General features: G+C 59.3%; 189 protein-coding genes, 2 tRNA genes and 9 pseudogenes (1 of these 200 cut by a window edge). 94 read left to right on the top strand and 106 right to left on the bottom strand.

Going from position 1 to position 220,536, the window contains the following annotated elements:
• Nucleotides 1-210: 210 nt before the first annotated feature.
• The 3 genes from BK667_RS01960 to BK667_RS33440 form a co-directional block, all read right to left on the bottom strand.
• Nucleotides 211-729, bottom strand: coding sequence for a transcriptional regulator (locus BK667_RS01960; protein ID WP_123596655.1), 519 nt, complete (start codon nt 727-729; stop codon nt 211-213).
• Between the two features lie 9 nt (nt 730-738).
• Nucleotides 739-957 carry a hypothetical protein gene (locus BK667_RS01955; protein ID WP_123596654.1) on the bottom strand — a complete coding sequence of 73 codons (219 nt, stop codon included), beginning with the start codon at nt 955-957 and terminating at the stop codon, nt 739-741.
• Nucleotides 958-1,369: 412 nt separating this feature from the next.
• The gene (locus BK667_RS33440) at nt 1,370-3,703 is read right to left on the bottom strand and encodes a YecA family protein (protein WP_123596653.1); all 2,334 of its coding nucleotides are present in this window, start codon (nt 3,701-3,703) and stop codon (nt 1,370-1,372) included.
• 347 nt (nt 3,704-4,050) lie between these two features.
• Here BK667_RS33440 and BK667_RS01945 point away from each other — a divergent pair, with 347 nt between their 5' ends.
• From BK667_RS01945 to BK667_RS01935, 4 genes are all read left to right on the top strand, one after another.
• Nucleotides 4,051-6,297 carry a KAP family P-loop NTPase fold protein gene (locus tag BK667_RS01945; protein WP_123596652.1) on the top strand — a complete coding sequence of 749 codons (2,247 nt, stop codon included), beginning with the start codon at nt 4,051-4,053 and terminating at the stop codon, nt 6,295-6,297.
• A 442-nt stretch (nt 6,298-6,739) separates the two neighbouring features.
• Nucleotides 6,740-8,338, top strand: coding sequence for an anti-phage dCTP deaminase (locus BK667_RS01940; protein WP_123596651.1), 1,599 nt, complete (start codon nt 6,740-6,742; stop codon nt 8,336-8,338).
• 16 nt (nt 8,339-8,354) lie between these two features.
• Nucleotides 8,355-8,531, top strand: coding sequence for a hypothetical protein (locus tag BK667_RS33195; RefSeq protein ID WP_185058160.1), 177 nt, complete (start codon nt 8,355-8,357; stop codon nt 8,529-8,531).
• A 729-nt stretch (nt 8,532-9,260) separates the two neighbouring features.
• Nucleotides 9,261-9,725 (top strand): hypothetical protein, encoded by a 465-nt coding sequence (locus BK667_RS01935; protein WP_148060123.1) that lies wholly within the window; start codon nt 9,261-9,263, stop codon nt 9,723-9,725.
• A gap of 34 nt (nt 9,726-9,759) precedes the next feature.
• On the opposite strand, the pseudogene BK667_RS01930 reads toward BK667_RS01935, so the two are convergent.
• The 14 genes and pseudogenes from BK667_RS01930 to BK667_RS01865 form a co-directional block, all read right to left on the bottom strand.
• Nucleotides 9,760-9,912: pseudogene (locus BK667_RS01930) on the bottom strand (transposase domain-containing protein); the annotation flags it as partial.
• A 177-nt stretch (nt 9,913-10,089) separates the two neighbouring features.
• The gene (locus BK667_RS01925) at nt 10,090-10,563 is read right to left on the bottom strand and encodes a DUF5625 family protein (protein WP_148060122.1); all 474 of its coding nucleotides are present in this window, start codon (nt 10,561-10,563) and stop codon (nt 10,090-10,092) included.
• Between the two features lie 128 nt (nt 10,564-10,691).
• Nucleotides 10,692-12,217 (bottom strand): annotated as a pseudogene (gene tnpC / locus BK667_RS01920) (IS66 family transposase).
• 62 nt (nt 12,218-12,279) lie between these two features.
• Nucleotides 12,280-12,615 (bottom strand): IS66 family insertion sequence element accessory protein TnpB, encoded by a 336-nt coding sequence (tnpB, locus tag BK667_RS33435; protein WP_148060121.1) that lies wholly within the window; start codon nt 12,613-12,615, stop codon nt 12,280-12,282.
• On the bottom strand, nt 12,612-12,929 hold the full coding sequence (gene tnpA, locus BK667_RS01910) for an IS66-like element accessory protein TnpA (RefSeq protein ID WP_123596648.1): 318 nt from the start codon (nt 12,927-12,929) through the stop codon (nt 12,612-12,614). Before tnpA ends, tnpB begins: the two co-directional genes overlap by 4 nt.
• 141 nt (nt 12,930-13,070) lie before the next feature.
• The gene (locus BK667_RS01905) at nt 13,071-13,880 is read right to left on the bottom strand and encodes an RES domain-containing protein (protein WP_123596647.1); all 810 of its coding nucleotides are present in this window, start codon (nt 13,878-13,880) and stop codon (nt 13,071-13,073) included.
• Between the two features lie 52 nt (nt 13,881-13,932).
• Entirely contained in the window at nt 13,933-14,142 is a 210-nt protein-coding gene (locus BK667_RS01900) for a hypothetical protein (protein WP_123596646.1), read from the bottom strand.
• 459 nt (nt 14,143-14,601) lie between these two features.
• Nucleotides 14,602-14,677, bottom strand: a tRNA-Thr gene (locus BK667_RS01895).
• Between the two features lie 78 nt (nt 14,678-14,755).
• Nucleotides 14,756-15,580: an FkbM family methyltransferase gene (locus BK667_RS01890; protein WP_123596645.1), complete on the bottom strand. Its 825-nt coding sequence runs from the start codon at nt 15,578-15,580 to the stop codon at nt 14,756-14,758.
• A gap of 310 nt (nt 15,581-15,890) precedes the next feature.
• The gene (locus BK667_RS01885) at nt 15,891-17,123 is read right to left on the bottom strand and encodes a methyltransferase (protein ID WP_123596644.1); all 1,233 of its coding nucleotides are present in this window, start codon (nt 17,121-17,123) and stop codon (nt 15,891-15,893) included.
• Complete coding sequence (locus BK667_RS01880; protein ID WP_123596643.1) at nt 17,104-17,793, bottom strand: ABC transporter permease; 690 nt, start codon at nt 17,791-17,793, stop codon at nt 17,104-17,106. The genes BK667_RS01885 and BK667_RS01880 overlap by 20 nt, the downstream gene beginning before the upstream one ends.
• A complete protein-coding gene (locus BK667_RS01875; protein ID WP_123596642.1) occupies nt 17,790-18,485 on the bottom strand; it encodes an ABC transporter permease in 696 nt (231 codons plus the stop codon). The genes BK667_RS01880 and BK667_RS01875 overlap by 4 nt, the downstream gene beginning before the upstream one ends.
• A 78-nt stretch (nt 18,486-18,563) precedes the next feature.
• Nucleotides 18,564-19,310 (bottom strand): ABC transporter substrate-binding protein, encoded by a 747-nt coding sequence (locus BK667_RS01870; RefSeq protein ID WP_123511243.1) that lies wholly within the window; start codon nt 19,308-19,310, stop codon nt 18,564-18,566.
• A 13-nt stretch (nt 19,311-19,323) separates the two neighbouring features.
• Nucleotides 19,324-20,097 (bottom strand): ABC transporter ATP-binding protein, encoded by a 774-nt coding sequence (locus BK667_RS01865; protein WP_123511241.1) that lies wholly within the window; start codon nt 20,095-20,097, stop codon nt 19,324-19,326.
• Nucleotides 20,098-20,648: 551 nt separating this feature from the next.
• Between BK667_RS01865 and gabP the strand changes: the two genes are divergently transcribed.
• Nucleotides 20,649-22,040, top strand: coding sequence for a GABA permease (gene gabP / locus BK667_RS01860; RefSeq protein WP_123596641.1), 1,392 nt, complete (start codon nt 20,649-20,651; stop codon nt 22,038-22,040).
• A gap of 74 nt (nt 22,041-22,114) precedes the next feature.
• On the opposite strand, the gene BK667_RS01855 is transcribed toward gabP, so the two are convergent.
• From BK667_RS01855 to BK667_RS01840, 4 genes are all read right to left on the bottom strand, one after another.
• The gene (locus BK667_RS01855; protein ID WP_123511238.1) at nt 22,115-22,567 is read right to left on the bottom strand and encodes a hypothetical protein; all 453 of its coding nucleotides are present in this window, start codon (nt 22,565-22,567) and stop codon (nt 22,115-22,117) included.
• 12 nt (nt 22,568-22,579) lie between these two features.
• Nucleotides 22,580-22,990 (bottom strand): hypothetical protein, encoded by a 411-nt coding sequence (locus BK667_RS01850; protein ID WP_123596640.1) that lies wholly within the window; start codon nt 22,988-22,990, stop codon nt 22,580-22,582.
• Nucleotides 22,991-23,027: 37 nt separating this feature from the next.
• Nucleotides 23,028-23,990 (bottom strand): alpha/beta hydrolase family protein, encoded by a 963-nt coding sequence (locus BK667_RS01845; RefSeq protein ID WP_123596639.1) that lies wholly within the window; start codon nt 23,988-23,990, stop codon nt 23,028-23,030.
• A gap of 72 nt (nt 23,991-24,062) precedes the next feature.
• Nucleotides 24,063-25,118: a PDDEXK nuclease domain-containing protein gene (locus tag BK667_RS01840; RefSeq protein WP_123596638.1), complete on the bottom strand. Its 1,056-nt coding sequence runs from the start codon at nt 25,116-25,118 to the stop codon at nt 24,063-24,065.
• A 260-nt stretch (nt 25,119-25,378) separates the two neighbouring features.
• Between BK667_RS01840 and BK667_RS01835 the strand changes: the two genes are divergently transcribed.
• Nucleotides 25,379-25,840, top strand: coding sequence for a carboxypeptidase regulatory-like domain-containing protein (locus BK667_RS01835; RefSeq protein ID WP_123596637.1), 462 nt, complete (start codon nt 25,379-25,381; stop codon nt 25,838-25,840).
• Between the two features lie 64 nt (nt 25,841-25,904).
• On the opposite strand, the gene BK667_RS01830 is transcribed toward BK667_RS01835, so the two are convergent.
• From BK667_RS01830 to BK667_RS01800, 7 genes are all read right to left on the bottom strand, one after another.
• Nucleotides 25,905-26,240, bottom strand: a complete 336-nt coding sequence (locus BK667_RS01830) for a hypothetical protein (protein WP_123596636.1) — start codon at nt 26,238-26,240, stop codon at nt 25,905-25,907.
• Nucleotides 26,241-26,294: 54 nt separating this feature from the next.
• Complete coding sequence (locus BK667_RS01825) at nt 26,295-26,753, bottom strand: hypothetical protein (RefSeq protein WP_123596635.1); 459 nt, start codon at nt 26,751-26,753, stop codon at nt 26,295-26,297.
• 169 nt (nt 26,754-26,922) lie between these two features.
• Nucleotides 26,923-26,998, bottom strand: a tRNA-Phe gene (locus BK667_RS01820).
• Nucleotides 26,999-27,101: 103 nt separating this feature from the next.
• Nucleotides 27,102-27,374, bottom strand: coding sequence for an oxidative damage protection protein (locus BK667_RS01815; RefSeq protein ID WP_123511225.1), 273 nt, complete (start codon nt 27,372-27,374; stop codon nt 27,102-27,104).
• Nucleotides 27,371-28,438, bottom strand: coding sequence for an A/G-specific adenine glycosylase (gene mutY / locus BK667_RS01810; protein WP_123596634.1), 1,068 nt, complete (start codon nt 28,436-28,438; stop codon nt 27,371-27,373). Before mutY ends, BK667_RS01815 begins: the two co-directional genes overlap by 4 nt.
• The gene (locus BK667_RS01805) at nt 28,435-30,666 is read right to left on the bottom strand and encodes an AsmA family protein (protein ID WP_123596633.1); all 2,232 of its coding nucleotides are present in this window, start codon (nt 30,664-30,666) and stop codon (nt 28,435-28,437) included. Before BK667_RS01805 ends, mutY begins: the two co-directional genes overlap by 4 nt.
• A 76-nt stretch (nt 30,667-30,742) precedes the next feature.
• Complete coding sequence (locus tag BK667_RS01800) at nt 30,743-31,147, bottom strand: acetyl-CoA sensor PanZ family protein (RefSeq protein WP_123596632.1); 405 nt, start codon at nt 31,145-31,147, stop codon at nt 30,743-30,745.
• A 329-nt stretch (nt 31,148-31,476) separates the two neighbouring features.
• Between BK667_RS01800 and BK667_RS01795 the strand changes: the two genes are divergently transcribed.
• The 7 genes from BK667_RS01795 (at nt 31,477) to BK667_RS01765 (ending at nt 37,458) form a co-directional block, all read left to right on the top strand.
• A complete protein-coding gene (locus BK667_RS01795; protein WP_123511216.1) occupies nt 31,477-33,141 on the top strand; it encodes an OFA family MFS transporter in 1,665 nt (554 codons plus the stop codon).
• 268 nt (nt 33,142-33,409) lie between these two features.
• Nucleotides 33,410-34,003 (top strand): imidazoleglycerol-phosphate dehydratase HisB, encoded by a 594-nt coding sequence (gene hisB, locus BK667_RS01790; protein ID WP_003218037.1) that lies wholly within the window; start codon nt 33,410-33,412, stop codon nt 34,001-34,003.
• Nucleotides 34,003-34,641: an imidazole glycerol phosphate synthase subunit HisH gene (gene hisH, locus BK667_RS01785; protein ID WP_123511214.1), complete on the top strand. Its 639-nt coding sequence runs from the start codon at nt 34,003-34,005 to the stop codon at nt 34,639-34,641. Before hisB ends, hisH begins: the two co-directional genes overlap by 1 nt.
• Nucleotides 34,642-34,902 (top strand): DUF2164 domain-containing protein, encoded by a 261-nt coding sequence (locus BK667_RS01780; RefSeq protein WP_007939450.1) that lies wholly within the window; start codon nt 34,642-34,644, stop codon nt 34,900-34,902.
• 100 nt (nt 34,903-35,002) lie between these two features.
• Nucleotides 35,003-35,743, top strand: coding sequence for a 1-(5-phosphoribosyl)-5-[(5-phosphoribosylamino)methylideneamino]imidazole-4-carboxamide isomerase (gene hisA / locus BK667_RS01775; protein WP_123596631.1), 741 nt, complete (start codon nt 35,003-35,005; stop codon nt 35,741-35,743).
• A gap of 110 nt (nt 35,744-35,853) precedes the next feature.
• The gene (gene hisF / locus BK667_RS01770; RefSeq protein ID WP_007972752.1) at nt 35,854-36,624 is read left to right on the top strand and encodes an imidazole glycerol phosphate synthase subunit HisF; all 771 of its coding nucleotides are present in this window, start codon (nt 35,854-35,856) and stop codon (nt 36,622-36,624) included.
• A 78-nt stretch (nt 36,625-36,702) separates the two neighbouring features.
• The gene (locus BK667_RS01765) at nt 36,703-37,458 is read left to right on the top strand and encodes a substrate-binding periplasmic protein (protein WP_123596630.1); all 756 of its coding nucleotides are present in this window, start codon (nt 36,703-36,705) and stop codon (nt 37,456-37,458) included.
• 119 nt (nt 37,459-37,577) lie between these two features.
• On the opposite strand, the gene BK667_RS01755 is transcribed toward BK667_RS01765, so the two are convergent.
• The 4 genes from BK667_RS01755 to gpmI all read right to left on the bottom strand — a co-directional run bounded on the left by BK667_RS01755 (nt 37,578) and on the right by gpmI (nt 42,770).
• On the bottom strand, nt 37,578-38,354 hold the full coding sequence (locus BK667_RS01755; protein WP_123596629.1) for a divergent polysaccharide deacetylase family protein: 777 nt from the start codon (nt 38,352-38,354) through the stop codon (nt 37,578-37,580).
• Nucleotide 38,355: 1 nt separating this feature from the next.
• Nucleotides 38,356-39,684, bottom strand: coding sequence for a S41 family peptidase (locus BK667_RS01750; RefSeq protein WP_123511203.1), 1,329 nt, complete (start codon nt 39,682-39,684; stop codon nt 38,356-38,358).
• 31 nt (nt 39,685-39,715) lie between these two features.
• Nucleotides 39,716-41,011, bottom strand: a complete 1,296-nt coding sequence (locus BK667_RS01745; protein ID WP_123511201.1) for a murein hydrolase activator EnvC family protein — start codon at nt 41,009-41,011, stop codon at nt 39,716-39,718.
• Nucleotides 41,012-41,240: 229 nt separating this feature from the next.
• Nucleotides 41,241-42,770 (bottom strand): 2,3-bisphosphoglycerate-independent phosphoglycerate mutase, encoded by a 1,530-nt coding sequence (gene gpmI, locus BK667_RS01740; RefSeq protein ID WP_123596628.1) that lies wholly within the window; start codon nt 42,768-42,770, stop codon nt 41,241-41,243.
• Between the two features lie 153 nt (nt 42,771-42,923).
• Here gpmI and BK667_RS01735 point away from each other — a divergent pair, with 153 nt between their 5' ends.
• The 3 genes from BK667_RS01735 to secB all read left to right on the top strand — a co-directional run bounded on the left by BK667_RS01735 (nt 42,924) and on the right by secB (nt 44,150).
• Nucleotides 42,924-43,337, top strand: coding sequence for a rhodanese-like domain-containing protein (locus BK667_RS01735; protein ID WP_123511197.1), 414 nt, complete (start codon nt 42,924-42,926; stop codon nt 43,335-43,337).
• A 1-nt stretch (nt 43,338) separates the two neighbouring features.
• On the top strand, nt 43,339-43,593 hold the full coding sequence (grxC, locus tag BK667_RS01730; RefSeq protein WP_010464569.1) for a glutaredoxin 3: 255 nt from the start codon (nt 43,339-43,341) through the stop codon (nt 43,591-43,593).
• A 71-nt stretch (nt 43,594-43,664) separates the two neighbouring features.
• Nucleotides 43,665-44,150, top strand: a complete 486-nt coding sequence (secB, locus tag BK667_RS01725) for a protein-export chaperone SecB (RefSeq protein WP_007897410.1) — start codon at nt 43,665-43,667, stop codon at nt 44,148-44,150.
• A gap of 206 nt (nt 44,151-44,356) precedes the next feature.
• Here the strand turns inward: secB and BK667_RS01720 are convergent, their stop codons facing one another.
• Nucleotides 44,357-44,812: a tRNA (cytidine(34)-2'-O)-methyltransferase gene (locus BK667_RS01720; RefSeq protein ID WP_008068783.1), complete on the bottom strand. Its 456-nt coding sequence runs from the start codon at nt 44,810-44,812 to the stop codon at nt 44,357-44,359.
• On the opposite strand from BK667_RS01720, the gene BK667_RS34130 reads away from it, so the two are divergent.
• On the top strand, nt 44,811-45,251 hold the full coding sequence (locus tag BK667_RS34130) for a hypothetical protein (protein WP_259697819.1): 441 nt from the start codon (nt 44,811-44,813) through the stop codon (nt 45,249-45,251). The genes BK667_RS01720 and BK667_RS34130 overlap by 2 nt on opposite strands.
• A gap of 655 nt (nt 45,252-45,906) precedes the next feature.
• Here BK667_RS34130 and ntrC read toward each other — a convergent pair.
• The 5 genes from ntrC to glnA all read right to left on the bottom strand — a co-directional run bounded on the left by ntrC (nt 45,907) and on the right by glnA (nt 51,474).
• Nucleotides 45,907-47,343, bottom strand: coding sequence for a nitrogen regulation protein NR(I) (ntrC, locus tag BK667_RS01705; protein ID WP_054055303.1), 1,437 nt, complete (start codon nt 47,341-47,343; stop codon nt 45,907-45,909).
• Complete coding sequence (gene glnL, locus BK667_RS01700; protein WP_123402599.1) at nt 47,340-48,425, bottom strand: nitrogen regulation protein NR(II); 1,086 nt, start codon at nt 48,423-48,425, stop codon at nt 47,340-47,342. Before glnL ends, ntrC begins: the two co-directional genes overlap by 4 nt.
• Nucleotides 48,426-48,655: 230 nt before the next feature.
• Entirely contained in the window at nt 48,656-49,276 is a 621-nt protein-coding gene (locus BK667_RS01695; RefSeq protein ID WP_123596627.1) for a DUF4124 domain-containing protein, read from the bottom strand.
• Nucleotides 49,273-49,782: a DUF4124 domain-containing protein gene (locus tag BK667_RS01690; protein ID WP_123596626.1), complete on the bottom strand. Its 510-nt coding sequence runs from the start codon at nt 49,780-49,782 to the stop codon at nt 49,273-49,275. Before BK667_RS01690 ends, BK667_RS01695 begins: the two co-directional genes overlap by 4 nt.
• A 285-nt stretch (nt 49,783-50,067) precedes the next feature.
• Nucleotides 50,068-51,474 (bottom strand): glutamate--ammonia ligase, encoded by a 1,407-nt coding sequence (gene glnA, locus BK667_RS01685; protein ID WP_123402596.1) that lies wholly within the window; start codon nt 51,472-51,474, stop codon nt 50,068-50,070.
• A gap of 330 nt (nt 51,475-51,804) precedes the next feature.
• Here glnA and thiI point away from each other — a divergent pair, with 330 nt between their 5' ends.
• Together thiI and typA are read left to right on the top strand one after the other, a co-directional pair.
• Nucleotides 51,805-53,259 (top strand): tRNA uracil 4-sulfurtransferase ThiI, encoded by a 1,455-nt coding sequence (gene thiI, locus BK667_RS01675; protein WP_123511187.1) that lies wholly within the window; start codon nt 51,805-51,807, stop codon nt 53,257-53,259.
• Between the two features lie 139 nt (nt 53,260-53,398).
• Complete coding sequence (gene typA / locus BK667_RS01670; protein WP_109627491.1) at nt 53,399-55,219, top strand: translational GTPase TypA; 1,821 nt, start codon at nt 53,399-53,401, stop codon at nt 55,217-55,219.
• A gap of 189 nt (nt 55,220-55,408) precedes the next feature.
• On the opposite strand, the gene BK667_RS01665 is transcribed toward typA, so the two are convergent.
• Nucleotides 55,409-55,849: a YkgJ family cysteine cluster protein gene (locus BK667_RS01665; protein WP_123596660.1), complete on the bottom strand. Its 441-nt coding sequence runs from the start codon at nt 55,847-55,849 to the stop codon at nt 55,409-55,411.
• 260 nt (nt 55,850-56,109) lie between these two features.
• Here BK667_RS01665 and BK667_RS01660 point away from each other — a divergent pair, with 260 nt between their 5' ends.
• From BK667_RS01660 to BK667_RS01640, 5 genes are all read left to right on the top strand, one after another.
• A complete protein-coding gene (locus BK667_RS01660; RefSeq protein ID WP_123511185.1) occupies nt 56,110-58,560 on the top strand; it encodes a glycogen/starch/alpha-glucan phosphorylase in 2,451 nt (816 codons plus the stop codon).
• Nucleotides 58,561-58,819: 259 nt separating this feature from the next.
• Entirely contained in the window at nt 58,820-62,431 is a 3,612-nt protein-coding gene (locus tag BK667_RS01655; protein ID WP_123596624.1) for a DUF2339 domain-containing protein, read from the top strand.
• Entirely contained in the window at nt 62,428-63,801 is a 1,374-nt protein-coding gene (locus BK667_RS01650) for a DUF3999 domain-containing protein (protein WP_123596623.1), read from the top strand. The genes BK667_RS01655 and BK667_RS01650 overlap by 4 nt, the downstream gene beginning before the upstream one ends.
• A gap of 276 nt (nt 63,802-64,077) precedes the next feature.
• Nucleotides 64,078-65,088 carry a class 1 fructose-bisphosphatase gene (locus tag BK667_RS01645; protein ID WP_123511179.1) on the top strand — a complete coding sequence of 337 codons (1,011 nt, stop codon included), beginning with the start codon at nt 64,078-64,080 and terminating at the stop codon, nt 65,086-65,088.
• Between the two features lie 4 nt (nt 65,089-65,092).
• On the top strand, nt 65,093-65,695 hold the full coding sequence (locus BK667_RS01640; protein WP_123596622.1) for a DUF924 family protein: 603 nt from the start codon (nt 65,093-65,095) through the stop codon (nt 65,693-65,695).
• Nucleotides 65,696-65,857: 162 nt separating this feature from the next.
• Here the strand turns inward: BK667_RS01640 and BK667_RS33910 are convergent, their stop codons facing one another.
• The gene (locus BK667_RS33910; RefSeq protein WP_375538756.1) at nt 65,858-66,622 is read right to left on the bottom strand and encodes a methyl-accepting chemotaxis protein; all 765 of its coding nucleotides are present in this window, start codon (nt 66,620-66,622) and stop codon (nt 65,858-65,860) included.
• Nucleotides 66,623-66,715: 93 nt separating this feature from the next.
• Nucleotides 66,716-67,738, bottom strand: a pseudogene (locus BK667_RS33905) (HAMP domain-containing protein); the annotation flags it as partial.
• A 296-nt stretch (nt 67,739-68,034) separates the two neighbouring features.
• Between BK667_RS33905 and BK667_RS01630 the strand changes: the two are divergent.
• Nucleotides 68,035-68,289, top strand: a complete 255-nt coding sequence (locus BK667_RS01630; RefSeq protein WP_054054697.1) for a hypothetical protein — start codon at nt 68,035-68,037, stop codon at nt 68,287-68,289.
• 31 nt (nt 68,290-68,320) lie between these two features.
• Nucleotides 68,321-68,890, top strand: a complete 570-nt coding sequence (locus tag BK667_RS01625) for a lipocalin family protein (RefSeq protein WP_123511173.1) — start codon at nt 68,321-68,323, stop codon at nt 68,888-68,890.
• 125 nt (nt 68,891-69,015) lie between these two features.
• On the opposite strand, the gene BK667_RS01620 is transcribed toward BK667_RS01625, so the two are convergent.
• Nucleotides 69,016-70,380, bottom strand: coding sequence for a formimidoylglutamate deiminase (locus tag BK667_RS01620; RefSeq protein WP_123596621.1), 1,365 nt, complete (start codon nt 70,378-70,380; stop codon nt 69,016-69,018).
• A 146-nt stretch (nt 70,381-70,526) separates the two neighbouring features.
• On the opposite strand from BK667_RS01620, the gene hutC reads away from it, so the two are divergent.
• The 20 genes and pseudogenes from hutC (at nt 70,527) to BK667_RS01510 (ending at nt 95,460) form a co-directional block, all read left to right on the top strand.
• A complete protein-coding gene (hutC, locus tag BK667_RS01615) occupies nt 70,527-71,237 on the top strand; it encodes a histidine utilization transcriptional repressor HutC (RefSeq protein WP_178082336.1) in 711 nt (236 codons plus the stop codon).
• A 10-nt stretch (nt 71,238-71,247) separates the two neighbouring features.
• Nucleotides 71,248-71,814, top strand: a complete 567-nt coding sequence (locus BK667_RS01610) for a HutD/Ves family protein (RefSeq protein WP_123596619.1) — start codon at nt 71,248-71,250, stop codon at nt 71,812-71,814.
• Nucleotides 71,815-72,293: 479 nt separating this feature from the next.
• Nucleotides 72,294-73,976, top strand: a complete 1,683-nt coding sequence (gene hutU, locus BK667_RS01600) for a urocanate hydratase (protein ID WP_123511165.1) — start codon at nt 72,294-72,296, stop codon at nt 73,974-73,976.
• 157 nt (nt 73,977-74,133) lie between these two features.
• Complete coding sequence (locus tag BK667_RS01595; RefSeq protein WP_123596618.1) at nt 74,134-75,606, top strand: purine-cytosine permease family protein; 1,473 nt, start codon at nt 74,134-74,136, stop codon at nt 75,604-75,606.
• A 69-nt stretch (nt 75,607-75,675) separates the two neighbouring features.
• A complete protein-coding gene (locus BK667_RS01590; protein ID WP_123511161.1) occupies nt 75,676-76,644 on the top strand; it encodes an ABC transporter substrate-binding protein in 969 nt (322 codons plus the stop codon).
• Between the two features lie 70 nt (nt 76,645-76,714).
• Nucleotides 76,715-77,566: an ABC transporter permease gene (locus BK667_RS01585; protein WP_123511159.1), complete on the top strand. Its 852-nt coding sequence runs from the start codon at nt 76,715-76,717 to the stop codon at nt 77,564-77,566.
• The gene (locus tag BK667_RS01580) at nt 77,563-78,393 is read left to right on the top strand and encodes a quaternary amine ABC transporter ATP-binding protein (protein ID WP_054054680.1); all 831 of its coding nucleotides are present in this window, start codon (nt 77,563-77,565) and stop codon (nt 78,391-78,393) included. The genes BK667_RS01585 and BK667_RS01580 overlap by 4 nt, the downstream gene beginning before the upstream one ends.
• Nucleotides 78,394-78,551: 158 nt before the next feature.
• Nucleotides 78,552-80,075 carry a histidine ammonia-lyase gene (gene hutH / locus BK667_RS01575; RefSeq protein ID WP_123596617.1) on the top strand — a complete coding sequence of 508 codons (1,524 nt, stop codon included), beginning with the start codon at nt 78,552-78,554 and terminating at the stop codon, nt 80,073-80,075.
• A gap of 114 nt (nt 80,076-80,189) precedes the next feature.
• A complete protein-coding gene (gene hutH / locus BK667_RS01570; RefSeq protein ID WP_123511155.1) occupies nt 80,190-81,722 on the top strand; it encodes a histidine ammonia-lyase in 1,533 nt (510 codons plus the stop codon).
• 133 nt (nt 81,723-81,855) lie between these two features.
• On the top strand, nt 81,856-83,061 hold the full coding sequence (gene hutI / locus BK667_RS01565; RefSeq protein ID WP_123596616.1) for an imidazolonepropionase: 1,206 nt from the start codon (nt 81,856-81,858) through the stop codon (nt 83,059-83,061).
• Nucleotides 83,062-83,071: 10 nt separating this feature from the next.
• Nucleotides 83,072-83,872 (top strand): N-formylglutamate deformylase, encoded by an 801-nt coding sequence (hutG, locus tag BK667_RS01560; RefSeq protein WP_123596615.1) that lies wholly within the window; start codon nt 83,072-83,074, stop codon nt 83,870-83,872.
• A gap of 257 nt (nt 83,873-84,129) precedes the next feature.
• Nucleotides 84,130-85,086: a choline ABC transporter substrate-binding protein gene (locus tag BK667_RS01550; RefSeq protein WP_123596613.1), complete on the top strand. Its 957-nt coding sequence runs from the start codon at nt 84,130-84,132 to the stop codon at nt 85,084-85,086.
• Between the two features lie 156 nt (nt 85,087-85,242).
• Complete coding sequence (locus BK667_RS01545) at nt 85,243-86,160, top strand: alpha/beta hydrolase (protein WP_123596612.1); 918 nt, start codon at nt 85,243-85,245, stop codon at nt 86,158-86,160.
• Nucleotides 86,161-86,264: 104 nt separating this feature from the next.
• Nucleotides 86,265-87,236, top strand: coding sequence for a prolyl aminopeptidase (gene pip, locus BK667_RS01540; RefSeq protein ID WP_054054666.1), 972 nt, complete (start codon nt 86,265-86,267; stop codon nt 87,234-87,236).
• Nucleotides 87,233-87,670 carry a D-aminoacyl-tRNA deacylase gene (gene dtd / locus BK667_RS01535; RefSeq protein WP_123511142.1) on the top strand — a complete coding sequence of 146 codons (438 nt, stop codon included), beginning with the start codon at nt 87,233-87,235 and terminating at the stop codon, nt 87,668-87,670. Before pip ends, dtd begins: the two co-directional genes overlap by 4 nt.
• Before the next feature lie 276 nt (nt 87,671-87,946).
• The gene (locus BK667_RS01530; protein WP_123511141.1) at nt 87,947-89,770 is read left to right on the top strand and encodes a glucan biosynthesis protein; all 1,824 of its coding nucleotides are present in this window, start codon (nt 87,947-87,949) and stop codon (nt 89,768-89,770) included.
• Nucleotides 89,763-92,333 (top strand): glucans biosynthesis glucosyltransferase MdoH, encoded by a 2,571-nt coding sequence (gene mdoH, locus BK667_RS01525; RefSeq protein WP_123511138.1) that lies wholly within the window; start codon nt 89,763-89,765, stop codon nt 92,331-92,333. The genes BK667_RS01530 and mdoH overlap by 8 nt, the downstream gene beginning before the upstream one ends.
• Nucleotides 92,334-92,836: 503 nt before the next feature.
• Nucleotides 92,837-93,633: pseudogene (locus tag BK667_RS01520) on the top strand (transporter substrate-binding domain-containing protein).
• A 140-nt stretch (nt 93,634-93,773) separates the two neighbouring features.
• Nucleotides 93,774-94,733, top strand: coding sequence for an amino acid ABC transporter permease (locus tag BK667_RS01515; protein WP_123596611.1), 960 nt, complete (start codon nt 93,774-93,776; stop codon nt 94,731-94,733).
• Nucleotides 94,726-95,460 (top strand): amino acid ABC transporter ATP-binding protein, encoded by a 735-nt coding sequence (locus BK667_RS01510; RefSeq protein ID WP_123596610.1) that lies wholly within the window; start codon nt 94,726-94,728, stop codon nt 95,458-95,460. The genes BK667_RS01515 and BK667_RS01510 overlap by 8 nt, the downstream gene beginning before the upstream one ends.
• A 123-nt stretch (nt 95,461-95,583) precedes the next feature.
• Here BK667_RS01510 and BK667_RS33900 read toward each other — a convergent pair whose 3' ends face one another.
• From BK667_RS33900 to ubiE, 11 genes and pseudogenes are all read right to left on the bottom strand, one after another.
• Nucleotides 95,584-96,297, bottom strand: coding sequence for a methyl-accepting chemotaxis protein (locus BK667_RS33900; RefSeq protein WP_375538755.1), 714 nt, complete (start codon nt 96,295-96,297; stop codon nt 95,584-95,586).
• Between the two features lie 144 nt (nt 96,298-96,441).
• Nucleotides 96,442-97,500: pseudogene (locus BK667_RS33895) on the bottom strand (methyl-accepting chemotaxis protein); the annotation flags it as partial.
• A gap of 207 nt (nt 97,501-97,707) precedes the next feature.
• Nucleotides 97,708-98,415, bottom strand: coding sequence for a 16S rRNA (uracil(1498)-N(3))-methyltransferase (locus BK667_RS01500; protein ID WP_123596608.1), 708 nt, complete (start codon nt 98,413-98,415; stop codon nt 97,708-97,710).
• Entirely contained in the window at nt 98,412-99,206 is a 795-nt protein-coding gene (tatC, locus tag BK667_RS01495; protein ID WP_123511126.1) for a twin-arginine translocase subunit TatC, read from the bottom strand. The genes BK667_RS01500 and tatC overlap by 4 nt, the downstream gene beginning before the upstream one ends.
• The gene (gene tatB, locus BK667_RS01490; protein WP_123596607.1) at nt 99,203-99,652 is read right to left on the bottom strand and encodes a Sec-independent protein translocase protein TatB; all 450 of its coding nucleotides are present in this window, start codon (nt 99,650-99,652) and stop codon (nt 99,203-99,205) included. The genes tatC and tatB overlap by 4 nt, the downstream gene beginning before the upstream one ends.
• 10 nt (nt 99,653-99,662) lie before the next feature.
• Complete coding sequence (locus tag BK667_RS01485) at nt 99,663-99,941, bottom strand: twin-arginine translocase TatA/TatE family subunit (RefSeq protein ID WP_123402561.1); 279 nt, start codon at nt 99,939-99,941, stop codon at nt 99,663-99,665.
• Nucleotides 99,942-99,966: 25 nt separating this feature from the next.
• Entirely contained in the window at nt 99,967-100,299 is a 333-nt protein-coding gene (locus tag BK667_RS01480; RefSeq protein WP_007899279.1) for a phosphoribosyl-ATP diphosphatase, read from the bottom strand.
• Complete coding sequence (gene hisI / locus BK667_RS01475; protein WP_123596606.1) at nt 100,292-100,693, bottom strand: phosphoribosyl-AMP cyclohydrolase; 402 nt, start codon at nt 100,691-100,693, stop codon at nt 100,292-100,294. The genes BK667_RS01480 and hisI overlap by 8 nt, the downstream gene beginning before the upstream one ends.
• Before the next feature lie 115 nt (nt 100,694-100,808).
• Nucleotides 100,809-102,413, bottom strand: a complete 1,605-nt coding sequence (ubiB, locus tag BK667_RS01470; protein ID WP_123596605.1) for a ubiquinone biosynthesis regulatory protein kinase UbiB — start codon at nt 102,411-102,413, stop codon at nt 100,809-100,811.
• Nucleotides 102,410-103,033, bottom strand: coding sequence for a ubiquinone biosynthesis accessory factor UbiJ (locus BK667_RS01465; RefSeq protein WP_054054641.1), 624 nt, complete (start codon nt 103,031-103,033; stop codon nt 102,410-102,412). Before BK667_RS01465 ends, ubiB begins: the two co-directional genes overlap by 4 nt.
• Nucleotides 103,033-103,803: a bifunctional demethylmenaquinone methyltransferase/2-methoxy-6-polyprenyl-1,4-benzoquinol methylase UbiE gene (gene ubiE / locus BK667_RS01460; protein ID WP_007948968.1), complete on the bottom strand. Its 771-nt coding sequence runs from the start codon at nt 103,801-103,803 to the stop codon at nt 103,033-103,035. Before ubiE ends, BK667_RS01465 begins: the two co-directional genes overlap by 1 nt.
• A gap of 155 nt (nt 103,804-103,958) precedes the next feature.
• Here ubiE and BK667_RS01455 point away from each other — a divergent pair, with 155 nt between their 5' ends.
• The 3 genes from BK667_RS01455 (at nt 103,959) to BK667_RS01445 (ending at nt 105,748) form a co-directional block, all read left to right on the top strand.
• Nucleotides 103,959-104,234: a polyhydroxyalkanoic acid system family protein gene (locus BK667_RS01455; RefSeq protein WP_123596604.1), complete on the top strand. Its 276-nt coding sequence runs from the start codon at nt 103,959-103,961 to the stop codon at nt 104,232-104,234.
• 217 nt (nt 104,235-104,451) lie between these two features.
• Nucleotides 104,452-104,874, top strand: coding sequence for a phasin family protein (locus tag BK667_RS01450; RefSeq protein WP_123511116.1), 423 nt, complete (start codon nt 104,452-104,454; stop codon nt 104,872-104,874).
• A 10-nt stretch (nt 104,875-104,884) separates the two neighbouring features.
• Nucleotides 104,885-105,748, top strand: coding sequence for a phasin family protein (locus tag BK667_RS01445; protein WP_123511114.1), 864 nt, complete (start codon nt 104,885-104,887; stop codon nt 105,746-105,748).
• A gap of 268 nt (nt 105,749-106,016) precedes the next feature.
• Here BK667_RS01445 and BK667_RS01435 read toward each other — a convergent pair whose 3' ends face one another.
• From BK667_RS01435 to BK667_RS01390, 10 genes are all read right to left on the bottom strand, one after another.
• The gene (locus BK667_RS01435; RefSeq protein WP_123511112.1) at nt 106,017-106,637 is read right to left on the bottom strand and encodes a TetR/AcrR family transcriptional regulator; all 621 of its coding nucleotides are present in this window, start codon (nt 106,635-106,637) and stop codon (nt 106,017-106,019) included.
• 59 nt (nt 106,638-106,696) lie between these two features.
• The gene (phaC, locus tag BK667_RS01430; RefSeq protein ID WP_123596603.1) at nt 106,697-108,379 is read right to left on the bottom strand and encodes a class II poly(R)-hydroxyalkanoic acid synthase; all 1,683 of its coding nucleotides are present in this window, start codon (nt 108,377-108,379) and stop codon (nt 106,697-106,699) included.
• A gap of 114 nt (nt 108,380-108,493) precedes the next feature.
• Complete coding sequence (gene phaZ / locus BK667_RS01425; RefSeq protein WP_123511108.1) at nt 108,494-109,348, bottom strand: poly(3-hydroxyalkanoate) depolymerase; 855 nt, start codon at nt 109,346-109,348, stop codon at nt 108,494-108,496.
• 157 nt (nt 109,349-109,505) lie between these two features.
• Nucleotides 109,506-111,185, bottom strand: a complete 1,680-nt coding sequence (gene phaC / locus BK667_RS01420) for a class II poly(R)-hydroxyalkanoic acid synthase (protein ID WP_123596602.1) — start codon at nt 111,183-111,185, stop codon at nt 109,506-109,508.
• Between the two features lie 259 nt (nt 111,186-111,444).
• Nucleotides 111,445-111,816: a gamma-butyrobetaine hydroxylase family protein gene (locus BK667_RS01415; RefSeq protein ID WP_123511103.1), complete on the bottom strand. Its 372-nt coding sequence runs from the start codon at nt 111,814-111,816 to the stop codon at nt 111,445-111,447.
• A gap of 80 nt (nt 111,817-111,896) precedes the next feature.
• Nucleotides 111,897-113,237: an ATP-dependent protease ATPase subunit HslU gene (hslU, locus tag BK667_RS01410; RefSeq protein WP_123511100.1), complete on the bottom strand. Its 1,341-nt coding sequence runs from the start codon at nt 113,235-113,237 to the stop codon at nt 111,897-111,899.
• Nucleotides 113,238-113,291: 54 nt separating this feature from the next.
• Entirely contained in the window at nt 113,292-113,822 is a 531-nt protein-coding gene (hslV, locus tag BK667_RS01405) for an ATP-dependent protease subunit HslV (protein ID WP_007899242.1), read from the bottom strand.
• A 111-nt stretch (nt 113,823-113,933) separates the two neighbouring features.
• Entirely contained in the window at nt 113,934-114,641 is a 708-nt protein-coding gene (locus BK667_RS01400) for an SPOR domain-containing protein (protein WP_123596601.1), read from the bottom strand.
• Nucleotide 114,642: 1 nt separating this feature from the next.
• Nucleotides 114,643-116,379, bottom strand: coding sequence for an arginine--tRNA ligase (argS, locus tag BK667_RS01395; protein ID WP_123596600.1), 1,737 nt, complete (start codon nt 116,377-116,379; stop codon nt 114,643-114,645).
• Nucleotides 116,380-116,605: 226 nt separating this feature from the next.
• On the bottom strand, nt 116,606-118,825 hold the full coding sequence (locus BK667_RS01390; protein ID WP_123596599.1) for a primosomal protein N': 2,220 nt from the start codon (nt 118,823-118,825) through the stop codon (nt 116,606-116,608).
• Between the two features lie 285 nt (nt 118,826-119,110).
• On the opposite strand from BK667_RS01390, the gene rpmE reads away from it, so the two are divergent.
• The 3 genes from rpmE (at nt 119,111) to BK667_RS01375 (ending at nt 121,605) form a co-directional block, all read left to right on the top strand.
• Nucleotides 119,111-119,338 (top strand): 50S ribosomal protein L31, encoded by a 228-nt coding sequence (gene rpmE / locus BK667_RS01385; protein WP_123511093.1) that lies wholly within the window; start codon nt 119,111-119,113, stop codon nt 119,336-119,338.
• A gap of 14 nt (nt 119,339-119,352) precedes the next feature.
• Nucleotides 119,353-120,156 carry a thermonuclease family protein gene (locus BK667_RS01380; RefSeq protein WP_123596598.1) on the top strand — a complete coding sequence of 268 codons (804 nt, stop codon included), beginning with the start codon at nt 119,353-119,355 and terminating at the stop codon, nt 120,154-120,156.
• Between the two features lie 180 nt (nt 120,157-120,336).
• Nucleotides 120,337-121,605 carry a malic enzyme-like NAD(P)-binding protein gene (locus BK667_RS01375; RefSeq protein ID WP_010464435.1) on the top strand — a complete coding sequence of 423 codons (1,269 nt, stop codon included), beginning with the start codon at nt 120,337-120,339 and terminating at the stop codon, nt 121,603-121,605.
• Nucleotides 121,606-121,749: 144 nt separating this feature from the next.
• Here BK667_RS01375 and BK667_RS01370 read toward each other — a convergent pair whose 3' ends face one another.
• Nucleotides 121,750-124,191: a penicillin-binding protein 1A gene (locus BK667_RS01370; protein WP_375538754.1), complete on the bottom strand. Its 2,442-nt coding sequence runs from the start codon at nt 124,189-124,191 to the stop codon at nt 121,750-121,752.
• Nucleotides 124,192-124,409: 218 nt separating this feature from the next.
• Between BK667_RS01370 and BK667_RS01365 the strand changes: the two genes are divergently transcribed.
• From BK667_RS01365 to BK667_RS01245, 24 genes are all read left to right on the top strand, one after another.
• Nucleotides 124,410-125,474: a pilus assembly protein PilM gene (locus BK667_RS01365; RefSeq protein ID WP_123511086.1), complete on the top strand. Its 1,065-nt coding sequence runs from the start codon at nt 124,410-124,412 to the stop codon at nt 125,472-125,474.
• A complete protein-coding gene (locus BK667_RS01360; RefSeq protein ID WP_123596597.1) occupies nt 125,474-126,040 on the top strand; it encodes a PilN domain-containing protein in 567 nt (188 codons plus the stop codon). Before BK667_RS01365 ends, BK667_RS01360 begins: the two co-directional genes overlap by 1 nt.
• On the top strand, nt 126,037-126,660 hold the full coding sequence (gene pilO, locus BK667_RS01355) for a type 4a pilus biogenesis protein PilO (RefSeq protein ID WP_123511082.1): 624 nt from the start codon (nt 126,037-126,039) through the stop codon (nt 126,658-126,660). The genes BK667_RS01360 and pilO overlap by 4 nt, the downstream gene beginning before the upstream one ends.
• Nucleotides 126,657-127,184 carry a pilus assembly protein PilP gene (locus tag BK667_RS01350; RefSeq protein ID WP_123596596.1) on the top strand — a complete coding sequence of 176 codons (528 nt, stop codon included), beginning with the start codon at nt 126,657-126,659 and terminating at the stop codon, nt 127,182-127,184. The genes pilO and BK667_RS01350 overlap by 4 nt, the downstream gene beginning before the upstream one ends.
• Nucleotides 127,185-127,197: 13 nt before the next feature.
• Nucleotides 127,198-129,285, top strand: a complete 2,088-nt coding sequence (locus BK667_RS01345) for a type IV pilus secretin PilQ (RefSeq protein WP_123511078.1) — start codon at nt 127,198-127,200, stop codon at nt 129,283-129,285.
• Nucleotides 129,286-129,289: 4 nt separating this feature from the next.
• Nucleotides 129,290-129,808 (top strand): shikimate kinase AroK, encoded by a 519-nt coding sequence (gene aroK, locus BK667_RS01340; RefSeq protein WP_123402540.1) that lies wholly within the window; start codon nt 129,290-129,292, stop codon nt 129,806-129,808.
• A gap of 151 nt (nt 129,809-129,959) precedes the next feature.
• A complete protein-coding gene (gene aroB, locus BK667_RS01335; protein WP_123596595.1) occupies nt 129,960-131,060 on the top strand; it encodes a 3-dehydroquinate synthase in 1,101 nt (366 codons plus the stop codon).
• 10 nt (nt 131,061-131,070) lie between these two features.
• Nucleotides 131,071-132,654 carry an AAA family ATPase gene (locus tag BK667_RS01330; RefSeq protein ID WP_123596594.1) on the top strand — a complete coding sequence of 528 codons (1,584 nt, stop codon included), beginning with the start codon at nt 131,071-131,073 and terminating at the stop codon, nt 132,652-132,654.
• A gap of 351 nt (nt 132,655-133,005) precedes the next feature.
• Nucleotides 133,006-137,451, top strand: coding sequence for a glutamate synthase large subunit (gene gltB, locus BK667_RS01320; RefSeq protein ID WP_123511072.1), 4,446 nt, complete (start codon nt 133,006-133,008; stop codon nt 137,449-137,451).
• Nucleotides 137,452-137,575: 124 nt separating this feature from the next.
• On the top strand, nt 137,576-138,994 hold the full coding sequence (locus BK667_RS01315) for a glutamate synthase small subunit GltD family protein (protein WP_123511070.1): 1,419 nt from the start codon (nt 137,576-137,578) through the stop codon (nt 138,992-138,994).
• Between the two features lie 240 nt (nt 138,995-139,234).
• The gene (hemE, locus tag BK667_RS01310) at nt 139,235-140,302 is read left to right on the top strand and encodes a uroporphyrinogen decarboxylase (protein ID WP_123511068.1); all 1,068 of its coding nucleotides are present in this window, start codon (nt 139,235-139,237) and stop codon (nt 140,300-140,302) included.
• Nucleotides 140,303-140,594: 292 nt separating this feature from the next.
• Entirely contained in the window at nt 140,595-142,061 is a 1,467-nt protein-coding gene (gbpA, locus tag BK667_RS01305; RefSeq protein ID WP_123596593.1) for an N-acetylglucosamine-binding protein GbpA, read from the top strand.
• Between the two features lie 75 nt (nt 142,062-142,136).
• Nucleotides 142,137-142,685: a cytochrome b gene (locus BK667_RS01300; RefSeq protein WP_123596592.1), complete on the top strand. Its 549-nt coding sequence runs from the start codon at nt 142,137-142,139 to the stop codon at nt 142,683-142,685.
• A complete protein-coding gene (locus BK667_RS01295; protein WP_123596591.1) occupies nt 142,678-143,220 on the top strand; it encodes a type II secretion system protein N in 543 nt (180 codons plus the stop codon). Before BK667_RS01300 ends, BK667_RS01295 begins: the two co-directional genes overlap by 8 nt.
• 8 nt (nt 143,221-143,228) lie before the next feature.
• Nucleotides 143,229-145,148, top strand: a complete 1,920-nt coding sequence (gene gspD, locus BK667_RS01290) for a type II secretion system secretin GspD (RefSeq protein WP_123596590.1) — start codon at nt 143,229-143,231, stop codon at nt 145,146-145,148.
• Nucleotides 145,145-146,620 (top strand): type II secretion system ATPase GspE, encoded by a 1,476-nt coding sequence (gspE, locus tag BK667_RS01285; protein ID WP_123596589.1) that lies wholly within the window; start codon nt 145,145-145,147, stop codon nt 146,618-146,620. The genes gspD and gspE overlap by 4 nt, the downstream gene beginning before the upstream one ends.
• Nucleotides 146,621-146,622: 2 nt before the next feature.
• Entirely contained in the window at nt 146,623-147,831 is a 1,209-nt protein-coding gene (gene gspF / locus BK667_RS01280) for a type II secretion system inner membrane protein GspF (RefSeq protein WP_123596588.1), read from the top strand.
• 3 nt (nt 147,832-147,834) lie between these two features.
• On the top strand, nt 147,835-148,290 hold the full coding sequence (gspG, locus tag BK667_RS01275; protein ID WP_123511054.1) for a type II secretion system major pseudopilin GspG: 456 nt from the start codon (nt 147,835-147,837) through the stop codon (nt 148,288-148,290).
• A gap of 3 nt (nt 148,291-148,293) precedes the next feature.
• The gene (gene gspH / locus BK667_RS01270) at nt 148,294-148,761 is read left to right on the top strand and encodes a type II secretion system minor pseudopilin GspH (protein WP_123511052.1); all 468 of its coding nucleotides are present in this window, start codon (nt 148,294-148,296) and stop codon (nt 148,759-148,761) included.
• Entirely contained in the window at nt 148,754-149,134 is a 381-nt protein-coding gene (gene gspI, locus BK667_RS01265) for a type II secretion system minor pseudopilin GspI (RefSeq protein ID WP_123596587.1), read from the top strand. Before gspH ends, gspI begins: the two co-directional genes overlap by 8 nt.
• Nucleotides 149,127-149,669, top strand: coding sequence for a type II secretion system minor pseudopilin GspJ (gene gspJ, locus BK667_RS01260; RefSeq protein WP_123596586.1), 543 nt, complete (start codon nt 149,127-149,129; stop codon nt 149,667-149,669). The genes gspI and gspJ overlap by 8 nt, the downstream gene beginning before the upstream one ends.
• Entirely contained in the window at nt 149,666-150,517 is an 852-nt protein-coding gene (locus BK667_RS01255; RefSeq protein WP_123596585.1) for a type II secretion system minor pseudopilin, read from the top strand. Before gspJ ends, BK667_RS01255 begins: the two co-directional genes overlap by 4 nt.
• Nucleotides 150,514-151,620 carry a type II secretion system protein GspL gene (gspL, locus tag BK667_RS01250; protein ID WP_123596584.1) on the top strand — a complete coding sequence of 369 codons (1,107 nt, stop codon included), beginning with the start codon at nt 150,514-150,516 and terminating at the stop codon, nt 151,618-151,620. Before BK667_RS01255 ends, gspL begins: the two co-directional genes overlap by 4 nt.
• A complete protein-coding gene (locus BK667_RS01245; protein WP_123596583.1) occupies nt 151,617-152,081 on the top strand; it encodes a type II secretion system protein M in 465 nt (154 codons plus the stop codon). The genes gspL and BK667_RS01245 overlap by 4 nt, the downstream gene beginning before the upstream one ends.
• A 29-nt stretch (nt 152,082-152,110) precedes the next feature.
• Here the strand turns inward: BK667_RS01245 and BK667_RS01240 are convergent, their stop codons facing one another.
• The 3 genes from BK667_RS01240 to BK667_RS01230 all read right to left on the bottom strand — a co-directional run bounded on the left by BK667_RS01240 (nt 152,111) and on the right by BK667_RS01230 (nt 155,331).
• Entirely contained in the window at nt 152,111-152,755 is a 645-nt protein-coding gene (locus BK667_RS01240; protein ID WP_123596582.1) for a retron system putative HNH endonuclease, read from the bottom strand.
• A complete protein-coding gene (locus BK667_RS01235) occupies nt 152,752-154,023 on the bottom strand; it encodes an AAA family ATPase (RefSeq protein WP_123596581.1) in 1,272 nt (423 codons plus the stop codon). The genes BK667_RS01240 and BK667_RS01235 overlap by 4 nt, the downstream gene beginning before the upstream one ends.
• Nucleotides 154,024-154,101: 78 nt before the next feature.
• Nucleotides 154,102-155,331: an MFS transporter gene (locus tag BK667_RS01230; protein ID WP_375538753.1), complete on the bottom strand. Its 1,230-nt coding sequence runs from the start codon at nt 155,329-155,331 to the stop codon at nt 154,102-154,104.
• Between the two features lie 167 nt (nt 155,332-155,498).
• On the opposite strand from BK667_RS01230, the gene BK667_RS01225 reads away from it, so the two are divergent.
• Nucleotides 155,499-156,398 (top strand): LysR family transcriptional regulator, encoded by a 900-nt coding sequence (locus BK667_RS01225; RefSeq protein WP_123596580.1) that lies wholly within the window; start codon nt 155,499-155,501, stop codon nt 156,396-156,398.
• 568 nt (nt 156,399-156,966) lie between these two features.
• Here BK667_RS01225 and BK667_RS01220 read toward each other — a convergent pair.
• Both BK667_RS01220 and BK667_RS01215 read right to left on the bottom strand, forming a co-directional pair.
• On the bottom strand, nt 156,967-157,221 hold the full coding sequence (locus BK667_RS01220) for a hypothetical protein (protein WP_123511028.1): 255 nt from the start codon (nt 157,219-157,221) through the stop codon (nt 156,967-156,969).
• Between the two features lie 36 nt (nt 157,222-157,257).
• A complete protein-coding gene (locus BK667_RS01215) occupies nt 157,258-157,641 on the bottom strand; it encodes a DUF6124 family protein (protein WP_123596579.1) in 384 nt (127 codons plus the stop codon).
• A gap of 415 nt (nt 157,642-158,056) precedes the next feature.
• Between BK667_RS01215 and BK667_RS01210 the strand changes: the two genes are divergently transcribed.
• A complete protein-coding gene (locus BK667_RS01210) occupies nt 158,057-158,653 on the top strand; it encodes a helix-turn-helix transcriptional regulator (RefSeq protein ID WP_123596578.1) in 597 nt (198 codons plus the stop codon).
• Nucleotides 158,646-159,518 carry a queuosine precursor transporter gene (locus tag BK667_RS01205; RefSeq protein WP_123596577.1) on the top strand — a complete coding sequence of 291 codons (873 nt, stop codon included), beginning with the start codon at nt 158,646-158,648 and terminating at the stop codon, nt 159,516-159,518. Before BK667_RS01210 ends, BK667_RS01205 begins: the two co-directional genes overlap by 8 nt.
• A 38-nt stretch (nt 159,519-159,556) precedes the next feature.
• On the opposite strand, the gene queC is transcribed toward BK667_RS01205, so the two are convergent.
• The gene (queC, locus tag BK667_RS01200) at nt 159,557-160,258 is read right to left on the bottom strand and encodes a 7-cyano-7-deazaguanine synthase QueC (RefSeq protein WP_123596658.1); all 702 of its coding nucleotides are present in this window, start codon (nt 160,256-160,258) and stop codon (nt 159,557-159,559) included.
• A gap of 234 nt (nt 160,259-160,492) precedes the next feature.
• Between queC and BK667_RS01195 the strand changes: the two are divergent.
• The 3 genes and pseudogenes from BK667_RS01195 to BK667_RS01185 all read left to right on the top strand — a co-directional run.
• Nucleotides 160,493-160,738: pseudogene (locus BK667_RS01195) on the top strand (LysR substrate-binding domain-containing protein); the annotation flags it as partial.
• 66 nt (nt 160,739-160,804) lie between these two features.
• A complete protein-coding gene (locus BK667_RS01190; protein ID WP_123596576.1) occupies nt 160,805-161,110 on the top strand; it encodes a type II toxin-antitoxin system RelE/ParE family toxin in 306 nt (101 codons plus the stop codon).
• Nucleotides 161,107-161,394 carry an addiction module antidote protein gene (locus BK667_RS01185; RefSeq protein ID WP_007943750.1) on the top strand — a complete coding sequence of 96 codons (288 nt, stop codon included), beginning with the start codon at nt 161,107-161,109 and terminating at the stop codon, nt 161,392-161,394. Before BK667_RS01190 ends, BK667_RS01185 begins: the two co-directional genes overlap by 4 nt.
• 44 nt (nt 161,395-161,438) lie before the next feature.
• On the opposite strand, the pseudogene BK667_RS01180 reads toward BK667_RS01185, so the two are convergent.
• The 23 genes and pseudogenes from BK667_RS01180 to BK667_RS01070 all read right to left on the bottom strand — a co-directional run.
• Nucleotides 161,439-161,591 (bottom strand): annotated as a pseudogene (locus tag BK667_RS01180) (7-cyano-7-deazaguanine synthase); the annotation flags it as partial.
• A gap of 299 nt (nt 161,592-161,890) precedes the next feature.
• Nucleotides 161,891-162,127, bottom strand: a pseudogene (locus BK667_RS01175) (ribosomal protein L7/L12); the annotation flags it as partial.
• 251 nt (nt 162,128-162,378) lie between these two features.
• Nucleotides 162,379-162,825: an excinuclease gene (locus BK667_RS01170; RefSeq protein ID WP_123596574.1), complete on the bottom strand. Its 447-nt coding sequence runs from the start codon at nt 162,823-162,825 to the stop codon at nt 162,379-162,381.
• Nucleotides 162,826-162,854: 29 nt separating this feature from the next.
• On the bottom strand, nt 162,855-164,081 hold the full coding sequence (locus BK667_RS01165) for a beta-ketoacyl-ACP synthase (RefSeq protein WP_123511014.1): 1,227 nt from the start codon (nt 164,079-164,081) through the stop codon (nt 162,855-162,857).
• Nucleotides 164,081-164,809 carry a 3-oxoacyl-ACP reductase FabG gene (gene fabG, locus BK667_RS01160; RefSeq protein ID WP_123596573.1) on the bottom strand — a complete coding sequence of 243 codons (729 nt, stop codon included), beginning with the start codon at nt 164,807-164,809 and terminating at the stop codon, nt 164,081-164,083. The genes BK667_RS01165 and fabG overlap by 1 nt, the downstream gene beginning before the upstream one ends.
• On the bottom strand, nt 164,809-165,267 hold the full coding sequence (locus BK667_RS01155) for a hotdog family protein (protein ID WP_123596572.1): 459 nt from the start codon (nt 165,265-165,267) through the stop codon (nt 164,809-164,811). The genes fabG and BK667_RS01155 overlap by 1 nt, the downstream gene beginning before the upstream one ends.
• Nucleotides 165,264-166,460, bottom strand: a complete 1,197-nt coding sequence (locus BK667_RS01150; protein WP_123596571.1) for a beta-ketoacyl-[acyl-carrier-protein] synthase family protein — start codon at nt 166,458-166,460, stop codon at nt 165,264-165,266. The genes BK667_RS01155 and BK667_RS01150 overlap by 4 nt, the downstream gene beginning before the upstream one ends.
• The gene (locus tag BK667_RS01145; protein ID WP_123596657.1) at nt 166,457-166,939 is read right to left on the bottom strand and encodes a hypothetical protein; all 483 of its coding nucleotides are present in this window, start codon (nt 166,937-166,939) and stop codon (nt 166,457-166,459) included. Before BK667_RS01145 ends, BK667_RS01150 begins: the two co-directional genes overlap by 4 nt.
• Nucleotides 166,940-167,061: 122 nt before the next feature.
• A complete protein-coding gene (locus BK667_RS01140; RefSeq protein ID WP_123596570.1) occupies nt 167,062-167,787 on the bottom strand; it encodes a class I SAM-dependent methyltransferase in 726 nt (241 codons plus the stop codon).
• The gene (locus BK667_RS01135; RefSeq protein ID WP_123596569.1) at nt 167,784-169,031 is read right to left on the bottom strand and encodes an NAD(P)/FAD-dependent oxidoreductase; all 1,248 of its coding nucleotides are present in this window, start codon (nt 169,029-169,031) and stop codon (nt 167,784-167,786) included. The genes BK667_RS01140 and BK667_RS01135 overlap by 4 nt, the downstream gene beginning before the upstream one ends.
• Nucleotides 169,018-170,178 (bottom strand): cation:proton antiporter, encoded by a 1,161-nt coding sequence (locus tag BK667_RS01130; protein ID WP_123596568.1) that lies wholly within the window; start codon nt 170,176-170,178, stop codon nt 169,018-169,020. Before BK667_RS01130 ends, BK667_RS01135 begins: the two co-directional genes overlap by 14 nt.
• Nucleotides 170,175-172,517, bottom strand: a complete 2,343-nt coding sequence (locus BK667_RS01125) for an MMPL family transporter (protein ID WP_123511001.1) — start codon at nt 172,515-172,517, stop codon at nt 170,175-170,177. The genes BK667_RS01130 and BK667_RS01125 overlap by 4 nt, the downstream gene beginning before the upstream one ends.
• Nucleotides 172,501-173,103, bottom strand: a complete 603-nt coding sequence (locus tag BK667_RS01120) for an outer membrane lipoprotein carrier protein LolA (RefSeq protein WP_123510999.1) — start codon at nt 173,101-173,103, stop codon at nt 172,501-172,503. Before BK667_RS01120 ends, BK667_RS01125 begins: the two co-directional genes overlap by 17 nt.
• Entirely contained in the window at nt 173,100-173,525 is a 426-nt protein-coding gene (locus BK667_RS01115) for an acyl-CoA thioesterase (RefSeq protein ID WP_123510997.1), read from the bottom strand. The genes BK667_RS01120 and BK667_RS01115 overlap by 4 nt, the downstream gene beginning before the upstream one ends.
• Nucleotides 173,518-175,062, bottom strand: a complete 1,545-nt coding sequence (locus tag BK667_RS01110; RefSeq protein WP_123596567.1) for an HAL/PAL/TAL family ammonia-lyase — start codon at nt 175,060-175,062, stop codon at nt 173,518-173,520. Before BK667_RS01110 ends, BK667_RS01115 begins: the two co-directional genes overlap by 8 nt.
• Nucleotides 175,043-175,990, bottom strand: coding sequence for a lysophospholipid acyltransferase family protein (locus BK667_RS01105; RefSeq protein ID WP_123596566.1), 948 nt, complete (start codon nt 175,988-175,990; stop codon nt 175,043-175,045). The genes BK667_RS01110 and BK667_RS01105 overlap by 20 nt, the downstream gene beginning before the upstream one ends.
• Nucleotides 175,987-176,721 (bottom strand): glycosyltransferase family 2 protein, encoded by a 735-nt coding sequence (locus BK667_RS01100; RefSeq protein ID WP_123596565.1) that lies wholly within the window; start codon nt 176,719-176,721, stop codon nt 175,987-175,989. Before BK667_RS01100 ends, BK667_RS01105 begins: the two co-directional genes overlap by 4 nt.
• Before the next feature lie 113 nt (nt 176,722-176,834).
• The gene (locus BK667_RS01095) at nt 176,835-178,514 is read right to left on the bottom strand and encodes an acyl-CoA synthetase family protein (RefSeq protein ID WP_123596564.1); all 1,680 of its coding nucleotides are present in this window, start codon (nt 178,512-178,514) and stop codon (nt 176,835-176,837) included.
• A complete protein-coding gene (locus BK667_RS01090; RefSeq protein ID WP_123510985.1) occupies nt 178,511-179,056 on the bottom strand; it encodes a COG4648 family protein in 546 nt (181 codons plus the stop codon). The genes BK667_RS01095 and BK667_RS01090 overlap by 4 nt, the downstream gene beginning before the upstream one ends.
• On the bottom strand, nt 179,053-179,307 hold the full coding sequence (locus BK667_RS01085) for an acyl carrier protein (protein WP_007992314.1): 255 nt from the start codon (nt 179,305-179,307) through the stop codon (nt 179,053-179,055). Before BK667_RS01085 ends, BK667_RS01090 begins: the two co-directional genes overlap by 4 nt.
• Nucleotides 179,308-179,316: 9 nt before the next feature.
• Entirely contained in the window at nt 179,317-179,577 is a 261-nt protein-coding gene (locus tag BK667_RS01080) for a phosphopantetheine-binding protein (RefSeq protein ID WP_123510983.1), read from the bottom strand.
• Entirely contained in the window at nt 179,558-180,367 is an 810-nt protein-coding gene (locus tag BK667_RS01075; protein WP_123596563.1) for a lysophospholipid acyltransferase family protein, read from the bottom strand. Before BK667_RS01075 ends, BK667_RS01080 begins: the two co-directional genes overlap by 20 nt.
• Complete coding sequence (locus BK667_RS01070) at nt 180,343-181,062, bottom strand: beta-ketoacyl synthase chain length factor (protein WP_123510979.1); 720 nt, start codon at nt 181,060-181,062, stop codon at nt 180,343-180,345. Before BK667_RS01070 ends, BK667_RS01075 begins: the two co-directional genes overlap by 25 nt.
• 361 nt (nt 181,063-181,423) lie before the next feature.
• Between BK667_RS01070 and BK667_RS01065 the strand changes: the two genes are divergently transcribed.
• Complete coding sequence (locus tag BK667_RS01065) at nt 181,424-182,194, top strand: ParA family protein (protein ID WP_123510977.1); 771 nt, start codon at nt 181,424-181,426, stop codon at nt 182,192-182,194.
• Nucleotides 182,195-182,326: 132 nt separating this feature from the next.
• Here BK667_RS01065 and trxC read toward each other — a convergent pair whose 3' ends face one another.
• The 6 genes and pseudogenes from trxC to BK667_RS33885 form a co-directional block, all read right to left on the bottom strand.
• Nucleotides 182,327-182,761 carry a thioredoxin TrxC gene (trxC, locus tag BK667_RS01055; protein ID WP_123510973.1) on the bottom strand — a complete coding sequence of 145 codons (435 nt, stop codon included), beginning with the start codon at nt 182,759-182,761 and terminating at the stop codon, nt 182,327-182,329.
• Nucleotides 182,762-182,852: 91 nt separating this feature from the next.
• Nucleotides 182,853-184,316, bottom strand: a complete 1,464-nt coding sequence (gene selO / locus BK667_RS01050; RefSeq protein WP_123596561.1) for a protein adenylyltransferase SelO — start codon at nt 184,314-184,316, stop codon at nt 182,853-182,855.
• A 48-nt stretch (nt 184,317-184,364) separates the two neighbouring features.
• The gene (gene mscK, locus BK667_RS01045) at nt 184,365-187,733 is read right to left on the bottom strand and encodes a mechanosensitive channel MscK (protein ID WP_123596560.1); all 3,369 of its coding nucleotides are present in this window, start codon (nt 187,731-187,733) and stop codon (nt 184,365-184,367) included.
• Nucleotides 187,734-187,768: 35 nt separating this feature from the next.
• Entirely contained in the window at nt 187,769-189,511 is a 1,743-nt protein-coding gene (locus BK667_RS01040; protein ID WP_123510967.1) for a potassium/proton antiporter, read from the bottom strand.
• A 361-nt stretch (nt 189,512-189,872) separates the two neighbouring features.
• Nucleotides 189,873-190,736, bottom strand: a complete 864-nt coding sequence (locus BK667_RS33890) for a methyl-accepting chemotaxis protein (protein ID WP_375538752.1) — start codon at nt 190,734-190,736, stop codon at nt 189,873-189,875.
• Nucleotides 190,728-191,483, bottom strand: a pseudogene (locus BK667_RS33885) (MCP four helix bundle domain-containing protein); the annotation flags it as partial. The gene BK667_RS33890 and the pseudogene BK667_RS33885, both read right to left, overlap by 9 nt.
• 290 nt (nt 191,484-191,773) lie before the next feature.
• Between BK667_RS33885 and BK667_RS01030 the strand changes: the two are divergent.
• Nucleotides 191,774-192,004, top strand: a complete 231-nt coding sequence (locus BK667_RS01030; RefSeq protein WP_054053207.1) for a hypothetical protein — start codon at nt 191,774-191,776, stop codon at nt 192,002-192,004.
• Complete coding sequence (locus tag BK667_RS01025) at nt 192,001-192,306, top strand: cell division protein ZapA (protein ID WP_123510963.1); 306 nt, start codon at nt 192,001-192,003, stop codon at nt 192,304-192,306. The genes BK667_RS01030 and BK667_RS01025 overlap by 4 nt, the downstream gene beginning before the upstream one ends.
• A gap of 48 nt (nt 192,307-192,354) precedes the next feature.
• Here the strand turns inward: BK667_RS01025 and BK667_RS01020 are convergent, their stop codons facing one another.
• Nucleotides 192,355-192,696, bottom strand: coding sequence for a hypothetical protein (locus tag BK667_RS01020; RefSeq protein ID WP_123596559.1), 342 nt, complete (start codon nt 192,694-192,696; stop codon nt 192,355-192,357).
• 292 nt (nt 192,697-192,988) lie between these two features.
• Here BK667_RS01020 and BK667_RS01015 point away from each other — a divergent pair, with 292 nt between their 5' ends.
• Nucleotides 192,989-194,926 carry a methyl-accepting chemotaxis protein gene (locus BK667_RS01015; protein WP_123596558.1) on the top strand — a complete coding sequence of 646 codons (1,938 nt, stop codon included), beginning with the start codon at nt 192,989-192,991 and terminating at the stop codon, nt 194,924-194,926.
• A 125-nt stretch (nt 194,927-195,051) separates the two neighbouring features.
• On the opposite strand, the gene BK667_RS01010 is transcribed toward BK667_RS01015, so the two are convergent.
• Nucleotides 195,052-196,854, bottom strand: coding sequence for an acyl-CoA dehydrogenase (locus BK667_RS01010; RefSeq protein ID WP_123596557.1), 1,803 nt, complete (start codon nt 196,852-196,854; stop codon nt 195,052-195,054).
• A gap of 324 nt (nt 196,855-197,178) precedes the next feature.
• The gene (gene putA, locus BK667_RS01005) at nt 197,179-201,129 is read right to left on the bottom strand and encodes a trifunctional transcriptional regulator/proline dehydrogenase/L-glutamate gamma-semialdehyde dehydrogenase (protein WP_123596556.1); all 3,951 of its coding nucleotides are present in this window, start codon (nt 201,127-201,129) and stop codon (nt 197,179-197,181) included.
• A 464-nt stretch (nt 201,130-201,593) separates the two neighbouring features.
• Between putA and putP the strand changes: the two genes are divergently transcribed.
• The 8 genes from putP (at nt 201,594) to BK667_RS00965 (ending at nt 213,777) form a co-directional block, all read left to right on the top strand.
• Nucleotides 201,594-203,078, top strand: a complete 1,485-nt coding sequence (gene putP, locus BK667_RS01000; RefSeq protein WP_123596555.1) for a sodium/proline symporter PutP — start codon at nt 201,594-201,596, stop codon at nt 203,076-203,078.
• A 356-nt stretch (nt 203,079-203,434) separates the two neighbouring features.
• A complete protein-coding gene (locus BK667_RS00995; protein WP_123596554.1) occupies nt 203,435-205,447 on the top strand; it encodes a type VI secretion system Vgr family protein in 2,013 nt (670 codons plus the stop codon).
• Nucleotides 205,437-206,174: a DUF4123 domain-containing protein gene (locus BK667_RS00990; protein ID WP_123596553.1), complete on the top strand. Its 738-nt coding sequence runs from the start codon at nt 205,437-205,439 to the stop codon at nt 206,172-206,174. The genes BK667_RS00995 and BK667_RS00990 overlap by 11 nt, the downstream gene beginning before the upstream one ends.
• Nucleotides 206,174-210,934, top strand: a complete 4,761-nt coding sequence (locus BK667_RS00985; protein ID WP_123596552.1) for an RHS repeat-associated core domain-containing protein — start codon at nt 206,174-206,176, stop codon at nt 210,932-210,934. Before BK667_RS00990 ends, BK667_RS00985 begins: the two co-directional genes overlap by 1 nt.
• Before the next feature lie 12 nt (nt 210,935-210,946).
• Nucleotides 210,947-211,369: a hypothetical protein gene (locus BK667_RS00980; RefSeq protein ID WP_123596551.1), complete on the top strand. Its 423-nt coding sequence runs from the start codon at nt 210,947-210,949 to the stop codon at nt 211,367-211,369.
• 126 nt (nt 211,370-211,495) lie between these two features.
• The gene (locus tag BK667_RS00975) at nt 211,496-211,873 is read left to right on the top strand and encodes a UCP019853 family protein (protein WP_148060120.1); all 378 of its coding nucleotides are present in this window, start codon (nt 211,496-211,498) and stop codon (nt 211,871-211,873) included.
• Between the two features lie 348 nt (nt 211,874-212,221).
• Entirely contained in the window at nt 212,222-212,545 is a 324-nt protein-coding gene (locus tag BK667_RS00970) for a hypothetical protein (protein ID WP_123596549.1), read from the top strand.
• Between the two features lie 392 nt (nt 212,546-212,937).
• Nucleotides 212,938-213,777: a 23S rRNA (adenine(2030)-N(6))-methyltransferase RlmJ gene (locus BK667_RS00965; RefSeq protein WP_123596548.1), complete on the top strand. Its 840-nt coding sequence runs from the start codon at nt 212,938-212,940 to the stop codon at nt 213,775-213,777.
• A gap of 124 nt (nt 213,778-213,901) precedes the next feature.
• Here BK667_RS00965 and msrA read toward each other — a convergent pair whose 3' ends face one another.
• The 4 genes from msrA to aceF form a co-directional block, all read right to left on the bottom strand.
• On the bottom strand, nt 213,902-214,549 hold the full coding sequence (msrA, locus tag BK667_RS00960; protein WP_123596656.1) for a peptide-methionine (S)-S-oxide reductase MsrA: 648 nt from the start codon (nt 214,547-214,549) through the stop codon (nt 213,902-213,904).
• A 168-nt stretch (nt 214,550-214,717) separates the two neighbouring features.
• Nucleotides 214,718-217,411 (bottom strand): sensor domain-containing phosphodiesterase, encoded by a 2,694-nt coding sequence (locus tag BK667_RS00955; protein WP_123596547.1) that lies wholly within the window; start codon nt 217,409-217,411, stop codon nt 214,718-214,720.
• A gap of 230 nt (nt 217,412-217,641) precedes the next feature.
• Nucleotides 217,642-219,036: an alkaline phosphatase D family protein gene (locus BK667_RS00950; protein ID WP_123596546.1), complete on the bottom strand. Its 1,395-nt coding sequence runs from the start codon at nt 219,034-219,036 to the stop codon at nt 217,642-217,644.
• Nucleotides 219,037-219,309: 273 nt separating this feature from the next.
• Nucleotides 219,310-220,536 carry the 3' portion of a dihydrolipoyllysine-residue acetyltransferase gene (gene aceF / locus BK667_RS00945; RefSeq protein ID WP_123596545.1) on the bottom strand. Its footprint extends 738 nt past the window's final position, so 1,227 of the gene's 1,965 nt are visible here — the last part of the coding sequence; the start codon falls outside the window, past its right edge; its stop codon occupies nt 219,310-219,312.

Here is a 220,536-nt window from a genome sequence, read left to right as displayed (position 1 = left end):
CGCGCCTCTCAGTTTTCGAGGTATTTAGCGCGTTTTCACACAGCCTGGACCCATTGTTGCCTTTCGCAACAGGCAGCAATCGACCCATTGCAGCCGGTCGCGATAGGGGACTGGGGGAGCGTGACCATTAGCGGAATTCAGGCAATGGAGGGCTGAGCGACACCTTTAGGCTATAGGCAGACATGTTCACGATGCGGCGGATAGCAAGGGTTACGTCTTCCAGTTCTCCGCCTGTAATCGCCTTTGCCCAACGTAGTGTGGGCGATTCGTCAAATTCAAGATCAGAGCGACTGCCGCAGTGGTGAACTGGCCTCTGGTGTCAACGTGAACATCGCCATAGCTTTTCGCCGAAAGCTGAAGTAGCGCACAGAGACTCGCGATCTTCTCATTCTTGAATGACACCTTGATTTGATGCGCAAATTCGTTGCGCACCTTTCGGATCAACTCGCAGTCTCTGTACTCGACTTCAGATAAAAGGCCCAAGGCGAACGAGGAAGCTATGCGTGCGGAGAATGTTCCAAGCGGCGCATTGAGGCCGCCAAGCAGAGACTTACTCCCTTTGTTAGGGATGAGGAAGGACTCGATGATCCGAGCAAGCTGCTCATCGAGCATTGCAGCAGCAGCCAATGCAGTTCCGCGCTCTGTCTCTTTGTTGCAGTCGGCAAGGAAGTCCATGAAGCCGCTGAGATGCGGATGAGTCTCCGAAATTGGCTGGGGAATATCGTTCATAGCTGCTCCTCAGTAGCGCCGAAAAAAAGTGTGGATATCCGGGCGAGTTTTCAGAGCCAAGCTCATCACATCCAGTGACTGGCCGAGAAGCGCATCGTTTCTTTCAGAGCCCTCAACGAAATCCGGATGACCAGCGCCGCCGTCTTGATATTTCGCGCCGTGGGCGAGGTTATTTCTCGCTCGGCGGATCGCAAGAAAGAGATCAGCCGAGCTCTTCACTGCGCCCATGTCCTTCCATCCAAGTTCCCCATTGGCGAGCTTTACTTGCTTTTTGGGCGGATTGCCAACTAAGACAGGGGCAATTCCTCGGGCGATGACATCGCTCAGGAAGTCCGGGCCAAGGTCTCGGGCAAAACCATCCCAGTCAGGATCTACCCTTTCATCGTTGCCAATTGCTTACGTCCCAGACCTCTTAAGTGCGCACTCGAATCTAGAGAACACGACGAAGAAATCAATAGCCAGCTTCGGCAGCTCTGCCTCCAGCGCCTGTTCGACCAGGTTCATATTTCCCCCTTCACGCATCATCTTGCTGCTCCTGCAATTGTCTTGCACGGGTGATGACCCAAATCTGCCTTTCGGCCCATCCAATATTTGAATATCAATTAGCTGTCGATAGCAGACATTAGGGTGCGTGGTATTTTTAAAGGCCGTGGCACTTTTTAAATTTTGCACCACTGCCGCACGGACACGGATCATTCCGCCCCGTTTTTTTAATATTCAAGGTAGGGATAACTTTTTTAGGTTGACTGAGATTTACCGTCCGCGTGGATTGAGCCATTCGCTCGCCTTCATCGTAAAAATGGGCGTTTTCTTCCGTTCGCTCTGTCGGTACGTGGACCTTGAAAGATTGCGCCCGGTGATAGATTCCATCGGTACTAACCTCCGCGACGATACCGATGATGTTAGAGGCCTTGACGGCCAGGGCAGCTGCTCTGGCCTTGTCATTTGCCTTAGTCCAATCAATTTGGTGGTCGTTTAGTTGTAGCCAAACGAATATCGGTTCGCCGCCCTCGGATACTAGAAAGTAACGGGCGGGGTGCTGGTTCAAGGTTTGGCGTAGGTCGAATAGCGTCTTTGCCAGATTATTTCGATTTTCTTCTCCTAAATCACGGATATGACTCTCCGCTGAAAGCCATCCGTCTGCCCGGCTGGCGTTAAGCGCTTCAAGCAGCCTAAGCACTTCCTCCGGAAAGTCCTGCGTCGGATACGGCGTGCTTTCCCAGTTTTCACCCACAAAGCTTTTGTCGACGATGTCGCTCATGCCGTCCCAGATAAGCATTTTCGACTTACCACCCATTAACTGGTCAGCAATAGTTTGATCGAAACGGTTTATCTTCAGGTACGCGCCCAAGTGGTCGAACTCATCGAAGAGATGAGCGTGGCGTTTCCCCGCCACGGCCTGCCGCACCTCCATGTAGTGAGAGAACTCGCCGGGAGTGGGCAGAAAGCGCTTGAGCACGAACAAGTCATCAATGGACAACGAAACGAAGGCGTACTTTCCAAGTAACGGCTCAATCTGTGGCAGTTCCTTGCAGTACGTCGAGAAGGGAGAGAACGACTCGACCGTGAGCCCAATCGGCACCATCACGCGGTAGTCGGAGCGGCGGACACACCCACACTCTTCGTATTTACCGTTCACTAAGTGGTAGAGCGGCACTTCATCCGCAGAGTTGAGATAATTGAAAAAGCGCTCACATTGCTTGTAGGCCTTGAGTACCAAATCCTGAACAGACTGGGCATGGCGACCAAAATCAAGTGCTGGCGATGCAATAGTTGCGGCCGCGCCAGCCTTGGCTTCAACCAAGAACAACACGTCATCTATCAGGATGAGAGTGTCGTTTTCGGACCACTTTTTGGTAGCTGGGTCTTTGTAGTAGATCTCTTGGAAAACTGCGGCGCCGGGAAGCTGAATGGCCAGGATATCGGCGAAGGCGGCTTCGCTCATCGTCTTCTGCCGACTTTCAAAAATCTTCTTGTAGTCAGGTTTTCGCTGAAGAAGGTTATAGAGAAGCGCGCGATATCCCGCATCACGGGTGAAGCATGGATCAACGGCGTAGTAGTCTGAACCAAGCTGGATTAGTGGTTTCTTCCGGGCAGGTAGTGTCCGGTAGGGTGTCCCCGCGAAGTCACCTGCTGCGAAGAACTCGGTTTCTTCTCCGCGTCGGTACGCCAAATCCGCTAGCAGCGTCTGCGGCAGCTTCGTGTGTAGGCTTACGTTGGCTATACCGCCCCGAAACATGTCATCCATGGCCCGCCTGGCTGCTTCCATTTGCTCCATATTGGCCGCAACCCACGCCTCCATGGCGTGCTCCAGTCGCTTGCCTTGTGCCGCAGCGAAGGCGTGTGCTGCCTCAAACTGGTTCATCATTACCGTGATTGCGTTGGCATGCCCTGTACGCGTGGCATCGGCCATGGCCTGGAAGCCTTCCGCGATATCGGCGGCACTAACACCGTACACTTCTTTCAGGACATCATCATGTGGCGCCAAAACGTAACAATAGAACTCACCTTCTAAGACTTGGTAGCGGTTCCCACGTAGCATGACCCACGTGGATTTCGCCCGAAATTCAATGTCGGCAGTGTCGGGGCCAAAGACGCCGTCTTTGGTAGCGGCGGACGAGGCTATGGCGAACAACATGGCTTGCTCTCGTAGTTTTCGGCTAAGTTCAAACAGCACGGCGCATTTGGCTTCGTCGAACTTTACGTCCGGAGGGGAGACGTCTGAGGCGAGAACCGCATGAACGTACTCCAGCAGGAACTGATTTTCGTTGATCAGATCATCAGGGGCGTCCGCCTCCTGCGCTACCTGAGTGACGCTTTGATCTGCCATCGCTTTCATCACATGCTGGGCGTAGATGTATCCGAGCAGATCGTGCGGAGGCATGGCGACAATCAGTTCGCGCATGCGAGCGGCAGTAGCCTCCATACCTTTTAACAGGGAGAAATTGTCCTCTTTCAAGTTTTTTTTGTTCATGACAACTTATCCCTGACGTTGTTGAAGCTTCGATCCATGGACAGTTTATCTGGAGGTGCTTAAATTAATTTATCGCCCAGAAAAAACGCTTTGTGCCTCAAGGTCGGCAGCACATTGAAGTCATTTTGTGGAGGCTCGCGGGTGCGATCAGCCACTTTCTGACAACCAAAGTGTTTGGCACCACGTTCCTACTCTCGGCCCGAACTGGTCGGAACCATATAGGGTGGCTGTGGTTGAAAATAGCAGCATGGACAGTCGAAAACATCCTGAGTTATTTCTAGCGCTCGGTTACTGCCTCACCTGTCCGCGATAGCGTATACAGACCGAGGAGTGAAAAGGGGAAGGCAATGAAATGGATTCTCAAACTTTTTAACCGTCAAACTCCCAATTCGACATCATCGGCTACTGACCCCGGGACTCAGAAATCAGAACATGATCAAGAGGACAATCAGTATTTATCGGATGAGCCCATCGCATCTAAAACCCAAGACCGGTTCGGGCGAGCGCTATTCTCAGCGCGAATTGCCGAGACAATAGCCAAGCGTCGCGATCCATCCAGCATTGTCATCGGCCTATTTGGCCCGTGGGGCGATGGCAAGACTTCCGTCCTCAAAATGATGGAAGAGTCGCTTGATCAATACGAGCAAGTCATATCAATACGTTTCAATCCTTGGCACTTCCCTTCTGAGGATGCGCTTCTGCGTGGATTCTTCGCCACCTTGGCTGAGGCTCTAGGCAAGGAGCCGGCATTCAAAGAAAAAGCGGCAGCACTGCTTGAATCCTACGGCGGTATTTTGTCTGTCATCTCAGTCGCTCTACCGGGCGTTGAAATCAATCCCGGGGAAGCGGCGAAGAATATTGGGGAATCATTATCCAAGGTCAGTCTCGATCAACTCAAAGACCAGATCGACGCTCTTCTAGGCCAGAGTGGAAAAAGGCTGGTCATCCTTATCGATGACATTGACCGGCTAGACAGAGACGAAACAAATGCCATCTTCAAGCTGGTAAAGCTCTCGGCAAGTTTTAAGTACACCTGCTACGTATTGGCTTTCGACGACGATGTAGTCGCCGCCGCATTAGGTGAACGATACGGTGCAGGTGGACAAGAAGCCGGACGGGCGTTTCTTGAAAAGATCATCCAAGTGCCTTTGCATCTGCCGCCCGCCGACCGTATGAGTCTGCGTCAGATCACTTTTGAAGGTATCGATCATGCTCTGGGCCAAGCAGGCATTGTCCTCGACCAGCGCCAGGTCGACGTCTTCTCGCGTTATTTTGTGGACGGACTCGAACCGAAGCTAGAGACCCCAAGGATTGCGAAGCTGTACACGAATGCGCTGACGTTTGCGTTACCTCTTGTGAGCGGCGAAGTGAACATTGCCGAGTTCATGCTCGTTGAGGGGGTGCGGGTGTTGTACCCAAAACTCTATGCGGCTATTCGTGACAACCCCGACTTATTTCTGAAAGGGGAGCCTCGTGAGGTTCTTAAAGGATTGGAACGGCCCCCTTCGCCTCTTAGCAGGCTTCTTGAAACCGCGATGCCGGCATCGACCCCAGAAGAGCGTGAGAAGGTACGAGATGGACTATTGAAGCCGTTATTTCCTCGAGTTAGCAACATGATGTACGGGGGGGAATGGGAGGAAAAATGGGCCGGAGAGCAACGCATCTGCTCTGGTAGATACTTCAAGCGCTATTTCGTTTACGGAGTACCCGAAGGGGATATAGCGGATAGTCACTTGACTGCATTGATAGAAGCCCTGGTCGTAGCCGATCCGGACGCACAGCGTGTTCTTCTCAGTACGTATTCCAAACGGGCTATGCCGCAGTTGATTCAGGCGGTGCGAAATCGCGCGGACTCTCTAGACGAGGCTTCTGTATTACCGATCGCAATAGCCGTTGCTAGAAATGGCGATCTTCTTCCTCGTGAGCGTGGACCATACGTACTTGGCGGAACGATGATGCAAGCTGGAATACTCATCTCCCAACTTATGAAGCGTATTCCGCTGCCAGATAGGCAAGCTGCTGTGGAAGCGGTTGTCTTGGCAGCGTCGCCTTTGGCAATGGGTATTGAATGCGCTCGCTGGCTTACGCATTCCTCTGATAGACATGAGCAACATCGAGTCCTTCCAGACGAGGCGAATGACATTATCTATCGATTGTTTGCCGACCGCATCCGTGAGGCGAACGCCGCTGAACCGATATTTGTACAGGCTGGGCGCGATGCGCCACACCTGTACTGGTACTGGCAGAAAGGTCGAAATCAAGAAGAGGTTGAAGCGAATCTACGGGCACTATTTGATGCTGACCCAGTCCGCGTGGATGACTTTCTGGACACCTATATTGGGGAGGGGTGGGAGCTAGAGAGCGGTCTACCGGTTCGATCAGATCTTCGCCGCAACACCTACGACGATATCTCTTCATTGATTTCACCAGACTACATCGCCGCGAACCTGCGTTCACGCTATGGAGGCGATCTGGATGACCCGCAGTATCACCAAGAGGGAACCCCCGCGCGAATGACTGCTCACCAGTTTGTTTTCCTCCACCGAAGTGCTTTGGCCGAGCAACAACTCCAGCCCGATGGGGATGGTGGGTAAGAGAACTGACTGGAAGCGGAGATTAGAGACTCATGAAGAAGGTAGGATTAACGGTCCGCTTCTGGCCCAGAGTGTGTAAAAACGCAGACACCATTTGGACGTCTGCGTTGCTACGTAAAATCTGTCAGCGCTTGGCTAGCCGGCAGGCCTGACATTTGCGTAGGAACGCGATTTTCGTTCTGGTTCTGACCGTCATAGCTGCTCTAAAACGTTTTTACACAGCCTCGGCCGGTAGCAGCCATTCATCACAGAGCGCTTTCAAGGTTTGGAAGCATCGAGGGGAAAGATTCTCTCAACTTGTAATTCGCCTTCCGGCAACAGGATATTTGAGAAAAACTAGCTAAGGTAAAGATTGCAGACACAGGTGCTGTAAACCGATAAGGCATCCTGCTTTCCTTTGACGCATCCGTCAGACCGATAAAACCAAAAATTTGGTGATGTGATGGCAGAAAAATCCACAGAAGGCAGAAAACGAAATAGGCGAAAACTTGATCAGAACTCGCCCGCCGAAGTGGAGGTCTCCTCTTTAACTCCCAAGAAAGACCCCGAGCTGGTCTTTGGGTTAGTAGGGCCGATTGGCGTAAACCTTGACCCCGTTATCGCGGTATTGAAAAGCCAACTGAATGGCCTCGAGTACACTCCTCATGTCGTGAGGCTCAGCGAACAGATAGAAAGCTTTTTTGATACTTCTCACAACTCGAAGCCTGAAGCTGAACGCATAACTGCGCTCATGGATGCGGGAACAAGGCTCAGGGTTGAGGGTAATGAGGGCGCCGCGGTAGCGATGCTGGGATTAGCAGCAATCCGGCAGCTTCGAGATGACCACAGCGGTGGCAAGCCCTCAAGGCACGCGTTTATTTTGAGGTCATTGAAGCATCCCAAAGAAGTTGAAATGCTTCGGGCCGTGTATGGAAAAGGATTTTTTCTTATTTCGGTCTACTCGCCTCGCGATGTCCGCGTAACCGCCTTATCAGAAAAAATAAGCAGGTCCCAGTTTGGAGTTGGAACTAATCCACGAGCGATTGCCGAGGCGTTAGTTCAAAAGGACGAACAGGAAGAAAGCATCCCTCTCGGCCAAGATGTAAAAGATGCTTTTCCCTTAGCTGACCTTTTTGTCGACGGGAGGAACAAATCAACTATAGATTTTCAGATAGGCCGTTTTCTACAACTCATATTTGGGAATTCCTTCCTCACTCCCTCACGCGACGAGCACGGCATATATCACGCCAGATCTGCCGCGCTGCGGTCAGCAGATCTAAACCGACAAGTTGGCGCTGCTATCTTGAAACCAGAGGGAGATATCATCGCAGTAGGATGCAACGACGTCCCTAAGTCCGGAGGCGATTTGTATTGGCCGGGGGATAAAGATGACGCCCGTGATTTCCAAAAAGGTGTCGACTCAATGGCAGACGAGCGGGTACAGGTTTTGGGAGAAATGCTCGAACGCCTAAATACCAATGGCTTACTTTCGGCCAAGGCAACAGAAAAAGATATTAGCTCATTGGTACAAAATTTGATTTCCGGGGCAGACAAAAAAATACTTAAAAACAGTAGGATAATGAATATCCTAGAGTTTGGCAGGAGCGTTCACGCTGAGATGGCTGCGCTGATGTCCGCCGCGCGCTTAGGGGTATCCGTCGCTGGAGCGACGCTGTACTGCACAACATTTCCCTGCCATATGTGTGCTCGGCATATTGTGGCGAGTGGAATCAAGCGTGTCGTTTATATCGAGCCGTATCCGAAAAGCAAAGCTAAGCAGCTACACCAGGACTCGATTAGCATTGATGCCCCGACCGCATCGAGAACCCAGGTGAATTTTGAGCCGTTCCAAGGCATCGCCCCACGTCAGTATCAAGAAATCTTCGAGCCGAGTCGGCCGCGTAAAGATGACGATGGGAAAGCCGTAGACTGGCGGGAAATGGGTCATCAGCCCCGTATCGTTCGGTATATCGACACCTACCTTCAGCTTGAACAACTGATAGTCGGTCGTGAAATTCCAAACCTTCTTGCGAAACTGGATGTTAAACTCTCAGCAGACTAAATACGGAGCGGGGAACATGAAAAAGTCAAGTGTATTGGCGCAGCAGGTCATCAAAGCTCAACAAGCCATGCAAGAATGGCCTGAGTCAATTAGATCTGGGCTGAGGCTTGAAAGTTCCGTAAGTTTTATTGTTCGTGAGTCTAATGAGAAACAAGAGTCAGCATCAGGTACGAAAAGTCGTAACACCCGGTGATCCATTAATATTTAAGCGTTTCGGGTTAATATAATGGTGGCTACGCTTTTATTGCTGGTGACCTTTATTGACTTGTCACGCTTAGATACTGATAAACAGATAGTGTGCTATACACCGGGATGAGGTAGGTTTGATTGCTGATATTGAGGCGAATACTTGAGATGTTTTATCAACTCAATGCAACGCCCTTAATTAGTCCCCGACATGTTTCCCGATATTGCGCCCCATAGGGCATGGTCTACAGTTCTCTTTTGGCACTATTACTCAGTATGTCCGCTTCTGTCTGCAAGCTACACTAAGGCGAGCGTCCTCCTTTGGCCGATCTCTGCCTATCACCAAGGTCACAACCGGTTGAATTCTCAGTAAGCGTCCGGCAAAGTCCCCTTGTCAGCCTGAGAATAATGAAGTCTTGGGGTGCCCAAGAGCAAAACCCTGAGTGACCAGAGTGAATTTTTTTGAGCGCCGCCTCCCTCAAAAATCAGAGTGCCTATGGAGGGAGCTGCAACGACGCCCTTATTCAGACCATGTATATTCAGCCGGCATGGTTGAGGTCAACGCCAGTAACAGCATGGCGTCGCCCAAAGTATTTACCGGGGGCGGAGAGGATCCTGACCCAGCGCAGCAGAATCAGTTGGAGGTGCTGCTGGCGGTTAACTGGAAATGAATCACGGGCGCCTGCTGCGGTTTTACAGGGAGCGCCTTGACACCGGACTGTCCTCAGGAGGCTATTTGAAAACCGTCTTGTTGATTGTGCTGTACCTGCTATTGGGGTTAGGACTTTACGCACTGGGCGCTGGAAACCTCAGCTACGGCCAAGCCCTAAAGCCCTTCCCCCCCTTCTCATGGTTTCCCCTCAGTGATAGGGTCACCCGCTACCTGTTGGTGTGCTTTGCCTATGCGTCGCTTTTCCATTTAAGTTGGGCAGCGCTAAACCGCGAAAATCTGGAGCAGTGGATTAACCGCTACACCTTGCGTGGCGTGCTTTATTTGTTGGGAACGACAGTCACTTATTTCCTGCTGGCACTCTTCATTCTGGCGCTTACCTGCTCTGGCATATCGAAGCGCCCCTTTCCTGATATCGCCATTTTTAACTCGGTGCTAGTAGCGTGCTTTGTGCTCGGAGGATGGGCATGGGGTGCCGTGGATTTTCTGAAATATCTATTTGGTTTTGCCAGAAGTGTTGGCCAGCGTTAATAAGTAAACATACAAGCATCACGGTTTGTGTAATTCAGGCAGGCGTCCACTGATGCGGCAGCAGTTGCCCGATATCACTTGCTCGCTGCGTCGGCAGTCGCATACGCACATCCTTGAGATAGGCATACGGATCATTCCCATTCATGCGTGCCGACTGGATTAAACTTATGATCGCTACCGCCCGTTTGTAAGCGTCTGCCAAACCCATCTTGCCTGAATCAATTCCTATGATTGACACATGGAATACGCGACCGGTACAGCATTGCTGGCCAATTCCAGCAAACCTAGAAATGCGTTGTGATGAATTTAAGAATACTGCCCGCAAGCGCCGTATAACGTATGCGCTCAACTCAGTAAGCCCACTTCACTTTCCTTGATATGCCCTATGAAACTGAAGCTGGAGTTCGGCTGGCGGCGCTTCGGCCAAGTTCCCAGAGCGCTGCACAAATACTTGATAACGACCACTTTCAAGTTTTATACGAATCAAGTCGGCATTTAAATCTCCGCTCCCCCACGAGGTCAATTTTGGATGGGTGACTTGCTGGTTCAACATCTCTTTTCCGCTGGGGATTTCATTAATGCGGATTTGAAAAACAAAGGGCGAACCCGACTCTTGCCATAAGCCGTCCTTGAGGGAATCACCTCCTGCAAGCGCCCAAGCTTTTTTCCGTTCGACACCGTCGATGTATGGGTAACTCAGAGACAAGGTGTAGGTGTCAGGTTTGCTTACACGTACCACTAAGTTGGTCGTGCTTACTGGGCCATCGATTTCGAGCGGCACGCCATAGGATGGGGAGCGGTTGGCAGCCTGCAGCGCGGCTATCAGCGCGATAGTCACGATTACGAGCGCCAAAAGCGCTAGTACACCGATTAGTAATTTCCTAAGCAAAGCAAGCCTCCATGCACACACGTGCAGGGGTCAATATATCTGGATATCGTTAAATAAGGGAAACACGCACCGCGTGGTTAAACAGCCGTCCACTTTTGCGGCAGCAGCTCGTTAATCTCACTCGCACGTTGCGTCGGCAGCCGCGTCAGCACATCTTTGAGATAGACATACGGATCATGCCCATTCATGCGTGCCGACTGGATCAAGCTCATGATCGCAGCTGCCCGCTTACCGCTGCGTAGTGACCCGGCGAACAACCAATTCGAGCGTCCAAGTGCCCACGGCCGTATCTGATTTTCGACCGCGTTATTATCGATGGGCACGGCGCCGTCCTCGAGATATCGAGCCAGTGTCGTCCAGCGCTTGGGCTGTAATCCAGAGCTTTGGCGATAGCCGACCCTTCGGGCACAAGATCGCGCTGGGCCAGCATCCAGGTATGCAGTGCATTCAGTATCGGCGCCGCTTTTTCCTGACGTATTCTCCAGCGATCTTCGTCGGTCATATCCCGCGCTTGCCGTTCGATTTCGTACAACCCGCCAATCGAGTGAAGCGCCTGTTCGGCCAGTTGGCTTTTGTTGGTCGCATGCAGATCGAAGAACTTGCGGCGGGCATGCGCCATGCAGCCGATTTCAGTGATGCTTTGCTGGAAGCTTGCTTTGTAGCCGGCGAAATCGTCGCACACCAGCTTGCCATTCCACTCGCCAAGGAAGTTGCGCGCATGTTCGCCCGCACGGCTCGGGCTGAAGTCATAAACCACTGCCTTGAGCGGCGAAAAAGGCGTAGAGCAGTAAGCCCAGACGTAAGCACGGTGGGTCTTCTTCTGGCCGGGCGCGAGCATCTGCACTGGCGTTTCGTCAGCGTGGATCACGCCTTGGGCAAGTACCGTTTCGCGTAACGCATCGACCAGCGGCTGGAGCTGCACGCCGGTTTGGCCGACCCATTGCGCCAGTGTCGAGCGAGCAATAGCCAAGCCGGCACGGCCAAAGATTTTCTCTTGCCGATACAGCGGCAAATGGTCAGCAAACTTGGCCACCATCACATGAGCCAACAGGCCTGCGGTCGCGACGCCTTTGTCGATCACTTGCGCCGGCACCGGTGCCTGGATAAGCGTTTCACACTCGCGGCAGGCCCATTTTCCACGTACGTGTTGCTCGACCGTGAACACGCCTGGCGTGTAGTCCAGCTTCTCGCTGACGACTTCGCCGACGCGCTGAAGCTGGCAGCCGCACACGCACTGGGTGTTCTCTGGTTCGTGACGGATCACGGTGCGTGGAAACTGCGGCGGCAACGGCGCACGCTTAGGCTGCTGACGCAGTGCAGGCGTTGCGGCAGACGGATTGACCGCCTTCAACTCGGCTTCGATAGTCGCGATATCAGTGTCCAGAAGGTCGTCGAGCAAACTGCCCTGGTCAGGGCTCAGCTGTTCGCTGCGCTTGGCGAACTTGTGCCGTTTGAGCAGTGCGATTTCGTGGGTGAGCTGTTCGTTGACTGTTTCGATCCGCTGGATCTTCTTGCCCATCGTGTCGACCTGCGACAGCAACTGCGCCGCGAAGGCGCGCAGTTGATCGGGGGGCATTTGATCGAGATTGGACGAGGAAGTCATGCCTTGGATTTTACCAAAGCAGATCGCTTGCGGCAGTAGGCCAAGGCGCTAATTACAGCGTCTTAAAGCAGTGTGATTGCACCGCCAGCTCCAACGCGTTGCCAAGGTAGGCCGAGCACCAAGGCCTGAAGTTGCTCGTTATCCAGCTCCATTTCGCAGCCTTGTCGAATGCCAGGCCAATGAAACTTGCCTTGGTTCAACCGACGCGCAGCCAGCCAGACACCAATCCCGTCATGCACCAGTACTTTCATGCGGGTAGCGCGACGATTGGCAAACAGATAAGCGCAGTGCGGCTTCGCCGCACCGAACACCGTAATCACCCTGGCCAGCGCAGTTTCAGTGCCTGCACGCATGTCCATGGGTTCGGTGGCGAGCCAGATGGAATCGATGCGAATCATTGCGTGAGCCCACGGACAAAGCGGGCGCACCCTTCAGGATCGGACGTTGGCCATTTCACTGAGATCGATTGCTCGCCAAATGGCAGCTCAATAATCGCCAACGTTTCAGCCTGCCGTTTTGGCGTAGATTTCACTGAAATAAAAGCAGGTAGCACCGCTGGCGGCTGATCCCGGTACAGCGGCATCCACTTTCGAATTACGTTGGCGTTGATGCCATGGCTGATGGCGACGCCGGAGATGGTCGCGCCTGGTTGCAGGCATTCCTGAACAACCTGGGCTTTGAACGATTTGGGATAAGAGCTTCGTTGACGCATGGAAATCCTGACGTTAAGGGCGATAGCGTCCGCTTAAAAATACGCGGACACCATCGCCCTTAATGCTGGAGTTCGGAAGGTGTGTTGGCCAGACGCTTACAATTCTCAGCCGATAACACCCCTCACTATCAACAGTTGGCATTACCAGATGATGCGGCCATCGGACTCAACCCCCTGAGCGTTTCGGAGCACGTCAAAATCGTACATTCCAAACTTGTATTTTTTAATGATTTTGATGACGAAACTCGCTGAGATCTGCAAATTTCTCTCAGCCGCTATCGGCTTGATCGCATAGTTCCTTGATGCTTCGGAGGCGACACCGCTGTAGGCAATTGCATCGATGCCAGGATTGCGCTCGAAGAGAAGGCTGGCAAGCGTTCTTGAGTGAAGATACTGCGTTTGCCGGGCTAATCTGTCCTTGAGGATTGAGGAAAGAAATGAGTCAGTGAACACGAAGCTCTTTCCGAAATCATGGGACATCTGATTTAGCTGCTTGTTAATCAATTGCCCAACCATCTCTGAGGTCAAGCCTGAGCCCCAGCGATGAACATGGGTGATTTCGCCGATCATTGCACATCTCAGCAATTCGCTAGGCCGTTGCTCAAACGCTGCCACATGCAAGAAGTCACCCTGCGAAGCACCTATTTCTTCGAAGGTAGACATCAGGTTGGCTGACAAATAGAGGACGGGGGCATTTTCCTCATTCAACCGGCCAGCGACAGTGTATTGGGAAGGAGGATGGTTCAGTTCACCAACGCGCTCAAAGCCTGTGTCGGTCGGGCATATTCGTGCCCGCCAAAATGCCCGGTCATAATTCATCTCGTAATTGATGACCTGGTAATAATCGAGCAGGAAACTCAACTTCTCTCTTACGAATGTGATGTTCGTACTCGCCAAGATCGCCGTGGAAAGTTCGTCGAGATGGGGCAGCGAAAGCGCTTTGAATTCCACGGCTAGTGATCTCCTGATGGACCGTACAGTATATTGAGCTGGCCTATCGCGGTCATTCCGGCGCCATCATCACTGCGAGCGTCATCTTGATGAACTCTTCGTTCTTGTCGATGGTGTCCAGGGCGCCGCGAATGTTGTCAGCGATATCTGTCGCGCCACGTGCCTCGACCCAGTTTGAAAGCTCCATGATGGCGGCCTCAAGGGCGAGTTGGTTTTCGTTGATTTTGAAGAGTAAGGATGGGAGCAGGTCTGAGTTCAGCATTGTGTTTCCTCCGTGGAGAGGAAAGCGTAGCAGTACGTTGTATCGCCCGGAGGGGCGAATTGCCCTTGCTATTTACCGCGCGCGCGCATACACGCGCGCGTACTGGTCCGAAAAGTCCGGACATTTAGGTCTTTTTGTCTAAATGGCTTGATGGAGAAGACCGTCGGTAACGCATGGAGCAAGCCCGTTTGAAGGCTCAGAGAATCGCTTCTCGCCAAGGCTCGAAGTTTTCTCGCAGGACTCTTCAGCTCGCTACGCGCGAAAGACTGGTTGAATTGAGCGCTATTAAGCCGGCTCGCAGTTTCGCGCCAAATTACTCGTGGCGGAGCGCAGCCTGCGCGACTCTGAAAACGAGAAACGATAGATCGACATTGCTGAAGATTTATCGAAAACGTAACCCCGGCGTAACCCCGGATCAGAAACGAAAAAGGCCCGCATCGCTGCGAGCCTTGTTCTATATGGTGCCGGCACCAGGAGTCGAACCCGGGACCTACTGATTACAAGTCAGTTGCTCTACCAACTGAGCTATACCGGCGTGTTAGGGCGACGATTATAGCGATTGCGTTGGTTCTGTAAACCCCTGAATTCAGACTATTTTTACTCGACCCTCAGGTTACCCGCGAACCAGTGCTTTCTTGAGTTTCTGAATCGCTTTCCAAGCCCGGCTATTTTGCATCGCACGCAGCTGTGCTTCGGCGTGTTCGGCTCGTTGCAGGGCGGCGGCGAGTTGTTGTTCGGCGTCGCTGACGGGGTAGCTGAGGGCATGCCCCTGACAGAGCTGGAAGTTGTCGAGGTTGCACGGTGGGATGTAGAAGGCGGGTTTGAGGTCCAGATGTTCATTGGCTAGGAACCAGGTGTTGATGCCGTCGAACAAGACGGCCTCGTAGCCGGCGTCGGTGACCAGGTGTTCCCAGGTGTGGTCGCGGGCCCATGGGGTTTCGATGAGGATGATCCAGGGGCGCCAGGTGGCGAAGTCCATGCCGCGCAGGACGGTTTCTTCGTGGCCTTCAACGTCGATTTTCAGAAAGTGAATGGGGCGATCTTGAGCATATTGCTCGCAGATGGAGGTGAGGGTGCGAGCCTTGACGGTTTGGCGATGGACGTCCATGCCCAGGGCCGTGCGTTCCTGGCCGGTGGCCGGGTCGACGGTGGAGAGGCCGGTGCCGGGGATGCCGTAGAGGATGAGGTCGTCGGCGCTGTCGCTGGCCACGCATTGCAGGGTGGTGTCGTTGGGGCGTTGTTGGTACAGGGCGTCGTAGTAGGTTTGCATCGGTTCGACGTTGATGCCGGTCCAGCCACGGTCGTAGAACGCTTTGGTGACGGAATCGTGGGTGGGGTCGTTGGCGCCGACGTCGATGTAGAAGCCATTTTCGAACTGTTTGAGGGCGCGCCACAGGCGGATGTCTTCGAAATTCTGAGCGTAAGAAATGAAGGTCACTGTGGCTTCCTGTCAGTCGGAGTGTCCGCCTGTATAACAAGGGCGGTTGCCGGGCGCAATTTTCCGCTGATGGCGTCCGGAATTCGGCGGTTATGTCCTTTTGATTGAATGCTTATGCACAACGACATGGTCGATAAGTGCATTCAGTCGCGATTTTGTGGACTTATTCTCATTTGTGCGCGAATCCCTGTTTTTAGAGTTTTTTATTTTTGTGTACGAAAAATGAACAGTTGTGTTTCAGGCGCGAAACAGCGCATTTATTGGATCCACGATAATTTCATCAACAGAGTTATCCACAGGCTGTGATTGTTTAAGCGCGCTCAGCCAAGAGCAGGAAATTGCGCGGGGTAAGTGGGGTTTCGCAGAAGGTGCCGAGGCGAACGGTATATCCCTGTTCGAGTAGGAAAAGTGCCCGATCAAGGACTAGCCACAGCTCCAACGGGCGTCGGAAAAGGCCACGCAACAGCTCCAGATTGCGTACTTCGGCGAGTCGCTGCCAGCCGGCGGCTTCGAGGGCTGGCCATTCCTGCGGGCCAATTGTGGATAAGTCCTTCAGTGCGGCCAAATGATGGCAGTAGTCGGCGAAGGATTTATCCAGCCAGGCGCTGGGCAGGGAAGGGGTGGGCAGGTATTCGTCGATGCCGCGCAGTTGCCGTTGCAGCAGATCAAAGGCCAGGCGCCGGGCCATGGAGGTGTCACGCTGACGTCGGACGCGAGCACCGGCGGTAACGGTTTCGCTCATCGGTAACGCGAGATCGTTGAGAGATAGCTGTAGGCCGGATCGCGAACCAGCCGAGGAAAGCGCCTCATACGTTTCCAGGTTTATCCGGTTGTAACAGCAAGGCGCGACAGCCAGTTGTTTGCAGCCCACGGCGCTGGCGAGTTGAATCAGTCGCACATGCAGATCACCACAAGCGTGCAACGCTACCGGCGTGTGTTCGGCATTCAATAAGTAAGCCGCGCCGGCCGCGAGCACATCTTGTTCAATATGCAGCGCATGCAGTTGATGGCGTTGGCTGAGTGCCTGGCCGCTCGATACCAAAGAAGGGTCATATTCCAGGCACGTCAGTTGTTGCCCGTTTTGTAGCAGGCGCCGGCCCAAGTGGCCTTTGCCGGAACACCAATCCAGCCAGTGCTTCGGCGCCTCAGCAAACGACAACCGACTGGCAAACGCCTCGATCTGCTGCCACTTGCGCCCCGGCACATCGACATTCAACCGATGGCTGGCCGCCTCGAGCGCATGCCCCGGCAATTTACCCACCGAACTCAGCTCAAACGACAACGCCGCCAATGAAGCAAACGGTTCCGGCGCATCGAGTAAATGAGGTTGGTGATGACTGCTTTCCGCATCGTCCAACGATCGCCCGCGTAGCCATAGAGACAACGACGGGTGGGACGTTTCCCAAGGAAGCCGCAGATAAGTAAACGGCCGAGGCTTCCACAGTGCCTGATGCTCAATCAGAAAAGCATCCAGCGCGGCGAAACGGGCGAGTAGGGCCTCACCCGTCAGCACGTAGGAGGAATCAGCGCCCCTGGCAGGCATCGACGCGCAACCAGCGCTCCAGCAGCTTGAAGCCGCGAACCAGCACGTAAGCCATCAATAGATAGAACATGCCCGCGGCGAAGAAGATCTCCACCGGCAGGTAGGTCCGGGCGATGATGGTGCGGGCCATGCCGGTCAGTTCCAGCAGGGTCACCGTGCTGGCCAGGGCGCTGGCCTTGAGCATCAGGATCACTTCGTTGCTGTAGGCCGGCAGGCCGATGCGCGCGGCTCGGGGCAGGATGATGTAGAAAAGCGCTTTGGGCCGGGACATACCCAGTGCCCGCGCCGCTTCGATCTCGCCCGGCGGAATCGCCTGGATCGCGCCGCGCAGGATCTCGGCGATGTAGGCCGCGGTGTGCAGGGTCATGGTCGCCGTGGCGCACCAGAACGGATCGCGCAGGTACGGCCACATCGAGCTGTTACGCACCGCATCGAACTGCGCCAGGCCGTAGTAGACGAGGAACAGCTGAACCAGCAACGGTGTGCCACGGAAAAAGAAGATGTAGGCGTAGGGCAATGACCGCACGTACCAGCGCTGCGACGAGCGGGCGATGCCCAGCGGAATCGCCAGCAGCAACCCGGCGATCACGGCGATGGCCACCAGTTCCAGGGTCAGCGTCGCGCCCTGAGCCAGTTTCGGCAGCCATTTGATGATGACTTCCCAGTTCATTGGGTGCTCCTCGCGAAGCCGCGAGCGGCGCGTCGTTCCAGAAAGTACATGCCGGTCATGGCCAGAATGGTCAGGCCCAGGTACATAAAGGCAGCGACCATGAAGAAGGTGAATGGCTGTTTCGACACGGTCACGCCGATTTGCGCGTGGCGCATGATTTCTTCCAGGCCGATCACCGACACCAGTGCGGTGTCTTTCATCAGGATCATGAACAGGTTGCCCAGACCCGGCAGGGCGATGCGCCACATCTGCGGCATGATCAGTCGGGTGAAGATGCGGAATTTCGACAGGCCCAGGGCCACGCCAGCTTCACTGTGCCCTTTGGGGATCGCCAGAATCGCGCCGCGAAACACTTCCGTGGCGTATGCGCCGAAACACAGACCCAGCGCAATCACGCCAGCGGCAAAGGCATTGAGCGAGAGATCGGGATTGCCGAAAAACTCGCCCAGGGCACGCATCAAATTGACGGTGCCGAAGTAGATCAGCAGCACCCAGAGCAATTCCGGGATGCCGCGAACCAGCGTCGAATAGGTGCCGCCCAGCCATTGCAACGGCTTGTGCGGAGAAGTCTTGGCCAAGGCGCCGAGCAGACCGAGCACCAGCCCCAGGCACAGGGCCGAGAGTGCCAGTTTCACAGTCATCAGCGCGCCAGCGGCGAGCGCCGGGCCGAATCCGTAGAGGTCGATAATCATGGATTTCTTTTCAAATCGCGGCAGGCAATGCCAAAGACTGGCGCCGTTAGCGAACGGCGCCGGTCAGGCAGGTCAGAATCAATAGATGCTGAACGGGAAGTACTTGTCGTTGATCTTCTTGTAGGTGCCGTCTTCAACGATTTCTTTCAGGGCGAGGTTCAGCTTCGCACGCAGGGTGTCGCCTTTACGTACAGCGATACCGATCTTGTCGCTTTCTTCCACCGGGTCGCCCTTGAATTCATACGAACGACCGGCGTCGCTTTTCAGCCACTCGTAGTTGACGTACTTGTCCGCCAGGATGCCGTCCAGACGACCGGAAGTCAGGTCGAGGTAAGCGTTTTCCTGAGTGTCGTAGAGATTGACTTTAATGCCGGGCATGTTGTCTTCCATCCAGGTGCCGGCGAGGGTCGCACGTTGTGCGCCGATCACTTTGCCTTGCAAGGAATCCTTGTCGGTTTTGAAGTCCACGTTTTTCGGCGCGATGAATTGCAGTTTGTTGGAGTAGTACGGGTCGGTGAAGTCGACCGCTTGCTTGCGCTCGTCGGTGATCGACATCGAGGAGATCAGGAAGTCGAATTTCTTGGCGTTCAGGGCCGGGATGATGCCGTCCCAGTCGGACGTGACCACGGTGCAATCGACTTTCATCTTGGCGCACAGGGCGTCGCCGATTTCTTTGTCGAAGCCGACGACATTGCCACTGGCATCTTTGTTGTTGAACGGCGGGTAGGCCGCTTCGATGCCCATCTTCAAGGTCTCGGCGACGGCACCGGCGCTGAAGGCCAGGGTGACGGCGGCAGCCAGGAAGATTCTTTTGTAGTTCTGCATGCGGGTAGCTCCGTTAGCGGTTGCTGGACATGAATTGTTTGCAGCGTGCCGAAAGCGGGTTGTCGAACACCTGCTGTGGCGATCCTTGTTCTTCTACCAGGCCCTGGTGGAGGAACACCACTTCGCTGGACACCTGACGGGCAAAGCCCATTTCGTGGGTGACGAGCAACATGGTGCGGCCTTCTTCGGCCAGTGCGCGGATGACATTAAGTACTTCCTGGACCATTTCCGGGTCAAGGGCGGAAGTGGGTTCGTCGAACAGGATTACCTTGGGCTGCATCGCCAATGTGCGGGCAATCGCCGCCCGTTGTTGCTGGCCGCCGGACAATTGCGCCGGGTAGGCGTGACGCTTGTCGGCGATGCCGACCTTGGCCAGCAAGGCTTCGGCGACTTCGATGGCTTCGGCTTTGCTCTGGCCGAGCACGCGACGCGGGGCTTCGATGATGTTGTCGAGCACGCTCATGTGCGGCCACAGGTTAAAGTTTTGAAACACAAAACCGATCTCGCTGCGCAGGCGATTGATCTGTTTGCCGTCGGCGGCAAACAGTTCGCCGTTCTTCGCGGCTTTGAGTTTGAGTTCTTCGCCGGCCACCAGGATCTGGCCCTGATGCGGGTTTTCCAGCAGGTTGATGCAACGCAGGAACGTGGACTTGCCGGAACCGGAGGAACCCAGGATCGAGATCACATCGCCGTCGCGGGCGGTCAGCGAGATGCCTTTGAGCACCTCAAGCTGTCCGTAGCGTTTGTGCAAGTTGCGGATTTCAAGCGCGGGCGTGGCCTCAGCCATGTGCGTTCCTCATAGTGTTTCGCTCCTGCTGTTGGCGGCCTTCCTGGCGAGGCGGCCAAGCTAGCATAGCGTTCGAATGGCAGCCAACAGCGCTACGGGCGGTAAACGGATGGTGTGTGGCAGGTTGTCGCATCGGTACAGCAGTGTGTCGCGCTGCTATCAACCGAACAGCCGTTTGAACCAGTTGCCCGGCGGGTGTCGCGTAAAAAAAGGCGCGATGTTGCCAGCTTTGGCGGGGTGTTGGAAGCGCTAACCGGCCAAACGTTCCTGATCTGCACTTTTATTGTGCATCCCACATTTTTTCAGTGTGTTTCTGGTGCGCTGGTTCGTTCTACAAGTGGGTCGCTGGGTAACGCTCTGGCGAATTGCCATTAATCTCAATGACTTGCGATGACCGCCCAGTCAGCCGGAGAGCCGCGGTTCTGGGGAGTCTGTAACATTTTGGCGCAATTATTGCGTGCAGAATAAGGAACGCCCCGTTGGATTCTTTTTACGAGAAAGAAATGCCAGACGCGGTGGACTGAATCGCTTTCTTTGCAAAGGTAGTTTCAATGAGCAGTACCCAAAGCTCTAATGGCCTCGAACAGGGGCTCAAACCGCGTCATGTGACCATGTTGTCGATCGCCGGGGTTATCGGCGCCGGGCTGTTCGTCGGCTCGGGTCATGCCATTGCCGCTGCCGGTCCAGCCGTGCTGCTGGCCTACGCCGCCGCTGGCGCTCTAGTCGTGCTGGTCATGCGCATGCTTGGCGAAATGGCCGTGGCCTCGCCGGATACTGGCTCCTTCTCTACATACGCCGATCGCGCGATCGGTCACTGGGCCGGTTTCACCATCGGCTGGTTGTACTGGTGGTTCTGGGTGTTGGTGATTCCGCTGGAGGCCAACGCCGCCGCGACGATCCTGCATGCCTGGTTCCCGAATGTGGCGATCTGGGCGTTCACTCTGGTCATCACGTTGTTGCTGACGGTGACGAACCTGTTCAGCGTGAAAAACTACGGTGAGTTCGAGTTCTGGTTCGCCCTGGTCAAAGTCATCGCGATCATCGGTTTCATCGGCCTCGGCATTCTGGCGATTTTCGGCTTCCTGCCGAACAGCCAGGTCAGCGGAGTTTCGCACTTGTTCGACACCCAAGGCTTCCTGCCAAACGGCATGGGCGCGGTATTGGGCGCGATCCTGACCACCATGTTCTCCTTCATGGGCACCGAGATCGTGACCATCGCGGCCGCGGAATCGAAGAACCCTGGCCAGCAAATCTCCAAGGCCACCAATTCGGTGATCTGGCGGATCGGTTTGTTCTACCTCGTGTCGATCTTCATCGTCGTGGCCCTGGTGCCTTGGAATGACCCGGTTCTGGCCGCCGTCGGTTCCTACCAGACTGTGCTTGAACGCATGGGCATCCCGAACGCCAAGCTGATCGTCGACATCGTTGTATTGGTCGCTGTGACCAGCTGCCTGAACTCGGCGCTGTACACCGCTTCGCGCATGATGTTCTCCCTGGGCAAGCGCGGTGATGCACCGGCCGTTTCCCAACGCACCAACAAAAGCGGCACGCCGTACTGGGCCGTGATCCTGTCCACTGCCGCCGCGTTTGTCGCAGTATTCGCCAACTACGTGGCTCCAGCCGCCGTGTTCGATTTCCTGCTGGCCACCTCCGGCGCCATTGCGTTGCTGGTGTACCTGGTGATCGCGATCTCCCAATTGCGTATGCGCAAGCAGCGCATGGCACGCGGCGAAAAAATCGCCTTCAGCATGTGGCTGTTCCCGGGCCTGACCTACGCGGTGATCGTCTTCATCGTCGCGGCCCTGACCATCATGCTGTTCCAGGAAGCCCACCGCGTGGAAATCCTCGCGACCGGTTTCCTGAGTTTGCTGGTCGTGGCGGTCGGCTTGTTCGTGGCTCGTCGCCGCAAACTGCAGAAGGTTGGACCGGTGGTGTTGAACTGATTCACACCGCGTAATGCAAAACGGCCGCTGTCAGTGATGACTAGCGGCCGTTTTTGTTTCTACTCAAAGGCTGATCATTCAGCCTTTTCTTCCTGCGCATCCAGCGATTCGCGATAGCTGTCGAGCGCGGTGCCGAAGTCGGTGATGAACTGTGGATCGGTCAGCCAGGCCTGGGCGGTGTCGCGGTCCATGCCGTCGGCCCACATGCGGTAGTCGATTAGCATATCGGCTGCCAGGTGAGTGGCGGCCATGGCTTCGTTGTCGGCGTTTTCCATGTCCAGCAGTTCTGGGTGGTCGCTGATGATGTCGGCGAGGTTCGTCAGCAGAGTCAGCAGCATGTCGTTGCGACCGATGGCCTCGGCGTCGCGCATTTTGCTGAACATCGCCAGGGTGTATTCCGGGATTGGCTCGCCGATTTCACCGAGGTCATCGTCCAGCGCGGCGGGTTTGCGGCCGTGGATGTTGATTTGCTTGGCTTTGATCTTGGCGCGTTTGGCGCGTTTCTGTTGCTTGTTCAGGGATGCCATGGGGACTCAGTTCTATTTCTGTTGGGTTTGGGCTGCGATGGCGTCGGACGCCGCCACGTAGTCAGCCTGGAAGGCTGGGGATTCGATCCACGCCAGGGCGGCGGCTTCGTCCACTTCGGCGGACCACTGGCGATACTCGATCAGTGCCGCGAGGATGAAGTCTGTCGCTGTTTCTTCGCCTTCTTGCTCCAGCACCAATGCGAGCAGCGGGTGTTCAAGAAAAGCCGCGCACATCGCTTGCTGGCTGATCTTCTGCGCGTCGATCATTTCTTTGAACAGCTCGGTCAGGTCCACCGATTCGAAGTCGATGCGATCATCGTTCGGGTCCAGCTCGACCGGCGCAGCGGCCCGTTGGGTGCGGTTCTGCTTGGCCTTGGTTTTGGCACGGGTGGCGCGTTTTTGCTGCTTGTTGGCGGAGGCCATGGGCGTCGTTCCGTATTTCGTTGAGAGGGCAGGTCACTCAGCCGCGTGGCACTCGCCGCCCGGGGGTGTCGGGGGCCAGTTCGCCGTTTTGCAGCCAGGACAATGCAATGGGCCATAGTGTGGCTTGGTATGGGCTACGAAAAAAGGCGAAATGTCCGACTTCTTCCTCGCCGATGTCTTTCGGCTCGATTCGCAGATGGGTGGTCGTGCCGCCGGTGAGGTAACCGAGCAGGCGTTCGATGGCCGGGATGGTGCCGTAAGGGTCGTCGCTGATGCTGATCGCCAGGGTTTTCGCGGTGACATTGGCGAACGGGAGCCAGCCGTGCTTTGCGTGGATTACGCGGCCGCTGGGGCGCTTCTCGTAGCGGTCGGTGGGCGTGCTCCAGTCGCGAACGACGCCGGCGGGTGTGTCTTCGAGCCAGCCGAGGCGTTTGCCGGGAAAGTATCCGCAAACCATCGTTACCAGTGGCATCACCACATGCCACTTGCCGAACATCCGCCAGCGATGAGCGGGCGCATAGTCGCGCCAGTAAGCGAACTGCGCGCCCACGGTCACCAAGTGCCGGATCAAGTGACCAGAGGCCCCCAGGCCCGCCGCACAGCCGCCAAAGCTGTGGCCGACCACATCGATGGGCTGACCGGGGAATTCGCGCTGAGTACGCTTGAGCATCGCTTCGAAATCCAGGGCGCCCCAGTCGGACCATGTGGCGTTGAGCCCTTTGAGTGATGCCGGCCGAGACTCCCCAATGCCACGGTAGTCGTAGGTGATGACGTCGAAGTTATTGGCGAACAGGTAGTCGGCGAAGCGCGAGTAGTGGCGGCAACGGACTGAGGTGGCGGCGTTGATGATCACGACCGGGCGATTTGCGTTCGGATGGGCGTGTCGCCAAGTGAAACCTCCGAGGATATAGCCGTCAGCGGCGGGTTCCTTGAATGGACTGCCGGAAGCAGATGGCGCCAACTCTGTTGGCGCCAGTGAGGATGTGTCCTGCAAATTCATCGACTTCGAACCTTTGCGGATAGCTGCCAACGATAGTCTTCGTGCCGCTTGTGAACAATCCGTCAGCGCTAATCATGATTGCGGGTTGAGTAACCGCTCTTCAATTGCAGCCCGCTCTCGATCCAGCTCCGCCCGCAATTCATCCTCACTTGGCAGTACCAGTTTGTACTTACTGGCAAACAGTTGTTCATTGCCCTGCAACACCGAGTAGCGCACCACTGACTCGTTTTTTTGCGCGCACAGAATGATGCCGACGGTCGGTCCGTCTTCATCGCTGCGTTTGAGGTCGTCGTACATGCGCACATACATGTCCATTTGCCCGACATCCTGATGGGTCAGTTCACCGCGCTTGAGATCGAAGATGACAAAGCATTTGAGCAGGTAGTTGTAGAACACCAGATCGATGTAGAAGTCTCTGCCTTCGGTGCTTATGCGTTGCTGGCGGGCAACAAAGGCGAAACCGTTACCAAGCTCCAGCAGGAAGCCCTGCAGTTGCTCGATGAGTGCTTGTTCGAGTTCGGTTTCCAGAACGAGCCCTGCGTTGGTCAGGCCGAGAAACTCCAGCATGACGGGATCGCGGATGAATTCCCGGGGGCTTTCGGCCATCGCATGGATGTTGGTAGCGGCTTCGGTCATGACGGGAGCCTTGTCCCGACTCATCAGCAGGCGCTCGTAGTAGAGGGTGTTGATCTGGCGTTCCAGGGCGCGGCTGGACCAGTTCTGGTTGGCGGCTTCGTCCATGTACCAGTTGCGGGCGTTGTCACTGTCGACGCGTAGCAGTCGGCGGTAATGGGTCCAGCTCAATTCGTGACGCAGTGCGTCACAAATCGGAAATGCCTGATAAAACAACCGCATGTAGCGAAGGTTCGATGCATCAAAGCCTTTCCCAAATTGCGCAGTCAGATCTTTCGCCAATGTCGACAGCAACTGCTTGCCATACACCGCCCGCCGAGCCCCCTGCTGTTCGAACTCAACAATATGCCGCCCAATCTGCCAGCAGGTTTGCACCTGCGCGGTATCGACCGCCCTCAATACTTTTTGCCGCGCCTGGCGAATCAGCTCGCCCAGTTCGCCAAGCAATGACGCAATGTGTGGGTCTTGCGTGTTGTCGGGTGTAACTCTGCTCATGAAGTCTTCCGCCGTTGTATGAACTGGCGGAAAGCTTGCCAATTACGGCCCTGTCAGCGATGCCGGGCGTTGCCGAAAACCTGGAAGGAATTGCCGATCTGATTTGCAGGACCCGGTCGATTGCTTCCTACGTTTGAGGAATACAACGCGTAGTCCTATTCGCTGTGACCTTGGATTCGAATCAATCTAAAACTGAGCACCCTGTCAGAAATCTAAAAAAAGGTAACGATTGGGTTCTTCCGAACCCGGGAGTCGCCATCATGAAATACATCCTTTCATTCATGTTGCCCATCGCCGCTGTTGGTGCGTTGATGTTTCCGGTCATGGCTCATGCCACGCCGGCGGGTCCTGTCGACAGCACTGGTGTGCAGATCCAGCAGGAACAGCAGAATGGGATCAATTACCTGTCGGGAGGCATTGGCCTGGATGAGTCACGGTTCATTCAGCAAAACCACGGCTACAACCTGCGCATGAGTTTCTCGGTCGGGCCGGCGAATGAGTACATTCCCGACGTGGATGTGGTCGTTCAGAACGCCCAAGGGCATTCGGTGTTTACGCTGAATCAGGCCGGTCCTCTGGTCTATGTGCAGCTACCTGCCGGTAAATACACGGTGATCACTACGCGTCACGGCCAAGAACGGCGTAATACGGTGGACGTCGGAAGTGGTCCTGCCCGTGATCTGAATCTGCATTGGAGCGGCGATCAATACGTTGGCTCATAAACTCAAAAACCGCGCACACAAAAAAACCGCAGGCAGCGGTTTTTTTGTAAGTCTGAGGGGGTGTTTATTTTCGACGGGGAGGTTTTTGGGGCGTTGCGTCGATCTTACGAACCAGCCAGATCGTGCCTACGCCCATCGTGATCAGCACGGAAACCCAAAAGGTATGCCCGATGATCGTGAACCAGAAGTGACGCGGCTGCTGTGCAAGGCTGTAAACCTCATAGGACGCGCCGCGACTCATGTTGCTGATCCGCCCCTCGATCAGGCCTGCGATGACCATATAGCCAAGCAGGCTCGCTGCTACGATCACCATGATGCTGACGAAGATCAGCAGCCATTCGGTGTGACGTGTCGGTGGCGGCGGGTGGGGCAGGGGGATGCGGGTTTTCTTCTGGCTCATGGTTTTCACGTCCTTGTGACAACGCTTATCTGGCTTGCTCGTTAGCGAGCAGAGCTATTCTTCATCTTCAGAAAAATCTGCTGTGAACTCGGTAATCGCGTCAATCTTGGCCTGAGTAATATCCTCAATCACGTCAGGCCTCGTAAGCCACTCGAAGGTTTCGGCCTCCGTTGCGCCATGGGCCCACTTTCGATAATCGACCACAATGCATCGACAGAGCACTGCCATTGCTTCTGAAGGGTCTTCCGATTCGGTGAGCTCTGATTCGAGATCGTGATTAAGCGAAATCAAATCAGCGAGAGAAGTGTACAGAGCTACGAAAAATGCTTTACGGCTGCGTTTTTCTGCTTCCCGAAATTGAGCAAACAGTTGCTCGAACCACTGGATCGAGCCAATGTTTTCAGGACGACTATTAGGCCGTGCCGATAGGGGTATGCTGCGTTCCACGCGCTGTTGTTTGGCTTTTATTTTGGCGCGTTTTGATCGCTTTTGTAGTTTCGTCGGGGATGCCATTGGATTCAGTCCTCTTTGCAAAGGAAATCCCATTGATTAAAGCTCATAGCTACCGCCGTTAAGCCTTCCGTCTGTAAAAGAACGTCGTAGAAGAAAGGCCGGCGTGGCGCTCGATCAAATCACAGGCATAAAAAAACCCTGAATCTTGCGATTCAGGGTTTTCGGTATTTGGTGCCCAGAGACGGAATCGAACCGCCGACACGGGGATTTTCAATCCCCTGCTCTACCGACTGAGCTATCTGGGCAACGGGGCGCATTAAACTGGTTTTTCAGGGGGTCGTCAAGAAAGTTTTCAAAAAAATTTTAATTATTACCGTCGCTTACGTTCCGACCCCTGAAAAATCGGGATTATTCAGCTGGCGGAACGTAGCCTTCAGCCTGGGCGTATTCCTCGCCGGAAAAGAACTTGTCCATCTCGCCCTGAAGATATTTGCGGTCTTCGGCGTTCATCATGTTCAGGCGTTTTTCGTTGATCAGCAGGGTCTGGTGTTTCTGCCAGTCGGCCCAGGCCTTGGCCGAGACGTGGTCAAGAATGTCCTGACCTTTGGCGCCCGGGAACGGCGCGTGGGCCAGGGCGGGTAATTCTTCTTTGTACTTGCGGCACATGATGGTGCGGGTCATGACGACTCTCCTGCGTTCAATACGGCGGCCGCGCGTTCGAGCAAGGTTTTGACCGGGGCGGCAAGGCCCAGGCGCGGCGGGGTGGCGAGGTTATACCAGAGCCAGTCGGCCTCGGCCACGTGATGGCCGGCCTCCTGGACCTGGACCAGCCAGGGTTCGATGGACAACTGAAAATGGCTGAAGGTGTGCACCAGGCTCGGCAGCGCTTGTTGGCTGCCCAGTTCCAGTGAGTGCTGGGTGGCCAGGTGTTGCAGGTCGTCGAGGTCGTCGAGTTCCGGCAAGCTCCACAGACCGCCCCACAAACCCGTGGAAGGTCGACGGTAAAGCAGAATCGCGCCTTCGCCGTTGGCGAGCATTGGCATCAACGTGCGCTTCTGCGGTACGGCTTTGCGCGGCTTGGGGATCGGGTAGCGGGTTTCCAGGCCAAGCATGTGCGCTTCGCAGCCCTTTTCCAGTGGGCAGAGCAGGCAACTCGGTTTGCTGCGGGTGCAGAGCGTGGCGCCCAGATCCATCATCGCTTGGGTGTAGGCGTTGACCCGATCATGGGGCGTAAAGCGTTCAGCGTTCGCCCAGAGCTGTTTGGCGACCTTCGGCTCGCCCGGATAACCCTCTTGCGCGGTAAAGCGCGCCAGCACCCGTTTGACGTTGCCATCGAGGATCGGTGCGCGCAGGCCCATGCTCAGGCTGGCGATGGCGCCGGCCGTGGACAAACCGATGCCTGGCAACTCCACCAGTTTTTCCACATCCCGGGGAAACTCGCCGCCGTGTTCAGCGACGACGATTTTCGCGGTCTTCTGCAAATTGCGCGCACGGGTGTAGTAACCCAGGCCTGTCCACAGGTGCAGCACTTCGTCTTCCGGCGCGGCGGCCAGGGCTTCGACCGTCGGCTGCGAAGCCATGAACCGGTCGAAGTAATTCAGCACGGTGCTGACCTGGGTCTGCTGCAACATGATTTCCGAGACCCACACCCGATACGGGGTGATGCCCTGTTGCCAGGGCAAATCGTGGCGGCCGTGGCGGTCGTACCAATCCAGCACCGCCGATGAAAACTGCTCGGCTCTCATCGCTTGAACAGCCCCTTCAATGCGTTTTTCAGTTCCGGGCTGACTTTGTCGCCGAGCTTCTCGTCGATTTTGTCACTGAGCTTTTCTCCGGCCAGTTTGGCGGCGACCTGGCCCATGCGCTCGTTGTCCACGCGGCACGCCTTGGCGCCCAGTTCCAGCGGGCCACGGCAGCGCAGCGGCCACTCGATGCCGACGTATTTCTCGCCAACCTGGCAGGCCGGATCAGGCAGCGCGCTGGTGTCGCCTTCAACGATGATGCCGACGCGATAGTCCATGCCCAGCACGCGCAGATCGACGTCGCCGTCACCATTGACGGTCATGCCCGGGATGCGCACTTTCATGTCAGGATTGCTCGCCACGCCGTTGCGGAACGTCAGGTTGCCCTTGAGCTCCTGGAACGGCGTGTCCTTGCCCCGCGGTTCGCCGCTGAGAGTTTTGCGGTTCAGGGTGGCGATGCCTTTGCACAGTTGTTGCTCAAGGTTGGCGTTGAGCAGCACGCCGTTGTTGATGACAAAACTGGCGTTGCCGTTGAGGGTCTCGATCAGCGCTTTCTGGCTGTTGCCGCTGCCGGTCAGCGCACTGGTGAGCGTCACCAGGCCTTTGACTGGAGGGTTCTTGCCCTGGCTTTCGAGAATTTTTTCCACCGGCACCTTGGTGATGCGGGTTTGCATGCTCAGCGCTGGTACCTGCTGACGCACATCCAGCGTGCCCTTGGCTTCGAAGTTGCCGTTGTACAAGTCACCGCGCAGGTTTTCCAGGGTCAGCAGGCCGCCCTGGCCGTTAGCCTTGAGCGCTGCGTTTTGGATCGGCAGTTTGTCGAGGGTCAACTGGCCGAAGGTCAGGTCGGCGTCCACGTCGAGTTTGGCCAGACGCTCCACCGGCAACAGGCGCTCGGAGCTCCACGCGCCTTTGGTCGGTGATTCCGGCAACGGCGTGCTGCCCGCACCGGCCATGGCGTCGGCTTCGGTGCTGGCCACTTCGGCCTGACGCACTTGCGTGGCGCTGTTGGCTTCGGCGGATTTGGGCGGCAGGTAACGGTCGACGTTGAACGTGTCAGCCTTGAGGATTGCCCGCAGCGATTGTTTGGCAAAGTCTTCGACGGCGATACGGCCGCTGAAGGTGCTGTCGTCGACCTTCAGGTTGATGTTATCGAAGGACAGGCTGGTCGGCGTGCCGGCCAGACGGCTGACCAGCTCGACTTTACTCAGGCTACCCTCGGCCATGGCCGGGAGTTTCTGGCCGATGCTGTCGACGAATTTGGCCAAATCAAACTGGGCAATCGACAGGCCACCGTTGATTTGCGGTGTCTTGTCGAGGTCGTTGACCTTCAGTTCACCCAGAGCGCGCAACTGGTTGGCGGAGATCTTGATGCCGGTCCATTCGGCGACGTTTGCTGCTTTATCCAGCAGTAACTGGCCTTGGGCGGCAAAGGTCATGGCCTTGCCTTGCAACGGATCACCGGTCACTTCGCCCGACAGTTTCATGTCTTCGAATTGGTAGCGCTGGAGCGCGCGGGCAATGCGTAACTCACCGTTCAGCTCGGTACGCACTCGCAGTGCAGGCTGGTTGGAGGACAGGAATGCGGTGAGCTTGAGCGGAATATTGGTCGAGTCGTGAACCGCACCGGTGCTCATCTGGATGCTTTCGGCGGTGTAGCTCTTGCCGGTTTTTTCATCGTTGTATTCAACCCGCGCGTTGTTCACGGTCAGGCTGTCGATGTCCAGACGGATGGGTTGCGGTGGTTTTTCCGCGACGACAGGGGCTTCGGGTGCAGGTTCGCCGGCGGGAACCGCAGGCGGGGTCGCGTCCGTATTGGCCGGTGCCGGGATCTTGCCGATGTCTTCCCAGTTGCCGTGGCCATCCTTGTCGCGATTCAGGCGCAGGTTCAGGCCTTCGACGCGTACGTCGCTCATCTGCACTTCGCGGCGCAGCAGCGGCAGCACGCGCACCGACAGGCCGAGCATCTGCAGGTCAGCGAACGGTTCGGTGGGTTTGACCAGGGTCGCGACACTGGCTTCGTGCAATTCCAGGCCCAGCCACGGGAACAGGCTCCACCCGATGTCGCCATTGAGCGTCAGCTCGATGTGGGCCTTGTCGCGGGCAATCTGGCGAATCTCGTCTTTATAGTCGTTGGGATCGAAGAGGTGGGTCAGGGCAAAGCCCAGCGCCACAATGATCAGCAACAGCCCGAGAAGTACCAGACCCAGGATTTTGCCGAACGCTTTCATGGGCGAGTCCTTGTAGTTAGTCGAATTCAAAATTTAGCCGGGGAGTATAGCGCTCCGAAACTGATGACCGGTCAGTTCATATGGGCAGCACATCCAGCGGCACGTTCAGTTTCGCCGCCAGTGCCTGGGCTTCCAGGTGCCCGGCAGGCGCCAGCAACCGTAATATCGCGCCCGATTGCAACGCCATTTTCTGCGCTTCGCTCACCAGACGTTCCGCCACCCCACGGCGACGGGTAATTTTTCGCACGCAAATTTGAGACAAGTGCCAGACGTCCTGTTGTCGCTGCAGACGCCCTGCGCCCAGCAGTCGATCATTGAAGCGCCCGGCGATCAGCGAGCCGTCCCGCAGGCATCCCTCAATCAACTGCACTTCACCGGCAAATGGCGCAAACAGCCAATCCGGCGCGTCGCGATAGATCTTTTGCAGATCTTGCTGATCCTGGTAAGAGGCTTCGTTCAGCGGCTCGACAATGATCGGCATGGCGGTTCCTGTCAGATGGGTATAGATATCGACCTGTAGGAGCTGCCGAAGGCTGCGATCTTTTGATCTTTCTTCGGTTACAAAAAAATCAAAAGATCGCAGCCTTCGGCAGCTCCTACAAAAGAAAGAGATCACATGACATACAAAAGGTGATGTCAGTTTGGTTTTTCTGTCACGAGCAAATGGTAACCTCTGCAGGTTCGTCCGTCCTTCTGCGACTTAATGTCACGCCAAATGGGTTTCACTCGAAAAAAAGGTCATGTCTGCGTGCATAAAGGCTGAGGGTGAGGAGTGGCTGGCGAACCATACTAATAATTGGGGGATACACAATGAGCACGAGCATCACGGCGGACGGCGTCATAGCCGCCCAGCCCGCGTTCCTGTCCAAGGAACGCATCATCGCCAAGCCCGGTTTCAACCGTTGGCTGGTACCACCGGCCGCGTTGGCCATTCACCTTTGCATCGGCATGGCCTACGGCTTCTCGGTGTTCTGGTTGCCGCTGTCCAAGGCCCTGGGCGTCACCGCTCCGGTGGCTTGCGCGCCGGACATGAGTTTCATCTCGCAAATCTTCTCGTCCCAATGCGACTGGCCGATCTCGATGCTCGGCTGGATCTACACCCTGTTCTTCATCTTCCTCGGCTGTTCGGCAGCGATCTGGGGCGGCTGGCTGGAACACGCCGGGCCGCGCAAGGCCGGTGTGGTATCGGCACTGTGCTGGTGCGGTGGCCTGCTGATTTCGGCGCTGGGGATTTATACCCACCAGATCTGGCTGATGTGGATCGGCTCCGGGGTCATTGGCGGTATCGGCCTGGGCCTGGGTTACATCTCGCCGGTCTCGACCCTGATCAAGTGGTTCCCGGACAAGCGCGGCATGGCGACGGGCATGGCGATCATGGGTTTCGGTGGTGGCGCGATGGTCGGTGCTCCGCTGGCCGCAGCCTTGATGAGCCACTTCGCTTCGCCGACCGGCGTGGGCGTATGGCAGAGCTTCCTGGTGATGGCCGCGATCTACTTCGTGTTCATGATCGGTGGCGCACTGTCCTACCGCGTTCCGCCAACCGGCTGGAAGCCTGAGGGCTGGACCGCTCCGGCGAAGAAAGTGGCGAACGCGATGATCACTCATCGCCACGTTCACGTGAACGTCGCTTGGAAAACCCCGCAATTCCGTCTGGTATGGCTGGTGCTGTGCCTGAACGTATCCGCTGGTATCGGCATCCTCGGCATGGCTTCGCCACTGTTGCAGGAAGTGTTCGGCGGTAAATTGATCGGTGTTGACCTGCCATTCGGCAAGCTGGACGCCGGGCAACTGGCTTCGATCGCAGCGATTGCGGCCGGTTTCACCGGTTTGCTGAGCCTGTTCAACATCGGTGGCCGGTTCTTCTGGGCTTCGTTCTCCGATTACCTGGGTCGTAAAAACACCTATTTCGTGTTCTTTGCCCTGGGCTTCGCCCTGTACGCGTTGATCCCGAACCTAGGTCACCTGGGCAACGTGGCGCTGTTCGTGGCGGCGTTCTGCATCATCCTGTCGATGTACGGCGGTGGTTTTGCGACCGTGCCGGCTTACCTGGCTGACCTGTTTGGTACGCAAATGGTCGGCGCGATCCATGGTCGTCTGTTGACGGCGTGGGCGGCGGCGGGCGTGTTGGGTCCGGTGTTGGTGAACTACCTGCGTGAGTATCAACTGAGCATCGGCGTTGAACGTGCCGCCGCTTACGACATCACGCTGTACATCCTCGCGGGCCTGCTGGTGCTGGGCTTCCTGTGCAACCTGCTGGTGCGTCCGGTGGCCGACAAATACTTCATGACCGACGCTGAACTGGCCGCCGAACAGGCGCTGGGCCACGACAAAGGTGCTGACAGCAGCACCGTGCTGGAGTGGAAAGCCGCGCCGGGCAGCAAGCCGTTGGCGATTGCTGCGTGGCTGGTGGTGGGGATTCCGTTGGCATGGGGTGTGTGGGTGACCTTGCAGAAAACGGCGGTTCTGTTCCACTAAGTTAAGCAAGCGCACTACCCCTGTGGGAGCGAGCCTGCTCGCGAATGCGGTCTGACAGTCGACAGAAATGTTGAATGTGAAGGCCTCTTCGCGAGCAGGCTCGCTCCCACATTTGTTTGAGGCGTCCGCAAATCCGCTTGTATGGACATGTCTACCCGCGACAGCCGGGCGTTCTATCCGTCAGCCATATCACCTCTCGTGTTTCTGTTTCGGCCCCGCGCCCCTATAATGGCTGCCTTTTTCGCCCAATGATTTTGCGGAGCTGGTGATGGCCGAACGTAAGGCGTCAGTCGAGCGCGACACTCTGGAAACCCAGATCAAAGCCTCGATCAACCTGGATGGCACCGGAAAGGCCCGATTTGATATCGGTGTTCCTTTTCTTGAGCACATGCTGGACCAGATCGCCCGTCACGGGCTGATCGACCTGGATATTGTCAGCAAGGGCGACCTGCATATCGACGACCACCACACGGTGGAAGACGTCGGTATCACTTTGGGTCAAGCCTTTGCCAAAGCCATCGGCGACAAGAAAGGCATCCGTCGTTACGGCCATGCCTACGTGCCGCTCGATGAAGCGCTGTCGCGCGTGGTGATCGACTTCTCCGGCCGTCCTGGCCTGCAGATGCACGTTCCCTACACCCGCGCCACCGTGGGCGGCTTCGACGTTGATCTGTTCCAGGAATTCTTCCAGGGCTTCGTCAACCATGCGCTCGTCAGCCTGCACATCGACAACCTGCGCGGCACCAACACCCACCACCAGATCGAAACCGTGTTCAAGGCGTTCGGCCGTGCATTGCGCATGGCGGTAGAGCTGGATGACCGCATGGCCGGGCAAATGCCATCGACCAAGGGCGTTCTGTAATGCAGACGGTCGCGGTTATCGATTACGGCATGGGCAACCTGCACTCGGTGGCCAAGGCCCTCGAGCACGTGGGTGCCGGCAAGGTCTTGATCACCAGCGATGCCGATGTGATTCGCGAAGCCGACCGGGTGGTTTTCCCCGGGGTCGGTGCAATTCGCGATTGCATGGCGGAGATCCGTCGCCTGGGCTTCGATTCGCTGGTGCGTGAAGTCAGCCAGGACCGTCCGTTCCTCGGTATCTGCGTCGGCATGCAAGCCTTGCTCGACAGCAGTGAAGAGAACGACGGCGTGGACTGCATCGGCCTGTTCCCGGGCGCGGTGAAGTTCTTCGGCAAAGACCTGCATGAAGACGGCGAACACCTGAAAGTCCCGCACATGGGCTGGAATGAAGTGAAGCAGACGGTGGATCACCCGCTGTGGCACAACATTCCGGACCTGGCGCGTTTCTACTTTGTGCACAGCTACTACATCGCTGCCGGCAATGCGCGGCAAGTGGTGGGTGGCGGTCACTACGGTGTCGATTTCGCCGCGGCGCTGGCCGATGGCTCGCGTTTCGCCGTGCAGTTCCACCCGGAGAAGAGCCATACCCATGGCCTGCAATTGCTGCAGAACTTCGCCGCGTGGGATGGTCGCTGGTAAATGGCCGTCAAGAAATCCAAACCGCCGATCCTGACCCTCACTCCCGAACAGGAGAGCGAGGCCAATCACAAGATCAAGCGGTTCATGGAAGATCGCTTCGAACTGGACCTGGGTTCGTTCGAAGCGGCGGAAATCCTTGAGCTGTTTACCCGCGAAATTGCGCCGCACTATTACAACAGAGCGATTTTCGATGTGCAGACGCACCTTAAAGAAAGGTTCGAAAGCATCGAAAGCGACCTGTGGGCGCTTGAGAAGAATTAGGGCAGCGGCAAGCTTCAAGCTGCAAGCTGCAAGAAGTAGACACGCGTGCGCGCTTGCAGCTTATGGCTTGCAGCTTGCAGCTCTTTGACGAAGGAAAAGCATGCTAATTATTCCCGCTATCGATCTTAAAGACGGCGCCTGTGTTCGTCTGCGCCAGGGCCGCATGGAAGATTCCACGGTGTTCTCCGATGACCCGGTGAGCATGGCTGCCAAGTGGGTGGAGGGCGGTTGCCGTCGTCTGCATCTGGTCGACCTGAACGGCGCGTTCGAAGGCCAGCCAGTCAACGGCGAAGTGGTCACCGCGATTGCCAAGCGCTACCCGAACCTGCCGATCCAGATCGGCGGCGGTATCCGTTCCCTGGAAACCATCGAGCACTACGTGAAAGCGGGCGTGAGCTACGTGATCATCGGCACTAAAGCCGTGAAAGACCCTGCCTTCGTCGCTGAAGCTTGCCGCGCATTCCCGGGCAAAGTGATTGTCGGTCTCGATGCTAAAGACGGTTTCGTCGCCACCGACGGCTGGGCTGAAATCAGCACCATTCAGGTCATCGACCTGGCCAAGCAATTCGAAGCCGATGGCGTGTCCGCGATCGTTTATACCGACATCGCCAAAGACGGCATGATGCAGGGCTGCAACGTTCCGTTCACCGCCGCGCTGGCCGCTGCCACGCGCATTCCGGTCATTGCTTCTGGCGGTATTCACAACCTCGGTGACATCAAGTCGCTGCTCGACGCCAAGGCGCCGGGCATCATCGGCGCAATCACAGGCCGCGCGATTTATGAGGGCACGCTAGATGTTGCAGAAGCCCAAGCCTTTTGTGATGGCTACGCGGCCAGATAAAGCAGCTTCAAGTTGCAAGCTGCGAGCTGCAAGTTAGAGCGCGGCAGTGATCTGCTCTTTCTTGCAGCTTGAAGCTCCAAGCTTGCAACTCTTAATCGGAGATTAAGCCCATGGCGTTAGCCAAACGCATCATCCCTTGCCTGGACGTGGATAACGGCCGGGTCGTCAAAGGTGTGAAGTTCGAGAACATCCGCGACGCCGGTGACCCGGTGGAAATCGCCCGTCGCTACGACGAGCAAGGCGCCGACGAGATTACCTTCCTCGACATCACCGCCAGCGTCGATGGTCGCGACACCACGCTGCACACCGTCGAGCGCATGGCCAGCCAGGTGTTCATCCCGCTGACCGTCGGCGGTGGCGTGCGCACCGTGCAGGACATTCGCAATTTGCTGAATGCCGGCGCGGACAAGGTCTCGATCAACACCGCCGCCGTGTTCAATCCAGAGTTCGTCGGCGAAGCGGCGCAGCATTTCGGCTCGCAATGCATCGTCGTCGCCATCGACGCGAAGAAAGTCTCCGGGCCGGGCGAAACCCCGCGCTGGGAAATCTTCACCCACGGTGGCCGCAAGCCGACCGGCCTCGACGCCGTTGAATGGGCGAAGAAGATGGAAGGCCTGGGCGCCGGTGAAATCCTGCTGACCAGCATGGACCAGGACGGCATGAAAAACGGCTTCGACCTGGGCGTCACCCGTGCGATCAGCGATGCCTTGGGCATTCCAGTGATCGCCTCGGGCGGTGTCGGCAACCTGCAACATCTGGCTGACGGGATTATCGAAGGCCACGCCAGCGCGGTGCTGGCGGCGAGTATTTTCCACTTCGGCGAATACACCGTGCAGGAAGCCAAGGCCTACATGGCTCATCGCGGCATCGTGATGCGCTAAACAAACCGATACAGGCCAGTGGACAGCATGGCGGGCTCAGGGCACTCTTGGGCACGCCATGGATTCCGGTAGCCCGACATGCTCAAACGTTTTCTTCTTGTCCTCGCCAGCGCTTCTCTGTTGCTGATCAACGCAGCCCGCGCCGAAGAAAGTCCCGCCACTGACTTGGTGCTGCTGACGGAAAACTTCCCGCCATACAACATGGCAAAGAACGGCAAAAACTTCGCTCAAGACGAGAACATCAATGGCATCGCCGTGGACATCGTCCGCGAGATGTTCAAGCGCACCGACATCACCTACAGCCTGACCCTGCGTTTCCCATGGGAGCGAATCTACAAACTCGCTTTGGAGAAACCCGGTTATGGCGTGTTTGTGATGGCGCGGCTGCCGGATCGCGAGAAGCTCTTCAAGTGGGTCGGCCCGATCGGTCCGGATGACTGGATCATGCTGGCCAAGGCGGACAGCAAGATCACCCTCGAGACGCTGGAACAGGCGCGCAAGTACAAGATCGGCGCCTACAAGGGTGATGCGATTGCCGAAACCCTGGCCAAGCAAGGGTTGAATCCGATTGTCGTGCTGCGCGATCAGGACAACGCCAGGAAGTTGGTCAGCGGACAGATAGATTTGTGGGCGACTGGCGATCCGGCGGGGCGTTATCTGGCCCGTCAGGATGGCGTGACCGGACTCAAGACAGTGCTGCGCTTCAACAGCGCCGAGTTGTACCTGGCCCTGAATAAAGACGTGCCGGATGCAATTGTCAGCAAGCTTCAGGCAGCGCTGGATCAGATGCGCAAGGAAGGCGTGGTTGACGACATCATGGCGAAGTATCTCTGACTATTCGCTGATCGTTCCCACGCTCCCGCGTGGTAACGCCTCCCGTGACGCTCTGCGTCACAGTGGACGCGGAGCGTCCATGGCTGCATTCCCACGCAGAGCGTGGGAACGATCGTGTCTCAGCGATACACGCCATCCTTGCCATGCGCAGCCGTCGCCCGATTGCTGCGCACGCTGATCATCATTTTGATGTCGATCCAGTCAATCCCCTGAGCCTTCAACTTCGGCAGTTCACGCTCCAGCACCGCCAGCGTTTGCGGATACGGGTGCCCGATCATCACCGCTGAACCCTGCTTGTGCGCCAGGTTTATCGCTGTCTGCAACTGAGTGAAGATCGCGGCTTCCGTGCGCTCGTCATCCAGAAACACATCCCGCGAAACGCTCGCCAACCCAATCTTCTGTGCCTCCGCCGCCCCGACGGTTTGCGCACTGGTGCGGCTGTCGACGAAGAATTTATGCCGACGTTGCAAGTCCGCCATCAGCCAGGCCATGGCCGGTTGTTGGGCGGTCATGCGGCTGCCCATGTGGTTGTTGATACCGGCGGTGTACGGCACAGCCTTGAACGCGGCGTCGAGGCGTTTTTGCAGTTCTTCGATAGGCAAGTCGGGGTGCCAGGCGAACGGGCCGGTGGCCGGGTCCATAGGCATGTGCAGGATGACGATCTTGCCGGCGCGATGGGCTTCGCGGGCGAATTCGGCGGCGTGGGGTGTGTCGGGCATGATCGCCGTCGTCACCGGGCCGGGCAGGGCGAGCACGCGACGATCCCGGGGCAGGTTTTGCCCCAGGTCATCGATGATCAGTGTCAGGTAAGCCTTGTTGTGTGTGGTCTTGGCGGGCTCCGCATGCGCAGCACCCACCAGACAGCACAACAAACCGAGGATGAACCGCAGGCGCATCTCAGCGACCGGAGGTGATGCTCAGCCCTTTGAGCAGGCTCAGGGCCTGGGCCAATTGATAGTCGTCATCCTGCGGCATGGCCTTGGCCTTGCTGCTGGACGTCGGCTTGTCGGCGCCGCCGTTGCCATTGCCCAGGTGACCTTGCAGATCGGCTTCCTTGAAGTACTCGCCGTCCTGTTCGTTGGTGATCTTGGCCTTGCGTACTTCGATGTCCGGCACGATGCCCTGGGCCTGGATCGAGCGACCGTTCGGTGTGAAGTACAGCGCGGTGGTGATCTTCAGGGCGCGGTCGTTGTTCAGCGGCAGCACGGTTTGTACCGAGCCTTTGCCGAAACTGGTGGTGCCCATGACGACTGCGCGTTTCTGATCCTGCAAGGCGCCGGCGACGATTTCCGAAGCCGAGGCGCTGCCGCCGTTGATCAGTGCGACCATCGGCACGGCTTCGCTTTCGTCCTTGCCAGTGGCGGAGAAGCGCAATTCGGAGTTGGCGATGCGGCCCTTGGTGTAGACGATCAGGCCCTTGGTGATGAAGTGGTCGACCACTTCCACCGCCGCTTGCAGCACGCCGCCCGGGTTGTTACGCAGGTCGAGGATGATGCCGTTGAGCTTCTTGCCGTTGTCCTTGCGCAACTTGGCCAGGGCTTTGGAAACCTCTTCGCCGGTCTTGACCTGGAACTGGGTGATGCGGATGTAGCCGTAGCCGGATTCCAGCAACTGAGCCTTGACGCTCTTCACCTGGATGGTGGCGCGGGTCAGCACGACGTCGAAGGGTGTGCCGCCGTCGCGGACCAGGGTCAGGGTGATTTTCTGGCCGATCTTGCCGCGCATCTTGTCCACGGCTTCGGTCATGCTCTGGCCGCGTGTCGGTGCGCCGTTGATCTTGACGATGAAGTCGCCAGCCTGGATGCCTGCCTTGGAGGCCGGGGTGTCATCGATGGGCGAAACCACTTTGATAAAACCGTCTTCGGCGCCGACTTCGATGCCCAGGCCGCCGAATTCGCCGCTGGTGCTTTCCTGCAACTCAGCGAAGTCTTCCGGGCCCAGGTAGGCGGAGTGCGGATCGAGATTGCTGAGCATGCCCTTGATGGCATTTTCCAGCAGGGTCTTGTCGTCCACGGGTTCGACATAGGCGGCTTTGATCCGGTCCATGACCTCGGCAAAGGTGCGCAACTCTTCCAGGGGCAGTGGCGCCTTGGTGGTTGCAGCGGTGCCCGCAGGTGCAGGAGCTGGCGCAGCCGCCGGAGCAGGCTGAGCGGCAAACGCCAAAGGCGCGCCGATCACCAGGGCGATCGTCAGGGCCAGCGAGGTAAGGCGGGACAAATGCAGCATGTCGAACGAACTCCTGAATTAGGTCGCGTGCTTATCCTTGCGCGCGGCACCATTGCGCCGGATCACTCGGGTGACCCTGCTGACGAATTGCAAAATACAGCGCTGGTGTGTCCTGTCCGCCACTGTTACCGACAGTGGAGATGGACTCACCGGCTTTAACCACGTCACCCGCAGACTTGAGCAGCGTCTGGTTGTGACCGTAAAGACTCAAAAAACCGTTGCCGTGGTCCAGAATCACCAACAGCCCTGCGCCGCGCAACCAATCGGCAAACACCACGCGCCCGCCATGAACGGCATGCACCTGACTGCCCGCGGAGGCGCTGATCATCACGCCGTCCCACTTGGTCCGGGCATCGTCGCCGCGGCTTTCGCCGAAGCGCGCCAACAGTCGACCATCAACCGGCCATGGAAGTTTGCCGCGTGCTGAAGCAAATGCGCCGCCAAAGGTCTCGCCTGAACTGGAAACCAGCGCGCCAGGTGTCGATTTAGCGGGTTTGCGTGGGGCATCAGTGTTGGCGTCGGCCTGTTCCTGAGCCTCACGTAAACGCTTTTTTTCGGCTTCCTGCTGGGCAATGAGCGCTTTTTGCCGCGCTTCTTCTGCCTCACGAGCCTGGCGGGCCAGGGTTTCTTCGATGGTTTTAAGGACTTTAGACAGATCTGCCTGATCCTGCTCGCGGGTGGCGAGCTTCTGATCGCGAGCCTTTACGTCGTCGTTGAGCTTGGCCAGGACTTTCTGGCGCTCCTGACGGACTTTGTCGAGTTCGTCACGCTGGCTGTCGAGACTGCTTTTCTGCACCAGCAACTGCGCCTGTTGCATGGAAATGTCTTTTTCGACGTTGGCCAGTTGGCGCAGGGTTTCGTTGAAATTCTTCAGCTGCTCCAGGCGGGCCTGGCTCAGGTAGTCGTAATAGGTGAGGGTGCGGGCGAATTTTTCCGGGTTTTGCTGGTTGAGCAGCAGCTTGAGGTACTCCTGACGGCCATTCTGATAGGCCGCGCGGGCCTGGATGGCGATCAGTCGTTGCTGTTCAATGCGCGCGCTCTGGAGTTTTTTTTTCTCACCATCGAGTCGCTGCAGCTCGGATTCGCTTTTCTTCAGCTCTTTTTGCAGGGCATCGACCTGCTTCTCGAGCTTGCCCATCTCGGTCTCGGTGCCTTTGAGATCCTTTTGCACACCGGATTTTTCTTCCTGCAGCTTGCCCAGCAGTTTTTTCAGCTCGGCAATGTCCTGACGCGTGGCGTCCAACTGTTGTTGGGTTTGCGCGCGCTCGTCAGCAAAGGCCGGTTGGAGCAGGCAAGTCAGAGCGAGGGCTATCAGGACGCGAAGCATAGAGGCGGGTGATACCAGGGAAAGGGACGGCCTAGTATGCCCGCCAAGCGCCGCAAAAAAAATGCCCAATTGGGACTGTGTGATAACTGGCCCGAAAAACGCTGAAAACCAATGTGGGAGCGAGCCTGCTCGCGAAAGCGGAGTGTCAGTCAACATAGATATCGACTGACACTCCCTCTTCGCGAGCAGGCTCGCTCCTACAGGGTTTAGCGGTGTTTGAAAGAGCCGATCAGACCAGAATCGAAGTCCCGGTCATTTCTTTAGGTATTTCCAGGCCCATCAACATCAGCATGGTCGGCGCCACATCCGCCAATACGCCGCCATCGCGCACCTTGAAGTCACGCTTGCCCACATAGATGAACGGTACCGGCTCAGTCGTGTGAGCGGTATGCGCCTGGTGGGTTTCTTCGTCGGACATTTTTTCGCAGTTGCCGTGGTCGGCAGTGATCAGCGCTTCGCCGCCGACTTTTTCCAGCGCATCGGCGATGCGGCCGACGCACAGGTCCAGGCATTCCACGGCTTTGATCGCGGCTTCAAGGTTGCCGCTGTGGCCGACCATGTCGCCGTTGGCGTAGTTGACGACGATCACATCAAAACGCTGGTTTTCGATGGCATCGACGATCCGGTCGGTGACTTCCGGGGCGCTCATCTCAGGCTGCAAGTCATAGGTGGCGACTTTTGGCGACGGGATCAGGATGCGTTCTTCGCCCGGGAACGGTTCTTCGCGACCGCCGGAGAAGAAGAAGGTCACGTGTGCGTACTTCTCGGTTTCAGCGATGCGCAGCTGAGTCTTGCCGTTTTTCGCCAGGTAATCGCCCAGCACGTTTTCCAGGCTGCCGGCGGCGAAGGCCGAAGGCGCGGGAATGCTGGCGGCGTATTGGGTCAGCATGACGAAACCGCCCAGTTTCGGCTGGCGAGCCCGTTCGAACTCCTTGAAACCGTCTTCGACGAACACGCGGGTCAGTTCGCGGGCGCGGTCGGCGCGGAAGTTCATGAACACCACGGCATCGCCATCTTCGACTTTCACCGGCTCACCGATGGAAGTGGCTTTGACGAATTCGTCGCTCTCGCCACGCTCATAAGCGGCTTGCAGGCCTTCCTGAGCGGTGGCGGCGTTGAATTCGCCCTTGCCGTCGACAATCAGGTTGTAAGCCTGGGCCACGCGGTCCCAACGGTTGTCGCGGTCCATGGCGAAGTAACGGCCAACAATGCTGGCGATCCGGCCTTTGCCCAGGGCCTGGAAGGTCGCGTCCAGCAGTTCAATGGAGGACTGGGCGCTTTTAGGCGGCGTGTCGCGACCGTCGAGGAAGGCGTGCAGGTAGATTTTCTCGGCGCCGCGCTTGAAGGCCAGTTCGGCCATGGCAACCAGATGATCCTGGTGGCTGTGCACGCCGCCATCGGACAGCAGGCCCATGAAGTGCACGGCTTTGCCCGCCGCCACGGCTTTATCTACAGCGGCGCAGATGGTCGGGTTTTCGAAAAACTCGCCGTCGCGGATCGATTTGGTCACGCGGGTGAAGTCCTGATACACCACGCGGCCGGCGCCGAGGTTCATGTGGCCGACTTCGGAGTTGCCCATCTGGCCGTCCGGCAGGCCGACGTCCATGCCGCTGCCCGAGATCAGGCCGTTTGGCACGGTAGCGGTCAGACGGTCCAGCACAGGCTTCTTGGCCGAGTACACGGCGTTGGCTTCGTGGCTCTCACTGTGACCGAAGCCATCGAGAATGATCAGGACCAAAGGTTTAGGCGTGGTAGTCATGGATTCCACTCGTGGCTGAGTTAAAAAGAGGGCGATTAAAAAGGGAGTGGCAGTTTAAAGCGAAGTTCCTGCGCCGTCACCGCCGGACGGGGTTTGGCCCACCCTAGGGGCTGTGTATACTGGCCCACTTTTAACGCCCTGGAACCACCTTAAATGCTTGATCACCTGATTGCATTTGCCACCACCCACTATTTGCTGGCCGGTATTTTCGTTGTTCTGCTGGCTCTGCTGATCGCCCATGAAATGAAGGGCGGCGGTCGCAGCCTGAGCACTGGCGAGCTGACCGGGCTGGTCAACAAGGACGCAGGCGTGGTGATCGACATTCGTTCGACCAAGGATTTCGCCGCTGGCCATATCGTTGGCGCGTTGAACATTCCTCACGACAAGTTGACCGCTCGCGTCGGCGAACTGGAAAAGCACAAGGCCAAGACCATCATCCTGGTTGATGCCCAAGGCCAGACTGCCGGCACTCACGCTCGCGAACTGATGAAGTCCGGCTACACCGCCGCCAAGCTCTCCGGCGGGATTTCCAGCTGGAAGGGCGACAACCTGCCGTTGGTGAAGTGATATGAGCAACGTCGTCGTCTATTCCAGCGATTACTGCCCTTACTGCTCGCGAGCCAAGTACCTGCTCGAGAACAAAGGCGTGGCCTTCGAAGAGATCAAGGTCGATGGCAAGCCGCAGGTGCGCGCCGCCATGGCCCAGAAGGCCGGGCGAACGTCCGTGCCGCAGATCTGGATCGGTGAGCGCCACATCGGTGGCTGTGATGATTTGTTTGCGCTTGAGCGCGCCGGCAAGCTCGACGCGATGCTCAAGGCTTGATTGACTGCCGTACTTGATAGAAAACCAAGAACAGCAAACCCTAAAAGACCAAAGATCAGAAAGGATCTGAGATGACTGACCAACAGAACACTGCAGCTAGCGAAGAAGAAACCGCACCGCAATTCTCCTTGCAGCGCATCTACGTACGTGACTTGTCCTTCGAAGCCCCGAAAAGCCCGGCGATCTTCCGCCAGCAGTGGGAACCGAGCGTCGGTCTGGATCTGAACACCCGTCAAAAGGCCCTGGAAGGCGACTTCCACGAAGTCGTGCTGACCTTGTCCGTGACCGTGAAAAACGGTGAAGAAGTGGCGTTCATCGCTGAAGTGCAACAGGCCGGGATCTTCCTGATCAAGAACCTGGACGACGCTTCGATGAGCCACACTCTCGGCGCGTTCTGCCCGAACATCCTGTTCCCGTACGCTCGCGAAACCCTGGACAGCCTGGTGACCCGTGGTTCGTTCCCGGCCCTGATGCTGGCTCCGGTGAACTTCGATGCGCTGTACGCGCAAGAGCTGCAACGCATGCAAGCGGCTGGCGAAACCCCGACTGTGCAATAAGCGTCCGATGCAGTAACGAAAAAAGCGCCATAACAGGCGCTTTTTTCATGGGCGGGATGAAACGGCTGCGGGTCGACGCAATGATCGTTCCCACGCTCTGCGTGGGAATGCCTCATTGGACGCTCTGCGTCCGCTTTGGGACGCGGAGCGTCCCGGGATGCATTCCCACGCGGAGCGTGGGAACGATCAGGCGACCAGGTGCGGGGTTACTTGAAGCCGAGTTGGCGCCAGCCCTCGTAGACGGCGACCGCCACGGTGTTCGACAGGTTCAGGCTGCGGCAGCCTTCGCGCATTGGCAGGCGCAGGCGTTGTTCGCTGGGCAGGGCGTCGAGCACTTCGGCGGGCAGGCCACGGCTTTCCGGGCCGAACAGGAAGGCGTCGCCCTCGGCGAAGCTGGCATCGTGAAACGGCCGCGAACCTTTGGTGGTGAACGCGAACAGCCGTGGATGGCCGAGGCTTTCCAGGCAACTGGCGAGGTCGGCGTGGCGTTGCAGGGTGGCGTACTCGTGGTAATCGAGGCCGGCCCGGCGCAGGCGCTTGTCGTCCATCTCGAAGCCCAGCGGTTCGATCAAGTGCAGGTGACAGCCACTGTTGGCGCACAGCCTGATAACGTTGCCGGTATTCGGCGGAATTTCTGGTTGAAAGAGGATGACGTGAAACATGCACGGCTCCGAAGGTAAAGATGAGCGGCATTCTACGCCGCCCGTGGACAACCGTTCGAAACTATTCCCGCGGGTGATCGGTTCGCTGGCGATTGTCGGGGTGATGGTCGGGTTGATGATCGGCCGCCTGACCACCCCGGACCCCAGCGAATTGCAGCAGGTCGAGGTCACCAGCGATGGGCTGGTGGTGTGGTTCAACAACGAACCCAAGACCCATGGCGAGGTGGTGGACGGCAGCGTTGCGTTGCTGTTTGAGGCTGAAGGCAAGGCGCAGAAAGGTCAGCTCAAGGTCAACGGCAAAGACGTGAACTGGCGTGTGCGTTTGAGTGATGGGGGATTGTTGCTGACGGTGGTGGCGGCCCGGCCACTGCTGGGCGAGTGGGCCGGTAGCGAGGTCGACGACCGCTGGCGGCTGGAGATCCATCTCCGGGAGCAATAAAAGAGGGAATCCCCGGCCTGCCTGTACCAAGGTTCCCAAAACGGCAGGGACTCGCGCATTGCGTGCAAGTCCCGGTGTAAAGAAGGAACCCCTGACCTGCCTGTATCAAGGGCCCCAAAACGGGTTGGGCTCGTCGCCAGTGCGGTGTGAGCCCGATGTAAAGAGGGGAATCCCCGGCCTGCCTGTACCAAGGTCCCCGAAACCGGGTAGTGAACTGAATCACTGAATGGACTATTGCAGGGGGCGTGCCAGGTTTTCACAAGTTGAAACAGAAAGTTGAGTTGATGCGCTGGAGGCCCCGTTATTCGGGGCTTTTGTGTTTTTGTTGGGTGGGTTTTCTAGCGATTAACGATGGGATTTGAGGAGAGTGGCTGTGCGCGATTGCGGGTCATCGTGCATTGGTGCGGTGCATGGAGCTCTGGAAATGTGGGAGCGGGCTTGCTCGCGAATGCGGTGGGTCAGTCGATATTGATGTTGGATGTGCCGGCCCCTTCGCGGGCAAGCCTCGCTCCTACAGGAGGTACGCCAATGTCATTGATCGTTCCCACGCTCTGCGTGGGAATGCAGCCCGGGACGCTCCGCGTCCCATCCAGAGCCGAACGCGGAGCGTCCGTTGAGGCATTCCCACGCGGAGCGTGGGAACGATCAGTCGTAACTAGCCCTCTTCCCCCTCATCATCATCCCCACCATCAACCTTCATCCCCAATTCCTTGATCTTGCGGGTCAGGGTGTTACGCCCCCAACCCAGCAAAACCGCGGCATCGCGGCGGCGGCCGGCGGTGTGTTTGAGGGCGGTTTCGATCATGATCCGCTCGAACGCCGGCACGGCGCTGTCGAGCAGGCTCGACTGGCCGCGAGCCAACGCCTGATCAGCCCACTGGCGCAGCGCTTGCTCCCAGTTGGTCACCGGCGCCGAATCCTGCGGCAGGTTCAGCAGTTCCGGCGGCAGGTCGCTGATGTGCACTTCGCGACCCGAAGCCATCACCGTGATCCAGCGGCAGGTGTTCTCCAACTGACGCACGTTGCCGCCCCACGGCAGGTTCTTCAGGTATTCCTCGGTTTCGCTTTTCAGCAGCTTCGGCTCCACCGCGAGTTCTTGCGCAGCGCGGCTGAGGAAGTGCTTGGCCAGGGTCGGGATGTCTTCGCGACGGTCCGACAGCCGTGGGATGTGAATGCGGATCACATTGAGGCGGTGGAACAAGTCTTCACGGAATTTCCCGGCGTGGACCAGGGTTTCCAGGTTCTGGTGGGTCGCGGCGATGATCCGCACATCGACCTTCACCGGCGTATGGCCGCCGACACGATAGAACTCGCCGTCCGCCAACACCCGCAGTAAACGGGTCTGGGTGTCCGCCGGCATGTCGCCGATTTCATCGAGGAACAGCGTGCCGCCGTCCGCCTGCTCGAAACGCCCGCGACGCAAATTGGCCGCGCCGGTGAACGCGCCTTTCTCATGGCCGAACAGCTCGGATTCCATCAAGTCTTTGGGGATCGCCGCCATGTTCAACGCGATAAACGGCGACGCCGCCCTTGGGCTGTGACGGTGCAGGGCGTGGGCCACCAGTTCTTTACCGGTGCCGGACTCGCCGTTGATCAGCACGGTGATGTTGGAGTGGCTCAAGCGCCCGATGGCGCGAAACACTTCCTGCATCGCCGGCGCTTCACCGATGATTTCCGGGGTGCGGGTCAGCGCGACCGGGACTTCCAGACCTTGTTGTTCCTGGGCGTGCTGGTTGGCGCGCTTGACCAGGGACACCGCTTCGTCGACGTCAAAAGGTTTTGGCAGGTATTCGAACGCGCCGCCCTGATACGAGGCGACTGCGCTGTCGAGGTCGGAGTGGGCGGTCATGATGATGACCGGCAGCCGTGGGTGTTGTTCGCGAATCCGCGCCAAGAGGTCCAGGCCACTGGCACCCGGCATGCGGATGTCGGAGATGATCACGTCCGGCTGCTGGCGCGCCAGACGGCTCATCACGCCATCGGCGCTGTCGAAGCTTTGCGTGGTCATGCCTTCTTGTTGCAAGGCCTTTTCCAGGACCCAACGGATAGAACGGTCGTCATCGACGATCCACACGGTTTCACTACGGCTCATGTCGATGTGGCTCCTTGTTCCAGTGGCAGAAAGATCGAGAACGTGGTGTGGCCTGGGTGGCTGTCACACTCGATCAGGCCCTGGTGCTGGCTGATGATGTTCTGGGTAATGGCCAGGCCCAGCCCGGTACCGTCCGGGCGGCCGCTGACCATGGGAAAGAAGATGGTTTCCTGCAAATCCGCAGGAATGCCGGGACCGTTGTCGATGATCTCGATCTTGGTCACCAGGCGATGGCGCACGTGGCCGATGGTGAACTGGCGCATGGCGCGGGTGCGCAAACTGATGCGGCCCAGGCGCAGCTCGTTCTGGCTGCTGATGGCTTGCATCGCGTTGCGCACGATGTTCAGGACGGCCTGAATCATTTGTTCACGGTCGATCAATACGTCGGGAATGCTTGGGTCGTAGTCGCGCACCAAGGTGATGCAGCCCTGGCTTTCGGCCTCGACCAACTGGCTGACCCGCTCCAGCACTTCGTGGATGTTGCACATGGCCAGGGACGGCAGCTTGTTGGAGCCGAGCATCCGGTCCACGAGGTTTCGCAGGCGGTCGGCTTCTTCGATGATGACGTTGGTGTAGTCGCGCAGGCTTTCTTCCGGCAGTTCGCGGGCGAGCAACTGCGCCGCGCCGCGAATCCCGCCCAGCGGGTTTTTGATTTCGTGAGCGAGGCCGCGCACCAGCATCTTGCTGGTTTCCTGCTTCGACAACTGCGCCTCTTCCTTGGTGATCCGCAGCAAGCGATCACGGGGGTGCACTTCCAGCAGCAGCAGGGTGTCGCCATTGCTCAGGATCGGCGTGACCGCGTAATCGACAGTCAGGGTCTGGCCGGTGAGGGCGGTGAGCATCGCTTCGCGCTTGGTGAACGGGTGCGCCTGCTCGACCGCTTGGCGCAGGGAATTCAGCGCTTCGGTGGATTCGGTGAACAACTCACTGATGAACTGCCCATGGCTGCGCTGGCCGCTGATGGCCAGCAGCATCTCCGCCGCCGGGTTCATGTACTCAAGGCGCAGTTCGGCATCGAGCAGGATGGTGGCGGTGGTCAGGTTGTCGAGTAGTAGCCGATGCAGTGCGTCGCTAATGGTCATCCGGACCTCTTTTGGAGCGAGGGGCGCCCACGAAATGAGCGCTGATGCGAGGAAAATGCAAAAACCAAACCAAAGCTCCGAAAAGAAGCGTTTGAGGCCTGAAACGGGCGTTTAGCGCTCGATCGCGTGGCGTTCTGCCAGCTTTCGCGGGTACTTTCGAACCAAAATGGGTTTTGATGTGGGAGCGGTGCAACCGTTTGCACCAATATAGTGCGCAAAGCTGAACGAGGTTAGAAGAACTTCAGGAAGGGATTTTTTTCTTCGGGAGGTTTGTCTTTGAGCGGACATTCCGGCCGTTGGCCGTAGTCGGTGAGGGTGCAAGGCTTGACCTGGCGCTTCTGCGCCAGCGAGATGCGCAGCATGTGGAACGGCTGATTGGCCGTGCGCTCGACGGTGCGGCCCAGTTCGTCGAGGATTTCCACCGACAAGTTATGACTGCCGCGATCGATATTACTCAACGCGAACACTGGACTGAGGCCTGGCTCGGCCGTGGGCTGGCCGTCGAGTAACAAACGGTAGCGATGGCCACGTTGCAGGCCGGGTTCGCTGGTAACGCTGACGATCACCTCGCCGGCACTGCTGCGGATCGTGGCGTCCGGTTCCGGCACCAATACGCGGAGCATGTCGTAGTGGAACAGGGGTTGTTCTTCGGGTTTGCTCGCGGCAACCAGCGGCGCGGCACCGGTCGGGTTGGCAGACATGCGATTGCTGGTGGCCAACGGCACCCGCTTGGCGTTGCCGGGACGTGGTTGATCGGTAAAAACCCGATTACCCTGGGCGTCGACGTAGGTATAGACGTCGGCCATCGCCGGAAATGCAATCAGGCAGGCGATCAGCAGCCAGCCCTTCAAGGCTTGTGCACCCGTTGCACGGTGAAGGTCAAGCTGGGGCTTTGCTGGACGACACTTTCCCCGTTGATCACCTGGACTGCGAGGCTGTGTTCGCCGCGATCAATGTTCACCAGTTGCAGGATCGGCACGTTGCTCGGCTGGCCGTAAGGTTGCTCGTCCAGCAACAGCCGGAACAGATGTGGGCCTTGCAGGCGCGGCTTGATCAGCACGCTGACGGTGAAGGTGCCGTTGTTGGCGCGCAGGGCTTCGGTGGTGGGCAGGCCGGTCAGTTCCAGCACCTCGTAGGCGTTGCGGGGTTGTTCGCGGCTGTTGGCTTCGGCAGGAGGAGCGGGTGGCGTCGAGGGCGCGACACTGTTGAGCGGCGGCAACTCCACCGGACGCGCCTTGACGCCATCGGGCGGCTGATTGCTGTAGGCGGTGTTGCCATTGGCGTCGGTGTACTTATAGATCTGCGCTGCGGCGGGCAGGGCGATCAACAGCAACATCAGGAGAAAACCACGACCCATAAAATTGACCGCAAGCGAAGGCGTTGGGTTGCAGCATAGGTCAGGGCTGGCGATAGACCCAAGTTGTAAACATTTGGCGATGATTTTTTTGATCGTTCCCACGCTCTGCGTGGGAATGCCTCAAGGGACGCTCCGCGTCCAGTGACGCGGAGCGTCACGGGCTGCATTCCCACGCGGAGCGTGGGAACGATCACCAACAGGGCGATCAGGTAAACGAGCGCCCACAAAAAAGGCCTCCCGAAGGAGGCCTCTTTTTGTCACGCCGCGTAGCGCAGCGCTACCGGATCAGCAGCTGTAGTACAGCTCATATTCCAGTGGGTGTACGAAGGTGCGGACCTTGATTTCTTCTTCGCTTTTCAGAGCGATGTAAGCGTCGATGAAATCGTCGGAGAACACGCCGCCCTTGGTCAGGAACGCGCGACCTTTGTCCAGCTCTTCCAGGGCTTCTTTCAGGCTGCCGCAAACTTGTGGGATCTCTTTCGCCTCTTCAGGCGGCAGGTCGTACAGGTTTTTGTCAGCGGCGTCGCCAGGGTGGATCTTGTTCTGGATGCCGTCCAGGCCAGCCATCAACAGTGCAGCGAAGCCCAGGTACGGGTTGGCTGCCGGATCCGGGAAGCGAGCTTCGATACGGCGAGCGCGAGGGCTGGACACGTAAGGAATACGGATCGAAGCGGAACGGTTGCGAGCCGAGTAGGCCAGCATCACTGGTGCTTCGAAACCTGGGACCAGACGCTTGTAGGAGTTGGTCGAAGGGTTGGTGAAGCCGTTCAGTGCTTTACCGTGCTTGATGATGCCGCCGATGAAGTACAGGGCGGTGTCGGACAGGCCGGCATAGCCTTCGCCAGCGAAGGTGTTCTTGCCATCTTTGGCGATGGACAGGTGAACGTGCATACCCGAACCGTTATCGCCGTACAGAGGCTTAGGCATGAAGGTCGCGGTACGGCCGTAGGCATCAGCCACGTTGTGTACGCAGTACTTCAGGGTCTGAACTTCGTCAGCCTTGGCAACCAGGGTGTTGAACTTCACACCGATTTCGTTCTGACCGGCAGTTGCCACTTCGTGGTGGTGAACTTCGATGGTCAGGCCCATTTCTTCCATGGCGTTGCACATGGAGGTACGGATTTCGTGGTCGTGGTCGAACGGCGGAACCGGGAAGTAGCCACCTTTGACGCCTGGACGGTGGCCGCGGTTGCCGCCTTCCACGTCCTGGTCGGACATCCACGAACCTTGTTCGGAGTAGATTTTGAACATCGAACCGGAGATGTCGGACTTGAACTTGACCTGGTCGAAGATGAAGAACTCTGGCTCCGGACCAACAAATACGGTGTCGCCGATACCGGTGGACTTCAGGTATTCCTCGGCACGCTTGGCGATCGCACGTGGGTCACGGTCGTAGCCTTGCATGGTCGAAGGCTCGATCACGTCGCAAACCAGAATCAGGGTCGGCTCTTCGGTGAACGGGTCGAGGACAGCGGTGCTGTCGTCCGGCATCAGGATCATGTCGGAGGCTTCGATGCCTTTCCAGCCAGCAATGGAGGAACCGTCGAACATTTTGCCTTCTTCGAAGAAAGCGTCATCCAGCGCGTCGCGAGCCGGCATGGTCACGTGGTGCTGAGTGCCTTTGGTGTCCGTGAAGCGCAGATCAATCCACTTGACGTCATGATCTTTGATGAGTTGAACCGACTTCGACATAGTGTCCTCCGGGTGGCTTCGGGCTTAGTAGTGGATGCCCTTAGAATGTGGGTGATGCCGGCGCGAATACTCTGCCAAGGCAACCTGCCTCACAAGGGAGCAAATTGCATGCCAGTGCCCCACCATGGGTTTTTTGCCCCAATATCACGCTTATAGAGGTGCATTGCGCCGCAAAGCTGAAATTACTGCCCCGTAATGTAGCGTCTATTTCGACAAATGACCCGTTTTGGTGCGCGCGAAACCTTCTGCATATTAACTGGTTAAACCTTGAGCAATTTCCGCTATAATCCGCGCCCCCCTTTTTCGGCTGGCCCAGCGCGCGCTGTTTTCATGAAACTAATCGTAAAAGTCTTCCCCGAGATCACCATCAAGAGCCGCCCGGTACGGATGCGTTTCATCCGCCAATTGGCCAAGAACATCCGTGCCGTGCTCCGCGATCTGGACCCGGCTGTGGTGGTGAACGGTGTGTGGGACAACCTCGAGCTGGAAACCCGCGTCACTGAGCCCAAGGCCCTGAAGGAGATGACCGAGCGCCTGAGCTGCATGCCGGGCATCGCGCATTTCCTGCAGGTCGATGAATACCCGCTGGGTGATTTCGACGACATCGTGGCCAAGTGCAAGCAGCACTACGGCGATGCACTGGCCGGGAAGATCTTTTCGGTGCGCTGCAAGCGCGGCGGCCACCACACTTTCACGTCCATGGACGTGGAGAAATACGTCGGCAGCCAGCTGCGTCGTCAGTGCGGCGCCGCCGGGATTTCCCTGAAAGAGCCGGAAATCGAAGTTCGCATCGAAATTCGCGACCAACGGTTGTATGTGATCCACAGCCAGCACAACAGCATCGGCGGTTATCCGCTGGGGGCGCTGGAACAGACGCTTGTATTGATGTCCGGTGGCTTTGACTCGACAGTCGCCGCCTACCAGATCATGCGCCGTGGCCTGATGAGCCATTTCTGCTTCTTTAACCTGGGCGGCAGGGCCCATGAACTGGGCGTCATGGAAGTCGCGCACTTCATCTGGAAGAAGTACGGCAGCTCCCAGCGCGTGTTATTTGTCAGTGTGCCGTTCGAAGAAGTCCTGGGAGAAATTCTCGGGAAAGTCGATAACAGTCATATGGGCGTAGTTTTGAAGCGTATGATGTTGCGCGCTGCGTCGAAGATTGCCGATCGGCTCGATATCGATGCGCTGGTCACCGGTGAGGCGATCTCCCAGGTTTCGAGCCAGACGTTGCCGAACCTGTCGTTGATCGACTGTGTGACCGAGAAGCTGGTCTTGCGCCCGCTGATCGCCAGTCACAAGCAGGACATCATCGACCTGGCCAACGAAATCGGCACCGCCGACTTCGCCAAGCACATGCCGGAATACTGCGGGGTCATCTCGGTGAACCCCAAGACCCACGCCAAGCGCAACCGCGTGGAGTACGAAGAACAACAGTTCGACATGGCAGTCCTCGAGCGTGCGCTCGAGAACGCCAAACTGGTGCCGATCGATCGCGTGATCGACGAATTGGGCCAGGACTTGCAGATCGAAGAAGTCAGCGACGCTCTGGCGGGCCAGATTATCATCGATATCCGTCACCCGGATGCCGCTGAAGACGAACCGCTGGAACTGGCTGGCATTGAGGTACAGACGATGCCGTTTTATGCATTGAACGCTCGTTTCAAGGAACTGGACCCTACTCGCCAGTACCTGCTGTATTGCGACAAAGGCGTGATGAGTCGCCTGCATGCCCACCATTTGCTCAGTGAGGGGCATGCCAATGTGCGCGTTTATCGACCGAGCTAAGTGCCCGGGGCTGTTTGCCTGTGGCCTGCGTCACCGGCCCCCCGACGCCGCCGTCAAGCTGTAACGGCTTTGCCGGACTCTACTGTTAATCGCTGCCAAGACTTGTCAGCACACCGAATCCTCTGATCGAGATACACAAGTGATCGAAAATCTACGCAACATCGCCATCATTGCTCACGTTGACCATGGTAAAACCACCCTGGTAGACAAACTCTTGCGTCAATCCGGCACCCTGGAGCGCAACGAGCTCAACGACGAGCGCGTGATGGACTCCAACGACCAGGAGAAAGAGCGCGGTATTACCATTTTGGCGAAAAACACCGCCATCAACTGGAACGGCTACCACATCAACATCGTGGACACCCCGGGCCACGCCGACTTCGGCGGCGAAGTTGAACGCGTAATGTCGATGGTTGACTCCGTTCTGCTGCTGGTTGACGCTCAAGACGGCCCTATGCCGCAAACCCGTTTCGTGACCAAGAAGGCTTTCGAAGCCGGCCTGCGTCCAATCGTGGTCATCAACAAGGTTGACCGTCCAGGCGCGCGTCCGGACTGGGTTCTGGACCAGATCTTCGACCTGTTCGACAACCTCGGTGCTACCGAAGAACAGCTGGACTTCAAAGTCGTCTACGCCTCGGCCCTGAACGGCATTGCCGGTCTGGAACACACCGACATGGCTGAAGACATGACCCCGCTGTACCAGTCGATTGTCGACAACGTACCTGCGCCGAAAGTCGACCGTGAAGGTCCGTTCCAGATGCAGATCTCTGCTCTGGACTACAACAGCTTCCTGGGTGTTATCGGCGTTGGCCGTATCGCTCGTGGTCGCATCAAGCCGAACACTCCGGTTGTCGCTATCGACGCCGACGGCAAGAAGCGTACCGGTCGTATCCTGAAGCTGATGGGTCACCACGGTCTGCACCGTATCGACGTTGAAGAAGCAGCTGCCGGCGACATCGTCTGCATCAGCGGCTTCGACCAGCTGTTCATCTCCGACACTCTGTGCGACCCACTGAACGTCGAAGCGATGAAGCCGCTGACCGTTGACGAACCAACCGTTTCCATGACCTTCCAGGTAAACGACTCGCCTTTCTGCGGTAAAGAAGGCAAGTTCGTGACGTCCCGTAACATCAAGGAACGTCTGGACAAAGAACTGCTCTACAACGTTGCCCTGCGCGTTGAAGAAGGCGACACCGCCGACAAGTTCAAAGTCTCCGGCCGTGGTGAGCTGCACCTCTCGGTACTGATCGAAACCATGCGTCGCGAAGGCTTCGAAATGGGTGTTGGTCGTCCGGAAGTGATCATCCGTATGGTTGACGGCGTTAAGCACGAACCGTACGAAAACGTGACCATCGACCTGCCAGAAGAATCCCAAGGTTCGATCATGGAACAGATCGGTATCCGTAAAGGCGACCTGACCAACATGGTTCCGGATGGCAAGGGCCGTGTGCGCCTTGAGTACAACATCCCGGCTCGTGGTTTGATCGGTTTCCGTAACGAGTTCCTGACCCTGACCTCCGGTGCAGGCATCCTGACCTCGATCTTCGACCGTTACGACGTGATGAAGTCCGGCGACATGTCCGGCCGTCAGAACGGCGTGCTGGTTTCGGTTGCTACCGGTAAGGCTCTGACTTACTCGCTGGAAACCCTGCAAGCTCGCGGCAAGCTGTTCCTGGGTCACGGCGAAGACGTGTACGAAGGTCAAATCGTCGGCATCAACAGCCGCGACAACGACCTGGGCGTCAACCCAACCAAAGGCAAGAAGCTCGACAACATGCGTGCCTCGGGTAAAGACGAAACCATCGCTCTGGTTCCGCCTATCCGTTTCACCCTGGAACAAGCTCTGGAATTCGTTCAAGAAGACGAATTGTGCGAAGTCACTCCTAAGTCCATCCGTCTTCGTAAGAAGATCCTGGGCGAAAGCGAGCGTACCCGCGCTGCCAAGAAGTCCGGTAACTAAGTCATTTAGTTAGCTGACAAAAAAACGCCCCCGACCGCAAGGTCGGGGGCGTTTTTGTTTGTCTGGCGGAAGATGATCGTTCCCACGCTCCGCGTGGGAATGCCTCAATGGACGCTCTGCGTCTGCTTTGGGACGCGGAGCGTCCCGGGCTGCATTCCCACGCAGAGCGTGGGAACGATCATGGTCGGGTTAAAACTTTTCCAGGGTGCGGCGGCTGGCGCTGGTCTCACGCGCCACTTCTTTGGGCTTGTAAGCGCAATACCCCGGCCGCGGGCCGATTTTCGGGTGGTTGCGGCAAGTATCCGGGCGCTTTTCATAAATAGTGCACAGACGGCTCTTACGATCCAGGTACAGGCAATCGTTGTTGCTCATGCGCTGGAGGGTGAAGATCTCGGTCTTCTGGCTGTAACGCTCGACGATCCCTTCCTTCTGCAGGCGCTTGGCGATGTTCTTTGCCGGCTCGCCGCGCTCGAACTCGTCGACGATGCCGATGCGGATCAGATCCTTGATCTTGACCTCGACCGGCAAGGTGCAGCAGCTCGACACGCAGGAACCGCACATCGGGGCAGAATATTTGGCCCAGGTATCGAGGCGGTCGATCTCCGCGGCGGCGATCAGGTTGGACTTCATCATCGGTTGTTACCAGCGTGTGCATCAGGGCGCGCGATGATACCGGGACTGGTGGATTTTTGAACAACCTTTCGCCAGTTTTTTTCTGGATCAGCCAATAATCACCGTTAATCCGGCACGGCCCCTGCATTGATTCAGACACACGACAATGTAATGCCGACCTATCTCGCACTATCAGGAAAAACTGCCGAACCAGAGCCCATACCGCCTGTCAGACCGTCTAGGCTCAGACAACTCAAAGCTCGCTCGAGGTCCTATCGATGACTCAAGAACCACTTGTTCGTGAAGCAGAGGTGGCCGCATTCCGCGACGCCGTCTTGACCAAACTCACCTACGCGGTGGGCAAAGACCCGGATCACGCCTTCGACCACGACTGGTTCGAAGCCATTGCCCTGGCAGCGCGCGACCACATGGTCGAGCACTGGATGGACCACACCCGGCAGATTTATCGCAAAGGGCAGAAGCGGGTTTACTACCTCTCCCTGGAATTCCTCATCGGCCGCTTGCTCTATGACAGCCTGAGTAACCTTGGGTTGCTGGACGTCGCCCGCGAAGCGTTGACCGAACTCGGTGTCGACCTGGAACGCATCCGCCTGCTGGAGCCCGATGCGGCGCTCGGTAACGGTGGTCTCGGTCGTCTGGCCGCCTGCTTCATGGAAAGCATGTCGACCCTCGGCATCGCCGGTCATGGCTATGGCATTCGTTATGAGCACGGCTTGTTCCGCCAGGCCATCGTCGATGGCTGGCAACAGGAACAGACTGAACACTGGCTGGATTTCGGTAACCCGTGGGAGTTCGAACGGCCAGAAGTCGTGTACCCGATCGGCTTTGGCGGCAGCGTCGAAACCGTCACCGACGAGGCCGGCAAGTCCCGGCAAGTCTGGACCCCGGCAGAAACCGTGCGGGCCATTGCCTACGACACCCCGGTGGTCGGCTGGCGCGGCGCGAGCGTCAACACCCTGCGCCTGTGGCGCGCCCGCGCCGTGGAAGATCTGCACCTTGAGCGCTTCAACGCCGGCGACCACTTGGGCGCCGTGGCTGAAGTGGCCCGGGCGGAAAGTATTTCCCGCGTGCTCTACCCGGCGGACAGCACTGAAGCCGGCCAGGAACTGCGCCTGCGTCAGGAATACTTCTTTGTCGCCGCGTCCCTGCAGGATTTGCTGCGCCGCCATCGCAACATGCACACCTCGGTGCTGACCCTGGGCGACCACGCGGCGATCCAGCTCAACGACACCCACCCCTCGATTGCCGTGGCCGAGCTGATGCGTCAGTTGGTCGATGTCTACGACGTGGCGTGGGATGCCGCGTGGCAGGTGACGGTGGATACGCTGTCGTACACCAACCACACGCTGTTGCCGGAAGCCCTGGAAACCTGGCCGGTCGGTTTGATGGAACGCATGCTGCCCCGGCACATGCAGATCATTTACCTGATCAACGCCCAGCACATCGATTCGCTGCGGGCCAAAGGCATTCACGACTTCGACGTGCTGCGCGCGGTGTCGCTGATCGAGGAAGACAACGGCCGCCGCGTGCGCATGGGCAACCTGGCGTTCCTCGGTTCCCACAGCGTCAACGGTGTGTCGGCGCTGCATACGCAGTTGATGCGTAAAACCGTGTTCTCTGAACTGCACAAGCTCTACCCGGAGCGGATCAACAACAAAACCAACGGCATCACCTTCCGCCGCTGGCTCTACCAGGCCAACTCCGAATTGACCTCGATGATGGTCGATGCCCTCGGCCCTGATCTGCTGGATAACGCCGAGGAACGGCTGATCGAACTGGAGCCGTTCGCCGAGAAACCGGCGTTTCGCAAGGCCTTCGCCGAACAGCGGCTGCACAGCAAGAAAGCCTTGGCGTATCTGATTCATGAGCGGCTAGGCGTTGCGGTCAACCCGGCGGCGATGTTCGACGTGCAGGTCAAGCGGATCCACGAATACAAACGCCAGTTGCTCAACCTGATGCACACCGTCGCGCTGTATCAGGCGATTCGCGCCGAGCCGGAAATCGACTGGGTGCCGCGGGTGAAAATCTTCGCCGGCAAGGCGGCGGCCAGTTATCACCAAGCCAAGTTGATCATCAAGCTGACCAACGACATCGCCCGGGTGGTCAACAACGACCCGACCGTGCGCGGTTTACTCAAGGTTGTGTTCTTGCCCAACTACAACGTCAGCCTGGCGGAGAGCATTATTCCGGCGGCGGATTTGTCGGAGCAGATCTCTACCGCAGGTTTCGAGGCGTCGGGCACCAGTAACATGAAATTCGGCCTCAACGGCGCACTGACCATCGGCACGCTTGATGGCGCCAACGTCGAAATGTGCGAGCGCATCGGCGCCGAGCACATGTTTATCTTTGGCCTTAGCGCGCAGCAGGTTGAGGCGCGCAAGCAGAACCATGAGTTCAACGCTGCGCCAGACATTGCCGCGTCCCATCGCCTCAACGACGTGCTGCAAGCGATTCGCGGCGGGGTGTTCTCGCCGGATGATCCGTCCCGCTACGCCGGGTTGATCGATTCGCTGATCGACTACGACCGCTTCCTGGTCTGCGCCGATTTTGACTCCTACTGGGACGCGCAGATGCGCGTCGAAGCGCACTGGCACGACTCTCAGGCATGGTGGCGTTCGGCGGTGTTGAACACCTCGCGAATGGGCTGGTTCTCGTCGGATCGGACGATTCGCGAGTACGCCACGGAGATCTGGAAGGCTTTGGAGTAACTTTTAGCAATAATTGCGAGCAAGGCCCAACGTACGTTGGGCCGGATCGATATACTAAGCGCCAGTTTCACCGGATGTTTCAGTGGCGTCTGCGCGAATGCTTTCGCGGGCAAGCCTCGCTCCTACAGGTTATGTGTCGTGGCCCAATCCATGGCACACGCAAAACCTGCAGGAGCGAGGCTTGCCCGCGAAGACGTCAGCGCAGGCGACTCCAGGCTTCTGGACTTGCCCGCCAATGGGCCGCTTAGGGATATCGACCATGCAATGGATTTTCATGCTGATTGGCTTGGTGCTGGGCTGGATACTCGATGAGTCGTTCAGCGATGCGCTGTTGGGTGCGTTGCTCGGGTTGGGCATCGGCCAGACCATTCGCATTGTCCGTCTGGACAAGCAAGCCGCCGAGCAGCACCAATTGCTTGAACAGACGCAGGTGGCGCTGAATACGTTGCTGCAACGCCTGATCTCGCTGGAGGGTTCCGGCGTCAAAGCCGCTGAAACCAGCCAGCCGCCCATCAGCGAACCCGTCGCCACCCCTGAATTCATCCTCGACGAAGTCCACGTCGACATCCCCATCGAAGCCCCCGCCGAATCTCTGGAACTGGTCTGGGAGCTCCCGCCCGAACTGCAACCGATCACCGCTGCGGCCACCGAAACCAGCCGTCCGTTGCCTGCCGATGTCTGGACCCCGGAGCCGGTCGCCCGCGAACCTCGGCAACCGGCAGCCCCGCGCGAGCCCAATGTTTTCGACCGCGCTATCAATGGCGCCCGCAACTGGCTGTTCGGTGGCAACACTGTGCTGCGGGTCGGTGTGGTGCTGTTGTTCCTCGGCCTGGCGTTCCTGCTGCGTTATGCCACTGAAGGCATGGTGGTGCCGATCGAAATGCGTTACGCCGGTGTCGCCGCCAGTGCCTTGGGTTTGCTCGGCCTGGGCTGGTGGCTACGCCATCGCAACAATCATTACGCGCTGATGCTGCAAGGCACCGGGATTGCCGTGTTGTACCTGACGGTGTTCGCCGCGATGCGCTTGCACCCGCTGCTCGACCCGACAGCAGCCCTGGGTTTGCTGGTGGCGGTGACGGTGTTTTCGGCGATTCTGGCGATCACCCAGGATTCCCTGGCCCTGGCCTGCGCCGCCGCATTGGGTGGTTTTGCCGCGCCAATCCTGACCTCGACCGGTGCCGGCAACCACGTCGCGTTGTTAAGCTATTTCGCCCTGCTCAATGCCGGCATCCTCGCCATCGCCTGGTTCAAAGCCTGGCGGCCGCTCAACCTGATTGGCTTTGTCGGCACCTTCGGCATCGGTTTCGCCTGGGGGCTGCGCTCTTATGCGCCGGAACTGTTGTGGAGCACCGAACCGTTCCTGATTTTGTTTTTCCTGATGTACCTGGGCATCGGTCTGTTGTTTACCCGGCGCAAATTGTTGGAGATGACCGACGCGCCGGAAGACGACAGCCGTCAGGCGCTGCTGCACTGGTCGGCGCGCAAGGGCGATTACGTCGACGGCACGATGCTGTTCGGGCCACCGCTGGTGGGCTTCGGTTTGCAGTTCGCGCTGGTGCAGCATCTGGAATTCGCCGCTGCGTTCAGCGCACTGGCGCTGGGCATGATCTACATGGGCCTGGCCCGGTTGCTGATGGGCGGTCGCGCGTTGCTGCTGGCGGAAACCTGTCTTGCTCTGGGCGTGATCTTCGCCAGCCTGGCGATTCCCTTGGGCCTCGACGCGCGTTGGACGGCTGCGGCCTGGGCCGTGGAAGGCGCAGGGATTTTCTGGCTCGGCTTGCGTCAGCAACGACCGCTGGCCCGCGCCTTTGCGCTGCTGCTGCAACTGGGTTCGGCGCTGGCGTTTCTCAGCGAATTGCGCATCGGCGAAAGCAGCTTGCTGGACGGTTCATGGCTGGGCGCGTTGATGCTCGGCGTGGCGTTGCTGTTCAGCTTCTATCAGTTGCGTAAAGCCTCGCCAGATCAGACTTCACCGTGGGAACGCCAAGGCCTGCCCGTGTTGGCGTGTTTGGGCCTGACCTTCCTTTATCTGCTGGCGCCGTTGTTCTTCTTGACCCACGGCACGGCGATCAGTTGGGCGCTGGCCGGGTTGGCGACTTTGTTCGTCGGCTTGCGCCTGCAATCGCGCACGTTCCTGTTCACCGCGTTTGCCGTGCAGTTGCTCGGCGGCGCGTTGTTCCTGTTGCGCCTGAAAGGGGCGGGCGGCGATTCGGCGGTGGTGTTCAGCGCTGGCTGGAGCGGTTTGCTCAGTGCCTCGCTGATAGGCCTGGCGTTGATCGCCGGCATGTTGCTGGCGGCTCGTGACGAAATGGTGCGCAGCGATGTTCGGTTGCTGCGCGGTTTGTCGGTGGTGTTGCTGGCCGGTCTGGTGTTGATCAACCTCGCGGTCCTGTTCGTACTGCCATGGCAAACCGCGAGTGCGGTGTGGGCTGCCAGCGGCTTGTTCATCATCTGGCTGAGTCTGTACCTCAAGCAGCGCGTGAGTTTTGTCTTTGGCCTGCTGTTGCAGGTGATCGGTGGAGCGGCGTTCCTGTACGCCGGGCCTGATCTGCTGGGACCATTGGCCAGCGAAGGTTTGAAGCCTCTGGCCCACAGCGGCTTCTGGACGCCGTTGGTGCTCGGTCTGGCCGCGTTCGTGGGTGCCTGGCGCTTGCAGCTTGGCAATCACGCTTCGGCGTTCGATGTGCTGAGCCTGAATCGCTTGTCTGAATTGCTGCTGGTGTGGGGCGCGGGTTGGTGGGCGCTGGCCTGGATCAGCGAAGTGCTGCGCTTTGCCCCGGTGAACTTGCAAGCGACCTTGTTGCTGGCGGTTGCGGCGCTGAGTGTGGCGATTTGGGCGGCGTTGGCGCTGCGATTGAAATGGTCGGCGTTGGGCTTGCTCTGCACCTTGTTGATTCCAGCGGCAGGGCTGGTATTGGTCGCTGCTTGGCATTCGCGTTATCACCCGGCGGCCAACTTCGGTTGGCTGGTGTGGGCGGCGGTGTTTGCTGTGCACTTCTTCTCCCTTCGGCGCTTGGCGCCGATGCTGCCGGCACGCGCGCTCAGCACCGCCCACGTGCTCGGCTGCTGGCTGTTGATCGGTGTGTTGGCCCTGGAGCTGCGTTACGGTTTGCTGCTGTTGTCCGAGCAGTACAACGCCTGGCGCTGGTTGGGCTGGGCGATTCTGCCAAGTCTGTATCTGGTGCTGGCCGCCGCGCCGCGCAGTTGGCCATGGCCGGTGTCGGCGTATGCGCGCGAATATCGGGTCTATGCTGCCGCGCCGCTGGCGTTGCTGATGCTCGGCTGGTTCTGGCTGGCGAATGGCGTCAGCGACGGCACCGCCGAGCCATTGCCTTATGTGCCGCTGATCAACCCGTTGGAATTGGGCCTGCTGTTTGCGCTGTTCGGCGTTTACGTATGGTCGCGCAGCGCGGTGACGCAATTTGCCCTGCCGAAGGTTTACACCGAAAACGCCACGCAATTGATCGCCGGTGTTTCGTTGTTTGTCTTCTTCTCCGGGGTAGTCACGCGCACGGCTCACCATTGGGGCGGCGTACCGTTCGAGCTGGACTTGCTGCTGGCATCGATGCAGGTGCAGGCCGGTCTGTCGATCGTCTGGACCCTGATGGCGCTGGGCCTGATGATCGGCGGCCATCTGCGTCATCGCCGTGAAGTCTGGCTGATCGGCGCCGCGCTGATCGGCGTGGTGGTGGCCAAACTGTTCTTTGTCGAATTGAGTAACCGTGGCGGACTCGCCCGGATCGTCTCGTTTATCGGCGTTGGCGTGTTGTTGCTGGTGGTGGGCTATTTCGCCCCGCTGCCGCCCAAGCGTGCCGAGGCTGAGCCGGAGTCAGAAAAACCGGCCCCTGAAACCGAAGGAGTGTCGTCTTGAGTCAGAAGCTGAACCTGGGGTGGTTGGGCGCAGTTGCGCTGGGCGTGGCGCTGTCGGCCGGTGCCCAGGAAAAACCGTCGGACTTCAGCACTCAGGTGCCGTTGTCCGTGAGCGGCGAAGGGCCGTGGTATCGCCTCGAATTGCCGCTGAGCGTGCAACTGAACGCACGACAAACCGATCTCAGCGACGTGCGTGTATTCAACGCGGCCGGTGAGGCCCAGGCCTACGCCTTGGCTCGGCAAACCGCGCAATCCGCCGAAAACCGCACCACAACCGACGTGAAGTGGTTCCCGCTGTACAACTCGGCGGACGCCACCGAGCGCGCGCCGAGTGTGCGGGTGCAATCGAGCGCTAACGGCACGCTGGTGGAAGTGCAGCCGTCCAGTCAATTGGAGGCGGGGGAAGAAGTGCTGCGTGGCTGGTTGCTCGACGCCAGCGGGATCAAGGCACCGTTGCAGCAGTTGATCCTCGACTGGACCAGCGAGCGCGACGGCTTCCAGCGTTTCAGCATCGAGGCCAGCGACGACTTGCAGCATTGGCAGTCGTGGGGCGAAGGGCAGGTGGCGCGGTTGTCGTTTGCCGACGAGCGGGTCGAGCAACATGAAGTCGGCTTGCCGGGCCAATCGGCGCGCTATCTGCGTTTGTTGTGGAACGCCCCGCAATCGGCGCCGACCCTGACTTCCGCGCAACTGGAAAGCGCCAGCACCCGCAGCCTGCCGTTGCCGTTGGTCTGGTCGCCACCCTTGGCCGGTACGCGGTTGAAGGATGGCGAATACACCTGGCAATTGCCGATGGGGCTGAACGTTGAGCGAGTGCAGATTGAGTTGAATCAGCCCAACAGCCTGGCGCCGGTGAACTTGTCCGGTCGGCGCGAAAGCAGTTTGCCGTGGCAGCCCTTGAGCAGCGGTTTGCTCTATCGCCTGACCCAGAATGGTCAGGACGTGGTGCAGAACGAATTGCAGTTGTCGGGGCAAACCGTGCAGCAGTTGAAACTGACCGTGGATGAGCGCGGTGGTGGCCTGGGCGTTGAAGCGCCGACCGTGAAATTTGCCGTGCGCTCGACGCAAGTGGTGTTCCTGGCGCGTGGCGCCGGGCCCTATACGCTGGCGCTGGGCAGTGCGACGGTGAAGACAGCGAATTTGCCGTTGTCGACGTTGATTCCCGATTACAGCCCGGCGAAGTTTGCGTCGTTGGGCAAGGCTACGGTTGATGGCGGGGCGGTGGTGACACAGGCGCCGACGGCGGTTGCCGCTGCCACGGCGGACACCAACTGGAAGAAATTCGGGTTGTGGGCGGTGTTGTTGCTCAGTGTGCTGTTTTTGGCGGTAATGGCGGTCAGCCTGTTGCGCAAACCACCCGTCAAACCCTGAGATTGTTCGGCGCTGCGCGCCGTTCGCGGGCAAGCCTCGCTCCTACAGGTTCGCATCGTGCCAATTTGCGCGAACGACACAAAACCGTAGGAGCGAGGCTTGCCCGCGAAGGCGTCCTCCAACCCAGCAAAAATCCCGAAACTGCGTCGGTTTCGAACTACGCTAAACCCCGCACATGAACTCTATTGGGCGTATCACGTCTGATAGGAGGAAATGCGCCCCGACTCGCGTTAAACTGCGCGGGTTTTTAGCCCCCCCATTCCACCGGAGCCTTCCATGTCCCGCGTTACCCTGAGTCGCTATTTGATTGAGCAGACCCGTAGCAACAACACCCCTGCCGATCTGCGTTTCCTGATCGAAGTGGTGGCGCGCGCCTGTAAAGAAATCAGCCACGCCGTCTCCAAGGGCGCCCTCGGTGGTGTTCTGGGCAGCATGGGCACTGAAAACGTCCAAGGCGAAGTGCAGAAGAAGCTCGACGTGATCTCCAACGAGATCCTGCTCGAAGCCAACGAATGGGGCGGTCACCTGGCCGGCATGGCGTCCGAAGAAATGGACAATGCCTACCAGATCCCGGGCAAATACCCGAAAGGCGCGTACCTGCTGGTATTCGACCCACTGGACGGTTCGTCCAACATCGACATCAACGCCCCGGTCGGCACGATCTTCTCGGTGCTGCGTTGCCCGAGCGAATACCTGAGCCAGAACGAAGCGCTGAACGAAAAAGCCTTCCTGCAACCAGGCACCGAACAAGTTGCCGCCGGTTATGCCATCTACGGCCCGCAAACCATGCTGGTGCTGACCCTGGGCGACGGCGTGAAAGGCTTCACCCTGGACCGTGAAATGGGCAGCTTCGTACTGACCCACGAAGACATCACGATCCCGGAGTCCACTCAGGAATTCGCGATCAACTCGTCCAACCAGCGTCACTGGGAAGCCCCGGTACAACGCTACGTCGGCGAATTGCTGGCGGGCGATGAAGGCCCGTTGAAAAAGAACTACAACATGCGTTGGGTGGCCGCGATGGTTGCCGACGTGCACCGGATCCTGACCCGTGGTGGCCTGTTCATGTACCCACGTGACAGCCGCGAGCCGTCGAAGCCGGGCAAACTGCGTTTGATGTACGAAGCCAACCCGATGTCGTTCCTGGTCGAACAGGCTGGCGGCGCGTCCACCGATGGCCACCAGCGCATCCTCGACATCAAGCCCGATGGCCTGCACCAGCGCGTAGCGGTGTTCCTCGGCTCGAAAGAAGAAGTCGCACGCGTCACGGCTTACCACAAGGAATAAACCCATGACCGCGCCCTGGCAGCCGTTGCTCGAATGGTGGTTCGGAACAGCCGAATCCCCTGACGACATTCAGGCTGACAAGGGCAAGTTATGGTTCGGCAAGCGCGACAGCCAGGACCTCGAAGCGCAAACGCGTTTCGGGGACTGGGTCGAGCAGGCACTGGCCGGCGGTTTGACTGACTGGGCGCAACGCCCCGAAGGTTGGCTGGCCCTGGTGCTGCTACTCGACCAACTCCCGCGAATGATCTTTCGCGACACCCCCAAATCTTTCTCTGGTGATCTCCGGGCCCAGGCCCTGGTGGCGCAAGGCATCGCCGCGGATTTTGATCGGCAGTTGCGACCGATTCAGCGGGTGTTCATCTATCTCGTGTTTGAGCATTGCGAGAATCTGGCGGTGCAGAACGAAGCGGTTTCGCGGTTTATCGATTTGGTCGCGCAGCAGCCTGAGGCTGAACGGGCGGTGTTTGCCGATAACCTGGATTATGCCGAGCGGCATCGGAAGGTAATTGCGCAGTTTGGACGGTTTCCCCATCGCAATGCGGTGTTGGGAAGAGCGTCTACGGTTGAGGAGATTGAGTTTCTTTCGGGGCCGGGTTCCCGGTTCTAACCGATCGTTCCCACGTTCTGCGTGGGAATGCAGCCCGGGACGCTCCGCGTCCCATCCAGAGCCGAACGCGGAGCGTCCGAAGAGGCATTCCCACGCAGAGCGTGGGAACGATCAGTGCCTGTAGGAGCGAGGCTTGCCCGCGAAGAGGCCCTCTAGAACGATCTAGATCCTGAAACTACCCACCAACTGCTTCAACCGCGCCGCCTGCTGCTCAAGGTCTGAGCAAGCGCGCAAGGTGGCTTGCAGGTTTTCCACACCCTCTTGGTTCAGCGTGTTGATCTCAGTGATGTCGACGTTGATCGACTCCACCACCGCGGTCTGCTCTTCGGTCGCGGTGGCCACGGATTGGTTCATGCCGTCGATCTCGCCAATGCGCTGAGTCACGCTGCCCAGGCGTTCACCGGCCTGGTTGGCGATGCCGACGCTGCTTTCGCTCTGGCGCTGGCTGTCGGTCATGGTGCTGACCGCTTCCCGGGCGCCGACTTGCAGCTCTTCGATCATCTTCTGCACTTGCTGCGCCGAATCCTGGGTGCGGTGGGCGAGGTTGCGCACTTCGTCGGCAACCACGGCAAAACCGCGTCCGGCTTCACCGGCGCGCGCGGCTTCGATGGCGGCGTTGAGTGCCAGCAGGTTGGTTTGTTGGGAAATGCTGGTGATCACTTCCAGAATCTGCCCGATGTTCACCGTGTTGCTGTTGAGCGTCTCGATGTTGCCGCATGAATCGCTGATCTTCGCCGACAGCTGCTGCATCGCCGCAATGGTTTTATCCACCACCTGCTGACCATCTTCGGCCAGGGCGCGGGCGTCGCTGGAGTGTTGAGAGGCGAGGGCGGCGTTCTGGGCGATTTCCTGGGCGGCGGCCCCCAGTTCGTTGATCGCTGCGGCAACGCTGCTGGTGCGCGAGGCTTGCTGATCGGAGTTGTACATCGACGAGTTGGAAGCCGCGACAACCCGCAACGCTACTTCGTTAACCTGGCCGGTGGCCGAGGCGACTTCACGAATCGAGGTGTGGATTCGCTCCACGAAGCGGTTGAACGAAGTGCCCAGCGCGCCAAATTCATCGTGGCCGTGGATGGTCAGGCGCTTGGTCAAATCGCCTTCGCCTTCGGCGATGTCATGCATGGCGCGACCCATGGTCAGCAGCGGTTGCATCAGGAAACTGATCAGCATGCCCAGCAACGCGATGATGATCACCACGGCGATGACCATGGCGATGATGGCCGAGGTGCGGAATTCGCTGAGCATCGCGAACGCGGTGTCTTGATCGAGGACCAGCGCCACGTACCAGTCCGCCGACGGTACGCCGTTGACGTGGGTGAAGGAGATGAACTGCGACTTGCCGTCGAGCTCGACTTCTTTCAGGCCCGGGCTGACTTTCGGCGCGCCGTTCGGGTAGGCCTCGGCCAGGGTCTTGAGCACCAGTTTGCTGTCCGGGTGGATCAGGATCTTGCCGTCGGCGCTGACGATAAAAGCATGGCCATGACCGCCGAAATTCAGCGAGTTGATGATCGCGCTGACGCTGGTCAGGTCGATGTCCGCACCGGCAACGCCGATCATCTTGTTCTCATGCTGCACGGGCGTGGCGACGGTAATCACCAGTTTGCCGGACGACGCGGCGATGTACGGTTCGGTGACGATGGTTTGCCGCGCGCTATCGGCGGCCTTGTACCAGCCACGGGCGCGCGGGTCGTAGTCGGCGGCGCGGTTGCCCGCCGGGATCGAGGTCATCACGCCTTCGGTGCTGCCGAAGTAGCTCAACTGGAAATTGCCGGTGTAGGCCGGCAGGTCGATGGCGCGTTTCAGGCTGGCCGGGGCGCTGCCATCCACGGCGATCTGCTGAGACAGCGATTGCAGCAACTGAATGCGGCTTTCCAGCCACGTCTGGATGTTGCTGGTGGTCAGGCTGCCCAGTTCCTGCATCGAGGACTCGGTACTGCTGCGCAGGGTCTGGCGCTGGCGGTAGTCGTTGAAGAGGATGAAGCACGCGAATGCAACGGCCACTACGAGGGCGGCAGCCAACAAAATCTTGTGGCTGAACTTCATGTTTCTGGTCATTAGGTGAACTACCGCAAAAGGGCTGGTCAACGAGGGAGCGGCAATTTGCCACAGTAGCGGGCTTTGCGCTGCCTCTATTTCGACTGACCAGCGCCAAAGATTAGGCGTTATTCAGCGAAAACCGACGAATTGCCCAACCGCGCGACAAAGTCGCTGATTTATTGGCAAAAGGCAGACGAGCGGCCAAACAAATAGCCGGGCGGTCGGGGAACCAGATAGGGGTTTTCTCTTCTAAGCTTCAGCTTGGCAGCCATGCCAGTCCCCTTCGCCCCAGGAGCTACACCATGTCGCTGCGATCTATCGCCTTGCTCTCGTTTTGCGTGTTGTTGGTCGCATGCAGCAAGGTCAATCAGGAGAATTATTCCAAGCTGTCGGCCGGTATGGCCAAGGCCGAGGTTGAAACCTTGTTGGGTAAACCCGCCGATTGTTCAGGCGCGCTTGGCATGTCCAGTTGCACCTGGGGCGACAAAAACAGCTTTATCAGCGTGCAGTACGCCGGTGACAAAGTGCTGATGTTTTCCGGCCAAGGCCTGAAGTAAACCGGGGCTACGCGCCCACGGGAGAAAAACAATGAAGCGGTTATTGATAGTTCTTTTCGCCGGCCTGGTATTGGCTGGCTGCGCCTCTTCTGGCGTAGACCCGTTGGCGCCGAAGACGGCCAACAGCGTCAACCTCAAGCGTTACCAGGGCACCTGGTACGAGTTGGCCCGCCTGCCGATGTATTTCCAGCGCAACTGCGCGCAATCCGAAGCCCATTACACGCTCCTGCCGGACGGTAACGTGGCGGTACTCAACCGCTGCCTGACGCCGGACTGGCAATGGGAAGAAGCCAAGGGCACGGCCTGGCCGCAGGTGCCGGGCAAGACCGACAAACTGTGGGTCCAGTTCGATACCTGGTTTTCGCGTTTGATTCCGGGTGTGGCGAAGGGCGAATACTGGGTGCTGTACGTCAGCGATGACTACAAGACCGCCATTGTTGGCGACCCGAGCCGCAAGTACCTGTGGCTGCTGTCCCGGACCCCGACGGTCAACGGTGTGGTGCGTGAAGAACTGCTGAGCAAGGCGCGGCAGCAGGGTTACGACACGACGCGACTGATCTGGCGTGCGACGGATACGCAGATGGCCAAAACCTCGAACTAACGAGCTGATCGTTCCCACGCTCTGCGTGGGAATGCGGCCCTGGACGCTCCGCGTCCCTTTCAAAGCGGACGCAGAGCGTCTATTGAGGCATTCCCACGCGGAGCGTAGGAACGATCGGTCAGGGCTTAGCCGAGCAAATCGCGCAGGACTTGGGTGAATGTCCGGTTACTTTCTTCTTCGCCCGCATGCCGCCCGTCACGCACAACCCACTGGCCATTGACCAGCACATCGCGCACTTGACGGTCACCGCCAGCAAATAGCCAGCGATTCAAAATCCCGTCGCCATTGGCCGTCGCCAGGTACGGATCGTTGCCATCGAGCACCAGCCAATCCGCCCGCTTGCCGACTTCCAATGCACCAATTGGCTGCCCCAGCGCTTGAGCCCCACCATCCAATGCTGCGTCATACAGTGTGCGGCCGACCATCGGCTGATCCGCGCCATACAAGCGATTACGCCGCTGATCCCGCAGCCGCTGGCCGTATTCCAGCCAACGCAATTCTTCCACCACGCTTAACGACACATGGCTGTCGGAACCAATACCCATGCGCCCGCCCTGAGCAAGGAAATCCACCGCTGGGAAAATCCCGTCGCCGAGGTTAGCTTCGGTGGTCAGGCACAGACCGGCGATGGCGCGACTCTTGGCCATCAACGTGACTTCTTCCGGGTTGGCGTGGGTCGCGTGGACCAGGCACCAGCGCTGATCGACTTCGGTATTTTCGTACAGCCATTGCAGCGGACGGCGGCCGCTCCAGCTCAGGCAGTCATCGACTTCCTTCTGCTGTTCGGCAATGTGAATGTGCACCGGGCATTGCTTGTCGCTGGCGGCCAACACTTCGCTGATCTGCTGCGGGGTGACCGCGCGCAACGAGTGGAAACACAACCCCAACGACTGCGCCGGTTGCTGCGCCAGGATCGGCTGCAAACGCGACTGAAGCTTCAGGTAGTTTTCGGTGCTGTTGATAAAGCGCCGCTGGCCATTGTTCGGGGCCTGGCCGCCGAAACCGGAGTGGCTGTAGAGCACCGGCAGCAGGGTCAAACCGATGCCGGCGGAACTGGCGGCCTGGCTGATACGCAGCGCCAATTCGGCTGGATCAGCATAAGGCTGGCCATTGGTGTCGTGGTGTACGTAATGAAATTCCGCGACCGAGGTGTAACCGGCCTTGAGCATTTCGATGTACAGCTGACGAGCGATGACGCCGAGTTGATCCGGGCTGATTTTTCCGACGAGGCGATACATCAAATCGCGCCAGGTCCAGAAACTGTCGTTCGGATTACCCGCCACTTCCGCCAGCCCGGCCATCGCGCGTTGGAAGGCGTGGGAGTGCAAATTCGGCATGCCTGGCAGCAGTGGACCGCTTAGCCGTTCGGCGCCATCTGCATTGGAATCGGCCTGGATATGGGTCAAGACGCCGTCGGCGCTGACCTCAAGACGTACATTGTTGGCCCATCCACTAGGCAGCAGCGCGCGTTCGGCAAAGAAGGCGGACATGGTTCAGCACCCCATCGTGTGTTATTTGTATATACATATACAGACGTTTGCCTGCTCGGTAAACTCCGGCAAGCTAGCAACCTTTACTAAACGAACAGGGATTAACCGTGCCGACTCCGCCTGCAGTGTCACCGTTGGCCGCGAACATGGGCGACAGTCCGGCGCCCTTGTACGCCCGCGTCAAACAGATGATCACCCAGCAAATCGACAGTGGAAACTGGCCGCCGCACTACCGCGTTCCGTCGGAAAGCGAGCTGGTCAATCAACTGGGTTTCAGCCGCATGACCATCAACCGCGCCCTGCGCGAGATGACCGCCGACGGTCTGTTGGTGCGCATGCAGGGTGTCGGCACGTTCGTCGCCGAGCCGAAAAGCCAGTCCGCGCTGTTTGAAGTGCACAACATCGCCGACGAAATCGCCTCTCGCGGTCACCGCCACACCTGCAAGGTCATCACCCTTGAAGAAGAGGCCGCCGGTTCCGAGCGCGCGCTGGCCCTGGACATGCGCGAAGGGCAGCGGGTGTTCCACTCGCTGATCGTGCATTTCGAAAATGATATTCCGGTGCAAATCGAAGACCGTTTCGTCAACGCGCTGGTGGCGCCGGACTACCTCAAGCAGGACTTCACCCTGCAAACGCCTTACGCCTATTTGAACCAGGTCGCGCCGCTGACTGAAGGCGAGCACGTGGTCGAGGCGATTCTGGCCGAGGCGTCCGAGTGCAAGTTGTTGCAGATTGAAAAGGGCGAGCCGTGCCTGCTGATCCGTCGCCGCACCTGGTCCGGCCGTCAACCCGTGACCGCCGCCCGTTTGATCCACCCCGGTTCCCGTCATCGTCTGGAAGGACGGTTCCATAAATAGAGAGCCATAAATGAAAGCAAAGGTTCTACGCGCCAAAGACTACCCGCGCATGCCGTGGAAAAACGGCGGCGGCAGCACTGAAGAAATCACCCGCGATGCAGGCACTGGCCTGGATGGTTTCGGCTGGCGTCTGTCGATTGCCGATATCGGTGAGTCGGGCGGCTTCTCGACATTCGCCGGCTATGAGCGGGTGATCACCGTGCTGCAAGGCGAGGGCATGACCTTGCGCGTTGACGGCCAGGACACGCGCCCGTTGTTACCGCTGGACCCGTTTGCCTTCAGCGGCGAGAGCCAGGTCTCCTGCACCTTGCTCGGCGGGCTGATTCGCGATTTCAATCTGATCTATGCGCCGCAGCGGTATAGCGCGCGGTTGCAGTGGTCGGATGGCGAGCAGCGGTTTTTCAGTTCGGCCGGGACTGTGCTGGTGTTCAGTGTCACCGAGACGCTGGAAGTGAAGGTCGGTAACAGCGACGCACAACTTGGACGCCATGATTGCCTGCGACTCGACGGCAATACCGGTCTGCTGGAAGTCGCCAGTAACGGGCCGTGCTGCGTGATCGAGCTGATCGCACGCTGATCCAAACCCTCCACTGATCGTTCCCACGCTCCCGCGTGGGAATGCATCCCGTGACGCTCCGCGTCACAGTCGTAACAGCGGACGCGGAGCGTCCCTGGCGGCGTTACCACGCAGAGCGTGGGAACGATCATGCGATTCGAAACTGCGCACCACTTTGTTACCGAACGCCCCAGCGTGGCGCAAAACCACGCTCAAGTAACAGCCGCCACGCCCCCGCAAAATCCCCGCGAAAAATTTCATCTTCCGCAAAACCCTTGATCTACAGGCTTTCCAGCCCGACCAAAACTTTTCTTGAATGCCCATCCAACAAGTTGGCCGCTTGATTGCATATGCTTGTATGTACAAGTAAAGACGTATGCGTATGAGTCGACCGAGACTCCTCGCAGCGTCCACTGATTCGCTTGTGGCGCAACGACGCGCACAGGCTGGCTTGCCCACTGCCAGGGTTGGTTTGAATTGATCGCTGAGGAGTCTTTTTCGTGACTGACAATAAGCCTACTAAATACCGCAATGTTGAAATCCGCGCTGCCCGCGGTAACAAGCTGACCGCCAAGAGCTGGCTGACCGAAGCGCCGCTGCGCATGTTGATGAACAACCTCGACCCGGAAGTCGCCGAGAACCCTAAAGAACTGGTGGTTTACGGTGGTATCGGTCGTGCGGCGCGTAACTGGGAATGCTACGACAAGATCGTCGAAAGCCTGACCAACCTGAATGACGACGAGACCCTGCTGGTGCAATCCGGCAAACCGGTCGGCGTGTTCAAGACCCACACCAACGCCCCACGCGTGCTGATCGCCAACTCCAACCTGGTGCCACACTGGGCGAGCTGGGAACACTTCAACGAACTCGACGCCAAAGGCCTGGCCATGTACGGCCAGATGACCGCCGGCAGCTGGATCTACATCGGCAGCCAGGGCATCGTCCAGGGCACCTACGAAACCTTCGTCGAAGCCGGTCGCCAACACTACAACGATGACCTCAAAGGTCGTTGGGTCCTGACCGCAGGTCTGGGCGGCATGGGCGGCGCTCAACCGCTGGCCGCAACATTGGCCGGCGCGTGTTCGCTGAACATCGAATGCCAGCAGGTGAGCATCGATTTCCGCTTGAACAGCCGCTACGTCGACGAGCAAGCCAAAGACCTCGACGATGCACTGGCCCGCATCGAAAAATACACCAAAGAAGGCAAGGCGATTTCCATCGCGCTGCTGGGCAACGCGGCAGAAATCCTGCCGGAACTGGTCAAGCGCGGCGTGCGCCCGGACATGGTCACCGACCAGACCAGCGCCCACGACCCGCTCAACGGTTACCTGCCGGCCGGCTGGACCTGGGAAGAGTACCGCGCTCGCGCCAAGACCGAGCCTGCTGCCGTGGTCAAAGCCGCCAAGCAATCCATGGCCGTGCACGTTAAAGCGATGCTCGAATTCCAGAAAATGGGCATTCCGACCTTCGACTACGGCAACAACATCCGTCAGATGGCCCAGGAAGAAGGCGTGGAAAACGCGTTCGATTTCCCAGGCTTTGTACCGGCTTACATCCGTCCACTGTTCTGCCGCGGCATCGGCCCGTTCCGTTGGGCTGCACTGTCGGGCAACGCCGAAGACATCTACAAAACCGACGCCAAAGTAAAAGAACTGATCCCGGACGACGCCCACCTGCACAACTGGCTGGACATGGCCCGTGAGCGCATCAGCTTCCAGGGTCTGCCGGCCCGTATCTGCTGGGTTGGCCTGGGCCTGCGCGCCAAGCTTGGCCTGGCGTTCAACGAAATGGTGCGTAGCGGCGAATTGTCCGCGCCAATCGTCATCGGTCGCGACCACCTGGACTCCGGTTCGGTCGCTAGCCCGAACCGTGAAACCGAGTCGATGCAGGACGGTTCCGACGCTGTGTCCGACTGGCCACTGCTCAACGCTCTGCTCAACACCGCGAGCGGCGCGACCTGGGTTTCCCTGCACCACGGCGGCGGCGTCGGCATGGGCTTCTCCCAGCACTCGGGCATGGTGATTGTCTGCGACGGTACGGACGAAGCGGCCGAGCGTATTGCTCGCGTACTGCACAACGACCCGGCGACCGGCGTTATGCGTCACGCCGATGCGGGTTACCAGATCGCGATCGATTGCGCCAAGGAACAAGGCCTGAACCTGCCGATGATTACCGGCAAATGATAGAACGGGCCGCCTGTGATGGGTGGCCCAACGCAAAATCTGTAGGAGCGAGGCTTGCCCGCGAAGGCGTCTTTTCTGACACACCGCGGTTCGCGGGCAAGCCTCGCTCCTACAGGGATTCCACCAACACCAACTAACAATCCACAGAGGTTGAATCATGGCTGTTAACAACGATCGTGCAGGCAACAAACCGTTGATCGAGAAACGTTCGATCGACTACATCCCGGAAGCGGAAAGACACGGTCGTCTGTTGAGCCAGTTCACCCTGTGGATGGGTGCCAATCTGCAAATCACCGCGATTGTCACCGGGGCCCTGGCCGTGGTGCTCGGCGGTGATGTGTTCTGGTCGTTGATCGGTTTGCTGATCGGCCAATTGCTCGGCGGTGGCGTGATGGCGCTGCATGCGGCGCAAGGGCCGAAGCTTGGCCTGCCGCAGATGATCTCCAGCCGGGTGCAGTTCGGCGTGTATGGCGCGGCCATCCCGATCGTGCTGGTGTGCTTGATGTACCTCGGTTTCACCGCAACCGGAACCGTGCTTTCCGGCCAGGCGCTGGGCCAGTTGTTTGGCGTCAGCGACAGCGTCGGGATCCTTATCTTTGCCAGTGTCATCGTGCTGGTCACGGTGCTCGGTTATCGGGTGATCCATTGGATTGGCCGTGTTGCCAGCGTCATTGGCGTGATTGCCTTTGTGTACCTGTTCATGCGTCTGGTGAGTCAGACGGACATTGGCGCACTCCTGCAAATCCGCCACTTCAGCTGGAGCAGTTTCCTGCTGGCGGTGTCGCTCGCGGCGTCCTGGCAGATCGCCTTCGGCCCCTACGTGGCTGACTACTCACGCTACTTGCCGAGCAAGACGTCCTCGGTGAAAACCTTTTTCGCCGCTGGCGCAGGTTCGGTGGTTGGCGCACAAGTGGCGATGGTCCTCGGCGTGTTCGCCGCTGCCTCGGCCAACGGCCAATTTGCCGGCCACGAAGTCGCCTACATCGTGGGTCTGGGCGGTACCGGTGCCACCGCTGCGCTGCTGTACTTCAGCATCGCGTTCGGCAAGGTCACCATCTCCACGCTGAACTCGTACGGCAGCTTCATGTGCATTGCGACCATCATCAGCGGTTTCCGTGGTGATCTGAAAGTAACGCGCTTGCAGCGTCTGGTGTTCGTGCTGGTCATCGTCGGTGCCGCGACCCTGATGGCGTTGCTCGGTCAGCACTCGTTCCTCGGTGCGTTCAAGTCCTTCATCCTGTTCTTGCTCGCATTCTTTACGCCATGGAGCGCGATCAACCTGGTGGACTACTACTGCATCACCCGCGAGCGCTATGACGTGCCGGCGCTGGCCGATCCGAACGGTCGCTACGGTCGTTGGAACATCCTTGGCATCAGCGTCTATGTCTTCGGTGTGCTGGTGCAATTGCCGTTCATCTCCACCAAGTTCTACACCGGTCCGCTGGTGGCGGCCCTGGGTGATGTGGATATTTCCTGGATCATCGGTCTGGTGCTTCCCGCCGCGCTGTATTACGTGTGCGCGAAAAAATGGCACAGCGCAGTACCCGATCACCTGATTCTGCCAGTCGAGCAGGACAGCGAAGCAGCACCTATAACAAGCGGGGCCAGTCGCGCTGCGGCGCGGGCCTGATTGGACGTGGACAGGGCTGGATGCCTCTTGACTGCCGTAAGCCAACTCATGATTAGGAGCGTCACTACAATGAAATCGAACAAGACCCTGCTGACCACATTGCTTTCCATGGGCCTGCTGGCCAGCGCCGGAGCCACCCAGGCAGCCGGTTGGTGCGAGTCGGGCAAACCGGTGAAATTCGCCGGCCTGAACTGGGAAAGCGCGATGTTGCTGACCGACGTGCTGCAAGTCGTGTTGGAGAAAGGCTACGACTGCAAGACCGACAGCTTGCCGGGCAACTCCATTACCATGGAAAACGCCCTGAGCAGCAACGACATCCAGATCTTTGCCGAAGAGTGGGTTGGCCGCAGCGAGGTCTGGAACAAGGCCGAGAAGGCCGGCAAGGTTGTCGGTGTCGGCGCTCCAGTGGTGGGTGCAATCGAAGGCTGGTACGTGCCGCGTTATGTGATCGAAGGCGACGCCAAGCGCAAGCTGGAGCCGAAAGCGCCGGACCTGAAAAACATTGCTGACCTGGCCAAGTACGCCTCGGTGTTCAAGGATCAGGAAGAGCCAGCCAAGGGCCGTTTCTACAACTGCCCGGCCGGCTGGACCTGTGAACTGGACAACAGCGAAATGCTGAAAAGCTACGGCCTGGAAAGCACTTACACCAACTTCCGCCCAGGCACCGGCCCGGCGCTGGATGCGGCGGTGTTGTCGAGCTACAAGCGTGGCGAGCCGATCCTGTTCTACTACTGGTCGCCAACGCCGCTGATGGGTCAGGTTGACCTGGTCAAACTCGAAGAGAAACCAGGCGTCGACAAGCGCGTGACCATCAAGGTCGGCCTGTCCAAGACGTTCCACGAGCAAGCCCCGGAACTGGTGGCCGTGCTGGAAAAGGTCAACCTGCCAATCGACTTGCTGAACCAGAACCTCGGGCGCATGACCAAAGAGCGGATCGAATCGCCAAAACTGGCCAAGATCTTCTTGAAGGAACATCCTGAAGTCTGGCACGCATGGGTGAGCGACGACGCAGCCAAGAAAATCGACGCGGCCTTGTAGGTTGAGCCTCTCCGACTGTCGGCAACGGCAGTCGGACGCTTGATCGCAACCCCTTGATTGAGAGTCTCTTATGTTTCCCGAAAGCTTTACCTTTTCCATCGCCGACTGGGTCAACAGTTGGGTCGATTCGCTGGTCACCAACTACGGCGACGTGTTCCGGCACATCTCCGACACCCTGTTGTGGGCCATCGTCAATCTTGAAGGCATGCTGCGTGCAGCTCCGTGGTGGCTGATGTTGGCGATCGTGGCGGGCGTGGCCTGGCACGCGACCCGTAAAGTCGTGACCACGGCGGTTATCGTCGGTCTGTTGTTCCTGGTGGGTGCGGTCGGCCTCTGGGACAAGCTGATGCAGACCCTGGCGCTGATGATGGTAGCGACGATCATTTCGGTGCTGATCGGCATTCCCCTGGGCATTCTTTCGGCGCGCAGCAATCGCCTGCGTTCGGTGCTGATGCCGCTGCTGGACATCATGCAGACCATGCCGAGTTTCGTGTACCTGATCCCGGTGCTGATGCTGTTCGGCCTGGGCAAGGTTCCGGCGATTTTCGCGACCGTGATCTACGCCGCGCCACCGCTGATTCGCCTGACTGACCTTGGCATTCGCCAGGTTGACGGCGAAGTGATGGAAGCGATCAACGCCTTCGGTGCCAACCGCTGGCAGCAACTGTTCGGCGTGCAACTGCCGCTGGCCCTGCCGAGCATCATGGCCGGGATCAACCAGACCACCATGATGGCCCTGTCGATGGTGGTGATTGCCTCGATGATCGGTGCCCGTGGCCTGGGCGAAGACGTGTTGGTGGGGATTCAGACCCTCAACGTCGGGCGTGGCCTTGAAGCCGGTCTGGCGATCGTGATTCTGGCAGTGGTGATCGACCGCATTACGCAAGCATATGGTCGGCCACGGCATGAGGTGAGCAAATGAACGACGCAACCGTGAGCAAAATCGAAGTCAAAAACGTCTTCAAGATTTTCGGCAATCGCTCCAAGGAAGCGCTGGGCATGATTGGCCAGGGCAAGACCAAGGATCAGGTGCTGGCCGAAACCGGCTGCGTGGTCGGCGTGAACGACTTGTCCCTGAGCATCGGCACTGGCGAGATCTTCGTGATCATGGGTCTGTCGGGTTCCGGTAAATCGACCCTGGTGCGTCACTTCAATCGCCTGATCGACCCGACTAGCGGCGCGATCCTGGTGGACGGCGTGGACATCCTGCAATACGACATGGAAGCCCTGCGCCAATTCCGTCGCCACAAGATCAGCATGGTGTTCCAGAGCTTCGGCCTGCTGCCGCACAAGACCGTGGTCGACAACGTTGCCTACGGCTTGAAAGTGCGTGGCGAGAGCAAGCAAATGTGCTCCGAACGCGCGCTGCACTGGATCAACACCGTGGGCCTCAAAGGCTACGAAAACAAATACCCGCACCAGCTCTCCGGTGGCATGCGTCAACGTGTGGGCCTGGCCCGCGCCCTGGCGGCGGACACCGACATCATCCTGATGGACGAAGCGTTCAGCGCCCTCGATCCGCTGATCCGCGCCGAAATGCAGGACCAGTTGCTGGAACTGCAAAAGACCCTGCACAAGACCATCGTGTTCATCACCCACGACCTCGACGAGGCTGTGCGCATTGGTAACCGGATTGCGATTCTCAAGGATGGACGCCTGATTCAGGTGGGTACGCCGAGAGAGATCCTCCACTCGCCGGCGGATGAGTATGTGGACCGGTTCGTACAGCGGCGGGCGGCGGTGGTTTAACCGTCGATCGTTCCCACGCTCTGCGTGGGAATGCATCCCGTGACGCTCCGCGTCACCCATGCGCCGGGCTTGAACCTTGCGCTGAACACGGGACGCGGAGCGTCCCAGGCGGCATTCCCACGCAGAGCGTGGGAACGATCAACTTCAAGAGGTCAAAGATGTCCCAGGCTGAAAAAATCGTTATCGCCGACGCCCCGTTGCGTTGGCAGGATGTGGTGGCCGTCGCCCGTCATGGCGCGCAGCTTGAGCTGTCGCCCGAGACCTGGGCGCGGATCGACAATGCCCAGGCCATCGTGCAGCGCATCGTCGCCAGCGGCGAGCGTGCGTATGGCGTCAACACCGGTCTCGGTGCCTTGTGCAACGTCTCGCTGAAAGACGAACAACTCAGCCAACTGTCGCGCAACACCTTACTCAGCCACGCTTGCGGCGTCGGCGCGCCATTGGCCGATGAACAGACCCGCGCGATCATCTGCGCCGCCATTCGCAACTACAGCCACGGTAAATCCGGCATTCATCGCCGGGTGGTCGAAGGCCTGCTGGCGCTGCTCAATCGCGGCATCACCCCGCAAGTGCCGTCCCAGGGTTCGGTGGGTTACCTGACCCACATGGCCCACATCAGCATCGCGCTGTTGGGCGTCGGCAATGTCAGCTATCGCGGGCAGATCGTTTCCGCGCAACAAGCCCTAGCCGAAGAAGGCCTGGAGCCGGTTCAGCTCGGCGCCAAGGACGGTTTGTGCCTGGTCAACGGTACGCCGTGCATGACCGGCCTGAGCTGCCTGGCCCTGGCCGACGCGACGCGTCTGGTGCAATGGGCCGATGTAATCGGCGCCATGAGTTTCGAAGCCCAGCGCGGTCAGATTGCTGCATTCGACGCCGAAATCATCGCGCTCAAACCACACCCGGGCATGCAGCAAGTCGGGATCAATTTGCGGGCATTGCTCTATGGCAGTGAAGTGATTGCGTCGAGCAAAGGCATTCGCACCCAGGATGCCCTGAGCATCCGTTCGATTCCGCAGGTTCACGGCGCCGCTCGCGATCAGCTCGAACACGCGAAAAAACAGATCGAAACCGAACTCAACTCGGTCACCGACAACCCGATGCTGCTGGGTACACCGGACAACTATCGCGTGATGTCCCAGGCCAACCCGCACGGTCAATCCGTGGCCATGGCGGCGGATCTGCTGGCGATGGCCATGGCCGAAATCGGCTCCATCGCCGAGCGTCGCCTGGATCGTTTGATCAACCCGCATGTCAGCGGTTTGCCGGCATTCCTGGTGGCCAATCCGGGGGTTAACTCCGGGATGATGATCGTCCAGTATGTCGCCGCTTCGCTGTGTGCGGAAAATCGCCAATTGGCGCAACCGGCAGTGCTCGACAACTACGTCACCTCGGGCTTGCAGGAAGACCATTTGAGCCTGGGCACCAATGCCGCGCTGAAGCTGCATCGCGCCTTGGAAAACGTTACGCAGATCCTCGCTATCGAGTACCTGTTGGCGGCCCAGGCGTTTGAATTTTTGAAAGAACAGCGTTTTGGCGCTGGCACTGATACCGCGTGGCGTCTGCTGCGTGAGCGCGTTCCGGCCTATGACCAGGACCGTTGGCTGGCACCGGACATTGCCGCTGCTGCCGGCGTGTTGAAAGACCCGATTTTGCTACACAAGGCTTTACCCAACCTGAACTGAAATCCACAACACCAGCGTGCCAAGGCGCGGCTCTCCACAAACGAGACGCGACGGACAACGGACATCTCCGGAGCGTCTGGTTAGTTAATAACAAACTCTCAAAAGGAGAATGATGTGACTGCGCTTAATTTGATTCCCGGCCAACTGAGCCTTGCCCAACTGCGTGACGTGTACCAGCAACCGGTGAAACTCACCCTCGACAACAGCGCCTCGGCCCAGATCGAAGCCAGCGTTGCCTGCGTGGAACAGATCCTCGCCGAGAACCGCACCGCGTATGGCATCAACACCGGTTTCGGCCTGCTGGCCTCCACCCGCATCGCCAGCGAAGACCTGGAAAACCTCCAGCGCTCCCTGGTGTTGTCCCACGCCGCCGGTGTCGGCGAGCCGATCAGCGACGCGCTGGTGCGCCTGGTCATGGTGCTTAAGGTCAACAGCCTGAGCCGTGGTTTCTCCGGGATTCGTCGCGTGGTGATCGACGCGCTGATCGCGCTGATCAACGCCGAGGTTTACCCGCACATTCCGTTGAAAGGCTCGGTCGGTGCCTCCGGTGATTTGGCGCCTCTGGCCCACATGTCGTTGGTGCTGCTGGGTGAAGGCAAGGCTCGCTACAAAGGCGAGTGGATGGAAGCCACCGAAGCGCTGAAAATCGCCGGTCTGACGCCGCTGACCCTCGCTGCCAAAGAAGGCCTGGCACTGCTTAACGGCACTCAGGTGTCGACCGCTTATGCCTTGCGCGGTTTGTTCGAAGGTGAAGACCTGTTCGCCGGCGCCCTGGCCATCGGTGGCATGACCGTTGAAGCGGTATTGGGCTCGCGCTCGCCGTTCGACGCGCGGATCCACGCCGCCCGTGGTCAGAAAGGCCAGATCGACGCCGCTGCTGCTTACCGCGATTTGCTGGGCGAGCGCAGTGAAGTGTCCGATTCCCACGAGAACTGCGAAAAGGTTCAGGACCCGTACTCCCTGCGCTGTCAGCCGCAAGTCATGGGCGCCTGCCTGACCCAGTTCCGTCAGGCCGCCGAAGTACTGGCCGTCGAAGCCAACGCCGTCTCCGACAACCCGTTGGTGTTCGCAGCTGAAGGCGACGTGATCTCTGGCGGTAACTTCCACGCAGAGCCAGTGGCCATGGCCGCTGACAACATGGCGCTGGCTATCGCGGAAATCGGTTCCCTGAGCGAACGTCGTATCTCGCTGATGATGGACAAGCACATGTCGCAACTGCCGCCGTTCCTGGTGGCCAATGGCGGCGTGAACTCCGGCTTCATGATCGCCCAGGTGACTGCGGCGGCACTGGCCAGCGAGAACAAGGCGCTGTCCCATCCGCATTCGGTGGACAGCCTGCCGACGTCGGCCAACCAGGAAGACCACGTGTCGATGGCCCCGGCCGCCGGCAAGCGTCTGTGGGAAATGGCCGAAAACACCCGCGGTGTGTTGGCCGTGGAATGGCTGGCGGCGTGCCAGGGCCTGGATTTGCGCGAAGGTCTGAAGACTTCGACCAAACTGGAGAAGGCCCGCGCGATCCTGCGTGCTGAAGTGCCGTTCTATGAGAAGGATCGGTTCTTTGCGCCGGACATCAATGCGGCCAGTGAGTTGTTGGCCACGCGGTGCCTGAATGAACTGGTTTCGGCGAAGTTGCTGCCTAGCCTCTAACTCTCCCACCCACCGATCGTTCCAACGCTCTGCGTGGGAATGCAGCCCGTGACGCTCCGCGTCACTGGACGCGGAGCGTCCCAAGAGGCATTCCCACGCAGAGCGTGGGAACGATCAAGACGAGGAATTCGGGATGAAAACTCTCTGGCAACACTGCCACGTCGCAACCATGGCGCAAGGCGTCTACTCGATCATCGAGGATGCGGCCATCGTGACGTCCGGTGCGCACATTGAGTGGATCGGCCCACGTGCTGAACTGCCGTCCGGCGAATACCCGGCCGTCAACGATTTGAAAGGGGCCTGGGTCACTCCGGGCCTGATCGACTGCCACACCCACACGGTGTTTGGCGGTAACCGCAGCGGTGAATTCGAGCAACGCCTGCAAGGCGTCAGCTACTCGGAAATCGCTGCGGCCGGTGGTGGCATCGCCAGCACCGTGCGCGCCACCCGTGCAGCCAGCGAAGACGAATTGTTCGCCAGCGCCGCCAAGCGCTTGAAAAGCCTGCTGCGCGACGGCGTGACCACGGTCGAGATGAAGTCCGGCTACGGTCTCGACCTGGCCAGCGAACGCAAGATCCTGCGGGTCATCCGCCGCCTCGGCGCCGAACTGCCGGTCAGCGTGCGCAGCACTTGCCTGGCCGCCCACGCCTTGCCGCCGGAATACAAGGATCGCGCCGACGACTACATCGATCACATCTGCGCCGAGATGTTGCCAGCCCTGGCTGCCGAAGGGCTGGTCGATGCCGTAGACGCCTTCTGCGAATACCTGGCGTTCTCGCCGGCTCAGGTCGAGCGGGTGTTCGTCACCGCACAAGAACTCGGATTACCGGTGAAACTGCACGCCGAGCAGTTGTCGTCGCTCCATGGTTCGAGCCTGGCCGCGCGTTACCACGCACTGTCCGCCGATCACCTGGAATTTATGGACGAAGACGACGCCATCGCCATGGCCAAGTCCGGCACCGTCGCGGTGCTGCTGCCGGGTGCGTTTTACTTCCTGCGTGAAACCCAGTTGCCACCGATGGACGCCCTGCGTAAGCACAAGGTGAAAATCGCCATCGCCAGCGACCTCAACCCCGGCACCTCGCCGGCGTTGTCATTGCGCTTGATGTTGAACATGGCCTGCACGTGCTTCCGCATGACCCCGGAAGAAGCCCTGGCCGGCGCCACGATTCATGCCGCCACCGCACTGGGCATGGCCGAGACTCACGGTTCGCTGGAAGCCGGCAAGGTCGCAGACTTCGTCGCTTGGCAAATCGATCGTCCCGCCGACCTGTCGTACTGGCTGGGCGGCGACCTGGAAAAACGCGTCGTGCGTCATGGCGTCGAAACAAGCCTTTAGGAGAACAGTTGTGGATAAGGTTCTGAACTTCAAACAAGGCCGCGTGCCGCTGCTGATCAGCATGCCCCACGCCGGCCTGCGCCTGACCCCGGCGGTCGAGGCCGGGTTGATCCCCGATGCACGCAGTCTGCCGGATACCGATTGGCACATTCCGCAGCTTTATGAATTCGCCGCCGAACTGGGCGCCAGTACCCTGGCCGCCGAGTACTCGCGATTTGTCATCGACCTGAACCGACCGTCCGACGACAAGCCTTTGTATGTCGGCGCCACCACCGGTCTGTACCCGGCGACGCTGTTCGACGGTATTCCATTGTTCCGCGAGGGCATGGAACCGTCGGCGGCCGAACGCGCGACGTATCTGGAACAGGTCTGGACGCCGTATCACAGCACTTTGCAGAACGAGTTGGCGCGATTGAAAGCCGAGTTCGGCTACGCGCTGCTGTTCGATGCGCACTCAATCCGCTCGATCATCCCGCACCTGTTCGACGGCAAACTGCCGGACTTCAACCTCGGCACGTTCAACGGTGAAAGTTGCGATCCACAGTTGGCCATTCAACTGGAAGCGATCTGCGCGACACACACCGACTACAGCCATGTGCTGAACGGGCGCTTCAAGGGCGGCCACATCACCCGGCATTACGGCAACCCGGCCGAAAACATCCATGCGGTGCAACTGGAGCTGGGGCAGTGCACGTACATGGAAGAATTCGAGCCGTTCCGCTATCGCCCGGATTTGGCGGCGCCGACGCAGGTGGTGCTCAAGGAGTTGCTGGAAGGGTTGTTGGCTTGGGGCCAGAAGCACTACGCGTAACGGATCGTTCCCACGCTCCGCGTGGGAATGCCTCAAGGGACGCTCCGCGTTCCAGCTCTCGAATGGGACGCAGAGCGTCCCGGGCTGCATTCCTTTGCTGCGCGTGGGAACGATCAGCACTTCGCTATCAAGTCGCCACCGTGCAAATCTCGGTCGCTACAGTTCGCTTTTACCCTCTCGACGCTGCGTAATGTTCTGGGCACGGTGCATGAAGACACCGGCCCCCAACAATAATCTGCCGCACGAGAACGCCATCCATGACAAGCACCAAAGGTTTGTTCACCCGCTGTCTCTCAATCCTCTGCGGTACCGCTCTTCTGAGCACCGGCGTCCTGGCCAGTGAAGACCCCTCCTGCAAGGCTGTGCGCATGGGTGTGGTCAACTGGACCGACGTGATCGCTACCAGCGGCATGGCCGACGTGTTGCTCAATGGCCTGGGCTACGAAAGCAAGCAAACCAGCGCCGTGCAGCAAATCATCTTCGCGGGCATCCGTGACAAACGCCTCGATATTTTTCTGGGTTACTGGAAACCGGCGATGGACAAGAACATCGCCCCGTTCGTCGCAGCCAATCAAGTGAAGGTCATGGACACACCAAGCCTGGCCGACGCCCAGGCCACCCTCGCCGTACCTGACTACGTCGCCGCGGCGGGCCTGAAAACCTTTACCGACATCGCTAAATTCAAGGAACAGCTCGGCGGCAAGATCTACGGCATCGAGCCAGGCAGCGGCGCCAACACCAATATCAAAACGATGATCGAGACCAATCGCTTCGGCCTGAAGGATTTCAAACTGGTCGAGTCCGGTGAGGCGGGCATGCTCGCCGCCGTGCAACGGGCGGTGAACCACAAGGAGTTCGTGGTGTTCGTCGGCTGGACCCCGCACCCGATGAACATCAACATGAAAATCGCCTACCTGACTGGCAGCGAAGATATCTACGGCCCGAACGAAGGCGCTGCGACTGTCTCTACGGTGACTGCCCCGGATTACGCCGAACGCTGCCCGAACGTGAATCGCCTGCTGCAGAACCTGACCTTCACTGCGGCCCAGGAAAGCCAGTTGATGGTGCCGATCATGGAGCGCAAGACGCCTCAGGAGGTTGCCAAGGCCTGGTTGCGTGATCACCCGGAAGATCTGCAGCGTTGGCTGGCCGGGGTTAGCAGTTTTGATGGCAAGGATGGCGTGGCCACCGTACAGGCCAGCCTCAAACCCTGACGCCAGACGCAAAACCTTGTGGGAGCGAGCCTGCTCGCGAAGGCGGTATGTCAGACAAATTAGTATCGACTGACACGACCTCATCGCGAGCAAGCTCGCTCCCACAGGGATCTCCATTTCCAGACACAATCCCCTGAACAGGCTCACAGCAAGCCCATGTCTACTTTCCCCCTCTCTGACCAAATGTCAGCCTTCGTCGAGAAAACCCTCGTCTTCAACAGCACCGACAGCAGCCTCAACGGGTTGCGCCAGGCCTACAGCGAGATGTGTCGGGCGTTTACCCCGCCACGTCCCGCCGGGCTTGAAGTCACCGACTTCACCTTGGCGGGCGTGGCAGTACGCTCCTATCGACCGCCAGTGACGCCACCGACCGGCGGTTGGCCGTGCATTCTGTATCTGCACGGCGGCGGTTGGGTGGTCGGGGATCTGGATTCCCATGATTTCATCTGCGCTGAACTGGCGACGGCATTGGGGACAATGGTGGTGGCCGTGGATTATCGGCTGGCGCCGGAGCACCCCTTCCCGGCGGGGTTCGACGATTGCCTGAAAGTCTGGCGCGCCTTGCGCTCGGGGCCATTCTGGTTCGATCCGGAACGGATGCTGGTGGCCGGGGACAGCGCCGGCGGAAATCTGGCCGCGGCGTTATGCCTGGCCCTGCGCGATGCGGGCGAGCCGATGCCTTGCGCACAAGTGCTGATTTATCCGGGCCTGGGTGGCGATCATCAATTACCGTCCCGCAGCGAATGCGCCGACGCACCGTTGCTCAGCAGCAGCGATGTGGATTGTTATCACGCACTCTATTTACGCGGCACCGCACAACCGAGCGCTTATGCCATGCCATTGCTCGCCGACGATTTCAGCGGCTTGCCCTGCGCGTTGATCGCCGTGGCGCAATTCGATCCGCTACGCGACGACGGCGTGCGCTACGCTGAACGACTCAATGCCGCTGGCGTGAGCGTGAAACTGTACGACGGGGAAGGGCTGGTGCACGGCTGCCTGCGCGGCCGCGGGCAGGTCGCCGAGGTCGACCGACTGTATGAAAACCTGCTCGGGTTTCTGGCTGACAGACTCTGACGCTGCAAGGACATGCTCATTGACGTAATTCGGGTTTATGATGCCGGACGGCAGAATAATTGAAGTCCCCACAGGGATGACCTCGACCCCTTACGGAGCGTGCAATGCAGACTTTGTACCCGCAGATCAAACCCTACGCCCGGCACGATCTGGCCGTCGATAAAACCCACACACTGTACGTCGACGAAAGCGGTTCACCGGAAGGGTTGCCGGTGGTGTTCATTCACGGCGGCCCCGGCGCCGGATGCGATGCACAGAGCCGCCGGTACTTCGATCCAAACCTGTATCGCATTGTGACCTTCGACCAGCGCGGCTGCGGTCGCTCCACGCCCCACGCCAACCTGGAAAACAACACCACCTGGGATCTGGTCGCCGACCTTGAGCGGATCCGCAAGCACCTGAACATCGAAAAATGGGTGCTGTTCGGCGGCTCCTGGGGCTCGACCCTGGCCCTGGCCTACGCGCAAACCCACCCGGAGCGTGTGCACGGCTTGATCCTGCGTGGGATCTTTCTCTGCCGTCCGCAGGAAATCGAGTGGTTCTATCAGGCTGGCGCCAGCCGTCTGTTTCCCGACTACTGGCAGGACTACATCGCGCCAATCCCGCTGGACGAGCGCGGCGACCTGCTCACCGCTTTCCACAAGCGCCTGACCGGCAACGATCAGATCGCCCAGATGCACGCAGCCAAGGCCTGGTCCACCTGGGAAGGCCGGACCGCGACCCTGCGCCCGAACCCGCTGGTGGTTGATCGCTTCTCCGAGCCGCAGCGCGCGCTGTCGATTGCCCGGATCGAATGCCACTACTTCACCAACAACGCTTTCCTTGAGCCGAACCAGTTGATCCGCGACATGGGCAAGATCGCCCATTTGCCCGGCGTGATCGTTCATGGCCGTTACGACGTGATCTGCCCGTTGGACAATGCCTGGGAACTGCATCAAGCCTGGCCCAACAGTGAGCTGCAGGTGATCCGCGACGCCGGCCACGCCGCGTCCGAACCGGGTATCACCGACGCCCTGGTGCGCGCCGCTGGTCAGATGGCCCGGCGCTTGCTCGATCTGCCACCTGAAGAAGCATGAAGGGCCTGCTGCAACGCGTGCGTGGCGCGCGAGTCGAGGTGGCGGGGGAGGTGGTTGGCGCGGTTGACCAGGGTTTGTTGGTACTGGTGGCGGTCGAGCCCGAGGACACTCGGGCCAGCGCCGACAAACTTCTGCATAAACTGCTTAACTATCGTGTATTCAGTGATACAGAAGGCAAGATGAATCTGTCCCTCACGGATGTCGGTGGTGGCTTGCTGCTGGTCTCGCAGTTCACCCTGGCGGCCGATACCAAGAGCGGGTTGCGCCCGAGTTTTTCGACGGCGGCGCCTCCGGCCCTGGGCGAAGAACTTTTCGACTATTTATTAGGTAAAGCGAAAGAGGTGCATGGCACTGTGGCATCAGGTAGATTCGGCGCGGATATGCAGGTGCATCTGGTCAATGATGGCCCGGTCACCTTCCTGTTACAGACCTGAAACGCCTTGAAACCTGTTTTTAAGGGCGTTTGGACTGAAAACAGGGGTTTTTCGCGATAAATACTTTGTTACCCCCTGATGCTTTGTAACGCGGCCTACTAGATAATCGCGCGCTACGGGGATCAGCGTTCGTTGGCCCATTTTGACTTAGGTAGAGACTTGCCCGGACCTGTTGGGGAATCATTTAGCCCCATAGGAGTCGGAACAATGCTCGCCAACCTGGCATATAGATAGCTGGCCGTTGGTTTTTTGATCTGTTTTCGGCGAGGGTTGCTCGTGATTGTTAGTCCCTGTAATGCACCAAAATTGTCTGCCCAACGGTTCCGAAGCGCTCTGGTAGCGGGCTCTGCACTGCTGTGCCTGCTCAGCGCCGGCCAGCTTTGGGCATTCAACCTGGATGATGTGTCGGTCAAGGCGAAAGAGCTGGCCGGGCAAAAATACGAAGCCCCGCGCAGTAACCTGCCGAACGAATTCCGCGAGATGAAATTCGCGGACTATCAGAAAATTCGTTTCCGCACTGAAAAAGCCGAGTGGGCCGATCAGAAAACCCCGTTCAAGCTTTCGTTCTATCACCAGGGCATGCACTTCGACACCCCGGTGAAAATCAACGAAATCACGGCTAACACCGTCGAAGAGATCAAATACGACCCAAGTCGTTTCGATTTCGGCGATGTGTCGTTCGATCCTAAAGCCACCGAACAACTGGGCTATGCCGGTTTCCGTGTGCTGTACCCGATCAACAAGGCCGACAAGCAAGACGAAATCATGACCATGCTCGGCGCGAGCTACTTCCGCGTGGTCGGCAAGGGTCACACCTATGGCTTGTCCGCTCGCGGCATGGCCATCGATACCGCATTGCCGTCCGGCGAAGAATTCCCGCGTTTCACCGAGTTCTGGATTCAACAGCCGAAACCGGGTGACAAGCACCTGGTGATCTTCGCCCTGCTGGATTCGCCGCGTGCCACCGGTGCGTACCGCCTGACCCTGCGTCCGGGCAGCGACACCGTGGTTGACGTCAAGGCGCGCATGTTCCTGCGTGACAAGGTCACCAAGCTTGGCGTTGCACCGCTGACCAGCATGTTCCTGTTCGGCGCCAACCAGCCGTCCAAAGTGCTGAACTATCGCCGCGAGCTGCATGACTCCAGCGGTCTGTCGATCCATGCCGGCAACGGCGAGTGGATCTGGCGCCCACTGAACAACCCGAAACATCTGGCGGTGAGCAACTTTGCCATCGAAAATCCGCGTGGCTTCGGCTTGCTGCAACGTGGTCGTGACTTCAGCCACTACGAAGATCTCGACGACCGCTACGACAAGCGCCCAAGTGCCTGGATCGAGCCAAAAGGCGATTGGGGCAAGGGTTCTGTAGACCTGGTGGAAATTCCGACCGCCGACGAAACCAACGACAACATCGTGGCTTTCTGGAGCCCGGAAAAACTGCCTGAGCCAGGCCAGCCGCTCGACGTCGCCTATCGCATGCACTGGACCATCGACGAAGCCGCCATTCACGCTCCCGACAGCGCCTGGGTCAAACAGACCCTGCGTTCCACCGGCGACGTCAAACAATCCAACCTGATCCGTCAGCCGGATGGCACCGTTGCCTATCTGGTGGACTTCGAAGGCCCGTCCCTGGCCGCATTGCCGGAAACCGCAGACGTGCGCAGCCAGGTCAGCGTTGGCGACAATGCCGAGCTGGTCGAGAACACCGTGCGCTACAACCCTGAAACCAAGGGCTGGCGCCTGACGCTGCGCATGAAGATCAAAGACGCGAGCAAGGCCACCGAGATGCGTGCATCTCTGGTCGAGAAGATCGTGCCTGAGGATCTGGCCAAGTCTTCGATTCCTGCTTCCAATTCCTCTGTTGCCAAGGCCGACAAGGTCGCCGCCAAGCAACAGGAGAAAGCGGACAAGGAAGCCAAGGACGCCAAGCAAGCTGAAGCCAAACAGGCCGATGCCAAGCCGGTTGCCGACACCAAGAACAAGGACAACAAAGACGCCAAGCAGCCAGTCGCTGCGGACGCGGCCCCAGCCACACCGGATTCGGCGGCGACTGATGAAGTCCTGACCGAAACCTGGAGCTACCAGTTGCCTGCCGATGAGTAATTCTCAAGTAAAGCCAGAGACTCTGTCGGAGTATCTGGCGCATTTACCGATGACCGACGAGCAGCGCGCGGAACTCGCGGGCTGCCAGTCCTTCAGTGAACTGCACCAGCGTCTGTCGTCCTCGACGTTCGACGCACCGGCCGAGGCTGCACAAGCCTCGGTGGGCAAGCGCCTGCTCCTGAACAGTGCCGAAGAACTGGAAGAAGCGGAAATGCTGGCGGTTGACGCCAGCGGTCGTGTGGTACTCAAAGCGACCCCGCCGATTCGCCGGACCAAAGTCGTGCCGGAGCCGTGGCGTACCAACATTCTGGTACGTGGCTGGCGCCGGATGACCGGTCGCACCAATCCGCCGGCGCCGCCGAAGGATGAACGCGTGTTGCCGGCGGCTCGCTGGCGCACCGTCGGTTCGATCCGTCGCTACATTCTGCTGGTGCTGATGCTCGGCCAGACCATCGTTGCCGGTTGGTACATGAAAGGCATCATGCCGTACCAGGGCTGGTCGTTCGTCGACCTGAACGAAGTGCTGCATCAATCGCTGTTGCAGACCGCTACGCAAGTGCTGCCGTATGCGCTGCAAACCAGCATCCTGATTCTGTTCGGGATTCTGTTCTGCTGGGTGTCGGCCGGTTTCTGGACCGCACTGATGGGCTTCCTCGAATTGCTCACCGGTCACGACAAATACCGTATTTCCGGCAAAAGCGCCGGCAACGAGCCGATTGCCAAGGACGCACGCACCGCACTGGTGATGCCGATCTGCAACGAAGACGTGCCACGTGTATTTGCCGGTCTGCGGGCGACTTTCGAGTCGGTCGCCGCCACGGGTGACCTGGATCGTTTCGACTTCTTCGTCCTCAGCGACAGTAACGAAACCGATATCTGCGTGGCCGAACAACAGGCCTGGCTGGACGTCTGCCGCGAAGCCAAGGGCTTCGGCAAGATCTTCTATCGCCGCCGTCGCCGTCGCGTCAAACGTAAAAGCGGCAACCTCGACGACTTCTGCCGTCGTTGGGGCGGTGACTACAAATACATGGTCGTGCTCGACGCGGACTCCGTGATGAGCGGCGAATGCCTGACCAGTCTGGTGCGCTTGATGGAAGCCACGCCGGACGCCGGGATCATCCAGACCGCGCCACGGGCGTCGGGCATGGACACTCTTTATGCGCGCATGCAGCAGTTCGCGACCCGGGTGTACGGCCCGCTGTTCACCGCCGGCCTGCACTTCTGGCAGTTGGGCGAATCCCACTACTGGGGCCACAACGCGATCATCCGCATGAAGCCGTTCATCGAGCACTGCGCCCTGGCGCCGTTGCCGGGTAAAGGTGCTTTTGCCGGTGCGATTCTGTCCCACGACTTCGTCGAAGCTGCGCTGATGCGCCGTGCCGGCTGGGGTGTATGGATTGCCTACGACTTGCCGGGCAGCTACGAAGAACTGCCGCCGAACCTGCTGGACGAACTCAAGCGTGACCGTCGTTGGTGCCACGGCAACCTGATGAACTTCCGGCTGTTCCTGGTCAAGGGCATGCACCCGGTGCACCGTGCGGTGTTCCTGACGGGCGTGATGTCTTACCTGTCGGCGCCGTTGTGGTTCTTCTTCCTCGTGTTGTCCACGGCGTTGCTGGCGGTGAATACGTTGATGGAGCCGCAGTACTTCATGGAGCCGCGACAGCTCTATCCGCTGTGGCCGCAATGGCATCCGGACAAGGCTGTGGCGCTGTTCTCGACAACCATCGTGCTGCTGTTCTTGCCGAAGCTGTTGAGCATCATCCTGATCTGGGCCAAGGGCGCGAAAGAGTTCGGTGGCAAGTTCAAGGTGACGTTCTCGATGCTGCTGGAGATGTTGTTCTCCATGCTGCTAGCGCCGGTGCGGATGATTTTCCACACCCGTTTCGTACTCGCCGCGTTCCTCGGCTGGGCCGCGACCTGGAACTCGCCACAACGTGACGACGACTCCACGCCATGGAGCGAAGCGGTCAAGCGCCACGGCCCGCAAACCTTGCTGGGCTTCTTCTGGGCCCTGCTGGTGATCTGGCTGAACCCGAGCTTCCTGTGGTGGTTGGTGCCGATCGTCGGTTCGCTGATGCTGTCGATCCCGGTGTCGGTGATCTCCAGCCGTGTCGGCCTGGGCCTCAAGTCCCGTGACGAGAGCCTGTTCCTGATCCCTGAGGAATACAATCCGCCACAAGCGCTGCTGGCGACCGATCAGTACACCCATGAAAACCGTTATCACGCGCTGAAAGACGGTTTTGTGCGGGCGGTGGTCGATCCACAGCAGAACGCGTTGGCGTGCTCGCTGGCGACGTCCCGTCACGGTCAGGCCGAGCCGATCGAGTGGTTGCGAGTGGAGCGGGTTCGTCATGCGTTGAAGGCCGGGCCTGCCGGGCTGAACAACCATGAGCGCCTGCAACTGCTGAGCGATCCGGTGGCATTGGGTCGCCTGCATGAGGCGGTCTGGAGCGAAGGCCACGCCGAGTGGCTGGACGCCTGGCGGCAATCGGTGAAAGCCGATCCCCATGCGCCGCTGCTACCGCTCAAGCCACTGAGTGCACAGCCTCAGTTGGCATAACGAAAAACCCCGCGAAAGCGGGGTTTTTTGTTTGGGGCGTGGCTGGAATTTGTATTGACCCTCAGAACCACCCCTCTCCCTAACCCTCTCCCCAGAGGGGCGAGGGGACTGACCGAGGTGTCTTGCGTCATACATCGACCTGAAATACCGAGTCGAACTCAGGATTGAAGCGCCCCCGATCTGCTCCCTTCCCCTAAGGAAGAGGGGACTAATCGAGTTGTTCTTGGAGCTACATCGACTTGAGATACCGAGTCAAGCGCAGGTCTCGAAAGGCCCCCGATCTGCTCCCTTTCCCCCTCTCCCCTTTGGGGAGAGGGCTGGGGTGAGGGGTCGATCTTGAATTCAAAACAAATCCCAACCAAACCCTTGTGCAAACAACCCAGTGCGATAGGATCCGTCCCCGAATTGGTGCGCCCGAACAGCTTTCTGTTCGTATCTGCCGGTTTTCCAAGGAAAATCGCCGATTGCGCGCCTCACAACGCAATGGTTTTGGGGACTTGATGATGAAGAAGTATCTGTCGATGCTGCTGGTCGGCGTCACGGCATTGGTTGCAGTCAGCGCGGCGCAGGCCGGTGCCATCGATGACGCGGTCAAGCGTGGCACGCTGAAAGTCGGCATGGACCCGCCTACATGCCCTTCGAAATGACCAACAAGCGCGGCGAGATCATCGGCTTCGAAGTCGACATCCTCAAGGCCATGTCCAAGGCCATGGGCGTGAAGTTGGAGCTGGTATCCACCGGTTACGACGGCATCATCCCGGCCCTGATGACCGACAAGTTCGACATGATCGGCAGCGGCATGACCCTGACCCAGGAACGCAACCTGCGCCTGAATTTCAGCGAACCGTTTATCGTGGTCGGCCAGACCCTGCTGATCCGCAAGGACCTGGAAGGCACCATCAAGTCCTATAAAGACCTGAATACCGAAAACTATCGCATCACCTCCAAACTAGGCACCACCGGCGAGATGGTCGCCAAGAAGCTGATCTCCAAAGCCACGTACCACGGCTACGACAACGAGCAGGAAGCCGTGCTCGACGTGGTCAACGGCAAGGCCGACGCGTTCATCTACGACGCGCCGTACAACGTGGTCGCGGTGAGCAAGGTCGGCGCCGGCAAACTGGTGTTCCTCGACAAGCCGTTCACCTACGAACCGCTGGCCTTCGGCCTGAAGAAGGGCGACTACGACAGCCTCAACTTCATCAACAACTTCCTGCACCAGATCCACGAAGACGGCACCTACGATCGCATCCATGACAAGTGGTTCAAAGACACCGCTTGGCTCAAGGACATGGATTAACCCCACCGCTGATCGTTCCCACGCTCTGCGTGGGAATGCCGCCCGGGACGCTCCGCGTCCCTTCGCTGGCGTGACGCAGAGCGTCACAGGATGCATTCCCACGCAGAGCGTGGGAACGAGCGAATCTAAGAGTCCTGCAAATGAAACCTGAAAAATCCCAACTGCCCTGGCACTTGCTAACGGTGCTGGTGCTGATCGGCCTGGCCGGCGCGTTGTATTACGCCACCTCGCTGATGTCCTACGAATGGCGCTGGAACCGCGTGCCGCAGTACTTCGCCTACCACGCCGAAGAATCCCAGCGCGCCGCCGACATCTCCACGGTTAGCGAACTGGTACGCCAGGGCGGCAAGGCCGAAGTCACCCTGCGCAATGACGCCGGCGATGAGCAGCACCTGAGCGTCGACGACAACAGTCTGCAAGTCGCCCAAGACGATGACGTGGCGGAAGGCGACGTGATCGGCGTCACCCGGCATTGGGCCGCCGGACCGTTGCTGTGGGGGCTGTGGACCACACTGTGGCTGTCGGTGGTGTCTGGCGTGCTCGGTCTGTTGATCGGCCTCGCCACCGGCCTGTGCCGTCTATCCAACAACCCGACCCTGCGCGATCTCTCGACCATTTACGTCGAACTGGTGCGCGGTACGCCGTTACTGGTGCAGATCTTCATTTTCTACTTCTTCATCGGCACCGTGATGAACCTGTCCCGGGAGTTCGCCGGGATCGCCGCGCTGTCGCTGTTCACCGGCACCTACGTGGCGGAAATCATCCGCTCCGGCGTCCAGTCCATCGCCCGTGGCCAGAACGAGGCCGCGCGATCCCTGGGCTTGAGCGCCGGACAATCAATGCGCCATGTGGTACTGCCGCAAGCATTGAAACGCGTGCTGCCGCCGCTGGCCGGGCAATTCATCAGCCTGGTGAAAGACACTTCGCTGGTGTCGGTGATCGCCATCACCGAACTGCTGAAAAGCGGCCGCGAAGTCATCACCACCTCGTTCTCGCCGTTCGAAATCCTGTTCTGCGTGGCCGGGCTGTACCTGTTGATCAACCTGCCGCTGTCGAAAATCGCCAGCCGGCTTGAGCGGAGGCTCGCGCAAAGTGATTGAAGTCCGCGATCTGGTAAAAGTCTTCGACACCCGTGGCCAGGTGGTGCGCGCGGTGGATAACGTGTCCACGACCGTGGCCAGGGGCGAAGTGCTGGTGGTGATCGGGCCGTCCGGCTCCGGCAAATCAACCTTCCTGCGCTGCCTCAACGGCCTGGAAGCATTCGATTCGGGCTCGGTGAGCATCGACGGTTTGCAACTGGCCGACCCGAAAACCGACGTAAATGCCTATCGTCGGGAAGTCGGCATGGTGTTCCAGCACTTCAACCTGTTCCCGCACATGACCGTGCTGGAAAACCTCTGCCTGGCCCAGAAGGTCGTGCGCAAGCGCGGCAAAAAGGAGCGCGAGGCCAAGGCCCTGGCATTGCTGGAGAAGGTCGGCATTGCGCAGAAGGCCAACGAGTTTCCGTCACGCCTGTCCGGCGGCCAGCAGCAGCGTGTGGCGATTGCCCGGGCGCTGGCGATGGAACCGAAGGTCATGTTGTTCGACGAGCCGACCTCGGCGCTGGACCCGGAAATGGTCGGTGAAGTGCTGGACGTGATGAAAACCCTGGCCGTGGAAGGCATGACCATGGTCTGCGTGACCCACGAAATGGGCTTTGCCCGGGAAGTCGCGGATCGGGTGTTGTTCTTCGATCACGGCAAATTGCTGGAAGACGCTTCGCCGGCGCAGTTCTTTGATGCGCCGAAGGATCCTCGGGCGCAAGCGTTTTTGCGGCAAGTCCTCTAACTGATCGTTCCCACGCTCTGCGTGGGAATGCATCCAGTGACGCTCTGCGTCACGCTTGAGAAGGGACGCGGAGCGTCCCGGGCGGCATTCCCACGCAGAGCGTGGGAACGATCGGTTTGCTGATTAAACCTTGAACCGCCCCACCAACATCTGCAAATGCGTCCCCAGCCGCGCCAACTCAACGCTGGACGCCGCCGTCTCTTCACTCGCCGCCGAGGTCTGTTCGGACACATCGCGCACGTTCAGCACGCTGCGGTTGATCTCTTCGGCCACGGCGCTCTGCTGCTCGGCGGCTGCGGCGATCTGCTGGTTCATTGACTGGATCGCCGACACCGTACGGGTGATGCTGGCCAGCGAACCGCCGGCGCGGCGGGTCAGTTCGACGCTGCTGTCGGTCAGGCTGCGGCTGTTGTCCATGATGGTCGCGACTTGCTGGGTGCCGGTTTGCAGGCCGACGATCAGCTCTTCGATTTCTTCGGTGGACTTCTGGGTGCGCTGGGCCAGGCTGCGGACCTCATCGGCGACCACCGCAAAACCGCGTCCGGCTTCACCGGCACGGGCGGCTTCAATCGCCGCGTTGAGCGCCAGCAGGTTGGTCTGTTGCGCCACGGACTTGATCACGTCGAGCACGCTGCCGATCTTGTCGCTTTCGCGCTTCAGATCGCTCATGGCGACGGTGGAGTTGCCGACTTCGATGGCCAGGCGTTCAATTTGGGCGATGGCTTCACCGACAACCTTGTCACCTTCGCGGGCCTGCTGATCAGCGGCGACGGCAGCTTCGGAAGCTTCTTCAGCGTTACGTGCGACTTCCTGCACGGTGGCCGTCATTTCGTGCATGGCGGTGGCCACCTGGTCGGTTTCCACCTTCTGGCTGTTGACCCCGGCGCTGGTTTGCTCGGTCACGGCGGACAGCTCTTCGGCAGCGCTGGCGATCTGCGTGACGCCATCGCTGATGCCGCCGATCAACTCGCGCAGACCCAGGGTCATGCTCTGCATGGCACGCTGGAGCTGGCCGAGTTCGTCCTGGCGTTCGGAGATCAGGTTGTGGGTCAGGTCGCCAGCGGCCACGCGCTCGGCGACTTTGAGGGTCTGGCTCAGGGGGATGACGATCTGGCGAGTGATGGCCCAAGCGGCGAGCAAGCCAAACGCCAGGGCGAGAACCGTGGCCATCAGCAACAGGTTCTTGGCGTGGGCGGCATCGGTGTCACGCACGACGGTTTGCGAAATGGTCAGTTTCTTGCTGAGTTCGCGCAGATTGTCGCCTTGGTCAGCCATACGCTTGAGGGCGGCAGCGCTGGCGACCTGGGAGTCGCGGTACTGGCTGACAGCGGCGCGGTAGGCCTTGAGCGAATCGGAGGCCTGTTGCAGGTTGGCGCTGAACTGTTCCGGCAGTTTGGCTGGCAGGCTCTCGAGGTTTTTCAGGGCGTTATCGATGGCGTCCAGCGCAGGCTGTTCGGCCTCGGTCTTGGCGCTGTAGGTGTAGCCGCGTACCTGGAAGCGCGCTTGCTGGATCAGCTTGCTCAGGTCGATCACGCTGTTGAACTGGGCGACGCTGTCACCTTGCAGCAGTGCCTTCTCGACCTCAGACACCTTGGCCACTGCGTTGTCGGCGGTTGCGCCGAGTTTGCTGCGGGCATCTTCGCGGTTGGCACCGGCCTGGATCATGGCGGTGAAGGCTTGCCGGTACTGGCTGACGCCGGCCAGTTGCTGGTCGATCATCGCGACGTCGGCGGGTTGCTCGATCATCTTGCGTGCGGTTTGCAGGCCGGCGTCGATCTGATCCAAATAGCCGTTGACCGCGCCCGGGCCTTGTTCGCCACGGCGCATTTCGTAGTCCAGGCGCGCCACGCGTAAATCCTTGGCCAGCTCATTGATGCTGGCAATGAACCCGAGCTTGTCGCCACGGCTCATCACACCCGTCAAACCGGTCCAGGCGGTAAAGGTGATCAACAAGGTCAGGAGCAGGACGAGACCGAAGCCGACACCCAGTTTGCGATTAACGCTTACGTTTCCCAGTTTCTCGGCTAGCCAACGGTACATGCTGCTACTCCCCTCGAACCACAATTTGGTTTTATAGGAGCTGTATCGGCTGGCGAGTGGGAATCTGTAGGCGTACACGTTGGTTGTGACGACGAAATCCCCTGTAGGAGCAAAGCTTGCTCGCGATGGCGGCGTGTCAGTCAATAGAGGGGTGACTGACCGTTCGCTATCGCGAGCAAGCTTTGCTCCTACAGAAGAAGGGTGCGGTTAGAAGAGGCGGGCGAGCAGCGCTGTAACGGCGGTTTCAACCCGCAGAATACGATCGCCCAGTTGCACCGGATTCAGCCCGGACTTGCCCAGCAATTCGATTTCATAAGGAATCCAGCCACCTTCGGGGCCGATGGCCAACGTCACCCGTTCGTCCAGGCCGCGAGGGCAGGGCGGGTAATTTCCGGGATGGCCAACCAGGCCGAGGGTGCCTTCAGTGATTGCCGGCAGCCGGTCTTCGACGAACGGCTTGAAGCGCTTCTCGATGACGACTTCCGGCAGCACGCTGTCCCGGGCCTGTTCCAGACCCAGGATCAACTGCTCGCGAATCGCCTCGGGTTCCAGGAACGGCGTTTGCCAGAAGCTCTTCTCGACACGGTAGCTGTTCACCAGCACGATCCGTGGCACACCCATGGCCGCCACGGTCTGAAACACCCTACGGAGCATTTTCGGGCGTGGCAGGGCCAATACCAGGGTCAACGGCAGCTTGGTCGGTGGCTGTTGATCGAGAACGACGCGTAATTCAGCTTCACCGGCGTCCAGGCGCAGCACTTCGGCCGAACCCATCAGCCCGCCGATCCGCCCGACGCGCATGCTGTCGCCCACCTCACAGCGGTGGACTTCCTGCATGTGGGTCAAGCGCCGATCACGCAGGATCACCCGGTCGGCCGCAATGAAGTCGGCCTCTTCGAGAAGCAGCAGGTTCACGGCTGGGTCGCTGGCGGCTGGTCGTTGTGATCGTCAGCCGGTTGGTCGTCCGGGTGTTCGCCACGCTTGCTGACCAGGCTGCCGAACAGGATGCCGATCTCGAACAGCAGCCACATCGGTACGGCCAACAGCGTTTGCGAGAAGATGTCCGGCGGGGTCAGGATCATGCCGACCACGAAGCAGCCGATGACCACGTACGGGCGGATTTTCTTCAGGTATTTGACGTCGACCACGCCGATCCACACCAGCAGCACCACGGCCACCGGGATCTCGAACGCCACGCCGAAGGCGAAGAACAGCGTCATGACGAAATCGAGGTAACTGGTGATGTCGGTCATCATTTCCACGCCGGCCGGGGTGGCGGCGGCGAAGAATTTGAAGATCAGCGGGAAGACCAGGTAATAGGCGAATGCCATGCCGGTGTAGAACAGCATGATGCTGGAGATCAGCAATGGTACGGCGATGCGCTTCTCGTGCTTATACAGGCCCGGAGCGATAAAGCCCCAGATCTGATGCAGGATCACCGGGATCGCCAGGAACAGCGAGACCATCATCGTCAGTTTCAGCGGCGTCAGGAACGGCGACGACACGTCGGTGGCAATCATCGTCGCACCGACCGGCAGGTACGCCCGCAACGGCGTCGAGACGAAGGTGTAGATCTGCTGGGTGAACGCGAACAACCCGGCGAAGATGATGAAAATCGCCGCTACACAGCGCAGCAGGCGAGTACGCAACTCGGTGAGGTGCGAAACCAGTGGCATGTGCTGGTCGTTTTCAGGAAGTTCGCTCATGGGGCTCGCGGCGGCAATGTAGGGTCGTGAGGAGCCGGCGTTGTCGGCGCGGCGGGCGCAACAGGTTCTACGGGTGTCGGCGCGGGGACAACAGGCGCGGGCTCGACGCCGCCCATGGTGGCCACCGGTTCAGTGCCCGGCGCGTGAATCGTCGGCTCGACCACCGGTTCAACCGGCTGCACCGGGGTAGCTTCCTGCTGGGTTGGCGTGAAGATCTTCCGCGCCTCCTGTTCCAGCGACAGAATGTGCTCGTTGTGCAGTTGCCGACGAATCTCGTCGGCACCGATTTCACGTTCAACTTCCTGTTTGATCGCGTTGAAGCTGCGCTTCAGCCGCCCGATCCACAGACCGGCGGTGCGCGCAGCGCCCGGCAAACGCTCGGGACCCAGCACCAGCAGGGCAACGAGGCCGACGAGCAGCAGTTCAGAGAAGCTGATACCAAACATTAGTCAGTGCTCACACGTCTTTGCGGATCGGCTCTTCGACTTTCTGTGCCTGCACGTCGATGGTGTGCGGCTGGTTCAGTGGCGAGGTCGTGGTTGGTTGAGCAGGTGGCACCGGTTGCGCCGGGGTCACGGTTGGGTCAACCGGCTTCTCTTCGTCGTTCATGGCTTTGCGAAAGCCCTTGATCGACTCGCCAACGTCAGTGCCGAGGTTTTTCAGTTTCTTGGTGCCGAACACCAGCACCACGACAACCAGGATGACGATCCAGTGTTTCCAGTCAAAAATGCCCATGTTGCTGCTCCTCTCAAATAGTTATTCAGGCGGACGGACGCGAGGCTTTCTCGGCGTGTCCGGACAGACCGAAACGACGGTCCAGTTCATCGAGCACAGCCTGTGGATGCTGCCCCAGTTGGGCGAGCATGACCATGCTGTGGAACCACAAATCGGCGGTTTCGTAGATCACGTCGCTGCAGTCACCGCTGATGGCGGCATCCTTGGCGGCAATGATGGTTTCGACCGACTCTTCGCCGACTTTTTCCAGAATCTTGTTCAAGCCCTTGTGGTACAGGCTGGCGACATACGAGCTGTCGGCGGCGGCGCCTTTGCGCTCTTCCAAAACCTGCGCCAGACGGGTGAGAGTGTCACTCATGTGTGTGTCCTGCGGAATAGATGGCGTGCGGATCTTTCAGGACCGGATCGACGGTTTTCCAGTCGCCGTTCTCGAAGACGCGGTAGAAGCAGCTCTGGCGGCCGGTATGGCAGGCGATGCCGCCAATTTGCTCGACCATCAGGATGATCACGTCGGCGTCACAGTCCAGGCGCATCTCATGCAGGGTCTGCACGTGACCGGACTCTTCACCCTTGCGCCATAACTTGCCACGGGAACGCGACCAGTAAATGGCCCGGTTCTCGGCAGCGCTCAATTCCAGCGCTTCGCGGTTCATCCAGGCCATCATCAGGACGCGCCCGGTCTTGTGATCCTGGGCAATCGCCGGCACCAGTCCGTCAGCATCCCACTTGATCTCGTCCAGCCAGTTTTTCATGGTCCGTCCCGGAGCAGCGGCGAGCTTTAAGCTGCAAGCTGCAAGTAAAAAACAATCTGCGTCGTGCACACGAAGCGCTTGAAGCCTGAAGCTTATCGCTTGCAGCTCAATCCGGCTATCGGCGAACGACCAGATACAAACCGACAATCATCATGATCCCGGCCGGCCAATGGCCCAATTCATTCAACGGGCCACCCGCCGCGAGTACCGCGCCACCACCCAGGTGCGCGCAACCGAGCAGGCGCAGGAACCAATCGTCCTTGCGCCGATGCCACGGCGGTGGCGGGTCGTAGGCGTGGGGCTGGGACATGCGTTCCAGCAGGTCGCGGGCCATGTTGGCCAGGTGCGGCAGTTGCTCGAACTGGCTCTGCACGTTGCCGATCAAGGCTTTCGGGCTGACGCGCTCACGCATCCAGCGTTCTAGGAACGGCTGGGCGGTGTTCCACAGATCCAGGTCCGGGTACAGCTGACGGCCCAGGCCTTCGATGTTCAACAGGGTTTTTTGCAGCAAAACCAACTGCGGTTGCACTTCCATGTTGAAGCGGCGAGCGGTCTGGAACAGGCGCATCAGCACCTGACCGAAGGAAATATCTTTTAACGGTTTTTCAAAGATCGGCTCGCAAACGGTACGGATAGCCGCTTCGAATTCATTGAGCTTGGTTTCCGCCGGCACCCAGCCCGAATCGATGTGCAGCTGCGCCACGCGACGGTAGTCACGCTTGAAGAAGGCGAACAGGTTGCGCGCCAGATAATCCTGGTCTTCCGGGGTCAGGCTGCCGACGATGCCGCAGTCGATCGCAATGTATTGCGGGCTCCACGGATTGACGGTGCTGACGAAGATGTTGCCCGGGTGCATGTCGGCGTGGAAGAAACTGTCGCGGAACACCTGGGTGAAGAAGATCTCCACACCACGCTCGGCGAGCATTTTCATGTCGGTGCGTTGGTCGGCCAGGGTTGCCAGATCCGTAACCTGAATCCCGTAGATGCGCTCCATCACCAGCACTTTCGGCCGGCACCAGTCCCAATAGACCTGCGGCACGTAAAGCAGCTCCGAGCCTTCGAAGTTGCGCTTCAATTGGCTGGCGTTGGCCGCCTCACGCAACAGGTCGAGTTCGTCGTAGATGGTTTTTTCGTAATCCTGGACCACGTCCACCGGGTGCAGCAGTCGCGCATCGGCCGAGAGTTTTTCAGCGGCGCGGGCGAGGATGAACAGCCACGCCAGATCCTGGGCGATGATCGGCTTCAGGCCCGGGCGGATCACCTTGACCACCACTTCTTCGCCGGTTTTCAACTGCGCGGCATGCACCTGCGCCACCGAGGCCGAGGCCAGCGGTTCGACGTCGAAACGGCTGAACACTTCGCTGATCTTTTTACCGAGCTGTTCTTCGATCAACTTGATCGACACTTGCGAGTCGAACGGCGGGACCCGGTCCTGCAGCTTCATCAGCTCATCGGCGATGTCTTCCGGCAACAGGTCGCGACGGGTGGACAGAATCTGCCCGAACTTGATGAAAATCGGCCCCAGGTCCTGCAACGCCAGGCGCAATCGTGCGCCACGGCTCAGGTCCAGGGTCTTGCGCGGGAACCAGCGCCACGGCAAGGCATAACGCAGCGCCAGCAGAAACCAGGGCAGCGGCAGGGCGAACAGCAGGTCATCGAGGCGGTAGCGGATCACGACGCGCTGGATGCGCAACAAACGGCGGACGGCAAGCAGCTTCATGCGTTATCGCTTGGGTCGAGGGATCGGGAAAGGCGCTCGAAACGCGCCTCGAGACGTTCCAGATCGAGTTTGATCTGGTCCAGTTCACTGAAACGGGCTTCGGCTTCGCGCTGACCGACGAGGGTGCGCGATTCTTCGGCCAGGTATTCGCCCAGATTCTGATTCAGGCTGGCGAACCCTTGTTGATAAAAGCGTGCGCGGCTGCGCAGGTGACCGCCGACCAGTTGCGTAGCGACCGGGCCGAGCCAGCGCGAGAGTTCGTACTCCCAGTCCAGCTCAAGGTCTTGCAGGATGGCTGCCAGTTCCAGCAGCACGCCGCTGTCACCGTCGAGCTCGACTTCCGGGCCGTGCAGCACCGAGGTCTTGTCCTTGCTCAGCGCCAGTTTCAACAGGCTCGAGGCCGGTGCACGCAAGGTGCAATCGGCGCCGGTTTCCCATTGGGAGGCGAGCATCAGGCCTTCATCGCTGGGCAGGATGAACAATTGCAGCGCCGGGCTGCGGCAATCGACGGCAATCACCCGGCCGCTCAAATGCGCCAGGCGCGGCAGCGCGGTGCTGTCGAGGCGCAGCACCCGGTTCAGGCCGAGTTCGACGCTGGCGAGCAGGCCGGCCAGCAACATCAGGGCTTGATGCCGCGGTGCAGGGCGACGATGCCTGCGGTCATGTTGTGGTAGGTCACCCGGTCGAAACCGGCCTCGACCATCATCGACTTCAGGGTTTCCTGATTCGGGTGCATGCGGATCGATTCGGCCAGGTAGCGATAGCTTTCCGAGTCGTTTGTGATCAGCTTGCCCATCAGCGGCATGAAGGCGAACGAGTAGGCGTCGTAGGCTTTGGACATCAGTGCGTTGGTCGGCTTGGAGAATTCCAGCACCAGCAGGCGACCGCCAGGCTTGAGCACACGCAGCATCGAGCGCAGGGCGTCTTCTTTATGGGTGACGTTGCGCAGGCCGAAGGCGATGGTCACGCAGTCGAAGTGGTTGTCCGGGAACGGCAGCTTTTCCGCGTCGGCCTGGACAAATTCAACGTTGCCGGCCACACCGAGGTCCAGCAGGCGGTCACGACCGACCTTGAGCATGGATTCGTTGATGTCGGCCAACACCACCTGGCCGGTCGGGCCCACGAGGTGCGAGAACTTCTTGGTCAGGTCGCCGGTGCCGCCGGCGATGTCCAGCACGCGGTTACCGGTGCGAACGCCCGACAGTTCGATCGCGAAACGCTTCCACAGACGGTGCATGCCGCCCGACAGGAGGTCGTTCATCAAGTCGTACTTGGCGGCTACCGAGTGGAAAACCTCAGCGACTTTTTCCGCTTTTTGGCTTTCCGGAACGTTTTTGAAACCGAAGTGAGTGGTGGGTTCGGCATCGCTGCCTTTGCGCTGATCAGTCATATCGCTGTCACCAGAAGAGAATGCGGGACATTCTAATCCCGGTGGCCTGCTTTGTCTTGGCAAGGCTGAAGGTAAGATGTAGAACCGCCGGGACGTTTTGCCGCAGCAGCGGTCAAGATGCTTCAGGAAAGTATCCATCAAGCAGGAGTCATTCGATGGCCCGAATTAGTGTTGAACGTGCCCACAGCCTGGGCAAGGACGCGGCTCGCGAGAAGGCCGACCTGTTGGCGCAAAAACTGTCCGAACAATATGGCCTGGAACCGTCATGGTCCGGCGACACCCTGAACCTCAAGCGTTCGGGTGTGAAAGGCGCGGTGCTGGTGGGCGAGGATTCGATCAAGGTGGATGTCGAGCTGGGCCTGATGATGTCGGCCATGAGCGGCATGATCAAATCTGAAATCGAAAAGGCGCTGGATAAAGCGTTGGTGTGATCCCCGTAGGAGCAAAGCTTGCTCGCGATGGCATCACCGCGGTCTAACTGATCTACCGAGGTGCCTGCATCGCGAGCAAGCTTTGCTCCTACAGGTGTGTGGCGCCACGGTTTATGTCAGTTGTTAGGGTGCCGTTTCTAATTTTTCTCCCTACTTTGTGCCTGAGCCCGACACTTTCGCGGGCAGTTCCTCAAACCTTCTGCGCGTGAGGTGCACCATGGCCAAAGTTATTTTGAAGAAAAAAATCGACGCATCGACTAACGCTCTGCAAGACGTCCGATCGTATGCCCGCAAGATCTGGCTGGCAGGCCTGGGTGCCTACACCAAGGTTGGGATCGAGGGCAGCGAGTACTTTCAAGAGTTGATCAAGGCTGGTCAAACTGTTGAAAAGAAAGGCAAAAAAGTCGTTGCTGAAAAACTCGAAGCGGCCAATGCCGAGATCGATGAAGCCAAGAGTGAAGTGAGTACTTTCAAAGGCAAGGTCGAAGTGCAACTCGACAAGGTCGAGAAGGCTTTTGACTCGCGTGTCGCAAGTGCCTTGAATCGTATCGGCATTCCGTCTAAACATGACGTTGAGACACTCTCTGCTAAGCTCGATGAGCTGACGGCATTGCTCGAACGTGTCGCGCGTAAATCTTAAGGAGAACGGGATGGCTGGCAAAAAGAATACTGAAAAAGAAGGCAGCTCGTGGATCGGGAAAGTCGAAGACTACTCCCGCAAAATCTGGCTGGCTGGTTTAGGCGTGTATTCGAAGATCGACACTGACGGCAGCAAACTCTTCGATACATTGGTTAAAGACGGCGAGAAAGCCGAGAAGCTCACCAAAAGCGCTGTTGGCAAAAAAGTCGACGCCGCCAAGGACTCCGCTTCAACGGCCAAGTCGCGCATCAGCGGCGTGAAAGATCGCGCACTGGGCAAGTGGGATGAGTTGGAAGGGGCTTTCGACAAGCGCCTGAACAGCGCCATTTCGCGCCTCGGTGTTCCGAGCCGCAATGAAGTCAAAGCGCTGCACAGCAAGGTCGATACCCTGACCAAGCAAATCGAAAGACTCACCGGTGCCAAGGTTACGCCGGTTGCGGCGAAAACCGCGGCGGCCAAACCTGCTGCTAAACCAGCGGCCAAAACCGCTGCCAAGCCTCTGGCCAAAGCTGCCGCTAAACCGGCTGCCAAACCAGCAGCCAAAACAGCCGCAGCGAAACCTGCAGCAGCCAAGCCAGCGGCCAAACCGGTCGCCGCCAAAGCCGCTGCAAAACCAGCCGCCAAACCAGCCGCTAAACCGGCTGCCAAAACCGCAGCGGCCAAACCTGCAGCCAAGCCAGCGGCAAAACCTGCCGCCGCGAAAAAACCTGCAGTGAGAAAACCGGCAGCGCCAAAAGCCGCCGCACCAAAACCAGCAGTGGCTGCCGCCAAACCGGCAACCCCGGCTACTTCAGCGAATTCCGCTGCAGCGCCGACCCCTGCTGTGACCCCGACTGCCGCGCCAGCTCCATCGACGCCAACCAGTCAGTCCTGATGATCGTTCCCACGCTCTGCGTGGGAATGCCTCAACGGACGCTCCGCGTCCACTGCGGCAGTGACGCAGAGCGTCACCGGCTGCATTCCCACGCGGAGCATGGGGACGATCACGCCCGACCTGAAAAGGCCGGGCGTTTTTTTATGCGCGGATTCATGCACACCGCAGATCCCCTGTGGGAGCGAGCCTGCTCGCGAAGGCGTCGTGTCAGTCGCCCTCAATGTTGAATGACACACCGCCTTCGCGAGCAGGCTCGCTCCCACAGGGGTCAGTCGTGTTCTTCCAGGTATTGAAGGGCCAGCTGCTCCGTCGCAGCCTTGATCGGTGGCAGCAAATGCGGCGCCACCAGCATCATGATCTGGTACACCACCAACCTCACTTCACCCTCGCGATCCAGAATCCGCTGGTAATCCAGTGAGAACAGCAACGTCATGGTGATCTGCTCCACCAGTTGCCCCAACGCCTGGGTGTCGCTGACCAACTGCCCTTGAGCCTTTAACCGCGCCAGCAATGAAGCCAATGTGCGCTTCAAGGCATTGAGCAAATTGCGGATGCCCTTGGCCAGTTTCGGCAGGCGCCCGGCCAGGTTCGACAGGTCCTGGAACAGGAACCGGTAATGCGCCAGGCGCTCGACGATCAAGTGCAGGAACAGCCAGTAATCTTCAGGACCCAACTCCACATCGGAAGGCGGATCGAGCAGCGGCGCCAGCTCATTCTGGAAGCGTTCGAACAACCCCAGAATCAGCGGTTCCTTGCCGTGGAAGTGGTAGTAGAGGTTGCCCGGGCTGATCCCCATTTCGTTGGCAACTTCCATGGTGGAAACGTTCGGTTCGCCCTTTTGGTTGAACAACTGCAGGGCACATTCGAGGATCCGGTCGCGGGTTTTCATCCAGTCTTCTTAATGGTCGGGTCATGCCACGGCCGGCGTCGGCCGTGGTGGTTTGAGCGTCAGCGCACGCGGACGTAAGTGCCGGGTGCGGCTTCCATCGGTGGATAGTTCTGGTTGCCAAGGGCCATGTGGGTTTCTTTTTGCGCGCCGGAGCGTTCCTGAATCCAGCCCAGCCAGGGTGTCCACCAACTGCCGTCGGTTTGCTTGGCGTCGTAGTACCAGGCCCGTGGGTCGCTGCTCAGTTTCGGGCTTTCGACGAAGTTGGCTTTCGGGTTGGAAGGTGGGTTGAGAATGCTCTGCACATGACCGCTGTTGGACAGCACAAAGCGCCGCTCGCCACCCAGCAGCAGGGTTGAGCGATACACCGCATCCCACGGGGTGATGTGATCGTTCATGCCGGCGACGCTGAAACTGTCGACGGTGACTTTCTGCAAATCGATCGGCGTGCCACACACTTCCAGACCACCCGGATGACTCAGCGGGTTGTGCTTGAAGAAGTCCAGCAGGTCGCCATGAAACGCCGCAGGCAGCCGCGTGTTGTCGTTGTTCCAATAGAGAATGTCGAACGCCGGCGGCTCCTTGCCCAGCAGGTAGTTGTTGACGAAGTAACTCCAGATCAAATCGTTGGGGCGCATCCAGGCGAACACTTTGGCCATGTCGCGACCGTCCAGCACGCCTTTCTGATAGGAGCGGCGCTTGGCCGCTTCCAGGGTCTGCTCGTCGGCAAACAGGGTAGCCGGGCTGTCCATCTGGCTGTCGAGCAGGCTCACCAGATAGGTCGCGCTGGAGACTCGCCGCAGTTGCCGTTTGGCCTGGAGATGCCCCTGCAACGCCGCAATCGTCAGCCCGCCGGCGCAGGCGCCCATCAGGTTGACCTCCCGCGCGCCCGTGATCGCCCGACAGACGTTCATCGCTTCTTCCACGGCCTCAACGTAAGTCGACAGCCCCCACTCGCGATGACGCACATCCGGGTTGCGCCAGCTGATCATGAAGGTTTGCAGGCCGTTCTTCAGGGCGAACTGGACGAAGCTGTTGTGCGGGCTCAGGTCGAAAATGTAGTACTTGTTGATCTGCGGCGGCACCACCAGCAGCGGCTTGGAATACTGTTTTTCGCTCATCGGCTTGTACTGGATCAGCTCCAGCAGCTCGTTGCGAAACACCACGGAGCCGGTGGTGGTGGCGACGGTTTTGCCGACTTCGAAGGCTTGCTTGGTGACCTGCCGGGGCAAGCCATCGTTGTGCAGGAAGTCATCGATCAGGTGCCCGACACCGCGCACCAGGCTGTGGCCGCCGGAGTTGAATATCTCCTTGATCGCCAGCGGATTGAGCAAGGTGTTAGAGGGCGACACAGCGTCGTTGAGCAGGGCGAAAGCGAAGTGGGCGCGGGCGCGATCGTCCGGGCTCATGTTGCTCTCGTCAATCCAGCTTTTGACCTGTTTCTGCCAGCTCAGGTACGCCTGCAAACTGCGCCGGTAAAACGGGTTGAGGCTCCATGACGGGTCGGCAAAGCGACTGTCCTGCGGATTGGTCGGATGCAGGGTTTCCCCCAGCAGCACACGACCCAACTGGCCGCCCAGTTTCAGGGCGTGCCGGGCGCTGTGCACCGGGTTGCGCAAACCGTGGGCGGCCACGCTGCGCAGGGTCGAAAACAGATCCCGACCGCGCAGGCCGGTAATCGCACTCTGTGCGTTGATGAACGCGGCGGGAGTGGGCAAAAACTCCCTCGCTGGCTTTTCGCGCATGAATCAACACTCCTTCGTCTTCAGGCCAAAAACAAACACACCGAACCAGAACACCATAGACGCTGTTACGGGTTGTTGCGCGGAACGGCGTCCTGCCGTCCGACATTGGGCTCATTAGCCGCCCAATGGTGTCGGGTGCGGATGCATCACCGCACGCTGACGTTCTTCCTCGAGGAATTTCATGATGATCGGCGCCACCGCTTCGGCCCGGGTAATCAGGAACAGATGCCCGTCATCAATGATGTGCAACTGGGCGTTGGGGATCCGCCAGGCGAGCATGCGCATGTTGATCAGCGGGATCAGCGGATCGTCGTCGCCGGCCAGCACCAGGGTCGGCTGGTGGATCTTGTGCAGCCAGTGAATGCTGGTCCAGCCGAGGCCCGCGAACAGTTGCCAGTAATAACCGAGCTTGCCTGCCGAACGCACCTTCGCCGCGTGGCTGGCGGCCAGCGTCGGGTCGCGACGGAACGAGCCGCCGTAGATCATCGGCGCAATGCGAATCACGTGGGATGGCTGGATGTAGCGTCGGGGGCTTGCCATCATCCAAAGGACTTTCGGCTTGCCCGGCACCATTACCGCACCGGCGGCGGTGGCGGCGAGCACCAGTTTCTTGCAGCGCTCGGGATAGTCATAGGCGAATTGCTGCGCCAGGGCGCCGCCCCAGGACACGCCGATCACGTTGACTTGTCCGTAGTCGAGATAGTCGAGCATCCGTGCCGTCAGTTTCGCCAATCCCGGAAAGCGATAGGGCCGGTTCGGCGTCGACGAACCGCCGACACCGGGAACGTCGAAGGCGATGACCTCCAGGTCCGGGTCCAGCGCCGCGACGAACGGAAACACCAGCTCCAGGTTGGCGCCGATGCCGTTGAAAATCAGCAAGGGCGTCAAGTGAGGCTTGCCGGGGCGTACCGCGGTGCGGAGGGTCTGGCCATCCAGGTCGACGGTACGAAAAATGAACGGTTGCGGCATGCTTCAGGCCCTGTGGGTCACTCTCTCAAATTCATCCCCGATCCCCTGTAGGAGCACAGCTTGCTCGCGATGGCGCCGGGTCAGTCGACATCAATGTTGAATGATCGACCGCGATCGCGAGCAAGCTTTGCTCCTACGGGAGTGTGGGGTGTGTCAGTTACCGCTCATGCACGTAAGTGCCCGGGGCAGCTTCGCCCGCGGTATAGGTTTTGCTGCCCAGTGTGGTCGGGGATTTCTTCAGCTTGCCCGAACGCTCGGCCTGCCATGCTTGCCAATGCAGCCACCACGAATCGGTGTGCTTGGTGGAGTTTTCTTGCCAGTCCTCGGCCTTCACCGGCATGTCAGCGCTGGTCATGTAGCGCGACTTCGGGTTGCCCGGCGGATTCAGGATGCTTTGGATATGCCCGCTGCTCGACAGCACAAACTCAACGTTGCCGCCGAACAGTTGCGCTGACTTGTAGCAAGACTTCCACGGCGTGATGTGGTCGTTGGTGCCAGCCAGGGAAAAGATGTCGGCGGTGACCTGCTTGAGGTCGATCGGCGTGCCGCACACTTCCAGAGCGTTGGGGCGGATCAGAGGATTGCTCTTGAACATCTCGATCAGGTCGCCGTGAAACGCGGCCGGCAACCGTGTGGTGTCGTTGTTCCAGAACAGGATGTCGAACACCGGTGGCTCGTTGCCAAGCAGGTAATTGTTGACCCAGTAATTCCAGATCAGGTCGTTGGGGCGCATCCAGGCGAAGACTTTCGCCATGTCGCGGCCTTCCAGCACGCCGGCCTGGTAGGAGTGACGCTTGGCGGCTTCGAGGGTCTGCTCGTCGACGAACAGGGCCACGTCGCTGTCCAGGGTGGTGTCCAGCACGCTCACCAGCAAGGTCAGGGCGTTGACCTTCTTCTCGCCGATCGCCGCGTAGTGGCCCAGCAGGGCGGTGCAGGTGATACCACCGGAGCAGGCGCCGAGCATGTTCACGTCTTTGCTGCCAGTGATCGCCATGACCACATCGACCGCTTCCTTGAGCGCTTCGATGTAGGTGGACAGGCCCCACTCGCGTTGTTCCTTGGTCGGGTTGCGCCAACTGACGATAAAGGTCTGCACGTTGTTGCGCAGGCAGAAGCGCGCCAGGCTCTTGTCCGGGCTCAAGTCGAATACGTAGAACTTGTTGATCTGCGGCGGGACTACCAGCAATGGGCGCTCGTGCACCTGCTCGGTAATCGGCCGGTACTGGATCAGCTCCAGCACGTCGTTGCGAAACACCACCGCGCCTTCGGTCACGCCCAGGCTCTTGCCCACTTCGAACGCGCCCATGTTGACCTGGCTCGGCATGCCGCCGTTGTGCACGATGTCTTTGGCCAAATGGGAGAGGCCGTCGAGCAGGCTCTTGCCGCCGGTTTCGAAAAAGCGTTTGACCGCCGCAGGGTTGGCCGCACTGTTGGTCGGGGCCATGGCTTCGGTCATGAGGTTGATCACGAAGTGCCCGCGAGCGACGTCTTTGGGCGACAGGCTGCTGTCGTCGATCCAGGCATGGAGTTCCTTGCGCCACGCCAGGTAAGTTTGCAAATAACGTTTGTAGAGCGGGTTCTGGCTCCAGGCCGGATCGTTGAAACGACGGTCATCACCTGGCGGATGCAGCTCGGATTTACCGAACAGCACGTTCTTGAGTTCGAGGCTGAAATGAGCGACATGTTTGACGCTGTGAATCGGTTGTTTGATGGCCTGCCTGAGCACCATCCGAGCAGAAGCCAGTAGATCCTTTCCACGCAGCCCAACAACAGGATTAAGCCCAAGGGTATTTTCCGAGGCTTGATACTTCAGGTCATCGTTGTTCTTGTTACTCATCTACGACGCTCCATTGTCCTGAGACGAGTACCCGGGCCCAGCCGTGTAGTCACACAACCAATACCAGGTACTGCTGCTCGGGTGACCGTTAATACTGCATCGCTGCTTTTTCAACACAACGAGCACTGCAGGGAACTTGCCAGTTCCATTGGTTACCCGAGTTTAATTTTTTTCGCAAGCGGGCCGATCCTCAGCCACACAGCGGAGCATTCAAACAGATGAAATTAGAAAATGCCCTCTAAAGAGCAAGAGGCCTGACCTAGAGCATCAGCTTGACGATGGACTGGCTCGGATCGCGGGTTTTGCCGGCGGCTTTGAGCTCGGCAAGATAATCGCTCCACAAGTCTTCCTGGCGTACGGCCAACTGGTAGAGATATTCCCAAGTGAACAGGCCGCTGTCGTGGCCGTCGTCGAAGGTCAATTTCAGTGCGTACTGACCGGCCGGTTCTACTTTGCTCAGGCCGACGGCGATCTTGCCAAATTGCAGGATAGGTTTGCCGTGGCCCTGGACCTCGGCGGAAGGCGAGTGCACGCGCAGGAACTCGGCGGGCAGGTGATATTCCTCGCCGGACGCGTATTTCAGCGACAGGGTTTTCGAGGCTTTGTGCAACTTGATGTCGGTGGGAATCATAGAAAGGGCCTTGGGCGGCAAGCTACAAGCTGCAAGCTTAACGCGATCAGCTTGACGCTTGTAGCTTGCAACTCGAGGCTCTACAGAATGTAGCGTGACAGGTCTTCGTTCTGCGCCAATTCGCCGAGGTGGCTGTTGACGTAATCGGCGTCGATCAGGATCACCTTGTCGTCGTGGGCGCTGGCCAGGTCGCCGGCGCTGAACGACACCTCTTCCAGCAGACGCTCAAGCAGCGTGTGCAGGCGACGGGCGCCGATGTTCTCGGTCTTTTCGTTGACCTGCCAGGCGATCTCGGCGATGCGCTTGATCCCGTCCGGCTGGAACTCGATGACCAGGCCTTCGGTTTTCAGCAGCGCGCAATATTGCTCGGTGAGCGATGCGTGCGGCTCGCTGAGAATGCGTTCGAAGTCTTCCGGGGTCAGGGCTTTCAGTTCGACGCGGATCGGCAGACGACCTTGCAGCTCAGGCACCAGATCGCTCGGCTTGCTCAGGTGGAACGCACCGGAAGCAATGAACAGGATGTGGTCGGTCTTGACCATGCCCAGCTTGGTGTTCACGGTGCAGCCTTCGATCAGCGGCAGCAAGTCACGCTGCACACCTTCGCGGGACACATCGACGCCACCGGAGTTGCCGCGTTTGGCGACCTTGTCGATTTCGTCGATGAACACGATGCCATGCTGCTCGACCGCTTCCAGAGCCTTGGCCTTCAACTCTTCTTCGTTGACCAGGCGCCCGGCTTCTTCGTCACGCACCAGTTTCAGTGCTTCTTTGACCTTCAGCTTGCGGCTTTTCTTTTTGCCCTTGCCCATGTTGGCGAACAGGCTCTGCAACTGGTTGGTCATCTCTTCCATGCCCGGTGGCGCGGAGATATCGACGCCCGCCATCTCGGCGACTTCGATTTCGATCTCCTTGTCATCCAGCTGACCTTCGCGCAGGCGTTTGCGGAACAGTTGGCGGGTGTTGGAATCGGTCGGCGATCCGGCGTCTTCGTTGCTGAAACCCATGCGTGCCGGTGGCAACAGGGCGTCGAGGATGCGATCTTCGGCGGCGTCTTCGGCGCGGTGGCGAACCTTGGTCATTTCCTGTTCGCGCAGCAACTTGATCGCGGCATCGGCGAGGTCACGAATGATCGATTCCACGTCACGGCCGACATAACCGACTTCGGTGAACTTGGTTGCTTCGACTTTGATGAACGGCGCGTTGGCCAATTTGGCCAGGCGACGGGCGATCTCGGTTTTACCGACACCGGTCGGGCCGATCATCAGGATATTCTTTGGTGTTACTTCAACACGCAGCTCTTCCGGCAGCTGCATCCGGCGCCAGCGGTTACGCAGCGCGATGGCGACGGCGCGCTTGGCATCGTCCTGGCCGATGATATGGCGATTGAGTTCGTGGACGATTTCACGGGGAGTCATGGACATAGTAATTGGCGGTCCTCTGGCAAAAGTAAGCCGTGGCACGGGGCCGAAACAGGCTTACTCTGCGAGGTCCTGCTCCTCAATGGTGAAGGTGTGGTTGGTGAATACACAGATGTCGCCGGCGATACCGAGCGCGGTTTCGACGATTTCCCGGGCCGACAGGTCGGTTTTCTTCAGCAAGGCGCTGGCTGCGGCTTGAGCGTAGCCGCCACCGGAACCCATGGCGATCAGGCCTTCTTCGGGTTCGACCACGTCACCGTTGCCGGTGATGATCAGGGAAGCGTCTTTGTTGGCGACCGCGAGCATGGCTTCGAGGCGGCTGAGGGAGCGGTCGGTGCGCCATTCTTTGGCGAGTTCGACGGCGGCGCGAACCAGGTGACCCTGATGTTTCTCGAGCTGGCCTTCAAAACGCTCGAACAGGGTGAAGGCGTCAGCGGTGGCCCCGGCGAAACCGGCGATGACCTGACCGTGGTACAGGCGACGAACTTTCTTCGCGTTGCCTTTCATCACGGTATTGCCGAGAGAAACCTGGCCGTCGCCGCCCATGACGACTTTGCCGTGGCGGCGAACTGAAACGATGGTGGTCAAGGGAGAGTCTCCACGCAGCGGGGCGAAAATGCCTTATGCCAACTCATATGGGGGTGGTGGAGATTTTTTCAACTGTAGGGCGGAAGTGGGGTGGGAACGATCGGAGGTGGGTCAGCGGCTCTGGCGTTGTTGTAACAACAGGTTGCTGAAACCGCTGCCGGCCAGTTGTTTCTGGGCGGTGGTCAGTTGTTCACGGTTGCTGAACGGTCCGACCAATACGCGATACCAGGTCTCGTCCTTGACCATGCCGGACTCAACCGCCACGGCCTGGCCGAGCAGGATGATCTGCGCACGCACCTTGTCGGCATCAGCTTCCTTGCGGAACGAGCCGGCCTGCAGGAAGAACTTGGTCACCGGCGCCGCTTTGGAAACCGGTGGCGGCGGTGGCGGAGTGATCCCGGCCAGCGCGGCCTGGGCTCGAGCGGTGTCGATCTTCGCGGCTTGCTCTGGCGTTACCGGCGTGGTCGGAACCACCGGCACTTGTGGTGTCGGCAGGGTTTTCTCCGGCACTGCGTCCGGCGGCACGATTACTTCCGATTCCGGCAGCAAGGTGTAGAAGTCGTACTTCGGCTTCACCGGTTGCGTCGGGCTCGGCGGAGTCTTGTTGGCCTCGGCGATCTTGGTGGCTTTCTGCTGCTCGATCTTCTCGCGCTTGACGCTTTCGCTACCCTTGCCCGGCTCCAGCTTCATCAGGAACACGATAAAAGCGCCGACGGTCAGGCCGATGGCCATCCACAGCCAGCCCGGGATCGGCTGCTTGGCAGGAGCGGTGTAACGACTGGCGCCACGCTTGGGTGCAGGTTTTTTCTTGGCAGCCAACTTACATACGCTCCAGAGTTTCCAGACCCAAGAGTTCCAGGCCTTGCTTGAGTGTGCGGCCAGTCAGCGCGGCGAGGCGCAGACGGCTCTGCATTTGCGCCGGGGTGTCGGCGCTGAGGATCGGGCAGTTCTCGTAGAAGCTGGAGAACAGGCCGGCGACATCGTACAGGTAGGTGCAAAGGATGTGCGGCGTCCCTTTGTCGGAAACGTTGTTCAGCACTTCGCCGAACTGCGCCAGTTTGGCCGCCAGCTCGTGTTCGTGCGGTGCTTCGAGAACGATCTGGCCTTCGACTTCGCTGAAGTCCTTGCCGAGCTTGCGGAACACCCCGGCCACGCGGGTGTAGGCGTACAGCAGGTACGGCGCGGTGTTGCCTTCGAAGTTCAGCATCAGGTCGAAGTTGAAGCTGTAGTCGCTGGTGCGGTGCTTGGACAGGTCGGCGTATTTCACCGCGCCAATACCCACGACCTTGGCGATGTTGCGCAGATCGTCTTCGGCCAGCTCAGGGTTCTTCTCTTTCACCAGGGTGTAGGCGCGGTCCTTGGCTTCGTTCAGCAGGTCAACCAGCTTGACGGTGCCGCCATCACGGGTCTTGAACGGACGGCCATCAGCGCCGTTCATGGTGCCGAAGCCCATGTGTTCCATTTCCATCGGGTGGGTGACGAAACCGGCCAGGCGCGCAACCTGGAACACTTGCTGGAAGTGCAGGGCCTGGCGCTGGTCGACGAAATACAACGCGCGATCAGCCTTCAGCTTGCCGCTGCGATAACGCACAGCTGCCAGGTCGGTGGTGGCGTAGAGGTAGCCGCCGTCAGCCTTGACGATGATCACTGGCAGCGGGTCGCCGTCGGCGTTCTTGAATTCGTCGAGGAACACGCACTGGGCGCCATTGCTTTCGACCAGCAGGCCAGCAGCCTTGAGGTCATTGACCACGTTGATCAAGTCATCGTTGTAGGCGCTTTCGCCCATCACGTCGGCCATGGTCAGTTTGACGTTCAGTTGTTCGTAGATCGCCTGGCAGTGGGACAGCGAAATATCGCGGAAGCGCGTCCACAGCGCCAGGCACTCGGCGTCGCCGGCCTGCAACTTGACCACCAGGCCCCGGGCACGGTCGGCGAATTCTTCGGATTCGTCGAAGCGTTGCTTGGCGGCGCGGTAGAAGTTTTCCAGGTCCGACAGTTCGTCGCTGGTGATCGGGTTTTCTTGCAGATACGCCATCAGCATGCCGAACTGGGTGCCCCAGTCGCCGACGTGGTTCTGACGGATCACGGTGTCGCCGAGGAACTCCAGCACCCGGGCCACGCCGTCGCCAATGATGGTCGAGCGCAAGTGGCCGACGTGCATCTCTTTGGCCAGGTTCGGTGCCGACAGGTCGACTACGGTGCGCTGCACCGGAGCGGACTTGCGCACGCCGACGTGATCGTCGGCCAGGGCGGCGTCCAGGCGCGCGGCCAGGGCCTGGGTGTTCTGGAAGAAGTTCAGAAAGCCTGGGCCGGCGATTTCGGTCTTGGTGACGTTTTCGTCGGCGGGCAGGGCGGCGATGATTTTTTCCGCCAGGTCGCGGGGCTTCATGCCCGCCGGTTTGGCCAGCATCATCGCAATGTTGCTGGCGAAGTCGCCGTTCTTCTTGTCCCGGGAGTTTTCCACCTGGATCGCCGGCGACAGGCCTTCAGGCAACACACCTTCGTTGACGAGTTGGGTGATGGCTTGTTGGATCAGCTGGCGAATGGTGTCTTTCATGGTGTTCTCTTTCGACCGCAAGCGCGGCGGCGCCTGGATGCGCTAGTGGAAAAACTGGGCATTATCCGTGGCATGGACGTGCTTGCCAACTATAGCGGGCAGGTTAGGGGTATGTGGTGACAATTAGACCGCCATCGCGTGTAGGAGCAAGGCTTGCCCGCGATGGCGATTTGTAGGGCGCTATCGCGGGCAAGCCTTGCTCCTACACGCGGTGGCAATCTCAAATTCAATACAAATCGACGGGATCAACATCCAAAGACCAGCGCACCGCCCGCCCACTTGGCATTTGTTCCAGAATCAGCAGCCAACTGCTCAATAAACGATGTAAAGGCGCCCGCGCCGTGGCCTGCAACAACAACTGCGCCCGATAGCGCCCGGCCCGACGCTCCATTGGTGCCGGGACCGGCCCGAGCAACTCGATACCGGTCAGATTCTGCTCGGCCAGCAATCGTTCCGCCTCGCTGCAGGCCTCATCGAGAAAACCTTCGGCCTGACCCGGTTTGTGCGCTTCGGCCCGCAGCAGCGCCAGGTGCGCAAACGGCGGCAGGCCGGCGGCGCGGCGTTCGCTCAAGGCTTGCTCGGCGAAGGCGAAATAGCCCTGCTCGGTGAGTTGCACCAACAGCGGATGGTCGGCCAAGTGGGTCTGAATGATCACTCGGCCCGGCTCTTCAGCCCGGCCCGCGCGGCCGGCGACCTGAACGATCAGCTGCGCCATGCGTTCGCTGGCGCGGAAGTCTCCGGAGAACAGCCCGCCGTCGGCATCGAGGATCGACACCAGCGTCACCCGTGGAAAATGGTGCCCTTTGGCAAGCATTTGCGTGCCGACCAGAATGCACGGCTGGCCTTTCTGGATCGTCGCAAACAGCTGATTCATCGCGTCCTTGCGCGAGGTGCTGTCGCGATCGACCCGTAGCACCGGCACATCCGGGAACAGAATCGCCAACCGTTCCTCGGCGCGCTCGGTGCCCGCGCCCACGGGCCGCAGATCGACCTTGCCGCATTTCGGGCAGTGCCGGGGCACGCGCTCGACATAACCGCAATGGTGACAGCGCAGTTCGCCGGAGCGCTGATGCACGGTCATCCGCGCATCGCAGCGCTGGCATTCGGACATCCAGCCGCAATCGTGGCAGAGCAGGGTCGGCGCAAAGCCACGGCGGTTGAGGAAGACCAGAACCTGCTGACCGGCAGCCAGGGTCTGGCCGATGGCTTGCTGCATCGGCCCGGAAATGCCGCTGTCCAGTGGGCGACTTTTCACATCCAGACGCAGGAAACGCGGCTGCTTGGCACCCCCGGCGCGCTCGTTCAGGCGTAGGAGGCCGTAACGGCCGGTGTAGGCGTTGTGCAGGCTTTCCAGCGAAGGCGTGGCGGAACCGAGGACGATCGGGATGTTTTCCTGCCGCGCGCGGACCAGAGCCAGGTCGCGAGCGTGATAGCGCAAACCTTCCTGCTGCTTATAAGAGCCGTCGTGCTCTTCGTCGATGATGATCAGGCCGGGGTTCTTCATCGGCGTGAACAGCGCAGAGCGGGTGCCGATAATAATGTCGGCGTCGCCGTCCCGGGCGGCGAGCCAGGCTTCCAGGCGTTCGCGATCATTGACCGCCGAGTGGATCAACGCGATGCGTGCATTAAAGCGCTGCTCGAAGCGCGCCAGGGTCTGCGGGCCGAGGTTGATCTCCGGGATCAGCACCAGCGCCTGTTTGCCGGCTTCAAGAGTTTCGCGGATCAGCTGCAAATAGACTTCGGTCTTGCCACTGCCGGTGACGCCGGCCAGCAGGAACGCGTGATAACTGTCGAACCCGGCGCGGATCGCTTCATAAGCGGCGCGTTGCTCCGGGTTAAGCGGCAACTCCGGTTGCGCCAGCCAATGTTCGTGGCGGGCGCCGGGGGCGTGCTTGCGAACTTCCACTTGCACCAGGTCTTTGGCCAGCAACAGGTCGAGGCTGTCCTTGCTCAGCATCAGTTTGCTCAGCAACTGATGGGCGACGCCGTGGGGGTGCTGGGCCAGGGTCGCCAGGGCTTCACGCTGGCGCGGGGCGCGGGCGATACGCGGATCATCCAGGCTGGCGCCGGGGGCGGCAGACCAGAAGCGTTCCTGGCGCGGTTCGGCCAGTTCACCCTGACGCAGCAACACCGGCAGCGCCCAGCTCAAGGTGTCGCCGAGGCTGTGCTGGTAATACTGGGACGTCCACAGGCACAGCTTGAACAGTGCCGGCGGCAGCGGTGGCGTGGCATCGAGCAGGGCAATCGCCGGTTTGAGCTTTTCGACCGGGACTTCGCTGGTGTCGGTGACCTCCACCAGAATCCCGATCATTTCCCGTCGGCCGAACGGCACCCGCAGGCGCATGCCCGGCTGCAACTGGGCGCGCAGGACCCCGGCCGGGGCACGGTAATCGAACAGGCGACGCAGAGGCGAAGGCAGGGCGAGGCGCAAAATGGCGTCGGGCACGCGGGGGGATCTCAATCAGCGAAAAATTAACAGCAGTGCTACGACCTGTGGGAGCGAGCCTGCTCGCGAAGAGGGAGTGTCAGTCAGCATTCATGCCGTCTGACACAACGCTTTCGCGAGCAGGCTCGCTCCCACAGGGGTGGCGATTTGGTCGGGAGCCTAGCAGACGACCGGTGTAAGCGACAGCTTGCGTGATCAGGATTGTCTGGTAGAATCCGCGGCCTAATTACGTGCGGTATTCAACAATAGTGTTGAGTGGCGGCACGCTAGCCTGAGGAATACACCATGAAAGCCGATATCCATCCAGCGTACGAAACCATTGCAGTAACTTGCAGCTGCGGCAACAAGTTCGAAACTCGTTCGAACCTGTGCAAGCCACTGGGTACTGACGTATGCAACGAGTGCCACCCGTTCTACACCGGTAAGCAGAAGACTCTGGATACTGGCGGCCGTGTACAGCGCTTCGCAGACCGTTTCGGTGCTTTTGGCAAAAAGCCTGCTGCTGCAGAGTAAGGTTGAGAGGCCCTATGGGCTTTTCCTCGCTGTTGAAAAAGGCGTCCCTTGCGGGCGCCTTTTTTGTGTCTGCGATTTGGCTTCCAGGCGCCCAGGCCTTCTGCCCGGCTCCGAGCGGTTTGACGCCTGTTGCCGTGCAGCGCGTGGTGGACGGCGACACCTTGCGCCTGAGCGATGGTCGCAGTGTGCGCATGATCGGCTTGAACACCCCGGAACTTGGCCGACAGGGTCGCTCCGACGAGCCGTTCGCTGTCGCGGCGCGCAAACGCCTCGAAGCGCTGGTGGCTGCCAGCAATGGCCGGGTTGGTTTATTGCCCGGTAAAGAGGCTAAGGATCGCTATGGCCGTACCTTGGCCCATGTCTTTAGCGCCAATGGCGCCAACCTCGAAGCGCAGATGCTCGCCGAAGGCCTCGGTTTTCAAGTGGCGGTCGCGCCGAATGTCGATTTGGTGAGTTGCCAGCAAGCGGCGGAGCGCACGGCTCGACAGGCCAGTCTCGGACTGTGGCGGCAGTCGCCTGTACTGAAAGCGGAGCAGATCAAGGCCTCCGGTTTTGCGCTGATCAGCGGTCATGTGAGCAAGGTTCAGCGCAATCGTGGCGGGGTTTGGATCGAGTTGCAGGATTCGGTTGTATTGCGCGTTGCACCCAATTTGCTCGGCCGGTTCGATGTCGCCGCGCTCGAGCGGCTGAAGGGCAAGCAGATCGAGGCGCGCGGCTGGGTGCTGGACCGTTCGCGCCGTGGTGGACTGAATGATGGTCAGGCGCGTTGGTTACTCCCGTTAAGTGATCCTTCGATGCTTCAAGCCACGCAACGATAAAAAATTGTAAACATTTTTAAAGTCGATTGTGAACAGTCTATCCCTTGTGTTCCGTGGCTCTTGGCCCAAAGTCGTAGGGCAGGGCGCTTGACAGGGGTGACCGGTCAGTCTTGTAGGGACTTTGCGACACGCGTATCCTCGGCGGTCCGTCTGTCCAACAGTAAAAAGCGGAATGCCCACATGTCTGATTTGAAAACTGCCGCTCTCGAATATCACGCCCATCCTCGTCCAGGGAAGCTGAGTGTCGAGCTCACCAAGGCCACCGCTACCGCCCGCGACCTGTCGCTGGCCTACAGCCCCGGCGTAGCCGAACCAGTACGCGAAATCGCCCGCGATCCTGAACTGGCCTACAAATACACCGGTAAAGGCAACCTGGTTGCAGTCATTTCCGATGGCACCGCGATTCTCGGCCTGGGTAACCTCGGCCCATTGGCTTCCAAGCCAGTGATGGAAGGTAAAGGCGTGCTGTTCAAGCGCTTCGCCGGCATCGACGTTTTCGACATCGAAGTCGACTCCGAAAGCCCGCAAGCCTTCATCGACACCGTTAAGCGCATCTCCATCACTTTCGGTGGCATCAACCTGGAAGACATCAAGGCACCTGAGTGCTTTGAGATCGAACGTGCTCTGATCGAGCAATGCGACATTCCGGTGTTCCACGATGACCAGCACGGCACCGCGATCGTTACCGCCGCCGGCATGATCAACGCCCTGGAAATCGCTGGCAAAACCCTGGCTGACGCCAAGATCGTCTGCCTGGGCGCCGGTGCGGCCGCTATCTCCTGCATGAAATTGCTGGTGAGCATGGGCGCCAACATCGAAAACATCTTCATGGTTGACCGTACCGGTGTGATCCACTCCGGCCGTGACGACCTGAACCAGTACAAGGCTGTCTTCGCTCACGCGACCGACAAGCGCACCCTGGCTGACGCCCTGACCGGTGCTGACGTGTTCGTCGGCCTGTCCGGCCCGAACCTGCTGAGCGCTGAAGGCCTGAAGTCCATGGCGGCCAACCCGATCGTGTTCGCATGCTCGAACCCGGATCCGGAAATCGCCCCGGAACTGGCTCACGCCACCCGTGACGACGTGATCATGGCCACCGGCCGTTCGGACTACCCGAACCAGGTCAACAACGTACTGGGCTTCCCGTTCATCTTCCGCGGTGCCTTGGACGTTCGCGCCAAGCGCATCAACGAAGAAATGAAAGTGGCCGCTGCCAACGCCCTGCGTGAACTGGCCAAGCTGCCGGTTCCTCAGGAAGTGTGCGACGCCTACGGCGGTATCAAACTGGAATTCGGTCGTGAGTACATCATCCCGAAACCAATGGATGCCCGCCTGATCACCGTGATCTCCGATGCCGTGGCTAAAGCCGCTATCGAGACCGGTGTAGCGACCCTGCCGTATCCGAAGAACTACCCGCTGAAAAGCGTGGATGATGTGTTCAACGGATAAGAGCAGCGCCCATAAAAAAACCCAGCCAAGTGCTGGGTTTTTTTATGGGCTTCAAGTGGCAAGCTACAAGCTGCAAGTTAAAAGCAGCGCGCATGGTTCTTGCTTCTTCTTGCCGCTTAAAGCTTGCCGCTTGTAGCTGTTTCTCTAGAACAAATCGATCGGTGCCGCTTCGTCCGCCGGCAACGGGCTGCCCGGCGCTGTGCCGTTGCCCAGCTCGTTCACCGATGGCGGCGTGTCTTCGGCCTTGAACAGCTCGAAGTAGGCCCCAGGCGTGCTTGGCGTGGCTGCACGGCCACTCACCGGGTCAACCCGCAGGCTCAGGATGCCTTCCGGCTCCGCTTGCGTATGCGGCGGCTTGCCTTTAAGCGCGGCGCCCATGTAGTTCATCCAGATCGGCAGGGCGACGGTGCCGCCGAATTCCTTGCGACCCAGGCTTTCAGGCTGGTCGAAACCGGTCCAGACGGTGGTCACGTAATCGGCGTTATAGCCCGAGAACCACGCATCCTTGGATTCGTTGGTGGTACCGGTCTTGCCCGCGATATCGGGACGGCCCAGGGCCAGCGCGCGGCGGCCGGTACCCAGTTTGATCACGTCCTCCAACATGCTGTTGAGGATGAACGTGGTGCGCCCATCGACAATCCGTTCAGCCAAGGCCGGGGTTTGCGGCACCGTGCCAGGAGCAGCGGTTGCCTCGCCCGGCGTCGCGTTGACCGTGAACGGCTGTGCGACCGGTGCGGCCAGGCCAGCAGTCGCCGCAGCGCCCTGAGGTACGGCCGGCGGGTTGGCGACGAACAGCGTGTCGCCGCTGCGGCTTTCGATCTTGTCGATGATGTACGGCGTGATCTTGTAGCCGCCGTTGGCGAACGTGCTCCAGCCGGTGGCGATTTCCATTGGCGTCAGGGTCGCGGTGCCCAAGGCCAGGGACAGGTTGCGCGGCAGGTCCTGCTTGTTGAAGCCGAATTTGCTGATGTAGTCGATGGTGCGATCAACGCCCAGCGCCTGCACCAGTCGGATCGATACCAGGTTGCGCGACTTGTACAGACCTTCGCGCAGGCGGATCGGGCCGAGGAAGGTGTTGGTGTCGTTCTTCGGACGCCAGACCTTGTCCAGGTACTCGTCGACAAACACGATCGGCGCGTCGTTCACCAAAGTGGCGGCGGTATAACCGTTATCCAGGGCGGCGCTGTAGACGAACGGTTTGAAGCTCGAACCCGGCTGACGTTTGGCCTGCAAGGCGCGGTTGTAGTTGCTCTGCTCGAAGGCGAAACCGCCGACCAGCGAGCGAATCGCACCGTTCTGCGGATCCAGGGACACCAATGCGCCCTGGGCCTGCGGAATCTGGCTGAACTTCAGCGAGTTGTCCGGCTGGCGTTGTACGCGAATCAGGTCACCGACCTGGGCCACGTCCGACGGCTGCTTCGGATTGGCGCCCATGCTGTTGGTGTTCAGGAATGGCCGCGCCCACTTCATGCTGTCCCAGCTGACGTGTTCGTCGCCGGTACGAGTCATCACTTGCACGCCGTTCTTGTCGACCTGGGTGACGATGGCCGGCTCAAGGCTGCTGATGGTGCGCTGTTTGGTCAGCTCGGTGGCCCAGGCTTCGCGGGTCTTGCCTGGCAGGCGCGACTCAGGACCGCGGTAGCCGTGGCGCTGGTCGTAGGTCATCAAGCCTTCGTGGACCGCCGTGTTGGCCATTTCCTGCAGATTGCTCGGCACGGTGGTGGTGACGCGGAAACCTTCGGTGTAGGCGTCACTGCCATAGCGACCGACCATTTCGGCACGGGCCATTTCGGCGATGTACGGCGCGTTCACTTCCGGGGTCGGCACGTGATAGCTGGCGTTCAACGGTTCGTTGATTGCGGTGGTGTAGTCGGCTTCGGTGATTTTCCCAAGCTTGTACATGCGCCCCAGGATCCAGTCGCGACGTTCCTTGCTACGGGCCGGGTTGGCCAACGGGTTGAAGCGTGACGGGGCTTTAGGCAGGCCGGCGATCATCGCCATCTGCGCCAGGCTCACATCACGAATCGACTTGCCGTAGTAGACCTGCGCCGCCGCCTCGATGCCGTAGGCGCGGTTGCCCAGGTAGATCTTGTTGACGTACAGCTCAAGGATTTCGTCCTTCGTCAGCTGCCGTTCGATCTGCAGGGCCAGGAGGATTTCGGTGGTTTTGCGCGAGAAGCTGCGTTCGCTGGTCAGGAAGAAGTTCTTCGCCACTTGCATGGTGATGGTGCTGCCGCCGGACTGGATGTGACCGCTTTTGACCAGTTGGGTCGCGGCGCGCATCAGGCTGCTGGGGTCGACGCCATAGTGGTTGGCGAAATTGTCGTCTTCAGCACTTAGTAACGCATTGATGAAATTGGGGGGAATGTCGGCGAACCGGATCGGAGTGCGGCGCATTTCGCCGAATTCTGCAATCAACTTGTTATCGCTGCTGTATACCCGTAGAGGAATCTGCAACTGAATGCTTCTCAGCGCCTCCACGGACGGCAAACCCGGACTAAGGTAAAGATAGGCGCCACTGAGACCTAAAAGCAGTCCGCAGAAAACGGCGACGATGGACCAACCGAAAAATTTCAGCAGACGAATCAAGGCGTTTGAACATCCAGGGCAAAGAATGAATTTGGCGTCAGGGTCTCGACTACACAGAGAACGACCCGCGCTGGCAGTAAAAGCGGAAAAAAACGCTGGGCATTATAAGCATTTTTCCGTGGTGGGCGTCATTTGCGCTTCTGTCAAGACGCAACGATTGAACGCAATGCACATTACAGAGTCCGTAACTCACGGATAGTCATAGGGAATTGGTAGTGCTAGGACTCTTCAATAAAAAGACCAGAACGCTTCTGGGGATCGACATCAGCTCCACGTCGGTGAAGCTTCTGGAGCTGAGCCGTCAGGGCGACCGCTACCGGGTCGAAGCCTATGCGGTCGAACCGCTGCCGGCCAGTGCGGTAATCGAGAAAAACATCGCCGAGCTCGAAGGCGTGGGCCAGGCACTGTCGCGCGTGCTGCTCAAGGCCCGGACCGGGATCAGGAACGTCGCCGTGGCCGTGGCCGGTTCGGCGGTGATCACCAAGACCATCGAGATGGACGCCGGGCTTTCCGACGACGAGATGGAAAACCAGCTCAAGATCGAGGCGGATCAATACATTCCTTATCCCTTGGACGAAGTCGCCATCGACTTCGAAGTCCAGGGCGCATCGGCGCGCAACCCCGAACGGGTCAATGTTTTGCTTGCCGCCTGTCGAAAAGAAAACGTCGAGGTCCGTGAGGCGGCCCTGGCCCTGGCCGGGCTGACCGCCAAGGTGGTGGACGTCGAGGCCTACGCCCTGGAGCGTTCCTTTGGTCTGTTGGCGACCCAACTCGCCTCCAATCAAGAACGCCCGACCGTCGCGGTGGTGGATATCGGCGCGACCATGACCACCCTGAGCGTGCTGCACAACGGCCGGATCATCTACACCCGCGAACAATTGTTCGGCGGCCGCCAACTCACCGAAGAAATCCAGCGTCGCTATGGCCTGACCGTCGAGCAGGCCGGGCTGGCGAAGAAGCAGGGCGGCTTGCCGGACGATTACGTCAGCGAGGTGTTGCAGCCGTTTCGTGAGGCGCTGGTGCAGCAGGTTTCTCGTTCATTGCAGTTTTTCTTTGCGTCCGGCCAGTACAACGCGGTCGACCATATCCTGCTGGCCGGCGGCACCGCTTCGGTTTCCGGGCTCGATCGGCTGATCGAGCAACGGCTGGGCACGCCGACCCAGGTCGCCAATCCCTTCGCCGACATGGCGCTGAGCAGCAAGGTCAACGCCGGCGCCCTCGCCAGCGATGCACCCGCGTTGATGATTGCCTGCGGTCTGGCCCTCAGGAGTTTCGACTGATGGCACGGATCAACCTTTTACCCTGGCGTGAAGAACTGCGCGAAGAGCGTCGCAAGCGCTTTCTATTGGTGTTGGTGGGTGTGCTGGTCGGCTCGGTGGGCCTGGTCCTGATTGCCGATCAGGTCATTGGCAACGTCATCAACCAGCAGGCGGCCCGCAACGAGTACCTTGGCAAACAGATTGCCGTCGTCGACGAGCGCATCAAGCAAATCAGCGACCTCAAGGCTCGGCGCCAGCAACTGGTGGAGCGCATGCGCATCATCCAGGACCTGCAAGGCAACCGGCAGATCAGCGGGCGAATTTTTGATCAATTGGCGCGTACCCTGCCGGACGGGGTGTATTTCACTGAAGTGAAAATGCAGGGCAAGACGTTGGCGATCACTGGCGCAGCCGAGTCGAACAACAAGGTGTCGGAGCTGATGCGTAATCTCGATGCCTCGGACTGGTTCGACGCGCCGAGCCTGACTGAGGTCAAGGCGACGACCGCCGGTCAGTTGGACCAGGCCAACGTTTTCCAGCTGACCGTTCGTCAGACACAACCGGCCACGATGGAGGTCGCTAAATGAGGCCATCCGAATGGTTCGAAGGGCTGCGCAAGATCGATATCAACGATCTGGACACCAACAACATCGGCTCCTGGCCCCCGGCAATCAAGGCGGCGGCGGGCATTCTGCTGATGGTTCTGGTGCTGGGGCTGGGCTACAACTTTTACATCAGCGATCTGGAAAGCGAACTCGATCTCAAGCGCGCGGAAGAGTCGACGCTCAAGGATCAATTCGCCAGCAAGGCCAGCATGGCGGCGAACCTGGAGCTCTATACCCAGCAGATGAAGGAGATGGAGAATTCCTTCGGCGTGCTGTTGCGGCAATTGCCCAGCGACACCGAAGTCCCCGGCCTGCTGGAGGACATCACCCGCACCGGCCTGGGCAGCGGTCTGGAATTCGAAGAGATCAAATTGCTGCCGGAAGTCACCCAGCAGTTCTACATCGAGTTGCCGATCCAGATCACCGTCACCGGCGCTTACCACGACCTGGCGACCTTCGTCAGTGGCGTGGCCGGGCTGCCGCGTATCGTCACCTTGCATGACTTCGACCTTGCGCCGGCCAATCCCGACGGCGGTACGAAGTTGCGCATGAGCATCCTCGCCAAGACCTACCGCTACAACGACAAGGGGTTGCAAAAATGACCCCGATTCGTTGTTTACCGTTGGTTGTGTTGCTGGCCGGACTGGGTGGTTGCGGTGGCGACAATGGCTTCGGCGATCTGGACGCGTACCTGAACGAAGTGCGCCTGCGTCCACCGGGCAAGATTGAACCAACGCCCACATTCCGGTCTTACCCCACATTCACCTACAGCGCCGCCAACCTGCGCAGCCCGTTTACCCGACAGGTCAGAATCGACCTGACCGGCCAGAAGCACGGATCGCGCAACGTCAAGCCTGACCCCAATCGGGCCAAGCAGTACCTCGAAGGTTTCAACATCGAGCAGTTTGAAATGGTCGGCACGATCTCCAATGCCTCCGGTTCCTTTGCGCTACTGCGCGGGGCGGGCGGGGTGCATCGGTTGAAAGTCGGCGATTACCTGGGGCGTAACGATGGGCGGATCGTCGCCATCAGCGGCTCGCAAGTCGATGTGGTCGAAATCGTTCCCGATGGCGAAGGCGCCTGGCTGGAACGGCCGCGGACCATCCCTTTGAAAGAGCACTCATAGTGGAACTCGAATAATGAACAGGATTTTCTCAACCCTCGGTATTTCGCTATGGATAGCGCTGCTGTCGCCGATGGTACAAGCGGCCACTCTTAATGCGCTGGATGTCGCCGCGCTGCCGGGTGACCGTGTCGAGTTGAAGTTGACCTTCGACGGGCCACCACCGCCGCCCCACGGCTACACCACCGAATCGCCGGCGCGTATTGCACTGGATCTGCCGGGGGTGGTCAGCAAACTGGCGAATAAAAATCGTGACCTGGGCGGCGGCAATGCCCGCAGCGCCACGGTGGTGGAGGCCAAGGACCGGACGCGACTGATCATCAACCTGACCCAACTGGCGCCCTACAGCTCCAGGGTTGAAGGCAACAATCTGTTTGTGGTCGTAGGGCAAGGTGCTAAAGGCGCGGCGGCCAAACCGGTCACCAGTGCGCCGCGAGCCGCTAGCGCAAAACCGGCTCCCGCCAAGGCTTATGCGCCCGTGGGCAAAGCCATCCGGGGCGTGGATTTCCAGCGCGGCACTCAGGGTGAAGGCAACGTCGTGATCGACTTGTCGGATCCGTCCATTGCGCCGGACATCCAGGAGCGCGATGGCAAGATCTTCCTCGGCTTTGCCAGGACCCAATTGCCCGATCCGTTGCGCGTGCGCCTGGACGTCAAGGATTTCGCCACTCCGGTGCAGTTCGTCAACGCGAGTGCCACCGGCGACCGCGCCGTGATCAGCATCGAACCCAGCGGCGCCTTCGAATATTCGACTTACCAGACCGACAACAAACTGACCGTCAGCATCCGCCCGGTCACTGCCGACGACTTGCAGAAGCGCAACGCCGAACGCTTTGCCTACACCGGTGAAAAACTCTCGCTGAATTTCCAGGACATCGATGTGCGCTCGGTGCTGCAACTGATCGCCGATTTCACCAACCTGAACCTGGTGGCCAGCGACACGGTGCAGGGCGGTATTACCTTGCGTTTGCAGAACGTGCCGTGGGACCAGGCGCTGGACCTGGTGCTGAAAACCAAGGGTCTGGACAAGCGCAAGATCGGCAACGTCTTGCTGGTCGCGCCAGCGGATGAAATCGCCGCCCGTGAGCGTCAGGAGCTGGAGTCGCAGAAACAGATTGCCGAGCTGGCGCCATTGCGTCGGGAGCTGTTGCAGGTCAACTACGCCAAGGCTGCGGACATCGCCAAACTGTTCACCTCGGTGACCAGCGCCGAGGCGAAAGTCGATGAGCGGGGCTCGATCACCGTCGACGAACGCACCAACAACATCATCGCCTACCAGACCCAGGACCGCCTCGACGAGCTTCGGCGCATCGTCGCGCAACTGGATATACCGGTGCGCCAGGTGATGATCGAAGCGCGGATCGTCGAAGCCAACGTCGATTACGACAAGAGTCTGGGCGTGCGCTGGGGCGGGTCGATCCAGAACAAAGGCAACTGGAACACCTCGGGTGTCAGTAATGGCGCCAACGCGTCGTCCACCATCGGTACGCCCGGCAGCACCAGCACCAACTCGCCGTTCGTCGATATGGGCACGGCGGGCAATACCTCGGGGCTCGGCATCGCCTTCATCACCGACAACGTGCTGCTCGACCTTGAACTGACGGCGATGGAGAAGACCGGCAACGGCGAAATCGTCTCGCAACCCAAGGTGGTCACGTCCGACAAGGAAACCGCGAAAATCCTCAAGGGCACCGAAATTCCGTATCAGGAAGCCAGCTCCAGCGGTGCGACGTCGGTGTCGTTCAAGGAGGCTTCGCTGTCCCTGGAAGTGACGCCGCAAATTACCCCGGATAACCGCATCATCATGGAGGTCAAGGTCACCAAGGATGAACCGGATTACCTCAACAAAGTGCAGGACGTACCGCCGATCAAGAAAAACGAGGTCAACGCCAAAGTGCTGGTCAACGACGGCGAGACCATCGTCATCGGCGGGGTTTTCTCAAATACTCAGAGCAAGGTTGTAGATAAGGTGCCATTTCTCGGCGATGTGCCGTATCTTGGCCGCCTTTTCCGGCGTGACGTGGTTTCGGAGAAAAAATCCGAGCTGCTGGTATTTCTCACTCCGCGTATCATGAATAACCAGGCGATTGCTGTGAGTCGTTGATTCTGTGCGAAATTTGATTCTTGTTGGACCGATGGGTGCTGGAAAAAGCACCATCGGTCGTTTGCTGGCCAAAGAGCTGCGCCTGCCATTCAAAGATTCCGACAAGGAAATTGAATTGCGCACGGGCGCCAATATCCCGTGGATCTTCGATAAGGAAGGCGAGCCCGGCTTTCGTGATCGCGAGCAAGCGATGATCGAAGAGCTGTGCGCCTGCGACGGCGTAGTGCTGGCGACCGGCGGCGGTGCAGTGATGCGCGAAGCCAATCGTCGGGCCCTGCACGCCGGGGGACGCGTGGTGTATCTGCACGCGTCGGTCGAGCAGCAAGTCGGCCGCACGTCGCGTGACCGCAATCGTCCTTTGTTGCGCACCGCCGATCCGGCCAAGACCCTTCGGGATCTGCTGGCGATCCGCGATCCGCTTTATCGGGAAATCGCCGATCTGGTGGTGGAAACCGATGAGCGGCCGCCGCGAATGGTGGTGCTCGACATCCTTGAACGCTTGCAGCAGCTTCCTCCCCGTTAAAGCGCAGCGCGAAATGCGCTATCCTCGGCGTCCTGTCATGGCCGCTCAAGGTTGTGGCGGATGGCTATCAAACGGCGTCACACCAGCAGACGCCGCGCACATTTGTTAACTCAAGGCAGGACGCCTGATTCCATCTTCACTGTGGGGACACATGCAGACACTCAAGGTCGATCTAGGCGAGCGCAGCTACCCGATTCATATTGGCGAAGGTTTGTTGGATCAGCCCGAGTTGCTGGCCCCGCATGTTCGCGGGCGGCAAGTGGCAATCATCTGCAACGAGACCGTGGCGCCGCTCTATCTCGAACGTCTGACCAAAAGCCTCGCACAGTTTTCAGTCGTCTCGGTGGTGCTGCCCGACGGCGAAGCCTTCAAGACCTGGGAAACCCTGCAACTGATTTTCGACGGTCTGCTGACCGCCCGGCACGACCGCCGCACCACGGTCATCGCCCTCGGTGGCGGCGTGATTGGGGACATGGCCGGTTTTGCTGCCGCCTGCTACCAGCGCGGCGTCGATTTCATCCAGGTGCCGACCACGTTGCTGTCGCAAGTCGACTCTTCCGTGGGCGGCAAGACCGGGATCAACCATCCGCTGGGCAAGAACATGGTTGGCGCTTTCTATCAGCCCAATGTGGTGCTGATCGACACGGCCACCCTCAATACTTTGCCGGCTCGCGAGCTTTCTGCGGGCCTGGCGGAAGTCATCAAGTACGGGTTGATCTGCGACGAGCCGTTCCTTACCTGGCTCGAAGAAAACGTCGATCGCCTGCGCGCCCTGGATCAGGTCGCCCTGACGTACGCTATCAAGCGCTCCTGCGAGGCCAAGGCTGAAGTGGTGGGCGCCGATGAAAAAGAAACCGGCGTGCGCGCCACGCTGAACCTGGGGCACACCTTCGGCCACGCCATCGAAACCCACATGGGCTATGGTGTGTGGCTACACGGTGAAGCGGTCGCTGCTGGCACCGTAATGGCGCTGGAAATGTCCGCACGTTTGGGCTGGATCAGCGAACAGGAGCGAGATCGCGGCATTCGTCTGTTCCAGCGTGCCGGCTTGCCGGTCATCCCGCCTGAAGAGATGACTGAAGCCGATTTTCTCGAACACATGGCAATTGACAAGAAAGTGATCGACGGTCGTTTGCGCCTGGTGCTGCTGCGCCATATGGGCGAAGCGGTGGTGACCGACGATTATCCGAAAGAGGTTCTACAGGCCACGCTGGGAGCGGATTACCGCGCCCTGGCTCAGCTTAAAGGTTAATAAGATCCCGATGACTAGTTTGCATGCCGACGAGGCTTTCCTCGGCCATTTCCAGTTAAGTCATGACCCTTTCGCTCCACGGGTGCCTGGCTTCAAATTTTTCCCGGCCCAACGCAAACCGGTGCTGGGACAACTGCATCACCTGGCCCGCTACAGCCAGTTGCTGCTGGTGGTCACCGGCCCGCACGGCAGTGGCAAGACCCTGTTGCGTCAGGCCCTGGTGGCCAGCACCAACAAGCAGTCCGTGCAAAGCGTGGTGGTTTCCGCCCGTGGCGCCGGCGATGCCGCAGGTGTGCTGCGTCAAATTGCCCAGGCGCTGAATGTGGCCCAGGCCGAGATCGGCGCGATTCTGGCCCAAGTGGTGCAGCTCGCGCTGACCGGGCAGGAAGTCTATTTGCTGGTGGACGACGCCGAGCAACTTGACGAGTCCGCGTTGGAAGCCCTGATGGCTTTGGCGGCCGGTGCACCGGAGGGTCGCCCTCATGTGTTCCTGTTCGGCGAATCGTCGCTGATTGCGCAACTGGAGGCGCTGAGCCTCGAGGAAGAGCGCTTCCACGTCATCGAATTGCAGCCGTACACCGAAGAAGAAACCCGCGAATATCTGGATCAGCGTCTCGAAGGCGCCGGTCGGGGTATCGAACTTTTTACCGCGGATCAGATCTCTGATATTCACGAAAGCTCCGACGGTTGGCCTGGCACCATCAACCAGGTCGCCCGCGATGCGATGATCGAAGCCATGATTGCCAGCCGCACAGCGGTGAAGCGTCCAAGTATGGGGTTCAACATGCCGAAGAAACACGTATTGGCGATTTCCGCCGTAGTCGTGGTCGCGGTAGCCGCCGCCTGGTTGATGCCGGGCCGCAGCAAGACACCGACCACCGGCGCTCCGGCCAACGAACAGGCCCAGTTGCCATTGGGCACACCAAAACCAAATGCCGCCGGGGGCGCACCTTCGGTGGAGTTCGCTGGCAATACGCAGCCGATGCCATTGCCGCTGGTCGGCCAATCGCAACCGGTCATGCGCAGCCCGTTGGCCGAAGCGGCCGGTGGTATCACTGAAGGCGACGACGGCGTGCCGGTCGAAGGCTCCAGCGCCACACCGCCGACCGTGACCACTGTTGCGCCACCTACGGGCATCCAGCCAGGTCCTGCGCCAACGCCAGCCGCCAAACCGGCTCCGGCACCGACTCAAGTCGCCACCGCCAAGCCTGCGCCTGCACCCGTGGCCAAACCGGCGCCAGCGCCAGCCAAGCCTGTGGTTGCCGCCAAACCGGCCGAGAAGCCGGTTACCGTCGCCAAAGCCGCCGGTGGCAGCTGGTACGCCGGGCAAGCACCGGGTAACTATGTGGTGCAGATCCTCGGCACCAGCTCCGAAGCCGCTGCGCAAACCTTCGTCAAGGAGCAGGGCGGCGAGTACCGTTACTTCAAGAAAGTCCTCAACGGCAAACCGCTTTACGTCATCACCTACGGCAGTTTCGCCAACCGCGATGCAGCCGTTACCGCCATCAAGGCCTTGCCAGCGAAGGTTCAGGCTGGTAAACCTTGGCCTCGCTCCGTCGCCAGCGTCCAACAGGAACTGGCTACAGCTCGCTGATGATTCGGCGGCCTTACCCAGGCCGCCTCTCCCGGCACCTCAAAATATTCCGCAAGCGCATGCCGCCTCTACAGGCCGCGTGCCTTGTGGTGTCTGCGTCATAGTGGTCTTTGAGTCGTTGCGGTCAAAATTAAAAAAGTTTTGACTAGCACAGCATATCGCTTTAAACCTTTCACAAATGCGACATAGATTTGCGACATTTCGTCGTCAAATTTGTGAGCGTAAGTGTCGGTGTGTACAATGACCTCCCTTTTGCCCCCGCAAAGCCGACGTACGTTCGGCGTGGATGGCAAGTGGTTGAATTGAAAAGAAATTTGCCTCGAAAAGAGGCAGCCTGGTGAGAAAGTGTCTATGAAAGCAGGTCTGTACCAACCAGATGAATTCAAGGATAACTGCGGTTTTGGCCTGATAGCCCATATGCAGGGCGAGCCCAGTCATACCCTTTTGCAAACGGCCATTGAGGCCCTGACCTGCATGACCCACCGCGGTGGGATCAACGCCGACGGCAAGACCGGTGACGGTTGCGGCTTGCTGATTCAAAAGCCGGATGTGTTCCTGCGAGCCATTGCCCAGGAAACCTTCGGCGTCGAACTGCCCAAGCAATATGCCGTGGGCATGGTCTTCTTCAACCAGGACCCGGTGAAAGCCGAAGCCGCTCGCGAGAACATGAACCGCGAGATCATTGCGGCCGGCCTGACCCTCGTCGGCTGGCGCAAAGTGCCGATCGACACCAGCGTCCTCGGCCGCCTGGCCCTTGAGCGCCTGCCGCAGATCGAACAAGTGTTCATCGCCGGTGAAGGCCTGAGCGATCAGGACATGGCCGTCAAGCTGTTCACTTCCCGTCGTCGCTCGTCCGTGGCCAACGCCGGCGATGCCGATCACTACGTGTGCAGCTTTTCGCACAAAACCATCATTTATAAAGGCCTGATGATGCCGGCGGATTTGACCGCCTTCTATCCAGACCTCAGCGACCAGCGCCTGCAAACCTCGATTTGCGTGTTCCACCAGCGCTTCTCCACCAACACCCTGCCGAAATGGCCGCTGGCCCAGCCGTTCCGCTTCCTCGCCCACAACGGCGAGATCAACACCATCACCGGTAACCGCAACTGGGCCGTGGCCCGTCGCACCAAATTCACCAACGATTTGATGGACCTGGAAGAACTCGGCCCATTGGTGAACCGCGTCGGTTCCGACTCCTCCAGCATGGACAACATGCTCGAGCTGATGGTCACCGGTGGCATCGACCTGTTCCGTGGCGTGCGGATGATCATTCCGCCTGCGTGGCAGAACGTCGAAACCATGGACCCGGATCTGCGTGCGTTCTACGAATACAACTCGATGCACATGGAACCGTGGGACGGCCCGGCCGGCGTAGTAATGACCGATGGTCGCTATGCGGTGTGCCTGCTCGACCGTAACGGTCTGCGTCCGGCGCGTTGGGTCACCACCAAGAACGGCTTCATCACCCTGGCCTCGGAAATCGGTGTCTGGAACTACCAGCCTGAAGACGTGATCGCCAAGGGCCGCGTAGGCCCGGGCCAGATCTTTGCCGTGGACACCGAAACCGGTCAGATCCTCGACACCGATGCGATCGACAACCGCTTGAAGTCCCGTCATCCGTACAAGCAATGGCTGCGCAAGAATGCCCTGCGCATCCAGGCGACGATGGAAGACAACGACCACGGTTCGGCTTTCTACGATGTCGACCAGCTTAAGCAGTACATGAAGATGTATCAGGTCACGTTCGAAGAGCGCGATCAGGTGCTGCGTCCGCTCGGCGAGCAAGGCTACGAAGCCGTGGGCTCGATGGGCGACGATACGCCGATGGCCGTGCTGTCCCAGCGCGTGCGCACGCCGTACGACTATTTCCGCCAGCAATTCGCCCAGGTGACCAACCCGCCGATCGACCCGCTGCGTGAAGCCATCGTCATGTCGCTGGAGATCTGCCTCGGTGCCGAGCGCAACATTTTCCAGGAGTCGCCGGAACATGCCTCGCGCGTGATCCTCAGCTCGCCGGTGATTTCCCCGGCCAAGTGGCGTTCGCTGATGAACCTCGATCGTCCGGGCTTCGAGCGCGCGATCATCGATCTGAACTACGACGAAAGCGTCGGTCTCGAAGCGGCGATCCGCAACGTCGCCGATCAGGCTGAAGAAGCCGTGCGCGCCGGTCGTACCCAGGTTGTATTGAGTGACCGGCACATTGCTCCGGGCAAGTTGCCGATCCACGCATCCCTGGCCACCGGCGCGGTGCACCACCGCTTGACCGAAAAGGGCCTGCGTTGCGACTCCAACATCCTGGTAGAAACCGCCACCGCCCGCGACCCGCATCACTTTGCGGTGTTGATCGGTTTCGGCGCCTCGGCTGTTTATCCGTTCCTGGCCTACGAAGTGTTGGGCGACCTGATCCGTACCGGTGAAGTCCTGGGCGACCTCTATGAGGTGTTCAAGAACTACCGCAAAGGCATCACCAAAGGTCTGCTGAAGATCCTGTCGAAGATGGGCATCTCGACCATTACGTCGTACCGCGGTGCGCAGTTGTTCGAGGCTATCGGCCTGTCCGAAGAAGTCTGCGAGCTGAGCTTCCGTGGTGTGCCGAGCCGCATCAAGGGCGCGCGTTTCGTCGACATCGAAGCCGAGCAGAAAGCCCTGGCCGCTGAAGCCTGGAGCCCGCGCAAGCCGATCCAGCAGGGCGGTCTGCTGAAGTTCGTCCACGGTGGCGAATATCACGCTTACAACCCGGATGTGGTCAGCACCCTGCAAGCCGCTGTGCAGCAGGGCGACTACAGCAAGTTCAAGGAATACACGGCGCTGGTGGATAACCGTCCGGTGTCGATGATCCGCGACTTGTTCAAGGTGAAGACCCTGGACACGGCGCTGGACATCAGCGAGATCGAACCGCTGGAATCGGTGCTCAAGCGCTTCGACTCCGCCGGCATCTCGTTGGGCGCCCTGTCGCCTGAGGCTCACGAAGCCCTGGCCGAAGCCATGAACCGCCTCGGTGCGCGTTCCAACTCCGGCGAAGGCGGCGAAGACCCGGCGCGCTACGGCACCATCAAGAGTTCGAAAATCAAGCAGGTTGCGACGGGCCGTTTCGGGGTCACCCCGGAATACCTGGTCAACGCTGAAGTGCTGCAGATCAAAGTCGCTCAGGGTGCGAAGCCTGGCGAAGGTGGTCAGTTGCCAGGGGGCAAGGTCAACGGTCTGATCGCCAAACTGCGTTACGCAGTGCCGGGCGTGACCCTGATTTCGCCGCCGCCGCACCACGACATCTACTCGATCGAAGACTTGTCGCAGCTGATTTTCGACCTGAAACAAGTCAACCCGAAGGCTCTGGTCTCGGTGAAGCTGGTCGCAGAAGCCGGCGTCGGCACCATCGCCGCCGGTGTGGCCAAGGCCTACGCGGACTTGATCACCATCTCCGGCTACGACGGCGGCACCGGCGCATCGCCGCTGACCTCGATCAAATACGCGGGCGCACCGTGGGAACTCGGCCTGGCCGAAACCCATCAGACCCTGCGCGGCAATGACCTGCGCGGCAAAGTCCGGGTCCAAACCGACGGCGGCCTGAAAACCGGCCTCGACGTGATCAAGGCTGCGATCCTCGGCGCCGAGAGCTTCGGCTTTGGCACCGCGCCAATGATCGCCCTGGGCTGCAAATACCTGCGTATCTGCCACCTGAACAACTGCGCCACCGGCGTCGCGACCCAGAACGAGAAGCTGCGCAAGGACCACTACATCGGCACCGTCGACATGGTGATCAACTTCTTCACCTACGTCGCCGAAGAAACCCGTGAGTGGCTGGCCAAGCTGGGCGTGCGCTCCCTCGAAGAGCTGATCGGCCGTACCGATCTGCTGGAAGTCCTCGAAGGCCAGACCGCCAAGCAGCAACACCTGGACCTGACCCCGTTGCTGGGCAGCGATCACATCCCTGCAGACAAGCCGCAATTCTGCCAGGTCGAGCGCAACCCGCCGTTCGACAAAGGCCTGCTGGCCGAGAAAATGGTCGACATGGCCACCTCGGCCATCAACGACATGAGCGGCGCCGAGTTCGCCCTGGATATCTGCAACTGCGACCGTTCCATCGGCGCGCGGATCTCCGGTGAAATCGCCCGCAAACACGGCAACCAAGGCATGGCGAACGCGCCGATCACCTTCCGCTTCAAAGGGACGGCCGGTCAGAGCTTCGGTGTGTGGAACGCCGGCGGTTTGAACATGTATCTGGAAGGCGACGCCAACGACTACGTCGGCAAAGGCATGACCGGCGGCAAACTGGTCATCGTTCCGCCGAAGGGCAGCGTCTACAAGACCCAGGACAGCGCCATTATCGGCAACACCTGCCTGTACGGCGCCACCGGCGGCAAGCTGTTTGCCGCTGGCACCGCGGGCGAGCGTTTCGCCGTGCGTAACTCCGGTGCTCACACTGTGGTTGAAGGCACTGGCGATCACTGCTGCGAGTACATGACCGGTGGTTTTGTCTGCGTTCTGGGCAAGACCGGTTATAACTTCGGCTCAGGCATGACCGGCGGTTTCGCCTACGTGCTCGACCAGGACAACACCTTCGTTGACCGGGTCAACCACGAACTGGTGGAAATCCAGCGGATCAGCGGCGAAGCGATGGAATCCTATCGCAGCCACCTGCAACGCGTGCTGGACGAATACGTCGCGGAAACCGACAGCGAATGGGGTCGTAACCTCGCTGAAAACCTCGATGACTATTTGCGTCGTTTCTGGCTCGTGAAACCTAAGGCGGCGAGTCTGAAGTCGCTGCTCTCCAGTACGCGGGCAAGTCCGCAGTAATCGACGTAGCTGCAAGCGGCAAGTTTCAAGCCGCAAGCGAACAGCAGTGCGCGATGTGCCTGCAGAGTGATTTTCTTGCAGCTTCAAGCTTGTAGCTTGACGCTGCTGTTATGAGGTTTTGAAGATGGCCGAACGTCTCAGCAACGACTTCCAATTCATCGACGTCGGGCGCAAAGATCCGAAGAAGAAACTGTTGCGTCAACGCAAGAAAGAGTTCGTGGAAATCTACGAACCCTTCAAACCCCAGCATTCGGCCGATCAGGCCCACCGCTGCCTGGGTTGCGGTAACCCGTATTGCGAATGGAAGTGCCCGGTGCACAACTTCATTCCGAACTGGCTGAAGCTGGTGGCCGAGGGCAACATCCTCCAGGCTGCCGAGCTGTCGCACCAGACCAACACCCTGCCGGAAGTGTGCGGCCGGGTATGCCCGCAGGATCGTCTGTGCGAGGGTGCCTGCACCCTCAACGACGGCTTCGGCGCGGTGACCATCGGTTCGGTCGAGAAGTACATCACCGACACCGCGTTCGCCATGGGCTGGCGCCCGGACATGTCCAAGGTCAAGCCGACCGGCAAACGTGTTGCGGTGATCGGCGCAGGCCCTGCTGGCCTGGGTTGTGCCGACGTTTTGGTACGTGGTGGCGTGACTCCGGTGGTGTTCGACAAGAACCCGGAAATCGGTGGCCTGCTGACCTTCGGCATCCCCGAGTTCAAGCTGGAAAAGACTGTGCTGAGCAATCGCCGCGAAGTCTTCACCGGCATGGGCATCGAGTTCCGCCTGAACACCGAAGTGGGCAAGGACGTGACCATCGAGCAACTGCTCGAAGAATACGATGCCGTGTTCATGGGCATGGGCACCTACACGTACATGAAGGGCGGCTTTGCCGGTGAGGACCTGCCGGGCGTGCATGACGCGCTCGACTTCCTGATCGCCAACGTCAACCGCAACCTGGGCTTTGAAAAGTCGCCGGAAGATTTCGTCGACATGAAAGGCAAAAAGGTTGTGGTGCTGGGCGGCGGCGACACGGCGATGGACTGCAACCGCACGTCGATCCGCCAGGGCGCCAAGTCGGTGACCTGCGCTTATCGTCGCGATGAAGCGAACATGCCGGGCTCGCGCAAAGAGGTGAAGAACGCCAAGGAAGAAGGCGTGAAATTCCTCTATAACCGCCAGCCGATCGCCATCGTCGGTGAAGACCGTGTCGAAGGCGTGAAAGTAGTCGAGACCCGTCTCGGCGAACCGGACGCCCGTGGCCGTCGCAGCCCCGAGCCGATCCCGGGTTCCGAAGAGATCATCCCGGCGGATGCCGTGGTCATCGCATTCGGTTTCCGTCCGAGCCCGGCGTCGTGGTTCGAACAGTTCGAGATCCAGACCGACAGCCAGGGCCGCGTTGTGGCCCCGGAGCAGGGTAAATACAAACACCAGACCAGCAACCCGAAAATCTTCGCCGGTGGCGACATGGTTCGCGGCTCTGACCTGGTGGTAACGGCGATCTTCGAAGGCCGTAATGCCGCCGAAGGGATCCTGGATTACCTGGGCGTCTGATCACTTTCCAAAATTGATGATCGTTCCCACGCTCTGCGTGGGAATGCAGCCCGGGACGCTCCGCGTCCCAAAAGGCGTGACGCGGAGCGTCACCGGAGGCGTTACCACGCAGAGCGTGGGAACGATCTTGCGGTGGCAAAACCGCGACAAATTGACCCGATAGACAAAAGGTGCGGCGCTTGCCGTGCCTTTTGCCTCGCGCTCTGAGAAAATGCCCGCACTTTTTTTCCGGATGCCGACATGACTGCCCTGAAGAACGACCGTTTCCTTCGCGCCCTGCTCAAGCAACCCGTAGACGTCACGCCTGTCTGGATGATGCGTCAGGCCGGTCGCTACCTGCCGGAATACCGCGCCAGCCGTGCCAAGGCCGGTGACTTCATGAGCCTGTGCATGAACCCGGAGTTCGCTTGCGAAGTCACGATGCAACCGCTCGACCGCTATCCACAACTGGACGCGGCGATCCTCTTCTCCGACATCCTCACCATCCCGGATGCCATGGGCCAAGGCCTGTACTTCGAAACCGGTGAAGGTCCGCGCTTCAAGAAAGTCGTCAGCACCCTGGCCGACGTCGAAGCCCTGCCGATCCCGGATCCGCACAAAGACCTGGGTTACGTGATGGACGCGGTCAGCACCATCCGCCGCGAACTGAACGGCCGCGTGCCGCTGATCGGCTTCTCCGGCAGCCCTTGGACCCTGGCCACCTACATGGTCGAAGGCGGCTCGTCGAAAGACTTCCGCAAGACCAAGGCCATGCTCTACGACAACCCGCAAGCCATGCACCTGCTGCTGGATAAACTCGCGCAGTCGGTCACCAGCTACCTCAACGGCCAGATCATGGCCGGCGCCCAAGCGGTGCAGATCTTCGACACCTGGGGCGGCAACCTCTCGGCGGCGGCGTACCAGGAATTCTCCCTGGCCTACATGCGCAAAATCGTCAGCGGCCTGATCCGCGAACACGAGGGCCGCAAAGTGCCGGTCATCCTGTTCACCAAGAACGGCGGCCTGTGGCTGGAAAGCATTGCCGATGCCGGCGCGGATGCGTTGGGCCTGGACTGGACCTGTGACATCGGCGAAGCCCGCCAGCGTGTTGGCAACAAAGTCGCCCTGCAAGGCAACATGGACCCGACGGTGCTGTACGCCAAACCAGAAGCCATTCGCACCGAAGTCGGCCGGATTCTCGCCAGTTATGGCAAGGGCAGCGGTCACGTGTTCAACCTCGGTCATGGCATCACCCCGGAAGTTGATCCGGAGCATGCGGGTGCGTTCTTGCGCGCGGTGCATGAGTTGTCGGCGCAGTATCACGAATAACGTTTGCCGAGTTTTTTACAGCCTGTCCCGCCTTGCGCTGGACAGGCTTTTTTTTTGCCTTTGAAGCGTCACGACGCTCCTAACTATTACTTGCTGTAAGAATCTTTTCCTCCTTTGTCAGAAAAAAGAACTGAGAGACGCTTCCTGCTGAGAGCGGTGATTTGCCCTACAGAGAAGCCTCACTCATCCCCGTAAAGTTTCAGACGCGTATTCGGTATAGCGCCGAACCCTATCGCAAACGAGGCGCCAGCAAAGCGCCTCACTCTTCGATAAGTCGTCTGGAAATATCATCATGGAAGTTAAATTTTATAAACGAAGTGCGTTAACCGCCTGCACTTCTTCAATGGTCCTGTTATCGGCGATGCTGGCGTCGCAAAGCGTTTCCGCGCATGGCTATCTTGAGGTTCCTCCTTCGCGAGCACTGGCCTGCCAAAAAGGTTTGAATACCAACTGTGGTGGTGCGCAATACGAGCCACAAAGTGTCGGCGAAACCTTCAAAGGGTTCCCCGCCGGTGTTGGCGGCGCGCCGCTGCAGGGGCCGATCGATGGCAAGATTCCCAGTGGCGGTGCCTCGATGTTCTCGGCACTGGATGTGCAGTCGGCCAGCCGCTGGCACCTGAGTGAAATCAAGGATCGCAATATTGATTTCCAGTGGCACTACACCGCAGTCCATCCCGCCACCAAGCATGAGTATTTCATTACTCGCAACGACTGGAACCCGAACGAGTCGCTCAAGCGTTCTTCGTTCGAAAGCACGCCGTTTTGCATGGTCGATGGCGGCAATCAGAAGCCGGTTTCCGGGGCCAAACACAACTGCGATATCCCTGAAGACAAGTCCGGCCAGCACGTCATTCTGGCGATCTGGACGGTCGGTGATACCGATGCGGCGTTCTACAACGCGGCCGATGTGAACATCCTCGCCGAAGCGTCTCTGCCCGGCGGCTGGTCGTCGGTAGGCGGCATTGCACCTGCGAACGCGCTGCTGGTGGGCGATAAGGTCAAGGCCCGCGCGTTCTCGGCCAACGGTGAAAACCCGGACTACAGCGTTGAAGTCAGCATCGACAGCGCCGAAGAAGGCCAACCGCAGAACTGGTCCTTCAAGCTTGCCGAGCAAATCAATAAGACCCACACACTGGTTCGCGCCGGCATTCGTGATGAGCAGGGCAACATCGAAGCGGTACGGGGCAACAACAGTTTGTACGCCCAGAAAGACAGCGGCGTAACCCGTTACGAAGTGCAACTGAACATGCAGGAAGATGCGGCGGCTCGCCTGGCGGTGGCGTCGCTGAAACCTGAGTACGTGTTGGACAAAGGGTTGGCCAAGGTCGATTTCGGGGTGATTGCCAACCGCAAGATGAACATCGAAGCGACCTTGTACGACGAACACAACAAGTCGGTCGGTTCCACCTCGGCCCAGTTGGACGGCGGGGCACCGATGCTGACGATGGATGTTCGCGGCAACCCTGGCCAACACACCCTGACCTTGATCGGCACCACGCTGGATGGTCGCACCACCCGCCAGGACACCCAGGTCGTGAACCTGACCGGCGAAGGCACCGTCGTCGACTATGACTTCGTGTTCCCGCAAAACATTGGCGACTACACCGCCGGGACCAAAGTGCTGCAACCCAAGACCAAAGAAGTCTTCGAGTGCAAGCCATTCCCGGCCTCGGGTTACTGCAAGCAGTACGCTCCGACCGCCAACGGCTTCGAGCCGGCTATCGGTGCCGATTGGCACCTGGCGTGGGACAAGCGGTAAATCCCCCCACGGCCCTCGGGCGATCTGTAAAAGATCGCCCGAGGGCTGGTCTTCCTGTTGATAGTCGAGTTGAAAATGACCGTTATCGGTTACTCCAAACAACGCGTATGGCTGCACTGGTTGTCGGCAGCGGTCATCGTGTGGGCCTTGCTGTCCGGGTTCTATGTGGCGTGCTTCGAGGTGTCCGCGCAACTGAGGCGCTGGGTGTCCATCATCAATGTGTCGCTGACCACCGTGTTCATCCCTTTTTTTGTCTGGCGGCTGATGCTTTTTCTCGCGTACGTCCGACAGGTGAGCCTGGGATCCATGGCCGTTATGGAAGGCTTTGCGCTGCTCGTTCACACACTGATTTACCTCACGGTGACAGTCGTGTTGATGACCGGGGTATTGACGATGGATCGCCCGATTGATGTTTTCGGCCTGATCGAGATCGCGCAACCGCTGAGCGATCCTTGGCTGATCGCGCTGTGTGTGACGGTCCATATCTGGGCCTGCGTGGTGCTTGGATTACTGATCGTTTTGCATGTGAGCGCAGTGGTTTTTCATGAATGCCGGGGCCACCGGGTATTGCGGCGAATGTCGTTGCGACGTGCCGGTCATCGTCTGTACAACCTCCATGAGTGAACTCATTCGCAGGCTTTCGTCGGGAAGCGGGTTGCGACTGTGCAAGGGTGTTTTGTGGGTTCTTCCCTTCGGCTACGCAGTGTTTTTGCTGTGGCAGGAGTGGCACTTTCGCCAGAACCCGGGCGCGTCATTGCCCGTTGTCGCACCGGCACTCGAAACGGTGCCTGCCGAAGTGCCGCCCGATACCTCGGCGGTCGCCACTGTGTTCGGTCTGAATACGCAGACCGCGTTGCGACCGAGCACCGAAGCGCTGACCTTACAGGCATGTTTCGTCGTCGGCACAGGATTGTCCAAAGCGCTGCTGACCAACGCCCAAGGCCCGCGCCTGTACCGGGTGGGCGAACGCTTGCCCGGTGGCAGCGTCCTGCGGCGGGTCGAAGTGAACCAAGTGGTGCTGTGGAACAAGGGCCGCGAAGAACGGTTGGTGTTGCAACCACCGGCAGCGCGGTTCCTGCGCCGACTCGAATCGCCCGCCAGCGCACCGGCATCGCCTTTTGCGCGTCATCTACGCCCGATCTCAGGGCCGTCAAAGTGATGGATTCCATGAAAATTTTCACGGCCGCGCACACCTTGCGCGCCCTGCTTCTACTTGCCGTTCCGGCACTCGCGCTCATGGCGGGCACGCTGCGGGCCGAAGAGGAAAAATGGCAGTTGGCAATGAACAATGCCGAGCTGCGCGACATCGTCGAAGAGTTCTCCACGATCCTTGGAACGACCGTGGTGCTGGACCCCAGAGTCTCGGGACGGATCACAGTGATGTCTCCCCAGGCCCTCGACCGGGAAGGGGTTCGCCGACTGTTCTATTCGGTGCTCGATGCTCATAACTTCACCGTGATCGATGAAGGCGAGCGACTCCTGATCACGCCGGTTGCCGAAGCCAGGACCCGTGCTGGCAAAGGATCGGTCAACAACGCCACGGCCTCGCAATTTGTCACCCGGGTCATCGAGTTGAACACCAGCAGTGCCAGCGATATCGCCGGGCTGATCCGGCCGCTGGTGTCGGTCAATGGTTATGTCGGCCCGTCGGTGTCGGCCAATGCGTTGGTGGTCACCGATACCACGGCCAATGTGCAACGCATCGCCGAGATCGTCCGGCAACTGGACGCCGGGCAGAACAATCTGCACGCGGTGGTGCAACTGCATCATGCCCACGCCGTGGATGTAGCGCCGGTCATCGAAGCCTCGATCGGCAAGCGCAATGCCGAGACCGTGGCTCAGGTGCTGGCCGATCCCCGGACCAATCGTCTGATCGTTATCGGCCCGCCGTCGGTTCGCCAGCGCTTGATTGCCCTGGCACAGGGGCTGGATATCCCCGACACGGCGACCCCCGACAACGCCCGGGTGATTCGCCTGCGCCACAGCGATGCCAGGCAATTGGCTGAAGTCCTGGAAACGCTCGGACAGGGCAAGCGGCCGGCGCAAGCGGTCGGCGGTGCCAGAGACACGGCCTCCAGCGCGACCTTCATGATCAAGGCTGACGAAAGTCAGAATGCGCTGGTGTTGATCGCCGAGCCGGCGCAAATCAGGACCATCGAAACTATCGTGCGCCAATTGGACCAACCTCGGGCCCAAGTGCTGATCCACGCCGCAATCGTCGAGATTTCCGGCGACATCGCCCAAGCCATAGGCGTTCAGTGGAGTATGAGTACCGGCGATGCGAAGGGCTTTATCAACTTCCCCGGCACCGACATCCCGATCGTTGGCGGGCTGGCGTTTGACGAGAAAAGGTCGGCACCCGAAGGCGCGTTGTTGCAACTGGGCAGCGACCGCTTTGGTGCCTTGGTTTCGGCGTTGGCCAGCAGCACCCGCAGCAACCTGCTGTCCACGCCGAGCCTGTTGACCCTGGACAATCAGGAAGCGGAAATCATCGTTGGCCAGAATGTGCCGTTCAAGACCGGTTCCTACGCCACCAACAGCAACGGTGCGGAAAACCCCTTCACCACCGTCGAACGCAAGGACGTAGGCATCAGCCTGAAGATCAAGCCCTACATTAACGAAGGTTCGACTTTGCGCCTGGAGGTCGAACAGGAGGTATCGGATATCGCGCCCTCGGTGTCGGGCATCGATTCCTCGGACCTGATTACCAATAAACGCGCGCTCAAAAGCACCATTCTGGCCGACGATGGCGAAATTATCGTGATTGGCGGGCTGATCCGCGACAGCGTGCGCACTCAGCAGAGCGGGGTGCCGCTGCTGCGCGATATTCCTTATCTGGGCGCGCTGTTTCGCTGGAGCCGCGACACCCAGACAAAAAGCAATCTGATGGTGTTTTTGCGGCCCACCATCGTGCGCAGCAAGGAAGATCTGTCCGGTGTCAGTCAGCAGCGCTATGACACCTTGCGTGATTTGAGCAAGCCCGGCGCAGGGGGTAATAGCTCGTTGCTGTTGCCTGCGCATTCACGGCAACTGTTCGACCCGGCGCCTGATGTGCCGTTGCTCGACCTCGAACCGGGTACGCCATGAGCACCGCCCTGTGCGAACAATTGCCCTTCGGCTTTGCCCGGCGTTTTGGTGTGTTGCTGGAGCGGGACGGGGACGACTTGAGCCTGGTCTTGCGCGCGGATACGCCACTCACGGCGGTGGCGGAGGCGCGTCGGATATCCGGCGAGGCTCTGCCGATCAGAATGCTCGAAGCCGGCGTGTTTGCGACACGCCTGGCAGCGGCTTACCGTGAAGGGCAAAGTGCGGCGGAGCAAGTTGCCCAGGGACTGGACGACGAGCTGGACTTGCTGAGTCTGGTCGATCAAGTCCCGCAAACCGCTGATTTGCTGGAGCAGCAGGGCGATGCGCCGATCATCCGGCTGATCAACGCCCTGCTCAGTGAAGCGGTGCGCGAGCACGCCTCGGACGTGCACCTGGAAACCTTCGAGCAGTACCTGTCGGTGCGCATGCGCGTCGACGGCCAACTGCGAGAGATGCTCCGGCCACGGCGTGAGCTGGCGACCTTGCTGGTGTCGCGGATCAAGGTCATGGCGCGTCTGGATATCGCTGAAAAACGCGTCCCCCAGGATGGCCGGATGGCCCTGCGACTGGCGGGGCATGAAATTGATGTACGGGTCTCGACCCTGCCGTCGGCGCACGGTGAGCGGGTGGTGCTGCGGCTGCTGGACAAACAGGCCGGGCGCCTGGAATTACCGCGTTTGGGCATGCCGGATGACCTCCTGGCAAACCTGCGCCAACTGCTCGGCAAGCCCCACGGCATTCTGTTGGTGACCGGCCCGACCGGCTCCGGCAAGACCACCAGCCTGTATGCGGCGCTGAACAGTCTGAATGATCAGACCCGCAACATCCTCACGGTTGAAGACCCCATCGAATATCACCTGCCGGGTGTCGGGCAAATGCCGGTCAATCCGAAAGTCGACATGACGTTTGCCCGAGGTCTGCGCGCGATCCTGCGTCAGGACCCGGACGTGGTGATGGTCGGCGAAATCCGTGATCGCGAGACCGCGCAGATCGCTGTTCAGGCTTCCCTGACCGGTCATTTGGTGCTGTCGACGTTGCACACCAACAGCGCGGCCGGTGCGGTGATCAGGCTGGTGGACATGGGCGTCGATGCCTATCTGCTGGCATCGTCGCTGGTGGGGGTTTTGGCTCAGCGCTTACTGCGCACCTTATGCGCCCGTTGCAAGACGCCCTACCTCGCGGATGCGTCAGCCTGCCAGCGCCTCGGGCTGGACGCTGCGTCGCCGCCCTCGCTGTTCAAGGCTGTGGGGTGTGCGCAGTGTCAGCACGGTTATCGCGGGCGTATCGGGATCTACGAACTGATCAGTGTGACGCCCGCGCTGTCGGTGCTGATCCACCAGGGCGCGAGCGAGCAGGCACTGGTCGATGAGGCGCGCAAAGGTTCTCGCAGCCTGTTCCAGGACGGTCGGCAACGGGTGCTGGACGGCGTGACCAGTCTCGACGAATTGCTGCGCGTGACTCAGGAGCACTAGCCGTGTCGACGTTCGACTATCACGCCCAAGACGCCCAGGGCCGTGCCTGCAAGGGGCGGCTGGAGGCCGACAACCCGCGGCATGCCCGTCAGCAATTGCGTGAACGCGGTTTATGGCCGCACAAGCTGATTGAGCAGCGCCACGCAAGCGTTGGGCATTCGCACCTGCGTGGCGCGCGCCTGAGTGCCGCCGATCTGGCCTTGCTGACGTTGCAGCTGTCCACGTTGATCCAGGCGGGTCTGCCCTTGGAGGAAGCGCTGGAAGCGGTGGCGAAACAAAGTGCCCGGCGCCGGGTAGCCGGTGTGCTTTCGGCCGTGCGCCAGCGGGTCATGGAAGGCCATGCCTTGGCGACGGCGTTGGCGCAGTTTCCCAAATCGTTTCCCGAATTATTCCGGGCCACCGTCGCCGCCGGTGAGCGTTCCGGCCACCTGGGCCAAGTACTGGAGCAATTGGCCGCCTACACCCAGGCCCGTCAGGCCTCTCGGCAAAAGATTCAGATGGCCCTGGTCTATCCGTTGATTCTCCTGCTGGCCAGTGTGGCGATTGTCGGTTTTCTGCTGGGCTACGTGGTGCCGGATGTGGTGAAGATCTTCATCGATAGCGGCCAGCCATTGCCCTGGCTGACCCGGGCCCTGATCGGCTGGAGCCAGGCGCTGCGCAATCATGGCCTGCTGTTGCTCGGTGGTCTGCTCGGGTTGATCGGTTTCTGGCGCTGGAGCCTGCGCCAGCCTTTATGGCGTCTGCGCTGGCATCGCCTGTTCTTGAATCTCCCGGTCATCGGCGAGGTGTTGCGGGCGATGGAAGCGGCACGGTTTGCCAGCACGCTGGCGATTCTTGGCAAGAGCGCCGTGCCCCTGGTGGACGCGCTGGAAATCGCCGCCGCGGTGATTGGCAATCTGACCATTCGTGCGCGGATGGTCGACGTCGCTCGTTCGGTCCGCGAAGGGGGAACCCTGACCCGTGGCCTGGAGCTCAGCGGCGACATCCCGCCAATGATGTTGCACATGATCGCCAGCGGCGAGCGGGCTGGCGAACTCGATCAGATGCTGGGCCGTGCCGCCGAACAACAGGAAAACAGCCTGGCCGCGCGCATTGCCCTGGTGGTGAGTCTGTTCGAGCCCGCCATGTTGGTGCTGATGGGTGGCGTCGTGCTGCTGATCGTCATGGCCATCCTGCTACCTATTCTCAGCCTCAACCAATTGGTGAATTGACCCATGAAATCCGTACCCGACAACGTGCCTGTCACCCAGCGCGGTTTTACCCTCATCGAAATCATGGTGGTGGTGGTCATCATCGGCATTTTGGGCGCCATCGTGGTGCCGCAGTTCATGAGCCGCCCCGATCAGGCCAAAGTCACCGCGGCCCGGATTGATCTTCAAGCCATCGCCACGGCCCTGGAAATGTACCGCCTCGACAACGCCCACTATCCCTCGACGCAACAGGGGCTGGAGGCCTTGAGCAAACGCCCGTCCGGAACCCCGTCGGCGAGGAATTGGAACCCTCAGGGCTACCTGAAAAACCTGCCCGTAGATCCATGGAGCACGCCCTACCAATACCTCAATCCCGGTGTGCAATCGAACAATGGCACCTACGACTTGTACTCCCTGGGTGCCGACGGCGTGGTGGGCGGCGAGGGGCACGCGGCGGATATCGGCCACTGGGGCGATTGACGGATGCGACGCCGTTGCGAGGGCTTCACCTTGTTGGAACTGATGATCGTGATCGTGCTGATCGGCGTGCTGCTGGGCATGGTGAGTCTTGCCACCGGCCCGAGTCCGGCGCGTCAGGCGAGGCAGGAAGCGGTCGCCATGGCGGCGGTGATTCAGCAGTTACGTGAACGGGCGGTGCTCGACGGCCGCGAATACGGCGTCAGGCTGAGCGTCGCGGGCTATCGGGCCGTGCGGCTTGAGGGGCGAGCGTGGGAACCGGTGGCGGCGTTTTCTCGTTGGCCCGACGATCTGCATCCACGCCTTGAACAGGACGGCCAGCCCTTGAGTCTGGGCGCCGACGAAGGCCCGCCGCAGTTGTTGATGCTCAGCAGCGATGAAACCAGCGCTTTCCGGTTGACGTTTACGAGCCAGCGCAAAGCCTGGCTGAGCCTGTCCAGCGACGGTATCGGTGAGGCGGTGATCGATGGCTGATCGACGCCGGCTATCCCCGATGGGTGGTTTCACCCTGCTGGAAATCATGGTGGCGCTGGCCATCTTCTCGACCCTGGCTGCGGCCGTACTGTCCGCGAGTCAATACGTCGTAAAGCAGACCCGGGCGGTTGACGAGCGACTCTTCGCCGCCTGGCTGGCGGACAACCAGTTGAATGAACTGCGTCTGCAATCGGCCGCGACCATCGGACGAGAACAACGTGTCCTGCGCATGGACCGCCGCGATTGGCTACTGCGTCAGCACATCCGTGTCGCGAGCGACCCGCGTCTGCTCAACGTCGACATTGAGGTCAGTCTTGCCGGCAATGAACACGCGTATCGCCTCAGCGGCTGGATCGTCAATCGTCATGAATAAACAGGCCGGGTTCACCTTGCTGGAGCTGGTCATTGCCCTGGCGATCTTTGCCTTGCTGGGGCTGGCCAGTTGGGGGCTGTTCGATGCGGTGGTGCGCGTGCAGCAAGGCACAAGCAACGTTGAGCGCCAGCTCAGAAACCTGCAACGGGCCGTGGGGGTGATCGAACGGGACCTGCTGCACATCACCGAGCACCCCGTTGCGCTTGATAACGCCCGGCTGCAATTGCAACGCGGCAACTGGCGAAATCCCCTGGATCATCCCCGCAGCGAGCGCCAAACAGTCACCTATTCACTCGACAACGGCACGTTATGGCGCGAGAGCCGGGGTGAGGGATTGCTCATCGTGCAACGGCAAAAACTTCTCGACGATGTCCGCGATCTGCGTTGGCGCGTATACGACGCTGCGCTTGGCTGGCGCAGCGACTGGCCTGCGGGGCAGGTCGCGACGGCGCCGATGGCGGTGGAGTTGCAGGTATCGAGCGGGCGCTTCGAGGGCGTTCGTCGGGTGCTGCTATTACCGGGCGCACTGCCGTGATCAGTCATCAACGGGGCATCGCGCTGATCAGCGTGTTGCTGGTCATGAGTCTGGCGCTGTTGATCACCGGTGGTCTATTGCGTAGCCATCGACTGTTGCTGCAAAGCAGCGGGCAACAGTTACAGCAGATTCATTTGCGGCAACTCGCTGAGGGCGGGGAAATCCGGGGCCTGCTGTTGTTGCAAGAGGTTGCGCAAACGCCGCAGAAAACCGTCGACCTGACCCAGGACTGGGCAGGTTCGGCGCTGGGCGTTGACCGTGACGACGCACAAATCAGCGTCGACATTGAGGACCTGGCCGGGCGCTTCAACCTCAATGCGTTGCTGCATCAGGGACAGGTCGATCAGCTCACGCGCCAGCGCTGGGTGCGCTTGTTAGCGTTACTCGATCTGCCAGCGATGCCCTTGAGCCAGGTCGGATCCTTGCGCGAGCTGAGCCAACTGCGCCTGCTGCCGGGCATTGACGCGCAGTGGCTGAGCAAACTGGAGCCCTGGGTCGCGCTGCTGCCCACCGACGCCGCGCTCAACATCAATACCGCCTCGGCGCACGTATTGCGCACGCTCGAGGGCGTGCAAGCTGCAACGGTCGACGCCTTGCTGCGTCAGCGTTCGACCCAGGCATGGGCGAGTGTCCAGGCGTTTACCCAGGACCCGCTACTGTCCGGGGCGGGCCTGAGCAGTCATGGCCTTGGCGTTGACAGTCGCTGGTATCGAATAACCGTTCAGGTCAACCAAGGGCAGGGCAGCTTGCGGCTGGTCACTGACGTCGAACTCGATCCTGACACGCGCCGATTGAACATCCTGCAACGACGATTTCTTCCTTCCCACGCCAATGAGACGCGCCGATGAAAACCTGGCTCTACCTGACTACCGCCGGACTGGCTGCACCGTCGGCGGGCTGGCCTTGCTGTGTCTGGTCTTCGACCGGCCAACGCCAGTTGATGCCGTTGAGCGAGGCGGCACGCGCGCTGAACGGGCAGGCCGTCGATGTGTTATTGCCGATGGAATTGTGCAGTTGGGTGCGCAGTGATCCCTGGCCTTCCCGGCGCCAGCCGAGTGCACAGGCCATCGCGTTCGCCGTTGAAGAGCAACTCGGCGAAGCGATGGAGACGCTGCACTTGAGCGTCGGCGCCCGCGACCGGGAAGGGCGGTATGCGGTGGTGGTGATCGATCGCCAGCGCTTTGCCGCGGTACTCGCGCGGCTGACCGCGTCCGGCATTGTGCTGCGTTCAGTGTTCGTTGATGCGGACGTTTTACCGGCGCAGCAAGCGTTCGGTGTCTGGTGGTTCGGCCGCTGGGTGCTCGGCGGCGGACTGCCGGCCCGTCTGGCCATCGACGACGCCGGATTGGCCGCGCTCAAGCCCGGTTTGCCGAAGGACATCCGTTGGCTCGACGAGCGCCAGGACCTCAGCGCTGCCGAGCAGTGGCTGATGCAGGAACACGGCCACGCCATCAACTTGCTGCAAGGTGAATTCGCCCCGCGCCATCAACCCCTGCCCTGGCGTTTCCTTGGCTTGGCGCTGTTGCTGGTCGGGTTATTGACATGGGGCGCCAGCGAAACGCGAATCCATCACCTTGACAGTGAATCCCGGCGCTTGTCCGCACAGAACGAACAGCGGTTCAGGGCGCTCTATCCGCAGCAAACCCGCATCGTCGACCTGGCAGCGCAGCTGCAAACCCTGCAGAACCCGCAGTTGCCAGCATCGCGTACGGCGATGGTCACGTTGGTCAAACTGATCGAGCAGGTTGTCGGCTCCAGCGCCGTTGACGTCCAACGCATTGAATATCGCGCTGGCGATGGTTGGAAAATCCAGCTGATCGCCAACAGTTTTGCCGAGTTGGAGCAATTACGTGAACGTGGGCGCCAGCATGACATGCCGGTCAAACTCGACAGTTCGAACAAAGTGCGAGAGGGCGTGCAAGCGACCCTGACCCTGGAGGACGGTGTATGAAGCAAGCATGGCGCAGCGGGTATTGGGCGACGATTCTCGGCTGGCAGCGTCTGTCCCGGCGTGAGCAATGGTTGCTGTCAGGCCTGAGCGGGCTGATTCTGGGCATCCTGGCGTTCAGTCTGGTCTGGCAACCGACGCAACAGCGTTTGAGCGTGGCCGAGCGACAGTATCGACATCAGCAAAACCTCGCGGCGCAACTGCAACAGACGCAACCACCGGGCATTGCGCCTGCCATCTCCGATCAGCCGCTGTCGTTACGTCTCAGCGAAAGCGCCACCACGGCGGGACTCGAACTGCAGCAGATGGACGCCGACAACGACCTGCTGCGCTTGACCCTCAGCGGCGAAGCGAACGTGTTATTGCACTGGCTGCACCGCGTCGAGCGTGACGGCGTATCCCTGCAATCACTCACCCTGGAAAAACGCGACGCGGTGCTGCAAGCGCGGGTGGTGATCAGGTAGTCGGCACTGTGGATATTTGGCAGGACCTGTCAGCGCCTCATGATTTGCTCAGCGTATCGGGCGATGACGTGATCGAAGGCTTTTTGATTAGGCAATTCGGTAGCGCGCATGGCGCTCGCCAATAAGGCGAGATCTTCATCGCTGGCCTGTGCCAGGAAGTCGTCGTCGAATACATGGCGAATGGCGCTCTGACGTCGATTGTTGAGGTACGCGATGTCCAGTGCGAGCACTTCAATCATCTTCGTGGCCGACAGGTCATCAGAATCGGCTGGTTGAATGACGCCAGTAGGCAGATAACGGAAGCGTTGTTCACAGTGCTTCGCCATTGGCGAAATGTGCTGCGTTTCATCGAACCAGTTGCTCTTACGATGACCACAATGCAACGGATTGCCCGGTTTGGTTTCGCGCAGGCACGAGGCATGGAGATTGTGATAAGCCAATGCGAGCTCTTCATACTGCTCTTGTGGCCTGAAGTGTTCGATGTGGCTGCTGTTCGCGTCTATTTCTCTGCCGCAGTAGCAGCAGAAGAATCCTTGTTCGAGCAGCAGACTATTGTGAAGGTCCCGTTTTTGCGGGTTTTGCAACGTTGGATAACTAGGACTCCACCCATCGTTTGCCGAGTTTTTCCATTCTGTAAATGACGCCGGTTCAGTTCCTTTGAGCACTCGCTTCATTTACCGAGAATCTCCTTGCGCCTCATCAACGCTTCGGCTCCTGCGAACTCTGGGAGGTCAGGGGCCTTTTTCTTCAGCGCCTCAAGTTGGACTTTTGCTTTTTTGAGGTCGTTGTCTTCCAGGGTGGAGAACAGCTCAGAGAGCAGTTTTTCAATTTCTGGCTCGCGCTGAGTCACGCCCATGACTTCCTCCAGAACACTGCTGGAATCCAGGCCATAGGTGACTCGTGGGTGGGAGGCGTCGCCATTGTTTAGAACGATCACTTCTTCGGGTTTCAGGCTACCGATGATTTGTGGGGAGTGGCTGGCGGCGATGAACTGGACGTTGGGGAAGGCTTCTTTCAATGCTGGAACGATGCTGCGTTGCCAGGCTGGGTGAAGGTGGATATCCAGTTCGTCGATGATGACCACGCCTGAGGTGTTTTTCAGGACGTCCTTGCCCAAGTGCGGGTTGAGGATGCACATGCGGCGGGCGATATCGGCGAAGAGCGCGACCATGCCGCGTTGGCCATCACTCAGTTCGTTAAAGGGAATGGTTTTCTGGTCGTCGATATCGATCAACAGGCTTTGTAGTCTTAGGTCGTAGCGTAAGTTTCGCGCTTTGGGTACTGCACACTCGATAGCACTATTGACCCATGCGAGTTCGTCTTCGAAATCTAACGAGACAGGTTTTGCATCAAGCAGATTTTGCATCCGTTCAAGCGTTTTACCGATCAACCAGCTTTCGAAATCGCGAAGATCGGCGACGGCATCGAACCAGTTTATGTATCCGTCGAAACGCGATACTCGATGTTGTGCAGCGAACTCAGCAGTTACCCCTGCACCTTGCCAGCGACGATCGGACCGGTAGAAAGCGAGTACGGGTAAATCGACCTGAATGGCCAAGTTGATTTTTTTAACGACTTTGTCTTTTTCAGAGTCGAAAATGGAATCGACCAGGTGTGGAAGGTCTTCGCCATCACGTTTCATCACCCATTCTGTTGCTTCGAACACGTCGCCCATGCCGTGCACAAGCAATGGAAATTTGCGTTCGTAACGGCTTCGGCCGTCAAAACGATCTATGACAAAACGTATGTCTTCATTTTTTAGGGAGGTCTCGCTGGGTTTCATCGCATTGCCGAATTCGATGAATGAAACTGCCACCGCCTGCAACAACGAAGTCTTACCACTCCCGTTAACCCCCACCACCAGATTGAAACCCGGCTGAAAGTCGAAAGTGGCATCTTCGTAGCAACGAAAATTCTGAATGTGGAGACGGTCCAGGCGCATTCTGGCTTCCCTTTACCAAGACTGACGAATGCCGTCAGTGTACCTTGGCTCGCGATTACCGCTAGGGCGCAGTTGTGGCTAAACCTGCGCAGTGCCCGGCAGCGGCGGCAACTTCGCCAGCTTCAACGCCACCAACAGCGCAATCACCAACAATCCACCAATAAACATCCCAATCCCGTTCCAGCCACCGAGATGCCAAAACACCCCACCCGCCGTCCCGGCAATACTCGACCCGGCGTAATAGCTGAACAGATACAGCGACGACGCCTGCCCCTTGGCCTTGATTGCTCGCCGTCCAATCCAGCTGCTCGCCACCGAATGCGCGCCGAAGAAGCCGAAGGTGAAGATCAGCATGCCGATGATCACCAGCGGCAGCGGTGTGAACAGGGTCAGCGCCAGGCCTGCGAGCATCAAAACGATCGTCGCCCACAGCACTTTGCGCCGCCCCAGTTTGTCCGCCAGCGAACCGATTTTCGCCGAGCTATAAATCCCCGACAGGTACACCACCGACAGCAGCCCGACAAAGGCCTGATCCATGTTGTACGGCGCGGCCAGCAGGCGATAGCCGATGTAGTTGAACAACGTGACGAAGGCGCCCATCAGCACAAAGGCTTCGAGGAACAACAGCGGCAGGCCGGCATCGCGAAAGTGCATGGTGAAGCCGTCGAGCAGGCTGCGCGGGTGCAGTGAACGGGCGCGGAAGTTGCGTGATTCGGGAAGGATCTTCCAGAACACCGTCGCCGCGATCAACGCCAGGCCACCGATCACCAGCATCGCGGTGTGCCAGCTGACGAAGTCGATCAACACGCCGGTAATCAAGCGCCCGCTCATCCCGCCAATCGCGTTGCCGCCGATGTACAGGCCCATCGCCAGACCAATGTGCTGCGGATGAATCTCTTCGCTCAGGTAAGTCATGGCCACCGCCGCCAGGCCGCTCAACGACAACCCGATCAACGCGCGCATGATCAACACGCCTTCCCAGCTCGGCATCATCGCGCTGGCCATGGTGCACAGCGCCGCGGCGAACAACGCGGTCACCATCACCGGTTTGCGTCCGACGCGGTCGGAAATCGGGCCGGTGATCAGCAAACCAATCGCGAGCATGCCCGTAGCCACCGACAGAATCAGACTGCTCTGCGCCGCGTTGATCGAATATTCGTGGGACAACAACGGCATCATCGGCTGCACGCAATACAGCAGGGCGAACGTCGCGAAGCCGCCGGAGAACAGCGCCAGCACCGTGCGCATGAACATCGGCGTGCCTTTTTCGATGTAGATCTCGTTCAGCTCGGCGACGACATCGTCCAGCGCAGTGGGCGGAACTTCATGGGCGAGTGGGGCGACAGCAGTTTTCACTTCGGACCTCGGAGGGCGCAGCCGGTCAGGCAATGAAAAAAAGCATATAGCTGCCTAACGATTCAATCCAATATATTGTTCGACCTGTTTAAGACGTTTTACGACCTAATGGAGTTTTCATGGAATTGCGCCACCTGCGCTACTTCATCGCCGTCGCCGAAGAACTGCACTTCGGCCGCGCCGCCCAGGTGTTGGGCATCTCTCAGCCGCCCTTGAGCCAGCAGATTCAGGCACTGGAAGCCGAGGTTGGCGCACGCCTGTTCGAGCGAACCAATCGTCGGGTCGAACTCAGCGAAGCCGGCCGGTTGTTTCTGGAAGAGGCGCGGCTGGTGTTGGCGCAGGTTGATAAAGCGGCAGATGTTGCCCGTCGTGCGCAGCTTGGTGAACTGGGCGAACTGAAAATCGGCTTCACCTCGTCGGCACCGTTCAACTCGACCATCCCCCAGGCGATTTTCTCGTTTCGCCAACGCTTCCCGGCGGTGCACCTGAACCTGCGAGAGATGAGCAGCACCCAAGTGGCCGACGCGTTAGTGGATGAATCGATTGAAGTCGGAATCATGCGACCGCTTGGCTTACCGGATTCCCTCAGCGTGGTGGAGCTGATGCGCGAGCCGCTGGTGGCGGTGCTCAGTTCCAAGCATCCGTTGGTCGACAACAGCGAAGAAGGCCTGTTTCTGTCAGCCCTGGCCCTCGAACCTTTCGTATTTTTCCCACGCAGTTATGGCAGTGGTCTGTATGCCCAGTTGCTTAGCCTGGCGCGGGATGCCGGTTTTAGCCCGCACTTCGCCCAAGAGGCGGGCGAGGCGATGACGATTATTGGATTGGTGGCGGCGGGATTGGGCGTGTCGGTGCTGCCGGCGTCGTATCAGCGGATGAGGATTGATGGCGTGGTGTATCGGCCATTGCTTGATCCGGAAGCGGTTTCGGCGGTGTGGCTGGTGCAGCGCAAGGATCAGAAGTCGCCGATGGCGAAGGCGTTTGTGGAGTTGTTGACGAGGAAGGTTGAGTCCGTTGATTAAGGCTTTTCGTCAAGATGAGTCTTTTATAGCGTTTGTATTGATCCGCTAAATAGGCAAAGAGTGTAATTAAGTAAAGTGCGGATATAGCGAAGTGATTAGGGGTGAACCAGTAATTTATGCTTTCAATAAGCAGCGCAAGTGAAAGTGTTGAAGCAAGCAGTGCGAGTGCTATCGGTATCAAGCTCGATGGCTTTTCATGTACTTGCTGTTTGTGGAGTGGGATTTGAAATATAGACGCCAATAAAAGTAACGCCATTATTGCAGTTATAGCGCTAAGTGGAATTGCAATCGTATCGTGGGTGGCGGGGTAGAGGTTGTCCACATAGTTTGAAGTTAAGATGTAACAACTGAGTATCGAAGAAAACACCAATGATGTGATGTAGAGCATTGGAGTATTTCTATCCAGATTTCGGAGAGTGCGTTTTTGAGCCCGGATGGAATCACCCATAATTAACCATGGATAAGCAGGGCGCTCAATGGGGTAAATACACGCTAGGAAATGTATTACACAGATTACGGAACGGTCTGAAAAAACAGACGACCTGAATAAGACCGTCTGTTTTCATTTCTAAGCAGAAACCTGCTTCTGCAATCGTCGCCCGATCACATCCATCAAATCGCAACCATCGCGCAGTGATGTCACCAATACCCGCGCCAGCTCACTATGAATCCCTTCGCCAAACGCGATGTTCTCCAGCAGCTGAGTTGCGGTGCGGATGCGGTAGGCCGCTGTTTCGTGCAATACGTCCAGCGGTGCCTGTGTATCGATCACCAGCGACGCGATGGTGCAGTCGATGCCGGTGATGGGCATATATCTATCCATGACAAAAAACCTCCATTTGGAAAAGACCGCGATAGCTCAAGCATTACTGGTGGGTGGGGTTCCACGTGAACCATCGGGCAGCTCCAGAAGGTCCAGCGCCCGGTTAACCAGCAACTCGGCCATCGCGGCCAGTTGCTGAATGGCCAGCGCCACATTGCGGCGAGAGCTTTCCAGGTCGCCAGCAAGGTCGGTGCTCATGACATTCAGGGAGGCGAGGGTTTCACTGGCGTGACAAAGCAGGGTTTCCTTGTCGACGTTCGGGAGGATGGTGAAGACATGGCTGACGGGGTCAGGGCGGTTTGGATTGCGCAGGCGTGCGCTGACGAGGGGTTCGGTGATATCGGAGAGTTTGGACAAATCGATGTCATCGGCGCGAGATGGCTTTGCTGACTCCGGCGGAGCTGGGGGGATCTTTTTCATATTGGAATTCCCTTAAAAATTTAAGAAACCACCTAGCCCTATGTCGTCAGCCAAGATTGGTGGGCTGCGTACAAAGAGGAGTGGCGCGGTAGATTTATTACCAGAAAATTCTTTTTTATTAATCAAATAAATGAACATCTATGTAATTAAATGATTCATTTCTTGTCTGGCAATTTCTGTAAGAATCGGCTGTAAGAAATAGTTGTCGGAAGTTTCTATAAGTGTTGTGGGGGATATCAGCAGGCACCCGTGCAGGGTGTCGTTTGTGAAATAATATCTAATGATTGTTAAGCGTGTTTGTGATATTGCTTTTGTATAAGGTTTGACCCTGTAGGATGCTGTATTCACAGCGAGATACCTGCATTCGATTCGGTTCGGATACGCGGTTTGTTGAAGGTGTAAGTGAAGGCTAAACATGCATAAGAAAGAAAAAACAGAAAACTTGAAGAATAATATTAAATATCTGATAAAGAGTCGCGGAGAGACGCAGCTATCCTTGTGCAATTCCGCCGGCCTAACCCGGACCACGATATATAATATTCTGGAAGGACGGGTGGTGAATGTTCAGCAATCTACAATTCGCAAGATTTCTGATTTCTTTGGTGTGTCGTACAAAGAAATAGAGACTGTTGATTTTGAAGAAAAAGAAATAATTGAGAGTGATATTTCGCTGCTGGGGAATATGAATCCAGCAGCTGTTCCGGTAATTAAAGAAACTCTCTTGGTTAGAAGTTTGGAGAAAAGAATCGGCGAGCTGGCGACCATTCAACCGCTTACTTACTATTTTGGTTCAGCCTGCAATGTAATAGGTGTGCTATTGGAGAATGAAATCAGAGGCTTCTATGAAGCGGGGGATTTGTTAATAGTAAAGAAAGGTCTGTCGAGCAGTGCCAAGGAGAAATTGGTGTATGACAAGAAAACGCAACAGTTGTTTGTGATCGCCAATGCTTATGTCGATTGTAGTGTTGTTGGTGTCGTAGGAGATATATTGGAGCAGCGATTCAATGGATGATGCTGCTGAAAATAGTAAGTACAAACTTCTAGGGTTTGAAAATAGCAAAAGTCTTGCTGTGATCATGGTGATCTCTACAGGGAAAGTTATCCGAATAAAGCTAAGTGAGTTATTGAAGAGTGAAGTATTAGACAATTTAAATAGATCTGAAATTAAAGATGTTTACAGAAAATTCTATTCCGGTGGGACGGCCCCGACTGCATATGAAGTCAATGATCGTCATGAAAGATCTTGGTTGACCTATGTTGTGCTCAATCTTTTGCTTTTTGCGCTTTACATATTCACAAACGTCGCAGCTACGAAGCTTATTTATCTGGAGCGCTTTGATGTTGTTGTCACGCCCGGTGTTTTCCTCTATCCGCTAACATTTTTGATAGTCGATTTGCTGAATGAATCTTATGGGTTTAGGCTCGCAAGGAAAGCCATATTATTTGCGTTTGCAAGTAATGCACTCATTATTATTCTGCTGAGCACTACCAGTTATCTACCCGGGTTGGCTGGTTGGAAGCTAGATGCACCGTTTGGCGAAGTTATGGGTCACGTTTCTTCAGTTTTGATAGCGTCTTCCATTTCATTTCTTTTTTCTGAATATTTGAATTCTTGTCTGTTGTGCAAGATAAAAGAACTCACAAATTCAAGGTTTTTGTTTCTTAGGGTGTTTTTCAGTACATTTTTTGCCGTGATAATAGACAGCTTTATTTTTTGCTCTATTGCGTTTTATGGGACTATGCCAAATAGTGAAATTCTAAGCATAATTTACATTCAGATAGCCATAAAAATGTGTTTCGCTGTTTTTAATATTTTTCCAGCCTACGGAGCAAGATACTTGTTCAAAAAATACGTAGCGGTGGTTCCGGCTGCATGAGAACGCGAGGGGAGTGGGCCACTCCCCTTGTGGTATAGTTACGTAGTTATATCCAGTTTTTCCTTTAGGCTGTTCGTAATGACTGTTTTGTTTTTCATAAAGTCATTTAAACCCTTTGCACGAAGAACGCACGCATCGCAATCGCTACAGCCACTACCTATTATTCCGTTGTAACAAGAAAGCGTATGGTTACGAATCAAATCCAGCTGTTTGTAGCAGTCGGCTAGGGCCCAGGTTTCTGCTTTGTTCAACCACATGAGCGGGGTTTCAATTCGTAACTTGTAGTCCATTCCCAGTTCAACTGCGTTATTCAACGCCTTGATGAATGCGTCCCTGCAATCCGGGTAGCCTGAAAAATCTGTTTCACAAACACCTGTGATGACCGTTTTCGCACCAACTTGATATGCATAAATAGAAGCCAACGTTAAAAACAAAATATTCCGGCCAGGCACGAAAGTATTTGGCAGGCCGTCACTTGAATGTGCAGCAATTGGAACTGGGATGTTGTCGCGAGTCAGACTGCTAATTGCCAACTCATTTAATAATGCCGTATCGAGGACCTTGTGTACCGCCACACCCAGCTTTACAGAGAGCTGCTTCGCAACTTCAATTTCCGCACGGTGCCGCTGTCCATAATCAAACGTGATGCAGTGTATTTCATCGTAGTTTGGCAATGCGTGGATCAAGCAGGTTGTTGAGTCTTGGCCGCCACTGAAAACGATAACTGCTTTTGTACTCATATTCTTCATCCTTGGAAGGTCCCGAAAGGGTCGCTGGATCATTGACCCTATCGAGAAGTTCAAGGTCTTGCTGTGGGACGTTTCCGAAATTAGGTGCTCCGCTTTCCCTTGTTTCATTAATTGATGATCGTTCCCACGCTCCTGCGTGGGAATGCCTCAACGGACGCTCTGCGTCGCTTCAGCTGGGACGCGGAGCGTCCCGGGCTGCATTCCCACGCAGAGCGTGGGAACGATCAAGACTTCGCCCAAGAGGCGGGCGAGGCGATGACCATTATTGGATTGGTGGCGGCGGGATTGGGCGTGTCGGTGCTGCCGGCGTCGTATCAGCGGATGAGGATTGATGGCGTGGTGTATCGGCCATTGCTGGATCCGGAAGCGGTATCGGCGGTGTGGCTGGTGCAGCGCAAGGATCAGAAATCGCCGATGGCGAAGGCGTTTGTTGAATTGCTGACGAGTAAGGTTGAGCCGTTAACAGTTTGATGGCCGATAGTTGACGCATAAAAATTCGGGTTGAGCTGGTGTAGCTCAAGGGCTACACTCGGGTTTATGACGGAGATCCTTCGAAGTTCAACATTCTCTGGTTGGCTGTCGAAGCTGGCCGACAGCCGCGCCAGGATGCGTATCCAGGTGCGAATTGACCGCATGGCCGATGGAAATTTTGGTGATGTCAAAGCCATCGGGGAAGGGCTAAGTGAGGCGCGTATTGATTATGGACCCGGTTATAGGGTCTATTTCATGCAACAAGGCCGTCAATTGGTCATCCTCCTTTGTGGTGGTGACAAAAGCAGCCAAACCCGCGACATCAAACAAGCCAGGTTCATCGCGAAGTCCTGGCAGGAGCAAAACCCATGACCGAACAATTCACTCGTTGGGACTCTGCTGAGTACCTCAAGACCGAAGAGGACATGGCTAACTATCTGGACGCTTGCATGGAGGAGGCGGGGGATGATCCTGCTTTCATCGCCAAGGCTCTTGGTACTATCGCTCGTGCTCGTGGCATGACTCAGGTGGCGCGTGACGCGGGGCTTTCCCGGGAAAGTCTCTACCGGGCCTTATCAGGCGAAGGTAATCCAGAGTTCGGCACCATTTTAAAAGTGGTCAAGGCGTTGGGACTGAAGTTACACGCTAGCACTTGAGTTGGACAAAGGCCGAAGAGTTGCCATGTTCCCGAGTGGGGCACTGAAAGCTGTTGTGCAACTTCAATTTCCGCACGGTGCCGTTGTCCATAATCAAACGGGATGCAGTGTATTTCATCGTAGTTTGGCAATGCGTGGATCAAGCAGGTTGTTGAGTCTTGGCCGCCACTGAAAACGATAACTGCTTTTGTACTCATATTCTTCATCCTTGGAAGGTCCCGAAAGGGTCGCTGGATCATTGACCCTATCGAGAAGTTCAAGGTCTTGCTGTGGGACGTTTCCGAAATTAGGTGCACCGCTTTCCGATATTCACCTAGCCTTGTAGGAGCTGGCGCAGCCTGCGATCTTTTGATCTTGCTTTTGGAAAATCAAAGTCAAAAGATCGCAGCCTTCGGCAGCTCAGAGAATGCGTTGTGCATTCCGGTTTCGGGTACTGGCTGATAATTCCCACGCGGAGCATGGGGAACGTCGCTGGATTTGGAAGGCTATCATCTATCTAGTACTGATTAATTTCAGCTTTAGCTCCAGCGTTTTCAACTGTTTTTTTAATAGCCTCTGCTGCTTCCATTGATTTAACAGTCAGAATTTGTGCTGGTGCAACATCTACTATCGCCTTGGCTTCTTTTAAACCAAGGCCTGTACTTTTTCGAATGGCCTCTATTACGTCGACTTTCTTTGTTCCTGCCTCTAACAATATTACTTCGAATACGAATTCGGTTTTTTCGTCGGCCGCCGCTTCTTGTTCATCGGTTGACATTGAAGGATGCTCCATATTGGTCAGGTAACCATTACGATATTCAGTTCTACCAAAAAACAAACCTGTTACTTTTGACAGTTTTTAATATCGATTTGAAATAATTTCTATATAGATTTGATCTTTCTATCGAGACAGGTATTGGGCGACCACTGGTGGATAACTGCGACTTACCTTGATTCAACGATAAAAAAAGGGTGCCAGAAAGGCACCCTTTGTCGATTCTGGCGTTACTGAACCTTCGCCAAATCCCCTTTCAACGCAACCCCGGCCATGATCGCCCCGGCGTGGCATTCATAGTTGGTGGCGTCTTTGCGCTCATTGCTCTTGTAGAAACTCACAATGTTGGTCACCGCGTTAGCCCCGGCGCTCTTGGCTGCCTGGTGCAGGCTGATGATTGCCGATTGCGCGACCCATTCGCAGGCGACTTCGTCGGACTTGTTGAAGGCGTTGGTTTTCTTGTTGGTCACGGCGCCAGGGCTGACGACGGTGACGTTGCCGGCCGGGGTGTTGCCGGCCAGGTAGAACTTCACGCTGCCATCGATTTTGCCGGTGCGGGTGGCTTCGGCGACGGCTTTGTCGAAGGGCAGGTACACCGGGGTGTCGCGGGCCTGGCTGACGGCGGGGAAGGCGCAAATCAGCAGGGTGGCGGCGGCAGCGAGTTTCTTGAAGTGCATGGAGGTCTCCTTGACCCGGATTAATTCGGTTACGACCAGCGGCGGAAGATCAGCGAGGTGTTGACGCCGCCGAAGGCAAAGTTGTTGTTCATCACGTATTGGTTGCTCATCTGCCGGAACTCGCCGCGCAGGTAGTCGAGCTTGCCGCAGTGCGGGTCGATCTCGTCGAGGTTGAAGGTGTGGGCGTAGAGGTCGCGGTTCATCATTTCGATGCTGAACCAGGATTCCAGCGCGCCGCAGGCCCCGAGGGTGTGGCCGAGGAAACTCTTCTGCGAGCTGATCGGCATGTGCTCGCCGAACAACGCACTGGTGGCCAGTGTTTCGGCGATGTCGCCCTGTTCGGTGGCGGTGCCGTGACCGTTCACGTAGCCGATGTCCGATGGCTGCAAACCGGCGTCTTCAAGGGCCAGCTCCATGGCTCGGCGCATGGTGGCCTGTTCGGGGCGAGTGGTGTGCTGGCCGTCGGCGTTGCTGCCGAAACCGACGAGTTCGGCATGGATGTGCGCACCGCGAGCCAAGGCGTGTTCGAGTTCTTCGAGCACCAGCATGCCGCCGCCTTCACCGATCACCAGGCCATCGCGGCCCTTGTCATACGGGCGTGGGCTGGTTTGTGGCGCGTCGTTTTTCAGGCTGGTGGCGTAGAGCGCGTCGAAGACCATGGCTTCGGTCGGGCACAGTTCTTCGGCGCCGCCGGCGAGCATCAGCGGCAGGCGCCCGAACTTGATCGATTCGTAGGCGTAGCCGATGCCCTGGCTGCCGCTGGTGCAGGCGCTGGAGGTCGGGATCAGCCGGCCGGTGAGGCCGAAGAAGATGCTGATATTCGCCGCCGTGGTGTGCGGCATCATCCGCACGTAGGAATTGGCGTTCAGGCCTTCGGCCACCGAGTTGAGCAGCATGTTGCCGAATGCCTTGATCTCGTCGGTGCTGCCGGTGGACGAACCGCAGGCGACGCCCATGCGTCCGTCCTTGATCGATTCATCGCCCAACAACCCGGCGTCGGCCAGCGCTTGCTCAGCAGCGCCGACAGCGAGCCGCGAGACGCGACCCATGCTGCGCAGCTGTTTGCGGGTCCAGTGGCTCGGCACCTTGAAATCGTCGATCGGCCCAGCCAGGCGGGTGTTGAGTTCGGTGAACCGATCCCACTCGTCCATCCGGCGAATGCCGCTGCGGTTGGCTGCGAAGTTGCCAGCGATGGTCTCCCAGTCGCTGCCCAGTGAGGTGATGCCGGCCATGCCGGTGACGACGACGCGCTTCATCAGCACAGGCCTCCATTGACGGCCAGAACCTGGCGGGTGATGTACGAGGCTTCCGCCGACATCAGGAAATTCACCGCGCCGGCCACCTCTTCAGGGGTGCCCATGCGTTGTGCGGGGATCATTTTCATCAGTTCTTCCACCGGCACGTTTTCGTCGAGCATTGCGGTGTCGATCAGGCCGGGTGCGACACAGTTGACGGTAATCTTGCGTTTGCCCAGTTCGATCGCCAACGCTTTCGCCGCGCCGATCAACCCGGCCTTGGAGGCGCTGTAGTTGACCTGCCCGCGATTACCGATCAACCCGGAAACCGAAGTGATGCACACAATCCGCCCGGCGGCGCGACGACGGATCATCGGCATCATCACCGGGTGCAGCACGTTGTAGAAACCGTCGAGGTTGGTGCGCATCACCACATCCCAATCATCCTCGCTCAGTGCCGGAAAAGCACCGTCGCGGGTCAGCCCGGCGTTGAGCACCACGCCGTAATAGGCGCCATGGGCTTCGACGTCGGCCTCAAGAATGGCTTTGCAACTGGCGCGGTCGGACACGTCGAATTGCAGCACGCGAGCGTTGCGACCCAAGGCTTCGACTTCAGCTTTAACCGCTTCAGCCTCGGCCAGCCCACTGCGGCAATGCAGCACGATGTCGTGCCCGGCCTGGGCCAGACGCAACGCGATAGCGCGGCCAATGCCACGGCTGGAACCGGTGACCAGTACGGATTCAGTCATCACTCGACTCCTTGGGTTTCTTTAAGGTATTGCGCCGCTTGCGGCGGGCGGTACACGTTGAGCCGGGCGGTGGCGTGGATGCCGGGGGCGTGGATGTGGCATTCGAACACGCCCATGCCGCTGTCGTCTTCCAGGGAGCGCACACCGTGGATAGCCAGCTCGGTGCCGACGGGGAAGTGCTCGACGTTGCATTCGAATTTACGGGTGCCGAGCAAAAAGCCCAGCTCCACCGCATCACCCCGCGCACGGGCATGGCAACCGGCGTAGGCCGCCACGCTCTGGGCCATCAGTTCGATGCCGACCCAGGCCGGCAGGCTACCGTCGGGACGGTTGAACAGGCCACCGGGTTTGACGGTGAGGCGAGTGTGAATCTGCTCGTCATCGAACGACAGGATCTGCTCGATGAGGATCATGTCGCCAGCGTGAGGCAGCAGTTCGGCGAGCGGCCAGTCAATCATGGGGCGTCTCCGATAATCAGGCTGACGTTATTGCCACCGAAGGCAAACGAATTGCTCATCAGGTAGCGGGGTGCAATGGACGCCAGGCGATGGGCCGGGGTCACCCAATTGAGTGGTGGCAGGTCCGGATCGGGCTGGCCGTCCCAGACGTGGGGCGGCAGGGCGTGCTCGGGGTTGTCGGCGCTCAGGCTCAACCAGCAGAACGCCGCTTCCAGGGCACCGGCGGCACCAAGGGTGTGGCCGGTCATCGGTTTGGTCGACGAGCAGGGCACACCGTCCGGGAACAGCGCCGAGACCGCCAGGCTTTCCATGGCGTCGTTGTGCTGGGTGGCCGTGCCGTGCAAGTTCAGGTAACCGATTTGCGAGGGTTGCAGGTGGGCGCGGCTCAAGGCTTTGCGCATCGCTTGCAGGGCACCCCGGCCGGTCGGTTCCGGCGCAGAAATATGGTGCGCATCGGAACTGGCGCCACTGCCGAGCAGAGCAATCGATGGACCGTCGCCGGCACTTTTGCTCATCAAAAACAGCACTGCCGCTTCGCCGATATTGATGCCGTTGCGATTCACCGAGAACGGATTGCAGCGCTGCCCGGACACCGCTTCCAGGGCCGAGAAACCGTTGAGCGTCAGTTTGCACAAACTGTCGACGCCGCCGCACAGCACCGCATCGCACAACCCCAGGTCCAGCAACCGCTGGGCGCTCATCAAGGCCCGAGCGCTGGAGGTGCAAGCCGTGGAAATTACATAGGCCGGGCCGCTCAGTTGCAGCCAGTCAGCGAGGAAATTCGCCGGTGCGCCGAGCTCCTGCTGCTGATAGTCGTAGTCGTCGGGGAACTCATGCTCGCGCACGTAATGGGCCAAACCGCGACTGGCTTCGTCGATGCCCGAGGTGCTGGTACCCAGCACGACGCCGACGCGGCCATGGCCGTAGGTCTGGATCGCGCGATCAATGTCCGGGCGGATTTGCAGCGCCGCTTCCAGCAACAGTTGATTATTGCGGCTGCGTTGCGCGGTCATCTCGGGCGGAATCGGCGCCAATTCGCCATGAACCGCCGCGACCGGCAAAGAACGTCCCGTCACCCAACCGGCCTCGCTGCGCATGCCGGAGCAATCGCCGGCAAACAGATTGTGGGCGACTTCCGCTTTGTCGCGACCCAGGGCGCAAATCACCCCGAGGGCGTTCAGCCAGACAGTCATGGTGTGTCCCCGCTCAGCGGCGTCACTTGATATTTCGGGCCTTTGGGCAGGTTCAATTCAAAACTCAGCGGTCGTGAATAACGGACGTCCCAATGCTCGGGCAAGGAGCGCTGCCCGCCATGCTGCCACGCGGCGGGATAGTTGCTTTGCAACTCGCCTTCGGGCGTCAGGGCAAACAACAGCGCGGCGAACAGCTCTCGCGCTTCCGGATTCGGTGGCAGCAGACCATCGGCATGCCAGTCGCCGTCGATCAGCTTCTGCCGGGCCTGGGGAATGCCGAGCAAATCCATCATCGACCAACGCAGGGCCGGGCCTTCCTGCTGGATCACCAACACCCAGTCCTGACGATCATCGGCCACCAGCCGCTGGATGTGCAATTGCAGCGGCAGCGCCAGGGTTGGGCTGTGCTCGGGCAACGGCGCGCGGTTGGCGCAAGCGCTGAGCAACAGGATGAAACCGAGCAGCACAAATCTCAGCAACACCACAAACCCTGTGGGAGCGGGCTTGCTCGCGAAGGCGTCAGCATATCCACCAATTTTATTGACTGACCCACCGCCTTCGCGAGCAGGCTCGCTCCCACAGTGGTTAGCGTGAGTAAGCATCAAACAACACCTTCAAGCGGCTTGCGCGCCACCACATTGACCAACGTTTCTTCCCGCTGGCCAAAGGGTTTGGGCTTACGCAAGCCAAAGCGTTCAAGCAAACCGAAATCCGTGGCGCGGCTCCACCACAAGTACGGGTAAGACACGTTCTGCGGGCCGAATTCGAAACCCTGTTGACGAATCATCTCCAGATACCCGGCCGCGCTCTTTTGCACGTGCATCGGGTGGCGGAACAACCAGCGAATCACCCACGTATCAATGTAAGCCTCGGTGGACTCGGCGAACAGCAGATAGCCGCCGGGCTTGAGCACGCGATAGAACTCAGCCAAAGCCTGATCCTGCTCCACCAGATGATGAAAGGTCTGGTGGCAGAACAGCAGATCAACACTGGCGTCCGCCACATTGAGCGTCGCGCAGTCACTGCCGATCAGGTCCACGGTCATGCCCTGACGCGCCGCCTCTTCAGCGCTGAGGTTCAGGCTGTGCGGGTCGGCATCAACACCGATCAAACGCTGGGGCGCAAAGGTCTGGCGCAAATACTGGAACGACTTGCCCTGGCCGCAGCCAGCATCCAGCAGCACCGGGTGACTGGGCAGCGATTCACTGAACAAACGACGCAGATCATTGATCGCCACCCGCAACACATGGTGCTGCCAGGTGTGGCTGCGCAGGAACCAGAAACCGAATTTGGTTTCTTCGACGTAGTTGTCGCTCAAGTAACTCATGTGGCATCCCTTGCACAAAATTCCGAGATCACCTTCAACCGGCGCTTCGCTTCGCTGACGAACGGGTTGCGTTCATCCCAGGCATAACCGGCGAGGATCGAGGCGATCATGCGGCGGATTTCCCGTGAGCTGCCGTCATGGAAAATCACGTCCTGGAAGGTGCCGGTGTACCAGCCTTCAACGTAGCATCGGAACGTATCGACGCCGCGCTTGAGCGGGTCGGCGAACTCGGTTTGCCAGTCGACGCTTTCACCCTGCAATTGGCGGTGCAGCACACCGGCGGCCATGCTCGCCGAACGCATGGCGATGGTCACGCCGGAGGAGAACACCGGGTCGAGGAATTCTGCCGCGTTGCCCAACAGCGCAAAGCCTGGGCCGTGCAACGCTTTGACGTTGGCCGAGTAGCCGCCAATGGTGCGCGCCGGGGTGTCCCACACGGCATTGTTCAGCACCCCGGCCAGGCTTGGGGTTTCGGCGATGAAACCGCGCAGGCACTGGTCCAGATTGGCGGTGCGACCCTCGAAATGTTCAGCGGCGGCCACCACACCCACCGAGCACCGGCCGTTGCTGAACGGGATGGTCCAGAACCAGATATCGCGATGAATCGGGTGGGTGGTGACGAGGATTTTGCTGCGGTCGAATGTCGGGTTGTCGATGTGGTCTTCGACGTGGGTGAACACCGCTTGGCGCACCGGAAAATTCGACGGTGCTTCCAGGTCCAGCAAGCGCGGCAACACTCGGCCGTAGCCGCTGGCGTCGAGCACGAAATCCGCTTCGACCCGGTACTCGCTGCCATCCTCGCGCAACACGTTCAGTTGCGGTTTCGCCAGGCTGAAATCGGCGCTGACGATGGCTTCGCCGTAACGCAATTCCACACCTTGCAGTGCTGCCTGATCGGCCAGCAGTTTGTCGAAATCGGCGCGCTGCACCTGGAAGGTGGTCGGCTTGCCGTTGCTGAAGGTGTCGCCAAAATCGAAGGCGCTGTATTCATCGCCCCAGGCGAACGCAGCACCGGTTTTCACCTGGAACCCGGCGGCATTCACCGCTTCCAGCATGCCGGCCTCTTCGACGAAATCCAGGCAATGGGACAACAGGCTTTCGCCGATGGAGAACCGTGGGAAGTGCTGGCGCTCGATCACCAACACATCGTGACCCTTGCGCTTGAGCAGCGCGGCGGCGATGGCGCCCGAAGGACCGGCACCGATGACGATGACCTGACGATGTTCCATTTCAACGGTTGGCACGGGGGCTCCTTGCCGGGGCGGCGATAGTCAGCGGGATTCGGTGCATGCCGGCCAGTGCCGGCAGCAGTGTGGCGATCAAACCCATCAGCATCAGCGCGAAGTACAGCGCCGGGCTGATGAGTTGTTGTTGCAGCAGCAGGTTGAGAAAGACGATCTCGCTCAACCCGCGAATATTCAGTAAAACGCTTTCCCGCCAGCGGCTGGCGCCGTCAGACGAGACACCGGCCCAGCCCAGGCCCAGCCAGTTGCCCAGCAGTTTGCTGAAGATCGGGAACAGCAGCAGCGCCGCCAGTTGCAACCAGCCAAGGCTGGCCATGGCGCTGTGCACGTTGATCTGCACGATGCCGAACGTGAGGATCAGCGGTATGGCGATCCACGTCTGCAAGCGATGCATCCAGACCGCCGGCAACGGCAACACCAGCGGGATTTTCAGCGCCGCCATGCACAGCAGATAGCCGATGCCGAAAATCAGCGCATTGAGTTTGAAGTGCTCGGCCACCACCAGCAGCGCAAAGAAGCCGCCGCTGTACAACAGCGATTGGCGCAGACCGAGCAACCGTAACACCACCGGCAGGCAGGCACCGGCCAGTGGCAGCAGCAGACTGCTCAGGTGCAGGCTGCCTTGGGCGAAGCCGAACAGCGTCCAGCACGTGAGGTCGATGAGGATCGCGGTTTGCACCAGGCGCCGGGTGGCGTCGGGCGGATAGTTGATGTGCCGCAGGTACAGGTACAACACAGGAATCGCGGTGATGGCGAACACCAGACCGACCGCCAATGAGCTGAGCCACGACTGCGGTGGCAACAGCCAGACGGCGGTGGCCAAGCCACAGGCGAACGGCAGGCAGAAACTCGGCAGGGCGATTTTCAGGCTCTGGCGATCCAGTTGCAGGTCGATCACGTCGCTGAGGATATGCCCCAGCAACAAGGCAAAACTCAGGCTGTAGAGGTTTTTCAGCCACACCGGCGAGATCAGGTCCGCGCCGCTGAGCTGCCAGCCCGGTTCGATCCAGAAGTACATCAGCAGCGGCAACCCAAACGTCGCCAGCAGCAACTGACTGACAATCGGGATCAGCCCGAAATGCCGACCGACGCGGGTGGCCACGGCGAACATCCCCAGGGCCATCGCCCAAAACAGCGCGATCATCATGCTGCCTGCTCCGCGACCGGAAGGGCGTGGACTTGTCGTCCGGCCCATGGCGCCAGAATGAAGCTGAACGCCAGACCGAGGCTCACCGACAGCCCGAAGTTGCTGACTGCCGGCGTACTGGACACCGCCAGCAACCCGAACGACAACCAAGTGGTCAGCGCCGCCAGCAACGTGCCCAGCAGGCTCACGGCAGCGCCGCCGACCTGTTCGCGCATGAGGATCGCGTAATCGACACTAATCGCCGTCACCAGCAACAGGCCGAACAGGCTGAACAGCGTCAACGGCTGGCCGAGCCAACCGAGGCAGGCCAGGCTGCACAGTGCGGCCAGCAGCGGCAGGGCGACGATTCGCAGCGCACCGCCGAGGCCGAACGGCAGGATCAGCACCAGCACGATCAGCACGCAGGAAGCGAGCTTCAATTCAGCGGCGCTGATCTGGGTGTCAGCAAACACTTTGTTCAGTTCGCCGAGGCGATCCACCAGTACAACCCCCGGCAAGTCCAGGGCCTGGACCCGCAGCAGCGACGGGTTGTTCAAGCCTTGCAGGCTGACCATGGCCGCTACGCCACCGTCATCGGTCGGCCCCAGCCACAGGGTGCGATACGGTTCGGCCAACGGCCCGACCAGCGCGGCGTCGATGTCTTCGGTGGGCAGCGCTTGCAACTTGGTCAGTTCGGCGTGCAACGCTTCGGCCGGCACGCCGACATCCAGCAACGGTTGCCAGAATTGCGGCAACTTGTTCAGCGCCTCGCGCACTTGCTTTTGTTCACTCGGCTGGCTGACCAATTGATTGAGGGACAGAAAGCCTTGGAGTTTGTCGAGGTTGACCAGTTGCTCCAGGCGATCATTCAGGGCGCCCTGGCGCTCAAGCAATTCTTGCTGGTTGGCGGCCCGGATCAGGAAAAACTGGCTGGTGGGTTGGAAACCGGTGATGCGCGCGATGGCTTGGGCTTCGTCGGTCAAATGTTGCGGCATGCCGACCCACTGGCGAATGTCGTTCTTGGTGCTGAGCTGCAACAAACCGCCGACGCAGAAAGCGATCAGCAGGGCCAGCAACACCGGCGTACGGGCGCGTTGGAGCAGCGCTTCACGCAGGTTCACCAAGAACTCGGCAACCCGCAGCGGCCATTGCGCCGGGCGTAGATCGGCACCCTTGAGCAGCGCCGGCAGCAGACACACCGCCGACAAGTAGGCGCCGAGCAGACCCGCGGCGGAGAACACGGCGATTTGCGTCAGCGCCGGGAACGGCGTCCAGGCCAGGGCGAGGTAGCCGATGCAACTGGTGATCAGGCTCAGCGTCAGCCCCGACAGGGTCAGGCGCAGGGCTGGCCAACTGTGCCAGGGTTTCAGGCTCCAGCTCTTGGACAGGTAATGCAGCGGGTAATCGACCGCGACGCCGATCAGGCTGGAACCGAGCACCAACGTCATCACATGCATATGGCCGAACAGTGCCACGCACGCCACCATGCCAAACAACATCCCCACCAGCACCGGAACAAACGCGAGCAACACGCGCAAACGCCGGAACGCCAGCAACAGCAACAACAGGATGCCCAGCGTGGCACCGCCACCGACCCAAGTCATTTCCCGGGTCGCTTGCTGCTGACCGTTGGCGGCATACAGCAAGCCGCTGGCAGCCAGCAGTTGCACGTCGCCCTGGGCCGCTTCTTCACGGCTGTGTTTGAGCAATTCGGCGACTTGCAGCGGCAGGTTCATGTCGAAGGCGTTGCCGGTGGTGCGCGCGCGCAGCAGCACCCAACTCTTGCCGTCGGCATCGGCGATCAACGCGCCGCTGCCGATGTCCAGTTGCACCGCGCCGTGTTGCGGCTGACTGTTCTGGATGCGCCCGGTCAGGCCCAGCCAGTCGTCCTGGCTCGGCACCAGGCTGAAACCGGTGAAGGGGTCGAACAGCGCTTGTACCCGCTGCTGGATGAACGCGTCGGGATGTTCGATCAGTTGTTGCCGATCGACATCCGAGAGCATCGCCAATCGACCTTGCAACAGCTGCGTGCGCAGGGCTGGCAAGTCAGCTTGCAGGGTCCACTGGACCTTTTCGAACAAGCCGCTGGCCTGCCACTGCTCGCCCAATTTCTGCGCCATGGCCACGGCGTGCTGGCGATCGGTATGGCCGACCAGCACCAGCATTTCGCGGTTCAGCGGTTCTTGCATGCGTTGTTCGGCGCGCAGTTCCAATGCGTCCGGCGCCGTGCCTGGCACCAGTTCCATCAGGTTGGCCGACAGCGGAGCGCCGTCACGCCATTGCCAGCCGGCGAGCGCAAGCACCGCCAGCAGCAGGATCAGAAACAGCCGTGGGAGCATCCGTTCACTCGGCAAAGTCATGTTGCTCCGCGTCGCTCAACGGTTGGGCGCTGGTGCTGTCCTGCATGCGCATGAGGGTGCTGTCGCCCTGGGTTTCCAGCAGCTCGATGGTGTTCACCAACTGGCCGCCATCGATGTTGATCTGGTTGAACACTTGCTTGAGCAACATCGAACGTGGGGTCAGGGTCAGCTTCCATTTTTGTGCGTCGCCGCTTAGCGACAGCTCGAAATCCCGTTGCAGGCCACTGCTGTCACCTTGCAGTACGGCCAGGAACAACCGGTTCTGCTCGGCGCCGGCACTCTTGCCCGGCAGCAATTGCCAACCGTTGGCATCACGGCGGGCGATGCCCTTGGCGTTGATCCGGTAATCCTGTTGCAGCGGGGTTTTCAGCAGCCACAGCAAACCGTGGTTTTTCGCGAGGACGAAGGTGCCCTTGCTGACCAGCGGCTGGGGCAGGGCCCGCAGGTGTTTTTCCTGGATGAAATGGCCGTGGATCACATCGGGCTTGGCCAGTTGATCGCTGAGTTGTTGCAGGTCGAACGCATTGGCGAACGACGACAACCCGAGCAGCGCCAAGGCGCCTAGGCAATTGAAAACGGTGTTCATGGCAGCATCCTTTCGACGGCGTCGGTGAAGACCTTGGGCGAGGCCAATAGCATCTCGCGGCTGCTCATATCGACGGCGACCTGCACCGTGCTGGCGCGGGTCAGGCGTTCGCCGGTGTGCTGATCGCTGATCAGGTAGTTGATCTTCAACCGGTTCTCCCATTCCACCAGACTGGCGCGCACGTTGAGCGTCTGTCCGAACACCGCACCGCGCACGTAACGCAGTTGCAGATCGATCACCGGCCAGGCAAAACCCGACTCAACCATCGCGGTGTAGTTGTGGCCGAGCTTGTCCAGCAGCGCACAACGGGCGACTTCCAGGTATTTGACGTAATGGCCGTGCCACACCACGTTCATGGTGTCGACGTCAAAGAACGGCACGAGGATTTCCGTATCGGCGTGAAGCACTCCCTTGCTACGCATGCAGCCTCCAGTGTTGCTCGGCGATCCGTTTCAGGCACAGGCGCAGTTCGCCTTCCAGGGCCCGGTCTTCGATGACCGGCGGGAAGTCCTTGGCCAGCTCTTCGTGCATGGCGGCCAGGGAGGGCGGCAATGGGCGTGCGTCTTCGGCCTGGCTGCGCAGCCAGACGCCTTGATTGGCGGCCAGCAAGGTGGCGGCGGCGACTTGTTCGGTCAGCTCCAGCACGCGGACTGCATCGCGAGCGGCGATGGTGCCCATGCTGACTTTGTCCTGGTTGTGGCATTCGGTGGATCGTGAAAACACGCTGGCGGGCATGGTGTTTTTCAGCGCTTCGGCGGTCCAGGCACTGGTGCCAATCTGCACAGCCTTGAAGCCGTGGTTGAGCATCGCCCGGTCAGCGCTGGCGCCGGACAGGTTGCTCGGCAAACCGTGGTTGTAACGCTCGTCCACCAGCAACGCGAGTTGCCGATCCAGCAAGTCGGCGACGTTGGCGACGAGGGTTTTCAGGCTGTCCATGGCGAACGCGATATGCCCGCCGTAGAAGTGCCCGCCGTGCAGCACGCGTTCGGCTTCGGCGTCGATGATCGGGTTGTCGTTGGCGCTGTTGAGTTCGATCTCGATGAACGAACGCAGCCAGTTCAGGCTGTCGGCCAACACGCCGAGCACGTGGGGTGCGCAACGCAGGGAGTAGCGATCTTGCAGGCGATGCAACGGCGCGGTCGGCGCGTCGATGGCCAGATCCTTGCGCAGCCACGCGGCGACTTGCATCTGCCCCGGATGCGGTTTGGTGGCGAACAGACGCTCGTCGAAATGCTCCGGATTGCCTTGCAGCGCAACTACGTTCAGCGCGGTGATGCGGGTGGCCAGTTGCAGCAGGTAATCGGCGCGGGCGAAAGCCAGGCAGGCAATACCAGTCATCACGGCGGTGCCGTTCATCAGCGCCAGGGCTTCTTTGGGGCGCAGCACCAGCGGCGTCCAACCGAGTTCGCGATGCACATCGGCGGCTTGGCGGCGTTCGCCACGGAACATCACTTCGCGCTCGCCGGACAAGGTCGCGGCGACATAGGACAGCGGGGTCAAATCACCGCTGGCCCCCACCGAGCCTTCTTCCGGGATCAGCGGCAGGATGTCGTGTTCAAGGAAGGCTTGCAGGCGTTCCAGCAACTCCACGCGCACCCCGGACACACCGTGGCACAACGACTGCAAACGCGCTGCCAACACGGCGCGAGTCGCTTGGGCGTCGAGCAGTTTGCCCAAGCCGCAACCGTGAAACGTGTACAGATGACGCGGCAAGGCTTCGACGTGATGCAGCGGCACGGCGACCACGCAGGAATCGCCGTAACCGGTGGTCACGCCGTAGATCACGCCTTCCTTGTCCAGCAAAGAGTCGAGGAAGCGCGCGCCCTTGGCGATGCGCTCGCGATAATCAGGGTCGTCCTGCAACCGGGTCGGCGCCTGACGGTTGGCCAGGGCCAGCACGTCTTCGATGCGCAAAGGGAGTTCGCCGAAGGTTACCGGCTCAAGCGTTGGCGTCGTCATCGGTCTTCCAGAAAGGGTAAAAGTTGAACCATTGTTGTGGCGCTTCAAGGCAATAGTGGCCCAAGCGTTCGGCGTAGCGGGAAGCCCACTGATGAATGACCTGTTCGCGGTCGCTGCGTTTCCACACCACGGCCTCGGCGAACGGTTCGAGGGTCAGTCGATAATCACCGGTGGGTTTCTTCAGGCACAGCAGCAGATTGACTTTGCACTTGAGCAAACCGGCCAGCAGCCACGGCCCCTGGGGGAACGCCGCCGGGTGCCCGAGGAAGTCCACGGTCACGCTGCGCCCGCCATGCAAGGGCACGCGGTCGCCGGCAATCGCCAGCCACTCGCCGCGCTCCAGGCGTTCGTGCAGTTGCAGCATGATCACCGGGTCCAGTTCGCTGACCTGGACCAGCCGCAGATTGGTCGCCCCGGCCTCGCCCAGCAGACGGTTGAACTGCTCGGCGTGCTTGGTGTGCACCAGCACGTTCATGGTGACCTTTTCGCCGATCTCCGCCAGTGCGCGGCAGACTTCGAGATTGCCCAGGTGCGCGCCCACCAGCATCTGCCCACGGGCACCGCGCAGTTGTGTACGCAATAGCGCCGGGTCGATGATTTCGATCTGCTCCAGGCGCAGTTTGCCGTTCCATACATCGAGCTTGTCGAGCATCGAATCGGCGAAGGCCATGAACTGGCCGAAGACACGCCAGTGAGTGGGTTGCAGTTGCGGGCGAGCGCTCCAGTCGGCGAGGCGCTGCTGATATTGCCAGGCACTTTTGCGCGCGCTGCGGCCGAACAGGAAGAAGTACAGGACGATGCCGTACAGCAACGGGCTCAATAGCCGCCGGCCCAGCACCTTGGCGCAGAGTGCGGTGAATTTCATCAGCCAGAAGCTGCCGCGTTCCTCGCGGTCGGCCCAATGTTTTTTGTCTGCGTTAACGGTCATGTGCGCCACCGTCGCCAGAGGATCACCGGAGCGCGCAGCAACATGCCGAAGAACAGGCGGGTGTGCATGCTCGAAATCAATACGTTGTCGTGGAACAGGCGAAAGTGCGAGACGCCGTCCAGCGGATAGTGAACTTTGGTTTGCAGCCACTGCATCGGCAGATTGCGCCAGGCCAGCCGCACCAGAATGTCCGAATCGAAGTCCATGCGTTTGCCGATCTTCGCCGAACTGATCAGCGCCAGGGTCGGTGGCAACGGATAGACGCGAAAGCCGCACATCGAATCGCGGATCTGCAGTGACAGCGTGTTGATCCACACCATCACGTGGGTCAGGTAGCGCGCATACAACCGGCCCTTGGGCACGCTGGCGTCGTACAGCGGGTAACCGCAGATGACCGCTTCGGGATGGGCGCGGGACTGTTCGATGAACGCCGCGACGTCAGCCAGGTCGTGCTGTCCGTCGGCGTCCACCTGCAAGGCGTGGCTGAAACCCAGGCGTGCGGCTTCACGAAAACCGGTCATCACCGCGCCGCCCTTGCCTTGATTGACGGTGAGGCGGATCAGGTAAGTGTGGTCGCGGTGGGCCAGTTGATCGAGCACCTTGGCGCAGGCCGGGGTGCTGGCGTCGTCCACCAGAATGCACGGCAAACCTTGGGCGAGCAGGGCATCGACCACCGTGGTGATGGCGGTTTCGTGGTTATAGACCGGGATGATGGCGCAGGGGTTATGCATGGTTGCCAACACCTGATGTATCGAGTTGTTCCCTTCGCGAGCAGGCTCGCTCCCACATTGGATCTGTGTGGGAGCGGGCTTGCTCGCGAATGAGTGCGTAGCACTCTCCAAACTCAGGCATGCGCCACCTCCAACACAATCCGCCCACTGGAGCAGGTGGCGGTGTCGTTGCGGAAGGTGAAATACAGCTTGCTGCGGTCCGGGTCGAAGCGCAGGTGCAGTTGGATTTCATCGCCCGGGCGCACCAGTTGCTGGAATTTCAGCACTTCCATGCCGGCGAATTTGGCCGGCAGATCCATCAGTTGCTGGCCAAGGCTCAGCGCCCAATCCACTTGCACCACGCCGGGCAATACCGGCGCTTGTGGAAAGTGTCCGCTGAAGTACGCCAAGTCCGGCGGCACCGCCAGTTGCAGGCTCCATTCGCCATCGGTTTCAGTCTGTTCCAGCACGTCCGGACCCTTGGGGCGCGGCGCGAGCAGCAAGGCTTCGACGTCGGCCTGGGGCAGTTTGCCCTGGGCATTCAGCGGCAGTTGTCGCAGCAAGCGCCAGCGTCGTGGCAAGGCCAGGGCTTCGCAGTGTTGGCCCAGGTGCTGGCGCAGTTCCTGAGTGAGGGTGCGCCGGCCCTGATTGCGCAAGGCGTGCAGCCCCTGTTGGCTGAGCACCAGCAACGCGCCCAGGGAGGCGCGGTTTTCCTGAACCACCCCGAGACGCGCTTCGGCGACCCAGTCGTGGGCCATCAGTGCCTGTTCCAGCATCGGTAGCGAGATACGTTTTTCTTCCAGTTTGACGATCCGGTCCAGCCGTCCCAACAGTTCGAAACGGCCGTCGGCGGCGATCCGCGCAGCGTCGGCAGTGTGTTCGATGTGGCCGGCCGGCAAGTACGGCGAAGCAATGAGCAGCGCGCCGTCGCTGTCCTGACTCAGCACGACGTCGGCGAACGGTTGCCACAGGTCTTGCCCCTGACGCCAGGCAATCCCGCCGGTTTCCGAGCTGCCGAGGATTTCCGTCGGCCATTGTTGCAAGCGCTCGAACAGGCTTCGAGCTGCCTCGGCGGGCAGGGCGCCCCCGGAGGAAAACACCCGGCGCACCGTGCTCAGGGCCGGCCAGTCGAGGTTATCGCCCATGCGCTTGAGCAGCGCCGGACTGGCGACCCAGGCAAACGCCGTGTGTTCGCGGCTGGCGCGTTGCAAATCTTCCGGGAAGGCCAGTTGCTTGCGCACGAACGGCCGTCCGGCGCACAACGGCCAGAGTACGCGGAACAGCAAGCCGTAAATGTGCTGGGTGGCGACGCTGCCGATGATGCAGGCCGGGCCCAGGTCGGCGCCCCACAGCTGTTCCAGCGCTTCGACTTCATTGGCCAGTTGCCGCAGGGTTTTGTCGATGCGCTTGGGTTCGCCGCTGGAGCCGGAGGTGCACAAGCTGAGCTGACAGCGATCCAGGTCCAGCGCGACGGCGGACATCGGCTCATGCTGATAATCGGCCAGGTGCGCGTCGTCGGCTTGATCGGTCAGCCACAGATCGACTTCGGATGACCAGCGCTGACGTGTCTGGGGCTGCAAGTCGGCGGGCAGCAACACGCTGACCCCGACCCGCCAGGCGCCCAGCAGCGCAATCGCCAGATCGGCGGCGTCTTCGAGGTGCACGGCAATGCGCCGCACGCCTTGGGCTTGCAGGCCGGCGGCGAGGCTCAGGGCCTGGCGGCACAATTGCGCGTGATTCAACGCCGGATCGGCCGTCACGGCACGTTCCGGCTGAGCCTTGAGCAGTAATTGCTCAAGTGTTATCCAATTCATGGGTGGCCTCGTACCCGTTGTCGTATTAGCCATTCAATGGCAAACATCAGGCCGATCAATCCGTAGGAGATCAGGCCGGTGTACAACATCCACCAACTCAGCGGCGCCCAAAGGGTCAGCGCGGCGGCGCACAAACCGTTGCAGAGAAAAAACACACTCCAGGCCACCGTGACCTGGCGGGTATAAACAATCGCCTTGGCCGGCAACTGCGGTTCACGCAGACGGGCCAAGCGTTCGGCCATCGGCGGGCCGTATTTCAGGCTCAGCCCGAACAGCGCCAGCATGAAACCGCTGATCAGTACCGGATACCACCGCAGCAGTGCCGGACTGTCGAAAACCGCCAGCAGCAGGCAAAACACGATGGCGACGATGGCCATCCACAAGCTGCCCGGCCTGCGTACGCCGGTCAGAATGCGGGCCAGCCACAGGCTGCCCAGCAGTAAGCCGAACTGCCACGGCGCGAAGTGCTCCATGCCGAAATACACCGCAAAGGGGTACAGCAGGCCCGCCAGCAGCAGGCCAAGGCCGATCACTCGACTCATGCGGCCGGTTGAACCAGGCGGTACACCGCCTCGACCACGTCGCTGACGGTACGCACCGATTTGAACTCTTCGGCGGCGATTTTCTTGCCAGTCTGGCGCTTGATGTGATCGATCAGGTCGACGGCGTCGATGCTGTCGATTTCCAGATCCTGATACAGGTTGGATTCCAGGCTCACGCGCTCGGGGTCCAGCTCGAAGAGTTCGACCAGAGCATCGCGCAGGGTGTTGAAGATATCGTCACGAGTTTGCATGGTCCGGTCTCAAGCTGCCTGTTTTGCAGTGACGAACGCCGCAAGGCTCGCCACGTTGCTGAAGTGATTGCGGGTGTCCTTGGCGTCGGCATCGATTTTGATGCCGTACTTTTTCTGGATGGCCAGGCCGAGTTCCAGGGCGTCGACCGAATCCAGGCCCAGGCCTTCGCCAAACAGGGTCTGGTCGTCGCCGATGTCGTCGACGCTGATGTCTTCGAGGCCCAGGGCGTCGATGATCAGCAGTTTGATATCACGGTGTAGATCGCTCATCTTCGGCGAGCTCCTTAATAAAGTAGTGATGCAAGTAATCGTTGAGCTTGCGCGAAGCCTGAGGCGCAGGACCCTGCGCGGCAAAGGCCTGTGGGTCTATATCGGCCCCGACACGAAAACTGAAGTGCACGCGGCGTTTTGGGATCCGATACCAGGGCTCGGCCTTGGTCAAAGTGGTCGGGCTGACTTTGATAACCACTGGGGTGAGGATTTTCGCACCCCGCAGGGCAATGGCTGCGGCACCCCGATGAAAGGCCGGCGGTTGGCCGGGCTGGGTGCGGGTGCCTTCGGGAAAAATGATCAGGGTCTGGCCACTTTTCAGTGCGTCAGCGGCGGCGTCGAGCATGTCCATGCTGCCGTCGTTGCTGATGTATTCGGTGCGGCGCAACGGGCCACGAGTGAAAGGGTTCTCCCAGAGGCTCTTTTTGACCACGCAGTTGCTGTGGCGCACCAGGCCAATCAGAAACACCACATCAATCAGCGACGGGTGATTGGCAATGATCATTTGCCCCGGACGCCCGAGCTTTTCCGCGCCCTGAATGTCGTAGGTCAGCACGCCGCTGCGGGCCATGAACCGGACAAAAAACCAGAAACAGCGACTGACGATTTTCCGCGCCCGCAGGCGATGGGCCTGAGCATCGCCGGGCAGGCAGCCGAGTAGCGGGAAAACCAGCAATCGCAGGCACAGCCCGCCCAACCCGAAAAGGGTGAAGCTCGCAGCGGTGGCCAGCAGGCGCCAGTAGTAGGCGTCGCGGTTTTTATCGATTACGGGTTGCGTTGCCAGGTCCATACACGATTTTTCCAGGCATGTTGGCAGGTTGACTGCTGGCCGAGCAGGGTACGCAATAGATTCAAGGCATGGGGCCAGTGAGCGTTGGACAGCTCATCCGGGTTGCTGTTCAGGGACAGCTGCCAGTCGTTGCCGGGGGTGAGCAGCAGACCGACCGCGTAGGGGAACGGTACATCGTCGATCCAGGCCGAATAGGCTTCGGGCGGTTGTTCTTCGGTGACCACCAGCAGCACGGCGGGCGCGCCCTCGGAAAGTAAAGCCGCCGCCTCAAGCATGCCGTGCTCAAGCCCGTCGCCAGCGGCGGCGAGGGCGGTCATTTCGCTGGTTTCGCCGCGCATGATCGACCACAGGCCGATGATCGCGTTGTGCACCGAAAGGCTGAACTGGGTCGGCGACAACGGCTGATCGGCCGCCAGGTCACTGAGAATATCGAAAGTGCGCGGGGTTTCGCCGTGGCGGGAAATAAAGACCAACGGTAGGTCCTGCCGACCATCGGCCAACGGCCAGCCAACACTGAAGGCCATCCGCGCCAGGCGGCTGAGTCGTCGACGCTGCATGGCCGGCAGAAACGACACGTCGGGGGCGGCATCGCTGCTTTGGAGGGCGACCGGCTGTCGGCTCCAGGCCTGCCAATCGTCCACGCTTTCGAGCCCAGGGGCCCATGCGCGCCATTGGGCGATGTTGAAGTTGATCACAAAGACTCATCCCGCCCCTGCGGGCTTCCTTGACGTGGTCAGTCGCTAAAACAGCGCCCGACCGTACGTGGCGCTTAACGCCGAGTGGCGCGCATTATCCCGGTGCGGCGGGCGTGTAGCAAATGCTGGTTACATTTTGCGCAATCAAATGTACCGTTTGGTTCGTGAAAAAGCTGTCGTATGGCCATTATCCACATTTCGGCGAGCGGATCTGTCGGCTCTGTCTGCGATCAACGGACGAGTTCGCGGCTTTTTAACCAAGATATTGCGCCCGACTGTGTAGTCCCCATACCCGCGAGGTAGCTAAGCGACGCCGTGGACTACTACACTCGGTCATTCTTTGATACACGGAGGTTTTGACATGCGGCGCGTGGTGTTCAATCAGAAGGGCGGTGTGGGTAAGTCCAGCATCGCCTGCAATCTGGCAGCGGTCAGTGCCAGCGAGGGCTATCGCACCCTGTTGGTGGATCTCGATGCCCAGGCCAACTCCACTCAATACCTGACCGGCCTCACCGGCAATGACATCCCCATGGGGATCGCCGATTTCTTCAAGCAGACCTTGTCGTCCGGGCCGTTCTCGAAGAAAAACCAGGTGGATATCTACGAAACCCCGTTCGACAATCTTCACGTCATCACCGCCACCGCCGAGCTGGCCGATTTGCAGCCCAAGCTTGAGGCCAAACACAAGATCAACAAGCTGCGCAAACTGCTCGACGAGCTGAGCGAAGACTACGACCGGATCTACCTCGACACCCCGCCGGCACTGAACTTCTATGCGGTGTCGGCATTGATCGCCGCTGATCGCGTGCTTATTCCTTTCGACTGCGACAGCTTCTCGCGCCAGGCGCTGTATGGCTTGCTGGCGGAAATCGAAGAATTGAAGGAAGACCATAACGAAGGGCTGGAAGTGGAAGGCATCGTGGTTAACCAGTTCCAGGCCCGGGCGAGTTTGCCTCAGCAAATCCTCGACGAATTGATCGCCGAAGGTTTGCCGGTGTTGCCGGTTTACCTGGGCAGCTCGGTGCGCATGCGCGAATCCCATCAGGCGAATACGCCGCTGATCCACCTTGATCCGCGCCACAAGCTGACCCAGCAGTTTGTCGAGTTGCACAACCTGCTCGAAAACACCTGATTCCCACAGGTGACGCAGAACCCCTGTGGGAGCGAGCCTGCTCGCGAATACGGTATGACAGGCGACATTGTTGTCGACTGACACTCCTTCTTCGCGAGCAGGCTCGCTCCCACATGTTGTTTTGCGGTGGCTTTAGATTCCCTGGCTGCGCAACCAGCTCATCAACTGCGGCAACGGGAAAGCCCCGCTCTGGCGCGCCACTTCCCGGCCATTCTTGAACAGAATCAGACTTGGTATCGAGCGAATCCCCAACTGCGCCGACAACTGCTGATTCGCCTCGCTATCGAGCTTGGCCAACCGACACTTACCCGCCAACTGCCCCGCCGCCTGCTCGAACACCGGTGCAAACGACTTGCACGGCCCACACCACTCGGCCCACACGTCCACCAGCAACGGCAAATCGCCCTTGATCTGACTGGCGTAATCACCTTGTTTCAATTCGAACGGCTTACTCAGCAGCACCTCAGCCTTGCAACGCCCGCATTTCGGATGATCGCTGAGGCGTTCGGCGGGGATGCGGTTGAGGCCGTTGCAGTGGGGGCAGGGGATGAGGAGTGGGTCGGTCATGGTGGGCTCTGGATAAATGGACAATCTATGCAGCTGATTTGGAGTCGTCGCTCACGATTATCAAGCGACGATTCACATGTTGAACCCGCCATCACGACGAACAGCTAATCTCCAAATGCTTACCCCACTCCGGCGGCCGCTCGGCGTAACTCTCCATCCCCGCCTGCTCCACAAACGGATTGCTCAGCACCGTGTGCAGGCGGCGGACTTCGGCATAGTCGCCACTCTCCGCCGCATCGATGGCTTTCTGCGCCAGGTAGTTGCGCAGGATGTACAGCGGATTAACCGCGTGCATCCGAACCCGGCGTTGCTCCTGATCGACGGCGCCTTCACGGGCAACCCGGGCGATATAGAGCTCACCCCATGCATCAAAGCCCTTGATATCGACAAAGTCATCGCGCAATCGGGCAGCAGCCAGTTCGGGTGATTCATCCCCCAAACGTCGGAAGAACAGCGTGTAATCCACCCCACTGTTCTGCATCAGTTGCAGCAAACGCTCCAGCAGTTTCTGGTCATCGTCTTCGGCGATGGTCAGGCCGAGGCGGCGGCGCATCAGGTCGAGGTAGTGGGCCTGGTACAGCGGCAGGTACAGGCCGAGGGTTTCGCGCAGGGCTTCGACGCTGATGAATGGCGTCAGGGCTTGGGCGAGGGCGCTGAGGTTCCATTGTCCGATCGGCACCTGGTTGCTGAAGGAGTAGCGGCCCTGGTCGTCGGAGTGGTTGCAGATGAAGTTGGCGTCGAAGTCATCGAGGAAGGCGAACGGGCCGAAGTCGAAGGTGATGCCCAGGATCGACATGTTGTCGGTGTTCATTACCCCGTGGCAGAAACCATAGGCCTGCCATTTGGCGATCAGTTCGGCGTTGCGTTCGACGATTTCCCGGAACATCGCCAGGTACGGTTCCGGCTGCTCCAGGCATTCGGGGAAGTGCATCGCCAGCACGTGTTCGCCGAGGGCTTTTTGCTGCTCGGGGCGCTTGGTGTAGTAGAAATATTCGAAATGCCCGAAACGTACATGGCTCGGTGACAGGCGCAGGACCATGGCCGCCCGTTCCTGTTTCTCGCGCCATACCGGCGTATCGGAGCCGATCACACACAGGGCGCGAGTGGTCGGGATGTTCAGGGCATGCAGCGCTTCGGAGGCAAGAAACTCGCGGATCGACGAACGCAGGACCGCTCGTCCATCGCCCATCCGTGAATAAGGCGTCTGGCCGGCACCCTTGAGGTGCAAGTCCCAATGCTCGCCGGCCTCGTTGTAGACCTCGCCCAGCAACAAGCCGCGTCCGTCGCCCAGTTGCGGGTTGTAGGAGCCGAATTGATGCCCGGAATAGACCATCGCCCGCGGTTCGGCTTCGGCCCAGAGCTTGTGGCCGCCGAACAGTTCGGCGAACACCGGCGTCTCGGCCACGGCCGGGTCCAGGTCCAGCAGCGCCATGGCGGCGGGGCTGGCGACCACCAGTCGCGGATTCGCAATGGGCTCCGGCAGCACATGGGTTGAGAACGCGTCGCCCAGGCGGGCGAAGCGATTGTCGAAGGTCAGTTCGTCGAGGGCTTTCAACGGCACTCTCCAGCAGAATGTCCGAGCATTCTGCTAGGGATAAGGCGGTTAGTCGAGTTTGGTCGGAGGCGGCTCTTGCTCCGGGACGTCGACAGGCGCGTCGGTCGGGGCCTCGCGAGAGAGGATGGTTTTGTTCTCTTCCTCGACCGGCACCAACTTGTATTCCTGGCCGTGGAGGTTCTTCAGGTAAACCTCCATCTGCCGGAACGAGATGTTGATGTGCTGCTTCTTGAACTCGTGGTTGATGAAGCGGTTGACCTCATCGAGCACCGGGTTGCGGTCGCCGAGGTCGCGTACGTGCATGCGCAACTCGTGGTCGAGGGTGCTTTCGCCGAAGTTCAGGAAGTACACGTGAGGCTCGGGCTCTTTCAGTACTCGTGGGTTGTCCCGTGCGGCTTGCAGCAACAGCGACTTGACCAAGTCCAGGTCCGAACCGTAATCGACGCCGAGCTTGAGGGTTACCCGGGTGATGGTGTCGGTCAGGGACCAGTTGATCAGTTGCCCGGTGATGAAGGTCTTGTTCGGGACAATGATGTCCTTGCGGTCGAAGTCGGTGATGGTCGTGGCACGAATGCGGATCTTGCTCACGGTGCCCGACAGGTTGCCGATGGTGATGGTGTCGCCGATCCGTACCGGGCGCTCGAACAGGATCATGATGCCGGAGATGAAGTTGGCGAAAATCTCCTGCATCCCGAAGCCGAGCCCTACCGATAGCGCCGCCACCAGCCATTGCAACTTGTCCCAACTCACGCCGAGGGTGGACAGGGTCGAGACGAAACCGACGCCGGCGATCACGTAGGACAGCAGCGTGGTGGTGGCGTAGGCGCTGCCTTGGGCCAGGTTCAGCTTCGACAGCACCAACACTTCCAGCAAACCGGGCAAGTTGCGCGCCAGGGCGAAGGTGATACCGATAATGATCAATGCGCCGAGCATGTCGCCGATGCTGATCGGCACCATGCTCATGTTGGCGCCGGTGCCGCTGGTGTATTCGTAGAGGGTGACGTTGTCCAGGTACGAGAACACCGAAATCAGGTCCGACCAGACCCAGTACAGCGCCGCGATGAAACCGCCGAGCAAGGCCAGGCGAATCAGGCGCAGGGACTGTTCGTTGACCTTCTCGATGTCCAGGGTCGGCTCTTCGATCACCGCTTCGCCATCGCCGGCCTCTTTCGCGGCCTGGCGTTTGGCCAGGGCGCGCTGATAGGCCAGGCGCCGTGCCGCCACGCTGAGGCCACGCACGAACGTGGCTTCGATCACCAGCCAGAACATCAGCAGGTACAGGGTGTTGATCAACCGGTCGCTGAGTTTCAGCGCGGTGTAGTAGTAGCCGAAGCACACCGCCACGAACAGTGCGACGGGCAGGACCGTGAACATGATCCCCACGGCCTTGCGGAACAGCGAAGCGCTCTCATGGGTCGGGCTGCTGATCAGCAGGCGACTGAGCAGCCAGGCCATCAAGGCATAACAGGTCAGCACCACTGGCATGCCCAGTACGTCATCGGCCAGCGCCGCCGGTTGCAGTTCTGCGACCGCCACGACGGCGACCAAGGCCATCACGACCAACCCGAGACGACGAACCCAGCCTTGCAAGAACTCGACCTGGGGTTTTTCCCAACGGAAATGCAGTTCCGCCACGCCGCCCGGCGCGAGGATCCGGTAGGCGGTGTAGAACACCAGCCAGGCCTGGCCCATTTGCACCAATGCCGCGCCCATATTGGCGTTCTGCCCGCGTGCGTCGATCTGCAAGGCCAGGCCACACAAGGCCAGGCCCAGCGCGACCGGCATCGCCAGCAGAATGTTGATCAGAATCGCCTGGGGCGTGTGCCACTGGCTGTCACGCTTGAAGTGACCGATGTCCTGGTGAACCTTGTTCAGACGGGCATACAGACTCTTGCGCCGCCACAGCAATGCACCGATCAGCAGCACCAGGGGCAGGAACAGCAACGGCCGCTGGATCAGGCCATCGCTCAATTCGCTCAGGCTCGAAGTCCAGGGCAGCGTGGTGACCTGGCGTTGCAAGCGCTCCGGCACACCGTGCATCCATTCCAGATCCAGCGGCTTGTTGCTCGGGATCCAGAACATCTGCTCGTCGAGGGTCGACCGCAGGCTTTTGGTGGTGCTGAGCAACTGCTTCTGGTTCAGCTGCAAGGTGATGGATTGGTTGAGCACCGCGCTCAGTTCGCGGTTCAGTCGCTCCAGCAGTTCGGCGCGGGTGTTGGCCAGTTCCAGCAAGCTTTTGCGCAGTTGCGGGGTGACTTGTTCCGGCGGTTGGGTTGCCAACAGGCTGTCAACGTAGCTTGCCGGGTTGCTGAGCAATTCCCGCTGTTGGCTGACTTCGAATTGAAACAGGCGAATGTCAGCGATCTGGTCCGCCAGGTCACGGTCAAGCTTGAGTGGCGGCAGGGACTGCTTCTGTTTGTAGAGAATCTTGGAGAGCAGCAAGCTGCCCTTGAGTACGTTGATCTGCTCGTCCAAAGCCGAATCGCTTTGGGTCACGCTGTCCAGTTGCTGCTTGGTTTGCAGGTTCTGTTGGGTGATGACGTTGAGGCGGTCGGTATTTTTCAGCAGATAGTCAGAGAGCTTCAGGTTCTGTGCGCTTTCCGTGGCCAGCAAACTGCTGCTGCCAGACTTTTGCGCTTCGATGGATTGTTGCGTCACCGTCTCTTGGGAATGGGCCAGGCGCTTCTGGTTGATCAGGGTTTGCAGCTCCTGGATTTCCTGATCCTGGCGCGCGACTTTTTCCGAGAGTACGTCATGCTGGCTGTTGCCCAGATCCTGCAACTGGCTGTTGCCGGCCAGTTCCTGGCGGCGCAACGGGATAAGTGCGCTTAGCGCGGCGAGTTCGGCGTTGAGTTGGTCGCGCTGCTCGACGCTCAAGGACTTGCCGTTATCTTTGCCGGCCTTGAGGATGTTGTTGATCTGCTGGATGCGCGTCTGGCTGCTGGCGATCTCGGCCTGGGCGCGCTCGGGGCGGGTCTGGGCGGTGATGATCAGGCTGTTGGCGTCGGCCAGGGCTTTTTGCAGATCGCCTTGCTGGGTGGAGCGCTCGGTCAGCATCTGTTCGAGTTGCGGGATCGACAGATTGGCGTAGCGCTGCTCGATCGGCGCAACTTTGGAGGCCTTGATGCGGGCCAGTTCACGCTGGTTTTCGATGTTCTGCTTGGGCGCGGTGGCCAGTTGCTGGTTCAGATCGATCAGTTTTTGATCGTAATCACGCTTGTTGTCGAGCTGAGTCAGGGTGTTCTGCAGGATCGATTGCAGGGCTTTCTGATCGGCTTCCGGCAGTTTGCGCTCGGCGATCCTGTCCAGGCTTCCCTGTACAGCTTCGCTGGACGGCGGTTCGCCGGCTTGCAACGTACCAATGGAGAGACTCAGGCCCAGCAGGGCAATGGTGAACAAAGAGCGCAGGGTTGGCATAGAGACCGATCGAGCTAGGTGAAAAGAATGGCAGTTTAGAGGAACAAGCCCGGACCCGGGCGACTTCCTTCGGGGAATCTGACGCCCACTTTGCCGATCTTGTTCCCTTCCATGACCGCGACCGTCCAAATGGTGTTGTTCCACTCCACCTGGTCGCCCACGACCGGCGCCCCGCCAACCTTCTGGGCAATGAAGCGGGCCAGGGACATGTCCGGATCGATGCCTTCGACTTTCAATCCGTACAGCGCCGCAACCGCCGCCAGCTGGGCGTCTCCTTCGAGTACGAAGTCGCCAAAGAAGCGCAGGTCGAGGCCCCGTTGCGGTGCCTGGCTGAAGAGTTTTCCGAGGGCTGGGAGGTTGTGTTCATGGCCGATCACACAGAGCAAATCATCGACTTCGAGCACCGTACTACCCGACGGATGGAGCAGTTGTTGGCCACGAAACAGTGCCGCGATCCGGGTGCCTTCGGGCATTTTCAGTTCGCGAAGGGGCGAGCCGATGCACCATTTCTCGGCACCGAGGCGGTAAACGAACAGCTCCCACTCGCTGGTAACGTGGACTTCCAGAGCCGAACGGGAGATCGGCGCCGGCTCCGGCGGAACCGTCACCTTCAACAATTTTGCGACCCACGGCAGGCTCGTGCCCTGCACCAGCAGCGACACCAGCACGATAAAGAACGCGAGGTTGAAATAGAGTTGGGCGTTCGGCAGCCCGGCCATCAGCGGGAACACCGCCAAAATGATCGGTACCGCGCCGCGCAGGCCTACCCAGGAAATAAAGGCTTTTTCGCGACCGTGGAAGGCTTTGAACGGCAGCAGGCCGACCATCACCGACAGCGGCCGGGCAAACAGAATCATCCACAGCGCCAGGCCCAGGGCGGGCAGGGCGATGGGCAGCAAGTCGTGGGGCGTGACCAGCAAGCCCAGCACCAAAAACATGCCGATCTGCGCCAGCCAGGCCATGCCGTCGAGCATGTGCAAAATGCCGTGGCGGCTGCGCACCGGGCGGTTGCCGATCACCAGGCCGCACAGATAAACGGCGAGGAAGCCGCTGCCGTGCAAGGCGTTGGTCAGGGCGAACACCAGCAGGCCGCCGGCAATCACCAGAATCGGGTAGAGGCCGTTGGCCAGGTTGATGCGGTTCACCAGTTGCAACATGACCCAACCGCCGCCCAGGCCGATCACCGCGCCGATACCGAACTCGCGCACCAAGTGCCCGAGCAGGCTCCAGTGCAGGCCGGTCTGGCCGCTGGCGAGCATGTCAATCAGGGTCACGGTGAGGAACACCGCCATCGGGTCGTTGCTGCCGGATTCGATTTCGAGGCTGGCGGTCACCCGCTCGTTCAGGCCTTTACCGCCCAACAGCGAGAATACCGCCGCGGCGTCGGTAGAGCCGACGATGGCGCCGATCAGCAAGCCCTGAATGATGTTCAGGTTGAACAGCCACGCGGCGGCCATGCCGGTCAGCCCGGTGGTGATCAACACCCCGACCGTGGCCAGCGACAGCGCCGGCCACAACGCCACGCGGAAACTGGCGACCCGGGTGCGCAAGCCGCCGTCGAGCAAAATCACCGCCAACGCAAGGTTGCCGACCAGATAAGCCGTGGGGTAGTTATCGAAAATAATGCCGCCGCCGTCGACGCCAGCGGCCATGCCCACGGCCAGGATAATCACCAGAATCGGGATACCGAGGCGGGACGAAAGGGAACTCACCAGAATGCTCGCACCTACCAGCAACGCGCCGATCAAGAACAGGCTGTTGATGGTCGTCGCATTCAAAGGCAGTACTCCAGAAAGCTGAAAGGCGGGCACAAACTGACCATGCAGTCTACGTGCCAGCGATTCTAACCTGTTGAAATGTGATGCTGTCAAAAAGCTTTTAGCGATGATCGTTCCCACGCTCTGCGTGGGAATGCTTCAACGGACGCTCCGCGTTCGGCTCTTGATGGGACGCGGAGCGTCCCGGGCTGCATTCCCACGCAGAGCGTGGGAACGATCAACATCGAACTCAGGATCGGATTGGCGATTGTGAGTCGAACTCAGGGTTTGAAACGCTTGAAGATCGGCTCCCTTTCCCCTCTCCCCTTTGGGGAGAGGGCTGGGGTGAGGGGTGGCTCTTGAGCGCACCGCTCATTTCAGATCAAAGGCTAAACCGCCCAACCATATTGTTCAGGTCCAGCGCCAAGCGCGACAGCTCGCTGCTGGCCGCGCTGGTCTGATTCGCCCCGGTCGCCGATTGCACCGACAGATCCCGAATGTTCACCAGGTTGCGGTCCACTTCACGGGCCACCTGCGCCTGTTCTTCCGCCGCGCTGGCGATCACCAGGTTGCGCTCGTTGATCTCGACAATCGCACTGTTGATCGTGTCCAGCGACATACCGGCACCACGGGCGATGTTCAACGTCGATTCAGCGCGCTCGGTGCTGTTGCGCATCGAATCCACCGCGTGTTCGGTGCCGCTCTGGATGCTGCCGATCATGCGTTCGATTTCGCTGGTGGATTGCTGGGTGCGGTGCGCCAAGGCACGAACCTCATCCGCCACCACCGCGAAACCACGCCCGGCTTCACCGGCGCGGGCCGCTTCGATGGCCGCGTTCAGGGCCAACAGGTTGGTCTGGTCCGCCAGGCCGCGAATCACGTCCAGTACCTTGCCAATGTCCCGGGATTCGTTGGCCAGGTCGCCGATCAGCGTTGCGGTGCTCTGCACATCGGCGCTCATGCGTTCGATGGCGCTGACCGTTTCCTGCACCAGATCACGGCCGTCACCAGCGGAAGTGGTGGCGTTCTTCGAGGCTTCGGAGGTGCTCACCGCGTTGCGCGCGACTTCTTCCACGGCGCTGGTCATTTCGTTGACTGCGGTGGCGGCCTGTTCGATTTCGTTGTTCTGCTGAGTCAGGCCTCGGGCGCTTTCGTCGGTGACGCTGTTCAACTCTTCAGCGGCGGACGCCAATTGCGTAGCCGACCCGGAAATCCGTTGCAGGGTGTCGCGCAGTTTGTCCTGCATCTTCGACATCGCCAGCAGCAGGCGACCGGCTTCATCCTGGCCATCGACGGTAATCGGACGGGTCAGGTTGCCTTCAGCGATTTCTTCAGCAGCGCTCAAGGCATTGGCGATTGGCTTGGTGATGCTGTTGGTCAGCAACCAGGCGAACAGCAGGGTCAGGCCGGTGGCGATGACCAATAGGGTCACGACCAGGTCGAACGCTGACGAATATTGGTCGGTGGCTTTTTGATTGGTGTCTTGGGACTGCTGGGTGTTGATTTCCAGCAACTTCGCCAGGGCATTGTTGACCGCCTCGGAGTTGGCCAGCAGTTCGGTGTTGAGCATTTTGCGCAGGTCATCGATCTGATTGTTGCGCGACAGACTTTTCATCCGGTCTTCAAGTTGACGGTACTGCGCCAGCAACTGCACGTACTGATCATAAGCCGCACGCTCCTGCGGGCCGTCGATCAGCGGTTCGTAAATCCGCTGGGCGTCGCGGATCTGCTGGTTGCGCACGTCAAACAGTTCCATGGTTTTCTGCTGCACATCAGGTTCGCGGTTGATCAACAAACGGTAGGACAGCACCCGCAGACGCAGGGTCAGTTGCGTGAACTCGTCCAGGCTCTTGATGCTCGGCACGCTGGCGTTGGCGATGTCTTCACCGGCTGCGCGAATCTTGCTCATCTGATTCAGGGCGAATACGCCCAGGATCAGCATCAGAGCGCCAATCAAGGCAAAGCCAAGGAACGCCCGCGGCGCGATATTCATATTACGAAGGGACATGGTATTTACCGTGAAAAGCGCATCCGTGCGGGGCTGAGACTGCTATATGGATGACTTATCGGTCATACGACTAAAGTCTTGAGCCCCTGTGCGAATTTGTCGCAGACAGGCCCCGGCGACGAAGTGCAGGAACCAGAGCCGCCAATCACAGTCTTTAAAACTCGCGAGGAACGTCGCCCGCCAGGAAAATCAAGGCCTCGCGCCCCAATAACCCTGGCATCCGTGGTGACTTTTCTTTATCGTACGCGCCCTTTGAAAAAGCTTGGAAAATCAAAATGTTGGAAGCATCCCTGAGTCAATTGGAACAACTGGTCAGCGACCTGGTGCAACAGAACCAGAGCCTGCTCGGCACCAACCAGACCCTGAGCGCAGAACTGGCCCAGGCCAAGGATGAAAACGAAAGCCTGCAACTGAGCCTGATGGAACAGGAAGAGAAACAAGGCGCCACCGCCGCACGCATCCAGGCCCTGGTTGAGCGCGTCAGCGCCGGCCCTGTCAGCGCATGAATCAGGGCGCCGCAGGGGTAAAAGTCGTCTCGATCCTGGGGGAGGACTATTCGATCAAGGCGCCGGCCGGGGAAGAGCAAACCCTGCTGGACGCCGCGATGATGTTGAAGGCAGCCCTGGCCGACACTAAACGCAAATACCCGACGCTGATCGGTGATCGTTTGCTGGTGCTGGCGGCGATGAATCTGTGCTCCCAGCAGATTGAAATGAAAAAGCAGCACCAGCAGGAACTCGACCGTTACCAAGAGCAAGTCAGCGCCACGGTTGAAGTGATTTCAAAGACCATCGGCCACCAAGGCTGACGCGCACACCTGAGTGCCCCTTGGCCAGGGGCACTGCTGCCGGTTGTATCAACTGCGCCAGATAACCACGACGCGCCAGCTTCCATCGGGTTGTCTGTCGTAGCGAAACCCTCCCACCGTCTGTGTGCTCCCATTTGAGAGGAGGTAATCACCTACGTCCAAGAGAGCCACGAACTCCTCGACACTGACCGGTTGTGAGGTTCTTCTGATTTCGGAGCCTACGATAATCTGGACGAAGTAACGGCCGTCGCTTGTAGTCACAAATTCCTTTCGGGTCACCTTGGGATTTGTCGGGCCATCCAATACTGTCCCGCCCACCTTGGCGTGCTTGATCAAACTGTCATCGTCCCATGCGAGATTCGTCGGGGAAGTGTTGCTGTCGTTGTTCATGACTGTGCGCTCATTGATTGAAAGGGAGGCGTGCAATTGTGAGCCCGGGAGTTCCAAATTAGTCGCAAGGTGCTGCTTTGTAACCTGTCAGAGTTGACAGGTGCAGGGCGTTTTCGACGAGGCGGAGTACGGCGACTGATTCTCTAAAAGAGAGGGCTGTTGCTGCAGGATGCGTTTGGCTCAAACAACTGGGCACACTTGCGTTTCATCCTGCGGCAAATAGTTGCGTCGGTTGTATACAATCGGCACGCCAGTTGCATCGATTCAACCTCTTATTCCTTGGGGGTGCTCCATGCAGTTCTGGCGACGCAGTATTCAATGGCAGTTGATCCTGAGTATGGGCACCGCCCTGCTGGTCAGTATTCTGATCGTGGTTGGCGTTTATACCCTCGTGGTCAACCGCCTCGCCCAGCGCTATCTGGTCGAACAGGCGCTGCCGTCGAGCATCGAAGCGATGCGCAACGACATCGAGCGCATCCTCGTGCAACCCCTCACCGCCGCCAAGGACATCGCCAGCAACAGCATGGTGCGCGACTGGCTGGCCGCGGGTGAAAACAGTGCCCAGACCGACACGTTCGTGAAGTACCTGGAAGGCATCCGCGCCGAACACAAAGCCTTTACCGCGCTGATCGTCGGCACCGCGTCCAATCACTACCTCACCGAAAAAGGCCTGGACCGGACCCTCAGCCGTTCCAATGCAAAAGACGCCTGGTTCTATGCCTTCCTTGATAGCAACCAGCCGCGCACCCTCAATATCGACAATGACACCGCGACCGGAGAATTGGCGCTGTTCATCGACCTCAAGGTCGAGCAGGCCGGCAAAGTCGTGGGTGTTGCGGGGCTTGGGCTGAGCATGAAAGAGCTGTCGGAGCTGATCCACAACTTCAACTTCGGGGAGCGCGGCAAGGTCTACCTCGTGCGTTCCGACGGTTTGATCCAGGTTCATCCCGAGGCGCAATTCAGTGGCAAGCGCACGTTGGCCGAGCAAATCGGCGCCCCGGCGGCGCAAGCGGTCATGGGTCAAAAAGTTGCCACCAACAGCGTATTTACCCGCGATGGCGAAGATTTTCTGGCATTGAGCCTGCCGCTGCGGGACCTGGGCTGGACCCTGGTGGCCGAAGTGCCCCAGTCGCAGATCTACGCCGAAGCCCGCCGCGCCATGTGGACCAGCAGCGCAATTGGTCTGGCCGTGGCGCTGGTGTGCCTGATGTTGGTGGTGTTGCTGGCCCGTGGGCTGGTGCGGCCGATTCGTCAGGTAACAGCGGCGCTGGTAGCCATCGGTAGCGGTGGTGGAGATTTGACCCACCGGTTAGATTCCAGTCGCGCCGATGAACTGGGCGACCTGGCTCGCGGCTTCAATCGATTCCTGGAAAGTCAGCGCGACATGATTGGCGAAGTGCTGACCACCAGCGAGCGTTTGCGTACCGCTGTCGGCCAAGTGGCGAAGGTGGTGGACAACACCGCCGAGCGCTCCGGGCGTCAGCAGGAAATGACCGACATGGTGGCCACCGCCGTCCACGAAATGGGTCTGACTGTGCAGGAAATCGCCCAAAACGCCGGCAATGCCGCGGTCGCGTCGCAAACCGCTCGCGATGAAGCGCTGCGGGCGCGGGAAGTGGTCGGCGGCTCGATCCGCCATATAGAAAGCATGTCCGACGAAATCGGCGTCGCCGCCACGGCGGTGGGGGAACTGGCGCATCAAGTGGCGTCCATCGATCAGGTGCTGGCAGTGATTCGCGGGATTTCCGAGCAGACCAACCTGTTAGCGCTGAATGCTGCGATTGAAGCGGCGCGTGCCGGTGACATGGGCCGTGGGTTTGCGGTGGTGGCGGATGAAGTGCGTACTTTGGCCAGACGTACGCAATCGTCCACCGACGAGATTCAGCAGATGATCGGTAGCCTCAAGCAAGGTGCGGAGAATGCCGTTTCGTCCATGCATTCGGGGCAAGCGGCGACGGGCACTGGCGTTGAGTCAAGCCAGCGTACCGGCACGTCGTTGACGGCGATTACCGGGCAGATCGAGCGCATCAGCGACATGAATCATCAAGTGGCGACGGCGACGGAAGAGCAGTCGGCGGTGACCGAGGAGATCAACCGCAATGTGCAGGGGATATCGGACTTGGCACGGGCGACGGCGGGGGAGGTAAGAGCGTGCCGTGAAGACTGTCAGACGTTGCAGCGTCTGGCGGATGATCTGGCGCGGCAGATGGGTGGTTTTAAGTTGAGCTGACCGATCGTTCCCACGCTCCGCGTGGGAATGCCTCCTGTGACGCTCCGCGTCGCGCTTTTAGTGGGCCGCGGAGCGTCCCGGGCTGCATTCCCACGCAGAGCGTGGGAACGATCGGTCGGTCGGTGTTAGAACCACTCATCCTGCATCCTCAGGCACACATCATCCCGCGCCTCAAGAATCGCCAGCTCATGGTGGCAACCCGGCACTTCCCAGGTCAGGAAATACCGCGCCGCCTGAAGCTTGCCCTTATAGAAGCTCACATCCGCCGCATTGCCCTTGGCCAAGCCTTCCTCGGCGCGAATCGCCTGTTCCAGCCAGCGCCAGCCAATCACCGTGTGCCCGAACACTTTCAGGTACAGCGCCGAGTTCGCCAGGCTGCTGTTGACCTTGCCTTGTCCTAGATCGGTCAGCAGGCCGATGGTCACGGTTTGCAGGCGCGCCACCAGTTTCTCCAACGGCTCACGCAGCGGAGTCAACGTTTCATACGCCTGGGCGCGCTCGGCAGTGTTGGCGATCAGGCGAATCAGTTGCTTGAGCCCCGCGCCGCCGTTCTGCGCCAGTTTACGTCCGAGCAAGTCCAGGGATTGAATGCCGTGGGTGCCTTCATGGATCGGGTTAAGACGGTTATCGCGGTAGTACTGCTCCACCGGGTATTCGCGGGTGTAGCCGTGGCCGCCGAGAATCTGGATCGCCAGTTCATTGGCCTTCAGGCAAAACTCCGAGGGCCAGGATTTGACGATGGGCGTGAGCAAATCCAGCAGTTCATGGGCTTGTTTGCGCGCGTCTTCGGTCTCAAGGGTCGTGGTGTCGTCGAACAACCGCGCCGCGTACAACCCCAGATCGAACGAACCTTCGACGTAGGCTTTTTGCGTCAGCAGCATGCGCTTGACGTCGGCGTGCTGGATGATCGCCACCGGCGCGGTGTTCGGGTCCTTGCTGTCCGGCACCCGACCCTGCGGCCGTTCGCGGGCATACTCCAGCGAGTACAGATAACCGGCATAACCGAGCATCACCGCGCCCATGCCGACACCGATTCGCGCCTCGTTCATCATCTGGAACATGTAGCTCAAACCGTGGTGCGGCTTGCCCACCAGATAGCCGACACACTCGCCTTTATCGCCGAAATTCAGTGCGGTGGAGGTGGTGCCGCGCCAGCCCATCTTGTGGAACAACCCGGCCAGCAACACGTCGTTGCGTTTACCCAGGCTGCCGTCATCGTTGACCAAAAACTTGGGCACGATAAACAGCGAAATCCCCTTCACCCCGGCCGGTGCGTCCGGCAACTTGGCCAACACCATATGCACGATGTTTTCCGACAGCGGATGGTCGCCGCCGGAGATGAAGATCTTGTTGCCCTTGAGTCGGTAAGTGCCGTCAGACGCCGGCTCCGCGCGCGTACGAATATCCGACAGCGACGATCCGGCATGGGGCTCAGTCAGCGCCATGGTGCCGAAGAAACGGCCGTCGATCATCGGTTGCAGAAAGCGCTGCTTCTGCTCCTCGGTGCCGAAGCTTTCGATCAGGTTGGCCGCGCCCATGGTCAGGAACGGATACGAAGTGGACGCCGCGTTGGCGGATTGGAAGTGCGCAAAACAGGCCTGGGACAACAATGTAGGAAGTTGCATGCCGCCCGCGTCGAAACTTCGCGCGGCATTGAGGAAACCGGCTTCGAGGAACGCATCCACCGCCGGTTTCACCTCTGGAATCAGAATCGCCTGACCGTTCTCATAGCGCGGCTCATTCTCGTCGCCCTTGCGGTTGTGCGGGGCGAAAAACTTCTCGGCGATGCTGCGGGCGGTGCCGATGGCGGCGTCGAACGTCTCGCGATTGTGCTCGGCGAACCGCTCACGCTGGGTCAGGCCCTCGGCATCGAGGACTTCATACAGCTCGAAAGCCAGATTGCGGGAACTGAGCAACGTCTCGGACATGTCGGACTACCTTTAAAAAAGTATGCCGCAGTCTAGGGTTGCTTATAAAAATGGGGAAGGAAGATAGATGGGGGTGATGGGGCGGCACAAGTTACAAGCTTCAAGCTGCAAGTAAAAGCAGTTAGCTTTCTACTTGCAGCTTGCAGCTTGCAGCTTGCAGCTTGCAGCTTGCAGCTTATAACTTGCCGCTGCTGCTTAACCTATGATCGTTCCCACGCTCCGCGTGGGAATGCAGCCCGGGACGCTCCGCGTCCCTCAACGGCTCGACGCAGAGCGTCGCAGGAGGCATTCCCACGCGGGAGCGTGGGAACGATCAGTGGTGTGTCAGCCGATGGTCATCAGGCTGGCATTACCACCCGCCGCAGCCGTGTTAACACTCAACGCCCGCTCGATCACCAACCGCTCCAGCGCAATGTTGGTCTCGCCCTGGGACAACCCATGAACCCCAACAATCGCCCCGGCACGCTTGGCCACTTGCTGGCACACCGCACGCAGTTGATCCGAATGGCCATGATGCAGGACCGCATCAAACACCACTTCGTCCTTGTTCCAGTCGGAAACCAGTTTGATCTTCGCCTGAATGTCCTTCGGCAAACGTGCGAACAGTGCCTTGGTCACGTCAGCTTCCGGCCATACCGCCGAACCGCCCACCGCCAATACCGCCGCCAGTTGAGTCAGCAGATCGCCTTCAACTTCCGCCAGGCACAGCACGTGTTCGCGCGGCAGGATGGCGTAGCTGTTGCGCTCGCCAGTCGGACCCGCCAGAACACGGGTGATCCCGCTTTGCGACTGGGCGGCGAACTGCACGCACAGGGAGCTCAGGTCGGCAAACTTGTTGCTGTCGGCCCAGGCTTGCAGGGCGGTCAGCGGCTTGCTCATGGCATCACGCAGACGAACGTCCGGTGCTGCGATGGCATCACCGCGAGCGAAGGATTGTTCGATTGCATCCGTAGGACGTGTCGACAACAAACGGTAGAGGTACAGCGGACCACCGGCCTTCGGCCCGGTGCCCGACAGACCTTCGCCGCCGAACGGCTGCACGCCAACCACGGCACCAACGATGTTGCGGTTCACATAAACGTTACCGGCATTGACGTTGTCGATCACCTTGGCGATGGTTTCATCGATCCGGGTGTGCACACCCAGGGTCAGGCCGTAGCCGGAAGCGTTGATCTGGCCGATCAGTTGGTCGATGTCTTTGCGCTTATAGCGAACCACGTGCAGCACCGGGCCGAAGATCTCCCGTTGCAGTTCGTCGAAGCTTTCCAGTTCGATCAGGGTTGGCATCACGAAGGTGCCGCGTTTGACTTCTTCCGCGTCGGCGATGGCCACCTGGTACACGTTGCGACCTTTGTCGCGCATGGCCTGGATGTGCTTCTCGATGCCAGCCTTGGCTTCGGCGTCGATCACCGGGCCGATGTCCACGGACAGGCGCTCTGGATTACCGAGACGGCATTCAGCCATGGCGCCCTTGAGCATTTCGATGACACGGTCGGCGGAATCTTCCTGCAAGCACAGCACGCGCAGGGCCGAGCAGCGTTGACCGGCGCTGTCGAAGGCCGAGGAAACCACGTCGATCACCACCTGTTCGGTGAGTGCCGAGGAATCGACGATCATCGCGTTCTGGCCGCCGGTTTCGGCGATCAGAGGAATCGGACGACCTTGCGCATCCAGACGACCGGCGACGTTGCGTTGCAGCAAACGCGCAACTTCGGTCGAACCGGTAAACATCACGCCTTTGACCCGATCGTCACCGACCAAGCGAGCGCCAACGGTTTCGCCACGGCCCGGCAACAGTTGCAGCACGCCTTCCGGAATCCCGGCTTCGAGCAGCAAACGCACGGCTTGAGCCGCCACCAATGGGGTTTGTTCCGCAGGCTTGGCCAATACCGGGTTACCGGCGGCGAGGGCGGCAGCGACTTGGCCACTGAAGATCGCCAGCGGGAAGTTCCACGGACTGATGCAAACCACCGGGCCCAATGGACGGTGGGCGTCGTTGGTGAAATTGTTGCGCGCCTGCACCGCGTAATAACGCAGGAAGTCCACGGCTTCGCGCACTTCGGCGATGGCGTTGGCGAAGGTCTTGCCGGCTTCTCGAGCCAACAGGCCCATCAGCGGCTGAATCTCGCCTTCCATCAAATCAGCGGCACGTTCCAGGATCGCGGCGCGTTCGGCCGGCGGCGTGGCCTGCCAGATCGGGCCGGCGTTCAGGGCGCACTGGATGGCGTTGTCGACGTCTTCGACGGTGGCTTCTTGAACATGACCGACGACGTCACGCAGATCCGACGGGTTCAACACCGGTGCCGGGGTTTCAGTGCTGGACGCGCAACCGAGCATCGGCGCGGCTTTCCAACTGTTGTGCGCCGTAGCGAGCAGGGCGCAGGACAGCGACGCCAGACGATGTTCGTTGGCCATGTCGATGCCGCTGGAGTTGGCGCGCTCGGCGCCATAAAGGTCACGGGGCAGCGGGATACGCGGGTGCGGCAGGCCGAAACCGCCTTCCGCCGTCGCCATCCGCTCGATGCTGGCCACTGGATCGGCGACCAACGCCTGAATCGTGATCGACTGATCGGCGATCTGGTTGACGAACGACGTGTTCGCACCGTTTTCCAGCAGACGGCGTACCAGGTACGCCAGCAGTGTTTCATGAGTACCGACCGGTGCGTACACGCGGCACGGACGATTCAACTTGCCTTCGGAAACTTTGCCTACAACCTGTTCGTACAGCGGTTCACCCATGCCGTGCAGGCACTGGAACTCGTACTGGCCGGGGTAATAGTTCTGACCGGCGATGTGGTAAATGGCCGACAGGGTGTGGGCGTTGTGCGTGGCGAATTGCGGGTAGATGACTTCCGGCACCGACAGCAATTTACGCGCACAAGCGATGTAGGAAACGTCGGTGTACACCTTGCGGGTGTAGACCGGATAGCCTTCCAGGCCTTCAACCTGGGCACGCTTGATTTCGCTGTCCCAGTACGCGCCTTTTACCAGGCGGATCATCAGGCGATGACGGCTGCGGCGAGCCAGGTCGATCACATAATCGATCACATACGGGCAACGCTTTTGATAGGCCTGGATCACGAAACCGATGCCGTTCCAGCCAGTCAGTTGCGGCTCGAAGCACAGGCGTTCCAGCAGATCCAGCGACAGCTCGAGGCGGTCGGCTTCTTCGGCGTCGATGTTCAAGCCGATGTCGTATTGCTTGGCCAGCAAGGTCAGCGACAGCAGGCGCGGATACAACTCGTCCATCACACGCTCGTACTGCGCACGGCTGTAACGCGGGTGCAGTGCCGACAGTTTGATGGAGATGCCCGGGCCTTCATAAATCCCACGACCGTGGGAGGCTTTGCCGATCGAATGGATGGCTTGTTCGTACGAGGCCAGGTACTTCTGGGCGTCGAGCTCGGTGAGTGCGGCTTCACCCAGCATGTCGTAGGAATAGCGGAAGCCCTTGGATTCGAACTTGCTCGCATTGGCCAGGGCTTCGGCGATGGTTTCGCCGGTGACGAACTGTTCGCCCATCAGGCGCATGGCCATGTCGACGCCCTTGCGGATCATCGGCTCGCCACTTTTGCCGATGATGCGGCTCAGGGACGAGGTCAGGCCGGCTTCATTATGGGTGGCGACCAGTTTGCCGGTCAGCAACAAGCCCCAAGTCGCGGCGTTGACGAACAGCGACGGGCTGTTGCCCAAATGCGGATGCCAGTTGCCGGTGCTGATTTTGTCGCGGATCAGGGCGTCACGGGTGCCTTTGTCCGGGATCCGCAACAGCGCTTCGGCCAGGCACATCAGCGCCACGCCTTCCTGGGACGACAGGGAAAATTCCTGCAACAGGCCCTGAACAATCCCGGCACGGCCACCGGCGCTTTTCTGATTGCGCAGTTTCTCGGCAATCGAGGAGGCGAGCTTGTTGGTGGCTTCGGCCATCGCGGCAGGCAGGCGCGCCTGTTCGATCAGCATCGGCACCACTTCTGGTTCCGGGCGACGGTAAGCGGAGGTAATGGAAGCGCGCAGAACCGATTGCGGCAGGATGCTTTCGGCGAATTCGAGGAAGCACTGGTGGGCATGATCCGTTGGCGCATCGACGGCGTCGTCGGAATCCTTGGTCAAACCGCTCAGCTCAGTCAGGGTTGCACCACCCTCGAGTTTTTCCAGGTAATTGAAAATTGCCTGCTTGATCAGCCAGTGCGGCGTGCGATCAATCGAGGTCGCGGCAGCCTTGAGGCGCTCGCGGGTTGGGTCGTCAAGTTTGACCCCAAGGGTGGTGGTAGCCATATTTTTATCCTCATGTTTGCCACGATCGCGTGGCATCAGCTGGCGGCAAGATTAGCTGTGCGCTGGCAGAGGTGCAACCGGGTGCAACCCTTTTTTTGTCGGAATAATAAGCGGCTCGTCAGGAATTAAATTCCGGTACGAACGTAGCGCCCTTGCTTGGTGCTTTTACTTCTAGCAAATGCGCCTGACTGCGCTAAAAGGGAGCAAAAAACAGTCTTTTTCAGTTTAATTGGTGTAGGTGCAACTGATTCTCAAGAAATGGGTTGCACCTTATTTGCGTTGTTGAATAGGATTCGCGCCCAAGGTGCAACCGATCAAAAAAGACAGGTGCGCCGGCTGATGGCTTTCCTGGGGAAACATCAGTCATAAATGCGCGGGGCTGGAAACCGTCTGAACAAACAGTGTCGTTTGTCGGCGTTTCACACTTCGCCGCTACATAAAAACAAAGCCAGGGCAGCATTCGAATGAGCGTAAGCAATCCAACCCTGATCACGTTTGTGATCTATATCGCAGCAATGGTGCTGATCGGCTTCATGGCCTATCGCTCCACCAACAACCTTTCCGATTACATCCTGGGCGGTCGCAGCCTGGGCAGTGTGGTGACCGCGCTTTCCGCCGGCGCTTCCGACATGAGCGGCTGGTTGCTGATGGGCCTGCCGGGCGCCATCTACATGTCCGGCCTGTCCGAAAGCTGGATCGCCATCGGCCTGATTGTCGGTGCTTACCTGAACTGGTTGTTCGTCGCCGGTCGCCTGCGGGTGCAGACCGAGCACAACGGCGATGCGTTGACCCTGCCGGACTACTTCTCCAGCCGTTTCGAAGATAAAAGCGGCCTGCTGCGGATCATCTCCGCCATCGTGATTCTGGTGTTCTTCACCATCTACTGTGCCTCCGGCATCGTCGCCGGCGCCCGTCTGTTCGAAAGCACCTTCGGCATGTCGTACGAAACGGCGCTGTGGGCCGGTGCTGCGGCGACGATTGCCTACACCTTCGTCGGCGGTTTCCTCGCCGTGAGCTGGACCGATACCGTACAAGCGACGCTGATGATCTTCGCCCTGTTGCTGACGCCGATCATCGTGCTGCTGGCCACCGGTGGCATCGACACCACCTTCCTGGCCATCGAAGCGCAAGACCCAAGCAACTTCAACATGCTGAAAAACACCACGTTCATCGGCATCATCTCGCTGATGGGCTGGGGCCTGGGTTACTTCGGCCAGCCGCACATCCTCGCGCGTTTCATGGCGGCGGATTCGGTCAAGTCGATTGCTAATGCACGTCGTATTTCCATGACCTGGATGATCCTGTGCCTTGGCGGCACTGTCGCTGTAGGCTTTTTCGGTATTGCCTACTTCTCGGCGAACCCTGACCTGGCCGCGCCTGTGACCGAAAACCACGAGCGTGTGTTTATCGAACTGGCGAAAATCCTGTTTAACCCTTGGGTTGCCGGTGTGTTGCTGTCGGCCATTCTGGCTGCCGTGATGAGCACCCTGAGCTGCCAGTTGCTGGTGTGCTCCAGCGCTCTGACCGAAGACTTCTACAAAACCTTCCTGCGTAAAACCGCTTCCCAGGTTGAGCTGGTCTGGGTCGGCCGCGCCATGGTGTTGCTGGTTGCCCTGATCGCCATCGCGTTGGCCGCTAACCCGGACAACCGTGTACTGGGTCTGGTCAGCTACGCCTGGGCCGGTTTCGGTGCAGCCTTCGGCCCTGTTGTGTTGATCTCGGTGATCTGGAAAGACATGACCCGCGATGGCGCACTGGCCGGCATCCTGGTCGGTGCAATCACCGTGATCGTCTGGAAACATTTCGAACTGCTGGGTCTGTACGAAATTATCCCGGGCTTCATCTTCGCCAGCCTGGCGATCTACTTCGTCAGCAAAATGGGCGAGCCAACCCGTGGCATGCTGCAGCGCTTTGCAGCGGCCGAAGCGGATTTCCGTCTGAACAAGTGATGCTTTAACTCCATCGCTTGTATGAAAGCGGCCCGTCTCCTTTGGAGGCGGGCCGTTTTTTGTTTGCGGGAAAGAAATTGGTGTTATCGGAGCAGCCTTCGCGGGCAAGCCTCGCTCCTACAGGGTTCAGTTCGGCTCACGATCCAACGCAATCCTGTAGGAGCGAGGCTTGCCCGCGAAGGCGTCTTCAACTCCAACACACTTCTTCCAAAGGGAAATGTCTGTAGCCAAATGCACTGATTCTTGAAGGACGATTCTCTAAAAAAGTAGGGCAAATCTGATTTTCCTGACCTCCACTCAACACCCCTTGTCGCTCATGCAGAATCGCCCGCCTTCATTCTGCAGAGACACATCGGATGTTCGCGCCTGCCAATCAACCGCGTTTCACGTTGACCCTCGACGGCGTCCAGAATGAGCTCAAAGTGCTTGAGTTCAGGGGCAAGGAAGCCATCAGCCAACCCTTCCGTTTCGACCTGGAGCTGGTCAGCGAACGGCCGGACCTCGACCTTGAAAGCCTCCTGCATCGTCAGGCGTTTCTGAGTTTCGATGGGCAAGGGTCCGGCATTCACGGTCAGATTTATCGCGTTGGCCAAGGGGATTCCGGTAAACGTCTGACACGCTACCAAGTCAGCCTGGTCCCGCGTCTGACTTACCTCGGTCAGCGCTTTAATCAGCGGATTTTCCAGCACCAAAGTGTGCCGGCAATCATCACGCAAATCCTCAAGGACCACGGCATCCAGCGTGATGCCTTCGATTTTCAACTGGGCAGTGACTACCCGGAGCGCGAGTACTGCGTGCAATATGCGGAGAGCGATCTGGCGTTCATTCAACGCCTGTGCGCCGAGATCGGCATTCACTTCCACTTCCAGCACAGCCCCGACGGGCACCTGTTGGTGTTCGGCGACGATCAGACGGTTTTTCCGCGCCTGCCCGAACCCACCTTGTACTTGCCCGGCAGCGGCATGGCGGCCAGTGCTCCGGCGATCAAGCGTTTCAACGTGCGCCTGGAAACCAGGACTACAGCGGTTACACGCCGGGACTACGACTTCCACAAACCGCGCCTGCCACTCGAAAGCCACGTCGATAGCGAACAACGTCCGGTGCTGGAGGATTATCACTTTCCCGGTCAATTCACCGACCGCGAATCCGGCAAGCAACTGACCCAACGAACCCTGGAGCGCCACGGTGCGGATTACCGTCAGGCCGAAGGGCGCAGCGATCAGTCGGCGTTGGTCAGCGGACATTTCCTGCAACTGGCCGAGCATCCGCGTCAGGTCTGGAATGACCTGTGGCTGATCACCGAAATTGAACACCGTGGCCGGCAGCCGCAAGTGCTGGAAGAGTCCGCCACCGACGACGGCGAATTCCAGGGCTATCGCAATACCTTTCTTGCTACACCGTGGGACGTTTCCTACCGTCCACCGCTAGGGCCGGACAAGCCGCGCATGCTCGGTTACCAACCCGCCGTGGTCACCGGCCCGACCGACAGCGAAATCCATTGCGATGAGTTTGGTCGGGTCAAAGTGCAACTCGCCTGGGATCGTGACGGTGAGCTGAACGAGCATTCCAGTTGTTGGCTGCGAGTCGCCACCGGTTGGGCCCACGACCGTTACGGCAGCGTGTTGATTCCGCGAGTCGGCATGGAAGTGCTGGTGGGTTTCATCGACGCCGATGCCGACAAACCGCTGGTGATGGGCTGCCTGCCGAACGCCGCGACCCCCGTTCCACTGGACCTGCCCGCCGACAAAACCCGCAGTATTTTCCGCAGCCAGAGCAGTCCCGGCGGCGGTGGCTACAACGAATTGCGCATCGAGGATCGCAAAGGCGCCGAGGAAATTTACCTGCGCGCCCAGCGAAACTGGACTCAGCACGTGCTGAATGATCAACAAGTGCAAGTGGATAACGCCCGCAGCATCGTCGTCACCGGCATCGCTCGCCATGAGTTGAAGGCCGACGAACAACGCATCACCCACGGCCAGCGCCAGACCGAAATCCGCCAGGACGATCACCTGCTGGTGACCGGCGACCGCCACATTCGCGTCACCAGCCAGGCCCTCAACGCCAGTCAGCAATTCCATGTCAGCGCCGGTCAGCAAGTGGTGATCGACGGCGGCGCCAGCGCAACCATTCAGGCGGGCGGGCAGTGGATCAACATCGGCCCGGGCGGGATTTTCAGCAGCGCGCCGATCCAGGTCGGCGGGGCGCCGATGGCGGCCATGGCGGCGGTGGCGAACTCGCCGGACGTGCCGTTGAAACTCGCCGCGGCTCCAGCGGCGTTGCTTAGCGCGGCGCAGATTCTGAGCCTGAAAGGTGATGCGCCGTTTTGTGAGGAGTGTGAGCGCTGCAAGGACGGTGTCTGTGCAGCCTGATCAGGTGTCGCCTCTTTTATGGCTGGAACGCCAGCCATTGAAACCGTCGGAACAACTGTTTGCGATCTTCAGCAATGCGAGTGCCGCTGAACCGTTCAAAGCCTGGCAACGCTCGATCACCGCGCAAGCACCGAGCCCGATTTGGGCCGACACCGCCTACGCCGAGTGGGAAGCGGTGATGCCTTTTGTGGGAATCGTCGCTGCTGATGGTGAGTTTCTGCAGTGGGTCGCGGCTACCGAGTCTCGTGACTGGGGCTGGTTGGCGGTTTCCTCGGCCAGCCATGAAGCGCTGATCGACCACTTTCGTTCTCTCACACACGCGCTGCTGCCCAATGGCGAAAAGGTGTTTTTCCGCTTTTGGGATGGCCGCTATTTGCTGCCGATTCTGCAATCCACCGAGGTCCGAGTCGCTGAGCTGATGCCCGTGATCGACCGTTGCCTGATCAATGGCCAGGCGCTCGAAATCGGTGGTCGCGCACTGAAAAGCTCTCAGGTTTTTCCGTGGTGGAACGTCCCCGAAACATTGTTGGAAGCGCTCGCTGCACAGTCCGCCGTCACCCGAATCAACAACCTGCTGAAGTGGCTCAGCGAGGAACGCCAGGACCTGTTCGAAGCATTTTCCGACAGTGTTTTGCGGCGCAAGGTCGCGAGTTTTCTTGAAGCACCGGAACTGTCCCAAGCACCGAAACAAGCCCTGGTGGATTACCTGATGGCGGAGCTGAACTGATGGATCAGATTGTGCGCATCGAGCAGGAGCTCGACAGTTTTCCAAACACCCTTTCTCTTTATCGCGAACAACTAAAGCACTGGTTCAGCCGGGCGGCGGACACGGCCAGTCATGCGGCGGATTTGCCTTCGCTGATGGGGATGGAGCGGATCGTTCGGTTCGGCAATTCCAGCACCATCGTGAGCACTGGCGACGATGACTTTATCTCCACCGTCGTGCAGTGCCCGAAGGGTGGAGTGCTCGAAATCGAGAGCAAGTTCGAATCGGTCTATGACATCCCTGTAGGAAATATCCAGGTCGATGTGATCGCGGCGGATGGCGGGAAGGTGACGCCGGTTACGCTGGGTGAAAACGGGAAAGGGACATTCAGAGGGGAGGAGGGGAAGCTCTACCGCATTCGCGTTCATAGCGAAGTCACGCCGCAGCAAGTGGATGAACTGTTCTCTTCCTACGGTGGGCTGACGAAGGAACTTGAACAGTGGCTGCATGATGAGTGGAAGACGTTTAAACCGAAGTGGTCGGAATCTTCGTCGGCGGCTGTAGGCAATGGAATGCTCGCGGGCAGTTGGGCGGCCATCGAAGGCGTGTGGGACGGCATCAGCCTGCTGTCGGAGATTCTCAAGGATCCCGGAAAGTTTGCCGAGCGGTTGGGCGAGAGCGCCGCAGCGCTGAAGGACCTCGCGCAAACCGCCCCGCACGTTATGGAAAAAGCCCAATTGCTGGCCAGTGACGAGGCAGCGCTGTGCTTGCTGGTGCGCAGTGCCAGCCTCTGGTTGGACATGCTGCCGCCGAGCGAAATCGCCGGTAAAACCGCCGAAGCCGTGTCGACCTTTATCGTGGAACTGTTGATCGACATCCTGATTGGCATCGTCCTGACGTTCGCCGCGGCAGGGGCCGGTATCGCTTATCTGACGATGCGTCTAGGTAATCGAGCCGCGCAGTTGCTGAGCGCTGTTCTGCGTTTGGTGAAGGCAGTCTTCACGATCATCAATAACTTCATCAGCTACGTTGACCGCTACAAAAAAGTCGCCGCCCGGGGCGTCGCGGCCGGCATGAAAAAAGGTCGGATGCAGTTGAAGTGGAGCGCCCGCCGCAACGCTTCGTTGAAGAAAGACGAGCACCACGACGACGCCCCCGACCAAGCGAAAAACCCCAACGGTGACAGCGCCGATTGCGGGCCTTTGACCTGTAAAAATGGCTGCCCGGTGTCGATGGTCACCGGCGAAGAATTGCTGACGTTGACCGATGGCACCCTCGACGGCGTGCTGCCGTTCGACTTCACCCGGCTCTACCGCACCAGCGCCGCCGAGATCGACAGCGGCCTCGGATTTGGCTGGAGCCATACCCTCGCGCATCGCTTGGAAATCGATGGCGACAGCGTCATCTGGATCGACCACGAAAACCGACGTACGACATTTCCGCTGCCGAGCAGTGAGCGCCCAGCGATCCACAACAGCCTGTCGCGCGCAGCGATTTATCTGGGTGATGAACCCGAGGAACTGATCCTCGCCCAGGCCGGCGAAGAAACCCGTTTTTACCACTTTCATAACGGTTTTCTGACAGCAATCAGCGACGGGTACGACAACCGACTGCGCATTACCCGCGACCGTCAGGGACGCATTCAACGTCTCGATAACGGCGCCGGCCGCGCCTTGCTGTTGCGCTACGTGCGCCGCCATTTAATCGCCATCGACTACCAGCAATTCCGCCCGGCCCAGACCCTCGGAGAGGCCTGGCACACCGAGCAGACGCTGGTCAGTTACGACTACGACGAGCGCGGTCAACTGATCGCCGCCATCAATGCTGCCGGCGAAAGCGAGCGTTATGACTACGACGATCAGCACGTAATCCTCCAACGGCAGTTGGCCGGTGGGGCGAGTTTCTTCTGGGAGTGGGAAAAGTCCGGCAAGGCTGCGCGATGTGTCCGGCATTGGGCGTCGTTTTCGCAGATGGACACGCGTTATGTCTGGGATGACGAAGGCAGTGTCACCGTTCAGAACATCGATGGCAGTGAAGAGGTTTACGTCCACGACGATCGGGCGCGACTGGTGCGCAAGGTCGAACTTGATGGCGGCGAACACCTCAAGTCCTACGACGAACAAGGGCGGTTGATCGCCGAGCAGGATCCCCTCGGCTCGATCACCGAATACCGCTACGACGAAGTCGGACGCCTGGTGGCGCTGATTCCGCCGGAAGACGAGCCAACGGCCTACGAATATCGCAACGGTTTCCTACACGCACGCTATCGCGGCGAAGCGGTGTGGACCTATCGGCGTAATGCCCAGGGCGATGTCACCGAAGCCGTCGATCCGGACGGGCAGGTCACCCATTACTACTACGACGTTCAGGGGCGGTTGCTGACGATCCGCTATCCCGACACCAGTCGGCACATATTCGCCTGGAACGGCTTGGGGCAACTGGTTGAAGAAACCTTGCCGGGTGGCGGGCAACGGCGGTTTTCCTACGACGTCATGGGGCGGCGGATTACCAGTCAGGACGAACACGGCGCTGTCACCCGTTACCAGTGGGACGACATCGGCCGACTGATCCAGACGACACTTCCTACAGGCGCCACCCGCGCCTTCAGCTACAACGCCTACAGCCAGGTCACCGCCGAACAGGACGAACTCGGCCGTATCACTCGCTATGAATACGCCGACGACCTGCATTTGGTCAGTCGCCGGATAAATCCCGACGGCACGCAACTGAAGTATCGCTACGACAATCCACAGCTACTTCTGACCGAGATTGAAAACGAATCCGGCGAAAAATATCAGCTGGACTACACCGCCAATGGATTAATCCGACAGGAAACCGGATTTGACGGGCAGCGCACGGCGTATGCCTACGACCTTAACGGACAACTGCTGGAGAAAACCGAATTCGGTGATGACGGCTCGCAGTTGGTCACCGGTTACGGGCGGGATTCGGCCGGTCGGCTGTTGGTCAAGACGCTGCCAGATGGCATCAAGGTCGAGTATCGCTACGACAGCCTCGGGCGCCTGGTCAGCGTGGATGATGGCCATGACCATCCGCTGGAATTTGCCTACGACAAACAGGGCCGGCTAATCACCGAGCACCAAGGCTGGGGGACCCTGCGCTACAGCTACGATGCCTGCGGCCAACTCAAACGCCTGCGCCTGCCGGACAACAGCAATCTCGATTACCGCTATGCCAAGGGCGGCGCACTCAGCGCCATCGACCTCAACGGCGCGCAACTCACCACCCACCAGTACCAATTCGGTCGTGAGCAACAGCGCCAACAAGGCCTGCTGCTCAGCGAATATGCCTACGATGATCAAGGACGCCTGAAGGCCCACGCTGTCAGCCAACACCGCCAACCGCTATATCGCCGCGATTATGCCTACAGCGCCAACGGCAATCTCGACAGCATCGCCGACACCCGGCACGGCCAGCGCAGCTATATTTACGACGCTCTAAACCGCCTGACCCGCGTCCGCCACACCCGCGACGACCCACCGGAAAGCTTCGCCCACGACCCGGCGGGCAACCTGCTGATGCAGGATCGCCCTGGTTTAGCGAGCGTTAAAGGCAATCGCCTGTTAATGCAGGGCGACCGGCACTACGACTACGACGCCTTCGGCAACCTCATCCGCGAACGCCGCGGCACTGCACAAAAACTCGTTACCGAATATCGGTATGACTGCCAACACCGTTTAGTCGGCGTCACCTTGCCCGATGGAAGCTGTGCGAAATATCGCTACGACGCGTTCGGCCGCCGCATCGCCAAAACCATCGACGGCAAAACCACCGAATTCTTCTGGCAAGGCGACCAAGTCGTCGCCGAAAGCAGCCGCGAACACTACCGCAGCTATGTTTACGAGCCCGGCACCTTCCGCCCGTTGGCCATGCTCGACGGCAAAGGCCCGCGCAAAGCCTGCCCGTTCTACTATCAGCTCGATCATCTCGGTACGCCGCAAGAACTGACGGATTTTGGTGGTGAGATTGTTTGGGCGGCGAAGTACAGCGCTTACGGAAAAGTCACTCGCCTGACACACGGGGCCGGTGAACAACTTGAACAGCCGTTGCGGTTTCAGGGGCAGTACTTTGATGCTGAGTCAGGTCTGCATTACAACCGGCATCGGTACTATGATCCGGAGGTTGGGCGGTATCTGACGCCGGATCCGATCAAGTTGGCGGGTGGGATCAACCAGTATCAGTACACGCCGAATCCGACGGGGTGGGTTGATCCGTTGGGGTTGAGCGGGGATTGTCCGCCGCCGAATAAATCGGGTTGTACGGTGCCGGGGGATACGACTGGCGCTAGGGTTGATGAGGGTGAGCCAGCGTTACCGAAGACTAAGTTAAGTGCTCGGGAGGTCGCCAAGGCCAAAATCAAAAAATTGAACGACGATCAGGGCATGCATATGGTTGGGAAGCATGATCCGGAAGTTCCAGATGCAAAGTTTAAGCAGCGAGCTATTGACGGTACGGATCCTATTACAGGTAAGACTCCTCGGAATCGAGGTGGTAATCCAAGTTCTCGATTTTATAGCTGGGAATTGATGCTCGATGCATATGAATTGGCAACAACCAGAGCGGCTAATGGGCTCCCACCTTTTACAGGGAAGGACAAAAAGAACAATGATATTGTGAGGATGAAATTTCCGGGAGCGGGGGAGGGATATATTCCTAATCCGGCGTCTCCAGGGAATCCAAGGCTGGTTAAAATGAATCGAATAGAAATGAAGTTCGATCGAAGAACGGGTGTCCCGTTTACGTTGTATCCGATTAAATAGGTGGGCTTAATAATGATAGATCCAAGCAGTGGTCAGCCGTATGTTCCAACTCCGTCGTATTTTTTAGGGTGCTTTGATATATACGATAGAGAGGAGACGCTGGGTGAAGAGTTAGAGGCGTTCGATCCTAATAATCCAGCAGATAGGGAAGTACTGATTCGCGAATATTGTTTTGATCGTCGATGGAAGCCGCCGTATCGACAAAAATTTTTGATGGTGAAATGTTTAGAGGAAGCTTTGCAGGATGGCGAATATGATTTTCAGGCGTTGCTGAAATATGATCCTGAAGCATATTCCTCATTTCCTGATGGGTGGGATGAGATGGAAGATGTTCGTGGTTTTTTTGAAGATATACTTAAACTGGCTCTCATTGAATGGAGAGATGATCTTCAAAAAGCGGGCTTAGAAGATCCAAGCACTTGGGTGACTGTGTAGGGCATGATATTGATATGTATGTGAATAGTTTGTTGAATGGCATGTCGTTGGTAGGCCTTTAGTTGTTGTTTTTTTTGGTAAGGTAGTAAGGGGTGGGGTTTGCAATAAAAGTTGTAGGGTCTTCAAGTGATAGATAAGTATGTTGTGATTGTCCTGGCAGTAAGTCTCATCGTTGAAGAAGAAGTTGTATTGCTTGTTAATGGCGTGGAAGTTAAATGCTTTACGAGCTGCTGCCCTGAAAAAATTCAGGTAGGGCGATCCTATGAGGCTGCGTTCGAGATAGCCCTTCCTAATGATGACTTCATTACCGTTGCAGAAAAGCGGCCCGACTCACTGATTGAAGTGATAGGTGATGGATTTTCATGCTTTCTATATGGCTATTTGGACGGTAGTGTCTTCCGATCCTTCGTTGACTTTATGGATCAGGAAATCCACTACGATTATCCAGCGCTTAACGAAGAATTCGTCAAGGTCAGGGTGGACAGAATTGATGTGTCTTTCTGATTTAGGAGCGAAATTTCCGGACAAGTCCATCGGAAGTTTCCTTCAAGCTGTGGCGGCTTCCATGAACTGGTGCGATGTGAGATCGGTGGATAGTCTTTGGCTGTCACTGCGAATTCAGTGGCAGGGTGTAGGAACCCTTGGAGATTCACCGCGCATCAGCGCTGTCGTTTGATTGCGGCACTTAATTCGTGTCCGTAAGATCGTTCGCGGCAGCTTTGCGCGGGACACGCTTCGGCGTGGCTGAGTTTGGTGGATTTCCTCAGTTTCCTACTCCCGCGCACGGCTGCCACCCAAGCCCGTAGGAAAGGCCGTTGGTAGCTTCAATTTATCCACCAAGGTCTAAAAAATATGAAAACTCTTCACCCCGACCCACCCTACGAAAAACCAATCCCCCATCCCGATAACCGCTACATGGCACTCACCAGCAATTGCTGTGAGATGCCTACCTTATTTGTCGATACCCATGCCCCGCTCGATATCTTGTATGACGCCGCCAATTATCGAATCCGCGCCGTTACCCAGGTGCTTGAGAACCTGTCCATGCGCGGTTCAATCGAGTGTGATTCGATGATTCTCAGTGACTTTGCCTTGCTCTGCGCCATTCCGTTGCGCGATGGGTGTGATGTGCTGGATGTGGTTGGGCGGCGGTTGCGGGCTCGGTCGCCGGAGTAGGGCTAAGCGATGATCGTTCCCACGCTCCTGCGTGGGAATGCAGCCCGTGACGCTCTGCGTCACCTCGGTGTCAGGCGCGACATCGGTGGTGCGGCTGGAACGCGGAGCGTCCCGGTCTGCATTCCCACGCGGAGCGTGGGAACGATCGTGCGTCGGTGTTTCGTTCCCACGCTCCTGCGTGGGAATGCAGCCGTGACGCTCTGCGTCACCTCGGTGTCAGGCGCGACATCGGTGGTGCAGTTGGAACGCGGAGCGTCCCCGGCGGCATTCCCACGCGGAGCGTGGGAACGATCACCGTGTGGCGTCAGGCGCGATCAAGTGCCCGCTCGGCCGTGAACCCCTGACGTTCGGCTCGGTACAAGGTAAACTTCCCGGCCTTCGCAGGAGCAATCATGAATTATCGTCACGCCTTCCATGCCGGCAATCACGCCGATGTGTTCAAACACCTGACTTTGACCCGCCTCATCGCCCTGATGTCGCGCAAGGAGCAGCCGTTTGCCTATCTCGACACTCACGCCGGTATTGGTCTGTATGACCTGCAGGGTGATCAGGCGAGCCGTACCGGTGAGTATCTGGAAGGGATCGCGCGGTTGTGGGATCAGCCGGATTTGCCGGCGCTGACCGCCGATTACATGAAGGTGTTGCACGACATGAACCCGGATGGCCAGTTGCGCTATTACCCGGGATCGCCGGAGTTGGCGCGGCGCCTGACGCGGCCGCAGGATCGGGTGATGCTCAACGAGAAGCACCCTGAAGACGGTTTGCTGCTCAAGGACAATATGGCCGGTGATCGTCGGGTGAAGGTTCACCTTGGCGAAGGCTGGCATGTGCCTCGCGCGATGTTGCCGGTGCAGGAGAAGCGCGCGGTGATGTTGATTGATCCGCCGTTCGAGCAGCTCGATGAGATGCAGCGTTGTGCGGCGTCGCTGAAAGAGGCGGTGGGGCGGATGCGTCAGACCGTGGCGGCGATTTGGTATCCGGTGAAGGACCAGCGCTTGCTGCGTCGTTTTTATCAGGATTTGGCTGGCTCGGGCGCGCCGAAGTTGTTGCGGGTGGAGTTGTTGGTGCATCCGCTGGATACGCCGAACAGCCTGAACGGTTCGGGGTTGGCGATTGCGAATCCGCCGTGGGGGCTGGAAGAGGAATTGCGTGAGTTGCTGCCGTGGTTGTCCCAGAAGCTGGGGCAGACCCAGGGTGGGTGGCAGATGGATTGGTTAATTGCGGAGAGTTGATCGCAGATCAGATGAATCTGTGGCGTCTGACTTGACGCCTTCGCGGGCAAGCCTCGCTCCTACAGGGGATTGCGTAACCTTGTAGGAGCGAGGCTTGCCCGCGAAGCTTTTCAGCGTTCGAACATCAAATCGGACAAACCACGCCCGTACCGCCAATCCCGCAATACCCTTCAGGGTTCTTCGCCAGGTATTGCTGGTGATAGGCCTCGGCGAAGTAGACCGTCGGCGCTTCGTCGATTTCGGTGGTGATGGTGCCTTTGCCAGCCTTGGTCAGTTCAACCTGGAACACTTGTGCGCTGTGCTTGGCGGCGGCCAACTGATCGGGGTTGGTGGCGTAGATCACCGAGCGGTATTGGGTGCCGATGTCGTTGCCCTGGCGCATGCCCTGGGTTGGGTTGTGCAGTTCCCAGAACATATTCAGCAGCGCTTCGTAGCTGACTTTCGCCGGTTCGTAGACCACCAGCACCACTTCGCTGTGGCCCGTCAGGCCGGAGCAGACTTCTTCATACGTCGGGTTCGGCGTGAAGCCGCCGGCGTAGCCCACCACGGTGCTGACCACGCCTTCGCGCTGCCAGAATTTGCGTTCCGCGCCCCAGAAGCAGCCCAGACCGAAGATCGCGAAATCCACGTTCATGTCGAACGGGCCCAGCAACGGCGCGTCGTGGACGAAGTGTTTTTCCGGCAGGTTCATCGGGGTTTCGCGGCCAGGCAGAGCTTGTTCTTTAGTCGGGAGCACGTTTTTGTTCACCAGAATTTCCGAGCGCAAGACCATCATCAGTCCCCTCAGTCAGGTTGAATGTAAATTGTCAGACACGCAGTTTGCCCAATTATCCCTGTGGGAGCGAGCCTGCTCGCGAAGGCGGCATGACATTCAACATAGAGGGGACTGACACACCGCTTTCGCGAGCAGGCTCGCTCCCACAGGGAAGGCGGTGTGGTTTCAGGCCAGAGGGCCACGCGGGTAGCGTTTGAGCTTTTCGATCAGCTCGGAACCCGGGATCGGGCGGTCGAACAGGTAGCCTTGGCCGACGTCGCAGCGGTGGCGGCGCAGGAACGCCAACTGCTCGGCGGTCTCGATGCCTTCAGCCACGACCTTGAGTTTCAGGTTGTGGGCCATGGCGATCACCGCGGAGGTGATTTCCATGTCGTCCTGGTTGTCCGGGATTTCGTGGATGAAGCTGCGATCGATCTTGATGATGTCGATCGGGAATTTTTTCAGGTAGCTGAGCGACGAGTAACCGGTGCCGAAGTCGTCCATGGCCAGGGTCAGGCCCAGGCGCTTGAGCTGGTCGAGCTGCAAGTGGGTGTCTTCGGTGGCTTCCAGCAGCAGGCCTTCGGTCAGTTCCAGCTCCAGCAGGTTCGATGGCAGGGCTTCTTCCTTGAGGATGCTGGCGATGGACGCCACCAGGTCCGGGTCAGAAAACTGCTTGGGCGAGAGGTTGATCGCTACCTGAAGATTGCCCAGGCCAGCAGCCGTCAATTGCTTGCTCATGCGGCAGGCCTGGCGGGCGATCCACTTGCCGATCGGAATGATCAGGCCGGTTTCTTCCGCCACGCTGATGAACTGGTCCGGGCGGATCATGCCTTTTTCCGGATGGTTCCAGCGCAGCAAGGCTTCCATCCCCAGCAGACGACCGCTGCGCAGGCACAGCTTGGGCTGGTAGAACACGTCCAGTTCGTTCTGGGTCAGGGCGCGGCGCAGGTTGTTCTCGACGAACAATTTGTAGCTGGCCTCGGCGTTCAACGCTTCGGTAAACACCTGAACCTGATGCTTGCCGTTGGCCTTGGCCTTGTGCAGCGCCAAACCGGCGTTGCGCATCAGCGTCTGCGGGTCACGACCGTGCAGCGGCGCGCAGGCCAGGCCCACGGAGCCGGTGACGCTGATCAACTGGTTATCGACGAACATCGGTTTGTCGAGGGTCGCCAGCAGTTGGTTGGCGACTTGCTGGCCGGCCGAGAGGTCGGTGTTGTCCAGCAGTACGGCGAATTCGTTACTGGCGAAACGCGCCAGGCTGCCGCTCGGGCTCAGGCTGTTGCGCAGGCGCCGAGCGAGGCTGATCAGCAGTTTGTCGCCGGTCTGGTGGCCGAGGCTGTCGTTGATCCGCTTGAAGTTGTCGATGTCTACCAGCAACAGGCTGATCGGGGTATCGCTGTCTCGGGCGAAGCGTTCGTCCAGGTTACGGATAAACGCCGGGCGGTTGCCGAGGTTGGTCAGGTTGTCGGTGTAGGCCAGGCGCTCGATGCGCTGCTGCGCGAGCTTGGTCTGGGTGATGTCTTCGTAGATGCCGATGTAATGCGTCAGCTCGCGGTTGTCGCCATACACCTTGGAGATCGACAACTGGCCCCAGTACGGTTCGAGGTTTTTGCGGCGGCTCTTGAATTCGCCCTGCCAGCTATTGCTCTTGGCCAGTGCCGAGGGCGCGTCGAACAGCAATTCGCTGAGGTTTTCCAGCGCCGGCAGTTCCGACAACCGCTGGCCGTGGACTTCCTCGGTGCTGTACTGGGTGATCGCGGTGAAGCTCGGGTTGACGTACTCGACTACGCCGTCGCAGTTGACCAGCAAAAAGGCGTTGGCACTTTGTTCCACCGCACGCTGGAACAGGTGCAGGGCGCTGGTGGCGGTGCGGCGGTTGTGGTTGTTGATGACCTGGGCGAATTGATCCGCCAGCTCGCCGGCAAAGGCAATTTCATCGGACTGCCAGGCGCGGGTCGCGCCGGTCTGCTCCAGGCACAACACGCCGACCACCTGGCCATCGACGCGGATGCTGGCGTCGAGCATGGCGTTGACGTCCCGCGGGCGCAGGCTCTCGGCCATGTCCCGGGTGCGCGGGTCGCGGATGGCGTTGTGGGCATCGATGGCGCGGCTGGTGTGCAGGGCGTCGAGGTAGTCGGGGAAGCTGCTGGCGTCGATCGGCTCCGGCATCAGGTATTCCTGAGTGGCGCGGTGATACGACGAGATCGGCACCAGGGTTGAGCCTTCAAGGTTCCACAGGCTGGCGCAGTCGATTTCATAGATATCGCAGGCGCAGCGGGTGATCAGCTCAGCAGCTTCTTGCAGGGAGTTGCCGGTGCTGTAGCGCTGGCGGGTCAGCAGCAGGATCAGGTCTTGCTGGGCACGCACCCGGTCCAGATGCTGCAGTTGTTCCTGCTGGGCGCGCTGGTTGAGTTCCAGAGCGATTTGCAGGCGCGAGTTCTGGGTTTCCAGGTCCAGGGCCGGCAACAGCGGCTCACCGTCGAACAGGCCGTCCACGACCATCAGGTAGCCGCGCAGCAGGTGTCGATTGTGTTGTTTGTAGGCTTCGCCCAGTTCCAGCAGGCTCAAGGTGCCGGCGGCGGTGTGCAGGGTGTAGCGGATCAGGTAATGCGGACTGTCGGCGAGTTGCAGCTGGATCGTGTCATGCAGTTGATAGCGCGCTTCGGGCTCCATCAGGCTGGCGTAGGGCGAACCGACCAGGGCACAGAGCTCCACCGCCGGCAGGCCGAATTGTCGTTCGCAATTGGGATCGAGAAACAACAGCGCCCAGCTTGCTTCATTCAGCCGTTCGAAACGCAGCATGCCGAGCCGCGAGGGCACAGGCAACTGCGTCACTACCTCGGCCACCATACGGCTGGCGGCATCGGGTTGGCTTTTCATGGGGGGGAACTCGCTTCGAATATGCTGATCGCGCCGGGCTCTCGCCCTCTTAACTGTTGCCTGCGGCAAGGTTGCATCATTGCAGCACCGACTGACAAGAGACATGAAGGCCAAGTGCTATAAGAATATGTCGGCAGGAGAGAGGATTTCTCCAGCGCAGGGGTAAAAGTAATGATTTTTCTGAATTGAACACTGTCCTGTGGCGAGCTCGCTCGCCACAGGATTGCGACTTAATTTAAAGGAATGCTGATGGATTGCAGCAACTCACCCTCCCGATCATGGTAATTGACCCGAATCTGCTCAGCCTCAACCACCAGATGCGCAAAATTGTCCTGACTCACCACCTCGCTCGTCAGTTCATGCCGATAGTCGCCGGCTGCCGTTTGCGCCAGCGGTTGATCAAGGATAAAGGTCGATTTCGAGGCATACGGCAGCAGTTTGCTGTTGCACAGCGGCGACGACACGATGGTGTGCACCTCGAAGTCCGGATCCTCGCTGTGGGTCAGACGACTGGTCAGGGAGCCGTGGACATCGCCGGAAACGAAGAAAACGTTCTGGATACGGTGTGTACGAATGGTCTCCAGCAGCCGCAGGCGTTGTTCCGGGAACGCTTTCCAGGCATCGTCGCCGAGGTTTTTGCGGTCGGGGTAGAACATCACGCTGGTGACCACAAATTTGACCCGCGCCGGGCTATGGATCAGCCAATTGAGCAACGCTTGCTCCTGTTCTTCGTCGAGAATGCGTCGATCATCGGCTGACAGATTACGTCGGCTCCGGCTATCGGTGACAAACCATTCGATATCGCCTTCGGCAAACTGATACCAATAGTGTTCAAGTTTTCGGCTTATTTGCCCGTTGCTCAATAGTTCATGCGCGGGGCTGTGGCTGGCTTGATACAGCTCATAAGCAGCCATGGCATTTTCATACAAGTAGTCATCACTTTCGTTTTTATTGGCAGGCCAGTTATCTTCGATTTCATGGTCGTCGAGGATCATGTAAGTCGGTGTGCCGGACATCAACTTGCGAATATGGGGCTGGGAAAACGCCGCGCGGTACTTGGCAAGTATCTCTTTCTGTTCCCGGTCAGGCGCAATGAGGTTCAAGTCGTCGATATAGACCTGGTCCCCGGTCATCAGCGTGGCGCTGATGGGCGGATCGGCCTGTTCCGCCAGTTGGGTGATCGAGGCAAAAATCCGGTCACCCAACTGCGGCAGCGACGCAATGCCTGCGGTCAGGCGCAGATACCTGCACGACCCGACGATATAGGCACGCGGCAATAAGCGCTGACTGGAGCGAGTGCGGAAACGATAGATCTCCCGCGGCCATTGCAGCGGCAATTCCTGCACGGTTTCCACGGTATGCACCGGGTTCATGGGGCTGAACCAGCCAGCCTGGTATTCGTATTCGGTATCTTCACCCAGATTATTCAAGGCAATGACATCGCACCTGTCTCGCAAGCGTGACAGTTTGGCAAACACGCCTTTAGTCCAGCGTTCATCGCCTACGCGCCGATAACGGATGCCGGCAAATACACTGTCGCTATGTTGAGAATCTCCGCGCAGGAAAATGCGCGCGTGGTTAGTTGTAGTGTGGCCAATAATCGGGCCGATAGTCGGTTTGAACATATTCGAATCCATTCGAAGTAACGCTAACTAAGCTATTGAGAGTGTCAAAGTTCAGACTGAACTTTATGGAACGAAGCCTAGTTATTGGCTGGCAAAAAATATCGCGCCGAAGGGGACTGGAGTTGTGGGCCAAATCAGCCACGGATGTAGGAAGACGCCAGGTTTTGCTCAGGCAAAAAAAGCCCCGCCAAATTGGCGGGGTTGAGGTACGAGCGTGGCGCTCGGAAATCGTGGAACGCAACAGGCCCTCCGGTGAAGGAGGGCCCGTCGGTGTTACAGCAGAATGGTGCGGATGTCCGCCAGCAGGTCGCTCAGACGCTTGGTGAAGCGTGCAGCAGCGGCGCCGTTGATCACACGGTGATCGTAGGACAACGACAGCGGCAGCATCAGTTTCGGCTGGAAGGCTTTGCCGTCCCAGACTGGCTGGATGGTTGCCTTGGAAACACCGAGGATCGCCACTTCCGGCGCGTTGACGATCGGCGTGAAGCCGGTGCCGCCAATGTGGCCGAGGCTGGAAATGGTGAAGCAGGCGCCTTGCATGTCGTCAGCGGTGAGCTTCTTGTCGCGGGCCTTGGCGGCCAGCACAGCCGCCTCAGCAGCAAGCTGCAGAAGGCTTTTCTGGTCGACGTTCTTGATGACCGGCACCAGCAGGCCATCCGGGGTGTCGACCGCGAAGCCGATGTTCACGTACTTCTTGCGGATGATCGCCTTGCCGCTTGGTGCCAACGAACTGTTGAAGTCCGGCAGTTCCTTGAGCAGGTGTGCGCACGACTTGAGCAGCAGCGGCAGGATGGTCAGCTTGACGCCAGCCTTCTCTGCAACGGCTTTCTGCGCGATGCGGAACGCTTCCAGGTCGGTGATATCAGCCGAATCGAACTGAGTCACGTGCGGAATGTTCAACCAGCTGCGGTGCAGGCTCGACGCGCCGATTTGCATCAGGCGAGTCATCGGCACTTCTTCGGTTTCACCGAAGCGGCTGAAGTCCACGACCGGAATCGGCGGGATACCCGCGCCGCCGGTTGCGCCGCCAGCGGCCGGTGCTTCCTTGGCCTTCTGCATCATGGCTTTGACGTAAACCTGCACGTCTTCTTTCAGCACACGGCCGTGCGGACCGCTTGCGCCAACCGCGTTCAGCTCGACGCCGAATTCACGGGCCAGTTGGCGGACAGCCGGGCCAGCGTGAACCTTGGCGCCAGGCTTGGCCGGTGCCGCAGCAGGAGCGGCGGCAGCAGGAGTAGCAGGTGCAGCGGCGGCTGGAGCAGAAGCGGCAGGTGCGGCAGCAGCGGCCGGGGCCGGTGCAGCAGCAGGCGCAACGCCTTTGACTTTGAGCTTCAGGATCAGATCGCCGGTACCGACTTCGTCATCCAGCTTGATGGAAACGCTTTCCACCACGCCAGCGGCAGGCGATGGAATTTCCATGCTCGCCTTGTCGGATTCCAGGGTGATCAGCGACTGGTCGGCGGTGACGGTGTCGCCAGCCTTGACCAGTACTTCGATGAT

The sequence above is a fragment of the Pseudomonas frederiksbergensis genome, assembly GCF_003732705.1.
Taxonomy (GTDB): Bacteria; Pseudomonadota; Gammaproteobacteria; order Pseudomonadales; family Pseudomonadaceae; genus Aquipseudomonas; species Aquipseudomonas frederiksbergensis_F.
The sequence above is the reverse complement of the archived record's forward strand: the minus strand, read 5'-3'. Positions and strand labels throughout refer to the sequence as shown.

What these genes read in the sequence shown, in the direction of transcription:
- BK667_RS01960 (WP_123596655.1), bottom strand. Translation starts at nt 729, where the DNA reads ATGAACGATATTCCCCAGCCAATTTCGGAGACTCATCCGCATCTCAGC.
- BK667_RS01955 (WP_123596654.1), bottom strand. Translation starts at nt 957, where the DNA reads ATGGGCGCAGTGAAGAGCTCGGCTGATCTCTTTCTTGCGATCCGCCGA.
- BK667_RS33440 (WP_123596653.1), bottom strand. Translation starts at nt 3,703, where the DNA reads ATGAACAAAAAAAACTTGAAAGAGGACAATTTCTCCCTGTTAAAAGGT.
- BK667_RS01945 (WP_123596652.1), top strand. Translation starts at nt 4,051, where the DNA reads ATGAAATGGATTCTCAAACTTTTTAACCGTCAAACTCCCAATTCGACA.
- BK667_RS01940 (WP_123596651.1), top strand. Translation starts at nt 6,740, where the DNA reads ATGGCAGAAAAATCCACAGAAGGCAGAAAACGAAATAGGCGAAAACTT.
- BK667_RS33195 (WP_185058160.1), top strand. Translation starts at nt 8,355, where the DNA reads ATGAAAAAGTCAAGTGTATTGGCGCAGCAGGTCATCAAAGCTCAACAA.
- tnpB (WP_148060121.1), bottom strand. Translation starts at nt 12,615, where the DNA reads ATGATTCGCATCGATTCCATCTGGCTCGCCACCGAACCCATGGACATG.
- tnpA (WP_123596648.1), bottom strand. Translation starts at nt 12,929, where the DNA reads ATGCGTCAACGAAGCTCTTATCCCAAATCGTTCAAAGCCCAGGTTGTT.
- BK667_RS01900 (WP_123596646.1), bottom strand. Translation starts at nt 14,142, where the DNA reads ATGCTGAACTCAGACCTGCTCCCATCCTTACTCTTCAAAATCAACGAA.
- BK667_RS01885 (WP_123596644.1), bottom strand. Translation starts at nt 17,123, where the DNA reads ATGCCTGCCAGGGGCGCTGATTCCTCCTACGTGCTGACGGGTGAGGCC.
- BK667_RS01880 (WP_123596643.1), bottom strand. Translation starts at nt 17,793, where the DNA reads ATGAACTGGGAAGTCATCATCAAATGGCTGCCGAAACTGGCTCAGGGC.
- BK667_RS01875 (WP_123596642.1), bottom strand. Translation starts at nt 18,485, where the DNA reads ATGATTATCGACCTCTACGGATTCGGCCCGGCGCTCGCCGCTGGCGCG.
- BK667_RS01870 (WP_123511243.1), bottom strand. Translation starts at nt 19,310, where the DNA reads ATGCAGAACTACAAAAGAATCTTCCTGGCTGCCGCCGTCACCCTGGCC.
- BK667_RS01865 (WP_123511241.1), bottom strand. Translation starts at nt 20,097, where the DNA reads ATGGCTGAGGCCACGCCCGCGCTTGAAATCCGCAACTTGCACAAACGC.
- gabP (WP_123596641.1), top strand. Translation starts at nt 20,649, where the DNA reads ATGAGCAGTACCCAAAGCTCTAATGGCCTCGAACAGGGGCTCAAACCG.
- BK667_RS01855 (WP_123511238.1), bottom strand. Translation starts at nt 22,567, where the DNA reads ATGGCATCCCTGAACAAGCAACAGAAACGCGCCAAACGCGCCAAGATC.
- BK667_RS01850 (WP_123596640.1), bottom strand. Translation starts at nt 22,990, where the DNA reads ATGGCCTCCGCCAACAAGCAGCAAAAACGCGCCACCCGTGCCAAAACC.
- BK667_RS01845 (WP_123596639.1), bottom strand. Translation starts at nt 23,990, where the DNA reads ATGAATTTGCAGGACACATCCTCACTGGCGCCAACAGAGTTGGCGCCA.
- BK667_RS01840 (WP_123596638.1), bottom strand. Translation starts at nt 25,118, where the DNA reads ATGAGCAGAGTTACACCCGACAACACGCAAGACCCACACATTGCGTCA.
- BK667_RS01835 (WP_123596637.1), top strand. Translation starts at nt 25,379, where the DNA reads ATGAAATACATCCTTTCATTCATGTTGCCCATCGCCGCTGTTGGTGCG.
- BK667_RS01830 (WP_123596636.1), bottom strand. Translation starts at nt 26,240, where the DNA reads ATGAGCCAGAAGAAAACCCGCATCCCCCTGCCCCACCCGCCGCCACCG.
- BK667_RS01825 (WP_123596635.1), bottom strand. Translation starts at nt 26,753, where the DNA reads ATGGCATCCCCGACGAAACTACAAAAGCGATCAAAACGCGCCAAAATA.
- BK667_RS01815 (WP_123511225.1), bottom strand. Translation starts at nt 27,374, where the DNA reads ATGACCCGCACCATCATGTGCCGCAAGTACAAAGAAGAATTACCCGCC.
- mutY (WP_123596634.1), bottom strand. Translation starts at nt 28,438, where the DNA reads ATGAGAGCCGAGCAGTTTTCATCGGCGGTGCTGGATTGGTACGACCGC.
- BK667_RS01805 (WP_123596633.1), bottom strand. Translation starts at nt 30,666, where the DNA reads ATGAAAGCGTTCGGCAAAATCCTGGGTCTGGTACTTCTCGGGCTGTTG.
- BK667_RS01800 (WP_123596632.1), bottom strand. Translation starts at nt 31,147, where the DNA reads ATGCCGATCATTGTCGAGCCGCTGAACGAAGCCTCTTACCAGGATCAG.
- BK667_RS01795 (WP_123511216.1), top strand. Translation starts at nt 31,477, where the DNA reads ATGAGCACGAGCATCACGGCGGACGGCGTCATAGCCGCCCAGCCCGCG.
- hisB (WP_003218037.1), top strand. Translation starts at nt 33,410, where the DNA reads ATGGCCGAACGTAAGGCGTCAGTCGAGCGCGACACTCTGGAAACCCAG.
- hisH (WP_123511214.1), top strand. Translation starts at nt 34,003, where the DNA reads ATGCAGACGGTCGCGGTTATCGATTACGGCATGGGCAACCTGCACTCG.
- BK667_RS01780 (WP_007939450.1), top strand. Translation starts at nt 34,642, where the DNA reads ATGGCCGTCAAGAAATCCAAACCGCCGATCCTGACCCTCACTCCCGAA.
- hisA (WP_123596631.1), top strand. Translation starts at nt 35,003, where the DNA reads ATGCTAATTATTCCCGCTATCGATCTTAAAGACGGCGCCTGTGTTCGT.
- hisF (WP_007972752.1), top strand. Translation starts at nt 35,854, where the DNA reads ATGGCGTTAGCCAAACGCATCATCCCTTGCCTGGACGTGGATAACGGC.
- BK667_RS01765 (WP_123596630.1), top strand. Translation starts at nt 36,703, where the DNA reads ATGCTCAAACGTTTTCTTCTTGTCCTCGCCAGCGCTTCTCTGTTGCTG.
- BK667_RS01755 (WP_123596629.1), bottom strand. Translation starts at nt 38,354, where the DNA reads ATGCGCCTGCGGTTCATCCTCGGTTTGTTGTGCTGTCTGGTGGGTGCT.
- BK667_RS01750 (WP_123511203.1), bottom strand. Translation starts at nt 39,684, where the DNA reads ATGCTGCATTTGTCCCGCCTTACCTCGCTGGCCCTGACGATCGCCCTG.
- BK667_RS01745 (WP_123511201.1), bottom strand. Translation starts at nt 41,011, where the DNA reads ATGCTTCGCGTCCTGATAGCCCTCGCTCTGACTTGCCTGCTCCAACCG.
- gpmI (WP_123596628.1), bottom strand. Translation starts at nt 42,770, where the DNA reads ATGACTACCACGCCTAAACCTTTGGTCCTGATCATTCTCGATGGCTTC.
- BK667_RS01735 (WP_123511197.1), top strand. Translation starts at nt 42,924, where the DNA reads ATGCTTGATCACCTGATTGCATTTGCCACCACCCACTATTTGCTGGCC.
- grxC (WP_010464569.1), top strand. Translation starts at nt 43,339, where the DNA reads ATGAGCAACGTCGTCGTCTATTCCAGCGATTACTGCCCTTACTGCTCG.
- secB (WP_007897410.1), top strand. Translation starts at nt 43,665, where the DNA reads ATGACTGACCAACAGAACACTGCAGCTAGCGAAGAAGAAACCGCACCG.
- BK667_RS34130 (WP_259697819.1), top strand. Translation starts at nt 44,811, where the DNA reads ATGCACGGCTCCGAAGGTAAAGATGAGCGGCATTCTACGCCGCCCGTG.
- BK667_RS01720 (WP_008068783.1), bottom strand. Translation starts at nt 44,812, where the DNA reads ATGTTTCACGTCATCCTCTTTCAACCAGAAATTCCGCCGAATACCGGC.
- ntrC (WP_054055303.1), bottom strand. Translation starts at nt 47,343, where the DNA reads ATGAGCCGTAGTGAAACCGTGTGGATCGTCGATGACGACCGTTCTATC.
- glnL (WP_123402599.1), bottom strand. Translation starts at nt 48,425, where the DNA reads ATGACCATTAGCGACGCACTGCATCGGCTACTACTCGACAACCTGACC.
- BK667_RS01690 (WP_123596626.1), bottom strand. Translation starts at nt 49,782, where the DNA reads ATGGGTCGTGGTTTTCTCCTGATGTTGCTGTTGATCGCCCTGCCCGCC.
- glnA (WP_123402596.1), bottom strand. Translation starts at nt 51,474, where the DNA reads ATGTCGAAGTCGGTTCAACTCATCAAAGATCATGACGTCAAGTGGATT.
- thiI (WP_123511187.1), top strand. Translation starts at nt 51,805, where the DNA reads ATGAAACTAATCGTAAAAGTCTTCCCCGAGATCACCATCAAGAGCCGC.
- BK667_RS01665 (WP_123596660.1), bottom strand. Translation starts at nt 55,849, where the DNA reads ATGAAGTCCAACCTGATCGCCGCCGCGGAGATCGACCGCCTCGATACC.
- BK667_RS01660 (WP_123511185.1), top strand. Translation starts at nt 56,110, where the DNA reads ATGACTCAAGAACCACTTGTTCGTGAAGCAGAGGTGGCCGCATTCCGC.
- BK667_RS01655 (WP_123596624.1), top strand. Translation starts at nt 58,820, where the DNA reads ATGCAATGGATTTTCATGCTGATTGGCTTGGTGCTGGGCTGGATACTC.
- BK667_RS01645 (WP_123511179.1), top strand. Translation starts at nt 64,078, where the DNA reads ATGTCCCGCGTTACCCTGAGTCGCTATTTGATTGAGCAGACCCGTAGC.
- BK667_RS01640 (WP_123596622.1), top strand. Translation starts at nt 65,093, where the DNA reads ATGACCGCGCCCTGGCAGCCGTTGCTCGAATGGTGGTTCGGAACAGCC.
- BK667_RS33910 (WP_375538756.1), bottom strand. Translation starts at nt 66,622, where the DNA reads ATGTACAACTCCGATCAGCAAGCCTCGCGCACCAGCAGCGTTGCCGCA.
- BK667_RS01630 (WP_054054697.1), top strand. Translation starts at nt 68,035, where the DNA reads ATGTCGCTGCGATCTATCGCCTTGCTCTCGTTTTGCGTGTTGTTGGTC.
- BK667_RS01625 (WP_123511173.1), top strand. Translation starts at nt 68,321, where the DNA reads ATGAAGCGGTTATTGATAGTTCTTTTCGCCGGCCTGGTATTGGCTGGC.
- BK667_RS01620 (WP_123596621.1), bottom strand. Translation starts at nt 70,380, where the DNA reads ATGTCCGCCTTCTTTGCCGAACGCGCGCTGCTGCCTAGTGGATGGGCC.
- hutC (WP_178082336.1), top strand. Translation starts at nt 70,527, where the DNA reads ATGGGCGACAGTCCGGCGCCCTTGTACGCCCGCGTCAAACAGATGATC.
- BK667_RS01610 (WP_123596619.1), top strand. Translation starts at nt 71,248, where the DNA reads ATGAAAGCAAAGGTTCTACGCGCCAAAGACTACCCGCGCATGCCGTGG.
- BK667_RS01595 (WP_123596618.1), top strand. Translation starts at nt 74,134, where the DNA reads ATGGCTGTTAACAACGATCGTGCAGGCAACAAACCGTTGATCGAGAAA.
- BK667_RS01590 (WP_123511161.1), top strand. Translation starts at nt 75,676, where the DNA reads ATGAAATCGAACAAGACCCTGCTGACCACATTGCTTTCCATGGGCCTG.
- BK667_RS01585 (WP_123511159.1), top strand. Translation starts at nt 76,715, where the DNA reads ATGTTTCCCGAAAGCTTTACCTTTTCCATCGCCGACTGGGTCAACAGT.
- BK667_RS01580 (WP_054054680.1), top strand. Translation starts at nt 77,563, where the DNA reads ATGAACGACGCAACCGTGAGCAAAATCGAAGTCAAAAACGTCTTCAAG.
- hutH (WP_123596617.1), top strand. Translation starts at nt 78,552, where the DNA reads ATGTCCCAGGCTGAAAAAATCGTTATCGCCGACGCCCCGTTGCGTTGG.
- hutI (WP_123596616.1), top strand. Translation starts at nt 81,856, where the DNA reads ATGAAAACTCTCTGGCAACACTGCCACGTCGCAACCATGGCGCAAGGC.
- BK667_RS01550 (WP_123596613.1), top strand. Translation starts at nt 84,130, where the DNA reads ATGACAAGCACCAAAGGTTTGTTCACCCGCTGTCTCTCAATCCTCTGC.
- BK667_RS01545 (WP_123596612.1), top strand. Translation starts at nt 85,243, where the DNA reads ATGTCTACTTTCCCCCTCTCTGACCAAATGTCAGCCTTCGTCGAGAAA.
- pip (WP_054054666.1), top strand. Translation starts at nt 86,265, where the DNA reads ATGCAGACTTTGTACCCGCAGATCAAACCCTACGCCCGGCACGATCTG.
- dtd (WP_123511142.1), top strand. Translation starts at nt 87,233, where the DNA reads ATGAAGGGCCTGCTGCAACGCGTGCGTGGCGCGCGAGTCGAGGTGGCG.
- mdoH (WP_123511138.1), top strand. Translation starts at nt 89,763, where the DNA reads ATGAGTAATTCTCAAGTAAAGCCAGAGACTCTGTCGGAGTATCTGGCG.
- BK667_RS01515 (WP_123596611.1), top strand. Translation starts at nt 93,774, where the DNA reads ATGAAACCTGAAAAATCCCAACTGCCCTGGCACTTGCTAACGGTGCTG.
- BK667_RS33900 (WP_375538755.1), bottom strand. Translation starts at nt 96,297, where the DNA reads ATGCACGAAATGACGGCCACCGTGCAGGAAGTCGCACGTAACGCTGAA.
- tatC (WP_123511126.1), bottom strand. Translation starts at nt 99,206, where the DNA reads ATGAGCGAACTTCCTGAAAACGACCAGCACATGCCACTGGTTTCGCAC.
- tatB (WP_123596607.1), bottom strand. Translation starts at nt 99,652, where the DNA reads ATGTTTGGTATCAGCTTCTCTGAACTGCTGCTCGTCGGCCTCGTTGCC.
- BK667_RS01485 (WP_123402561.1), bottom strand. Translation starts at nt 99,941, where the DNA reads ATGGGCATTTTTGACTGGAAACACTGGATCGTCATCCTGGTTGTCGTG.
- BK667_RS01480 (WP_007899279.1), bottom strand. Translation starts at nt 100,299, where the DNA reads ATGAGTGACACTCTCACCCGTCTGGCGCAGGTTTTGGAAGAGCGCAAA.
- hisI (WP_123596606.1), bottom strand. Translation starts at nt 100,693, where the DNA reads ATGAAAAACTGGCTGGACGAGATCAAGTGGGATGCTGACGGACTGGTG.
- ubiB (WP_123596605.1), bottom strand. Translation starts at nt 102,413, where the DNA reads ATGAAGCTGCTTGCCGTCCGCCGTTTGTTGCGCATCCAGCGCGTCGTG.
- BK667_RS01465 (WP_054054641.1), bottom strand. Translation starts at nt 103,033, where the DNA reads ATGTTGCTGGCCGGCCTGCTCGCCAGCGTCGAACTCGGCCTGAACCGG.
- ubiE (WP_007948968.1), bottom strand. Translation starts at nt 103,803, where the DNA reads ATGACTGATCAGCGCAAAGGCAGCGATGCCGAACCCACCACTCACTTC.
- BK667_RS01455 (WP_123596604.1), top strand. Translation starts at nt 103,959, where the DNA reads ATGGCCCGAATTAGTGTTGAACGTGCCCACAGCCTGGGCAAGGACGCG.
- BK667_RS01450 (WP_123511116.1), top strand. Translation starts at nt 104,452, where the DNA reads ATGGCCAAAGTTATTTTGAAGAAAAAAATCGACGCATCGACTAACGCT.
- BK667_RS01445 (WP_123511114.1), top strand. Translation starts at nt 104,885, where the DNA reads ATGGCTGGCAAAAAGAATACTGAAAAAGAAGGCAGCTCGTGGATCGGG.
- BK667_RS01435 (WP_123511112.1), bottom strand. Translation starts at nt 106,637, where the DNA reads ATGAAAACCCGCGACCGGATCCTCGAATGTGCCCTGCAGTTGTTCAAC.
- phaC (WP_123596603.1), bottom strand. Translation starts at nt 108,379, where the DNA reads ATGCGCGAAAAGCCAGCGAGGGAGTTTTTGCCCACTCCCGCCGCGTTC.
- phaZ (WP_123511108.1), bottom strand. Translation starts at nt 109,348, where the DNA reads ATGCCGCAACCGTTCATTTTTCGTACCGTCGACCTGGATGGCCAGACC.
- phaC (WP_123596602.1), bottom strand. Translation starts at nt 111,185, where the DNA reads ATGAGTAACAAGAACAACGATGACCTGAAGTATCAAGCCTCGGAAAAT.
- BK667_RS01415 (WP_123511103.1), bottom strand. Translation starts at nt 111,816, where the DNA reads ATGATTCCCACCGACATCAAGTTGCACAAAGCCTCGAAAACCCTGTCG.
- hslU (WP_123511100.1), bottom strand. Translation starts at nt 113,237, where the DNA reads ATGTCCATGACTCCCCGTGAAATCGTCCACGAACTCAATCGCCATATC.
- argS (WP_123596600.1), bottom strand. Translation starts at nt 116,379, where the DNA reads ATGAAAGACACCATTCGCCAGCTGATCCAACAAGCCATCACCCAACTC.
- rpmE (WP_123511093.1), top strand. Translation starts at nt 119,111, where the DNA reads ATGAAAGCCGATATCCATCCAGCGTACGAAACCATTGCAGTAACTTGC.
- BK667_RS01380 (WP_123596598.1), top strand. Translation starts at nt 119,353, where the DNA reads ATGGGCTTTTCCTCGCTGTTGAAAAAGGCGTCCCTTGCGGGCGCCTTT.
- BK667_RS01375 (WP_010464435.1), top strand. Translation starts at nt 120,337, where the DNA reads ATGTCTGATTTGAAAACTGCCGCTCTCGAATATCACGCCCATCCTCGT.
- BK667_RS01360 (WP_123596597.1), top strand. Translation starts at nt 125,474, where the DNA reads ATGGCACGGATCAACCTTTTACCCTGGCGTGAAGAACTGCGCGAAGAG.
- pilO (WP_123511082.1), top strand. Translation starts at nt 126,037, where the DNA reads ATGAGGCCATCCGAATGGTTCGAAGGGCTGCGCAAGATCGATATCAAC.
- BK667_RS01350 (WP_123596596.1), top strand. Translation starts at nt 126,657, where the DNA reads ATGACCCCGATTCGTTGTTTACCGTTGGTTGTGTTGCTGGCCGGACTG.
- BK667_RS01345 (WP_123511078.1), top strand. Translation starts at nt 127,198, where the DNA reads ATGAACAGGATTTTCTCAACCCTCGGTATTTCGCTATGGATAGCGCTG.
- aroB (WP_123596595.1), top strand. Translation starts at nt 129,960, where the DNA reads ATGCAGACACTCAAGGTCGATCTAGGCGAGCGCAGCTACCCGATTCAT.
- BK667_RS01330 (WP_123596594.1), top strand. Translation starts at nt 131,071, where the DNA reads ATGACTAGTTTGCATGCCGACGAGGCTTTCCTCGGCCATTTCCAGTTA.
- gltB (WP_123511072.1), top strand. Translation starts at nt 133,006, where the DNA reads ATGAAAGCAGGTCTGTACCAACCAGATGAATTCAAGGATAACTGCGGT.
- BK667_RS01315 (WP_123511070.1), top strand. Translation starts at nt 137,576, where the DNA reads ATGGCCGAACGTCTCAGCAACGACTTCCAATTCATCGACGTCGGGCGC.
- hemE (WP_123511068.1), top strand. Translation starts at nt 139,235, where the DNA reads ATGACTGCCCTGAAGAACGACCGTTTCCTTCGCGCCCTGCTCAAGCAA.
- gbpA (WP_123596593.1), top strand. Translation starts at nt 140,595, where the DNA reads ATGGAAGTTAAATTTTATAAACGAAGTGCGTTAACCGCCTGCACTTCT.
- BK667_RS01300 (WP_123596592.1), top strand. Translation starts at nt 142,137, where the DNA reads ATGACCGTTATCGGTTACTCCAAACAACGCGTATGGCTGCACTGGTTG.
- BK667_RS01295 (WP_123596591.1), top strand. Translation starts at nt 142,678, where the DNA reads ATGAGTGAACTCATTCGCAGGCTTTCGTCGGGAAGCGGGTTGCGACTG.
- gspD (WP_123596590.1), top strand. Translation starts at nt 143,229, where the DNA reads ATGAAAATTTTCACGGCCGCGCACACCTTGCGCGCCCTGCTTCTACTT.
- gspE (WP_123596589.1), top strand. Translation starts at nt 145,145, where the DNA reads ATGAGCACCGCCCTGTGCGAACAATTGCCCTTCGGCTTTGCCCGGCGT.
- gspG (WP_123511054.1), top strand. Translation starts at nt 147,835, where the DNA reads ATGAAATCCGTACCCGACAACGTGCCTGTCACCCAGCGCGGTTTTACC.
- gspH (WP_123511052.1), top strand. Translation starts at nt 148,294, where the DNA reads ATGCGACGCCGTTGCGAGGGCTTCACCTTGTTGGAACTGATGATCGTG.
- gspI (WP_123596587.1), top strand. Translation starts at nt 148,754, where the DNA reads ATGGCTGATCGACGCCGGCTATCCCCGATGGGTGGTTTCACCCTGCTG.
- gspJ (WP_123596586.1), top strand. Translation starts at nt 149,127, where the DNA reads ATGAATAAACAGGCCGGGTTCACCTTGCTGGAGCTGGTCATTGCCCTG.
- gspL (WP_123596584.1), top strand. Translation starts at nt 150,514, where the DNA reads ATGAAAACCTGGCTCTACCTGACTACCGCCGGACTGGCTGCACCGTCG.
- BK667_RS01245 (WP_123596583.1), top strand. Translation starts at nt 151,617, where the DNA reads ATGAAGCAAGCATGGCGCAGCGGGTATTGGGCGACGATTCTCGGCTGG.
- BK667_RS01240 (WP_123596582.1), bottom strand. Translation starts at nt 152,755, where the DNA reads ATGAAGCGAGTGCTCAAAGGAACTGAACCGGCGTCATTTACAGAATGG.
- BK667_RS01235 (WP_123596581.1), bottom strand. Translation starts at nt 154,023, where the DNA reads ATGCGCCTGGACCGTCTCCACATTCAGAATTTTCGTTGCTACGAAGAT.
- BK667_RS01225 (WP_123596580.1), top strand. Translation starts at nt 155,499, where the DNA reads ATGGAATTGCGCCACCTGCGCTACTTCATCGCCGTCGCCGAAGAACTG.
- BK667_RS01220 (WP_123511028.1), bottom strand. Translation starts at nt 157,221, where the DNA reads ATGGATAGATATATGCCCATCACCGGCATCGACTGCACCATCGCGTCG.
- BK667_RS01215 (WP_123596579.1), bottom strand. Translation starts at nt 157,641, where the DNA reads ATGAAAAAGATCCCCCCAGCTCCGCCGGAGTCAGCAAAGCCATCTCGC.
- BK667_RS01210 (WP_123596578.1), top strand. Translation starts at nt 158,057, where the DNA reads ATGCATAAGAAAGAAAAAACAGAAAACTTGAAGAATAATATTAAATAT.
- BK667_RS01205 (WP_123596577.1), top strand. Translation starts at nt 158,646, where the DNA reads ATGGATGATGCTGCTGAAAATAGTAAGTACAAACTTCTAGGGTTTGAA.
- queC (WP_123596658.1), bottom strand. Translation starts at nt 160,258, where the DNA reads ATGAGTACAAAAGCAGTTATCGTTTTCAGTGGCGGCCAAGACTCAACA.
- BK667_RS01190 (WP_123596576.1), top strand. Translation starts at nt 160,805, where the DNA reads ATGACGGAGATCCTTCGAAGTTCAACATTCTCTGGTTGGCTGTCGAAG.
- BK667_RS01185 (WP_007943750.1), top strand. Translation starts at nt 161,107, where the DNA reads ATGACCGAACAATTCACTCGTTGGGACTCTGCTGAGTACCTCAAGACC.
- BK667_RS01170 (WP_123596574.1), bottom strand. Translation starts at nt 162,825, where the DNA reads ATGCACTTCAAGAAACTCGCTGCCGCCGCCACCCTGCTGATTTGCGCC.
- BK667_RS01165 (WP_123511014.1), bottom strand. Translation starts at nt 164,081, where the DNA reads ATGAAGCGCGTCGTCGTCACCGGCATGGCCGGCATCACCTCACTGGGC.
- fabG (WP_123596573.1), bottom strand. Translation starts at nt 164,809, where the DNA reads ATGACTGAATCCGTACTGGTCACCGGTTCCAGCCGTGGCATTGGCCGC.
- BK667_RS01155 (WP_123596572.1), bottom strand. Translation starts at nt 165,267, where the DNA reads ATGATTGACTGGCCGCTCGCCGAACTGCTGCCTCACGCTGGCGACATG.
- BK667_RS01150 (WP_123596571.1), bottom strand. Translation starts at nt 166,460, where the DNA reads ATGACTGTCTGGCTGAACGCCCTCGGGGTGATTTGCGCCCTGGGTCGC.
- BK667_RS01140 (WP_123596570.1), bottom strand. Translation starts at nt 167,787, where the DNA reads ATGAGTTACTTGAGCGACAACTACGTCGAAGAAACCAAATTCGGTTTC.
- BK667_RS01130 (WP_123596568.1), bottom strand. Translation starts at nt 170,178, where the DNA reads ATGATGATCGCGCTGTTTTGGGCGATGGCCCTGGGGATGTTCGCCGTG.
- BK667_RS01125 (WP_123511001.1), bottom strand. Translation starts at nt 172,517, where the DNA reads ATGACTTTGCCGAGTGAACGGATGCTCCCACGGCTGTTTCTGATCCTG.
- BK667_RS01120 (WP_123510999.1), bottom strand. Translation starts at nt 173,103, where the DNA reads ATGAACACCGTTTTCAATTGCCTAGGCGCCTTGGCGCTGCTCGGGTTG.
- BK667_RS01115 (WP_123510997.1), bottom strand. Translation starts at nt 173,525, where the DNA reads ATGCGTAGCAAGGGAGTGCTTCACGCCGATACGGAAATCCTCGTGCCG.
- BK667_RS01110 (WP_123596567.1), bottom strand. Translation starts at nt 175,062, where the DNA reads ATGACGACGCCAACGCTTGAGCCGGTAACCTTCGGCGAACTCCCTTTG.
- BK667_RS01105 (WP_123596566.1), bottom strand. Translation starts at nt 175,990, where the DNA reads ATGACCGTTAACGCAGACAAAAAACATTGGGCCGACCGCGAGGAACGC.
- BK667_RS01100 (WP_123596565.1), bottom strand. Translation starts at nt 176,721, where the DNA reads ATGCATAACCCCTGCGCCATCATCCCGGTCTATAACCACGAAACCGCC.
- BK667_RS01095 (WP_123596564.1), bottom strand. Translation starts at nt 178,514, where the DNA reads ATGAATTGGATAACACTTGAGCAATTACTGCTCAAGGCTCAGCCGGAA.
- BK667_RS01090 (WP_123510985.1), bottom strand. Translation starts at nt 179,056, where the DNA reads ATGAGTCGAGTGATCGGCCTTGGCCTGCTGCTGGCGGGCCTGCTGTAC.
- BK667_RS01085 (WP_007992314.1), bottom strand. Translation starts at nt 179,307, where the DNA reads ATGCAAACTCGTGACGATATCTTCAACACCCTGCGCGATGCTCTGGTC.
- BK667_RS01080 (WP_123510983.1), bottom strand. Translation starts at nt 179,577, where the DNA reads ATGAGCGATCTACACCGTGATATCAAACTGCTGATCATCGACGCCCTG.
- BK667_RS01075 (WP_123596563.1), bottom strand. Translation starts at nt 180,367, where the DNA reads ATGGACCTGGCAACGCAACCCGTAATCGATAAAAACCGCGACGCCTAC.
- BK667_RS01065 (WP_123510977.1), top strand. Translation starts at nt 181,424, where the DNA reads ATGCGGCGCGTGGTGTTCAATCAGAAGGGCGGTGTGGGTAAGTCCAGC.
- trxC (WP_123510973.1), bottom strand. Translation starts at nt 182,761, where the DNA reads ATGACCGACCCACTCCTCATCCCCTGCCCCCACTGCAACGGCCTCAAC.
- mscK (WP_123596560.1), bottom strand. Translation starts at nt 187,733, where the DNA reads ATGCCAACCCTGCGCTCTTTGTTCACCATTGCCCTGCTGGGCCTGAGT.
- BK667_RS33890 (WP_375538752.1), bottom strand. Translation starts at nt 190,736, where the DNA reads ATGCAGGACAAACTGCGCGACACCCTGCAACGGATTTCCGGGTCGGCT.
- BK667_RS01030 (WP_054053207.1), top strand. Translation starts at nt 191,774, where the DNA reads ATGTTGGAAGCATCCCTGAGTCAATTGGAACAACTGGTCAGCGACCTG.
- BK667_RS01025 (WP_123510963.1), top strand. Translation starts at nt 192,001, where the DNA reads ATGAATCAGGGCGCCGCAGGGGTAAAAGTCGTCTCGATCCTGGGGGAG.
- BK667_RS01020 (WP_123596559.1), bottom strand. Translation starts at nt 192,696, where the DNA reads ATGAACAACGACAGCAACACTTCCCCGACGAATCTCGCATGGGACGAT.
- BK667_RS01015 (WP_123596558.1), top strand. Translation starts at nt 192,989, where the DNA reads ATGCAGTTCTGGCGACGCAGTATTCAATGGCAGTTGATCCTGAGTATG.
- BK667_RS01010 (WP_123596557.1), bottom strand. Translation starts at nt 196,854, where the DNA reads ATGTCCGAGACGTTGCTCAGTTCCCGCAATCTGGCTTTCGAGCTGTAT.
- putA (WP_123596556.1), bottom strand. Translation starts at nt 201,129, where the DNA reads ATGGCTACCACCACCCTTGGGGTCAAACTTGACGACCCAACCCGCGAG.
- putP (WP_123596555.1), top strand. Translation starts at nt 201,594, where the DNA reads ATGAGCGTAAGCAATCCAACCCTGATCACGTTTGTGATCTATATCGCA.
- BK667_RS00995 (WP_123596554.1), top strand. Translation starts at nt 203,435, where the DNA reads ATGTTCGCGCCTGCCAATCAACCGCGTTTCACGTTGACCCTCGACGGC.
- BK667_RS00985 (WP_123596552.1), top strand. Translation starts at nt 206,174, where the DNA reads ATGGATCAGATTGTGCGCATCGAGCAGGAGCTCGACAGTTTTCCAAAC.
- BK667_RS00980 (WP_123596551.1), top strand. Translation starts at nt 210,947, where the DNA reads ATGATAGATCCAAGCAGTGGTCAGCCGTATGTTCCAACTCCGTCGTAT.
- BK667_RS00970 (WP_123596549.1), top strand. Translation starts at nt 212,222, where the DNA reads ATGAAAACTCTTCACCCCGACCCACCCTACGAAAAACCAATCCCCCAT.
- BK667_RS00965 (WP_123596548.1), top strand. Translation starts at nt 212,938, where the DNA reads ATGAATTATCGTCACGCCTTCCATGCCGGCAATCACGCCGATGTGTTC.
- msrA (WP_123596656.1), bottom strand. Translation starts at nt 214,549, where the DNA reads ATGGTCTTGCGCTCGGAAATTCTGGTGAACAAAAACGTGCTCCCGACT.
- BK667_RS00955 (WP_123596547.1), bottom strand. Translation starts at nt 217,411, where the DNA reads ATGAAAAGCCAACCCGATGCCGCCAGCCGTATGGTGGCCGAGGTAGTG.
- BK667_RS00950 (WP_123596546.1), bottom strand. Translation starts at nt 219,036, where the DNA reads ATGTTCAAACCGACTATCGGCCCGATTATTGGCCACACTACAACTAAC.